This is a genomic window from Bradyrhizobium sp. TM239 (assembly GCF_036247985.1).
GTDB lineage: Bacteria > Pseudomonadota > Alphaproteobacteria > Rhizobiales > Xanthobacteraceae > Bradyrhizobium > Bradyrhizobium ottawaense.
The window spans coordinates 113635-307593 of record NZ_BTIR01000013.1; the positions used below are offsets into that span (position 1 = coordinate 113635).

General features: G+C 64.5%; 185 protein-coding genes and 1 tRNA gene (1 of these 186 only partly in view). 65 read left to right on the forward strand and 121 right to left on the reverse strand.

Annotated features, from left to right (window positions below; genetic code table 11):
• From AABA84_RS23100 to AABA84_RS23110, 3 genes are all read right to left on the reverse strand, one after another.
• Positions 1-418, reverse strand: partial view of a GMC family oxidoreductase gene (locus AABA84_RS23100; protein WP_338307040.1) — the beginning only. The gene continues 1280 nt to the left of window position 1, outside the view; the window shows 418 of its 1698 coding nt (coding positions 1-418); the start codon lies at positions 416-418; the stop codon falls past the left edge of the window.
• 270 nt (positions 419-688) lie between these two features.
• A complete protein-coding gene (locus AABA84_RS23105; RefSeq protein WP_212246440.1) occupies positions 689-2248 on the reverse strand; it encodes an acyl-CoA carboxylase subunit beta in 1560 nt (519 codons plus the stop codon).
• Positions 2178-3152: an IclR family transcriptional regulator gene (locus AABA84_RS23110; protein WP_338307042.1), complete on the reverse strand. Its 975-nt coding sequence runs from the start codon at positions 3150-3152 to the stop codon at positions 2178-2180. Before AABA84_RS23110 ends, AABA84_RS23105 begins: the two co-directional genes overlap by 71 nt.
• 94 nt (positions 3153-3246) lie before the next feature.
• On the opposite strand from AABA84_RS23110, the gene AABA84_RS23115 reads away from it, so the two are divergent.
• From AABA84_RS23115 to glsA, 4 genes are all read left to right on the forward strand, one after another.
• Positions 3247-3468, forward strand: coding sequence for an acetyl-CoA carboxylase biotin carboxyl carrier protein subunit (locus AABA84_RS23115; RefSeq protein ID WP_212246878.1), 222 nt, complete (start codon positions 3247-3249; stop codon positions 3466-3468).
• Between the two features lie 317 nt (positions 3469-3785).
• Complete coding sequence (locus tag AABA84_RS23120; RefSeq protein WP_338307043.1) at positions 3786-4952, forward strand: TAXI family TRAP transporter solute-binding subunit; 1167 nt, start codon at positions 3786-3788, stop codon at positions 4950-4952.
• Between the two features lie 144 nt (positions 4953-5096).
• Positions 5097-7172 carry a TRAP transporter permease gene (locus AABA84_RS23125; RefSeq protein ID WP_212246445.1) on the forward strand — a complete coding sequence of 692 codons (2076 nt, stop codon included), beginning with the start codon at positions 5097-5099 and terminating at the stop codon, positions 7170-7172.
• Between the two features lie 21 nt (positions 7173-7193).
• Entirely contained in the window at positions 7194-9041 is a 1848-nt protein-coding gene (gene glsA, locus AABA84_RS23130; RefSeq protein ID WP_338313278.1) for a glutaminase A, read from the forward strand.
• Between the two features lie 89 nt (positions 9042-9130).
• Here the strand turns inward: glsA and AABA84_RS23135 are convergent, their stop codons facing one another.
• The 14 genes from AABA84_RS23135 to AABA84_RS23200 all read right to left on the reverse strand — a co-directional run bounded on the left by AABA84_RS23135 (position 9131) and on the right by AABA84_RS23200 (position 22089).
• Complete coding sequence (locus AABA84_RS23135; protein ID WP_212246457.1) at positions 9131-9433, reverse strand: nucleoside triphosphate pyrophosphohydrolase family protein; 303 nt, start codon at positions 9431-9433, stop codon at positions 9131-9133.
• 25 nt (positions 9434-9458) lie between these two features.
• A complete protein-coding gene (locus AABA84_RS23140; protein ID WP_028145150.1) occupies positions 9459-9986 on the reverse strand; it encodes a carboxymuconolactone decarboxylase family protein in 528 nt (175 codons plus the stop codon).
• Positions 9987-10468: 482 nt separating this feature from the next.
• Complete coding sequence (locus AABA84_RS23145; protein WP_338313280.1) at positions 10469-10828, reverse strand: Zn-ribbon domain-containing OB-fold protein; 360 nt, start codon at positions 10826-10828, stop codon at positions 10469-10471.
• Positions 10825-11961, reverse strand: a complete 1137-nt coding sequence (locus AABA84_RS23150) for a thiolase family protein (RefSeq protein WP_338313281.1) — start codon at positions 11959-11961, stop codon at positions 10825-10827. Before AABA84_RS23150 ends, AABA84_RS23145 begins: the two co-directional genes overlap by 4 nt.
• A gap of 145 nt (positions 11962-12106) precedes the next feature.
• Positions 12107-13306, reverse strand: a complete 1200-nt coding sequence (locus tag AABA84_RS23155; protein ID WP_338307192.1) for a CaiB/BaiF CoA transferase family protein — start codon at positions 13304-13306, stop codon at positions 12107-12109.
• A gap of 130 nt (positions 13307-13436) precedes the next feature.
• Positions 13437-13643, reverse strand: a complete 207-nt coding sequence (locus AABA84_RS23160) for a hypothetical protein (protein ID WP_212246473.1) — start codon at positions 13641-13643, stop codon at positions 13437-13439.
• A 123-nt stretch (positions 13644-13766) separates the two neighbouring features.
• Entirely contained in the window at positions 13767-14936 is a 1170-nt protein-coding gene (locus AABA84_RS23165) for an acetyl-CoA acetyltransferase (RefSeq protein WP_212246475.1), read from the reverse strand.
• A gap of 60 nt (positions 14937-14996) precedes the next feature.
• Complete coding sequence (eda, locus tag AABA84_RS23170; RefSeq protein WP_338307050.1) at positions 14997-15647, reverse strand: bifunctional 4-hydroxy-2-oxoglutarate aldolase/2-dehydro-3-deoxy-phosphogluconate aldolase; 651 nt, start codon at positions 15645-15647, stop codon at positions 14997-14999.
• 26 nt (positions 15648-15673) lie between these two features.
• Positions 15674-16642 (reverse strand): sugar kinase, encoded by a 969-nt coding sequence (locus AABA84_RS23175; protein ID WP_338313282.1) that lies wholly within the window; start codon positions 16640-16642, stop codon positions 15674-15676.
• A 24-nt stretch (positions 16643-16666) separates the two neighbouring features.
• Entirely contained in the window at positions 16667-17653 is a 987-nt protein-coding gene (denD, locus tag AABA84_RS23180) for a D-erythronate dehydrogenase (RefSeq protein ID WP_338313283.1), read from the reverse strand.
• Positions 17654-17720: 67 nt separating this feature from the next.
• A complete protein-coding gene (locus AABA84_RS23185) occupies positions 17721-18644 on the reverse strand; it encodes a carbohydrate ABC transporter permease (RefSeq protein WP_338307055.1) in 924 nt (307 codons plus the stop codon).
• The gene (locus tag AABA84_RS23190) at positions 18637-19554 is read right to left on the reverse strand and encodes a carbohydrate ABC transporter permease (protein WP_080670311.1); all 918 of its coding nucleotides are present in this window, start codon (positions 19552-19554) and stop codon (positions 18637-18639) included. The genes AABA84_RS23185 and AABA84_RS23190 overlap by 8 nt, the downstream gene beginning before the upstream one ends.
• A gap of 100 nt (positions 19555-19654) precedes the next feature.
• Complete coding sequence (locus AABA84_RS23195; protein WP_212246485.1) at positions 19655-20974, reverse strand: ABC transporter substrate-binding protein; 1320 nt, start codon at positions 20972-20974, stop codon at positions 19655-19657.
• 47 nt (positions 20975-21021) lie between these two features.
• A complete protein-coding gene (locus tag AABA84_RS23200; protein ID WP_212246487.1) occupies positions 21022-22089 on the reverse strand; it encodes an ABC transporter ATP-binding protein in 1068 nt (355 codons plus the stop codon).
• A gap of 202 nt (positions 22090-22291) precedes the next feature.
• Between AABA84_RS23200 and AABA84_RS23205 the strand changes: the two genes are divergently transcribed.
• From AABA84_RS23205 to AABA84_RS23235, 7 genes are all read left to right on the forward strand, one after another.
• The gene (locus tag AABA84_RS23205) at positions 22292-23392 is read left to right on the forward strand and encodes a LacI family DNA-binding transcriptional regulator (RefSeq protein WP_212246488.1); all 1101 of its coding nucleotides are present in this window, start codon (positions 22292-22294) and stop codon (positions 23390-23392) included.
• A 136-nt stretch (positions 23393-23528) separates the two neighbouring features.
• Entirely contained in the window at positions 23529-25358 is a 1830-nt protein-coding gene (locus AABA84_RS23210) for an IlvD/Edd family dehydratase (protein ID WP_338313285.1), read from the forward strand.
• Between the two features lie 115 nt (positions 25359-25473).
• Positions 25474-26205, forward strand: coding sequence for an SDR family oxidoreductase (locus tag AABA84_RS23215; protein ID WP_338313287.1), 732 nt, complete (start codon positions 25474-25476; stop codon positions 26203-26205).
• Positions 26206-26222: 17 nt separating this feature from the next.
• Positions 26223-26969: an SDR family NAD(P)-dependent oxidoreductase gene (locus AABA84_RS23220; protein ID WP_338307060.1), complete on the forward strand. Its 747-nt coding sequence runs from the start codon at positions 26223-26225 to the stop codon at positions 26967-26969.
• A gap of 7 nt (positions 26970-26976) precedes the next feature.
• Positions 26977-27369 (forward strand): GFA family protein, encoded by a 393-nt coding sequence (locus AABA84_RS23225; protein ID WP_028145167.1) that lies wholly within the window; start codon positions 26977-26979, stop codon positions 27367-27369.
• 150 nt (positions 27370-27519) lie between these two features.
• Positions 27520-28194, forward strand: a complete 675-nt coding sequence (locus tag AABA84_RS23230; protein WP_212246492.1) for a site-2 protease family protein — start codon at positions 27520-27522, stop codon at positions 28192-28194.
• 64 nt (positions 28195-28258) lie between these two features.
• Complete coding sequence (locus tag AABA84_RS23235; RefSeq protein WP_212246880.1) at positions 28259-28681, forward strand: hypothetical protein; 423 nt, start codon at positions 28259-28261, stop codon at positions 28679-28681.
• Here the strand turns inward: AABA84_RS23235 and AABA84_RS23240 are convergent.
• The 6 genes from AABA84_RS23240 to AABA84_RS23265 all read right to left on the reverse strand — a co-directional run bounded on the left by AABA84_RS23240 (position 28669) and on the right by AABA84_RS23265 (position 34476).
• Positions 28669-29481 (reverse strand): energy transducer TonB, encoded by an 813-nt coding sequence (locus tag AABA84_RS23240; protein WP_212246493.1) that lies wholly within the window; start codon positions 29479-29481, stop codon positions 28669-28671. The two genes, AABA84_RS23235 and AABA84_RS23240, sit on opposite strands and share 13 nt — an antisense overlap.
• A 9-nt stretch (positions 29482-29490) precedes the next feature.
• The gene (gene exbD, locus AABA84_RS23245) at positions 29491-29946 is read right to left on the reverse strand and encodes a TonB system transport protein ExbD (RefSeq protein ID WP_212246496.1); all 456 of its coding nucleotides are present in this window, start codon (positions 29944-29946) and stop codon (positions 29491-29493) included.
• Between the two features lie 3 nt (positions 29947-29949).
• Entirely contained in the window at positions 29950-30924 is a 975-nt protein-coding gene (gene exbB / locus AABA84_RS23250) for a tonB-system energizer ExbB (RefSeq protein WP_338313289.1), read from the reverse strand.
• Positions 30921-31610 (reverse strand): Fe2+-dependent dioxygenase, encoded by a 690-nt coding sequence (locus AABA84_RS23255; RefSeq protein WP_212246500.1) that lies wholly within the window; start codon positions 31608-31610, stop codon positions 30921-30923. The genes exbB and AABA84_RS23255 overlap by 4 nt, the downstream gene beginning before the upstream one ends.
• A 2-nt stretch (positions 31611-31612) precedes the next feature.
• Positions 31613-34012, reverse strand: coding sequence for a TonB-dependent receptor (locus tag AABA84_RS23260; protein ID WP_338313410.1), 2400 nt, complete (start codon positions 34010-34012; stop codon positions 31613-31615).
• Positions 34013-34236: 224 nt separating this feature from the next.
• Positions 34237-34476: a hypothetical protein gene (locus AABA84_RS23265; protein WP_018319817.1), complete on the reverse strand. Its 240-nt coding sequence runs from the start codon at positions 34474-34476 to the stop codon at positions 34237-34239.
• Between the two features lie 377 nt (positions 34477-34853).
• Between AABA84_RS23265 and AABA84_RS23270 the strand changes: the two genes are divergently transcribed.
• The 3 genes from AABA84_RS23270 to AABA84_RS23280 all read left to right on the forward strand — a co-directional run bounded on the left by AABA84_RS23270 (position 34854) and on the right by AABA84_RS23280 (position 39798).
• Complete coding sequence (locus tag AABA84_RS23270) at positions 34854-36026, forward strand: efflux RND transporter periplasmic adaptor subunit (RefSeq protein WP_338313292.1); 1173 nt, start codon at positions 34854-34856, stop codon at positions 36024-36026.
• Positions 36023-39169 (forward strand): multidrug efflux RND transporter permease subunit, encoded by a 3147-nt coding sequence (locus tag AABA84_RS23275; protein ID WP_212246504.1) that lies wholly within the window; start codon positions 36023-36025, stop codon positions 39167-39169. Before AABA84_RS23270 ends, AABA84_RS23275 begins: the two co-directional genes overlap by 4 nt.
• Before the next feature lie 65 nt (positions 39170-39234).
• Positions 39235-39798 carry an invasion associated locus B family protein gene (locus AABA84_RS23280; protein ID WP_338313294.1) on the forward strand — a complete coding sequence of 188 codons (564 nt, stop codon included), beginning with the start codon at positions 39235-39237 and terminating at the stop codon, positions 39796-39798.
• A 12-nt stretch (positions 39799-39810) separates the two neighbouring features.
• Here the strand turns inward: AABA84_RS23280 and AABA84_RS23285 are convergent, their stop codons facing one another.
• Positions 39811-42099 (reverse strand): arylsulfatase, encoded by a 2289-nt coding sequence (locus AABA84_RS23285; protein WP_338313296.1) that lies wholly within the window; start codon positions 42097-42099, stop codon positions 39811-39813.
• 110 nt (positions 42100-42209) lie between these two features.
• On the opposite strand from AABA84_RS23285, the gene AABA84_RS23290 reads away from it, so the two are divergent.
• A complete protein-coding gene (locus tag AABA84_RS23290; protein WP_445083420.1) occupies positions 42210-42896 on the forward strand; it encodes a TetR/AcrR family transcriptional regulator in 687 nt (228 codons plus the stop codon).
• Positions 42897-42913: 17 nt separating this feature from the next.
• On the opposite strand, the gene AABA84_RS23295 is transcribed toward AABA84_RS23290, so the two are convergent.
• The 8 genes from AABA84_RS23295 to AABA84_RS23330 all read right to left on the reverse strand — a co-directional run bounded on the left by AABA84_RS23295 (position 42914) and on the right by AABA84_RS23330 (position 50445).
• The gene (locus tag AABA84_RS23295) at positions 42914-43276 is read right to left on the reverse strand and encodes a DUF1428 domain-containing protein (RefSeq protein ID WP_212246512.1); all 363 of its coding nucleotides are present in this window, start codon (positions 43274-43276) and stop codon (positions 42914-42916) included.
• A 164-nt stretch (positions 43277-43440) separates the two neighbouring features.
• Positions 43441-43514: transfer RNA gene (locus AABA84_RS23300), tRNA-Gln, on the reverse strand.
• Between the two features lie 222 nt (positions 43515-43736).
• Positions 43737-44708, reverse strand: coding sequence for a Bug family tripartite tricarboxylate transporter substrate binding protein (locus tag AABA84_RS23305; protein ID WP_212246514.1), 972 nt, complete (start codon positions 44706-44708; stop codon positions 43737-43739).
• A gap of 60 nt (positions 44709-44768) precedes the next feature.
• The gene (locus AABA84_RS23310; protein WP_212246516.1) at positions 44769-45956 is read right to left on the reverse strand and encodes an iron-containing alcohol dehydrogenase; all 1188 of its coding nucleotides are present in this window, start codon (positions 45954-45956) and stop codon (positions 44769-44771) included.
• Positions 45913-46950, reverse strand: a complete 1038-nt coding sequence (gene pdxA / locus AABA84_RS23315) for a 4-hydroxythreonine-4-phosphate dehydrogenase PdxA (protein ID WP_212246518.1) — start codon at positions 46948-46950, stop codon at positions 45913-45915. Before pdxA ends, AABA84_RS23310 begins: the two co-directional genes overlap by 44 nt.
• A complete protein-coding gene (locus tag AABA84_RS23320; RefSeq protein ID WP_338313300.1) occupies positions 46947-48053 on the reverse strand; it encodes a four-carbon acid sugar kinase family protein in 1107 nt (368 codons plus the stop codon). Before AABA84_RS23320 ends, pdxA begins: the two co-directional genes overlap by 4 nt.
• A gap of 2 nt (positions 48054-48055) precedes the next feature.
• Positions 48056-49495: an FAD-binding oxidoreductase gene (locus tag AABA84_RS23325; RefSeq protein ID WP_338313301.1), complete on the reverse strand. Its 1440-nt coding sequence runs from the start codon at positions 49493-49495 to the stop codon at positions 48056-48058.
• A 26-nt stretch (positions 49496-49521) separates the two neighbouring features.
• On the reverse strand, positions 49522-50445 hold the full coding sequence (locus AABA84_RS23330) for a dihydrodipicolinate synthase family protein (protein ID WP_338313304.1): 924 nt from the start codon (positions 50443-50445) through the stop codon (positions 49522-49524).
• A 104-nt stretch (positions 50446-50549) separates the two neighbouring features.
• Here AABA84_RS23330 and AABA84_RS23335 point away from each other — a divergent pair, with 104 nt between their 5' ends.
• The gene (locus AABA84_RS23335; RefSeq protein ID WP_338313306.1) at positions 50550-51401 is read left to right on the forward strand and encodes an IclR family transcriptional regulator; all 852 of its coding nucleotides are present in this window, start codon (positions 50550-50552) and stop codon (positions 51399-51401) included.
• Between the two features lie 16 nt (positions 51402-51417).
• Here the strand turns inward: AABA84_RS23335 and rnz are convergent, their stop codons facing one another.
• The gene (gene rnz / locus AABA84_RS23340; protein ID WP_338313307.1) at positions 51418-52320 is read right to left on the reverse strand and encodes a ribonuclease Z; all 903 of its coding nucleotides are present in this window, start codon (positions 52318-52320) and stop codon (positions 51418-51420) included.
• Positions 52321-52375: 55 nt separating this feature from the next.
• On the reverse strand, positions 52376-53386 hold the full coding sequence (locus AABA84_RS23345) for a zinc-dependent alcohol dehydrogenase family protein (protein ID WP_338313308.1): 1011 nt from the start codon (positions 53384-53386) through the stop codon (positions 52376-52378).
• 83 nt (positions 53387-53469) lie between these two features.
• Here AABA84_RS23345 and AABA84_RS23350 point away from each other — a divergent pair, with 83 nt between their 5' ends.
• Positions 53470-53817, forward strand: coding sequence for a MerR family transcriptional regulator (locus AABA84_RS23350; protein WP_212246526.1), 348 nt, complete (start codon positions 53470-53472; stop codon positions 53815-53817).
• A gap of 24 nt (positions 53818-53841) precedes the next feature.
• Here AABA84_RS23350 and AABA84_RS23355 read toward each other — a convergent pair whose 3' ends face one another.
• The 3 genes from AABA84_RS23355 to AABA84_RS23365 are packed head-to-tail and all read right to left on the reverse strand — an operon-like array spanning position 53842 to position 57470.
• Entirely contained in the window at positions 53842-54825 is a 984-nt protein-coding gene (locus tag AABA84_RS23355; protein WP_338313310.1) for an antibiotic biosynthesis monooxygenase, read from the reverse strand.
• A gap of 15 nt (positions 54826-54840) precedes the next feature.
• Positions 54841-56238: a guanine deaminase gene (gene guaD, locus AABA84_RS23360; protein WP_338313311.1), complete on the reverse strand. Its 1398-nt coding sequence runs from the start codon at positions 56236-56238 to the stop codon at positions 54841-54843.
• The gene (locus AABA84_RS23365; RefSeq protein ID WP_338313312.1) at positions 56235-57470 is read right to left on the reverse strand and encodes a multidrug effflux MFS transporter; all 1236 of its coding nucleotides are present in this window, start codon (positions 57468-57470) and stop codon (positions 56235-56237) included. Before AABA84_RS23365 ends, guaD begins: the two co-directional genes overlap by 4 nt.
• 526 nt (positions 57471-57996) lie before the next feature.
• On the opposite strand from AABA84_RS23365, the gene AABA84_RS23370 reads away from it, so the two are divergent.
• On the forward strand, positions 57997-59472 hold the full coding sequence (locus AABA84_RS23370) for an amidase (protein ID WP_338313313.1): 1476 nt from the start codon (positions 57997-57999) through the stop codon (positions 59470-59472).
• A gap of 164 nt (positions 59473-59636) precedes the next feature.
• Positions 59637-61748 (forward strand): phospholipase D-like domain-containing protein, encoded by a 2112-nt coding sequence (locus AABA84_RS23375; RefSeq protein WP_338313315.1) that lies wholly within the window; start codon positions 59637-59639, stop codon positions 61746-61748.
• A gap of 61 nt (positions 61749-61809) precedes the next feature.
• Here AABA84_RS23375 and AABA84_RS23380 read toward each other — a convergent pair whose 3' ends face one another.
• Positions 61810-62412 (reverse strand): TetR/AcrR family transcriptional regulator, encoded by a 603-nt coding sequence (locus tag AABA84_RS23380; protein ID WP_338313317.1) that lies wholly within the window; start codon positions 62410-62412, stop codon positions 61810-61812.
• Positions 62413-62611: 199 nt separating this feature from the next.
• On the opposite strand from AABA84_RS23380, the gene AABA84_RS23385 reads away from it, so the two are divergent.
• The gene (locus tag AABA84_RS23385) at positions 62612-63853 is read left to right on the forward strand and encodes an efflux RND transporter periplasmic adaptor subunit (protein ID WP_338313319.1); all 1242 of its coding nucleotides are present in this window, start codon (positions 62612-62614) and stop codon (positions 63851-63853) included.
• A gap of 146 nt (positions 63854-63999) precedes the next feature.
• Positions 64000-67200: an efflux RND transporter permease subunit gene (locus AABA84_RS23390; RefSeq protein WP_338313321.1), complete on the forward strand. Its 3201-nt coding sequence runs from the start codon at positions 64000-64002 to the stop codon at positions 67198-67200.
• On the opposite strand, the gene AABA84_RS23395 is transcribed toward AABA84_RS23390, so the two are convergent.
• The 15 genes from AABA84_RS23395 to AABA84_RS23465 all read right to left on the reverse strand — a co-directional run bounded on the left by AABA84_RS23395 (position 67197) and on the right by AABA84_RS23465 (position 82497).
• Complete coding sequence (locus AABA84_RS23395; protein WP_338307102.1) at positions 67197-67925, reverse strand: sulfite exporter TauE/SafE family protein; 729 nt, start codon at positions 67923-67925, stop codon at positions 67197-67199. The two genes, AABA84_RS23390 and AABA84_RS23395, sit on opposite strands and share 4 nt — an antisense overlap.
• A gap of 14 nt (positions 67926-67939) precedes the next feature.
• Positions 67940-68173 carry a hypothetical protein gene (locus AABA84_RS23400; protein ID WP_212246567.1) on the reverse strand — a complete coding sequence of 78 codons (234 nt, stop codon included), beginning with the start codon at positions 68171-68173 and terminating at the stop codon, positions 67940-67942.
• Positions 68112-68348, reverse strand: coding sequence for a hypothetical protein (locus AABA84_RS23405; RefSeq protein ID WP_338307105.1), 237 nt, complete (start codon positions 68346-68348; stop codon positions 68112-68114). The genes AABA84_RS23400 and AABA84_RS23405 overlap by 62 nt, the downstream gene beginning before the upstream one ends.
• A 253-nt stretch (positions 68349-68601) precedes the next feature.
• Positions 68602-69720, reverse strand: coding sequence for a helix-turn-helix transcriptional regulator (locus tag AABA84_RS23410; RefSeq protein ID WP_338313323.1), 1119 nt, complete (start codon positions 69718-69720; stop codon positions 68602-68604).
• A gap of 107 nt (positions 69721-69827) precedes the next feature.
• Complete coding sequence (locus tag AABA84_RS23415; RefSeq protein ID WP_338313324.1) at positions 69828-70946, reverse strand: helix-turn-helix transcriptional regulator; 1119 nt, start codon at positions 70944-70946, stop codon at positions 69828-69830.
• 146 nt (positions 70947-71092) lie between these two features.
• Entirely contained in the window at positions 71093-74269 is a 3177-nt protein-coding gene (locus AABA84_RS23420; RefSeq protein WP_338313326.1) for an autotransporter family protein, read from the reverse strand.
• A gap of 221 nt (positions 74270-74490) precedes the next feature.
• Entirely contained in the window at positions 74491-74739 is a 249-nt protein-coding gene (locus AABA84_RS23425; RefSeq protein ID WP_212246576.1) for a DUF6894 family protein, read from the reverse strand.
• Positions 74740-74861: 122 nt separating this feature from the next.
• Entirely contained in the window at positions 74862-75827 is a 966-nt protein-coding gene (locus AABA84_RS23430; RefSeq protein WP_212246583.1) for a helix-turn-helix transcriptional regulator, read from the reverse strand.
• A gap of 238 nt (positions 75828-76065) precedes the next feature.
• Positions 76066-77217, reverse strand: coding sequence for a helix-turn-helix transcriptional regulator (locus tag AABA84_RS23435; RefSeq protein WP_338313327.1), 1152 nt, complete (start codon positions 77215-77217; stop codon positions 76066-76068).
• A gap of 305 nt (positions 77218-77522) precedes the next feature.
• The gene (locus AABA84_RS23440) at positions 77523-78020 is read right to left on the reverse strand and encodes a hypothetical protein (protein ID WP_212246587.1); all 498 of its coding nucleotides are present in this window, start codon (positions 78018-78020) and stop codon (positions 77523-77525) included.
• Positions 78021-78108: 88 nt separating this feature from the next.
• Positions 78109-78555, reverse strand: a complete 447-nt coding sequence (locus AABA84_RS23445) for a MaoC family dehydratase (protein ID WP_212246589.1) — start codon at positions 78553-78555, stop codon at positions 78109-78111.
• Between the two features lie 434 nt (positions 78556-78989).
• A complete protein-coding gene (locus AABA84_RS23450; RefSeq protein ID WP_212246591.1) occupies positions 78990-79412 on the reverse strand; it encodes a hypothetical protein in 423 nt (140 codons plus the stop codon).
• 12 nt (positions 79413-79424) lie between these two features.
• Positions 79425-79646: a hypothetical protein gene (locus tag AABA84_RS23455; RefSeq protein WP_018319783.1), complete on the reverse strand. Its 222-nt coding sequence runs from the start codon at positions 79644-79646 to the stop codon at positions 79425-79427.
• Between the two features lie 143 nt (positions 79647-79789).
• Positions 79790-80608: a lytic murein transglycosylase gene (locus tag AABA84_RS23460; protein ID WP_212246593.1), complete on the reverse strand. Its 819-nt coding sequence runs from the start codon at positions 80606-80608 to the stop codon at positions 79790-79792.
• 35 nt (positions 80609-80643) lie between these two features.
• Positions 80644-82497, reverse strand: coding sequence for a flavin-containing monooxygenase (locus tag AABA84_RS23465; RefSeq protein WP_338313328.1), 1854 nt, complete (start codon positions 82495-82497; stop codon positions 80644-80646).
• Between the two features lie 176 nt (positions 82498-82673).
• Here AABA84_RS23465 and AABA84_RS23470 point away from each other — a divergent pair, with 176 nt between their 5' ends.
• Positions 82674-84299 carry a long-chain fatty acid--CoA ligase gene (locus AABA84_RS23470; protein WP_338313329.1) on the forward strand — a complete coding sequence of 542 codons (1626 nt, stop codon included), beginning with the start codon at positions 82674-82676 and terminating at the stop codon, positions 84297-84299.
• Between the two features lie 55 nt (positions 84300-84354).
• The gene (locus AABA84_RS23475; RefSeq protein ID WP_338313331.1) at positions 84355-85566 is read left to right on the forward strand and encodes an acyl-CoA dehydrogenase family protein; all 1212 of its coding nucleotides are present in this window, start codon (positions 84355-84357) and stop codon (positions 85564-85566) included.
• Between the two features lie 57 nt (positions 85567-85623).
• On the opposite strand, the gene AABA84_RS23480 is transcribed toward AABA84_RS23475, so the two are convergent.
• Together AABA84_RS23480 and AABA84_RS23485 are read right to left on the reverse strand one after the other, a co-directional pair.
• Positions 85624-86532 carry an amino acid ABC transporter substrate-binding protein gene (locus AABA84_RS23480; RefSeq protein ID WP_338307119.1) on the reverse strand — a complete coding sequence of 303 codons (909 nt, stop codon included), beginning with the start codon at positions 86530-86532 and terminating at the stop codon, positions 85624-85626.
• Positions 86533-86691: 159 nt separating this feature from the next.
• A complete protein-coding gene (locus AABA84_RS23485; protein WP_338307120.1) occupies positions 86692-87111 on the reverse strand; it encodes a nuclear transport factor 2 family protein in 420 nt (139 codons plus the stop codon).
• 143 nt (positions 87112-87254) lie between these two features.
• Between AABA84_RS23485 and AABA84_RS23490 the strand changes: the two genes are divergently transcribed.
• Entirely contained in the window at positions 87255-88496 is a 1242-nt protein-coding gene (locus tag AABA84_RS23490) for an amidohydrolase family protein (RefSeq protein ID WP_338313333.1), read from the forward strand.
• A 210-nt stretch (positions 88497-88706) separates the two neighbouring features.
• Positions 88707-89027 (forward strand): hypothetical protein, encoded by a 321-nt coding sequence (locus AABA84_RS23495; protein ID WP_338307122.1) that lies wholly within the window; start codon positions 88707-88709, stop codon positions 89025-89027.
• Positions 89028-89043: 16 nt separating this feature from the next.
• Here the strand turns inward: AABA84_RS23495 and AABA84_RS23500 are convergent, their stop codons facing one another.
• The 6 genes from AABA84_RS23500 to AABA84_RS23525 are packed head-to-tail and all read right to left on the reverse strand — an operon-like array spanning position 89044 to position 93917.
• Positions 89044-89958, reverse strand: a complete 915-nt coding sequence (locus AABA84_RS23500; protein ID WP_445083421.1) for a DUF1932 domain-containing protein — start codon at positions 89956-89958, stop codon at positions 89044-89046.
• On the reverse strand, positions 89958-90827 hold the full coding sequence (locus AABA84_RS23505; RefSeq protein WP_338313334.1) for a hypothetical protein: 870 nt from the start codon (positions 90825-90827) through the stop codon (positions 89958-89960). Before AABA84_RS23505 ends, AABA84_RS23500 begins: the two co-directional genes overlap by 1 nt.
• A gap of 19 nt (positions 90828-90846) precedes the next feature.
• Positions 90847-91530 (reverse strand): 4-carboxy-4-hydroxy-2-oxoadipate aldolase/oxaloacetate decarboxylase, encoded by a 684-nt coding sequence (locus tag AABA84_RS23510; protein ID WP_212246607.1) that lies wholly within the window; start codon positions 91528-91530, stop codon positions 90847-90849.
• Positions 91527-92240, reverse strand: coding sequence for a PIG-L deacetylase family protein (locus tag AABA84_RS23515; RefSeq protein WP_338307125.1), 714 nt, complete (start codon positions 92238-92240; stop codon positions 91527-91529). Before AABA84_RS23515 ends, AABA84_RS23510 begins: the two co-directional genes overlap by 4 nt.
• Before the next feature lie 51 nt (positions 92241-92291).
• Positions 92292-93176, reverse strand: a complete 885-nt coding sequence (locus AABA84_RS23520) for an amidohydrolase family protein (RefSeq protein WP_338313336.1) — start codon at positions 93174-93176, stop codon at positions 92292-92294.
• 30 nt (positions 93177-93206) lie between these two features.
• A complete protein-coding gene (locus AABA84_RS23525; RefSeq protein ID WP_338313338.1) occupies positions 93207-93917 on the reverse strand; it encodes a TetR/AcrR family transcriptional regulator in 711 nt (236 codons plus the stop codon).
• Between the two features lie 115 nt (positions 93918-94032).
• On the opposite strand from AABA84_RS23525, the gene AABA84_RS23530 reads away from it, so the two are divergent.
• Both AABA84_RS23530 and AABA84_RS23535 read left to right on the forward strand, forming a co-directional pair.
• Positions 94033-95013, forward strand: coding sequence for a tripartite tricarboxylate transporter substrate binding protein (locus AABA84_RS23530; protein WP_338313340.1), 981 nt, complete (start codon positions 94033-94035; stop codon positions 95011-95013).
• A gap of 313 nt (positions 95014-95326) precedes the next feature.
• A complete protein-coding gene (locus AABA84_RS23535; protein ID WP_338313343.1) occupies positions 95327-96247 on the forward strand; it encodes a PepSY domain-containing protein in 921 nt (306 codons plus the stop codon).
• Positions 96248-96259: 12 nt separating this feature from the next.
• Here AABA84_RS23535 and AABA84_RS23540 read toward each other — a convergent pair whose 3' ends face one another.
• Positions 96260-97402 (reverse strand): mechanosensitive ion channel family protein, encoded by a 1143-nt coding sequence (locus tag AABA84_RS23540; protein ID WP_338307130.1) that lies wholly within the window; start codon positions 97400-97402, stop codon positions 96260-96262.
• A 127-nt stretch (positions 97403-97529) separates the two neighbouring features.
• Here AABA84_RS23540 and AABA84_RS23545 point away from each other — a divergent pair, with 127 nt between their 5' ends.
• A complete protein-coding gene (locus AABA84_RS23545; protein ID WP_338313345.1) occupies positions 97530-98786 on the forward strand; it encodes a DUF763 domain-containing protein in 1257 nt (418 codons plus the stop codon).
• A 6-nt stretch (positions 98787-98792) separates the two neighbouring features.
• Here the strand turns inward: AABA84_RS23545 and AABA84_RS23550 are convergent, their stop codons facing one another.
• From AABA84_RS23550 to AABA84_RS23565, 4 genes are all read right to left on the reverse strand, one after another.
• On the reverse strand, positions 98793-99026 hold the full coding sequence (locus AABA84_RS23550; RefSeq protein ID WP_338313347.1) for a hypothetical protein: 234 nt from the start codon (positions 99024-99026) through the stop codon (positions 98793-98795).
• 93 nt (positions 99027-99119) lie between these two features.
• Positions 99120-100376 carry a cytochrome P450 gene (locus tag AABA84_RS23555; protein WP_338313349.1) on the reverse strand — a complete coding sequence of 419 codons (1257 nt, stop codon included), beginning with the start codon at positions 100374-100376 and terminating at the stop codon, positions 99120-99122.
• 99 nt (positions 100377-100475) lie between these two features.
• Entirely contained in the window at positions 100476-100802 is a 327-nt protein-coding gene (locus AABA84_RS23560; RefSeq protein WP_212246624.1) for a hypothetical protein, read from the reverse strand.
• Positions 100803-100907: 105 nt separating this feature from the next.
• Positions 100908-101681: a ferredoxin--NADP reductase gene (locus tag AABA84_RS23565; RefSeq protein ID WP_338307133.1), complete on the reverse strand. Its 774-nt coding sequence runs from the start codon at positions 101679-101681 to the stop codon at positions 100908-100910.
• 156 nt (positions 101682-101837) lie between these two features.
• On the opposite strand from AABA84_RS23565, the gene AABA84_RS23570 reads away from it, so the two are divergent.
• Together AABA84_RS23570 and AABA84_RS23575 are read left to right on the forward strand one after the other, a co-directional pair.
• On the forward strand, positions 101838-103034 hold the full coding sequence (locus AABA84_RS23570) for an amidohydrolase family protein (RefSeq protein ID WP_038946333.1): 1197 nt from the start codon (positions 101838-101840) through the stop codon (positions 103032-103034).
• Positions 103035-103158: 124 nt separating this feature from the next.
• Positions 103159-103848 carry a hypothetical protein gene (locus AABA84_RS23575; protein WP_338313350.1) on the forward strand — a complete coding sequence of 230 codons (690 nt, stop codon included), beginning with the start codon at positions 103159-103161 and terminating at the stop codon, positions 103846-103848.
• A gap of 10 nt (positions 103849-103858) precedes the next feature.
• Here AABA84_RS23575 and AABA84_RS23580 read toward each other — a convergent pair whose 3' ends face one another.
• From AABA84_RS23580 to AABA84_RS23620, 9 genes are all read right to left on the reverse strand, one after another.
• Positions 103859-104248, reverse strand: a complete 390-nt coding sequence (locus AABA84_RS23580; RefSeq protein WP_338313351.1) for a hypothetical protein — start codon at positions 104246-104248, stop codon at positions 103859-103861.
• Positions 104249-104439: 191 nt separating this feature from the next.
• Entirely contained in the window at positions 104440-104895 is a 456-nt protein-coding gene (locus AABA84_RS23585) for a MarR family winged helix-turn-helix transcriptional regulator (protein ID WP_338313353.1), read from the reverse strand.
• A gap of 24 nt (positions 104896-104919) precedes the next feature.
• Entirely contained in the window at positions 104920-105624 is a 705-nt protein-coding gene (locus tag AABA84_RS23590) for an ABC transporter ATP-binding protein (RefSeq protein ID WP_212246634.1), read from the reverse strand.
• Positions 105621-106412, reverse strand: coding sequence for an ABC transporter ATP-binding protein (locus AABA84_RS23595; RefSeq protein ID WP_212246636.1), 792 nt, complete (start codon positions 106410-106412; stop codon positions 105621-105623). The genes AABA84_RS23590 and AABA84_RS23595 overlap by 4 nt, the downstream gene beginning before the upstream one ends.
• Positions 106409-108298 carry an ABC transporter permease gene (locus AABA84_RS23600; protein WP_338313355.1) on the reverse strand — a complete coding sequence of 630 codons (1890 nt, stop codon included), beginning with the start codon at positions 108296-108298 and terminating at the stop codon, positions 106409-106411. The genes AABA84_RS23595 and AABA84_RS23600 overlap by 4 nt, the downstream gene beginning before the upstream one ends.
• Before the next feature lie 147 nt (positions 108299-108445).
• A complete protein-coding gene (locus tag AABA84_RS23605; protein WP_338313356.1) occupies positions 108446-109648 on the reverse strand; it encodes an ABC transporter substrate-binding protein in 1203 nt (400 codons plus the stop codon).
• A gap of 79 nt (positions 109649-109727) precedes the next feature.
• Positions 109728-110312 (reverse strand): amino acid synthesis family protein, encoded by a 585-nt coding sequence (locus tag AABA84_RS23610; protein ID WP_018320970.1) that lies wholly within the window; start codon positions 110310-110312, stop codon positions 109728-109730.
• A gap of 15 nt (positions 110313-110327) precedes the next feature.
• The gene (locus AABA84_RS23615; protein ID WP_338313357.1) at positions 110328-111221 is read right to left on the reverse strand and encodes a UPF0280 family protein; all 894 of its coding nucleotides are present in this window, start codon (positions 111219-111221) and stop codon (positions 110328-110330) included.
• On the reverse strand, positions 111218-112675 hold the full coding sequence (locus AABA84_RS23620) for a 6-hydroxynicotinate reductase (protein WP_212246642.1): 1458 nt from the start codon (positions 112673-112675) through the stop codon (positions 111218-111220). Before AABA84_RS23620 ends, AABA84_RS23615 begins: the two co-directional genes overlap by 4 nt.
• 250 nt (positions 112676-112925) lie before the next feature.
• Here AABA84_RS23620 and AABA84_RS23625 point away from each other — a divergent pair, with 250 nt between their 5' ends.
• Both AABA84_RS23625 and AABA84_RS23630 read left to right on the forward strand, forming a co-directional pair.
• Positions 112926-113408 carry a (2Fe-2S)-binding protein gene (locus AABA84_RS23625; RefSeq protein WP_338307140.1) on the forward strand — a complete coding sequence of 161 codons (483 nt, stop codon included), beginning with the start codon at positions 112926-112928 and terminating at the stop codon, positions 113406-113408.
• Positions 113408-116929, forward strand: coding sequence for a molybdopterin cofactor-binding domain-containing protein (locus AABA84_RS23630; RefSeq protein ID WP_338313358.1), 3522 nt, complete (start codon positions 113408-113410; stop codon positions 116927-116929). Before AABA84_RS23625 ends, AABA84_RS23630 begins: the two co-directional genes overlap by 1 nt.
• On the opposite strand, the gene AABA84_RS23635 is transcribed toward AABA84_RS23630, so the two are convergent.
• Positions 116926-117894 (reverse strand): catechol 2,3-dioxygenase, encoded by a 969-nt coding sequence (locus tag AABA84_RS23635; RefSeq protein WP_338313359.1) that lies wholly within the window; start codon positions 117892-117894, stop codon positions 116926-116928. The two genes, AABA84_RS23630 and AABA84_RS23635, sit on opposite strands and share 4 nt — an antisense overlap.
• A 411-nt stretch (positions 117895-118305) precedes the next feature.
• Between AABA84_RS23635 and AABA84_RS23640 the strand changes: the two genes are divergently transcribed.
• From AABA84_RS23640 to AABA84_RS23650, 3 genes are all read left to right on the forward strand, one after another.
• The gene (locus tag AABA84_RS23640) at positions 118306-120045 is read left to right on the forward strand and encodes an ATP-binding protein (protein WP_212246660.1); all 1740 of its coding nucleotides are present in this window, start codon (positions 118306-118308) and stop codon (positions 120043-120045) included.
• 220 nt (positions 120046-120265) lie between these two features.
• Positions 120266-120844: a peroxidase-related enzyme gene (locus AABA84_RS23645; protein ID WP_338313360.1), complete on the forward strand. Its 579-nt coding sequence runs from the start codon at positions 120266-120268 to the stop codon at positions 120842-120844.
• A gap of 10 nt (positions 120845-120854) precedes the next feature.
• Positions 120855-121358 (forward strand): MgtC/SapB family protein, encoded by a 504-nt coding sequence (locus AABA84_RS23650; RefSeq protein WP_212246664.1) that lies wholly within the window; start codon positions 120855-120857, stop codon positions 121356-121358.
• Here AABA84_RS23650 and AABA84_RS23655 read toward each other — a convergent pair.
• The 3 genes from AABA84_RS23655 to AABA84_RS23665 all read right to left on the reverse strand — a co-directional run bounded on the left by AABA84_RS23655 (position 121355) and on the right by AABA84_RS23665 (position 124466).
• Positions 121355-123931: a cation-translocating P-type ATPase gene (locus tag AABA84_RS23655; protein WP_338313362.1), complete on the reverse strand. Its 2577-nt coding sequence runs from the start codon at positions 123929-123931 to the stop codon at positions 121355-121357. The two genes, AABA84_RS23650 and AABA84_RS23655, sit on opposite strands and share 4 nt — an antisense overlap.
• Complete coding sequence (locus AABA84_RS23660) at positions 123928-124095, reverse strand: hypothetical protein (RefSeq protein ID WP_212246668.1); 168 nt, start codon at positions 124093-124095, stop codon at positions 123928-123930. The genes AABA84_RS23655 and AABA84_RS23660 overlap by 4 nt, the downstream gene beginning before the upstream one ends.
• Positions 124096-124322: 227 nt before the next feature.
• Positions 124323-124466: a hypothetical protein gene (locus AABA84_RS23665; protein ID WP_167443344.1), complete on the reverse strand. Its 144-nt coding sequence runs from the start codon at positions 124464-124466 to the stop codon at positions 124323-124325.
• A gap of 269 nt (positions 124467-124735) precedes the next feature.
• Here AABA84_RS23665 and AABA84_RS23670 point away from each other — a divergent pair, with 269 nt between their 5' ends.
• Positions 124736-124891 (forward strand): hypothetical protein, encoded by a 156-nt coding sequence (locus AABA84_RS23670; protein ID WP_162832237.1) that lies wholly within the window; start codon positions 124736-124738, stop codon positions 124889-124891.
• A gap of 51 nt (positions 124892-124942) precedes the next feature.
• Here the strand turns inward: AABA84_RS23670 and AABA84_RS23675 are convergent, their stop codons facing one another.
• Entirely contained in the window at positions 124943-125572 is a 630-nt protein-coding gene (locus AABA84_RS23675; protein ID WP_212246670.1) for a ParB-like protein, read from the reverse strand.
• A gap of 338 nt (positions 125573-125910) precedes the next feature.
• Between AABA84_RS23675 and AABA84_RS23680 the strand changes: the two genes are divergently transcribed.
• The 6 genes from AABA84_RS23680 to AABA84_RS23705 all read left to right on the forward strand — a co-directional run bounded on the left by AABA84_RS23680 (position 125911) and on the right by AABA84_RS23705 (position 130681).
• Positions 125911-126249: a hypothetical protein gene (locus tag AABA84_RS23680; RefSeq protein ID WP_212246672.1), complete on the forward strand. Its 339-nt coding sequence runs from the start codon at positions 125911-125913 to the stop codon at positions 126247-126249.
• A gap of 224 nt (positions 126250-126473) precedes the next feature.
• Positions 126474-126761 (forward strand): acyl carrier protein, encoded by a 288-nt coding sequence (locus tag AABA84_RS23685; protein WP_007592476.1) that lies wholly within the window; start codon positions 126474-126476, stop codon positions 126759-126761.
• Positions 126762-126771: 10 nt separating this feature from the next.
• Positions 126772-127242 carry a 3-hydroxyacyl-ACP dehydratase FabZ family protein gene (locus AABA84_RS23690; protein ID WP_212246674.1) on the forward strand — a complete coding sequence of 157 codons (471 nt, stop codon included), beginning with the start codon at positions 126772-126774 and terminating at the stop codon, positions 127240-127242.
• Positions 127239-128444, forward strand: coding sequence for a beta-ketoacyl-ACP synthase (locus AABA84_RS23695; protein WP_338313364.1), 1206 nt, complete (start codon positions 127239-127241; stop codon positions 128442-128444). The genes AABA84_RS23690 and AABA84_RS23695 overlap by 4 nt, the downstream gene beginning before the upstream one ends.
• 18 nt (positions 128445-128462) lie before the next feature.
• Positions 128463-129740: a beta-ketoacyl-ACP synthase gene (locus tag AABA84_RS23700; protein WP_028145255.1), complete on the forward strand. Its 1278-nt coding sequence runs from the start codon at positions 128463-128465 to the stop codon at positions 129738-129740.
• An 8-nt stretch (positions 129741-129748) separates the two neighbouring features.
• The gene (locus AABA84_RS23705) at positions 129749-130681 is read left to right on the forward strand and encodes a lipid A biosynthesis lauroyl acyltransferase (protein WP_338313365.1); all 933 of its coding nucleotides are present in this window, start codon (positions 129749-129751) and stop codon (positions 130679-130681) included.
• A gap of 102 nt (positions 130682-130783) precedes the next feature.
• Here AABA84_RS23705 and AABA84_RS23710 read toward each other — a convergent pair whose 3' ends face one another.
• The 8 genes from AABA84_RS23710 to AABA84_RS23745 all read right to left on the reverse strand — a co-directional run bounded on the left by AABA84_RS23710 (position 130784) and on the right by AABA84_RS23745 (position 140600).
• A complete protein-coding gene (locus AABA84_RS23710) occupies positions 130784-131908 on the reverse strand; it encodes a polyamine ABC transporter substrate-binding protein (protein ID WP_338313366.1) in 1125 nt (374 codons plus the stop codon).
• Between the two features lie 6 nt (positions 131909-131914).
• Entirely contained in the window at positions 131915-133096 is a 1182-nt protein-coding gene (locus tag AABA84_RS23715) for an aminotransferase (RefSeq protein WP_212246681.1), read from the reverse strand.
• 7 nt (positions 133097-133103) lie between these two features.
• Entirely contained in the window at positions 133104-133430 is a 327-nt protein-coding gene (locus AABA84_RS23720) for a rhodanese-like domain-containing protein (RefSeq protein ID WP_026202463.1), read from the reverse strand.
• Between the two features lie 304 nt (positions 133431-133734).
• Entirely contained in the window at positions 133735-135663 is a 1929-nt protein-coding gene (locus tag AABA84_RS23725) for a potassium transporter Kup (protein ID WP_212246682.1), read from the reverse strand.
• A gap of 140 nt (positions 135664-135803) precedes the next feature.
• Positions 135804-137702 (reverse strand): potassium transporter Kup, encoded by a 1899-nt coding sequence (locus AABA84_RS23730; RefSeq protein WP_212246683.1) that lies wholly within the window; start codon positions 137700-137702, stop codon positions 135804-135806.
• 231 nt (positions 137703-137933) lie between these two features.
• A complete protein-coding gene (locus AABA84_RS23735) occupies positions 137934-138764 on the reverse strand; it encodes an OmpA/MotB family protein (RefSeq protein WP_338313368.1) in 831 nt (276 codons plus the stop codon).
• 24 nt (positions 138765-138788) lie between these two features.
• Complete coding sequence (locus AABA84_RS23740; protein WP_063195489.1) at positions 138789-139562, reverse strand: motility protein A; 774 nt, start codon at positions 139560-139562, stop codon at positions 138789-138791.
• A 213-nt stretch (positions 139563-139775) separates the two neighbouring features.
• Positions 139776-140600 (reverse strand): SDR family NAD(P)-dependent oxidoreductase, encoded by an 825-nt coding sequence (locus AABA84_RS23745; RefSeq protein WP_338313370.1) that lies wholly within the window; start codon positions 140598-140600, stop codon positions 139776-139778.
• 100 nt (positions 140601-140700) lie between these two features.
• Here AABA84_RS23745 and AABA84_RS23750 point away from each other — a divergent pair, with 100 nt between their 5' ends.
• Positions 140701-140994 (forward strand): hypothetical protein, encoded by a 294-nt coding sequence (locus AABA84_RS23750; protein ID WP_338313373.1) that lies wholly within the window; start codon positions 140701-140703, stop codon positions 140992-140994.
• 15 nt (positions 140995-141009) lie between these two features.
• On the opposite strand, the gene AABA84_RS23755 is transcribed toward AABA84_RS23750, so the two are convergent.
• The 4 genes from AABA84_RS23755 to AABA84_RS23770 form a co-directional block, all read right to left on the reverse strand.
• Positions 141010-141729, reverse strand: coding sequence for an RraA family protein (locus tag AABA84_RS23755; RefSeq protein ID WP_028145264.1), 720 nt, complete (start codon positions 141727-141729; stop codon positions 141010-141012).
• Positions 141730-141851: 122 nt separating this feature from the next.
• Positions 141852-142736 (reverse strand): CDP-alcohol phosphatidyltransferase family protein, encoded by an 885-nt coding sequence (locus AABA84_RS23760; RefSeq protein WP_338313374.1) that lies wholly within the window; start codon positions 142734-142736, stop codon positions 141852-141854.
• Positions 142737-142823: 87 nt separating this feature from the next.
• Positions 142824-143528, reverse strand: coding sequence for a phosphatidylserine decarboxylase (locus tag AABA84_RS23765; protein ID WP_338313414.1), 705 nt, complete (start codon positions 143526-143528; stop codon positions 142824-142826).
• A 78-nt stretch (positions 143529-143606) separates the two neighbouring features.
• Positions 143607-145562: an ABCB family ABC transporter ATP-binding protein/permease gene (locus AABA84_RS23770; RefSeq protein ID WP_338313376.1), complete on the reverse strand. Its 1956-nt coding sequence runs from the start codon at positions 145560-145562 to the stop codon at positions 143607-143609.
• Between the two features lie 200 nt (positions 145563-145762).
• Here AABA84_RS23770 and AABA84_RS23775 point away from each other — a divergent pair, with 200 nt between their 5' ends.
• Complete coding sequence (locus tag AABA84_RS23775; protein ID WP_212246692.1) at positions 145763-146368, forward strand: LOG family protein; 606 nt, start codon at positions 145763-145765, stop codon at positions 146366-146368.
• A 190-nt stretch (positions 146369-146558) separates the two neighbouring features.
• Here AABA84_RS23775 and AABA84_RS23780 read toward each other — a convergent pair whose 3' ends face one another.
• The 4 genes from AABA84_RS23780 to cysS form a co-directional block, all read right to left on the reverse strand.
• Positions 146559-146930, reverse strand: a complete 372-nt coding sequence (locus AABA84_RS23780) for a VOC family protein (protein ID WP_338313378.1) — start codon at positions 146928-146930, stop codon at positions 146559-146561.
• Between the two features lie 103 nt (positions 146931-147033).
• Entirely contained in the window at positions 147034-148632 is a 1599-nt protein-coding gene (gene cimA / locus AABA84_RS23785) for a citramalate synthase (protein WP_212246693.1), read from the reverse strand.
• Positions 148629-149120, reverse strand: a complete 492-nt coding sequence (locus AABA84_RS23790; protein ID WP_212246695.1) for a GNAT family N-acetyltransferase — start codon at positions 149118-149120, stop codon at positions 148629-148631. The genes cimA and AABA84_RS23790 overlap by 4 nt, the downstream gene beginning before the upstream one ends.
• Positions 149121-149235: 115 nt before the next feature.
• Entirely contained in the window at positions 149236-150654 is a 1419-nt protein-coding gene (cysS, locus tag AABA84_RS23795; RefSeq protein WP_212246697.1) for a cysteine--tRNA ligase, read from the reverse strand.
• A 294-nt stretch (positions 150655-150948) separates the two neighbouring features.
• Between cysS and AABA84_RS23800 the strand changes: the two genes are divergently transcribed.
• Positions 150949-151254, forward strand: coding sequence for a hypothetical protein (locus AABA84_RS23800; protein WP_212246699.1), 306 nt, complete (start codon positions 150949-150951; stop codon positions 151252-151254).
• Positions 151255-151397: 143 nt separating this feature from the next.
• The gene (locus AABA84_RS23805) at positions 151398-152579 is read left to right on the forward strand and encodes a DUF2865 domain-containing protein (RefSeq protein ID WP_212246700.1); all 1182 of its coding nucleotides are present in this window, start codon (positions 151398-151400) and stop codon (positions 152577-152579) included.
• Positions 152580-152606: 27 nt separating this feature from the next.
• On the opposite strand, the gene AABA84_RS23810 is transcribed toward AABA84_RS23805, so the two are convergent.
• The 3 genes from AABA84_RS23810 to AABA84_RS23820 are packed head-to-tail and all read right to left on the reverse strand — an operon-like array spanning position 152607 to position 156127.
• Positions 152607-154364, reverse strand: a complete 1758-nt coding sequence (locus AABA84_RS23810; protein ID WP_212246702.1) for an NAD+ synthase — start codon at positions 154362-154364, stop codon at positions 152607-152609.
• A 16-nt stretch (positions 154365-154380) separates the two neighbouring features.
• Entirely contained in the window at positions 154381-154734 is a 354-nt protein-coding gene (locus AABA84_RS23815) for a diacylglycerol kinase (protein WP_212246704.1), read from the reverse strand.
• Positions 154735-154738: 4 nt separating this feature from the next.
• Positions 154739-156127, reverse strand: coding sequence for a class II 3-deoxy-7-phosphoheptulonate synthase (locus AABA84_RS23820; RefSeq protein ID WP_212246706.1), 1389 nt, complete (start codon positions 156125-156127; stop codon positions 154739-154741).
• 180 nt (positions 156128-156307) lie between these two features.
• Between AABA84_RS23820 and AABA84_RS23825 the strand changes: the two genes are divergently transcribed.
• Both AABA84_RS23825 and AABA84_RS23830 read left to right on the forward strand, forming a co-directional pair.
• On the forward strand, positions 156308-157204 hold the full coding sequence (locus tag AABA84_RS23825; protein WP_212246708.1) for an alpha/beta hydrolase family protein: 897 nt from the start codon (positions 156308-156310) through the stop codon (positions 157202-157204).
• A 919-nt stretch (positions 157205-158123) separates the two neighbouring features.
• Positions 158124-158636, forward strand: a complete 513-nt coding sequence (locus tag AABA84_RS23830; protein WP_212246710.1) for a hypothetical protein — start codon at positions 158124-158126, stop codon at positions 158634-158636.
• A gap of 180 nt (positions 158637-158816) precedes the next feature.
• Here AABA84_RS23830 and AABA84_RS23835 read toward each other — a convergent pair whose 3' ends face one another.
• The 6 genes from AABA84_RS23835 to AABA84_RS23860 form a co-directional block, all read right to left on the reverse strand.
• Positions 158817-159080: a hypothetical protein gene (locus AABA84_RS23835; RefSeq protein ID WP_212246712.1), complete on the reverse strand. Its 264-nt coding sequence runs from the start codon at positions 159078-159080 to the stop codon at positions 158817-158819.
• Positions 159081-159282: 202 nt separating this feature from the next.
• Positions 159283-159864 (reverse strand): TIGR00645 family protein, encoded by a 582-nt coding sequence (locus AABA84_RS23840; protein WP_212246714.1) that lies wholly within the window; start codon positions 159862-159864, stop codon positions 159283-159285.
• Between the two features lie 32 nt (positions 159865-159896).
• Positions 159897-160532 carry a TerC family protein gene (locus AABA84_RS23845; protein WP_338313386.1) on the reverse strand — a complete coding sequence of 212 codons (636 nt, stop codon included), beginning with the start codon at positions 160530-160532 and terminating at the stop codon, positions 159897-159899.
• Complete coding sequence (locus AABA84_RS23850) at positions 160529-160891, reverse strand: hypothetical protein (RefSeq protein ID WP_338313388.1); 363 nt, start codon at positions 160889-160891, stop codon at positions 160529-160531. The genes AABA84_RS23845 and AABA84_RS23850 overlap by 4 nt, the downstream gene beginning before the upstream one ends.
• Positions 160892-160893: 2 nt before the next feature.
• On the reverse strand, positions 160894-161367 hold the full coding sequence (locus AABA84_RS23855; protein WP_212246724.1) for a TerB family tellurite resistance protein: 474 nt from the start codon (positions 161365-161367) through the stop codon (positions 160894-160896).
• 357 nt (positions 161368-161724) lie between these two features.
• Positions 161725-162105, reverse strand: a complete 381-nt coding sequence (locus tag AABA84_RS23860) for a nuclear transport factor 2 family protein (RefSeq protein ID WP_212246727.1) — start codon at positions 162103-162105, stop codon at positions 161725-161727.
• A 140-nt stretch (positions 162106-162245) separates the two neighbouring features.
• Between AABA84_RS23860 and AABA84_RS23865 the strand changes: the two genes are divergently transcribed.
• From AABA84_RS23865 to AABA84_RS23875, 3 genes are all read left to right on the forward strand, one after another.
• Positions 162246-163073 carry a class II glutamine amidotransferase gene (locus AABA84_RS23865; RefSeq protein ID WP_212246728.1) on the forward strand — a complete coding sequence of 276 codons (828 nt, stop codon included), beginning with the start codon at positions 162246-162248 and terminating at the stop codon, positions 163071-163073.
• A gap of 17 nt (positions 163074-163090) precedes the next feature.
• On the forward strand, positions 163091-164320 hold the full coding sequence (locus AABA84_RS23870; protein ID WP_338313391.1) for a carboxylate-amine ligase: 1230 nt from the start codon (positions 163091-163093) through the stop codon (positions 164318-164320).
• A gap of 63 nt (positions 164321-164383) precedes the next feature.
• Positions 164384-164569, forward strand: a complete 186-nt coding sequence (locus AABA84_RS23875) for a hypothetical protein (protein WP_338313393.1) — start codon at positions 164384-164386, stop codon at positions 164567-164569.
• A 13-nt stretch (positions 164570-164582) separates the two neighbouring features.
• Here AABA84_RS23875 and AABA84_RS23880 read toward each other — a convergent pair whose 3' ends face one another.
• The gene (locus AABA84_RS23880; protein WP_445083422.1) at positions 164583-165029 is read right to left on the reverse strand and encodes a hypothetical protein; all 447 of its coding nucleotides are present in this window, start codon (positions 165027-165029) and stop codon (positions 164583-164585) included.
• Positions 165030-165265: 236 nt separating this feature from the next.
• On the opposite strand from AABA84_RS23880, the gene AABA84_RS23885 reads away from it, so the two are divergent.
• Positions 165266-166405, forward strand: coding sequence for a hypothetical protein (locus AABA84_RS23885; RefSeq protein ID WP_338313394.1), 1140 nt, complete (start codon positions 165266-165268; stop codon positions 166403-166405).
• A 12-nt stretch (positions 166406-166417) separates the two neighbouring features.
• Here AABA84_RS23885 and AABA84_RS23890 read toward each other — a convergent pair whose 3' ends face one another.
• Together AABA84_RS23890 and AABA84_RS23895 are read right to left on the reverse strand one after the other, a co-directional pair.
• On the reverse strand, positions 166418-166621 hold the full coding sequence (locus AABA84_RS23890) for a hypothetical protein (RefSeq protein ID WP_212246736.1): 204 nt from the start codon (positions 166619-166621) through the stop codon (positions 166418-166420).
• A 40-nt stretch (positions 166622-166661) separates the two neighbouring features.
• The gene (locus AABA84_RS23895) at positions 166662-167105 is read right to left on the reverse strand and encodes a hypothetical protein (RefSeq protein WP_246550095.1); all 444 of its coding nucleotides are present in this window, start codon (positions 167103-167105) and stop codon (positions 166662-166664) included.
• A gap of 366 nt (positions 167106-167471) precedes the next feature.
• On the opposite strand from AABA84_RS23895, the gene AABA84_RS23900 reads away from it, so the two are divergent.
• Together AABA84_RS23900 and AABA84_RS23905 are read left to right on the forward strand one after the other, a co-directional pair.
• Complete coding sequence (locus tag AABA84_RS23900; RefSeq protein ID WP_212246738.1) at positions 167472-168479, forward strand: alpha/beta fold hydrolase; 1008 nt, start codon at positions 167472-167474, stop codon at positions 168477-168479.
• Between the two features lie 36 nt (positions 168480-168515).
• Positions 168516-168665 carry a hypothetical protein gene (locus tag AABA84_RS23905; protein ID WP_338307170.1) on the forward strand — a complete coding sequence of 50 codons (150 nt, stop codon included), beginning with the start codon at positions 168516-168518 and terminating at the stop codon, positions 168663-168665.
• A 21-nt stretch (positions 168666-168686) separates the two neighbouring features.
• Here AABA84_RS23905 and gor read toward each other — a convergent pair whose 3' ends face one another.
• From gor to rpiA, 3 genes are read right to left on the reverse strand one after another with little or no spacing between them, the layout of a single operon-like run.
• Positions 168687-170075: a glutathione-disulfide reductase gene (gene gor / locus AABA84_RS23910; protein WP_338313397.1), complete on the reverse strand. Its 1389-nt coding sequence runs from the start codon at positions 170073-170075 to the stop codon at positions 168687-168689.
• 46 nt (positions 170076-170121) lie between these two features.
• Positions 170122-170664: a DUF2059 domain-containing protein gene (locus tag AABA84_RS23915; RefSeq protein WP_212246745.1), complete on the reverse strand. Its 543-nt coding sequence runs from the start codon at positions 170662-170664 to the stop codon at positions 170122-170124.
• 2 nt (positions 170665-170666) lie between these two features.
• Entirely contained in the window at positions 170667-171392 is a 726-nt protein-coding gene (gene rpiA, locus AABA84_RS23920) for a ribose-5-phosphate isomerase RpiA (RefSeq protein ID WP_338307173.1), read from the reverse strand.
• 169 nt (positions 171393-171561) lie between these two features.
• Here rpiA and AABA84_RS23925 point away from each other — a divergent pair, with 169 nt between their 5' ends.
• The 5 genes from AABA84_RS23925 (at position 171562) to AABA84_RS23945 (ending at position 176442) form a co-directional block, all read left to right on the forward strand.
• Positions 171562-172236: an HAD family hydrolase gene (locus AABA84_RS23925; RefSeq protein WP_212246749.1), complete on the forward strand. Its 675-nt coding sequence runs from the start codon at positions 171562-171564 to the stop codon at positions 172234-172236.
• A gap of 156 nt (positions 172237-172392) precedes the next feature.
• On the forward strand, positions 172393-172887 hold the full coding sequence (locus AABA84_RS23930) for a hypothetical protein (RefSeq protein ID WP_338313398.1): 495 nt from the start codon (positions 172393-172395) through the stop codon (positions 172885-172887).
• 108 nt (positions 172888-172995) lie between these two features.
• On the forward strand, positions 172996-174015 hold the full coding sequence (gene moaA / locus AABA84_RS23935; RefSeq protein ID WP_212246759.1) for a GTP 3',8-cyclase MoaA: 1020 nt from the start codon (positions 172996-172998) through the stop codon (positions 174013-174015).
• A 163-nt stretch (positions 174016-174178) separates the two neighbouring features.
• Complete coding sequence (locus AABA84_RS23940) at positions 174179-174760, forward strand: TRAP transporter small permease subunit (RefSeq protein WP_212246761.1); 582 nt, start codon at positions 174179-174181, stop codon at positions 174758-174760.
• 26 nt (positions 174761-174786) lie between these two features.
• Entirely contained in the window at positions 174787-176442 is a 1656-nt protein-coding gene (locus AABA84_RS23945) for a TRAP transporter large permease (protein ID WP_212246763.1), read from the forward strand.
• A gap of 101 nt (positions 176443-176543) precedes the next feature.
• Here AABA84_RS23945 and AABA84_RS23950 read toward each other — a convergent pair whose 3' ends face one another.
• From AABA84_RS23950 to AABA84_RS23980, 7 genes are all read right to left on the reverse strand, one after another.
• Positions 176544-177944, reverse strand: coding sequence for a sensor histidine kinase (locus AABA84_RS23950; RefSeq protein ID WP_338313399.1), 1401 nt, complete (start codon positions 177942-177944; stop codon positions 176544-176546).
• A gap of 1 nt (position 177945) precedes the next feature.
• On the reverse strand, positions 177946-178620 hold the full coding sequence (locus AABA84_RS23955; RefSeq protein WP_097659014.1) for a response regulator: 675 nt from the start codon (positions 178618-178620) through the stop codon (positions 177946-177948).
• A gap of 188 nt (positions 178621-178808) precedes the next feature.
• Entirely contained in the window at positions 178809-179372 is a 564-nt protein-coding gene (locus AABA84_RS23960) for a MarR family winged helix-turn-helix transcriptional regulator (RefSeq protein ID WP_338313400.1), read from the reverse strand.
• A gap of 545 nt (positions 179373-179917) precedes the next feature.
• Positions 179918-181006, reverse strand: coding sequence for a TRAP transporter substrate-binding protein (locus AABA84_RS23965; RefSeq protein ID WP_028145308.1), 1089 nt, complete (start codon positions 181004-181006; stop codon positions 179918-179920).
• A 169-nt stretch (positions 181007-181175) separates the two neighbouring features.
• The gene (locus AABA84_RS23970) at positions 181176-182264 is read right to left on the reverse strand and encodes a TRAP transporter substrate-binding protein (protein WP_038971001.1); all 1089 of its coding nucleotides are present in this window, start codon (positions 182262-182264) and stop codon (positions 181176-181178) included.
• Positions 182265-182484: 220 nt separating this feature from the next.
• Entirely contained in the window at positions 182485-183621 is a 1137-nt protein-coding gene (locus AABA84_RS23975; protein WP_338307177.1) for an Mrp/NBP35 family ATP-binding protein, read from the reverse strand.
• Positions 183622-183750: 129 nt separating this feature from the next.
• Positions 183751-184188 carry a VOC family protein gene (locus AABA84_RS23980; RefSeq protein WP_338313401.1) on the reverse strand — a complete coding sequence of 146 codons (438 nt, stop codon included), beginning with the start codon at positions 184186-184188 and terminating at the stop codon, positions 183751-183753.
• Between the two features lie 197 nt (positions 184189-184385).
• Between AABA84_RS23980 and AABA84_RS23985 the strand changes: the two genes are divergently transcribed.
• The 5 genes from AABA84_RS23985 (at position 184386) to AABA84_RS24005 (ending at position 189218) form a co-directional block, all read left to right on the forward strand.
• Complete coding sequence (locus AABA84_RS23985; RefSeq protein ID WP_338313403.1) at positions 184386-185258, forward strand: NAD(P)-dependent oxidoreductase; 873 nt, start codon at positions 184386-184388, stop codon at positions 185256-185258.
• 115 nt (positions 185259-185373) lie between these two features.
• Positions 185374-186654: a sodium:proton antiporter NhaD gene (gene nhaD / locus AABA84_RS23990; protein ID WP_212246773.1), complete on the forward strand. Its 1281-nt coding sequence runs from the start codon at positions 185374-185376 to the stop codon at positions 186652-186654.
• Positions 186655-186791: 137 nt separating this feature from the next.
• Entirely contained in the window at positions 186792-188387 is a 1596-nt protein-coding gene (locus AABA84_RS23995; RefSeq protein ID WP_212246775.1) for a sensor histidine kinase, read from the forward strand.
• 44 nt (positions 188388-188431) lie between these two features.
• Entirely contained in the window at positions 188432-188635 is a 204-nt protein-coding gene (locus tag AABA84_RS24000) for a DUF1289 domain-containing protein (RefSeq protein WP_106950384.1), read from the forward strand.
• A gap of 28 nt (positions 188636-188663) precedes the next feature.
• The gene (locus AABA84_RS24005) at positions 188664-189218 is read left to right on the forward strand and encodes a TIGR02281 family clan AA aspartic protease (protein ID WP_091952184.1); all 555 of its coding nucleotides are present in this window, start codon (positions 188664-188666) and stop codon (positions 189216-189218) included.
• Between the two features lie 314 nt (positions 189219-189532).
• Here AABA84_RS24005 and dusA read toward each other — a convergent pair whose 3' ends face one another.
• A complete protein-coding gene (gene dusA, locus AABA84_RS24010) occupies positions 189533-190531 on the reverse strand; it encodes a tRNA dihydrouridine(20/20a) synthase DusA (RefSeq protein WP_338313406.1) in 999 nt (332 codons plus the stop codon).
• A gap of 148 nt (positions 190532-190679) precedes the next feature.
• On the opposite strand from dusA, the gene AABA84_RS24015 reads away from it, so the two are divergent.
• Complete coding sequence (locus tag AABA84_RS24015; RefSeq protein ID WP_338307179.1) at positions 190680-191069, forward strand: hypothetical protein; 390 nt, start codon at positions 190680-190682, stop codon at positions 191067-191069.
• Positions 191070-191197: 128 nt separating this feature from the next.
• Here AABA84_RS24015 and scpA read toward each other — a convergent pair whose 3' ends face one another.
• Both scpA and AABA84_RS24025 read right to left on the reverse strand, forming a co-directional pair.
• Positions 191198-193336 carry a methylmalonyl-CoA mutase gene (gene scpA / locus AABA84_RS24020; RefSeq protein ID WP_338313407.1) on the reverse strand — a complete coding sequence of 713 codons (2139 nt, stop codon included), beginning with the start codon at positions 193334-193336 and terminating at the stop codon, positions 191198-191200.
• A gap of 63 nt (positions 193337-193399) precedes the next feature.
• On the reverse strand, positions 193400-193959 hold a 560-nt coding region (locus AABA84_RS24025; protein WP_338313408.1), incomplete at its 5' end, for a biotin/lipoyl-containing protein.

Here is a 193959-nt window from a genome sequence, read left to right on the forward strand (position 1 = left end):
CGAGATCGCGCTCGACCTTCTTGAAGAAGGGCAGCACGTCGTTCCACGTCCACCCTTCGGCGCCGCGCGCATCCCATTCGTCGTAATCGGTCGGGGCGCCGCGGTTGGCCATCTGGCCGTTGATCGACGAGCCGCCGCCGAGCACGCGCGCCTGCTCGTATTTGCGCAAGGGAGGCCGGCCCACGTGCGGGTTGTTGTGGCTGACGACTTGCGTCGTGACCTTGAGCTCGGTCCAGTGGAAGCGCGGATCGAAATAGGCCGTGCCCGGATAGCTGTCCCTGATCTCGGCCGGCTCGTTGCCGGGCGGGGTATCCTGGCCGGCTTCGCACAGCAGGATCTTGTTGGCACTTTTCGCGGAGAGCCGGTGGGCCAGCACGGACCCCGCCGAGCCGCCGCCCACGATAATGAAGTCATACACGATTGGCGTTTCCTGTTGTTCTTGTTGGCGGAGCTTAACGCGTTATTGTTTTGCCGTGGAAGGGCTTTGGATCGCACCGGCGCAGCTTCTCGTGTCCCGGACGCGCCGCAACGCGTAGCGTTGCTGCGCAGAGCCGGGATCCAGGAGGCTCCGGACTCGCTGTGACATGGGCCCCGGCTCTGCAGCGCACCACCGCCGGACGATGCTTCGCATCTTCGGCGGCGCTGCGCCGCGTCCGGGGCACGAGCGTCACGGCTTGGCACACGGTGCCTACGGCCTGATCGAAAAATTCTCCGGCGGCCCCGGCTTGCGCAGCGGCTCGGCGAGGCGCGCGAACTCGCACAGCAGCGAGCGCGTCTTGCGGGGATCGATGATCTCCTCGACCCAGAATTTCTCGGCCGAGCGGAATGGCGAGCGCAGCTTGTTGAGGCGCCCTTCGATCTCCTTGAGCTTCTCCGCCTTGTCCTCGGCAGCGTCAATGTCGGCGCGGTAGGCAGCCTCGATGCCGCCTTCGAGCGGCAGCGAGCCCCAATAGGCCGACGGCCAGGCGTAGCGGATCGAGAAGCGGTCGGCCGGCTGATGCACGACACCGGCAACACCGAAGGCGTTGCGCAGGATCACCGTGCACCAGGGCACGGTGGTCTGGTTCACCGCGGCCATGACGCGAACGCCGTGGCGGATGGTCGCCGCCTTCTCGGCATCGAGCCCGATCATGAAGCCCGGGCAGTCCATGAGATAGACGACCGGCAGATGGAAGGTCTCGGCGAAGTCGACCCAGCGCACCACCTTCTGGCAGGCATCCGCCGTCCAGGAGCCGCCATAGTGAAAACTATCGCTGGCGAGCACCAGCACCGCCCTGCCCTCGAGCCGCGCGAGGCCGACGATGATGGGCTTGCCGAAATTCTTGCCGACCTCGAAGAACGAGCCCCGGTCGACGACCGACTCGATAATGGGGCGCATCTTGTAGACCTGCTTGCGGTTGCGCGGCACCGCATTCATCAGCGCTTCGTCGCTGCGCTCGGGACTGTCGGCGCAGGGCAAGGTCGGCGGCAGCTCATAGACCGACGACGGCAGATAGGACAGGAAGCGCCGCGCGCAGGCGAATGCCTCCTCTTCCGTATCGACGGCGTGATCGACCGCGCCGGCGCGGGTCTGGATGTCGGCGCCGCCGAGCTCCTCCTTGGAGAGGTCCTGCCCCAGCGCCTTCACCACCGGCGGCCCCGCGACGAACATCGCGGACTTCCGGGTCATGATCGAATAGTGGCTGGCGGCAAGGCGCGCGGCACCGAGCCCTGCGACCGAGCCGAGGCCGAGTGCGACCACCGGAACGCGCGACAGGTTCTCCGTCGTGAAGCGATACCAGCGCGTGCCGCCGATGCCGCCAGGCAGGTTCGCCGCACCCTTGGTCTCGATGGTCTTGACCGAGCCGCCGCCGCCGGAGCCTTCGATGATGCGGACGATCGGCAGGCGGAAATCGTGCGCCATCTCCTCCGCCATCAGCGGCTTTGCGGAAATGGACGCATCCGCCGAGCCGCCGCGGACCGTAAAATCGTCGCCGACCACGACCACGGTGCGGCCATCGACGCGCGCGCGGCCGAACACGCAGTTCGCCGGCGTCAATTTCTGCAGCTCGCCGCTGCTATCGTACTCACCGATGCCGGAGACGGCACCGATCTCGTGGAAGCTGCCGCGATCGATCAGCTTGTCGATACGCTCCCGAACAGTCAGCCGGCCCTGGTCATGCTGTCGCTTGACCTTGTCAACGCCGCCCATCTCCCGCGCGAAGGCTTCGCGCCGGGCGAGCTCGTCGAGTTCCGGCTTCCAGTTCATTCACTCCCTCCGAATTGATCGGCTTGTTATTGTTGTGCACGGCCATTGCGACCGGCTTGCGCGAAATGCGGTTGTTGAAGGCGTCGCCTTCCGCGCCCTCCATCAGGCTGCCGAGTGAACGGCCGAGCTCGAGCATCAGGGGTGCGACTTCGGCATGCAGCCGCTGCTCGTCATACATCGTGGACAGAAGGCCGATCGTGATGACGACGTAGGTCTGGTACTGCGGCGACCAAATCGGCACCGCGAGCCCGTTGATGTGCGGGCTCCACAAGCCGCAGGCCACGACATAGCCGCGCTCTCGCAACATCTGCCGGTTGGCCTCGATGCGGGGCTTCAGGATCTTCGCAGCCTCGGGCGCTTCCCGTTCCACGTCCGCGATGAACGCATCGCCGATCTCCGGCGCTAGCGCCGCGGTGTAGGCCGCGCCCGCAGCGGTCGAGGCCATCGAGATGCGGCTGCCGGTGCCCTCGTGCAGGCCGAGGGCGGTCGCCGAGCGCGCGAACTGCAGATAGACCAGATGAAAGCGATCGGGCACGACGAAACCGACAGTGCCCGGCAGCTGTTCGGCGACTTCCTGCAGACGTTGTCGGATCATGCTGCGCAGCTGCGCGCCCTTCATCATCGAGGCGCTCATCGCCACCGCGCTCGGGCCGATGCGATACTTCTGATCACGCGGCAGGTAGACCAGCTGGCCCATCCGCGTCAGCGTGTGCGTGAGCCGCGAGACCGTCGAGCGCGGCAGGCCGCAGCGATTTGAGATCTCGAGATTGCCGAGCCTGGCCTCATGGCCCTCGAAGCATCGCAACACGTCGAACGCGCGCGAGACCACCTGGATGACATCACCCTCACCGGCATCGCCAGCGAGCACGCCTTGCCTACTTAATCGCTCGGATCGTCGTCCCATGTTCCCTACCGTTTGTTCCGCTGTGCGGAATTAAATTCCACTTGCAGACGACGCTACCTCAGGCATTTTGCGACGACAACAAAAAGGCGATGGCATGCCAGAAATTAAGATCGTCACGGAGATCGCCGGACGCGTCTGCGCAACTCCCGTGCAAGTTGGAGGAACCGTTGCGGATGGCGATGACGTTGTAATCGTCGAAGCCATGAAGATGGAAATACCGGTGCTCTCGCCCGCGAGCGGCACGATCACATCGCTTCTGGTGAAACTCGACGACGTCGTTGCGGAGGGTCAGGCAATCGCGATTGTCGCGAGCTGAAGTGCGTTCTCTTCGTGGCCATCCTTCGAGACGCCCGCGACGGCGGGCTCCTCAGGATGAGGTCTGTTTTCGCAGCAGATTCGTAGACCTCATGGAGAGGAGCGCCGCTTACGACGCGTCTCGAACCATGGGCCGAGCACTCCGTATTCGCCGCGAGGCCGCATCCTCCGCGACAATGTGTCAGTCCGATGCGTCGCATTCCCGGTAGGGCGTTGCCATCGCCTGATACGGGTGACATGATCCGTCTCAAACAAAACTCTGTTTCAAACAAAGAATGAAAATCTTCGCGGCGAACGCGAAGTTCATTGGAGGGAAACATGCTTCGTGGGCTGCTCATGCTCGCGCCTGCCTTGGTGGCGGGCATTTCTTTTGCGTCTACACGCTATTCGTTCGCCGAAGACATCAAGCTGCCGGCGACGTTGACGTTCACCGCCTACGACACCGGAACAGCCGGCTTCAATATCGCCGTCGGCGTCGGCAAGATGATGAAGGACAAATACGGCACCGACGTGCGCGTGCTGCCCGCAGGCAACGACGTCGCTCGCCTCGCGCCGCTGCGCGCCAAGCGCGCGGCATCCTCGGCAATGGGATCCGGCACCTACTTCGCGCAGGAGGGCATGTTCGAGTTCGGCGCGAAGGAATGGGGCCCGCAGCCGCTTCAGATCTTGCTCTCGACCGTCGACTGCAATTGCGGCTCGCTTGGCGTTGCCGCCGACACCGGCGTGAAGGAGCTGAAGGACCTCAAGGGCAAGCGTGTCGGCTTCGTGGTCGGCTCGCCCGCGCTGAACCAGAACTCGCTCGCAGTGCTCGCCTTCGCCGGGCTGACGCAGAAGGACGTCAAGGCCGTCGAGTTCGCGAGCTACGGCGCGATGTGGAAAGGGCTGATCAACAACGACGTCGACGCCGCCTTCGGCACCACCATCACCGGCCCCGCCAAGGAAGCGGAGACCTCGCCGCGCGGCCTGATCTGGCCGCCGCTGCCCGCCAAGGACAAGGAAGGCTGGGCGCGGATGCAGAAGGTCGGCTCGTTCTTCTTCCCGCAAGTCGCGACCTGCGGCGCCGGCATCTCGCCGGACAAACCGGTCGAGCTCGGCAACTACCCCTACCCGATCTTCGTCGCCTATGCCTCGCAGCCGGCCGACCAGGTCTATGCGATCACCAAGGCGATGATCGTCAACTACGATGCCTACAAGGACTCCGCGCCCGGCGCCGGCGGTCTCGCCGCCGACCGCCAGACCAAGAACTGGGTGGTGCCGGTGCATCCCGGCTCGGTGAAGGCGCTGAAGGAAGCCGGGCAATGGAGCGATGCGCAGGAGGCGCACAACAACAAACTGATCAAGCGGCAAGAGGTGCTGGCAGCCGCGTGGGCCGATTACGGCAAGTCCAACCCACCGTCGGACGACAAGGCGTTCCTCGAGGGCTGGATGAAGGCGCGCGCGACGGCGCTTGCGAAAGCCGACATGCCGAACGGGTTCGAGGATTAGTCTTGCGATGGGATTGACGGTTGCCACGGCGGCAGTGCGCCCCTCTCCCGCAAGCGGGAGAGGTTGAGGAGCCCGCGGCACGATCGCTTCAACCAACTGCCATTTGCCTAGTCAGCATTTTACAGCCTACACCCGGGGGCGATGATGTCTTCTGTTTCCACCTCCACCGCCCCGCAAGACGAGACCAAGCGGGTCGTGTTCGACGATCCCCATGGCGCGGCCGGCAACATGCAGGAGGCCGAGGTCACGCGCGTGCGCACCTTGCGCGGCGCCTGGCGCTGGACGCTGGTCGCGGCGACCGCGGCGACGATCCTGCTCTGCATCAACCAGCAATTCTCGCTGCGCTTCTTCATCGGCTACACCCAGCTCAACACGGAGTATTTCTATCTCCTGATCGCGTTGATGCTGCCCTTCACCTTCCTGATCTTTCCGGGCACGGAGCGCGCCCCACTCGACCGGATTCCCTGGTACGACCTGTTGCTTTTCGTCGCGACGTTCGCCGCAGCGCTGCTGCTGATGTCGAACGTGCGCAAGGCGGCGGAAGCCGGCTGGGAGTTCGGCGGCGCGCCGAACAACGTGATCGCCGCGGGCCTCGTGATGTGGGTGATGCTGATGGAGGCGCTGCGCCGCACCGGGGGCTGGAGCCTGCTGCTGAGCGTGCTCCCCTTTACGGTCTATCCGCTGTTTGCCGAATCCGGCTGGCTCGGTCCGTTCCGCGGCACGCAATCGACGCTGGAGCAGGCGACCGCCTATCACGTGCTGTCGGGCGAAAGCCTGCTCGGCATTCCGATCCAGGCCTTCGCCGACACCGTGATCGGCTTCCTCGTGTTCGGCACGGCGCTGATGATGACCGGCGCCGGAAAATTCTTCATCAACCTTGCCTTCGCGTTGTGCGGCACGTTCCGCGGCGGCGCGGCCAAGGTCTGCATCTTTGCCAGCGGCCTGCTCGGCATGATGTCGGGATCGATCATCTCCAACGTGCTGACCGCCGGCACCATGACCATCCCCGTGATGAAGAAGAGCGGCTTCCGCGCCTCCTATGCCGGCGCGATCGAGGCCTGCGCCTCGACCGGCGCGGTGCTGGCACCGCCGGTGATGGGCGCGACCGCCTTCGTGATCGCGCAGTTCCTCAATATCAGCTACGCCGAGGTCGCGGTCGCCGCGATCATCCCGGCAGCGCTCTATTATGTCGGCCTGTTCATGCAGGTCGATTCCTACGCCGCGCGCCACGGGCTGAAGGGAATTCCGCGCGCGGAGCTGCCGCGGGTCATGGATACGATCAAGGACGGCTGGTACTACGTCTTCGTCATCGCCCTGCTGATCGTGATGCTGCTCTACTTCAAGCGCGAGAGCCATGCACCGTTCTACGCGACCGCGCTGCTGCTCGTGCTGAACCAGCTCTTCTCCAAGGACACGCGCTGGACCTTTGCGACGATCGGCAAATTCCTCGAAGTCAACGGCCGCACCTTCGTCGAGCTCGTCGGCATCCTCGCCGGCTGCGGTCTTCTGATCGGCGCGTTCTCGATGACCGGCGTGGTGTCGAGCCTTGCCAATGACCTCCTGCATATTGCCGGCGACAATCCGTTCCTGCTGCTCGGCATGTGCGCCCTCACCAGCCTGATCCTCGGCCTCGGGCTGACGACGACGGCCTGCTACATCTTCCTCGCCATCCTGGTCGCGCCCGCGCTCGAGAAGCTCGGGCTGAACAAGATGGCCGTGCACATGTTCATCTTCTATTGGGGCATGCTGTCGTCGATCACCCCGCCGGTCGCGATCGCGTCCTTCGCGGCCGCAGGCATCGCCGGCTCGCCGGCGATGAAGACGGGCTGGGAATCGATGTGGGTCGGCAGCATCATCTATTTCATCCCGTTCTTCTTCGTGCTCAATCCGGCGCTGGTGCTGCAGGGGCCGAGCCCGTATCTGACCGGCCTCGGGCTAATGGGACTTGCCGCGTTCGGCACGCTGTTCATCTGCGGCGGCATCCAGGGCTACCAGCCCTTCGTCGGGGATCTGCGCGGCACAGGCAGCCTGGAATGGCCGATCCGCGTGCTGCTGGTGATCGGCGGCTTCGTGGTGGCGACACCGGGTGGCGGGATCATGCCGCTGTCGCAGATGCAGGTGACGCTGCTGGGCCTTGCCATCCTTGTACCCACGGTTTTGCTCGCCCTTCTGCTGGTCCGGCGGCAGGCGGTGGTTCCGGACGGGTTGCGCGTGCCCTGATTGCGTTGCACAAGAGAGGCGATGACCCCGCTCTCGCCTCTCGCCGCCGCCTGGACCCGCTCGAAGCCGCCCTTACTGCGGTTTCTGGGCAATTGCCTCAACGAATTCTCCGCCGAAACCTCAGGCAGCGTCGCCGACTACATTCCCGAGCTGAGCAAGGCTGATCCTGCCCATTTTGGCATCAGCCTCGCCACGCTCGACGGCCATGTCTACGAGGTCGGCGACTCCAGGGTGCCCTTCACCATCCAGTCGATGTCAAAACCGTTCGTGTTCGCGCTGGCGCTGGACCTTCTGGGCGCAGGCCGGGTCGAGAGCGCGATCGGCGTCGAACCGTCGGGAGATCCCTTCAATTCGATCCGGCTCAATTCCGAGAACCACCCGTTCAACCCGATGGTCAATGCCGGCGCGATCGCCTGCACCGGGCTGATCTACGACAGCAAGGGCGCAGACGCCTTCGAGCAGATTCGCCTCGCGCTGAGCCGCTTCGCCGGTCGTGATCTCGCCGTGGACGAAGCCGTCTACGCCTCCGAAAGCCAGACCGGCGACCGCAACCGCGCCATCGGGTATCTCTTGAAGACCAACGCGGTGATCTCGGACAATGTTGCGGGCGTGCTCGACGTCTATTTCCGGCAATGCGCCGTGCTGGTCACCGCGCGCGACATCGCGGTGATGGCGGCGACCCTCGCCAACCGCGGCGTCAATCCGGTCACGGGCGAGCAGGTGCTGACGCCTTACGCGATCTCGCGCACGCTCTCGGTGATGACCTCGTCGGGCATGTACGACTATGCCGGCGAATGGATCTACCGGATCGGCATTCCCGCCAAGAGCGGCGTCGGCGGCGGCATCCTCGCGGCCCTGCCCGCCCGCCTCGGGCTCGGCAGCTATTCGCCGAAGCTCGACAAGCACGGCAACAGCGTGCGCGGTATCAAGGTCTGCGAGGCGTTGTCCTCGCATTACGATCTGCACATGCTCAACCGCAGCGACGACGCCCGCAACGCCGTGATCGCCGACTACGACATCGGCAGAAGCCCGTCGCGGCGCGTCCGCCGGCCGCAGGAGCGCGAGATTCTCGCCGCGCATGAGCAGGAGGTGCGGATCATCGAGCTGGTCGGTACGCTGTCGCTGTCCGCGGTCGACTACGTCTCCCGCCGGCTCGCGGGGCGGCCGCGGCCGCAATTCGTGATCTTCGATCTGCACCGCGTCACCTCGACCACGCGCGCCGGCGCGCGGCTCGTCGCCGAGGCGTTCGAGGAGCTCGCCGCACTGAATGTCACGGTGGTGCTGTCGGGCGTCAGGCGCGCGTCCAAGGAGTGGGATACGTTGCGCGAATGGACGGCCGAGCTGAAGAACGTTCGCGACTTCTATTTGCTCGACACCGCGATCGAATGGGCGGAGGACCAGATCGTCTACCGCTACGGCGGCTCGATCGACTTTCACGAGGCCACCGAGCTTGCCGAGCAGCCGCTGCTCGAAGGCCTCGGCGAGGACGAGCTGACCGATCTCATCTCGATCTGCACCATCCGGACCTACCAGTCCGGCGCGAAGATTCTCACCACAGGCGATCCCGCCGATTCCCTGTTCTTCCTGCGCAGTGGCGCCGTGCACGTCACGCTGCCCGACGGCGTGCGGCTCGCGACGCTGACCGCGGGCATGGCGTTCGGCGAGATGGCGCTGCTGGAGTCCACGCGCTCGGCCGACGTCTTCGCCGACATGGCAGCGACGGCCTATGAGGCTCCGCTGCAGGAATTCGAACGATTCCGCCAGCAGCACCCGCACGCCAGCGAGCGCATCATGCGCAACCTCGCCCAGCTCCTCGCCGACCGCCTGATCGTCGCCAACGCGAAGGTGGATATCTTGACGTCGATGTAGAGCAGCTCATTCACGACAGGTCATCATGCCCAGGCTTGTCCCGGCCATGACGCTGTGGAGGCTGTCGGTGTCCGGCCTACATCTCTTGCTCAACGGCTCGCGGCTTCGCTCAGTCGCCGCTTGATCTTCGCCGCGCTCCTTTCGAGCAGCTCGGACGGCTTCTGGCCGGTCGCCGCGCACAGGCAGGCCCAGTAGTAGACGACATCGCCGAGCTCATCGACGAGGCCAGCCTTGTCGAGCCAGTCATCGCGCAGCAGCTTCTTGATGTGCTCGGCCACCTCGCCGGCCTCGCCCGCGAGGCCGAGACCGAGATAGGACAGCCGCTCGTTGGACGGATGCTCATCGACTTTGGCAATGGTTGCGGCCCAGGCCGCGTAGTCGTCGATCGTCATGGGCATCCCTCGTCGCGTCTTGAGATCAGCCCACCACTTCGGTGACGGGCTGGAGATCGATCTCGAAAGTCTCCAAAAACTTTGACGTCATGATGTAGAACCCGACCGAGAGCTGGAGCTCGACCAGTGCGGCCGGCGTCAGCTTCGCAGCGATCGCCTTGAAGGTCGCATCGGTCGGCTTCTTGAGCTTCACGATCTCGTCGGTGAAGGCGAGCGCGGCGCGCTGCACCTCGTTGAAGCACGTCGCCGCCTGCCAGTTTTCGAGCGCCTCGTTCTGCGCGTCGGTGACGCCGACATTCTTGCCGATCCGCTTGTGCGCGACGATCTCGTACGGCGCCTCGCACAAGATGCCGGTGCGGGTGATCGCGAGCTCGCGCACGACCGGATCGAGCTCGCCCTTGTGGCGGATGGCGCCCCCCAGGCGGCAGTACTGCTCGAAATAGCTTGGCGAGTGCGCCATCATGCGGAAGATGTTGGCGTTGCGGTTCTTGTCGAGAATTTCGCGGGTGCGGTCGGATGCCTTGGACGGGTCGCTGTAGTTGATGCGGGCCATGATTTTCCTGAAGTTTTCCCTAGTTTTTGATGCTTTTTGTCGTCGTCCGCGCAAGTCCCCAAAGACTCTATTCGCGCGAGGACGCAGGAGCAACATTATCGAGTCAAATTGCCGCCGCATTGCTGATCGACCCTGACACAGTCGATATTCGCCGCGTGGGGACAAATCGCGGTGAGTACTCGTAAGTGGGGTGTTCCGAGTAAAACAATTGGCCGTCGGGTGCGCTAGCCGCACAACGATGAGTCACGCCCAAGTCTAGGGAGAAAAAGGCATGAAGGAAGCCACCAAGGGGGCGGCCTCGGGAGCGCTCGCGCATATGCTGGCGGTGACGGCGATGCTCGTCATCGCCAGCATCTTGTTCTACGGGCGTTAGTTGGAGTTCTAGAGTTTTCGTCATTCCGGGGTGGCCCCTCGCACAGGCCAGGCCCAGAATACCCGTTCCAGGCTCGGTCCCATGACCGCCCCCGAATGACGAATCCCTCTTACAGCTCTCTCGTGAAGAATGGCACAAGCTTTCCCGCAAACGGCTTGAAGCTCGCAGTGACCGAATCGCCGATGGCCAGATCGTTCTCGCCGTGGGCCATCATGCGAAAACCCTCGGCGCAATCGACCAGCAGGATGTTGTAGGGCACGTGTGCGCGCGTCTCCGGCGTGGCGGCGCGGCAAACCAGCGAGGCCGCATAGACCCGGCCCTTGCCGCTGGCACGCTGCTCGCGCGGATCTGATTCGCCACAAGCCGCGCAGAAGGCACGGTGGAAATACTGCACATGCCCGCATGCGCTGCAGGTCTGGTAGGTGATCGCCGCTTCGCCCTTGGTCCAGTCCACGATTCGCTCGCTCATCGCACCCGCTCCAGGAACATGCTGACATGCGACGACAGCACGCCGCCGTCGCCATGCAGCAGCGCGATCGAGGCGTCGCGCACCTGGCGGGTAGCCGCCCGCCCCGTCATCTGCAAATGCGCCTCGACCAGATGCGCCATCGCGCCGCCGACGCCGCAATGGCCGTAGCTGAGCAGGCCGCCATGGGTGTTGAGCGGCATCGCGCCGTCGCGGCTGAATTGACCTGATCGCACGCGGGCTGCGGCCTCACCGCGGCCGGCAAGGCCGAGGTCTTCCAGCAGCATCGCGAGCGTGATGGTGAAACTGTCGTAGATCGCGGCGTAGCGCACATCGGAGATCGCAAGGCCCGTGGCCTCCTTGGCGCGCGCGATGGAGATCTCGGCGCCGAGCGCGCTCAGCGCCGGCGCGGCCGTGACATGCTGATGCGTGTGCGCCTGGGCGCAGCCGCGGATGCGCACGCCCGCGTCCCCGGTTCGCTCGCGGCTGATCACGAACGCCGCGCCGCCGTCGGACACCGGGCAGCAGTCGAGCAGCTTGAGCGGCATCGCCACCGGCTTCGAGGCCATGACGTCGGCAACGGTGATCGGGTCATGGAATTGCGCGCCGGGATGGGTGCAGGCGTGGCTTCGCATCAGCACGGCGAACTCGGCGAGGTCTTCTTCCGTCACGCCGTATTCGTGCATGTATCTGTTGGCGACGAGGCCGTAATAGGCGGGGATCGTTGGCCCCAGCGGCACCTCGTAGTCGGGATGGCCGACCTGCGCCAGCGCCTGGATCGAGGCATCGCGGCTCTGCCCGGTGAGGCGGTTCTCGCCGGCGACGACCAGCACGTTGCGGCAGACTCCTGCCTCGACGAGGTGATGCGCCAGCATCGTCATCGCAAGCCCCGTGGCGCCGCCGACCTGCACGGCATGGGCATAGGACGGGCGAATGCCAAAGTGCTCGGCGAACACGGTCGCGAGCATGATGTGGGGCGAGACGGTGGAATAGCCGCAAAGGATGCCGTCGATCTCAGTGCGCTTCAGCCCGGCATCGTCGAGCGCGGCTTGCGCGGCCTGGCTCATCAGGTCGAGCGAGGACGAGCCGTCATGCTTGCCGAAAGACGTGAGGCCGACGCCGGTGATGAAGCTCATCGTCTCTCCTCCTCGTCATTCCGGGGCGCGCCCCTTGGCGCGAGCCCGGAATCCATACTTCCGATCGTGGCTATGGATTCCGGGCTCGCGACTTCGTCGCGCCCCGGAATGACGGATGAGAGAGTTGTCGCCATCGCTTCCTCCCCTACTCCGGCGGCGAGCGCGTGACGCCGTCGCGCACCATGGCGGCGATCTCGTCGGCGGAGTATCCGATCCCGCGAAGAATTTCCGCGCCGTGCTCGTTGAGACGCGGGGCCAGCCGCACCGGCTCTGCCTCCGTCTCGGACCAGGTCGCCGTCACCTTCATGCTGCGGATCGCGCCCTCGGTCGGATGGGTCACGACCGGGAAGAAATTCGTCGCCTCCAGATGCTCGTCGTGCAGGATGGAGCCGAGGTCGTGCATCGGCATCACGGGCACGTCGGCCTTCGTCAGCAGATCGATCCACTCCGCTGTGGGGCGCGTCTCGAAGATGCGCGCGAGCTCGGCATAGACCACGTCGATATTGGCGGCACGACCCGCGAAGGTCGCGAATCTGGGATCGGCCCGCAGATCATCGCGCGCCGTCGCCTTGAAGAAGTTCTCCCACTGCTTGTCGTTGTAGACGATGACGCTGAGATAGCCGTCCGAGGTCTTGTAGGGTCTGCGGTCGCGCGAGAGGTGGCGGGCATAGCCGCCCTTGTCGAGCGGCGGCTCATAGGTGAGCCCGCCCATGTGATCGCCCATGACGAAGCCGGCCATGGTCTCGAACATCGGGATGTCCAGACGCTGGCCGCGGCCGGTGCGGTCGCGATGGACGAGACTGGCACAGATCGCGCCGACGGCGGTGAGGCCGACGATGCGATCGACCAGCGCGTTCGGCACGTAGCGCGGCACGCCGTCGCCGGTCTGTGCCATCAGCGCCGGCAGCGCGGTGGCGCCCTGGATCAGATCGTCATAGGCGGGCTTTGCGGCATAGGGCCCGTCCTGGCCGAAGCCGAACACGCCGGCATAGACCAGGCGCGGGTTGATTTTCGAGACGACGTCGTAGCCGAGCTGAAGCCGCGCCATCGCCTGCGGGCGGACGTTGTAGACGAGGACGTCGGCGTCCTTCAGCAGCCGCAACACGGCCTCGCGGCCCGCGGGCTTCTTCAGATCGAGGCAGATCGAGCGCTTGCTGCGATTGGTGTTGAGAAACACCGGGCCCATGCCGGCGTGACGCATCGGGCCGATCAGGCGGGTGACGTCGCCGTCGAGCGATTCCACCTTGATGACGTCAGCGCCGTAATCGCCGAGCATCTGGGTCGCATAAGGCCCCATCAGCACGGTGGTCATGTCGATGACCTTGATGCCCTTCAGCGGCCCCATCATTTCCGCTCCCGATTGCGCGGGGGCTCAAGGCGCCGCCCCGCGATGTCGGTCCAGCTAAGGGCAGCGGGGCCGCGCGCACAAGGGCAGCCGGCGTATGGCCGCATGCGCCGCGCGGCGATACCGGCCGCTATTTCTTCTGGCGGGATTCGCGGATCTTGAGGAGCCGGTCGAGCTCCTCGTTCTGCTGGCTGATCCGGTCGGCGATGCGCGACTCGTTCTGATCGCCCGAGGCGGCCGCAGCCTGCTCGATGAGCTGCCTTATATTGTCCTCGAGGATCGCGATGCGATCGTTGAGTGCGTCCATCGACAGCGAGTCTTCGTAGTCAGTGCTCATGATGCTTTTCCGCAAATCCCTCAGGAGCGTTAAGGTGCGCCAAGCGAAGCGGGCCCACCATGATCTAACGCAAGGAAGATGGTGGGCACGGCGCCTTCGCGCCTTTGCCCACCCTACGCGAGCTTATTTCAGCGGCTCCAGCACGGAGACGTAGTTGGCGACCGCGGCCCCGCCCATGTTGAAGATGCCGCCGAGCTTGGCGTTCTTGAGCTGCATGCCCTCGGGCGCCTGGCCGGCGAGCTGCATCGCGGTCATCACATGCATGGAGACGCCGGTGGCGCCGATCGGATGGCCCTTGGCCTTCAGGCCGCCGGACGGATTGACCGGCAGCTTGCCGTCCTTGAGCGTCCAGCCTTCCTTGATGGCGCGGGCGCCCTGCCCCCTCGGCGTCAGGCCCATTGCTTCGTACTCGATCAGCTCGGCGACCGTGAAGCAGTCGTGGGTCTCGACGAAGGAGAGATCGGACAGCGTCACCCCGGCCTTTTCCAGCGCGCGCTGCCAGGCAACCGTGCAGCCCTCGAACTGGAGGATGTCGCGCTTGGACATCGGCAGGAAGTCCTGGGCGTGCGCGGTGGCGCGGAAGCCGATCGACTTGGTCATGCCCTTGGCGGTCTCGGCGTCGGCCAGCACCAGCGCGGCGGCACCGTCGGAGACCAGCGAGCAGTCGGTGCGCTTCAGGGGACCGGCCACATAGGGGTTCTTCTCGCTCTCGGCGCGGCAGAAGTCGAAGCCGAAATCCTTGCGCATCTGCGCGAAGGGATTGGCGACGCCGTTCTTGTGGTTCTTGGCCGCGATCAGCGCCAGGGCGTCGGACTGGTCGCCGTATTTCTGGAAATAGGAGCTGGCGATCTTGCCGAACACGCCAGCGAAGCCGCCGACAGTGTCGCCGTCCTCGGGCAGGTAGGACGCCTTGAGCAGGTTCTTGCCGATCTCGGCGCCAGGGGTGCGGGTCATCTGCTCGACGCCGACGACCAGGACGATCTTGGCGGCGCCTGCGGCGATCGCGCGCAGCCCTTGGTGCACGGCAGCAGAACCGGTGGCGCAGGCGTTCTCGACCCGGGTCGCCGGCTTGAAGCGCAGCTTCGGGTCGGCCTGGAGCACCAGTGAGGCGGTAAAATCCTGCGCCGAGAAGCCGGCGTTGAAGTGGCCGAGCACGATCTCGTCGACATCGGACGCCGAAATGCCGGCATCGGCCATCGCCTCATTGGCGACGCGGGTGACGAGGCTTTCGACGGTTTCGGTGTCGAACTTGCCGAACGGCGTATGCGCCCATCCGACGATGCTGGCGGTCATGGTCATGTCTCCCTGCGGGTCTCTTCCTGAGCTAAGTCTTAGCGCAGGGATGGCAAGACTTCACGCGGGTTTCAGGGCCTTGAGGGTGCGCTGGCAGATGGCAGTTATGCCGGCCCAGTTCCCGGCCCTGATCTCCGCCGTCGGGCACAGCCAGGAACCACCGACCGCGACCACATTGGGCTCGGCGAGCCAGCTCGCCGCATTGGCCTCGCCGATGCCGCCGGTCGGGCAGAACCGCACGTTCGGGAACGGCCCACCGAGGGCGCGCAGGCCCTTGATGCCGCCGGCCTGCTCGGCCGGGAAGAATTTTGCGACGTCGAGGCCGTACGACAGCGCCATCATCAGCTCGGACGCCGTGGCGATGCCCGGCGCGAACGGCAGGGAGCTGTGGGCGGCGGCCTTCAGGAGATCGGGGGTCAGGCCCGGGCTGATGCCGAAGGCGACGCCGAGCTTCTCGACACGGGTGAAATCGGCCGGATTGAGGATCGTGCCGATCCCGACGACTGCCTCGGGCACTTCGGCCATCATCGCCCTCGCCGCCTCGATCGCAACGGGGGTGCGCATGGTCACCTCCAGCGTGCGGACACCGCCGGCGACCAGCGCACGCGCCAGCGGCACGGCATCCTGGATACGCTCGATGGTGAGCACGGGAATGACGGTCGCTGCCTTGAACAGCGCGGCAAGGTGGTTCTGTTGGGCAGCGGTGGTCATAGGTCTCGATCTTTACTGGGTCGCTTTTACTTGGTCGCCTGGCGGGAGGTCGCCGGCCGGTGTCGTTTCTTCGGCGGCATGGCATAGCCCGGAATGATGGCGCCGGCATAGCAGATCACGACGCTGGCGAGGCGATGCCCGGCCTGGGCGGCCTCGACCGGTTCGGAACCGGCGAGCCGGGCCGCAATGTAGGCCGCAGCAAAGCTGTCGCCGGCCGCCGTGGTGTCGACGACGGGGTTGGTCATCGGTTCGGCGCGGACCTCGTGGGTAGCCCCGGGGAAGCGCAGCAGGCTCACCGGCTCGGCGAGGCGGAACACCAGCTCGGGCGTCGGGATGCGCGCCATCAGCTGATCGTTGCTCTCGCCGGGATAGAGCGCGAGCAGGTCCTCGGTCGAGGTCAGCACGATATCGGCGACCGCGAAGGCCGCCGCAAACACCTCGCGCGCGACCTCGCGATCGGGCCAGCCGCGTGCGCGAAAATTGGTGTCGAACACGAAGCGGGTGCCGAGCAGGCGTGCGCGCTTGATCGCCGCGAACAGGCGCTCGCGCCCGGGCGCATCGTAGATCGAGAGCGTGATCGCAGAGAGATAGACGATGTCGTAGCTCATCAGCGAGTTGAGCAGCTCATCGGTCTCCGGCAGGTTCATCAGCTGCCGTGCCGCCGCGCTGTCGCGCCAGTGGAAGAACTGGCGCTCGCCCTTGGCATCCAGCTGGATCATGTAGAGGCCGGGCAGCTTGCCGGCCAGCCGCACGACGCGCCTTGTGCCGACGTTCTCCGCGTTCCAGGCGGCGATCATCTCATCGCTCAGGGCATCGTCGCCGAGCGCGGTGAGATAATCGACCTTGACCTCGAGCCGCGCCAGATACACCGCCGTGTTGAGGGTGTCGCCGCCAAAGCCGCGCGAGTACAGCCCGCCGCCCTGCCCGGCAGACGCGCCGCCTTGCGCCTGCCTGAGCTCGACCATGCATTCACCGATGCAAGCAACGCTCGCCATCACCAGGGCCCGCTCTGCCGGAGATCACGCGACGAAATTGCCGCCGAGCTCGTCTTCGATGTGAATGCGGATGATGTCGTCGAAGGTCTTCTCGGCGGTGGTGAAACCGAGCTCGAGCGACCGCTTCGGGTTGAAATTGCGCGGCCAGCCGCCGACGATGCCGACGATGAAGGGATCGGGCTCGCGCTTGATGCGGGCGGCGACCTTGTCACCCGCCACCCGCTTCAACGCTGCGATCTGCTCGCCGACCGTTGCCGAAAGTCCCGGCATGGTCAGATTGCGGCGCGGGCCGACGGTGGCGAGATCCATGGTGCCGGCATGGAGCAGGAAGCCGACCGCGGAGCGCGGCGTCGCGTGCCAGTGGCGAACGTCCTCGGACACCGGCAGCACCGCTTCCTTGCCGGCCAGCGGCTCGCGCAGGATGTTGGAGAAGAAGCCCGATGCCGCCTTGTTGGGCAGGCCCGGCCGGATGCAGATGGTCGGCAGACGGATGCCGATGCCGTCGAGGAAACCGCGGCGCGAATAGTCGGCCAGCAACAGCTCGCCGATCGCCTTCTGGGTGCCGTAGCTGAGCAGCGGGGTGTGGAAGAACTCGTCGCCGATCGCATCGGGGAACGGCGCGCCGAACACCGCGATCGAGGACGTAAACACCACGCGGGGCTTGTAGCCGCCGCCGACCAGCCTGACAGCGTCGAGCAGCATCCGCGTGCCGTCGAGATTGATGCGGTAGCCCTTGTCGAAATCGAGTTCGGCTTCGCCCGAGACGATCGCGGCGAGATGGAAGATCACGTCCGGGCGGCCGGCGATCAGCTTTTCGGCCGCGCCTGCGACCGCGAAATCGCCCGACACCGTCTCGACCGGGAAACCGGCCTTCTCCGGCTTCTTCGGTTCGACCACGTCATGCATGGTCAGCTTGGTGATGTCGCTCTTGCCGAGCCGGCCGTCACGCAACAGCCGTTCACACAATTTGCGGCCGACCATGCCGGCGGCGCCCAGAACCAGAATGTGCAAGAGCTTAACTCCTTCTTATTGGCCGGAACGCGCAGCTTCCGGCGCGCTCCCGTGGCAGCGCCCGCGATTATTCCTTCACGGCGCCGGTCATCGCGGACACATAATGCTCCACGAAGAAGGCGTAAAGGATGACGAGCGGCAGCGAGCCGGCCAGGGCTCCGGCCATCAGCGAACCCCAGCGGTAGATGTCACCGTCCACGAACTCGTTGACGATCGCGACCGGCACCGTCTTGTTGCTGGTCGATTGCAGAAAGGTCAACGCGTAGATGAACTCGTTCCAGCACAGCGTGAAGCAGAAGATGAAGGCCGAGATCAGTCCGGGGATTGCGAGGGGCAGGACGATCTTGATCAGGATCTGCCAGCGGCTCGCCCCGTCGATCAGCGCGCATTCCTCGAGCTCGAACGGGATGGTCTTGAAATAGCCCATCAAGAGCCAGGTCGAGAACGGGATCAGGATGGTCGGATAGGTCAGGATCAACGCCAGCGGCGAGTCGAACAGGCCGTACTGGAACACGACGGTGGCGAGCGGGATGAACAGGATCGACGGCGGCACCAGATAAGCGAGGAAGATCAGCCCGCCGACGAGATTGGCGCCCTTGTAGCGCAAGCGCACGATGGCGTAGGCAGCTAACACCGAAGCGATGATCGAGAGTATCGTGGCGCAGATCGCCACATACATCGTGTTCCAGAGCCAGTGCGGATAGTAGCTCTCGAACAGCAGCTTGTGGAAATGCTTGAAGGTCGGATTCCAGGTCCAGAACGGGTTGAACCTGTCGAGATCGAGCAGCTGGTCGTCCGGCTTCACCGAGGTCAGCGCCATCCAGTAGAACGGAAACAGCAGGACCACGACGATGATCGTGAGCGGCAGGTACAGGGTCACGAGCCGGCGCGGCACCGACTGCAGATAGCTCATGCCCTCGCTGTTATCGACGCGCGCGGGCGACGATATCACGGCCTTGAGGTCGACTTTCGCGGCAGGAAGATCAGTCATTGTTCTCTCCCTGTTGCCATTTCCGGCGCTGCAGGCCGAACCAGGACACCATGATCGCAGCGAGCAGGAACGGAATCATGGCACTGGATATCGCCGCGCCCTCCCCGAGCTGTCCGGCGATGATCGCGCGCTGATAGGACAGCGTCGCCATCAAATGGGTGGCGTTGACGGGGCCGCCGCGGGTCATCGCCCAGATCAGCTGGAAGTCGGTGAAGGTGAACAGCACCGAGAAGGTCATCACGACGGCGATGATCGGCGTCAGCAGCGGATAGGTGATGAAGCGGAAATTCTGCCAGCGCGTGGCGCCGTCGAGCGTTGCGGCTTCATAGAGCGAGGGCGACACCGTCTGCAGGCCCGCGAGCAGCGTGATCGCCACGAACGGCACGCCGCGCCAGATATTGGCAAAGATCACGCAAATGCGCGCCCAGGTCGTGTCGCCGAGGAAGTTGATGTTTTGGTCGATCAGACCGAGATGCCTCAGCGACCAGGAGATGATGGAGAATTGCGAATCGAAGATCCACCAGAACGCCAGTGCCGAGAGCACCGTCGGCACGATGAAGGGGATCAGGACCATCGCGCGCAACATCGCCTTGAACGGCATATTCTCGTTCAGGAGCAGCGCGAGATAAAGCCCGATCGCGAATTTGAGGGCGCTGGCGACGAAGGTGTAGAGCAGCGTGTTGAACACCGACAGCCAGAAGATGGAGTCGTCCCACAGCCACTCATAGTTCTCGGTAGCGACAAAGTGCCCGACCCTGCCGATGCGGGTGTCCGTGAAGGACAGCCAGATGCCGAGCCCCAGCGGATAGGCCAGGAAGAAGATCAGGAACGCCATGGCCGGCACCATGAACCAGAAGCCGAGCCAGTTGCGATTGTGTTTGAGCTGGGTCCAGGCGCCGTCCTCTCTCATCTGAGGCTTGGCCCGGGGAATTGCGACATCAGCCATGCCCGATATCCCTGATCGAAATGTTGACGAGCGGGCGGCGCGACTGCCGCCCGCTCCGTGACCTTCAGCGATAGATGCGCTTCAGCTGGCGCTCGGCTTCCGCCATCGCGCCCTTCGCATCCTTGGTGCCGGTGCAGTAGTTGGCGAACATGTCGACGACGATGAAGTCGGCGATTGCGGTTGCCGCCTTCTCGCCGACCGTGCCGATACCGGCCGCCGGCAGAGTGCGCTTGGACGCCTGCGAGAACACGGCATTCTTGGGATCCGCCTTCCAGATCGGCGCCGATTCATAGCCGTTCAAGGTCTGCGTCAGATAGCCCTGCGCGCCGTCCAGCCACTTCTCGTAGTTCTCCTTCTCCAGCATGAAGGCGACGAAGGCCTTCGCCGCGTTCGGATATTTGGTGAAGTTGAAGGCGAGGATCGGCAGCGCAAGCTGCAGCTCGGTCGGCTTGCCGACCGGACCGACCGGCCAGAGCGCGTGATAGGTGTCCTCAGCGAGCTCCTTCTTGCTCGCATCGGTCTTGGCGGCGACGTAGATCGAGATGCCGTTCGCCGTGCAATAGAGCTCGCCGGCGAGGAACGCCTTGTTGTTGGAGGAATCGTTCCAGGACGCCGTGCCCGGAATGAAGCTCTCGTACAGCGCCTTGCAATATTCCAGCGCCTTCGCCGTCTCCGGCGAATTGATGATGATCTTGTCGCTCTGGTCGACCGTGTAGGCGCCGTGGCCCCACAGCACCCAGTGCAGCCACGAATTGCCGTCGCCCGAGGCGTGCCCGAGCGCGAAGCCGGCCGGCGTGTTGTTCGCCTTCAGGGCCTTGCACATCTCGAGGAAGCCGGGGAAGTCCTTCGGGAATTCCTTGAACCCCGCCTTGTCGAGCGCCGACTTGCGGTACGTCATGTAACCGCCGTTGGTCGCGACGGGAATGCCGAGCCAGTCGTCACCTTGCTTGCAGGTCTTGGCGGCCGCATCGGTCCAGCCGCCGTATTTCTTGCCGAGATAATCGGCGACGTCGTTCATCTTCAGCACTTTGGTGGGGAACAGCTGCGGCAGCGTGTGCAGGCCCCAGGCGAGATCGAGTCCGGAGCCGGTATTGGCCGCAACCGAGGCCTTCGGCTGCACGTCCTCGAAGGATTCGCTGAACACGTTCATCTCGGTGCCGGTGGCAGCCTTGAACGCCGCGACCATTGCGTTGAACGCGTCGTCCTCAGCCGGCACGAAGCGCTTCCATCGCATCACGGTCAGCTTGGCACCGGGCTCCGCCTTCCAGGGCGCGCTCTGCGCCCAGGCCTTGGCGAAATCGAACAGTGCCGGCCCGGTGAGCATGCCGGTCGCAGCCAGTGCCGTTCCGCCCTGAAGCAGAGTCCGGCGGGTAAAGTCTTGCATGTCGTCCTCCCTGTGATGCTTTTTTATTGTCTTAACTCAAACTCACGCTACGCGTTCAGGCGCTTTCCCGTCGCCTCGTCGAACAGATGCACCAGCGACGGATCGGGCTTCAGCCGGATCTTGTCGCCCGGGTTGAACTGGTGGCGCTCGCGGAAGACCGCGACGACCTGCTCGCCGCCGATCTTGGCGAACACTTGCGTCTCCGAGCCGGTCGGCTCGACCACGATGATCTCGGCTTCGGCGCCGTCGTCGGCAATGGTGAAATGCTCGGGCCGCACGCCGTAGACCGCGGGACGGCCGTCGGACGCCGCGGGCGCGGTCTTGAGCGGCAGCTTGACGCCGTTCGGGCCCTCGAAGCTCGCAACGCCGTTGACGCGCACATGCCCCTTCAGGAAGTTCATCGCGGGCGAGCCGATGAAGCCGGCGACGAACTGGTTGTCGGGCTTGTCATAGAGCTCGAGCGGCGTGCCCATCTGCTCGACGATGCCGTCATGCATGACGACGATCTTGTCGGCCATGGTCATGGCCTCGATCTGGTCGTGGGTGACGTAGACGGTCGTCGTCTTCAGCCGCTGGTGCAGCTCCTTGATCTCGGTGCGCATGGCGACGCGCAGCTTGGCGTCGAGGTTGGACAAGGGCTCGTCGAACAGGAAGACCTGCGGATCGCGCACGATGGCGCGGCCCATCGCGACGCGCTGGCGCTGACCGCCGGAGAGCTGGCGCGGATAGCGATCGAGCAGCGGCGCCAGCGCGAGGATCTCGGCGGCGCGCTTGACGCGCTTGTTGATCTCGTCGGCGCCCGCATTCCGCAGCTTCAGCGAGAAGCCCATGTTGTCGGCGACCGTCATGTGCGGATAGAGCGCGTAGTTCTGGAATACCATCGCAATGTCCCGCTCCTTGGGCTGGACATTGTTGACGACGCGGTCGCCGATCGAGATCGTACCGGAGGTGATGTTCTCGAGACCGGCGAGCATGCGCAGAAGCGTCGACTTGCCGCAGCCGGAGGGGCCGACCAGAACGACGAATTGGCCGTCCTCGATCGGTACAGTCACGCCGTGCAGGACTTCAAAATTGCCGAACGATTTCCGCACGTCGCGGATTTGCACAGACGACATCTAGCTCCCTCCTCGAAAGTCCACGGCGCCTCTAGCGCCGCGACCGTCTTGTTTTTTCAGACTTCACCGAACACGGCCCGATCTTAGCAGGCAACATTGTCGGCAGTTTGTGCGGTTTTGGCAATTTGTCTTTGGTTAGTCGTTGCTGGTAGCGCTGTCAACGTTCCTTTGTTTGCGGGACCGACTGTGTTAAGAGCAGCAAATGGGTCGAAAACGCACCAAGTCAGGCAAGATCCGGCTGGCGGAAGTCGCCGAGCTTGCCGGCGTCAGCCCGATTACGGCGTCCCGCTTCTTCCGAAATCCGGAGGCCCTGTCGATCGGCAAGCGGACGCGGGTCGAGAGCGCCGCCAAGGAGCTCGGCTATGTGCCGAACCTTGCGGCCCGCGCGCTCGCCTCGCAACGCACCGAGGTCATCGGTGTCTTGATCCCTTCTCTCACCAACAACGTTTTCTCGGACGTGCTGCGCGGCATCTACGACGCGTCCGAAGGCAGCCGTTACTCGATCCAGTTGTCCAACACGCGCTACAGCATTCTCCAGGAAGAGAAGCTGCTGCGGCTGTTTCTCGCGCAGAAGCCGGCCGGGCTGATCGTGACCGGCATCGACCAGACCCCGGAATCGCGCGCCATGCTGGAGGCCGCCGACTGCCCGATCGTGCAGATCATGGAGATCGGCCCCGATCCGGTCGACATGATGATCGGCTTTTCGCACTATGACGCAGCCCGCGCAGCGGTTGCGCACCTGTTCGAACAGGGGCGCCGCAGGATCGGCTTCGTCGGGGCGCGCATGGATCCGCGGGTACAGCGGCGGCTGGACGGATATGTCTCGGCGATGAAGGATGCCGCACTGTTCGAGCAGCGCCTCGTCGTCACCACGGCGACACCGACCTCGGTGACGCTGGGCGGCGCCCTGTTCACCGATCTCCTGGCGCGCGAGCCCAATCTCGATGCGGTGTTCTGCGCCAATGACGACCTCGCGCTCGGCGTGCTGTTCGAATGCCGGCGCCGGGAGATCAGCGTCCCCGAGCAGATCGCGATCGTCGGCTTCAACGACCTCGAATTCATGGCCTCCGCCGTCCCCACCCTCACCAGCGTGCGCACCAACCGCTACGAGATGGGCAAAACTGCCGCCACCATGCTGATCGAGGCGATCGACGGACGGCGCCCGGAGCGGCCGGTGCTCGATCTCGGCTTCAGGGTGATCGAGCGGCAAAGCTCGTCGCCGCGCCATTCCGACAGCAGGCCAGCCGTTCCAGGCGCGGGCGCGGTGAACAAAATGGTAGCGTTACCAAGTAGCCATGACTAGTATCGGCTTTGTGAGGAAACGACCCGCCAGCGGGCCGGCGATCCGTCATTCGCGCCGTTGGGCATCGCACAAGCCGACACCCCAGGACTGATGTAATTGGACGGACGCCAGTGCGTTTGCATTGCAGGAGAAACCAATGACAAAAAAACCCACCAATGGGCACGCGCCCGCCGGCAACGGCTCCCGCCGCCACCTTCGCTCGCAGGAATGGTTCAACAACCCGCATAATCCGGGCATGACGGCGCTCTACATGGAGCGCTATCTCAATTACGGCCTCACCCGCGCCGAGCTGCAGTCCGGCAAGCCGATCATCGGCATCGCCCAGACCGGCAACGACCTCTCTCCCTGCAACCGCCACCATATCGAGCTTGCCCATCGCGTCCGCGAGGGCATCCGCGAGGCCGGCGGCATTGCGATGGAATTCCCGACCCATCCGATCCAGGAGACCGGCAAGCGCCCGACCGCCGCGCTCGACCGCAACCTCGCCTATCTCGGCCTGGTCGAGATCCTGTACGGCTATCCGCTCGACGGCGTCGTGCTCACCACCGGCTGCGACAAGACGACGCCGGCCTGCATGATGGCGGCGGCGACCGTGAACCTGCCCGCGATCGTGCTGTCGGGCGGCCCGATGCTCAACGGCTGGCATGCCGGCGAGCGCACCGGCTCCGGCACCATCGTCTGGAAGTCGCGCGAACGCCTCGCCGCGGGCGAGATCGACTATGAAGAGTTCATGGAGATCGTGGCCTCGTCGGCGCCCTCGGTCGGCCATTGCAACACCATGGGCACCGCCTCGACCATGAACGGTCTTGCCGAAGCGCTCGGCTTCTCGCTGCCCGGCTGCGCGGCGATCCCCGCGCCCTATCGCGAGCGCGGCCAGATCGCCTACGAGACGGGAAAACGCGCCGTCGAGATGGTCTGGGAAGACCTCAAGCCCTCGGACATCCTGACCCGCAAGGCGTTCGAGAACTGCATCGTGATCAATTCGGCGATCGGCGGCTCGACCAACGCGCCGATCCACATCAATGCGCTGGCCCGCCACATCGGCGTCGAGCTCACCATCGAGGACTGGCAGAAGGTCGGCCACGACGTGCCGCTCCTGGTCAACATGCAACCGGCCGGCTTCTATCTCGGCGAGGAATTCCACCGCGCCGGCGGCGTGCCTGCCGTGGTGCGCGAGTTGATGAAGCACAAGCGCATCCATGAGGACGCCGTCACCGTCAACGGCCGCGGCATCGGCGAGAACTGCAAGGACGCGCCGAAGCCCGACAACGACGTGATCTGGGCCTACGACAAGCCGCTGGTGAAGGACGCCGGCTTCCTGGTGCTGAAGGGCAATCTGTTCGATTCCGCGATCATGAAGACCTCGGTGATCTCCAAGGAATTCCGCGACCGCTATCTCAGCAATCCGAAAGACCTCAACGCATTTGAGGGCCGCGCCATCGTGTTCGAGGGTCCGGAGGACTATCACGCGCGGATCGACGACGCCTCGCTCGACATCGACGAGCGCTGCGTGCTGTTCATCCGCGGCACCGGGCCGATTGGCTACCCGGGTGGCGCCGAGGTCGTGAACATGCAGCCGCCGGCAGCACTGATCAAACGCGGCATCCTGTCCCTGCCCTGCATCGGCGACGGCCGCCAGTCCGGCACCTCGGGCTCGCCCTCGATCCTGAACGCCTCGCCGGAAGCTGCCGCCAATGGCGGGCTCGCGATCCTGAAGACCGGCGACAAGGTTCGCGTCGACCTCAACAAGGGCAGCGCCAACATCCTGATCTCGGACGAGGAGCTGAAGAAGCGTCACGCCGAGCTGAAGGCCAATGGCGGCTTCAAGCATCCCGAAAACCAGACGCCGTGGCAGGAGATCTATCGCAACACCGTCGGCCAGCAATCGACCGGCGCCTGCATGGAGCTCGCCACGCGCTACCAGAACGTCGCCGGCACGTTTGGCGTCGCGCGGGATAATCACTGAGTTAGGCACACGTAGCCCGGGTGAGCGAAGCGACACCCGGGACATACGCTTCCCGGATATCGCGCTCGCGCGCTCATCCGGCTACGGCACTGAATAAATCGAGGAGAACAAGAAAATGGCCAACCGCCTCAAGGGTAAACGCGCCGTCGTCACGGCGGCAGCCGCCGGCATCGGGCGCGCCTGCGCGCTCGCATTCGCGCGTGAAGGCGCAACCGTCATCGCCACCGACATCAATGAAGCCGGCATCGCGGGCCTGACCAAGGAAGGCATCGCCGAGGTCGCCAAGCTCGACGTCCGCAACACCGCCGACGTCAACGCTTTTGCAAAACGCGTCGGCAAGGTCGACATCCTGCTCAACGCGGCGGGCTTCGTGCACCACGGCACCATCCTGGAATGCTCGGAAGAGGATTTTGATTTCTCGTTCGACCTCAACGTCAAGTCGATGCACCGGACCATCAGGGCCTTCCTGCCCGACATGATCGCGGGCGGCGGCGGCAGCATCGTCAACATCTCCTCCTGCGCAGCGCTGCGGCCGCCGGCGAACCGCTATGTCTACAGCTCGTCGAAGGCGGCGGTGTCGCTGCTGTCGCGCGCGGTCGCGCTCGACTTCATCACCAAGGGCATCCGCTGCAACTCGATCTGCCCCGGCACCGTCGAGACGCCCTCGATGCTCGACCGCGCCGCCGCACAGGGACCGCAGGGCAAGGAGATGTTCATCTCCCGCCAGAAGATGGGCCGGCTCGGCACCGCCGAGGAGATTGCCAACATGGCGGTCTATCTCGGCAGCGACGAGAGCGCCTTCACCACCGGTGTCGACCTCGTCGTCGACGGCGGCTACATGCTCTGACCCCAGGGGCACCCGGCATGAACAAGATCGATCTCAACGGCCGCGTCGCCATCGTCACCGGTGGCGCGCAGGGCTTTGGCCGCGCCATCACCGAGCGCCTCACCGCCTCCGGCGCCAAGGTCGCGATCTGGGATTTTGACTCAGGCTTGGCCGAGAAGACCGCCAAGGAGATTGGCGGCGAGACCAAGGTCTTCAAGGTCGACGTCACCGACACCGCGGCCGTCGAGCAGGCGCGCGATGCGACGCTCGCCGCGTTCGGCAAGATCGACATCCTCGTCAACAATGCCGGCATCGCCGGCGTCAACAAGCCGGTCTGGGAGACCGACCTCGAGGAATGGCGGAAGGTCCTGCGCATCAACCTCGACGGTCCCTTCATCGTCTGCAAGGCCATCGTCCCCGCGATGCTCAAGCAGAAATACGGGCGGATCGTGAACATCGCCTCGATCGCCGGCAAGGAAGGCAACCCGAACGCCGCGCACTATTCGGCCTCCAAGGCCGGCCTGATCGCGTTGACGAAATCGCTCGGCAAGGAGCTCGCCGCGCATGACATCCTCGTCAATGCGGTGACGCCGGCCGCGGCCAAGACCGCGATCTTCGACCAGATGACGCAGCAGCACATCGACTTCATGCTGTCGAAGATCCCGAAGGGGCGCTTCGTGCTGGTCGAAGAGCTCGCCGCGATGGTGGCCTGGCTCGCGTCCGAAGACTGTGCCTTCTCCACCGGCGCGGTGTTCGACATCTCGGGCGGACGCGCAACCTATTGAGGACAGCATGATCCGGGAAGGTGGATGCCTGTGCGGCGCGGTGCGGTTCAAGGCGGAAGGCGAGCCGCTCAACGTTCGCGTCTGCCATTGCCGCCTGTGTCAGAAGGCGATGGGCTCGCCCTTCTTCGCCCGCGCGCAGTTCGACCAGCGCGCGCTGAGCGTCGAAGGCGAGACGGAGCGCTATGCGTCGTCCGAGGCGATCGACCGCGTGTTCTGCAAGCGCTGCGGCACGCGCCTGTTCGCGTGGCGCCGTAACGGCACGCTCGCGGGCGTGTCCCTCTCCGTCTTCGATGATCGCAACGCCTTCGCGCCGACCGAGCACATCTGGGTGTCGGAAAAGCCCGCCTGGCTGAAGCTCGACGACGGCCTGGTGCAATATCCGGGGACGATTCCGGCGTAATTGTGCGATGGCACGGGGCGACGCACCGGGGCGGTCAATTGCAGCGTGGCATTCCGGAACCGGCCACCCTATGTTGGGCCGAAGCGTTGCTGCACCGCCGGTTTGGCTGGAACGGCTGCAAGGCCGCGAGCGAACCGGGATCAACGAGCCGTGAACATTTATGACCTTTCCATCTGGGTGCTTCCCCTCGTACTCGCCATCACCTTCCACGAGGCTGCGCACGCTTTCGTCGCGGACCGGCTCGGGGACGACACCGCCTCGCAGCTCGGTCGCGTCAGCTTCAACCCGCTCCGCCACATCGACCCGTTCGGCACCGTGATCCTGCCGGCGATGCTGCTGTTTACGCATTCGCCGTTCCTGTTTGGCTATGCCAAGCCGGTGCCGGTCAACTTCCGCAAGCTGAACAACCCCAAGCTCGACATGGTCTGGGTGGCGCTGGCCGGGCCCGCCACCAACATCGTGCTGGCGCTGGCTGCGGCCTTCGCCTTCCATGCCCTCCCCCTGGTGCCAGCCAGTTCGGCAAAGTGGGTCGCCGATAACCTCAAGAATGCCCTCCTCATCAACGCCATTCTGGCGGTGTTCAACATGATGCCGATCCCGCCGCTCGATGGCGGGCGCGTCGCGGTCGGGCTGTTGCCTCGCGCCCTCGCCATGCCCTTGGCCCGGCTTGAGCCGTTCGGGATGCTGATCCTGATCGGCCTCTTGATCCTGCTACCTCTTGCAGGTTCCCAGTTCGGTCTAAATCTTGATGTTATTTCAGCAATACTGCGAACGTTGACCGGTTATGTGATTCAGGCTGTTCTCTTCCTGACCGGCAATGCGTAGTTGAACAGCCACACCCGAACTTTAAGCCGAAGGGCCAGAGGCCGACTTGGTCAAAGCTGCCGATATGCTGATCGCGCGACGCGCGGACACCCGCGCCCGCGCCGATTTCGCCACCTGGAAGATGATGGCCAAGCTCAACGGGGCGTCCGCATTGCCTTCGGGAGCCCAGGAATTCCTGGCGAGCTACCAGAACCTGCTGGCGCAGATGAGCGAGGGCGAGGCCACCGAGGCGACCATCGGCGCGATCTACAAGGCCTATTATGCCGAGATGGGCGGCGCGGGAAACCCGCCCGACGTCCGCCCTCGCCCGACTGAAGCAGCGGCGGACAATGTTACCGCTTTCCGCCGCCCGGCGCCGAAGCCGAAGACGACCAGCTTTTTCGGGGCTGGCGCGGCAGCTGGAACCCAGAAACGGCCGCTCCCGGTGGCGCTGATCTTCGCCTGCCTCGTCGTCGTCTATGTCGGGATCCGGCTCTACTGGCGCTGAGCCGTCTTCTTCTTTTTCGCGTCGGCCGGCGTGAAGATGATATCGACGGTCCGCTCGAACCGGTCCTCGGTCAACGCGGCAGGCGGCAGCGGGATCGGATCTGACTTGCGGACGATCGAGACCGCGGCCGCGTCGTAGGCTGCATCCCCGGACGACTCCACGACATCCACCGACAGCACGTTGCCCTTCCGGTTGATCGCGAAGCTGACCTTGACCTTCTGGTTATTGGGCTGCTTGCCTTCCGGATTGATCTTATGCAGCGACAAATGCGCGCTGATCTTGCGGTTCCAGTCGGCGGTCAGCTTCAGGATGTCCTTGCCGATGCCGATGACGGGCGCCAGCGCCTTCTCGGCCTCGCGCGCGTCCTCCTCGAGCGTCTGCCGCGCCGTCGCAACCGATTTCGGCGAGGCCTCGGCGGCCGGCGTTTCGACCGCCTGAATCTTCGGATCGTCTTCCGTCGGCTTCTTCGCGTTGTTCTCGGTCACGACGCGGTCGGGATCCTCGACCTGCTGCGACTGGTCCTTGGGGAGCTCCGTCTCCTTGGTCTCGGCCTTCTGCTCGGGAAGCGCCTGCTGCTCCTGCATCGCTTCGCTGTCAGGTCCGGGCGGCAGATCGGTTTCGGGCGCCTTGGGCGATGCCATCTCCACGGCGAATTCCGCACCGTTTGCACCGAGCCCGTCGCCGTCGTCGTCGGCACGCAAATGAGCCAGCGCGAGCGCAGCACCACCCAGATGGAGCACGAGCGCGGCCACCGCCGCCAGGATCCAGAGCTTCCGAGATGGTCTGAGTTCGTCCGACATAGCGGGCCTCTAAGGCTGAGCGGCGCCTGCCGCAGGCGCCCCCGGCGCGCCTTCCAGCGCCACCAGTTTCACCCGCGTATAGCCGCCTGAGCGCAAGAGCTCCATGACGCCCATCAACTCCCCATACGGCACCGAACGATCGGCGCGCAGGAAGACGTACTTGTCCTTGCTCATGTCGGACAGTCCGTCGAGCGTCCCGATCAGCTCGGCCCGGTGGACCGGATTTTCTCCGATCGCAAGCGTCAGATCGGGCTTGATGCTGAGATAGGTCGGCTTGTCCGGCTTCTTCTGCGGCGTCGCGCTCGAGGTCGGCAGATCGATCGGCAGGTCGACCGTGGAGAGCGGAGCTGCGACCATGAAGATGATGAGCAGCACCAGGATGACGTCGATGAACGGCGTGACGTTGATGTCATGCGTTTCCGAGAAATCGTCGTCGTCATCGTTGTCTGCGAGCGAAACGCCCATGGCTCACTCCGCTGCGCGCGAATGCACGCTGCCGTGGCTGCGGTCGAGATCGCGCGAGAGCAGCCGCCCCGCGGCACCCGAGGCGCGGCTGACGAGCTCGAGATAGCCCTTCGTCACGCGCGAGAAGTGGTTGTAGATGATGACGGCCGGGATCGCGGCGACGAGGCCGATCGCGGTGGCGAGCAGCGCCTCGGCGATGCCGGGCGCGACGACGGCGAGGTTCGTGGTCTGCGACTTCGAGATGCCGATGAAGCTGTTCATGATGCCCCAGACCGTGCCGAACAGGCCGACGAAGGGCGAGGTCGAGCCGATGGTCGCGAGCACGCCCATGCCGATGCGGATCCGCCGCGCCTCGGCGCGCACGATCTCGGAAAAGCTGGAGGCTGCGCGCTCCTTGATGCCGGAATCGCTGGACAGGCCGGCCGACATCCGCGCCTCGCGCAGGGCCGCCGCCAGGAACGACGGCAGGATGCCCTCCTTGGCTCCGAGCGCCATCTGCGCTTCGGCAAGCGAGCGCGTCTCCGCGATCTTCTTCAGCGCCGAACGAAGCTTGGAGGATGCGACCGACAGCTCAATCGACTTGGCGATGAAGACGGTCCAGGTCATCAGCGATGCGAAGGCGAGCCCGATCATCACCGCCTTCACGATGACGTCCGCCGACATGAACATCACCCAGGGCGACAATTCCTTCATCGCCGGCGCGATGCCGGCCGCCGCATCGGGCCTGGCGGTGGTCGAAACGGTGGCCGCCTGGGACGCCGTCGGAGCAACCGGGGTGGCTGTCGAAGCCGAAGGCGCCGGGACAGCAGGCGTGGTGGCCGCGGGCGCCGCCTGAGCCGGACCGGCCGGGGCCGGCTGAGCCACCGATTGCGCCGGTGCCGAGGGGGGTTGTGTCTGGGCCAAAACGGGGGATGCGAGCCAGGCGGCCGCCAGCATCGCGGCGGCGGCAAGGCTTGCTCTAGAGGTCATGGTCTTCATACTTCGGCCCAGTAGCGGATGAGGTTGTGATAGATACCCGTCAATTTGACCGTTTCGGGATCGTCACGCCCGAGCCGGTCCACCAACGCCTGAATCGCGGTGTCGAGGTCGAAGATCATGCTCCGGGCTTGATCGTCCCGTATCATGCTCTGCAGCCAGAAGAAAGACGCAACCCGCGTTCCCCTGGTCACCGGCGTGACGAGGTGGAGGCTGGTCGAGGGATAGAGCACGCAGTCGCCGGCTGGCAACTTGACTTCGTGCGAGCCGTAAGTGTCCTCGATCACAAGTTCGCCACCGTCATACTCTTCCGGCTCGGCGAGGAACAGCGTGACCGAGAGGTCCGTGCGGATGCGAAGGCCGGTCAGACGGTCGCCACGGATCGCATTGTCGACATGCAGGCCGAAATGGTGGCCGCTATCCGCCGCATAGCGGTTGAACAGCGGCGGGAAGATCTGGAGCGGTATCGCCGCCGCGATGAAGCGCGGGTTCGACGTCAGCGCCGAGATGATGCGGTTGCCGAGCTTGCGCGCGACCTCGCTGTCCGGCGGCAATTGCTCGTTGCGCTTGACCATGGCCGACTGCGCACCAGCGGTCGACCGGCCGTCCTCCCATGCGCTGACGTCCATGATGCGGCGGAAATCCGCCACATCATCCTTGCTGAGAACGCCAGGCAGGCACGTCAACATGATCAGAACTTCGCCGTCGTGACGATATAGAAGGCCCGGCCCGGCGCGACCGCCACGAACGGCACGGCGCTGCGATAGAACGAGTCGTAATAGAGCTTGTTGGTGAGGTTCTGGGCGTAGAACTTCATGGTCCAGTTCTTGTCGATCTTCTTCTCGACGAACGCGTCGAAGCGCCAATAGCTCGGCAGCTCGTTGGTGTTGGCCGCGAACGTGCCGCCATAGACCTTCGAGCGGTACACCGCCTGCCCGCCGAGCTCCCAGCCGTCGTCGAACTTGTATTTGGTCAGCATGCTGAACGACTGATGGGCGATATTGGCAAGCTGCAGGCCGATGTTCGAGGCAACGCCGCTCTGCGTGACCTTGGACTGCATCAACACCAGGCCGCCGAAGATGCTCCAGCGATCGGTGATCTTACCCTCGGCCTCGATGTCGATGCCCTGGATCCTGTAGGCAGCGCCCGAGGTAAGCAGGCCGTTGACCGTCTCGCGCGCGTTGTCCTTGGTGGTCTGGAACAGCGCGCCGGTCACCAGCAGATGGCGATCAGCAAGCTCCCATTTGGTACCGACCTCGATTGCCTTGTTGCGCTCGGGTCCGAGCAGGATGGTCGAGTTGGCGGGAACGCCGCCGTAGTCGGTACCGGTCGCGTCAAGCTCCGAGCCGAACGGATTGGCGGAGGTCGCGTAGGCTGCATAGACGCTGCCGATCGACATCGGCTTGTAGACCGCGCCAACGTTGTAATTGACGAGATCGTTGTTCTGCTTGAGGTAGGCCGAGTTCGTCGACGCGCTCTGGCTGTAGCCGTCGTAGCGGATACCGCCGTTGAGGATGATCGTGTCCTGCCAGTTCGCAGTGTCCATGACATACACGCTGCTGGTGTTGACGCCGTAGCGCGTCGGATTTCCGACCAGCCCCGGAATGCCGAAGGGAATGTTGGTGTATTGCGGGGAGTAGAGATTGACCCCCGTGACGGCACCGGTGCTCGTGAAGGGGCTTCCGGCCAGTTCCGACGCGAGGCCGGCGTAGCGGTCGATCGAGATGTTCTCGTTCGAATATTCGACGCCGAACACCGCGGTGTGCTTGACCCCGCCGGTGTCGAGCTTGAATGTAGCCTCGTTCTGATTGGTCCACACGTCCACGTTCTGGTAGCGGCTCTGCGCGCTCGCCGTCGTGGTCCAGAGCATCGGATTGGGGCTGGTCGTAATCGGGTTCTGCGGCAGCGTGCCGATATAGTTGAGCACCGAATGTTCGCCGCGCACCTTGCTGGTCAGCGTGATGGCCTCGTTGACCTTGTACTCGATCGTGCCGGTGCCGAAATCCTGCCGCGCCGTCTGGAAGTCGCGATTGAGGAAGCCGTACCAGTTGCCGCGCGGAATGCCGGCCGAGGTCACCGGCACATTGCCCTGCCTGTAATAGGGTACGCCAAAATCCGGCAGACCGCTGAGATCGGTGTGGACGTAGTTCGTGGTAATCTTGATGTCGCTCGTCGGGGTGTACTTGGTCGAGATGAAGGTGCCCCAACGATTGTCGGTCACATAGTCGCGGCCGGCGACGTTGGCGTCCTGGAACAGGCCGCCGGTGCGCACCGAGAAAGTCGGGTCGATGACCTGGTTGACGTCGAGCGTGACGCGCTTGGTCATGTCGGTGCCGAACTCGGAGTCCATGCGCTTGAAGTTGACGTCGCCAGCCTGCTTGGTGACGATGTTGATGGCGCCGCCGGCAGTGCCGCGGCCCGCGTAGGAGGATGCCGGCCCGCGCAGAATCTCGATCTGCTCGGTGAAGAAGTTCTCGCGGATGGAAACGGCGGGATCGCGGATGCCGTCGATGAACACGTCGTTGCGCGCGTCGAAGCCGCGGATGAAGAAGCGGTCGCCGAACGCGTTGCCGCCCTCGCCCGAGCCCAGCGTCACGCCCGCGGTCGAGCGCCCGATCTCCTTCAGCGTCGTCGCGTTCTTGTCCTCGAGCACTTCCTTGCTGAGCACCGTGATCGACTTCGGCGTGTTCAGCATCTTCTCGGGAAACTTGCCGCTGGCCTGGACGTGGTCGACCTTGTAGGGCGCGGCCGGATCGGCATAGGGATTGCCGTCGGGAGCGCCTGACGGTGTGGTCGGCGCCGTCTGCTGAGCCGCCTGCTCGCGCTGCGCGGCGCGGCGAATCGCATTGCGGGCGCGGACCTGCTCCGGCGAGGGCTTCGATGCGGTTGGACGCGGACGTTCGACGGGAGCATCGACCGTCACCGGCGGCAGGTTCGACTGCTGCGCCTGCGCGCCGCTCGACACCGACGCCACCGCGATCAAGCTCGCAACTGCCGACGCCTTCTTGCCAGAAACGCCCGCGAACTTTTCATCCACCAGATCGAATGCTGCGACCGAACGCAACGATTTCGGTGCGACCACCTGCCCCATTACCAAACGCCCCATCTTCCTGTTCGCTCATTCACTTCGACGAACGATGAGTGTTGGTATCGGCCGCAAAATAGCGGGTCAATGCGAGCGGCTCGCAAGAACCCTTGAATCAATCCAGATCAAAACGATTCTAAACTAGAGTTTGAAATCGTTCTAAACTGAGATTGGACTCGTTCTAAGAAACAGCGCCGCATGCCGTGCAATCGGCAGTTTCGCTCACAGCATCAATCGCTGCTCGGCGGCTTCATCAGCGAAAACAATTCGTCGACGGTTTTCAGCGCGACGGCGCGCACGCGATCGGTTGAGTCCATGCCGGCGATGTTGACGCCGTTCACGACGGCTTTGATCTCGTCCCGGAAGTCGGTGAGGAAGCGCAAGGGATCGCGCTGCTCATTGGCGACGCGCGCGATCAATCCCGTGATCAGAATCTGGCACGCGATCAGCTTGCCGTTCAGTTCGTCCATCGTGCGCTCCCATTGTGGCGGCGCCGATATGGACGATGCTGAAATTCCTGACAACCGAAACGGCCCCCGCGCGACTTAGAACCGTTCTTGTCACCGGTACCGACCTGCGCTCGGCACCGGCGTCGTTCGGCCCGAGCACACCGTCTGGGAGTGCTGCACGAGGTTTGCCCGCGCAACGCATCTGCCGGGAAAATGCAGCACTGCACACACCCGCGCCAGACCTCTGCCTGGACAGTGCAAAGCTTTCCAATTGTTTAGGATTCTCAACCGATAGTGCTGTTTACACTGGAACTTGGCGTGTATTATACAAACGCTGTGGAACCCTACGATTGCCCAAAAATTCGTAGCTGAGGGCACAAGAGCCGACACGAGACGATATGAAAAAGTCCCGGCCGATCCTCTGGATTCTGATCATCGCGGCCGTGGCCTCCGCGGGTTACTATGGTTGGCAGAAATTAGGCGCCTCCCAGGCCGGAAAAACCCAGACCGCCCAGAAGGGTCCACCCCGCCCGCCCGCCGTCCCCGTCAGCGTTGCGCCGGTCCAGAAGGTCGACTTCCCGGTCTATCTGACCGGTCTCGGCACGGTTCAGGGGTTCAACACCGTACAAGTCCGCACCCGCGTGGATGGTCAGATCGACAAGCTCGCCTTCCGCGAAGGCCAGATCGTCCAGCAGGGCGAGCTTCTGGTCTCGATCGATCCCCGTCCCTATCAAGCCACGCTCGACCAGGCCAAGGCCAAGAAGGCGCAGGACGAGGCCAGTCTGGCCAACGCCAATCTCGAACTTCAGCGCGCCATGAAGCTCGGCGAATTCGCCACCGCACAGCGCGTCGACACCCAGCGCTCGACCGTCGCCCAGCTCACCGCCCAGATCGCCGCCGACGAAGCCGCGATCGCCAACGCCCAGACCCAGCTCGACTACACCCAGGTCAAGGCGCCGATCACCGGCGTCGCCGGCCTGCGCCAGGTCGACATCGGCAACATCGTCAACGCCTCGACGCAGACGGGCATCGTCACGATCTCGCAGGTCGAGCCGATCACCGTGATCTTCACCGCGCCGGAAGACCAGCTGCCCTATATCAGCGAAGGTCAGAAGACCGGCGCGCTCAAGGTGATCGCGTTCACCACCGACGGCAAGAAGACGCTGGCCGAAGGCAAGCTTGCGGTCATCAACAACCAGGTCGACACCACCAGCGGCACGATCCGGCTCAAGGCGGTGTTCGACAACAAGGACCACGCACTGTGGCCGGGCCAGTCGGTCTCGACGCGGCTTCTGGTACGGACGCTGAAGGATGCGACCGTGGTTCCGGATGACGCGGTCCAGCATTCCACCAACGGCCTCTACGCCTACACCGTCAATCAGGACAACAAGGCCGAGGTGCACAAGATCAAGGTCAGCTACGCCATCGATGGACATTCGGTCATCGAAGAAGGGCTGAGCCCCGGGCAACAGGTGATTGTCGGCGGTCAGTTCAAGGTCCAGCCCGGCAGCCTCGTGTCGACCGCGGTGGCAAGCTCGGATCCGGCCCAGAACAAGGTACGACGGGAATGATCGGCGGCGGGATTTCGGCACCTTTCATCCGGTATCCCATCGGCACCTCGCTGCTGATGGCCGGCATTCTCTTCGTCGGTCTCGTCGCCTATCCCCTGCTTCCGGTCGCACCGCTGCCGCAGGTCGACTTCCCAACCATCCAGATCACCGCCAATTTGCCGGGCGGCAGCCCCGAGACGATGGCTTCGTCGGTGGCACAGCCGCTGGAGCGGCAGTTCGCGCAGATTCCCGGCATCGCGCAGATGACCTCGACGAGCTATCTGGGCACCGCGTCGATCACCATCCAGTTCGATCTCAACCGCAGCATCGACGGCGCTGCCAATGACGTGCAGGGCGCCATCAACGCCGCCAGCGGCCAGTTGCCGAAGAACCTGCCGTCGCCGCCGACGTACCGCAAGGTCAACCCGGCCGACGCGCCGATCCTATTGCTGTCGGCGACATCGGAGACGTTGCCTCTGACAACCGTCAGCGACGCGGTCGATGCCCAGCTCGCCCAGCAGATCAGCCAGCTCTCGGGCGTCGCGCAGGTCTTCATCGGCGGTCAGCAGAAGCCGTCCATCCGCATTCAGATCGACCCGGCGAAACTCGTCGCCAAGGGCCTGTCGCTGGAGGACGTGCGCAGCCAGATCGCGATTACCACCGTCGACAGCCCCAAGGGCAATATCGACGGGCCGAAGCGCGCCTACACCATTTACGCCAACGACCAGCTCACCCATTCCAAGGACTGGAACGACGTCGTCGTCGCCTATCGCAATGGGGGTCCCCTGCGGATCCGCGACATCGGCCAGGCGGTCAGCGGCGCTGAAGACGCCAAGCAGGCGGCCTGGGCCAACGGCAAGCGCGGCGTGTTCCTGGTGATCTTCAAGCAGCCGGGCGCCAACGTCATCGAGACCGTCGACCGGATCAAGGCCACCCTGCCCCGCCTCGTGGCGGCGATCCCGCCCGCCATCAAGATCGAGCTCATCAGCGATCGTACCACGACCATCCGCGCAGCGGTCGAGGACGTCCAGTTCACGCTGCTGCTGACCATCGCCCTCGTGGTCATGGTCATTTTCATCTTCCTGCGCAGCTTCTGGGCCACCGTCATTCCCACCATCACGGTTCCGCTGGCGCTGCTGGGCGCCTGCGCCCTGATGTGGGTCGTCGGCTATTCACTGGACAATCTGTCCCTGATGGCGCTCACGATCGCGGTCGGATTCGTCGTCGACGACGCCATCGTGATGCTCGAGAACATCACGCGGTACATCGAGGAAGGCGAATCGCCGATGGCGGCCGCCTTCAGAGGCTCCAAGGAGATCGGCTTCACGATCGTCTCGATCAGCATCTCGCTGGTCGCGGTGCTGATCCCGCTGCTGCTGATGGGCGGCATCATCGGGCGCCTGTTCCGCGAGTTCGCCGTCGTGCTGGCAATGACCATCTTCGTCTCGATGTTCGTGTCGCTGACGCTGACACCGATGATGGCCTCCCGCTTCCTGCGCGCCCATGGCGAGGTGACCCACGGCAAGTTCTACCAATGGAGCGAGCGCGCCTTCGACGCGATGCTGCGCGGCTACGAATACATTCTCGATCACGCCCTGGCCTGGCGCCGGACCACGCTCGCGATCTTCTTCGCCACCCTAGGCCTGTCGATCTATTTGTTCGTGCTGATCCCGAAAGGCTTCTTCCCGCAGCAGGACGTCGGCCTGATCACCGCGACCTCCGAAGCCTCCCAGGACATCTCTTTCGCCGAGATGCAGCGGCGGCAGGTCGAGCTCGGCAAGATCGTGATGGACGATCCCGACGTCGCCACGATCGCGATGAACATCGGCGGCAGCGGCCGCGCCGGCAACAACGGCAACATGTTCATCACGCTGAAGCCGCGCAACGAGCGCGAGGCCTCGGCGCAGCAGATCATCGCGCGGCTGCGTCCCAAGCTCGAGAAGGTGTCCGGCGCCCGCCTCTACATGCAGGCAGCCCAGGACGTGCGGCTCGGCGGCCGGCCGACGCGCACGCAGTTCGAGTTCACCTTGCAGGATGCCGATCTCGCCGAGCTCAACGAGTGGGCGCCGAAAATCCTCGCCAAGATGCAGACGCTGCCGGAGCTGCGCGACGTCGCGACCGACCAGCAGACCCAGGGCACCACGGTCCAGCTCAAGATCAACCGCGACACCGCCGCGCGCTACGGCATCCAGCCGCAGCTGATCGACGACACGCTGTACGACGCCTTCGGACAGCGGCAGGTCACGCAGTATTTCACCCAGCTCAACACCTACAAGGTGATCCTGGAGATCCTGCCGGAGATGCAGGGCAATCTCGACAGCCTGAACAAGCTCTATCTGAAGTCGCCGCTGACGGGCGACCAGGTGCCGCTATCGACGTTCGCGACCTGGAGCACCGATCCGGTCCGCCCGCTCTCGATCAGCCACCAGGGCCAATTCCCGGCGATCACCATCAGCTTCAACCTCGGCCAGGGCGTCGCGCTCGGCCAGGCGACGGAAGCCGTGCAGAAGGCGATGGCAGATCTCGGCGCGCCGCCGACGCTGAACTCGAGCTTCCAGGGCACCGCGCAGGCGTTCCAGCAATCGCTCGGCACCGTGCCGCTGCTGATCCTTGCCGCGCTCGTCGTGGTCTACCTGATCCTCGGCATCCTCTACGAAAGCTACATCCATCCGATCACGATTCTGTCGACCCTGCCCTCGGCCGGCGTCGGCGCGCTTCTGATCCTGATGGCGGCCGGCTTCGACTTCAGCCTCATTGCCTTGATCGGAATCATTCTCCTGATCGGCATCGTGAAGAAGAACGGCATCATGATGGTCGACTTCGCCATCGCCGCCGAGCGCGACGAGCACAAGACCCCGGCGGAATCGATCCGCCAGGCCGCCCTGCTCCGCTTCCGCCCGATCATGATGACGACGATGGCCGCGCTGCTCGGCGGCGTGCCGCTGATGCTCGGTCACGGCACCGGCGCCGAGATCCGCCAGCCGCTCGGCTACGCCATGGTCGGCGGCCTGATCGTCAGCCAGGCGCTGACGCTGTTCACCACGCCGGTGGTCTATCTCTATCTCGACGAGCTCAACAACTGGTTCTCGGGCTGGGGCCGTTCGGGTGACGGCGAAGGCGGCGAGACGGTCGAGCACGGCACCGTTAAGGAAGCCGCCGAGTAGCGGCTTGCACGGCGCTTCCGCCGACGCTACAGCGAGGCCCCGGTTCACGCCAACGCGGTTTCGCCATGCTCATGCAATCCAGACTTGTCGCCCTCGCCGCAGCTGTCCTGTTGCCCTTGGGCGCCGCGTATGCCCAACAGGCCAAGAAGAACGCCCCCGCTCCGGCGGCACAGCCCGCGCCGGCTCCGACGCAGCCACAGGCTGACGGCGCGCCGGCGCAACAGCCCGGCTGGATCGTGCGCTGCACCAGCGCCAGCCGCGATGCGCCGCTCGAATGCGCTATGGAGCAGAACGCGGTGCTGACCAAGACCGGCCAGACCATCGTCCTGATCAACATCCGCATCGCGCCCGACACCCGCACCCCGGTGGCGCTGCTGCAATTGCCGCTCGGCCTCAATCTTCCCATCGGCGCCAAGCTCCAGGTCGACGAGGGCAAGACGGTCGATTTGCAGATCCAGACCTGCGAGAACCGCGGCTGCTACGCCTCGGCGCCGATCGCGCCCGACCTGCTTGCCGCCTTGCGGTCGGGCAAGCAGCTCAAGGTCTCCTTCCAGAACATGGCCAAGGAGACGATCGCGATCCCGATGCCGCTGGGCGATTTCGCGGCGGCCTACGACAAGATCAAGTAACGCTCTTCCCCGTTACTGCCGCGCCATCTGCGCGTTGCCGACGGCATCGCCGTCGAGCTTCTGGTCGTTGTGCATGGTGACGGTGACGCGCAGCAGCCGTCCGGCGAATTCGAACGGCGCCTCGTAATGCGACACGGGGCTGCCGCGGTCGCGGCCGATGTCTAGGCCGGACCACGAGATCAGCGTGTGGAAGCCGAGCTGGGTCTTCAGCGAACCCACCGGCTCGCCGTCGATCAGCAGCGTGTATTCGGTGACGCCGGTGCGCGAGCCCTTGGCGGGCGGCTCCTTGCGCACGAGACGCTCGACATGCACGCCGAGCCGCCGCGCGCCTGGCAGCACCTTCCGCTCAGAGCGCACGATCTGGTGGCTGCCGCCGATGTTGAGATCGTGCACGAGATGGCCGTCACTGACATAGAGGCTGTAGCCCGAGGTCGCATCGCCGTGCGAGATCAGCACGCCGTCCGCACCCGCCTCGTCGATCTCGACATGCGCCTCGATCGTGTAGCTGCGGCTGCGCACGTCGGGCGCGACGTCGGTCGGCACGTGCCCCATGCCGGCGTGGAAGACGAAACGGTGGCGCGCGCCGTGGAAGCGCGCGGCATTCTCGGCAAAGCGCGGCCCGAAGCGGTCGTCGAGGGGCAGCACCTTGTGCTTCTCGGCCTCGTCCCACCATGTCGCGATCATCCGCGCCAGACGCTCCGGCTCCTTCGTCGCGAGGTCGTTGGTCTCCGAGAAATCCTCATCGAGATGGAACAGCTCCCATTTGTCGTTCTCGAACGGCGTGCCCGACGGATGGAAGGCGACCGCCTTCCACCCGGCGTGCCAGAGACCGCGATGGCCGAACATCTCGAAATACTGCGGCGAGCTTTTCGAGGAGGCCGACGCATCGGTGATCGAACGCGCAAAGCTCTCGCCTTCGAGCGGCATCTGCCGGCAGCCCGCGATATCAGTGGGCGCCTCGATGCCGACCAGCTCCAGCAGCGTCGGCGCAAGGTCGCAGGCGTGCACGAACTGGTGCCGCAGCTCGCCTTTGGCCGCGATCCTCTGCGGCCAGTTGATGACGAAGGGATCGCGGATGCCGCCGCCATGGGTGTTCTGCTTGTAGCGGCGCAGCGGCGTGTTGGAGGCCATCGCCCAGCCATGCGGAAAATTGCTGTGGGTGTCGGGGCCGCCGATGTCGTCGATGCGGGCAAGTTTCTCGGCGATCGGCTCCGGCTTGAAGTTGAACGGTCCCATCGCGTTGACGAATCCGAGCGGCCCGCCCTCCTGGCTCGCGCCATTGTCGGACATCACGATGATCACGGTGTTGTCGCGGATGCCGGCCGTGTCGAGGAATGCGACCAGGCGCGCAAGATGGCGGTCGGAATGGTCGAGCATGCCGGCAAAGGCCGCCTGCAGACGCGTGAAGACACGGCGTTCGTCGGCCGAATGCTCCTCCCAGGCCTTCACACCGTCATTGCGCGCGGGCATCCGCGTATCCCCGGGCACGAGGCCCATCGCCTTCTGGCGTGACAGCCTTAGCTCCCGCTCGACGTCCCAGCCATGCGCGAAGGCGGCGTCATAGCTCCTGATGATCTCGGCCGGCGCCTGATGCGGCGCGTGGCAGGCCCCGAGCGCGACCCAGGTCAGCCAGGGCACGTCCGGACGATCGGCGACGTGATCGCCGATGAAGCGGATCGACTGATCGATCAAATCCTCGGTCAGATGATAGCCGTCGGCATAGGTGCCCGGCGGATCGATATGCGTGTTGTCGGAGACGAGCTCCGGCGCGTACTGGTCGGTCTCGGCGTCGAGGAAGCCGTAGAAGCGATCGAAGCCGCGCCCGAGCGGCCAGCCGTCGAACGGACCCGTTGCGCCGCTCTCGGTCAGCGGCGTGACGTGCCATTTGCCGACCATGTAGTTACGATAGCCGTGCCCACGCAGCATCTCGGCCAGCGTGCCCGCCTCGCGCGCGATCTTGCCGCGATAGCCGGGATAGCCGGAATCGAAATTGGCGAGGCACCCGACCCCGACCGAGTGATGGTTGCGCCCGGTGAGCAGCGCGGCGCGCGTCGTCGAGCACATCGCGGTGGTGTGGAAGCCGCTGTAGCGCAGGCCCTCTGCGGCGAGCCTGTCGATGGTCGGCGTCCTGATCGCCGAGCCATAACAGCCGAAATCGGAGAAGCCGACGTCGTCGAACAGCACGACAAGGATGTTCGGCGCCCGCTCGGGCGGCCTTGGCGCATCCGGCCACCAGGGTTTTGACTCCGCAACCGTCTTGCCGACGGTGCCGCCGAACGGCATGCCGCTGCCTGCGCTCATCTGATCCTCCCCTGCCGGATCCGGTGTTTCATTGTCTTCGCACCCGCGATTGACCCGCGGCGCGCTTCGTCTTAAATTATAATCCGAATTATGATTATGATTTTTGACAGATGCAAGCACGGATGCACCCACGGTCAGAACAGCCGGAGCTTCGCGATTTCGACCTGCCGGGCGTCGCCCCGTCGCGGCAGAAGCGCAGCCGGGAAACCACGCTGGCGCTGCTGCGCGCCGGCGCCGAGATGCTGAGGACGCGCAGCCTTGCGGAACTCTCGATCGAGGCGCTCTGCACTGAAGTCGCCGCCACCGTCGGCGCCTTCTATAGCCGCTTCGAAAGCAAGGAGACCTATTTCAACGCGCTGATGGCGCTGGCCACGCGCGACGGCGAGGAGCGCCTTGCGGGGATCAAGCCGCCGTCACCCGACCCAGGCCTCGACAGGCTCTGCCAAATCATCGTCAGCGGCATCATCGGCTGGATGCGCAACCACGAAGGCGTGTTGCGTGCAGCCCTCCAGCACGACGCCACCCGCCCCGACAAATGGACGCCGTTCAAGGCGCTTGCGCAGGCCACCTCCGCGCGCGCCACCCCTCTCCTGCTGCCGGCCATGGGCAAGGGCCGCAAGGCCGCCAAGAGCCGCGCCATCGCGTTCGGCTTCCAGATCGTGCTGGGCACGCTGGTGAACGCGATCCTCAACGACCCCGGGCCGCTACAGCTTTCGTCGAAGGAGATGGAGACACGGCTCGCCGGCTGCCTGTTGCTGCTGCTTCAGGCCGAGATCGGTCGCGCAACGCCGAAATAGGCCTTCCACACCTGTTGTCAGCCGGTGACATCACTCGCCCGGAGCAGCGTCGTGAAGCCGCCATAGATCATGCGCTTGCCGTCGAACGGCATGCCCTCCATCTTCAGCCGCGGGTCCGCCATTACCTTCCTGTTGACGGCATCGCGGGTCTCCCGGTCGCGGTAGACGATCCAGGCGAACACCACGACCTCGTCCTCCTTCGCCATCACTGCGCGCGGAAACGAGGTGAGTTCGCCATAGGGGACATCGTCAGCGATGCATTCGACATAATCGAGCGCGCCGTGCTCCATCCAGAGCGCACAGGCGGTCGTCGCCAGCGTCCTGTAGGCCTCGATCTTGTCCTTCGGCACGGCCAGAACGAAACCATCGACATAGGGCATCGGGATCTCCTCGAGTTGTGTGACCCAAGGACGATGGAGCGCGCGGTGATCCGACGGCGAGATGCGATTTCAGGATGAGGCAAACCGTCGCGAGCGGCGGCCACGGATCTCATTGCCGCCGAGCGGCTATGCGAGACAGCCAGATCGTGGAGAGTGCCTGGAACTGGCTGGGGAACCTGGATTCGAACCAAGACAAACAGAGTCAGAGTCTGTTGTGCTACCGTTACACCATTCCCCAACGGAATAGTCGAACAAATTCAATAACTTGCTGATTTGCTCGACTGTCGCCGGAAGCGCGTTTGGCGCGCAAATCACGGCTCAAGCGTGGCAGGGTTCTACCCGCTCGTCCCCGGGCTGGCAAGCGCTGCGGTGGATGGTCCGTCGCTCCTCAACACGATCGCAGGACCCCGACCATTTCAACGCTTCGCCAACCCGGCCGCCGGCCTGTAATTTGGCCGCCCTACTCCAGCTTGATGCTGGCGGCCTCGATCACCTTCTTCCAGCGCGCCGTCTCGGCATTGATGTAGGCGGCGAACGGCTCGGAATCCACGGCGACTGCGGTGGCGCCGAGTTCGGCCATTTTCTGCACCGTCTCCGGCTGCGCCATGAAGGCGCGGATCTCGGCCGAGAGCTTTTCGACGATCGGCTTGGGCGTGCCCGCAGGCACGATGAAACCGTGCCATGCCACCGCCTCGAAGCCGGGCAGGAATTCGGCAACGGCCGGCGCTTCGGGATCGAAGGCGGCGCGCTTCGGCGTTGCAGTCGCGAGCAGCGCGAGCTGGCCGGTCTTCACCTGCGGCAACAGCAGCGGAACGTTGTCGAAGGCGAGATCAATCTGGCCGCTGAGCAGGTCCGTCAGCATCTGGCTGGAGCCCTTGTAGGGCACGTGCACCATCTTGGTGCCGGTCATCTGCTGGAACAGCTCGCTGGCAAGATGCTGCGAGGTGCCGACACCGGCCGAGCCAAACGAGACCTTGTCCGGATTCGCCTTCAGATAGGCAATCAGCTCCGGCACGGTGCGCGCCTTGATCTTGTTGGGATTGACGACGAGAACGTTGGGCACGACGCTGATCTGGGCGACCGGTATCAGGTCCTTGTCCGGCTGGTAGCTGAGCTTCGGCCCATAGAGTGACGGGTTGATCGCAAGCGCGGAGGTGCTGGCAAGACCGAGCGTGATGCCGTCAGGCGCCGATTTCGCCACCCGCGTCACGCCGAGGATCGAGCCGGCACCGCCGACATTCTCGACCACGAAGGGCTTGCCGAACTTCGCCTGCAAATGGTTGGAGACCATCCGCGCGAAGATGTCCGCGGTGCCGCCGGCGGCGAAGGGAACGACCACCGTCACCTGCTTGGACGGATAGCCGTCCTGCGCCTTTGCCGGTGACGCCGCCAGCACCAGGGCTGAGGCAAGAACAAGCCAGATCGATCTCATAGACGTTTCCTCTGTTTCCCGTGTTATTGATTGGCCGCCGCGTGCGTGCGGCGGAGACGGCTAGAACGCGATCTCGTAAATGTTCAGGATCGCATCCCGGCCGAGGTCGCGCGGATTGTTGTCCAGCAGACGCCGAATGGCGTGCGCCTCGTCGGCCATCACGCCGAAATCATCCCGGGGCACGCCGAGCGCGGACAGCCGCATCTCGATGCCGAGATCGCTGCAGAACTCGTAGCTTGCCTCGAATGCGCGCTTTGGATCGCCCTGCTCCGGCAGGCCGAGCGCCTGGAGCACCGCGATCGTCTTCGCCTCAACCGCCGGCATGTTGAAAGCCAGCGTATGCGGGAAAATCACCGCGCAAGCGAGGCCATGCGCCACGTGGTGACGGGTGCCGAGCGGATACGCCACCGCGTGGCCGGCGGTCGTGTTCACGGGTCCCAGGCAATAGCCGCCGTAGAGCGAGGCCAGCGCGAGGCCCGCGCGCGCCTCGCGATCGCCGCCATCGGCCACCGCGCGCCTGAGATAGCGGCCGACCAGCCGCGCGCCCTCGAGCGCATAGAGGTCGATCGTCGGATGCGCCTTGCGGCTGGTATAGGCCTCGACGCAATGCGCGAGCGCATCGACCCCGGTCGCCGCGGTGACCTCTCTCGGCACGGTCATCGTCAGATCCGGATCGACGATGGCGATGTCTGCCAGCATGAAGCGGCTCTGCACTGCCTGCTTGTTCTGGCTGACGGGATCGGTCACGAGCGCGCGGGTGCCGGCCTCGCTGCCGGTGCCCGACGTCGTCGGAATCTGCATCAGCGCGACGCTGCGGCCGGCCACCTTCTCCGGCCCGACGATGTCGGCAAAGGGCACGTCACTCGTGCACATCACCGCGACCAGCTTGGCGAGATCCATCGCGCTGCCGCCGCCAAAGCCGACCACGAGATCGGGGTTGACGTCCTTCGCCATCGCCACCGCCTTCTCGAGATTGGGCAGGTCGGGCTCGGGCTTGACCTCACCGAACACCTTCACCGCGCCCGGCAGCGCCAGCATGTCGACGCGGCGAGCGTTGAACGGATCCGAGATCACCAGCGGCCGCCTGGCACCGATCCGCTCGGCGAAGCGCGCTGCCGCGCCGATCGTGCCGTTGCCGAACTCGAGGATGGTGGGACGCTGGATTTCGATGGGCGTGAAGGCGTTGGTCATCGTGCGTTCGAACTCATGATTTGGATGCGGAAACGCCAGCGGCGAGCCGCTCGGCATAGTCGATCGCCTCGATCAGGCTGTGCTCGTTGGCGATGCCCTTGCCGGCAATGTCGAAGGCGGTGCCGTGATCGACGGAGGTGCGGATGATCGGCAGGCCCAGCGTGATGTTGACGCCGGAGAGCTCCTGCCAGCGGCCGGTTGCGGGATCGACCTGGAAGCCGAGCAGCTTGACGGGGATGTGGCCCTGATCGTGATACATCGCGACCGCGGCATCGTACTGGCCGGCGCGCAGCTTGACGAAGATGGTATCGCCGGGCACGGGACCGACGACGTCGAGACCATCGGCGACCGCTTTCGCAATCGTCGGCGCGGAGACGTCGATGTCCTGCCGGCCGAACAGGCCGCCCTCGCCGGCATGCGGATTGAGCGCGGCGATCGCGATCTTCGGCTTGGCGATTCCGAGCCGCAGCAGGGCATCGTTGGTGAGGTCGATCACCATGCGCAGACGCTCCGGCGTCAGACGCTTCGGGACGTCCTCCAACGCCACATGGGTCGAGACATGGCTGACGCGCATGTTGCCATGGGCGAGCAACATCACCGAGCCGCGCACGCCGGTGAGATGCGCCAGCATCTCGGTATGACCAGGGAAGTGATAGCCGGCCTTGTTGAGCGCTTCCTTGTTGAGCGGCGCCGTGACGATCGCCGCGGTCCGGCCCGCTTGCGTCAGCCGCACGCCCTGCTCGATCGCCTTGTAGGCAAAGCGGCCGCCATCGGCGCTGAGCACGCCCGGCTTGATCGGATCGCCCTCGGTGTCGGCCTGGAGGAAGCAGAGGTTTGGCCAGTCGCGATCCTCGGCGCGCACCTCGGGAATCGCAATGCCGGCACCGAGCGCGGCTTTCGCGCCATCGAGCGCCGCGCCGCTGCCGATGATCAGGATCCGCAGATCGCCTTTCGCGATCCGGTCCCTTAGCTCAACGCAGGCCTTGACGATGATCTCCGGCCCGATCCCGGCAGGATCGCCCATGGTGATGGCAAGATGACGAGAGGTCATGTCGGACTCCCCTTGCTGAGCAAATGATTATCCCGAAGCAGGTCGCGCCACAGCTCGCTGGGGCCGAATGCGCCGGACTTCGAGATGACATCGACGCCGGCCCAGCGGCCGCCTTGCAAGATCGAGCGCGGCAATCCCGGCACGATACGTCCTGTCACCTCGAGCGCATGCGCGCCAAGGGCAACGCATGCGGCCTTCAGGGTTTCCCCACCGGCAACAACCAGCGTGCCTGGCGGTGCGAGTGCCGCGATCAGCCCCGTCATCTCGTGCGCGATCCGCCGCGCCGCCTCAGCCCGCGTCAAGCCGTCGGCGAGGGCGAATTTCACCAGCGCCACGCTCTCGTCGGCCAGCTTGCGCCGAACGCCCGCGCCGCCCTCCCCCTCGGCCAACGCGATGGTGGCGTTACCACATGCCGCGAGCTGGGATGCGGTGGCAGCCTGGTCGGAGCCGAACAGCCCCAGCACCGGCCGCCTCAGTTGCGACGGCGCAGCGGCGCCTTGACCGCGGGCAAGCGCGCCGGCCAGGCCGCCGCTGCCACACCACAACACGGGCCCCGGCATGCGCCGCGCTATTTCGACGACGCGATCGAGGTCGAGGTCGCTCTCGGCATCGAACACCTGCACGCCGCCTTGCGAGAGCGTGTCGGCCGTGCCCTGTCGTGCCTCGATGCCGTCTTGCCGCAATTGATCCAGCAAATTGTCGCCGACCCTGTGCCAATCGCCATGCACGGTGCGGGCGAATTGCTGACCACCGACGGTGCGGCGTCCCTGATAATCGAACGCGGGCGCGACCACGCAGGAGGTCCAATGGCCGCTGCGCAGACAGGCGCCAAGCTCAGCCGCCCACGCGCCCCGAAGGAGGCTATCGACCTTCTTGTAGGCGATCGTCCCGCCCTGAAGGTGGGGCGCCAGTCGCCCAACGATTTCGACGCTCTCGGCCTTCGAGCGCTCACGGGTGCCGCTATCGATCGCGAGGCTCCCGGAATCCGGCGGCGTAAACGCTTCCGACCAGAGGACACTGAACGGTCCGCACAGGCCGACGAACTCTGCCGCGGTGTCGAGCGCACCGGTGAGATCGTCGGCAAGCAGGCGGACGCTCGTCATGGTCATGCCGCTCCCGCACCAAAGATCTTGCCGGGATTCATCAGGCCCTTCGGATCGAGCAATCTCTTGATATCGCGCATCAGCTCGATGTCGAGGGGATCGGCGACACGGGCGAGCCGGCCGCGATTGGTGACGCCGATGCCGTGCTCGGCACTGATCGCACCGCCCTGCGCTGCGGTCTCGTCGTCAACGATCTCGTTGATTTCAGCCACCAACGCAGCCGTCGCCACCGGGTCCTGGCACCGCGCGCGGTCGATCAGGGCGATCACGTGGATGTTGCCGTCGCCGATATGGCCGTGCATCACGACGTTCGCATGGGGGACGGCCGCCTTGATACGGGCTTCGACATTGTTGACGAAAGCCGCCTGCCGCTCCAGCGGCACCACGCTGTCATGCGACACAACATAGCCGCTGCGCTTGTTGCCTTCGGACACGCTGTGCCGGACGGACCAGATCACCTTCGCCTGCGCCAGGTTGGAGGCCAGGATCACGTCTTCTGCGAGCCCCGCCTCCATCGCGTCGGCCAGCACCGTGCCCAACGGCTCGTCGAGGTCGACGCCGGCGAGCGTGTCGGTCAGCTCGACGATCAGATACCACGGCGTCGTCAGCTCGAAGGGGATGGTGACATGCGGCACGGTCGCGGCGATCGCCTCGATCTGCGAACGCGACATGATCTCGAGGCTGCCGAGCCGGTCGCCGACCGTGCCGCGCAGGCGCTGCATGATCTCGAGCGCCTGCTCGACGCCCTGCAATTTCAGCAGCGCCAGCGCCGAGCTGCGCGGCGGCGCGAACAGTTTCAGCACGGCCGCGGTGACGATGCCGAGCGTGCCCTCGGCGCCGATGAAGAGCTGCTTGAGCGCATAGCCCGTGTTGTCCTTGCGCAGCGCGCGCAGGCCGTTGAAGATCCGCCCGTCGGGCAGCACGACCTCAAGCCCGAGCACGAGATCGCGCGTCGGCCCATAGCGCAGCACGGCGGTGCCGCCCGCATTGGTCGAGATGTTGCCGCCGATCTGGCAGGAGCCTTCGGCGCCAAGGCTCAAGGGAAAATAGCGATCGACGTCGCGCGCCACGTTCTGCACCTCCGCAAGGATGCAGCCGGCTTCCACCGTGATCGTGTTGGCGAGCGGGCTGACGTCGCGCACGGCCCGCATCCGGTCGAGCCGGATCACCACATTGCCCGCGTGATCGTCCGGCGTCGCCGCCCCGCACATGCCGGTGTTGCCACCCTGCGGCACGAGCGCGAGCCGCCTTGCGGCGCAGAACTTCACGACGGCAGCGACCTCGGCCGTCGAGCCCGGCTTCACCACAGCGACCGCGCGGCCGCGATAACGCCCGCGCCAGTCCACCACGTAAGGTTCCTGGTCAGCTCCGGACGCGATGATTTGCTTGTCGCCGACGATTGCGGCGAGTCCGGCCAGCGCATCCTGGAAAGAGTCGGACATCGGTTCGCCCCGTCTCCGGTCCAGGTCTAGACGGCGACTGCAGCGAATGCCGCGGCATCCGCGAGCAGCTCTTTCACGTGGGCCGGCGGCAGGGACTCCAGCGGCGGCCGCAGCCGCTGCCATCCGGCATGGCCGGTGCGCTCGGCGACGATCGCCTTCAGCGAGGGCATCTGCGGGAAGCGCGAAACCAATTCGCGCGCCTTTACGATGCGCGCCTGCGCCGCCTTGAGCGCCGCGTCATCGTCGCTGTCGCGAAAATGCTTGTAGACATAGGCAAGGTCGCGCGCCACCAGATTAGAGGTCGCGGTGATGCAGCCGGCGCCGCCCTTGCGCAGCAGCGGCAGCAGCAGCGGATCGGCCCCGACCAGAACCGAAAAGCCGGGGAAGCGATCGACCATCGCGGTCATGTTCGCAAAGTCGCCGGAGGAATCCTTGATGCCGGTGAAGGTGGCCGGATAAGCCTTGCGCAAGCGCTCGATCAGCGCATGCGAGATCGGCTGCGCCGACATCTGCGGGATGTGATAGAGCACGACCTTGAGCCTGGCATCGCCGATGCGCTGGACGATCTCGCTATAGGACGCATAAACGCCGTCGTCCGTGACACCCTTGTAATAAAACGGCGGCAGCATCACCACAGTGTCGACGCCGACCGAGAGTGCGTGGCGCGTCAGCGCGATGGTCTCGCTGAGCGCGGCAACGCCGGTGCCCGGCAGAAGACGCTGCGGCGCGATGCCGGCGGCCACCACCGCATCGAGCAGCGCCATGCGCTCGGCCGCGGAAAAGGAGTTCGCCTCGCCTGTCGTGCCGAGCAGCGCGATGCCGTCACAGCCTTCGTCCAGGAGATAGCGGCAATGCGCGATGAAGCGCGCATGATCGGGGGCGAGTTCGGCGTCGAGCGGAGTCAGCGCGGCGGAGAACACGCCATGAGGGTGCAGCGATGGTGTCGACAAACTTCCTCCGATCGTCAAATCAGTTGTTCGGAATGCGAACATTTGTTATTGGCTTGGACCAGTCGTAAAATCAGCTTGCCGCCACGTCAAGGGCGGTGGCTGTCATGGCAAGGCATTCGAGCATGGCCAGGGTCGAGAAGAAGGCCACGAAGCGCAAATCGGAATCGTCCCCGAAAAATCCCAAAAATCACGTCGCGTCCGTCGGCAAGGCCTTTGCCGTGCTCAAGAGCTTCAGCAGCGAGGCCTTCGAGCTCACCCTGAGTGAGATTGCCGCACGGGCCGATCTCGATCGCGGAACGGCGTTCCGGCTGATCCAGACCCTGACCGAACTCGGCTATCTCCAGGCCGTGCCGCAGAGCCGCCGGTTCCGCCTCGGCGTCGCCTGCCTCGACCTCGGCTACACCGTGCTGTCGCACGGATCGCTAAGGCCGATGGCCGAGCCGTTGCTGCGCGATCTCGTGCCCGATGTCGGCGACGCGGCTTCGCTCGGCATCCTCGACGGCGGTGACGTGGTCTATCTCGCGCGCGTCGGCGCCGGCCTCGATCGCCACAAGATGGATCGCCGGCCGGGCACGCGCATTCCCGCCTACAGCGCCGCGCTCGGTCATGTCATGCTCGCCCATCTGGCGCGGGACGAGCAGATCGCGCGCCTGGAATCGCGCCCTCGCGTCAAATTGTCGGAGCGGACGCTGACCGATCTCGATGCCCTGCTCGCCCGGCTCGATCAGGTGAAGAAGAAGGGCCATGCCATCTCCGACGGCGAGAACGCCTACGGCCTGCGCACGCTGGCAACGCCGATCTTCGACGCTCAGGGCCTCGTGATCGCGGGATTGAGCATCACGGTCGATGCCATGCGCATGGACATGGCGACTTTCCGCGACCAAGCACTGCCGCGGCTGATGCAGCTGACCAGCCAGGTACAGGACCTCGCGATCAAGTCGGGTCTGACGAGCTGATTGCGGGTCGCTCCGGCTAGATCACGATGTGATCGAAGTCGGCGGCGATGCGGGTGTTCGGGAAGATCCTCGCCGCCTCGGCCAGGATCTCATCGTCCTCGTATCGTCCCGACATATGGGTCAGCACGAGTTGCCCGACATTGTTCGCGGCGGCAAAGGCGGCCGCTTCCGCCGCGGTGAGATGGCCGTAATTTCGTGCGGTCGGCGCGTCGCGATCGAGGAAGGTCGCCTCGATCACCAGCAGATCGGCGTCAGCGACATAGTGAGAGAGCCCGTCGGTCGTTTCGGTGTCGCCGATCACCGCGAGCTTCCTGCCGCCGCTCGGCGGTTCCAGGACATCTTCCGGATCGATCGTGCGATCGGCGATCACGACCGCTCGTCCCGCAGCCAATTCTCCACGCATGGGGCCGTCCGGCACGCCGAGGGCCGAAAGGCGTTCCGACAAGAGATGACGGCGCGGGGGGCTTTGGAAGACGAAACCAAAACTGTCGGTATCGCGATGGCGAACCGGAAAGCAGTCGATGGTGAAATCACCGGCGTCGATGACCTGTCCTTCGCTCAGGGCTGCGAACTCGACAGGGATCGGGGCCCTGCCGGCACCCCACAGGCCTGCGAGCATTCGGATGACGATGTCGAGCGTGCCCGGCCCGCCATGAATGGTCATCATTTCGGCGCTCTGCCGCAATCCCAGTGTCGAAAACAGACCGGGGATGCCGAGCACGTGATCGAGATGAGCATGCGTCAGCAGCACGCGGTCGAGCCGCCGAAAGCCCGAACCGCTCCTCAACAGCTGGCGCTGCGTGCCCTCGCCGCAGTCGACCAGGATGCGCTTGCCCGCGGCCTCCACGAGGAGGGCCGGATGGTTGCGCTCCGCCGAGGGAACGCTGGCCGAGGTCCCGAGAAATGTCAGGGCGAACATGATCGTCACTTGTCGAGAGGTTGGAGAGCCTAGTCGCCCTGACTTGCCTGAGACCCTACAGTTTCACAACGATCTTGCCGAAGTGTGCGCCGGACCGGAGATAGGCGAACGCTTCGAGTGCCTCGTCGAAACCATAGACCCGATCGACGATCGGGTGGATTGCCTCGTCGGTCAAGAAACGATTCATCAAGGTGAAATGCTGGACCGATCCGACGGTGACGCCGATGATATCGGCATTCTCCCACTGGAGGCGCGCGAGGTCGGGTTTCGGGCCGAACCCCGTCAAAACACCGATCTGGACGATCTTGCCGCCCGACGCGACCGATCGCAGCGATCGGTCATAGGTGCCGGGACCGCCGAGTTCGAGGATATGGCTGGCGCCTTCGCCATCCGTCGCCTTCATCAGGGCTGCATCCCAATCGGGCGTGTCGCGGTAGTTGATGAGGATCGAGCCGCCCAGCGCCCTGGCACGGGCGAGTTTCTCATCGGAGGAGGATATCACGATCGCACGCGCGCCCAGCGCGGCGGCGAACTGAAGGCCAAACAACGCGACACCACCTGTTCCCTGCACCAGCAGCGTGTCGCCCCTCCCCATCCCGCCGCGTGCGATGAGGCCGTGCCAGGCCGTGACGCCCGCACAGGGCAAGGTCGCGGCTTCGACCGAGGTGAGGTGCGCCGGCACTGAGACCACCGCTGTTGCCGGCAGCACGACATACTCTGCCAGCATTCCGTCCATCGAGTTGCCACCGAGGGCTGACGCAACATAGCTGGTCCTGAACGGCCCCGAGACCCAATCGCGGAAGAACGATGCAGCCACGCGGTCGCCGACTTTCCATTGCACGACGTCGGAGCCGATCGCGTCAACGACGCCCGCGCCATCAGAGAGTGGCACGCGGCCGTTCAGCCCGCCTTGGCCGACGCGGTCGAGGATCATCAGATCACGATAATTGAGACTTGCCGCTTCGACCCGGATGCGAACCTCACCGCTGGCCGGTTCGGGTTTACTGACATCGGCCAGCACAAGGCCGCCAACGCCTGCTTGGCCGTTCAAATGGTAGGCTTTCATCTTTGCTCCTCGCGGGGGTGTTCCCAGGGATGAGCAGAGCCTGTAGGGTCTGACAGCACTGTCAGGGTCAAGAGGTTTTTCGGATGAAGATTGGCGAGCTCTCCCGCAGGACGGGAGTCAGCGTTCGAATGCTGCGCTATTACGAAGCCGAGGGACTGCTCGCACCGCAGCGGACAGACTCCGGCTATCGCGATTATGGCCTGCCGGAAGAGGAAACCGTTCGACGGATCAAGATGCTTGGCGCGGCCGGGATGACGCTCGAAACGATCCAGCAATTGCTTCCCTGCGTGAGGAACAACGATCCGGAATTTACGCCGTGCAACAATCTGCGCAGGATACTTGCGCAGCAGGTCAGCCTCATCGATGAACGGATCGAGACGCTCAGCCAGAGCCGGACAATCCTGGCAGGCTACCTGTCGAGCGTGAACTGATCGCCGGATCGTTGGCTAAGGGCCTCACCGGCCCCAATGCCACGCAAGCAGCAGCGCGTACAGCCCCATCGAGGCGGCGTAGAGCGCGGCAAGAAGTGCATAGCCCGCGATCTGGCGACTGATCGCCGCCTTCGGCGCGACCCACCAGTCGAGCGCCTTGAAAGCTGCGGGCACCAGCCACCACCCGAGCAACTGGGTGCTGACGAGATTGCCGACGAACAGCGACAGCCAGACCGGCACGCCGTTTCTGTCGATCAGCGGCGCGCTGATGAAAGTGCCCCAGAGATAGACCACGGGATAGAGCACCAGGAGCACGATGAGGTTGCTCTTCCAGATCAGGCCCGCGCTTTGCTCCGGCGCCTGGGCCTTGCCGGCGGGAAACCAGAAATTGAAACCGTAGCTCGCGCGCTTCACGTTCATGCCGGCGTTGAAGCGCTCGCCCTCCTTCAGCAACCTCTGCCGCAACGGCGAGCCCAGCCAGGCATTGAGGTTGGCATCGGTGTCGAACGACAGGATGACGATCCACTCGTCGCGCAGGCCCGGAATCGGCCGCTCGATCTTGTGGCGCAGAAATCCCTTGAACTCAGCCTCGGCGGCCTGGATGCGCTGCTGCCATTTGAGGAACGCGTCCTCGAGTCCATCCGGGACCTTGAAGGAGATGACGGCCGACACCGCGCTGTCGCGCTGAACGCCGGTGTCGGGCAGGATATGGACGTCCTCCGAACCGACAAAGAAGCGCTGCACCTCGGTGATGAGCCGCGCCCGCACCTCGCTCTGGAGCCAGGCGCGCGCCGCGGCCGGACTGGCGAAACGCAAAATCGTCACCCAGTCGACATGCGCCGGCGGCTGCGGCGGCACCACCTCCTGCCCCAGGAAACCGGGCCAGGCCTTGAGCGCCTCGCCCACCTCCCCGTTCCACCGCGCGAACGCGGCAAAACCGTCATCAGTGATGCGGCGCTGGATGACGAGGGCCACAGGCTGGCCGGCTGTGTCAGGAGATGCGCTCATGAGCGTTGGTCCGCTTCAGCCCTTCTTGTAGAGACGCTTGCCCATCACCCAGGTCTCGTCGACGCAGCGATCGTCGCCGACCATCATGACGGCGAATAGCATGCTCGCGGCCTCGTCCATCGTGCGCGGGCCAGCGCCGTCAGCGATCAGCGACTGGTGCCACGCTTGCGCGATCTGTCCGCCGTTCGGATCGAGTGCAACGAAATCGGCCTCCTTGCCCGGCTCGAAATTGCCGAGCTTGTCGTCGATGTAGAGGCCTTCGGCGCCGCCGAGCGTGATCGACCAGAAGCCGCGATAGGGCGAGAGCTTGTTGCGCTCGGCCTCCGCAAGATCCTTGCGCGTGGGATCGATGCTGCCGTCGAGCAGCGTGTTGTTGCACATGCCGACCTTGTAGGCGTCGTCGAGCACGGAGATCATCGAGAAACGGTTGCCGCCGCCGACGTCGGTGCCGAACGACATCTTCACCCGGTGCTCCGGATCGGTAGCGCGGCCGAGGCGGAACAGGCCGCTGCCGAGGAACAGGTTCGAGCACGGGCAGAACACCACCGCCGCGCCCTTCTTCGACATGCGGCGGAATTCGTTGTTCGAGAGATAGACGCCATGGCCGCCGGAAAACTTTGGACCGACGAGGTCGAACTTCTCGTAGACGCCGAGGTAGTCCTGGCAGTCCGGATGCTCGACGAGGACGCCGCTGCATTCGGCCGGGTTCTCGGAGATGTGCGTGTTGACCCAGCAATCCGGATGCTCGTGCTTGAGGCGCTGACAGGCCTTGAGCAGCTCCGGCGAGGCGCCGAAGGCGAAGCGCGGCGTGATGGCGTAGAGGTTGCGGCCCTTGTTGTGATACTCTGCGATCAGCCGCTTGCTGTCGCGATAAAAATTCTCAGGCGTATCGATGAAATCCGCCGGCGCATTGCGATCGATGCCGGTGAGGCCCGCGATCACGCGCATGTTGCGGCGGGCCGCTTCCTCGAACAGTTCCTCGGTTGAAACAGGCGAGGAGCTCGTGAAGGCCTGGCAGGTGGTGGTGCCGGAGGCCAGCAGCGCGTCGAGGAAACGCTTCACGCCCTCGCGCGCGTAGTCGCGATCCCGGTATTTGAGCTCTTCCGGATAGACCCACTTCTGCAGCCACGGCAACAGCTGCTCGCCATAGGCCCCGAGCACGCGGGTCTGCGGCAGATGGATATGGCCGTCGATGAAGCCGGGGACGATGATGCGATCCTTGATGTGGGTGATCTCAACGCTCGGATGCGCGGCAGAAATCTTGTCATACGGACCGAACGCCTTGATGACGCCATCGGTGACAATCATGAGACCGTCCTGGTGAAAGCGTGCGGCGGCCTGCTCGTTGCCGACGTGCTTCCAGGGATCGTCGACGAAGTCGAAGAACGTGCCGCGAATACCGACCGTGGTCATGATTGGGTTCCTTCCTGAGACTGTGTGGCGTGGTGCGCCGACGGCAGCGAGATCGCGAGCAGTGTGCCGGCAACGGCGCAGAGGCCGAGATAGAGCCATCCGATTGGCGCTTGGGTTGCTTCAGGCAGCACCGCTGCGATCGCCATGGCCCCGCTCACGGCGAGATAGCAAAGCGCGCTGATGAGGCCGCCGATCAGGCCGTGGTCGCGTTCGAACAGGCCGAGCGCCATGCCGTACATCATCGGGCACAGCACGCCGCAGCCGCCGAGCACCAGCGCGCCGCCGATCGTGATCGATGCGAAATCGAGACCGACGGCCATGCCTGTTGCGGTCAGCACCGCCGAGCCGGCAAGAAACAGCGCGAAGGCGCCGAAGCCCAGCAGGCGCGCCGGCATGAAGCGCGCGAAATGCGCGCAGCCGAGCTCGCCGGCGAGATTGACCCCGCCAAGGCCGAGCGCGACGAGGCCGTAGATCGCCGCGGAGTAACCGAGGCCGGTCTGGTAGAAGAACGGCGCGACGACGCCGAACGCCAGCTGCGCGCTCGCCGCCGCGGCAAACACCAGCACGAAAGCCAGGAAACCCGGACGGACAATCGCGTCGCGCAGGATACCAGCGGTACGGCGCGGATCGAACGGCGCGCGCCGCTCTGCCGACAACGTCTCGGGCAGAAGCAGCACGACGATCGCAGCGACGATGGCCGCGGCAATCGCAATGATGACGAAGACGCCGCGCCAGGACGTCAGCTCGACGATGAAGCCGCCGGCCGCTGGAGCAAGCACGGGCGCGAGCCCCCAGGCCGCACCAAGCAGGCCGGAGATCGCCGTGAGCTCTCGCCCCCGAAAGCAGTCGGCCGCGACCGCATAGGCGACGACGAGGCAGGTGCAGCCGCCGATCCCTTGCAGGAAGCGCAGCACAAGCAGCAGCGAAGCGCTGGTGGCGAGCGCGCAGGCGATGCTCATCGCGATGAGCACCGACAGGCCTGCGAGCAAAACGTTGCGGCGCCCGAGCGTGTCGGAGGCGATGCCGACCGGCACCAGCGCCAGACTCATGCCGAGCATGTAGGCGGTGACGGTGTTCTGCATCGAGGCGGGATCGGCGGCGAGATCCACCACCATCTGCGGCAGGCCGGGCGTGTAGGCATCGAGCGGAATCTGGCTGAACGGCACGACGCACAGCAGGATCGGCACGATCCCTCGCTTCGCGCAACCGGCGTCCGAAGCAAGTGCGGTCATGAGCAACGCCCCCTTTGATCTCCGCGGGCCCCGTCTTTTCGTGCAAGCAATGAGACGCGACGATGCAGGTTGCGGAACTTGACGCGCGGGAGCGTGCCAGAACTGTGTGTAGGAATTCTTAGGGGTGCCCGTATCGATACGGTCGGTGACGGCTGATGCTCTGGCCCCGGGGACAGGTCGAAACAAAAAACGCGAAAACAACCCCATGCAAAGTACAAATCATTGAAGAATTTCGCGCCGCACGGCGCGAAGGCCCGCCAGCGCCAACGTTTGACACGTCGGGCAAAGCAGGCGCAGACTCGCAGGATGGCCGATTGTGAATTCCGCCGTCGCGCCGATCCGTTAACGGGTCGGAAGGCATAGCTGCTTTGAAACCCGGCCTTTCGCATCGGTGCCACCGGCAAGCAGATCGGGCGTCCATTGCGCCGCCTCGTCATCCCCATTTCAAAGATCGCACATTCGGTGCCCCGAGCGATCGGCAGCGAGGGTAGCGTCGACCCCGCGATGAGCTACATTGGAGTTCGTGATGACCGCAGATGCTGCTGACTTGAACTACGGCTCGATCAGAGCACTGGCGAGCGCCCTGCACGCCCGCAAGATATCTGCGTCGGAATTGCTCGAGCACACCATCGCGCGCATCGCGGCGCTGGACGGACGGATCAACGCGATCGTCGTTCGCGATTTCGATCGCGCGAGAGCGGCTGCGCGCGCCGCCGATGCCGCGCTTGGCCGCGGCGAGCGGCTGCCGTTGCTCGGCATCCCCGTGACCTTGAAAGAGCCGTTCAACGTCGCCGGCCTGCCGACGAATTGGGGCTTTCCGCATTTCAGGGATTTCCAGCCGGCGGAGGATGCCCTCGTCGTGGCGCGGTTGAAGGCGGCCGGCGCCGTCGTCATCGGCAAGACCAACATCCCGATCGGGCTGCGGGATTTCCAGAGCTACAACGAGATCTACGGGACGACCAACAACCCCTGGGACCTCGGCCGGTCGCCCGGCGGCTCCTCGGGTGGATCGGGCGCGGCACTGGCCGCGGGCTTCGGTCCGCTCTCGATCGGCTCGGATATCGGCGGCTCGATCCGCGTCCCCTCGCATTTCTGCGGCGTGTTCGGCCACAAGCCGAGCCTCGGCCTGGTCCCGCTGCGCGGATACGGCCTGCCGCCGGCACCGCCGGTCCCCGGCCGGGGCGATCTCGCGGTCGTTGGGCCGATGGCGCGCACGGCCTCGGACCTCGCCTTGTCGCTCGACGTGATTGCCGGCCCCGACGAGACGCGCGACGGGATCGGCTATCGGCTTGCACTGCCCGCCCCGCGCCATGACCATCTCGGGGATTTCAGGATCCTCGTGGTCGACACGCATCCACTGATGCCGACGGGCGACGCGGTGCGCTCAGCCATTGGACGATTGGCCGAGCGGCTCGGCAGATCGGGCGCGCGGGTCGCGCGCGCGAGCACGTCGCTGCCCGATCTCGCCGAGTCGGCCCGGCTCTACATGAAACTGCTGAACGCCGCGCGAAGCCCACGCCTGACACCGGCCGCCCTCGAAGACGCCCGAGGACTTGCCGCGGCACTCGCGCCCGACGACCGCAGCCTTGAGGCCGAGCGCGCCCGCGGCTGGGCCATGATGCATCGCGAATGGCTCGCGACCGATGCGGCGCGCCTGCAGCTGCAGCAACGGTGGCGGGAGCTGTTCCGTGACTACGACGCGGTGATCTACCCGGCCGCTGCCGTGCCGGCCTTTCCGCATGACCATTCCGAGCCGTTCGACGCCCGGCAACTCGACATCGATGGAAAGCTCTACAACTACTCCGATGCGTGCTTCATCTGGGCGGACCCGGCCTCGACCTGCGGTTTGCCGGCGACCGCCGTTCCGATCGAGCGCACGGCGACGGGCCTGCCGGTCGGCGTCCAGATCATCGGGCCTTATCTTGAGGACCGCACGACGATTGCGCTCGCCGGACTGATCGAGCGCGAGTTCGGTGGCTTCGTGCCGCCGCCGATGCTCTGACATGCGCCTTGATCCCAAGTCGACTCAACGGATGGCCCGGAAACAAGCCAAGGCGCACCCGGACCGTGAAAACCTGAGGTAGTCGATAGAATTCATCTAGCCTTTAGGTAGTTCACGTGCAAAACTGCCCATTATTTTGCAAAGAGATATTTGGGAGCAATTTCATGCCTGCACTCGCCTTTGCCAACAACGACATCGCACTCGTAGCATGGACCTTTGACAAGCGATTGAAGGACTGTCTCGGCTTTGCCGTCTATCAGCGCGACCTCGGGACGAATATTGAAATCGCGCTGCCGGCGCTCGCGCGCTTTGCATCCCAGGACGTTGGGGCCCACCTGACCACGGCACAGGCCCCAATTCAGAAATTCTGGTGGAAGGACCTCTATGCACATCGGGGCCACAGCTATCGCTACCGCATCGTCGCCATGGGCGGGACGCCAGGAAAGCTCGCGCCGCTCGCGGATGTCGAAGAACTCACCAGCAACGACATCACGCTCACTCCGGACAGGCCGCCGTTCAAGGCCTATTTCAATCGCGGCATCGTGGCCTCCCAGTCGGTCATTCATGCCTTGGGCGACAAGGCCGACATCAATATCCTCAAGGGGCATATTACCAACCCTGCGGATACCTTGCGCGCGCGCCTGATGGGGCAGATCTTCGAGGGCGTCACCTCGCTGCTCGACCGCGCCGACGCGTCGAATGGCAAGATCAATGCCGCCTTGTATGAGCTCGACGATCCCAAGGGACTCGAGGTCCGCCTGCAGGCCGCCGACAAGGGCAAGCCGACAAGCCGGACCGTGATCCTCGGCAACGAATGGATCCACGACGATAAGACCAACGAGGACATCGAGGATGCGGATGCTGACAACCGCGCGGCCCTGAAGAAGGCCGGCGTGCCCGTCATAGACCGCATCGTCCAGAAGGGCCGCATCCCCCACAACAAGTTCATGGTGCTCACACAGGCAAACACGCCGACCGCCGTCTTGACCGGATCGACCAACTGGACCAGCAGCGGCCTCTGTACGCAGACCAACAACGCCCTGGTCATCGAGTCTGAACGCGTGGCGCAACGCTACTTCGAGTATTGGAACGAGTTGAAGAAGGACGTCGATCAGGCTTCAGGCAATCAGAAAGCGCTTCAAGGCGAGACGCTGCGAACCTGGGCTCACGACAACAACGCCAAACAGCCGATCACGCTGGAGGACGGCAAGACCAAGATCGAGCTCATGTTCTCGCCCAACACCGAGAAACCGCTGACGAGCCCGCCCAAGGAGAAACCGAACGACGTCACGCGGATGTTCGAACTGGTCAATGGTGCCAAGCAAGCGGTGCTGTTTCTTGCCTTCGATCCCGGCAACAACTCGATTCTCGACGCCGCGGGCCAGGCACTCGCGAACAACCCGAACCTGTTTGTGCGCGGAGCCCTCACCAGCACGCAACGCGCCGGAAATTTCAGCGACGCGCTGCATCGCGGCAACGAGTCGGAACACGGCGACGGCGAGGACATGCACGTCGCGGTTATCGGCGAAGCCGGCAAGCCGAAGAAGAAGGCGACCAAGGGAGCTGCGAAGGCCAAGGGAAAGGCGAAGAAGAGCAGCGAACCCGACTACCGCGCGATTCCGGCGGGTTCGCTGACCAAGAACGATGCCTTCGGAGCCTGGGAGGGCGAGCTCTACAAATACGGCCACGCCATCATCCACAACAAGATCGTGGTCATCGATCCCTTCAGCGACAATTGCACCGTGATCACAGGGTCTCACAATCTCGGCTATCGGGCGTCGAGCAACAACGACGAGAACATGGTGATTGTCCGCGGCCATCGCGGCCTGGCGCAGGCCTATGCCTGTCATGTCCTCGACGTCTACGATCACTATGCGTGGCGCTACTGGCTGCACAAATACCCGGATCGGTTCGGCAAGCCTCTTCGCGAGGACGACCACTGGCAGGACAATTACATCGACAACGCCTCTGAAAAATCACCGGAGCTCCGGTTCTGGCTGTCATCGGCCAACAACGGAGTGGCGGAGCCCGCACCGGCTGGACACAAACCAACCGCGAAGAAGACGACTGCCAAGAAGACGACAGCGAAAAAGACCGCGAACAAGACGGCAAAGAAGAAAGCCGCGAAGAAGAAGGTCGCCAAGAAGAAGGCAACCTCGAAGAAGGCGGCCAAAAAGAAAACCGCCAAGAAGACTGGCAAGAAGGCAGCCAAGAAAACAGAGAAGAAGACGGCTAAGAAAACGGCCAAGAAGAAGAAATCAGCCAAGAAAGCGTAACGCCCCTCACCTCGGCGTATTTGCGAGCTGGACAGGCCAGCGGCGTTCTCTGGCCTGAGCCCTACTCTCGCTTCGACTGCGCCTCGACCGCCTGCACGGCGACGCTCGCCACCTGCCGCAGCGCTTCGCGATCCGCGCCCGAGGATGCCATCACGCCCATGCCGACCGCGACCGCCGAGACGTAGCGCGCGAGTGCGGCGGGGTCGGCGCTTTCCTTGAGATCGCCCTCCGCCTTGGCGCGGATAAAACGGTCGCGGAGCTGGTCCTCGTTCTGGGCACGGCGGGCGGCGAGCTCGAAGGGAACGTTCTCGGAGCCGGTGCCGCAGGCGATGCCGCCCTGCACGAGCAGGCAGCCGGGCGGATTGGCCGGATCGGTCTGCTTCTCGGCGATGCCCATCAGCATCCGCTCGGCGACGTCGCGGGCGGTGGATGCGGCCACCACCTCGTCCATCCAGACGCCGCGCAGCTTGGTGTAGCGGTCGAGCGCAGCCTTCAGCAGGCCTTCCTTATTGCCGAAACAGGCATAGAGGCTGGGCGGATTGATGCCCATGGCCTCGGTCAGCTGGGCGATGGTGGCACCCTCATAACCATGGCGCCAAAACACTTCCATCGCCTGGTCCAACGCCGTTTCGGCGTCGAATTCGCGGGGACGTCCCATGCGCATGTGCCTGTCTCCTCGGAATCGGCGGCCCGTATCAGCCTAACCCCGCTTCCTATCTAATTGTTCTCGCTTTATTTTTCTTGTGTCTTCCAATCGTCGCGGTAAGCGGCTACAATTTTCTTAGTGAATGGTACATAAGTATCTTGCAGCGCGACATCCAGCTCCACATCTGTAGTGAACACTACATATCTGGAGCGCGCAAATGCCCCCCACCCAATATACCTCCCGCACCGGCCGTTTCCGCCGCCTTCTCGGCGGCGTTGCCATCGTCGGCGCCCTTGCCGTGGCTGGCGCAATCGCGACCGGCCACTATCTTCGCGCCGCCCAGGCAACCGCAACGGCCGCCGCGGCTGAACAGGCAGTGCCCGTCACCGTCGCCATGATCGAGCCGCGGCAGACCGCGCTGTGGGACGACTTCTCCGGCCGGTTGGAAGCCATCAACCGCGTCGAGCTCCGCCCCCGCGTTGCCGGCGCGATCCTCTCCACCAACTTCACCGAAGGCGCGCTGGTGAAGGCTGGCGACGTGCTGTTCAAGATCGATCCGGCGCCTTACGCCGCCGAGGTCGACAAGGCCAACGCCCAGCTCGAGGCTGCAAAAGCGCGCGTGGTATTCACCAACAGCGAGGTCGAACGCGGCGCGCAGCTGGTCGGCAACGCCGTCGTGACACGACGCGATTTCGACCAGCGCGAGAACGCCAACCGCGAAGCGATCGCCAGCGTGAAGGCGGCCGAGGCAACGCTCCAGACGGCAAAGCTCAATCTCGACTACACCGAGGTGCGCGCGCCCGTGGACGGTCGCGTCGGCAAGATCGAGATCACCGTCGGCAATCTCGTCGCCGCCGGCACCGCCTCCCCGGTGCTGACCTCGCTGGTCTCGGTCAATCCGATCTACGCGTCCTTCGATGCGGACGAAGAGGTCGTCCTGCGTGCGCTGAACTCGATCGCGGACGCCAAGGGCGCGCGCGGCAAGCTCGACCAGATTCCCGTTGAGATGGCGACCTCCGGCGGCCTCTCCGCGAAGGGCCACATCCAGCTCATCGACAACCAGGTCAACGGCCAGAGCGGCACCATCCGGGTGCGCGCGGTGTTCCGGAACGAGGACGGGCGCCTGATCCCCGGCCAGTTCGCCCGCGTGCGCATGGGCCAGCCGAAGCAACAGACCCTGGTGATGATCGACGAGCGCGCGATCGGCACCGACCAGGACAAGAAGTTCGTGATGGCGGTCGGCGACGACAGCCGCGCGGTCTACCGTCCGGTCACGCTCGGCGGCGCCGTGGACGGGTTGCGCATCGTCACTGCGGGTCTGAAGCCCGGCGACCGCATCGTCGTGAACGGTCTGCAACGCGTGCGTCCCGGCGCCCTCCTCAAGACGGAGGTCGCGGCGATGGGCGCGCGAGGGCAGCAGGCGTCCAACCACAGCAACCAGGATGTGGTGCAACGCTAGTTACCTCGCTCCGGGCCGCGCGCCCGGAACGACCGAGTTACGAAACTCCGAGCACATCGCCTCTGGATTCCGGGTTCGCGCTTCGCGCCCCGGAATGACGGCGGAGCTGTCTGGAGACGACAAAGATATTGCCCAGGGGCAAGGCCATGAATCTCTCAAAGTTCTTCATTGATCGTCCGATTTTCGCCGGCGTGCTGTCGGTCCTGATCTTTCTCGCAGGCCTGATCTCGCTGTTCGCGATGCCGATCTCGGAATATCCCGATGTCGTGCCGCCCTCCGTCGTGGTGCGTGCGACCTATCCCGGCGCGAACCCCAAGGTGATCGCGGAAACGGTGGCGACGCCGATCGAGGAGCAGATCAACGGCGTCGAGAACATGCTCTACATGTCGAGCCAGGCGACCACCGACGGCGCGATGACGCTGACGGTGACGTTCCGGCTCGGCACCGACCCTGATAAGGCGACGCAGTTGGTGCAGAACCGCGTGCAGCAGGCCGAGCCGCGGCTGCCGGCCGTGGTGCGCCAGCTCGGCATCATCACCAAGAAGTCTTCCCCCGACCTCACCATGGTCGTGCATCTGTTGTCGCCCAACGGCCGCTACGACATGACGTATCTGCGCAACTATGCGGTGCTCAACGTCAAGGATCGGCTGGCGCGGATCGACGGCGTCGGCGACGTCCAGCTCTATGGTGCGGGCGACTATTCGATGCGGGTCTGGGTCGATCCGCAGAAGGCGGCTGAGCACGGGCTGACCGCCAGCGACATAGTGAAGGCGATTCAGGCGCAGAACGTCGAAGCCGCCGCCGGCGTGGTCGGCTCCTCCCCGAACGTCAGGGGGATCGACCTGCAGCTCTCCGTCAATGCGGAAGGACGCCTCGCCAACGAGGAGCAGTTCGGCGACATCGTGGTGAAGACGGGGACACGCGGGGAAGTCGTTCGCCTGCGCGACGTCGCGCGCATCGAGCTGGGAGCGTCCGAATACGGACTGCGCTCGCTGCTCGACAACAAGCAGGCGGTCGCGATCCCGATCTTCCAGGCGCCCGGCTCCAACGCGCTGCAGATCTCCGAGAACGTCCGCGCCACCATGGCCGAAATCAAGAAGAACATGCCGGAAGGCGTGTCCTACCAGATCGTCTACGACCCCACCCAGTTCGTGCGCTCCTCGATCGAGGCGGTGATCCACACCCTGCTGGAGGCGATCGCGCTGGTGGTGCTGGTGGTGATCCTGTTCCTGCAGACCTGGCGAGCCTCGATCATTCCGCTGCTGGCCGTGCCGGTGTCGATCGTCGGCACGTTTGCGGTGATGCACGTGTTCGGCTTCTCCATCAACGCGCTCAGCCTGTTCGGCCTCGTGCTCGCGATCGGCATCGTCGTCGACGACGCCATCGTCGTGGTCGAGAACGTCGAACGCAACATCGAGGGCGGGCTGTCGCCGCGCGATGCCACCTATCAGGCCATGCGCGAGGTCTCCGGCCCGATCATCGCGATCGCCATGGTGCTGATCGCGGTGTTCGTGCCGCTCGCCTTCATCTCCGGCCTCACCGGACAGTTCTACAAGCAGTTCGCGCTGACGATCGCGATCTCGACCGTGATCTCGGCCGTCAACTCGCTGACCCTGTCGCCTGCTCTGTCGGCCTTGCTGCTCAAGGGCCACAACGAGCCGAAAGACCGGCTGACGATCATTATGGAAAAGGGCCTTGGCTGGTTCTTCCGCGGCTTCAACAAGGCCTTCACCCGCTCCTCGGAGAACTACAGCGGCAGCGTCACCAGGGTGATCTCGGCCAAGGCCGCCGTCATGGGTCTCTATGTCGTGCTGGTCGGCCTCACGGCCTTCCTGTTCCAGCAGGTGCCTGGTGGATTCGTGCCGGGCCAGGACAAGCAATATCTGGTCGGCTTTGCCCGCCTGCCCGACGGCGCCACGCTCGACCGGAGCGAAGAGGTGATCCGCAAGATGAGCGACATCGCGCTGACCCAGCCCGGTGTCGAGAGTTCTGTCGCCTTTCCCGGCCTGTCGATCTCCGGATTCACCAACTCGTCCAACGCCGGCATCGTGTTCTCGACGCTGAAACCGTTCGACGAACGCAACAGCCCGGCCCTGAGCGGCAATGCCATCGCGGCCGATCTCAACAAGAAGTACGCCGGCATCCAGGAAGCCTTCATCGCCATGTTTCCGCCGCCCCCGGTCAACGGTCTCGGCACCATCGGCGGCTTCAAGCTGCAGATCGAGGACCGCGCCGGCCTCGGCTATGACGCACTGAACCAGGCGACCAACGCTTTCATGGCGGCGATGCAGAAGGCGCCGGAGATCGCCGGCGTGTTCTCGAGCTTCCAGGTCAACGTACCCCAGCTGTTCGCCGACATCGACCGCACCAAGGCGCTGCAGCTCGGCGTGCCCGTGACGGAGGTGTTCAACACGCTGCAGATCTACCTCGGCTCCTACTACGTCAACGACTTCAACAAGTTTGGCCGCACCTATTCGGTCCGGGTCCAGGCCGATGCGCCGTTCCGCGCGCGTGCTGACGACATCAGGCAGTTGAAGGTGCGTTCGTCCTCCGGTGACATGGTGCCGCTGTCGGCGCTGCTCACGATCCGCCAGAGCGCAGGCCCCGAGCGCGCGATCCGCTACAACGGATTCCTGTCATCCGACATCAACGCGGCGGCTGCGCCCGGTTTCTCGTCGGGCCAGGCGCAGGAGGCTGCAACGCGAATCGCGGCCGAGGTGCTGCCGCCGGGCTTTGCCTTCGAATGGACCGACCTGACCTATCAGGAGTTCATCGCCGGCAATTCCGGCATCTGGGTGTTCCCGCTGGCGATCCTGCTGGTGTTCCTGGTGCTGGCGGCGCTCTACGAGAGCCTGACGCTGCCGCTCTCGATCATCATGATCGTGCCGATGGGCCTGCTCGCTGCGATGTTCGGCGTCTGGATCTCCAAGGGCGACAACAACGTCTTCACCCAGATCGGCCTCATCGTTCTCGTCGGCCTCTCCGCCAAGAACGCGATCCTGATCGTGGAATTCGCGCGCGAGCTCGAATTCGCCGGGCGCACGCCGATCCGGGCCGCGATCGAGGCGAGCCGCCTGCGGCTGCGACCGATCCTGATGACCTCGATGGCGTTCATCATGGGCGTGCTGCCGCTGGTGCTCTCGAGCGGAGCCGGCTCGGAGATGCGGCGCGCCATGGGCGTAGCCGTGTTCTCAGGCATGATCGGCGTCACCGTGTTCGGCCTGTTCCTGACACCGGTCTTCTATGTGCTGCTGCGGACCGTCACGGGCAACAAGCCGCTGGTGCATCACGGCAGCGACATCAGCGCTGCGCCGATCCAGGGTTCAATCACGAATCCTGGACACTAGACCAGGGAGATCCCCGAGATCAGCAACAGGACGAGCACGGTCTTGCGAAAGACCGTCTCGTTGACGCGGTGAAAGGCGATCACGCCGAGCGCGGAACCGGCGAACAGCGCCGGCAGGCTGACCGCGAGATCGACGAAGACTTTCGAAGACAGGTCCTGGTGTCCGACCAGCAGAACGATCGCGAAGATCTGCATCGCGGCGATGAAAGGCTGCACCAGCCCGCGCTGCTCGCTCTTGGGCATGCCGCGCATGTCGCACCAGATCGTCGGGATTGCGCCCGGCATCGCCGTCAGCCCGCCGACGAGCCCTCCTCCGAATCCGATCAGCGCGACCCAGTGCCGGCCGACCGCCTCGCCGGCGGTCACCAGCGTCGGGCGCAGCAGCATATAGGCCGCATAGAGCGCGACGATGATACCGAAGCCGCGCCTGAGCAGATGCGTATCCGCACTCTGCAACAGCGACACCGCGATGGGCACACCGATCAATCCACCGACGATCAGCAGCAGACTGCCCTCCCAGCGGATGCTGCGCCGGAGCGCCCACAGATTGGTCGCTTGCACGCCGATGCTGCACGCCATCATCAGCGGCACGGCTTCGAGCGGCTGAAACACCCGCAGCAGGATCGCGCCCGCGACGGCCGAAAACGCGAAACCCGAGAGCCCAGAAACGAAGGCACCGGCGAAGACGGCAACGCTAAGCAGAATCAGAGTCGTGACATCAGGCACGGACCGTCCTCCGGTCAATCGTAGGGAATCTGCGGAACGGCAGCATCCGGGCTCTCGGTGCAGGCGGCCGCCTCGCGCGGAAACGACACGTGCATCGCGTGAGCGTGGGATCGTTCCAGAAGCGCCAGCCCGACCAGCTGAAGAGCGACGAGCGCCGCGGTCAGCGCGATCGCGACCACGTTGAAATTACGCGCGCTCGTAGGCGGGTTGGTCGGCGGCGCGCTCGCGCGCATCAGATCCGTGGGCATTTCCTGAAATATCCTCTTGCTTGCTGACCGGAATGATCTCGTTCAAGGGCAATGTGTCGCCGGGCTGGGCCAGCAAGTGGTGATAACGCTGCAATGCGCGCCGGGCCTCGATCTTGCGTTGCTCACGGAACACGGCGCCGACGCGAGCGACGATGTCGCGGAACTTGTCGACCATGGCAAGTGACGTCCTTCGCATGACGATCTCCTCTCAACCTGCGCGAGAGAATGGTGAGATTCACCCCAGCCTGCTGTGAGTTGCTTCACAAAGAAGTCTGATACGTCGAACAAGAAATCGTGTGACGTGTCTGTAGAAGAGAACGCAAAAAATCGCGTCATTCGATCGAATGACGCGCGATAACTTTCAAATGATGTCTCGGTTTGAACCTGTCCGCGTGCTGCAGCGAAGAGTCACGCGACGTGCGTGCGCGTCAGTGCAGAAGCGGACTGGAGAATCCCGCTGCAAGCTTGACGAGATCGGCCTGACGGGACACGCCGGTCTTGGCGAAGACGCGATGAAGATGCGTCTTCACCGTCGTCTCGGCGATCCCCAATGCGACCGCGGTCTCCGGCACACCGCCGACCTCGACGATCGATTGCAGAACCCTGAGTTCCGCCGGCGTCAGCTCGAACGTGCGGTCGATCAGGTCGGCACATGAGCGGCTGTCGAGTTCCGCCTTCCAGACAAGCAAGGCCCCGACGGCCGATGTGCGCTCGGTCGCGCCATCGCGCAGCAGCGAGGGCAGCGCAATCACGTGCGCGACGAAGTGCGAACCGTCATGCGACGTCAGAGGGATCTTTCGACCGTCGGCCGCAGCGACCGCCACCGCGCCCGGATCGCGGAAGATATTGCGCAGGGCCAGATTGGCTTCGGAGGATCTCGTCACCAGCCGGCCCGAGATCGAGCGCAGGACGTCGTCGGCGGCCAGGATCGTTTCGGCCGCCGGATTGCTGTGGACGATCTGGCAGGCTGCATCGAGCAGGATGACGCCGGCATTCAGGCGGTCCACGACGTCGGCCAGCGCGCTCGCGCGCTGCTGCTTCCGCTCGATCGCGCGGTTGATCATGAGCGCGCGGCTCGCATGCGGGACCAGGAACTTCATGCGCGCGCGCTGCTCCGCGTCGAGCATCTCCCTGCCCGGGATGACGGTCAGCAACATCGGGCACGGCGACTTCGACTGCTCCAGCACCACGTTGGCGACGTCGATGCAGCCCTGCGGGCGCAGCCATTCCTGATAGAAGCGCCCGCGGCGGTACTCGTCGAAATTCACGAGATCCGGAATGTTGCGCACCTCGCCATACCCAGGAAGCCGGGCGAGCGGATCGTACCGGGAGTAGGTCTCGGAATAGAGCTGGATGTAGCGCGGATCGACTCCGCAGTAATAATGGGTAGCCCCCGATTTGCTGACCGTATCCTTCGAAATCAGGCCGCAGGCCTGGCTGCCGATGAACGCATTGAGCATGACGACGACGTCGCTCCACAACTCAGGGTGGAGTCCCGCATCATAGATGCTCTCGATCAGCTCGGAATGTCGTGGAGGTCGGAGCATCGAAAGAGCCAATGGTCAAATTCGGAGATTTGCGGAATGATCTTCGTGCCCGGCGGCTCCTGTGAGTCTGTCGCGGGAGAAAAAGGTTCAACGCCGACGGCGATTTGTCAGTGGACGAGCGGATTGGCAAATCCCGCCGCGAGCTTGACCAGATCGGCCTGCCGGGACACGCCGGTCTTGGCGAAGACGCGATGCAGATGCGTTTTCACGGTCGTCTCCGCGATACCGAGCGTAGCCGCCGTCTCCGGGACGCCACCGACTTCGACGATCGACAGGAACACGCGGAGCTCCGCCGGCGTCAGCTCGAAAGTTCGCGCGATCAATTCGCCGCAGGATTGTCCACCGAGCGACACCTTGCGCACAAGCAGCGCACCGGCCGCATCGACCCCGCGCTCGCTGCCGTTGCGCAGCAAGGACGACAACGGCAGCACGTGAGCGACGTAGCGCTCGTCGGTGGCGGACAATAGCGGAATCGCATGGCCGCCTGCGGAAAGCACTGTACCGTCACGGTGGCCCGCAAACGCCTTGCGCAGGGTCTGATTGGCCTCAGTGTTGCTGGTCACGAGTTGCCCGGCAACGGACCGCACCAAATCATCGGCCGCGAGCAGGTCCTGACCGGCCGAATTCGCATGCACCAGGCGGCAGAAGCCGTCGAGCAGGAAGATCCCGACCGTCAAACTGTCGAGGACATCAGCCAGTGCCGTCGCCAGCGTCAGTTGCGCGGTCATGGCGCGGTTGATCAGCAGCGCGCGGCTGGCGTGCGGCACGAGCAGCGAGAGGCGCTGCTTCATGCGCCGATCGACCATGCGGCGGCCCGACAGCACGGTCATCATCACCGGGCAGCTCGCGTTCGACACCTCGAGCACGACATTGGCCGCATCGCTGCACCCCTGCGGCTGCATCCATTCCTGGTAGAAGCGCCCGCGCCGGTATTCATCGAAATGGACGAGATCCGGAATGCTCACAATCCGGCCGTGTGGCGGCAGGACCGTCAGCGGATCGAACTTCGAATGGGTCTCGGCATAGAGCTGGATGTAGTGCGGGTCCGCTCCGCAATAGTAATGCGTGACACCGAATTTGCTGATCGAATCCTTCGAGAACAGCCCGCAGGCCTGGCCGCCGACGAAATCCCGGATGCCGGCCACCACGTTGTTCCACAGCGAGGGATCGAGCCCGGCATCGTAGATGGACTCGACGAGATCTGGCAGCTTTCGCGATCCGTGCATGGCTCAAAATGGCACTGAATGATCAATGCCGGGAGCCTAACATAACCGCAGCATGCCGCATCCTCCGATCGGAGGAGGAGGCGCCGGCCGGGCGGATGGTGCCCGGCCGGCGGCATCGCATTCAAGCCGCCAGGGCTGATGCCGGCTCAGAACGCGACGCGAACGCCGCCCTTCGCCGTGCCGGTGCGGCTCTGGTCGGACATCATCATGCCTTCGACCGCGCCGAACACCGACACGTTGGCCCCGGTGCGGTAGTCGAAGCCGAGACCGGCCACCGCGCCGACGGTGCTGCGGCTGCCGGGCGTCACGAAGGACAGGTTTTGCCCAAGCAGCACCGTGTTGATGCTGGTGTCGCCGACCCGCTGGAGCGCGATGACGCCGCCATGGATATTGGCCTTGAGTTCGCCGCCGCCAAAGCTAGTCACCCGCGAGAGATCGACCTCGCCGCGCTCCTCGAAGTCCTGCAGCGTGCGGCCGCCGACCGACAGCCCTTGCGCCGAACCGGTCTCGCTGTAGCCGTCGAACCGGCCCGCGACATAGCGCAGCCGCGCCGTCGGCGTCAGCACATAGCCGTCGCCGACGTTGAGCCTGTAGCCGTAGGCGACTTCCGGGCTGACGTACCACCCGCTGTAATTCGCCGTCGCCGTCTCCATGCCGCCGACAGCGGCGTTGTTCAGCACCAGCCGACGCGATTTGTTATCGGCGTTACCGCCCTGGATCGTGAAGTCGAAGAACTGCGAAGCCCATTCGAACCGGCTGTAAGCGCCCGCGAATACGTAATTGGTGTCGACCGATTGCGAGTTGAGATCGACCGAGAGACCGCCCTGCCCGCCGCCGAGGAAAGCGCCGACCAGCCAGTCCGGCCGCACCTTGCGGTCGATGCCGATCGCCCCGCCCCACGCCGTCGAGGTCGCGCGCAGCGTGGACGTGGTCTCGTCCTGGATGCGCTGGCCGCCAAAGCTGTTGGCCCAGACTGTGATCGGCGCTGGATCGGTCCACAGGCTGCGCGGTGCCTTGGTGAAGGGACCGGCCTGCGCCGTCTCCGGTGCGTAGGCCATCGCCATCATGTTGCTGCCGGCCGGCCCGGCGCCGCCGCTCAGGCGGCTCTGCACCAGCGAGGAGACGCCGCCGGTGAAATCCATCAGCGAGCGGTCGGTCTGCGCCAGCGCGGTGGGGTCGAGGGTGGCGAGCGTGGTGCCGGAGACGACCGATGGGCCGTTGAATCTGCCGCCGGAGATGTTCGTATTGATAGTTCCCTCGAAGTTGACGAAGGTCGGCAGATTGATCGTCGTCAGCGAAGACACCTTGCTGCTGATCGGCGACAGGTTGACGTTGACGACGTCCGCACCGAAGCCGAAATCGACCACGCCGTTGATCTTCGAGCCCGGCAGCAGCGTCAGCGTGTCGGCCGCGCCCGACAGCTTGATCGCCGTCCCACCGGTACCTGTGATCGTGCCAGAATTTGTGATGTTGGCGACGTCGTGCGAAAGGATGCCGATTGCGCCCGTGATCAACCCGCTATTGGTGGCGTTGACGAAATTGCCGTTTACCGCAAGGCCGCCCGTTGGATCTGTGGCCCGGACCGTGCCCAAATTGACGAGGTTCACCGTCCCCGCTGATGCTATCCCGCCGCCGCCGGAGATCATGCCAGAGGTCGCGTTTGCTACGGTGAGCGCTGCGTCCGACGCGGCGAGATGAGATATCGCCAGCCCGTCTGCAATGATGCTCCCGGAATTGAGGATCGATCCTGCTGTCCCAACCTGAATCCCGTATGACCCGCCGGTCCCCCGGATTGTTCCGGAATTGTCCAGATCGAGCGCCCGCACCGTCGCTATCGCGAACGCAGAATTTGCTCCCGCAATCACCCCCGAATTCCTGATCGTGGCACCGCTTGCCAATATTCCGAGAACGTCGCCTGAGATCGTGCCTGAATTCGAAACCGAAATGTCGTGCGTGACGTTGACAGCCTGCGACCCCAGGATCTCGCCCGCGTTTACGATCGTTCCGTGGTCTGCCTGGATTCCTATTCCACTGGGATCGGTCGCACTGACCCGTCCCGTATTGGTCACATCCACGGTCCCATTGGAGCGGATGCCCGCCACGACGCCGGTGATCACGCCGCTGTTGCGAACCGTTGCGCTGTCGCCGGCAAAGATCCCGATGCCGTCGCTTGCCGTTCCGGTGATGGCGCCGGCATTATCGACGACGGCAGAGTTGAGGGCGAAGACTGCTTTGCCGCCCCTCACGTTACCGTCGGCAAGGTTGGTGAGGATCACGCTCCCTGCCTCGATCCCGCCCGAGCCGCCGGCAATGGTTCCAGAGTTGACCACGGTTGCAGTCTTGTCGGCGACGATGGCCAAGGACGTGGCAAGGATCGAGCCCGCGTTGGTGACCGTTGCGTTACCCTTCTCCATCGCCTTGTCGACAGCGGCGAGGACGCCGTCGCCGTTGGAGGAAATCGTACCAGTGACGGTGTTGATCAAGACGACGTCCCCGGCCCGGATTGCGGTGCTGCCCGCCTTGATCCGCCCGCTGTTGGCGACCTTTGCGTCTATTGCAGCGAGAATAGCCGTGGAATTCGCAGTGGTGCCCTCAATTGAGCCGTCGCTCTCATTTGTCACGTCGACCGATCGAAATCCCGATCTGATCGCTCCAAGGGCTCCCGTAATCGCCCCGCTATTGCTTTTGACTGTAACCTGGGTGTTCCCATCGATGGCAGTTCCGTTCGCAGAAAGAGATTGAATAAAGCCTTGATTCGTGACCGCCAGTGCCCCCGTACTACGAATAGCCACACTGTCGGCAACCACGATTCCGAAGTTGATAACCTCGTTTCTGTCGTTGTTTCCTCCGTCGATCCCGATTCCGCCGACTGCCGTCTCGGTGATGAAGCCCTCGTTGCGAATGTGAAGCTCAAACCCTCCTATTGCGGCAGAGCCATTTCCATCAGCAGTAATGATCGATGCAGATCCGACGTTGCTGATGAAGGCGCTGCGACTCGAAAGAACGCCAAAGGAGACGCCCTTGATCATGCCCGAATTATTGACCGTTCCGGTCTCGAATATAAGTCCTTCGCGCGTGCCGGTCAGGGTCGCTCCCGAGCCGATGTTGTAGGTGTCGCCAACGTCAGTCACAGTGCCGTAGCCATCCAGTCCGTTCGCATTCGTCGTCGTGCCGGTGCAGTTCACAGTCGTATTGTTGACTGGGGAGGAGGGCGTGCACGCTGCCTCGGCCCGGCCTCCCGCGAGGATCGGCATGACCAGCACTGCCGGCGCGAGAAAGCGTATCGATCGCCGCACCATGTCACCCAGAACCGTCTCGTTCATTGTCGTCATTCCCCATCGACGCTCACGCGTGAAATCCGTGCAGGCATGGCCCGCCCGCCTCCTCCGATCGAAGGGGACGGACGCGAACATTTGAATTACTTAGCGCCAAGGTAGATTTAGCCGACCCGTCCGACTTGGACGGAAACGACCGCGTTTCAGCCCAGAACGAACCGAATGCGGTTCACGCCGAACTGGTGCAGAGTTGCTACACCGAGCGGAGCTCACGCCTGGTCCCAACCGACCTTCTCCGCATTCTCCGCCCAGACCGGCGCGCGATAGATTTCGCGCCCGCTGTTGTCCCTGACGCGGATCCAGGCGTCGCGGTCGCGCAGATCGTCACGCCAGACGAACAGATGGTTTGCCATCTCGTTGGCCACCACGAATGTCGCTTCCGCACATTCGAACACCATACCGCCCGGGTCGATCTTCACGATGTTGCCGACCAGGAGGTCGAAAAAGAAACGGCGCATTCAATACTCCGGCTGCGGATGCCGCACGCAACGCATGGGTCATGGTTTCGCAATCAAGGATCACGTCAGATCCCTGTCTGCTGATTGAAATCGGCAGATGGCTGGAATTCAGTCGCGTGCGGTCACGACATCTCGCCGCTTCTGATGTCACTCGGCGTCGCGTTGTAGGTGCGCCGGAAGCAGCGGTTGAAATAAGAGAGATCGCCGAAGCCGACATCGTAGGCGATCGAGCTCACCGTTCGCTCGGCATATCCGGGTTCCCGCAGCATGCGATGCGCGCGCTTGACGCGTTGCTCGATCAGGAATGATGAGAACGTCTTGCCGTCGGCCTCAAACAGGCGCTGGAGATAGCGCGGCGTCACGCCGAGCTCCTGGGCAACCGAGGCCACCGACAGATCCTGCCGCCAGCAATTGTTGGCGATGGAGACTTTCGCCTTCTGGAGCCGCGCCGCCTTGACGCCGCGCCGTCCGGCCAGCTCCCGCGCTTCACCGGTGGCACCGAGGACGAGCGCCAGCAGATCGTGCAGATGCCCGACCCCGAGCTGCCGCAGCGCGGGCGCCACGAACGCCTTCTCCCGCACCAGCGTTACCGCGTAGTCGACCAGCAGCCTCAGTCCGGCGGAGCTTTCCGGCATGACGCGCATCACGGCATCGTCGACGTCCACGATCATCGGCGCCAGCACGCGCCTCGGCACGCGCAGCGAGAAGCAGCTTCCCAGCGACATTCGCTCGAACGTCGTGACGTCCTCCGCGCTCGTCAGCACCGCCTCTCCTGCATGAAGCCTCAGATCGTGTCCCCGCTCGGATATGCCGAGAACACCGGACCTGTTCACGATCAGGGCGAGGCTGTCGTCGCCATCGGCTACCAGCTGCTTGGTGCGAATGACCCGCGCTCCGCACAGGCCCCCGATCAGCAACTGGGCTTCCGGCAACACGTGAGACGTGAAGCTCGCCGCGGCCGGCTTTCCTTCCCTTGCCTCGACCTCCGCCTTCAACACCCCGCGGCAATAGAAATCGCGAAGCAGCGGGATGCGCTCGTTTTCGGGAATTTCGTTCGTTGAAACATTGATAACGGAAAAATCAATCATGCTGCCCACTGCAATTTCTCCAGCCGACGAGCAGACCCGGCCACACGCTGTCGTTTCCTCACACGCGCGTTCGATGCCGTTGTGGCAAGCTTCGCGGCGCTCGCTGCTCTTCAATTATGAGAAGCGCGATATACGAAAGTCTCGAATGACTCGCGTCCTGCATTCGGATGACCCGCGAACTCAAATCATCACAATGGATTGAAAGCGCAGCACGTCACATCAAGGCATGTGAAATGAATCACGCGGCGCCGTCATCGCCGTTCGTTCGCCGCGCGAACGGCACGGCAAAGCCGGCGGCGATCTTCACCAGATCGGCCTGCCTGCCGGCACCCGTCTTCTCGAACAGGCGGCCGAGATGCGTCTTCACCGTCGTCTCGGCGATGCCGAGCTTTGCGGCGATGTCGGGAACACCGCCGATCTCGATAATTGCCATGAGCACGCGCAGTTCGGACGGCGTCAGTCTGAAGGCTGCTGCGATCGCATCGGCCGCGAGCAACGGCAGCATGGAAGCTCTTTGAACGAAGAGCATCGTGGCTGCAATGTCCCGCGGCAGGCTGCGATCCCGCTTCAGCGGAAAGGCATGGAGCAGATAATGCTGCCCATCGGCCGACGTCGCAAGTTCGATCTGACGACGAGCGGCGGAATGTGTGCTTTCATCGAATTCGCAAAGGCCGCGGAATATTTTGTCGGTCTGGGTGTTGCGGGCCACGATCCGGTCGCCGACCATCGCAAGCAGATTGGCATCGGCGAACAACTGGCGGCATGCCGCATTGGCATGGACGACCCGGCCGTCCGCGTCGAGCAGGCAGATCGCCGTGTTCAATCCGTCGAGGACGTCGGCGAGGTCGTCCACCGTGTGGGAGCGTGCCCTGATCTGCCGGCCCATGATCTGCGACCGATGGATGTGCGGAGCGAGCAGCCGCATTCGTTCGCGCATCGCCTCGTCGACGGTTCCGCGGGAGCGATGGCGCAACACCTGCAGGATCGTGGTGCGCGCGGCCGTCTTCTCGAGCGCGACCGTCGCAAGATCTATCGCCCCCTGAGGTTCCACCCACTCGCGATGGAAGCTCGTCTCGAGAAAATCCGCATGGGACATGATGTCGGTCACGCCGATCGTCTGTTCGGGCGCGAGGGTGAGATGACGGTCGAGCAGAGGGTCGAGCTCCACATACCGGTCGCGATAGAGCTGACGAAAGCGGGCGTCGGTTCCAAAATGCTGGTGAATCTCGATCGAAAGCCGCGCTGAATCCCTGGACAGGATCATCGCGGCGCAACCACCGACGAACTGCGAAACCTGTTCCAACGCGCCGCTGCGCAACGCGGGATCAACCGCCGCGTCGTAGATCTCGCCGATGAGGGACGAGAACCGATTTGCCTGATGGGTCGTCATCGGACGGACGAGGCCATCTGCGTGCGGCTCGTCCGAGACGGAGAGCTCGCGATCCGGGAACTGACGGAGAAGACGGGCCGGTCAATCGCCGCCTTCGACAAGGAAAAAACGTTGCAGCCAGATGCTGGAATATCGAACATCGTGCTTGCGTAACGTCAACCGCAGGGTGCGGCTTGGACTGTTTCGCCAAAGACTAGGATAAATGCGAACAGCGCGCGGACTGTGTGCGATGAGTCACGCGCCGGTTCGCTGCCACCCACCTCATCGCCGACATCCCGCCGGCTTCACAGCCGGCAGCGGGCAACCTATTTCCGATTTTCCTCGCAGAACTTCAACGCCGCCAGCGCTTCGCCCGCACGCGGTATCTGCATCTCGATGCTGTCGTCGTCATCGTCCTCGAAATCGAGCGTCAGGCGCCTGGCCTTCGACAGGCGGTCCATCATCGACTGGTCGTACTCGAAGATGCCGCGCACGGTGGTCTTGTCCATGACCTCCCACTTCGCCTTCTTCATGATGTCCGCATCATCCGTGCCGACATCGGCCCGAAGGATCTCGCCGACCTTCTCCCATTCCCAGCCATCGTAGATCATGACGATCACGATCGCCTTCTCGGAATAGGTGATCACGATGACGTAGTCGCGGTTCTCGTCATCCTTGTCCTTGTAGCCACGGCTCGCATTGCAATGCGTGTCCTTCGTGCGCTTTTCGATGGTCCAGTCGCCGACCTTGGATTGTTGCGCAAACGCCGGCCCGGCGCTTAAGGCGCCCGCGGTCAGCAAAGCGGCAAGAAGGAATCGTTTCATGTCAGCCTCCAGCGCGTTCCCCGGGCCGAGATGACCACCTCCGCGGGAGGGCCGCAAGGGCTTACCCGGGGCGGAACGGCGCCTGTGCCTATCCCCGGCGCGGCACGATCGCGATGGGGGTGAAGGTGTAAACCTCCTCGCCGCTCTGGTTGAACATGGTCCATTTCACCAGCGCGATGCCCTGCGGCTTCGACTTCGAGGGCGTCAGGCTCATGACCTCCCCGACCAGATGCAGGCGGTCATTGGGTCGCACCGGCATCGTCCAGCGCAGGCCGTCGACGCCGGCGCCGATCAGCGGATGCGGGCCGAACGGGCGGGTCTGGATCGCGAGGTTCATGGCAATCGCCGCGGTGTGCCATCCCGATGCCGCAAGGCCCTTGAACAGGGTCGCCTTGGCCGCCTCGTGGTCGAGATGCATCGGCTGCGGATCGAACTCGGCCGCGAAGCGCTTGATGTCGGCCTCGGTGACCTCGACCTCGGGGGATCTAAACCGCATTCCGATCGCGAGATCGTCGAACCATTCGACGGGCGCCATGATTTTGCCTCACCATGATTTTGCCGGGCCATGATTTGGCCTGGCCATGAGTTTGCCTGGCAATGTCGTGCGCCGCCCCCGAAGAGGCGGCCAAAGGGCTCAGCAACGGCGGGACCGCAGCGCACAAACCAGCCCCGAGGGTTCCCCGCGAAACCCCTTTCCCAAGGCGACGAAACACCGCTGAAACAGATGGCCGTTTAAGTCGTTGTCAAAATAAATACAGGGACGGCCACCATGCAATTCCTCCTCGACCTGATCTACGACTATTCCTGCTGCCGCAACCTCGTCGCCAATTCGCTACGGGAGGACGAGCTATGATCGAGCTGATCTCGGGCCTGCTCGCCCTTTGCAGCGCCGGTGTCTTCGCGGCGCACGCGTTGGATGCCTACCGCACCACACATTATTGACCACTGACCGCTTCGCCGTTTCGGCCGCTAAAAAGGCCGCCGGTAGAAGTGCTCCGAATGCGTTGCCGGCGGAAACCGGTTGGCGAGCGCGAGCGCGCCTTTTTCGTCCGTCTCGAGCGCGATCTTCTGCGCCAGCATGACATCGCCCGGCACCAGGAAGCCTGACGGGACGAAACACCACCCCATCATCGCCCGGCCTTCACCGTCGATTTCGTGAACATTGGCGGCAGTGCCGTAGTGAATGCGATAGGTCTTGCCGGTATCGCAGCCGATGACGTCGAAATACCGGTGCTCTTCGAATTGCGCGCGTTGTGCGGACGAGAGCCATTCGAAGAGCAGCCGGCGGCCACGGGCATCCGGCGTGTTCTCGCCGAAGAAGCGCCGATACAGTTCACGCAGCGCATGCAGACGCGCACGCGCCGGCCCGCGGAGCCAAACCGCCGCAATCATGAGCAGCTCAGATCAACCGCCGACCAGGCGGGGATAGAACAGGGTTTCCTGCGCGGTCGGGTCGAACGATCTGATACGCGTGACTTCGCCGGGTCCGTTGCGAAGGGCGGCGGTGAAGCCGGCCCCGGTCAGCTCCCGAAAGCGCCGTTCGGCTCGCGCCAGCGCTTCGGCATTGCCAGGATCAAACTCGTGGCGCGTATCGCCAGTCTGGTCCATCACGATCTGGGTTGCCATGTTGAGTCTCCTCATGCCCAGCCCTGAATTTGATCAAAGCAAACCTCGTGCCGTCGGTTCCTGATGGCAACAACTTTCTCGTGCCGGCGCATCACGCCTTGCTGAGCAGGAGCCCTTTTTCGAGCGAAGTGGACGGGTTTTCGTCAGCGCGAGGCCGCCGCCCCGCCGCCCTCGTCGATCTGCCGGCCCATCAGCGCGATCGCCTTCTGATAGACGCCCGCGGCGTTCCAGGCTTCGATGGCGACGAAATTCGGCTCGCCCGGCTGGTATCCGGCTCCCGCACGCCAGCCATGGGCTTTGAGGAAATTCGCCGTCGAGTTCAGTGCATTGGCGGCAACTTCGAGATTGCCGGTGCCATAGGCCAGGATGTTCTTCGGCATGAACTGGGTCTGGCCGACCTCGCCATGCATGGAGCCGCGGGTCGCTCCCGACAGCGTGCCGCGGTCGACCAGCTTCAGGGCGGCGTAGAGCTGGTCGGTGAAGAATTCGGGGCGGCGGCAGTCATAGGCAAGGGTTGCGATCGACGACAGCATGTTCTGGTTGCCGCGCTGGCTGCCGAAACCGGTCTCCATGCCCCAGATCGCGAGCAGCGGGCCGGGCGGGACGCCATAGCGCTGCTGGATCGAGGCGAACAAGGCGGCCTGCGACTGCTTGAGCTGGCGCCCCTTGGCGACGATGGTAGTGGCGCCGCGCTTGGCGAGGAACTGGTCGAGCGTCAGTGAAAAGCTGCGCTGGCCGCGGTCGGCCGCGATGGTGGCGCTGGCGTAGTTGGTCTGCATCAGCGCCGAGAGCGCAGTCTGGCCGATGCCCTTGCCCTGTGCCTCCGCACTGAACTCACGCTTCCAGGCCTCGAACCCCGCCGGCGAGCTGCCGCATTGCGCAGCCTCGGCGGCGGGCGCCAGACATCCGAGCAGCGCCATTGCGCCAACAACCGCTCCCGCAACAGCCCTGCCCCTGATCATACCCAATCTCCCGTCCTGTACCGATCGGCGCAACCTTACCCGGTGGAAGGCGCCGACTCCATGGCCTGATCATAGGACAGTTCGAGGCCTTCCAGATTGCCTTCCTTCCGCCATTTGTCGAGCAGCCGCAGGAACGCCACCGGCCCGCGCCAATATTGGCTGTTTCTCGCCGCGATCGGATCGAACACGCCCTCGTTGTTGTAATAACCGGGCGTGCATTCGGCGAGATAGGTCTGGCGGCCGAGCGCGGCCTTGACGACCTCGTCGACCCAGGCGTTCTCGGCGGCGAGCGTCGGCTCCAGCGTTCGGGCTTTGCGCTTGCGCACTTCTGCGATCACATAGGCGATGTGCTGCGACTGCTCGTCGATGATGTGCGGGAAGTTGGCGCTTTGGCCGGCCTGCACCGTGACGATCAGGAAGCAGTTCGGGAAGCCGCGGCTGTAGAAGCCATGCATCGTCTTGACGCCGCCCTGCCAGCGCTCGGTCAGGCTCATGCCGTCGCGGCCATGGACCTCAAAGCCCATGCGGCGGGCGTAATCGGTACCGACCTCGAAGCCGCTGGCGTAGATCAGGCAGTCGAGCTCGTAAGCCTTGCCGTCAGCCACGACGGCGTTCGCGGTAATGCGATCGACACCCTGCCCTTTGGTGTCGACGAGATGCACGTTGGGACGATTGAAGATATCGAGATATTCGTCGTGGAAGCAGGGCCGTTTGCAGAACGCCTTGTACCAGGGCTTGAGCGCGTCCGCGGTCGCCTTGTCCCCGACGACCGCGTCGACGCGGGCGCGGATCTCCTCCATCTTGCGATAGTCGGCCTGCTCGATGACCTTCAGCGCCTCTTCCATCGAGGTCACCGGCTGCGGTTGACGACGCGGCGCCAGCAGGATCTCGCCGAGCAGGCCGGTCCAGCCGTCCTGCACCAGGTCCCGTTCGACCGGCTCGCCTGATATCACGGCGGTGAAATTGTCCATGCGCTCGCGCTGCCAGCCGGGCGCGAGGCTCTGCGCCCAGTCACGATCCGTCGGCCGGTCGTCGCGCACGCCGATCGCGGACGGCGTGCGCTGGAAGACATAGAGCTCCTTCGCCGAGCGGCCGAGATGCGGCACGCATTGCACGGCGGTGGCGCCGGTGCCGATGATTCCGACGCGCTTGTCGGCAAGTCCGGTCAGACCGCCATCCGCATTGCCACCGGTGTAGCCATAGTCCCATCGACTGGTATGGAAGCTGTGGCCCTTGAAGGTCTCGATGCCGGGAATGCCCGGCAGCTTCGGTCGGCTGAGCGGACCTCCGGCGAGAATGACGAAGCGTGCACGGATGCGATCGCCCCGATCGGTCTCTACCAGCCAACGCGCCTCCTGCTCCTGCCATGCCATCCGCGAGATGACGGTCTGAAACAGCGCGCGATCGTAGAGGCCGAAATGGCGGCCGATCCGGCGGGAGTGCTCGTAGATCTCCGGCGCCCGCGCGTATTTGCGCACCGGCATGTAGCCGGTCTCTTCCAGCAGCGGCAGGTAGATGTAGCTCTCGGTATCGCAGGCCGCGCCGGGATAGCGATTCCAGTACCAGGTGCCGCCGAAGTCCGCAGCCCTTTCCACGATACGGAAATCATCGATGCCGGCCTCGCGCAGACGCGCGGCACAGAGAAGCCCGCCAAAGCCGCCACCGACGACGAGCACTTCAGTCTCTTCACTGACAGGTGTGCGCGCAAATCCGGGATCGGCCCAGGGGTCATCGAGGTAGCGGCCGAATTCCCCTGTTACCTCGACATACTGGGCCTTGCCCTCGGCACGCAAACGGCGGTCGCGCTCATCGCGATAGCGCGCGCGGAGGGCTGCAATATCGACCGTAGGTTCGCCGGCTGCACCGGTCTTGTGTCTTTCCGCTGACATGCATTTCCTCCACGGAGAACGCTGCTTCGCCGGCAGCTCGGATCAGTTAGCCCCGAAAAAGTGACGCATGCAATCGCGTCCAATGTTTTTTGCGTGAACGCCGCGTGACGTTCCGCTAACCTCAAGCGCAAATCACAAGGGCAACGCCACGCAACGACGTGGCCGTGGAGGAGACCATGCAGGGATTGATGATGGACATGCCGCTTCTGATCAGCGGCCTGATCCAGTATGCCGCGGACTATCACGGTGAAGCCGAGATCGTCGCGCGCGAGATCGAGGGCGACATTCATCGCTACACCTACGCGGACGCCCATCCGCGCATCAAGCGCATGGCGCTGGCGCTGAAGCGGCTCGGCATGAAGCAAGGCGATCGCGTCGGCACGCTGGCCTGGAATACGCATCGTCATTTCGAGATGTTCTATGCCGCGCCGGGGATGGGCTATGTGCTGCATACCATCAACCCGCGGCTGTTTCCCGAACAGCTCGTCTACATCATCAACCACGCCGAAGACCGCCTGCTGTTCATCGACCGCGCCACGTTGCCGATCGTCGAGGCGATCGCGCCGCAGCTCAAGACGATCGAAGCCTATGTCGTGATGTCGTCGCGCGAGCGGATGCCCGAGACCAAGCTCGCCAACGTGCATTGCTACGAGGAGCTTCTCGACAAGGAGAACGACGCCGGCTTCACCTGGCCGGAGTTCGACGAAAAATCCGCCTCCACCATCTGCTACACCTCGGGCACGACCGGCAATCCGAAGGGCGTGATCTATTCGCACCGCGCCGCGATCCTGCAGACCATGACCTGCTGCAATTTCGACTTCCTGCCGGGACATGTCGAAGGCGTGCGCGAGGTGATGATGCCGATGGCGCCGCTCTTCCACGGCAATGGCTGGAACATGCCGTTCACCGCGCCCTATACCGGCTCCAAGCTGGTGCTGCCCGGCCGCAATTACGAGCCCGACAAGCTCTATGAATTGCTCGAAGGCGAGAAGGTGACGCTGTCGGCGGGCGTGCCGAGCTTCTGGCTGATCCTGCTCGACTGGCTGAGGCGCACCGGCAACAAGTTCTCCACGCTGCGGGCAACGTTGTCGTCGGGCTCGGCGCCGCCGCGCGCGATGGTCGAGAAGCTCAAGCGCGACTACAATATCGACTACATCCAGGCTTGGGGCATGACCGAGGCACTGGGCTGCTCGATGCCGGGCTTAAGGCCCGGCTCGGAGCATCTCAGCGACAAGGAGAAGCTCGACCGGCGGCAAGTGTCGGGCCGTGCCTGCTTCGGCACGAGCTTGCGCATCGTCGACGATGCCGGCGTCGAGCTGCCACGCGACGGCAAGTCCGTCGGCCATTTGCGCGCCCGTGGCCCCTGGGTCGCCTCCGGCTACATGAAGTTGGAGGAAGGTCTCGACCGCGACGGCTGGCTGATCACCGGCGACATGGCCGTGATCGACCCACAGGGCCACGTCACGCTCACCGACCGCTCCAAGGACGTGATCAAGTCCGGCGGCGAGTGGATCTCCTCGATCCAGCTCGAGGACGTTGCCTTGTCGCATCCCGATGTGCTTCAGGCCGCTGTGGTCGCGATCAACCATGAGAAATGGCAGGAGCGTCCCCTCCTCCTCGTCGTCCGCAAGAAAGGCGCGACCGTCGACGGCAAGACGCTGCTCGACCACATGCGCCCGAAGATCGCGAGCTGGTGGATGCCGGACGCCGTCGAATTCCTCGACGAATTCCCGATGACCGGCACGGGCAAGGTGCTCAAATCCACGCTGCGCGAGAAGTTCAGGGACTACCGCGTCGCTTGAAGCGACGCTCGATCGCGCCGAAGCCGGCGCCGCCGATCGATCAAGGAGACCAGAGATGCTTTACCCGATGTCGCCAAAAGTCGTCGAGCTCAAGCGCAAGCTCGAGAGCTTCATGGACCGGCACATCTACCCGAACGAGGAACGCTTCTATCGCGAGGCGGAAGAGCTGGGACCCTGGAAGGTCTATCCCGTCGTCGAGGAGCTGAAGCCGCTGGCGCGTGCGGAAGGCCTCTGGAATCTGTTCCTGCCGGAGTCCGGCCATGGCGCAGGCCTGACCAACCTCGAATACGCCCCGCTCTGCGAGGTGATGGGCCGCTCGCATCTGGCGCCGGAAGTGTTCAACTGCTCGGCGCCCGACACCGGCAACATGGAGGTGCTGGAGCGTTACGGTTCGGAGAAGGACAAGGAGCGCTGGCTGAAGCCGCTGCTCGCAGGCGAGATCCGTTCCTGCTTCGCCATGACCGAGCCTGCGGTCGCCTCATCCGATGCGACCAACATCGAAAGCTCGATCCTGCGCGACGGCGACCACTACGTCATCAACGGCCGCAAATGGTACACAACCAACGCGACCGACCCGCGCTGCAAGATCTGCATCTTCATGGGCAAGACCGACCCTGACAATCCCGACCGCCACAAGCAGCAATCGATGATCCTGGTGCCGATGGACACGCCGGGCATCGAGGTGAAGCGCCCCCTGCCCGTGTTCGGCTTCTACGGCGTGCCCGACCGGGCCTCCGAAGTCGTCTTCACCAATGTGCGGGTACCCAAGGAGAACATGCTGCTCGGCGAAGGCCGGGGCTTCGAGATCGCGCAGGGCCGCCTCGGCCCGGGCCGCATCCACCATTGCATGCGGCTGATTGGCCTTGCCGAACGTACGCTGGAGAAGATGTGCCGCCGGGTGCGCAGCCGCGTCGCCTTCGGCAAGCCGGTCTCGGAGCAGACCGTGACGCAGGAGCGCATCGCAGAATCCCGCATCATGATCGAGCAGGCCCGGCTGCTGACGCTGAATGCGGCCTACGCGATGGACACGGTCGGCAACAAGGTGGCGAAAGCCGAGATCGCGATGATCAAGGTCGCCGTGCCCAACATGGCCTGCCAGGTCATCGACTGGGCGATCCAGGCCCATGGCGGCGGCGGCACCTCGAACGATTTCGGGCTGACCCAGGCCTACGCCACCGCGCGCTTGCTGCGGCTTGCCGATGGCCCGGACGAGGTGCACCGGAACCAGATCGCGCGGTTCGAGCTGAAGAAATATTCGAACGCGTAGACGACGTGTTCGCCGAGAGCGCGCGCGGCGTTTCCCCGCGCGCCTGGGCCCCCCGCCTCAGTTCACCACATACACATCAGGATCTGCGCTCCAGCTCGGCTTCTTGAAGGCGTTGCGCAGGGCGGGCGACATCGGGACGTTGTAGTTGAGGCCGTTCGGCGGCGTCGGGGACTGCAGCCATTTCTTGTAGAGCACCTCGATTTCCGGGCTTGCATAGAGCTCCGCAGTCGCACGGTCGGCGAGCGCCTTGAACGGCGCATCCTCCCGCCGCAGCATGATGCCGTAGGGCTCCGGCTTGGAGAACGCCTCCTCGCTGATCATGAAGGCTTGCGGCTCCTTCGAGCGCGCGATCGCGACCGCGAGTTGCACGTCGTCGAGTGCGTAGGCCTGGGCGCGGTCGGTTTCCAAGAGCAGGAAGGCCTCGGCCTGGTCCTTCGCCGGCATCAGGCTGATGCCGAGATTGCGTTCCGTATTGACCTTGGCGAGCTGCGTCAGGTTGACCGAGCCGGCCACGGCCGTGACCGCCTTGCCCTTGAGATCGTCGATGGTGTTGATCTTCGTGGCCTTCTTGGCTGCAAATCGGGTCGCACTGAGGAAATGCGTGTTGGTGAAGGCGACCTGCTTCTGGCGATCGGCGTTGTTGGTGGTCGCCGAGCAGTGCAGGTCGAGCGTGCCGTTGACCATCAGCGGGATCCGGTTCGACGAGGTCACCGCGAGCGTGTCGACGGCGATGTCGGGCATGCCCAGCTGTTTCTTCACGGCATCGACGATCCTCAGGCAGATCTCCATGGCAAAACCGACCGGCTTCTGGTCGCCGTCCAGATAGCTGAACGGGACCGAGGCCTCCTGATAGCCTAGGGTGATCTTCTTGGTCTCCTTGACCTTCTGGAGCGTGCCCGACAGGTCTTCGGCTGAAGCTGCGCCTGCAAGACAGGTCAGGGCCAGGATAACGGTGGGTAGACGCATCGGCTGCTCCTAGAGGGGCTCGCGCCTCCATGCCGGGCGCAATCGCGGAACTTGATAGCGCAGGGGCGCGCCAGCCGCCAGACAGGCTAGCGCCTATCAGCTATCGCAGCTTTCGATATGACGAGCGGCCGTTCGCCTCCACGCGTGGCGAGACGGCCCTTACGAGTCGATGCCGTGCTGGACCAGGATGCGCTCGGCGCTGTCGTTCCAGACGTCCATCTTGGTGATCTTGCCATTGCGCACCACGAAGCGGTCGACGTAACGGTTGCCCTCGAACGGGGTCCCATCCTTCCATTCGCCGTAGAGCGTGCCGACGCTGTAAACCACGGTCTCGCCGTCGCCGGGGCAGACGTCGAACCGGTCCATCTTCTTCTTGACCCAGCGGTAGCGCTTGGCGTTGAAGCCGGTCGGGCCGCGCGGATGATCGAACTCGCGCCCGCCGGTGAAGGTGATCACGGTGCCCGGCGCCATATAGGCGGCCGCAGCGTCGGGATCGGGAATCATCGATGCCGTGAGATAGGCCTCCACGATCGCGGCGTCGGACAAATGAGCAGTTTCGGCTCTGGCGGCAACGGACATGCCAGGCTCTCCCCGGTTCGCGGAATACTACCGCCACGGTCACGGAATCCATGCATATATTTTGAACATTTGCCTCGCTACACTGCCGACAATCTGGAGCCGCCGATCCCGGTTGATTGCTCTAAATTCCGTCCGCAAGAGCCATGATCACCCAGCCCGCCTTCGACCTGGTCTTCCGTAACGCATTATTGCGATCATCTGCCGCGCCCGTCGACGTCGGCGTGAAAGGCGGCCGGATCGCCGCGATCGAGCCAAAGCTCGCCTGCGAAGCGGTCGAGGTCGATATCGGCGGGCACCTCGCCCTGCCCGGCTTCGTCGACACCCACATCCACCTCGACAAGGCCTGCCTGCTCGACCGCTGCGGCCACGATCACGGCAGTCTCAGTGACGCCATCCGAGCCGTATCGGCGATGAAACGCGACTTCACCGTCGATGACGTCTACGCCCGCGGCGCCAAGGTGCTCGAACGCGCGATCGTGCACGGCACGACGCGCATGCGTACGCATGTGGAAATTGATCCGCGGATCGGCCTGCGCAGCTTCGAGGCGGTGAAGGCGCTGAAGCGCGACTACGCCTGGGCGCTCGACCTATCGCTCTGCGTCTTCCCGCAGGAAGGCCTGACCAACGATCCCGGGGCTGAGGAGCTGCTGGTCCAGGCGCTGCGCGACGGCGGCGAGACGATCGGCGGCTGTCCCTATACCGACACCGATCCGACCGCGCATCTCGAGCGCATCTTCGATCTCGCCCAGGAGTTCGACGTCGACGTCGACCTCCATCTCGACTTCGATCTCGATCCCTCCTGGTGGCATCTCGACGAGGTCTGCCGCCAGACCGAGCGGCGCAACTATCACGGACGCGTCGCGATCGGCCATGCGACAAAGCTCTCGGCGTTGCCACCCGAACGGATGAAGGCTGCCACCGCACAACTGGCAAGAGCCGGCGTCGCCGTCACCGTGCTGCCAGCGACCGATCTCTATCTCATGGGGCGCGAAGCCACCCACAACGCTCCGCGCGGCCTGACCCTCGCCCACAAGCTCGCGGGCGACGGCGTGGTTTGCTCGGTCGCGACCAACAACGTCCTCAATCCCTTCACGCCGTTTGGCGACGCCTCATTGCTGCGGATGGCGAACTTCTACGCCAATGTCGCACACGCCTCGGTCGGGGATTTCGACACCTGCCTCGATCTCGTGACCGAGCTGCCGGCGCGGCTGATGAACTTGGACGATTACGGCATCAAGGTCGGCAATCCCGCCGATCTCATCGTGCTCGACACGCAGGACAACCGCTTCGCCATCGCCGAGCTGCCCGACGTCATGATGGGCTTCAAGGATGGCCGTCAGACGTTTGTGCGGCAGCGGCCTGCACTGTTCCGGCCCGGGAGCTGACGCGTTGCCAGTCGGGGTTCCAACGGTAAAATCGTCGGGGAAAAGCCGATGATTTATCGGACCATTCCGTTCCGATTTCACGGCCGATCCGTCCCCAGATCCAAGTCCGGTAGAATCCCGGACCGTAGCTGTTCGCATTGCACAACAGGCCGTCCGGATCATACTAAGGGGGCGCACTGGACGATCTGTGTTCAGTGGGGAAGTATGTATATGTTCAGCGCATTCAGTAGCATGGATTATCGCTCCATTCGGGCCAGCACGCCGGCGGAAACGGCCGTCAAGCGACTGAATGGAATCGGCGAAGTCCTATCTAGCCTCGATATCTCGGCGATCCACACGCAGGACGACATGACCCGCGCGCTCTGGACGCTCGATACCGCCGACAAGTGCATCCGCATGATTCTCTCCGAGTTCCGCACCGCGCCCGCCAAGGAGCAGGTCGTCCGCGAGGCCAAGCGCCTGGTCGACCTGATCGAGCTCGCCCGCGACGAAATCTCGAACTGTCACGACGGCCACAGGGTCTTGAGCTGAACGCGCGTGTTCGGCGTCAGCGCTTGACCTTCGCCAGGATTCGATCTGCCTCGGTACGCCAATCGGCACTGCGGGCGAACTCCTTCGTGCCCTTCGTTCCGAACAGCCCTTCATCGGCGAGATCGGCCACCCAGGCCTGCCGCTCGGCTGTGCCCTGCGCGGACCACGGCGTCAGCCCCGCCTCACGCACGGTCTCCGCGACCTCACGCACTTCCTCGGCACGCCGGCGGCCGTGCTCGATCACGCGCTGGAAGAAATAGGCGCCCTGCTTTTCCCAGTTGATCCCGGGGAACGTCTCCGCGAGCGAGGCCAGCACCGCATCCTCGACGCCGTAGGCGCGCGCGGTCGTAAAACTCTCGATGACCATGGCCTCCAGGCCCTTGATCATGATGCTGCGGCACATCTTCACCGCGGAGGACACGCCGAGCTTGTCGCTCGCGACCTTCGCGGCAAAGCCGATAATATTCAGCAGCGGCTCCAACTCTCTCGCGCCGGGGCCGCCGAGCAGCAGCGGCACCTTGATGCGGTACGGCGGCACCGAGGTCATCACCGCGCCCTCGACATAGCAACCCGCAGCGCCGTCGATCAGCGCAGCGGCGCGCTGCTTGGCGCCGGGTGAGGCCGAATTGAAATCGAGGAACCAGGTGCCCTGGTTGATCGCAGCGGCGCAGGCCTCTGCGACAGGCACCGCCTGGCTCGCGGTGACGGCGGAGATGACGAAGTCCGACTTCGCCGTCAGCTCAGCATGAGATGCTGCCAGCGTCACACCGTGTTTCGCCGCATGCTCCTTCAGCGGCGCGCTGTGCTCGCCCCCGAGCTTGATGTCATAGGCTGAGACCTTGATGTCCTGCTGGCGCAAATCCTCGGCCAAGATCTTGCCGACTTCGCCGTAGCCGACCAGCCCGATCTGCCATCGTTTCGGATCCACCATCAGTTCAATCCTCGTGTCGTGGTGTCGAACAGCTCCTCGACCGCATAGCGGCGCGGGATCAGCGCCTGCTGGAATGCGTAGTCGACGATCAGCTCCAGCGGCTTCCGGTTGGCCTCGATCCCGAACGGGACAAGGTCGGGCACTGTCGCAGGGCCCATCTGTTCCTTGTTCCGCTTGAGCAGATCATAGATGCCTGTGACCACGTCCGGGCGCGATTTCGCGAGCTGCTCGGTCACGACCACCAGATGATTGACCGGCACAACGCCCCGCCGGACGTACCATCTGGCAGCTTCGGCAGCGGGATCAGGGAATAGAGGCTTCAGCTTGGGATTGTCAGAGGTCTCGCCCAGGACGGCGTCGAGCTCACCGTCGAGCAGCATCTGCAGGATCTTCTTGTCCCTCGGGGCGCGCTCGGTGGTGTCGACATATTCGGCCACGTGCGGATCCTCGAAGGTGATCCAGCGGATCTTGTCGAGATTGACGCCGTAATCGTTGGCGAGGATGCCCCTGATCCAGGCGCCGGTCGTCGTCGTAAACGAGCGGATGCCAACACGCTTGCCTTCGAGATCCGACGGCCCGAGCGTTCCCCGCGCCGGATCATAGAGCGCATAGGAATGCTGGAAGCGGCCAAGCATGGTCGCCGGCAGCAGCGCCAGCGGCTTGCCGTGCGCTTTCGCCATCAGATAGGTGACGATCGCCATCTCGCAGACGTCGAAGGCCTGTTCGCGCACCATCGGCTTGAACGCGGTGTTGGTCGGCGTGTATTCGATGAAGTCGAGGTGGAAGAGGTCGGAACGGAGCTCACCCCTCTTCACCGCCTGGACATGGGGGTGATTGCCAAGCACGGCCTTCAGCTTGAGACGATCCATCCACCCGCTCCGGTTCGTTTCAGACGTCCTCGGGATTGTCGACATAGACGAGCCCGGCCTTCGCCAGCGCCTCGCGCATGCCGTACATGTCGAGGCCCAGCTCGCCCGAGGCAAGGCGCTGGCGCTTGCCGCCTTCATCCGCGTTGCGCTTCTTCGCCTTCTCGGCCACTTCAGCCGCATAGCGCTTCGGCACCACGACGACGCCGTCGTCATCGGCGACGACGATGTCGCCGGGATCGACATTGACGCCGGCGCAGACCACCGGGACGTTGACCGAGCCGAGCGTCGCCTTGACCGTGCCCTTGGCCGAGACCGCGCGCGACCACACCGGAAACCTCATCTCGTGCAGCGCTTTGACGTCGCGGCAGCCGGCATCGATGATCAACCCTTGCACGCCGCGCGCTTGGAGCGAGGTCGCCAGCAATTCGCCGAACATGCCGTCGGTATTGTCAGTCGTGCAGCCGACGACGAGGATGTCGCCTTTCCTGCACTGCTCGACCGCGACGTGGATCATCCAGTTGTCGCCCGGCTGCGCCAGCACGGTGACGGCGGGCCCCGCAATCGACGCACCCGGCCAGACCGGCCGCAAATAAGGCTTCATCAGGCCGAAGCGCCCATAGGCTTCATGCACGGTCGAGACGCCGTATTCCGCCATGCCGGCGGGATCGGCGCGCTCGATGTTACGAACGACGACCGGCTTCATGCCAGTTCCTCCGCAACCGTCGGGAACAGGCGCTGATAGGCCTCGCCATAAGTCATGGGCACGCCGGTGTTGCGGCTGCCCTGAATGCCGCGGTTGAGCGCGACCCGCTCGTAATAGCCCCAGAGATGCTTTTGCGCGGCGAGGATCTGGAACGCCTCGTACTTCTCCTTCCAGACCTCGTCGATCTTGAGGAGCAGATCCGGCTTGTAATTGCACTGCTCGGGCTGGTGCGGCTCGAACAGGAACACCGGCGGGGCCGAATATTTGTACTGCGCACCGGGCTTGTGACCCATGGCCTGCGCGACGACGCGGGTCTCCTGCGCGAAATGCGCCGCGTTCGGGTGGTCGAAATTATAGGGGTCTTCCAGCGCGTGAGTCAGCACGAAGCTCGGATTGAGCTCGCGGTAGATGTCGACCATGCGGTCGAAATGCGCTTCGGTCAGCTTCAACGGATAGTCGCCGCAATCGAAGAACTCGATCTCGGCCCCGAGCAGCTTTGCCGCCCGCTCCGCCTCGTTCTTGCGGCCGGCCTTGACCGATTCCAGCGTCGCGCCCTTCTCCTTCCAGGCGAACTGGCTCTCGCCGCGCTCGCCAAAGGACATGCAGACGATTTTCATGCGATAACCCTTCTTCGCATGCAGCGCGATCGCGCCGCCGGCGCGCCAGACAAAATCGCCGGGATGAGCGGTGACGACAAGACCTGTCTTCATGGGAGAAACTCCCCTCTTTCGTTTGTAGACGTTAAATCGATCATGGGCCTGTCATGCGTCGAACTCGAACAGGCGCGCCGGATTGTCGACCAGGATCTTCTGCTGGAACTCCGGCTCCGGCGCGAACAGCGGAATCAGGTCGACGAGGTCGCCGTCATTCGGCATGACCTTGACGTTGGGATGCGGCCAGTCGGTGCCCCAGATGACGCGATCCGGCGCGGTCTCGACGATCTTTCGCGCGAACGGTACCGCGTCGGTAAACGGAGGGCCGCTGGAGGATACCCGCTCCGAGCCGCAGATCTTCACCCAGCACTTCTCGTCGCGCTGCATCAGCTCGATCAGGATCCTGAACGGGAGCTGGTCGAGCCCTTCGGAGGCCTTCACCCGTCCTATATGGTCGATGGTGTAGTTCAGCGGCAGCCTGGTCAGCATGTCGGCATATTCAGGCAGGTCGATCGCATCGAAATGCAGGTCGATGTGCCAGCCGAGCGGCGCGACCATGGCGATGACGCGATCGAACACGCCCTTGTCGGGCACGCCGCCGAGATGGCGGACGAAATTGAAGCGGCAGCCACGGAAGCCGCCCTCGTGCAGCACACGGAGCTCGCGCTCGGTGATGCTGTCGTCGATATTGGCGACCGCGCGATAGGCACCGTTGCTCTGCGCGATCGCATCGAGCGCAACACTGTTGTCGGTGCCGTGGACGCTGGCATTGACGATGACCGCACGCTCCACGCCGAGCCTGGCATGCAACGCCCTGAAATCCTCCAGCGGCGCGTCCGGCGGCGTGTAGGACCGGTCAGGCGCATAGGGGTATTTCGTGCCGGGCCCGAAGATGTGGCAATGCGCGTCGCATGACAGCTTCGGCAGCTTGAACTTGGGCGTGCGCGTGTTCGGATCGGGCGGCGGAATGGTGGGCGTGTACGTCATCGTCATCACTTCAACCGCCGAGCGAGACCGCTTCTTTCAAGTCTTGCTGCCGACGACCGGCCGCCGCCGCGCCGGCGCGGCATGATCGAGCGGAGGCGCCTGGAATGCGGCAACGGTGGCCTGCACCAATTGCTCGATGGCATTGGCGGGGTCGCTGCCGTCGGCCGCGCCGCGCGACAGGCGCGAGACGCGGTCCGGCGTCACCAGCGAATAATAGAGTGCGCCGAGCAGGAAGTGGCTGCGCCAGACGATGTCGGTGCGCGGAATGTGCGGCAAGCTGTCGTGGATCGCGTCGATGAAGGCGTGGCTGGTGTCGTCAAAAGTCTGCGCGATGATTTTTCGCGCGACCTCGTTGCCCTCGGCCGACATCACCGCGCGCAGGCGCGTGAAGCGCGCCCCGCCACCGGCGAGATCGCTGCCCGAGGTGAAGGCCGGCACCACATAGGCGCGCACGATCGCCTCCAACCTATCCTGGAGATCGCGCACGCGCCTGGCGGCGGCGAGCAGCTCGGAACGGCGCAAATTCATCGGCCCGCAATGACGCCGGTAAATCTCCAGCAGCAGACCGTCCTTGGTCTTGAAGTGATAGGTGACGCTACCTGGATTGGCTCCGGCAGCCTGCGCGATGTCGCGCACCGACACGGCATTGAAGCCGTTGGTGGCGAACAGCTCTTCGGCCGCGGCGAGGATCGCCTCGCGCATATTCGGCTTGCGGGCCGTTTCCTTGCTGGTGGGCTTGCGTACCATGTGATTTGTACTATCGTACAAAAGATCAGGTCTCGTCAACAAAAACCATGGGCGGCATCCGGACGGCTCGACGACCGATGCAAGGATGCGTGCGCCCGCAAGGAGTGCTGGGAAAATGCTGGGTTTGAACAAGACAATCGGCGGATTGATGCTGGGCGCCGGCTTGCTGCTCGCGGGCAGCGCCGCGCCGGCCGCCGACAATTATCCGAGCAAGCCGGTCCACATCCTCGTGCCCTACGCGGCCGGCGGTGCGGTCGACGTGCTCGCCCGCACGCTTGGACAGGCACTGGCAAAAACCTGGGGGCAGCAGCCGGTGGTCGACAACCGTCCCGGCGCCGGCGGCATCGTTGCCTCGCAGGCGCTGACGCAGGCCGCACCCGACGGCTACACGCTGATCCTGGTCGCCAGCGGCCATCCGCTCAACCAGTTCATCTATCCGAGCGTGCCCTACGACACGTTCAAGGACTTCACCGCGATCACCGAGGTCGCTTCCTCGCCGCTCGCGATCGTCGTGGCCAAGGACAGCCCCTACAAGACGCTCGGCGATCTCCTGGCCGCTGCGAAGAAGGAGCCCGACAAGCTCTCTTACGGCATGTCCGGCAACGGCACCTCGGCGCATCTGGCCGGCGAGCTGTTGAAACACATGTCCGGCACCAGGATTGTCGCGATCCCCTACAAGGGCGGCGCACCGGCGCTGACGGCCGTGATATCAGGCGAAATCCCGCTCAGCATCAATCCGCTTGCGGAAGCGATCGGCCAGCTCGAAGGCGGTCCGGTGCGCGCCCTCGCCGTGACCTCGGCCGAACGCTCCAAGGCGCTGCCGAATGTCCCGTCCGTCGCCGAGTCCGGGGTCTCCGGCTATGACGTCTCGGTCTGGTGGGGCGTGCTTGGTCCGGCAAAAATGCCGCCGGAGATCGTGGCGAAGCTCGAAACCGATCTCAAGGCGGCGCTGCAGGATCCGAACGTGCTGTCGACGCTCGGCAAGATCGGCGCCGCTCCGGTGGGCTCCTCCGCCAAGGAGTTTGACGCCTACATGCACGCCGAGGCGACCAAATGGGAGCCGGTGCTGAAGGCTGCCAACATCCGCGCGCAGTGAGGCTCCTTGCATGAGGGGCTTCTCTGGACGCCTCGCCCGCACCGCCCTGCGGGCGGCCGCAATCATCCAGTCTTGCTGGTGCGCCCGCCAGCGCGGCGCGACGAAGGCGACGCGCGAGTAGGTCTCCGCCGAGCAAGAACGCACGACGCGGCTGCGGCAGGCTCTCGAAAACCTGCGAACGATTGGCGATCGCAGCATCGTCGATAGCCTCGATTCCATTTGCTGCAAATCAACGCGGCAACGTGGACAAAGCGTCATTTGTCATCGGGGCTGCGCTAGGCGACCAGTGTCTAAGATCGCCGGAGACCGAAGAATGAACAGACCCCTCTTGTTGACACTCCATCGCTGGATCACGCTGGTCTTTGCGCTTCCCCTGTTCGCGATCATCGCCACCGGCCTGATCCTGTCCTTCGAGCCGCTGGTGCAAGTCAGTGGCATCGGCGGTCCAGCGATCGATCCCGCGCGCGTCGTCGAACTGGTGAAGACGTACGATCCGGACAACAAGGCGCGCGGGCTTTCGATCAATGCGGCTAGCCAGCGGATGACGCTGCAAGGCCCCGGCGCACCGACGATCGATCTCGCGACCGGCGCACCCGCCGCGGCCAGCTCCGGCCTGACCGATCTCTTCCGGTGGGCGCGCGTCACGCATGAACGGCTGCTCGGCCAGGCGTGGCTGGTGACGAGCTCGACCATCGCCATGGTCACCCTGATGCTGCTCGGCATCCTCATGGGATTGCCGCGGCTGCGCAACACGCTCTCCGGATGGCACAAGGGCACGGCCTGGTTCGCGCTGCCGCTGGTCCTGTTGAGCCCGCTGACGGGCCTGTGCATGGCGTTCGGCCTGACGTTCCAGAGCGGAGCCGCTCCGGCCAGCGGCCGTCCCCTCGCCCTGCCAGACGCGATACGCATGGTCGCGGCCTCCCATGACCTCACGCACGTGATCTCGATCGGCACGCGCAGAGGCCGCGTCATGGCGCGTCTCTATGAGGATGGAGAACTACGCGCCTATGCTGTCAATTCGTCGGAGGTCACGCCGCTGCCGCGCAACTGGCCGCGCCTGATCCATGAAGGAAACTGGTCGGCCCTGATCGCCTCGCCGCTCAACGTCGTCACGTCGATCGCACTGTTGGCGCTGCTGTCCACCGGCCTCCTGATCTGGGCCCGACGCAAATTGCGCAAGCGCCGACCGCGCTCCGACCGCCAGGCCGGCGCGGCCGTTGTCGGCGCCCGCTGATCGCTCGGAGCGTCAATTGCGCGCGCTCGCCCGCATCTTCTCCGGCCGCGTGACGGGCTGCAGGAAATCGGCATCATCGTCGGCCGACGGGATCAGGATCGCGCGCTCGCGCGGCAGCGCCTCCGGCATCTCGTCGCGGATGAAGGCCACGAGCTTTTCCCTGATCTCGCAGCGCAGGTCCCACGACTGCGGCGCGTTTCTCGCGCTGACCAGCGCACGCAGCTCGATGGTCCGCGAGTCCGCGTCGATCACCTGGAGATTGACCACGGCGCCGTCCCAGAGCTTGGACTGCTTCACGGCGTCCTCCAGCCAACGCCGGATGCGCGGCACGTCGGCGCGATAGTCGACGTGGAGCGCGATGACGCCGATCAGGGATGCAGTGTCGCGGGTCCAGTTCTGGAACGGCTTCTCGATGAAATAGGACAGCGGCACCACCATGCGGCGCCAGTCCCACAGCCGGATCACGACATAGGTCGAGGCGATATCCTCCACCCAACCCCATTCGTTCTCGATGATCACGGCATCCTCGATGCGGATCGGCTGCGTGATCGCGATCTGAAGGCCCGCGATCAGGTTGCTGAGCAGCGGCCGTGCGGCAAGGCCGACGATGATGCCGGCTGCGCCGGCGGAGGCGAACAGGCTGACGCCGTATTGCCTCACCGAATCGAACGTCATCAGCGCGGTGGACACCGTGATGACGACGATGATGGTGTCGGTGACGCGCTTGAACACGCGAACTTGCGTGACGTGCTTGCGCGCGACGAAATTCTCGCTGACATCGCGGAAATTCTGCAGATAGCGCGCCGCGCTCATGTCCACGATCCGGATCGAGATCCAGCCGATCAGGGCAATGACGGCCACGACGAACAGGCGCATCAGCGGCGTGCGGATCATGTCGTCGAGCGGCGCAAGCGGCAGCACCAATGCGACGGCCGCCAGGCAAAGCGCCAGCTGGGCCGGGCCGGCGGTGCGGTCGATGAACACGCTCAGAAGCGGAAGGCGGGTTCCGAAGGCGCGCGCGAGCAGCCATACGGCGAGCCGGTAGACGAACAGCGCCAGCAAGATCGCGCCGACAACCAGGCCGAGGCCGACAAACCACGACGGTATCCAGCCGAACATCCTGTCGATGTCCGCCATCAGGGCCTGCAAATTCATCGATTGTCCCCGTCATTGCATTCGCATAGCCCGCTCAACGCCTCCCGGCCGGCTTCGCTCCCCTCTCTCGTGCAATGCAGCATTCCGCAGATGCAACCGTCGCCGAACTGCGCTAATTTGGAGCACGATGACCAGACGTACCGGCAGCGCCGATCTTCCCTTGCACACCGGACGGGTTCCGCCGTGGCTCGCGAGCCGCATGGCTTCGCTCGGATCGATCGTCACGCAGGCGATCGTGCATCATTACGGCCGGGACGCGTTCCTCCAGCGGCTGTCCCATCCATTCTGGTTCCAGTCGTTCGGCGCCGTGATGGGAATGGACTGGCACTCCTCCGGCATCACGACATCCGTGATCGGCGCGCTGAAGCGCGGGCTCGGGCCGCTTCAGGATGAGCTCGGCATTTATGTCTGCGGCGGCCGCGGCCAGCATTCGCGCAAGACGCCGGACGAGTTGATGCAGCTCGGCGACCGTGTTGGATTCGACGGCGCAAAGCTGACCCGCGCCAGCCGCCTCGTGGCGAAGGTCGACAGCGCGGCCGTGCAGGACGGCTTCGACCTCTATCTCCACGGCTTCTTCGTCACCGCCGACGGCAAATGGACGGTGGTGCAGCAGGGCATGAACGGCGACAAGCGGCAGGCCCGCCGTTATCACTGGCATTCCGAGGCGCTAAAGAGCTTTGTCGATGCGCCGCACAGCGCGATCGACGGCCCGCAGCAAGGGGAGATCGTCAATCTCACCGACCACCGCGCCGATGTCTCGCGCAACGCGCAGCTCGAGCTCCTCAGCGATCTCGGCCCCGATCGGATTCTCACCGAATTCGAACGACTCACCGGGACCCCGCCGGAGCAGCCGGCGCAGGCCATGCTGCCGCATTTGATCATGCCCGCGCATCACGATGTCCGGCCGAAGGATGTGTTCGCACGGCGCCTGCACGGCACCCTCGCCGCAGCCGCCGAACGCGGCCCGGTCGATTTCCCGGAGCTGCTGCTGACGCCCGGTGTCGGCGCGCGCACCGTGCGCTCGCTGGCGATGGTCGCCGAGGTCGTGCACGGCGCGCCCTATCGCTTCAAGGATCCCGCGCGCTTCTCGCTCGCCCATGGCGGCAAGGATCGGCATCCTTACCCTGTCCCGATCAAGGTCTACGACGAGACCATCCGCGTGCTGAAGGGCGCGATCCAGAGCGCCAGGCTCGGACGTGACGAAGAGATGCAGGCGATCAAGCGCCTCGACGACCAGGCGCGCCGGCTGGAGCGCACCGCGCACGGCCCGTCGGTCGAGGCCTACATCGCCGGCGAGCGCGCGGCCTCGCCAGATCTCGACGGCCGCTCCGTGTTCGGCTGGGAGCGCGACCTCGTCGCGGCGAAGACGTCGACGGGCTCTTGACGGCGCTTAATTTTCGGGCTCCTCGTCGTCCGTGAGCCGGTTTGCCGAATGGTCCTGATATTGCTCGGTCTGGATGAACTTGCTGTCCATTCCGCGAATGTCGGAATGTTGCGCCTTGTCGCGGTTCGACAGGATCATGTTGTCGCCGATCTTGTCCTTGGGAATATCCGTCAGCGCTCCGTTGCCTGCGCCCTTGCCGCGCGCGCCCGAACCGATATGCATCTTGCCTCCGTGGGGCATGGATTGCTCCATCATTGTTGTCAGCAATGGCCAACGCCTGCACCGCCGGGTTTGTTTCGCAGTTGCATGAGAGAACGGCGATCGCGGTTCCCTTTAACTTGCGAGCCGCCGCTCGGCATCGGAACTCCCCTGGCGCCGTTCGCCGGCATCGGCAATCACGGGTAATTTCGCAATCATGCGAATGCCCGGCCGCTTGCGCCAATGAATCTGCGAGGTCTCGACCGCGAGACCAAGCCGCGGCCAGCGTGTAAACAGGGCCTGGAGCGCGCAAGTCGCCTCGATGCGTGCGAGCTGATGTCCGAGGCAGAAATGGATTCCTGTTCCGAACGAGAGGTGACGGTTCGGCTTGCGTTCGAGATCGAGGCTCTCGGGACGATCATGCATCGCCGGGTCCATGTTGGCGGCGGCGAGCATCACCATGACGCGATCACCCTTCTTCAGACACACGCCTTCGACCTCGATGTCCCTCCGCACATAGCGCGGTTTTGAAAATTGCACCGGAGAGACGAAACGCAAGAACTCTTCCACCGCAAGCCCGGCGCGGCTCCAGTCCTGTTCCAGCCAATCGCGAAGGCCGGGATTCCTGAGCAGCTCATAGGCCGAGCCGCTGATGAGATGCGTGGTGGTCTCGGAGCCGGCTGCGAGCAGCAGAAACACCATCGAGACCATTTCATCCGGCGTGATCTGGCCACCCTCGCGCTCGACCTGGACCAGTTCGGCGATCAGGCCTTCGCCGCCCTGCACGCGCGCGGCCTGCAATTGCTGCGCGAGGTAGGCCCGCATCTTGCGAAAGGCCCACAGCAATCGAAAGAAGCTGACGACATTCGTCAGCGAGGACATCGCGTTGCCCCAGGCGATGAATTTGGGCCGGTCGGCCAGAGGCAGTCCGAGGAGCTCGGAGATCACTGCGAGCGGCAGGATGCGCGCGTAGCGCTGGACCAGGTCGGCTGGACGTCCCTCCGCGAACAGCCCGTCAGCCAAACCGTCGGCAATGGCACGGATGCGCGGCTCCATCGCGACGATGGCACGGCGGCGAAAGGCCTCGTCCACGATGCTGCGCAGCCTCGTGTGGTCCGGCTCGTCCATCGTCAGCATGTTGTTGGCGATGGTCCTGACGTAGCTCGGCATCCACCAGCGCAGACCCGCGACGTCGCCATCCTCCTTGCGCAGCGTGAAGGTGGCGCCGTCCTTCAGCACCTGTGCCGTCGCGTCATGGGTCGTGGTGATCCAGACATCGCCGACCAGGGGAAACCGCGTCGCGACGAGAGGACCGGACATGCGCAACGCCGCGATCGCCTTGGGCGGATCGCGAAAGAAGGCCTCGCTGGTGAAATCGAGGCGCGCTGTCATGGGATCACCGGAGCGGTTGGTGGCGTCTCGCCCACTTGGTGCATGACGCCGCCGGCGCAAGGGGTGGAACGTGCGCCTCTCTGACGCGGAAAAACGAGCCTACCCGCGTCCCGGTGGGCGCGGGCCGGTCTTGCGCTGCTGCTGGTTGGTATAGGCGTCCCAATGGCTCCAGCTGCCGTTGCTGAGGCTCTGCATGTCGGTGCCGAGCGGACGGCGCGTGCGCTTGTCATGATCGGCGATCACGCGCTCTGACAACGTGATCTTGCGCTTGAGTTCCGCGATCGCCTTCTGGGTCTGGCCGTTCCGCTTCGAGGAGGCGATCTCGCCCATCGTGAAGCGCGCGGTCTCCAGCGCCTTCAACTCGGCGCGGTTCTTCTTCAACTGGACCCGGTGCCAGGCGATGTTGCTGTCGCTGTCCGCAACCATGTGGGAACTCCGCTGATTCGTTCCCACAGTGTATCAAGCGCCGAATCGGCGCCGCAACGGGCCCCACGCGGCGAAAATGCGGTCTTCTCAAGCAAGAATTGCGCGTTAGCGCTCGGCAAAGGCCTTTTCGACCACGAATTGGGCCGGCTCGCCGTGATTGCCCTCGACAAAGCCGCGCTCTCCCAGGAGCACGCGGGTATCCGCGACCAGCGCCGGGCTGCCGCAGATCATGACGCGGTCGTGGGCGGCCTCCAGCGCCGGCAGGCCGATATCGGCGAACAGCTTGCCCGAGGTGATGAGGTCGGTGATGCGGCCGCGGTTGCGGAAGGGATCGCGCGTCACGGTCGGATAGTAGATCAGCTGGTTCTGAATGTACTCGCCGATCAGCTCGTCCTTCGGCAGCGTCTCGGTGATCATCTCGCCATAGGCGAGCTCCTTGACGTGACGGCAGCCGTGCAGCAGCACGACCTTCTCGAACCGCTCGTAGGTCTCGGGGTCCTTGATCACGCTCAGGAACGGCGCAAGGCCCGTGCCGGTGCCGATGAGGTAGAGGTTGCGCCCGTCCTCCAGATTGTCGATCACCAGCGTGCCGGTGGCCTTGCGGCTGACGATGATCTCGTCGCCTTCCTTCAAATGCTGGAGCCGCGAGGTCAGCGGACCGTCCGGCACCTTGATCGAGAAGAACTCCAGCGTGTCCTCGTAATTGGCGCTGGCGACGCTGTAGGCCCGCAGCAGCGGCTTCTCGCCGACCTTGAGCCCGATCATGGTGAATTCGCCGTTGCGGAAGCGGAAGGTCGGGCTGCGCGTGGTCTTGAAGGAGAACAGCGTGTCGGTCCAGTGGTGGACGCTCAAAACGCTTTCCTGATTGAAATTGCTCATCTCACCTTCCCTGTCGCTTCCAATGCGGTTCCGAGGCGGCAGCTATGCGTCGTTTGTACACGATCATTCGTATACTAATGAATAATCCTGCTTGATCCCGCGGTCAAGGCTGCCCAAGATCGAAAGCGTTGCAGTTAGGAATAAGGAGCCCCTTCCATGGCGCATGACGCACCCCAGGCCGCCGGACCCTCGAAGCTCGTGATCCGGAATATCGGCCTGATCCTGTCCGGCGCCCTGGAAAAGCCGATCCTGGATGGCGACACCATCGTCGCCGAGAACGGCAAGATCACCGCGATCGGCCGCTTCAAGGACGTCGACATCGAAGGCGCGACCACCATCGTCGACGCCCAGGGCACCACGGTGGCGCCGGGCCTGATCGACAGCCACGTCCACCCCGTCGCGGGCGACTGGACGCCGCGCCAGAACCAGATCAACTGGATCGACAGCTATTTGCATGGTGGCGTCACCACCATGATCTCGGCCGGCGAGGTTCACATGCCCGGCCGGCCCCGCGACGTCGTCGGCCTGAAAGCGATGGCCATCTTCGCCCAGCGCGCATTCTGGACCTTGCGTCCGGGCGGCGTGAAGGTTCACGCCGGCGCGCCCGTGATCGAATGCGAGATGGTCGAGGAGGACTTCAAGGAGCTGGCCGCCGCCGGCGTCAAGCTGCTCGGCGAGGTCGGCCTCGGCGGCGTCAAGGACGGCCCGACCGCGCGCAAGATGGTCGGCTGGGCGCGCAAATACGGCATCCAGAGCACCATCCACACCGGCGGCCCCTCGATCCCCGGCTCCGGCCTGATCGACAAGGACGTCGTGCTGGAGGCCGACACCGACGTGGTCGGCCACATCAATGGCGGCCACACCGCCCTGCCCGACGACCAGATCCGCTGCATTTGCGAGGGCTGCAAGCGCGGTCTCGAGCTCGTGCATAACGGCAATGAGCGCTCCGCTCTGTTCACGCTGCGCACCGCGCGCGAGATGGGCGATCTGCACCGGGTCATTCTCGGCACCGACGCGCCCGCCGGCTCCGGCGTGCAGCCGCTCGGCATTTTGCGCATGGTCTCGATGCTGTCCTCGCTCGGCGAGCTGCCGGCCGAGATCGCGTTTTGTCTCGCCACCGGCAACACTGCCCGGATGCGCGAACTCGATTGCGGCCTCATTGAAGTGGGGCGATCCGCCGACTTCGTCATCATGGACAAGGCCCAGCACTCGCCCGGCAAGAACATCCTGGAGAGCGTCCAGCTCGGCGACCTCCCCGGCATCGGCATGACCATCATCGACGGCATCGTGCGCACCCAGCGCAGCCGCAACACCCCGCCCGCCGGCAAGGTGCCGGAGGTGGTGGCGAAGTGACGCAGCCGGAGCGGCACGCCGCTCCGCACGCCCCTCGATGGCGTTGAACAAGTCTGCGGCCTGCTGCGTCTAACGCAGGCAGCCCTCGGTGGCGGCAGTTCATTGCTGGACCATCGAGGGAAACATGAAGAACTCATCGCGAATAGCCGTCGGCGTTGCCGGCGCGGTGGCGGGCTATCTCGCGACCTTTGTGCTGTTGTCCCTGTTCGATTTCGGCAACCGCGCGGACCCGATCACATCGGGTCTGCTCGGACTGTTTGTCTACTCCCCCATCGGCGCGATCGCCGGCGCGGTGTTCGCCAACTGGCTGGTGAGGCGTTCAGGCGAGGACGCAGGCAGTGGCAGCGTCGCGGGCAACAGCCTGAAGTCTCTCGGCGTCGTCGTCCTGCTCTGCGTCGCCGGGATCGGCATCTACATTGCCTACGCCTATGCGATTGCGACACCCTGGCTCAACCGCAACGGCGGCAATCCCCTGCTCGTATTCGAGGTCCGTTTTCCGGCCGGGGTCACTGTGCCCACATCAGCACAGGGCATCACCATCGAATTGCAGACCGACCTCAACACGATGCCGGGCGAAGTGACCCCGGCCGCCTTCCATCGTGACGGCGACCAGCCCGTCATCGCGGGCGAAGTCGAGCTCGCGTTTCGAACCTCGCACCGGCAGCTCGCCGTCAATGTCGAAGGCCAGCCGAACCGAATCTATCCGATCGACTTGACGGCCCGGGCGCCGCATACGCCAGAGTTCGGGACCTGGCGGCGGCTCGCCGACGGCAGCGAAATCCGCTACCGCGCCAAATGGCCGGGTAGGACGTAAGCGTTCGAGATCAGCGCTTCTTCTTCGCGATCTCACAACGCACATAGGTCTGGCGCTTGGCCTGCCCGACCGGTCCGTTGTCCATCACCAGCTTGCCGTCCGTTGCGATGGAGACCCGGGGATTGGAGCGAAACTTCTCGCCCTCGCCTTCGCAGGCGAGCTTCATTTTCCAGCCGAGCTTTCCGTCGGCGGTGATCTCGCTGGCGCGGCACCGCGTCTCGTACCAATACATCCGATTGCCGCCTTCTATGCTCATGCGGTTGGGGCTGTCGTCGTCGCGGCAGTCCTTTTTGGTGGACGCCCAGAAGCCTTCGTAGGGCTGCGCGGCAAAGGCAGGCGCGCTGCCCGCCAGCGCCGCGCCGAGAGTGAGAACCATCGTAAGCTTCGCCGCGACTCTCATGACTAAAACCTCGACAGATCCTTCATCGAGGTTAGTCGCCCGTCTCCGCACCTTGTTCAACTGCCGTAGGGTGGGAAAAGCGACTTGTCCGCCATAGCTCGAAGCGACGGCGGAAGCGTGCCCACCATTGAGAAGTGGTGGGCGCGGCGCTTCGCGCCTTTGCCCACCCTACGAGACCGTCTACGGCACCCTCACCGCAGCTTGTTCAACAGCGCCATCAGCATCTCGCGCTCTTTCGCGTCGAGCGGCGCCAGCGTCTCGCGGGTGATGGCGAGCGCATTCGGCGCGACCTTTTCCGAAAGCTGCTGACCGGCGCGCGTCAGGCTGACCAGCAGCCGCCGACCGTCCTCGGGATCCTGGCTGGTCTCGGTCAACCCGCGCGCCGTGAGCCGATCGATCACGCCCTTGATGGTCGCGACGTCCATCGCCGTCAGCCGGCCGAGCTGGTTCTGCGAGCACGGCCCGGTCTCGGCGAGTTTCGACAACGCCGCCCACTGCGTCGGCGTCAAATTGGTGCCGATATCGCGGGAGAAGATCGAGCTGTGGCGCTGCCAGACCTGGCGCAGGATGAAGCCGACCTGCTCGTCGAGCACGTAAGGCGGTTTTCCCGGTTTGACGCTCTTCTTGGCCGTGACGCTTCTCGCCATCCGCTCGCTGCCCCTCCCTTTGCCTCACAACGACAGATGCGCGTCGCGGATATCCGGACGCGCGTCGAGCTCGGCCATGGTGCCGCCGAAGCAGATGCGGCCGCGCTCGATGATATAGGCGCGGTCGGAAATCAACCGCGCGAAATGCAGATTCTGCTCGGAAACGACGATGCTGACGCCCTCCTTCTTCATGGTCAGGATGGCGTCGACCATCTGCTCCACGATCTTCGGCGACAGGCCCTCCGAGGGCTCGTCCAGCAGCACCAGCGACGGATTTCCCATCAGCGTGCGTGCGATCGTCAGCATCTGTTGCTCGCCGCCGCTCATGCGGCCGCCTGGGCGGTTCTTCATCTCGCCGAGATTTGGAAACAGCGCAAACAGCTTTTCACGCGTCCAGTAGGGCGCGTTCGGGCGCTTCGGCTGCTTGCCCACCTCGAGATTTTCCTCGACGGTCAGGTCGGTGAAGATACGCCGCTCCTCCGGCACATAGCCGAGCCCCTCGCGCACGATCTCGTGGGTCGGCTTGGACGAGACGTCCTTGCCCTCGAACATGATGCGGCCGGTTCGTTGCGCGACCAGGCCGACGATCGAGCGGAACGTCGTCGACTTGCCGGCGCCGTTGCGCCCGAGCAGCGCAACCACCTCGCCCTCGCCGACCTCGAAGCCGATGTCGAACAGGATATGCGCCGGGCCATAATGGCTGTTGAGGCCCTCGACGGTGAGCTTCATATTGAGGCTCCCTCGCGATGGCGGGCATCGTAGACCAGGCCCTCGCCGAGATAGACCGCCTGCACCTGCGGATTGCCGCGCACCTCGGCTGGCGTGCCCTCCGCGATCAGCGTCCCTCGATTCAGCACGATGATGCGGTCGGCGTGCTCGAACACCACGTCCATGTCGTGCTCGGTGAAGAGCACGCCGATCGACTTCTCCCGCGCAATGCTCGCAGTCAGCCGCATCAGGTCGACCCGTTCGCGCGGCGCCATGCCGGCAGTCGGCTCGTCCATCAACAGCAGCTTGGGCTGGTTGGCGAGCGCCACCGCAAGCTCAAGCCGCTTGAGGTCGCCATAGGCAAGCTCGCCGCAGGGCCGATCGGCATAGCCGCCCATGCCGACCAGCTCGAGCAGACGGCCGGCCTCGCCGCGGTCGAACTTCGGCGCCGAGCCGAACAGATTGAACAGCTGCTTCCCGTGCGAGATCAGCGCGACCTGCACGTTCTCGCGCACGGTCATGGTGGCGAAGGTCGCGGTGATCTGGAAGGTGCGCCCGACCCCAAGACGCCAGATCTCGCGCGGCTTCTTGCCGGTGGTCTCTTCGCCGAGCAGGCGGACTTGCCCGGTATCAGGCTTGTTCTGGCCGTTGAGCATGTCGAAGCAGGTGCTCTTGCCGGCGCCGTTCGGCCCGATCAGCGCCAAAATCTCGCCGGCGCGCAGCGAGAACGAGACGCCGCGCACGGCATGGATGCCGCCATAGGATTTGGTCAGACCTTCGACCGCAAGAAGTGGGGGTGCGACACTCATTCGGCAGACTCGATCGGCTTGGCGAGCAAAGGTGATCCCGGCGGCGATGCCTTCCTGCGACGCTGCGCCAGCATCTCCAGCATGCCGACAATGCCCTTGGGGAAGACGACGACAATCAACACGATGAAGCCGCCGAGCACGAGTTTCGACAAATCGGTCTGGCTGACCAGCCAGATGTTCAAGGCCTTGTAGACGATCGCGCCGATCACCGCGCCGGACACCGTCTCGACACCGCCGAGCAGCACCATCACCAGCGCATCGACCGAGAGCGAAATGCCGAGATTGTCAGGGAAGACGCTGCCCTTGAGGTAGGCGAACAGCGCGCCGCCGATGCCGGCAGTCGTGCCTGCGATCACGAAGGCGGTCCACTGGATGCGCTTGGCATTGATGCCGATCGCTTCGGTGCGCAGCAGCGAGTCGCGCGTGGCACGGAGCGCGTAGCCGAACGGCGAGAATACCATGGCCCGCAGCGCGATGGTCACCAGCGCCGCAACGCCGAGCGCCAGCCAATAGAAGTGCGACGGGCTCGCCGCCCACTTTTCCGGCCAGACGCCCAATATGCCGTTGTCGCCGCCGGTGACGCTCACCCACTGGAACGCGATCGACCAGACGATCTGTGCGAAGGCGAGCGTCAGCATCGCAAAGTAGACGCCGGAGAGCTGCACGGCGAAGAAGCCGAACACGGCGGCGCCCATGCAGCCGAGCAGCGGCCCGAGCAGCAGGCACACGATCATCGGCAGCCCCGCCATCTTCGCGAGGAAAGCGACACCGTAGGCGCCGAGGCCAAAATAAGCGGCATGGCCGAAGGACGCGAGCCCGCCGACCGACATCAGGAAGTGCAGGCTGACGGCGAAGATGACGAAGATCGCGATCTCCGAGCCGACGGTCAGCGCATAGTTGCCGGCGAACAGCGGCAGCGTCGCTGCGATCACGAGCGCTGCAAGCGCGGCCAGCCGCTCGTTCGACGTCAACGGCCGCCACGGATTGACGGTGAGCCCCGGCGTCTTGCGCGCGGGCGCCTCCGGCTTGCCGAACAGGCCCCAGGGTCGCACGATCAGCACCACCGCCATCACCAGGAAGACCAGGATGATGGAAATCTTCGGGAAGATCAGGATGCCGAAGGCATTGAGCTCGGAGACCAGCACGGCCGCGACGAACGCGCCGACGATGCTGCCGAGGCCACCGATCACGACCACGACGAACACCTCGACGATGATGCGCAGATCCATCGCGTGATGGACGGCATCCCGCGGGATCTGAAGCGCGCCGCCCAGCGCGGCGAGGAAGACGCCGACCGCGAACACCGACGTGAACAGCCATTTCTGATTGACGCCGAGCGCTGCGACCATGTCGCGGTCCTGCGTCGCCGCGCGCACCAGGACGCCCCAGCGCGTGCGCTGGAACAGCAGCCAGAGAATGCCGAGCACGACGGGCCCCAGCACGATCAGGAACAGATCGTAGCTCGGGATGTTCTGGCCGAAGAAATCGATCGCCCCCCTGAAGCCGGGCGCACGGCGGCCGACGAGATCGTCAGGCCCCCAGATCAGCACCACGAGATCCTCGACCATCAGGGTCAGGCCGAAGGTCGCGAGCAGCTGGAACAGCTCCGGCGCGTGATAGATGCGGCGAAGCAGCACCATCTCGACCAGCACGCCGATCAGTGCCACGGCAATCGCGGCCAGCACCATGCTGCCCCAGAAGCCGAATGCGCCCGACAGGCGCTCCGTCAGCGTGAAGGCAATGTAGGCGCCGATCATATAGAAGGCGCCATGCGCGAAATTCACGATCCGCGTCACGCCGAAGATGATCGACAGGCCCGAGGCCACCAGGAACAGCGACGCCGCGCTGGCGAGACCGGTCAGAAACTGTACGACGTAAAAGGCCATCGGCGGTCCGGGTTCGGGGAAGTCGTAGGGTGGGTCAGCGCGGCGTAACCCACCACCTTTTCTCGTGTGGCGCCGAAAGTGGTGGGTTACGCCGAGCAGATGCGCTTTGCGCATCTGCAGGGCTAACCCACCCTCCGGCAGCGGCGATCAATCCTTCGGACGCAGCTTCTCGACTTCGGCATCGCTGGGCAGGTAGTCCGCGCCCTTCTTGTAGGACGAATCCACCATCACGCCCTTGCCGTCCTTCAGCGCGGTCTTGCCGACGAAGGCACCAAGCGTCGACTGATGGTCGATCTTGCGGAAAGTGATCTCGCCGAATGGCGACGGCATGGAGATCCCCTCCGCCGCGGCGATCAGCTTCTCCGGATCGCTCGAGCCCGCCTTCGCCAGGATCGCGGCGGCCGCCTTGATGGTCTGGTAGCCAACGATCGAGCCGAGGCGGGGATAGTCGTTGTACTTGGCCTGGTACGCCTTCAGGAACGCGTCATGCTCGGGCGTCTTGATCGAGTACCAGGGGTAACCGGTGACGATCCAGCCCTCGGGCGTCTCGTCCTTCAGCGGATCGAGATATTCCGGCTCGCCGGTCAGGAACGAGACCACCTCGCGCCCCTTGAACAGGCCGCGGGTGTTGCCTTCGCGCACGAGCTTGACGAGGTCGGCACCGAAGGTGACGTTGAGGATCGCTTCGGGATTGGCGGCGGCAACAGCCTGCACCACGGGACCTGCGTCGATCTTGCCCTGCGGCGGCCACTGCTCGTCGACCCACTGGATGTCAGGGCGCTTCTCCGACATCAGCTTCTTGAACACCGCGACCGCCGACTGGCCGTATTCGTAGTTCGGCGCGATCGTCGCCCAGCGCTTGGCCGGCAGCTTTGCGGCTGCTTCCACCAGCATCGCCGCCTGCATGTAGTTGGAGGGACGCAGGCGGAAGGTGTACTTGTTGCCCTTCGACCAGGTCACGGCATCCGTCAGCGGCTCGGCCGCGAGGAAAAACACCTTCTTCTGGTTGGCGAAGTCGCTGACGGCAAGGCCGATGTTCGACAGGAACGTACCCGTCAGCATCGCGACACCTTCGCTGGACACCAGCTCATTCGCCGCGGTCTGCGCGTCCGCCGGCTTGCCGCCGTCGTCCTTGGAGATCACAACCAGCTTCTTGCCGTTGATGCCGCCGGCCGCGTTGATCTCTTCGACCGCGAGCTGCCAGCCCTTGCGATAGGGTTCGGTGAACGCCGGCAGCAGCGAATAGCTGTTGATCTCGCCGATCTTGATGTCCTGCGCCAGGGCCGAATGAGCCATGCCGCTCGCCAGAAGCGCGAAGGCCGCGCCGACGATGTAATTTCTTGCTCGCATCCCAACCTCCAGTTTTTGAGTTCTATGTCTCGATCACGATCTTGCCGGAGAAGCTGTGCCCGCATCTCCGGATCATGCCTTATCTCAGACCGTCCTCGCCCTTGACTTCCGCGACCGTGAGCCCGCCGACGCGCGGCAGCGGACGGCCGCTGTCGGTGACGGCGACCGCGACCATGATCTCGTTGGCGCGCGGCGCATCGTTGATCTGCACCTCCATGCCGTCGAAATGGCTGCGCACGAACGCGGCATCCTTGTGCCCAAGCGGGATGTCGAGCGTCGTGCCCGGGCCGCTGCGCTTCTTCGACGACGGGATCAGCGCCGCGCCCTTGCTCAGAACTTTCCGCACCGGCGCGCCCATCTTGGGATGGAGGATCGCAGCGGCATGCTCCAGCTCGCCGTTCTCGCCGACGGCGGCGGCCTTGCCATAGCTCTGCGCCTTCGCGCCATCGATGCCGAGCGCCGCCACCGCGCGCTTCGACAGCAGTTCGCCGAGCTCCTCGCCGATCGCGATCAGCGGCGAGAGATCCTCGACATATTGTCCGGCAAAGGGATTTTCGATGACGGCGATCGCAGCCGCGCGCCGGGTCGGCGGCGAGACCTGGCGGCCCATCTCCATCTGCGTCTCTTCGACGACGGTGACGATCTTGCGGATGATCGCGCTCATGTTTCGCTTCCCTGTTCAGGCAACCGCGTTCTCCAGCACAAGCGGGCGCGATCGTCGCTCTTCTATATCCTTGGGTCCGATGACAAGCATATCACCACAAAGCTGCAAGACGGCCCCCTCGATCAATCCGCGATCGAATAATTGCCGTGCACATTCCGCGCCACATTCGAGCGCGGCCGCGATCTCGCTCTGCGACAATTCACCGACGCCGCGAGTCACGAGGCGCTCGCCGAGATCGCTGTCGGGCTGCAGCTCGTTTGCGGGCGCCCGGATGATGGCCGGATGCCCGGGCAGATCGACAGCGTTGGCTATGACCGTCGCAGCCGCATCGGCCTGCGAGGCCGTTGCCGCCAGCACTGTCACGGCGTCCGCTATCCCGAGCGAAAAGCTGCGGCCGTGGCGCCCGCTGGTCGCGATGCCCCGCACGGGATCATCCGCATCCACCCTGATCGTCCGCATCACGCCAGCGCGATCGGGTCGGTCCATCAGGCCGACCGAGAAATGCTCGCCCTTGCCGAGATGGAGTGCGATGTCGCCACCATTGTTAACATAAGCCTGATCCAGCGATGTCACGTCGAGCATAGCGCCTAGGATCTCCTCCGCCACGCTCCCGGCAACAGCCGCCATCGGCGTGATGAAGCAATCGGAGGCATAGGATGCGACCGCGGCGTGCATCCGGCGCGCCACCACGCCCTTCAACGAAGTTCGCTTCCCGGCGGCCGTCCGCAGCTCCGGCAATTCGGCGCAGAGTTCGTCGAGCAGTCCGGTGAAGCGGCGCGCAGCCGCCTCATACGCTGCACGCACATCGTCCGTGCACCCCCTCGCCTCAACGACCAGATCAATCGGTCCATCCTGCAAATGCAGCCGCCGGCCATCAGACAGCAATGCGATTTGCGGGAGCCTTGTCATGCCCGAGGCCCCGGGATCGGGTTCTGCCATGGCAGTTGGCGAACATCGTCGCCATTCTGGACCTCTGAGAGCGGCTTCACGTAATCCATGTGCCCGCCGAGCGCGGCATAGTCGGACAGCTTCATCGTGAACTCGATCGGCGCAACCAGCGCCGGCGTCGGCACGTAGCCGAACGCGCCCGCCGGCATCTGCGTCACGTCGACCATGTAGGTGATGCCGCCGCCCGGCCAGACATAGACCGGCGCGCCGCCGCTGGTGACGCGCGTCAGCGCATCCTTCACCGAGCGCGTCAGCCGCACCGGGTTGTCGGTGACGCCGGCGCGCAGTGAGCCACCGGCTCCGGCCATGAACAGCACCGTGCACAGCGCCGGCTCGCAATTCTCCTGGATGCGCTCGACCGAGAATTTCAGGTCGTCGGGCATCTCGGTCTCGACCGGCTTCAGGGCCTCGTCGAGCACGTAGTAAGACGAATGCTCGCCGGTCGTGGAGACCATCAGCATCGAGAGACCCGGCTTTGCTTCCTTGGCATCGAACGGCCCGAGGATCGCCAGCGGATCGGAGATGTCAGTGCCGCCCCAGCCCGTGCCGGGATCGGCGACCTGGAAATAACGGCCGGGCGTCGAGCGGCGGCCCTTCATCTTGATGCCGGTGTCGGCGATGTCGAGCAGCTTGCCGGCCTGATGCTCCGAGAGCACGCCGGTGATGTGATCATCGACCACGACGACCTCGTCGACCTTGCCGTGCCACTGCTTGGCGAACATGCCGATCGTCGCCGAGCCGCAGCCGACCCGCATGCGCTCTTCCTTCATGCCGTTGACGATCGGCGGTTGGCCGGCCTGGACGATGACGCTCGCGCCGCCGTCGATGGTCAGCTCGACCGCCTTGCAATTGGCGAGATCCATCAGCGTGTCGCAGGTGACGCGCCCCTCCTTCTTGGAGCCGCCGGTGAGATGATGCACGCCGCCCAGCGACAGCATCTGCGAGCCGTATTCGCTGGTGGTGACGTGGCCGACGGCCTCGCCCTGCGCACGGACCGTGGCGGTCTCCGGCCCCAGATAGCGATCGGTGTCGATCTTCACCTTGATGCCGCAATAGGAGAAGATGCCTTCGGTGACGACAGTCACCATGTCGACGCCGTCGACCTCCGCGGAGACGATGAAGGGCGCCGGCTTGTAGTCGGGATAGGTCGTGCCTGCGCCGATCGCTGTCACGAAAGTCGAAGGTTCATGGACGATCTTGCCGTCCCAATCTTCGGTGCGGCTGAACGGGACCAGCTTGCCGCCATGCGAGACCGTGCGCTCCAGGATCACGTGCGGATCGACGCGGACGAGCTTGCCGTCGTGGTTGGCGTAGCGATCGCAGGCACCCGCCGCGCCCGGCTTGATGTAGCACATCACCGGACACGCATCGCAGCGGATCTTGTCGATAGCAGCGCTCGTCGTTTCCATCACCATGTCAGAGCCAGCGAGACCGCGGTTATCATTCGTATACGAACGATGGTGCGCGCGCCCCGGATGGCTGTCAAGCGGCGGTGCAGCGCAAAAGATGCGGCTGCTGCATAAAACCTCATTTGCCTATCCGCTCTGTCCACAAAGAAGGCAGTCGCGCTGCAGTGCGGCATGCATGGCTTGCACGTTTGTGTACAAACGGTATCGTCGCGACGTAGATTTTCGCCATGACTTGGCCGAGCGCTTGGAAACGAGGATGACGCAGACACCGATCCGCCTCACCGTGAACGGCAGGATCCACGAGGTCGCTGCAGCGCCGGAGACGCCGCTGCTCTACGTGCTGCGCAACGATCTCGCGCTCAACGGCCCGAAATATGGTTGCGGCCTCGGCGAATGCGGCACCTGTACTGTCCTGATCGACGGGGCCGCGGCCCGCTCCTGCGTGATTCCCGTCAGTGGCTGCGCCGGCCGCGACATCGTGACACTCGAAGGGCTCGGCACGCGCGACAAGCCTGACCTCGTGCAGCAGGCCTTCGTCGACGAGCAGGCCGCACAATGCGGCTACTGCCTCAACGGCATGATCATGACCACCAAGGCGCTGCTCGCGATCAACCCGCGGCCGACGGAGCAGGAGGCGCTGGCGGCGCTACGCTACAATCTCTGCCGCTGCGGCACGCATGTTGAAATCCTGCGCGCCGTGATGCGCGCTTCCGGCCAGCTCACCGAGGCCGTTGATTGATGGCCTCCCCTGCCCCTGATGGAGCTGAGCGCCAATCCGGCTCGCTCGTCGTCGCGCGCACCGTGGACGAACTCACATCCGAGACTTTCATCCGCATCACCGCGGATGGATCGGTCAGTGCCTATAACGGCCATGTCGATCTCGGCACCGGCATCCGCACCGCGCTCGGCCAGATCGTCGCCGAGGAGCTCGATGTGTCCTTTGCGCGCGTCGTCGTGGTGCTCGGCGACACTGCGGTGGTGCCGAACCAGGGCGCGACGATCGCGAGCGAAACCATCCAGATCACCGCCGTGCCCCTGCGCAAGGCCGCGGCGCAAGCACGCCACTTCCTGATCGCGCGCGCGGCCGAGCGGCTGGAGCTGCCGGCGGCGGATCTCAGAATCGAGGACGGTCTCGTGCGCGGCCGCGACAACCGCAGCATCAGCTATGGCGAATTGATCGGCGACGAGACGATCAGCCTCGAGCTTGCCGACGACGTCACCGTCAAGGCGGTCGGCGATTATGCCATCGTCGGCCAGTCGATGCCGCGCGTCGATCTTCCCGCCAAGGCCACGGGCGAGTTGACCTTCGTTCACGATATCCGCGTCCCCGGCATGCTGCACGGCCGCGTGGTGCGCCCGCCCTATGCCGGCGTCGATGCCGGTCCGTTCGTCGGCACCAGCCTGATCGCGGTCGATGAAGCGTCAGTACGCGACGTTCCCGGGCTTGTCGCCGTGGTGCGCATCGGCGACTTCGTCGGAATCGTCGCCGAGCGTGAGGAAAATGCGATCCGTGCGGCGGAGCAGCTCAAGGTGAGCTGGAAGCCGACGCCTGAGCTGACCGATCTCGCCGACGTCGAGACTGCGCTACGCGCCAATCCATCGACACCGCGCACGCTGATCGACAAGGGCGACGTCGATGCGGCCATTGCCGGCGCGTCCAAGCCGATGCAGCGCACTTACGTGTGGCCGTATCAGATGCACGCCTCGATCGGCCCGTCCTGCGCCGTCGCGGATTTTCAGGACGACAACATCAGGGTCTGGTCGGGCACGCAAAATCCGCACGTGCTGCGCAGCGACCTCGCGCTGCTGATCGAGCGTCCCGAGAGCGAGATCGAGGTGATCCGGCTGGAGGCGGCCGGCTGCTACGGCCGCAACTGCGCCGACGACGTCACCGCCGACGCGCTGCTCCTCTCGCGCGCGGTCGGCCGCCCCGTGAGGGTTCAGTTGACGCGCGAGCAGGAGCACGCCTGGGAGCCCAAGGGCACCGCGCAGCTCATCGACGTCAATGGCGGTCTGGATGCGGACGGCGGTATCGCGGCATATGATCTCGCCACGCGTTATCCCTCGAATGCCGCACCGACTCTGGCGCTGCTGCTGACGGGTCGGATCTCGCCCGAACCTGCCGTGCTGCAGATGGGCGACCGCACCGCGATCCCGCCCTACGATTACGACCACATGCGCGTCGTCGCGCACGACATGCCGCCGATCGTGCGCGCCTCCTGGTTCCGCGGCGTCTCCGCGCTGCCGAACACCTTTGCGCACGAATCCTACATCGACGAAGCCGCAACCGAGGCCGGCGTCGATCCGATCGAATACCGCCTGCGCTATCTGAAGGACCAGCGCGCCGTCGATCTCGTCAATGCGGTGGCCGAGCGCGCGGGCTGGACGCCCCGGCCGGTGCGCGAAGAGAAGGACGGGGAGATCGTGCACGGGCGCGGCTTTGCCTATGCGCTCTACGTCCACAGCAAGTTTCCCGGCTACGGCGCGGCGTGGTCGGCATGGATCGCTGATGTCGCGGTGAACAAATCGACCGGCGATGTCAGCGTGACCCGCGTGGTTGCGGGACAAGATTCCGGATTGATGATCAATCCGAACGGCGTCCGCCACCAGATCCACGGCAACGTCATCCAGTCCACCAGCCGCGCGCTGATGGAAGAAGTCTCGTTCGAGCGCGGCGTCGTGGCCGCGCGGGAATGGGGCGCCTATCCTATCATCCCCTTCCCCGACGTGCCCAAGATCGACGTGCTGATGCTGCCGCGTCAGGACCAGCCGCCGCTCGGCGTCGGCGAGTCCGCCTCGGTGCCGAGCGCGGCGGCGATTGCGAACGCGATCTTCGATGCCACCGGTGTGCGCTTTCGCGAGCCGCCGTTTACGCCCGAACGCATTCTGAGGGGATTGCACGGTGAAACATCGCCCGTGCCGCAGGCCCTGCCCGCGCCCGCCGCGCCGCAGCCGTCGCGCATCTGGCAAAATCCCTTCGCCAAACGCGCCGGCATTGTCGCGACGATTGCCGCCGTCTGCACCGCCGCGATCGGCATTGGTGCGGCGCTTCTGCCGGGGCGCGCGATTGCCCCGATCGCCCGGCCCGACGCATCGGTCTATTCCGCGGCGACGATCGCGCGCGGAGAGCAGCTCGCGGCGCTCGGCAATTGCGCGGAGTGCCACACCGCGATCAATGGCGTGCTCAATGCCGGCGGCCGCGCCCTGGAGACGCCGTTCGGCACGATCTATACGACCAACATCACGCCCGACGTCGAGACCGGCATCGGCGCCTGGTCATACCCGGCGTTCGAGCGCGCGATGCGCGACGGGCTACACCGCGACGGGCGGCAGCTCTATCCCGCCTTTCCCTACACGCATTTTTCGAAAACCAGCGATGCCGACATGCAGGCGCTGTACGCGTACCTGATGGCGCAGCCTGCGGTGCGCGCAACAACACCCGCGAACACGCTCGCCTTCCCGTTCAATCTGCGCCCGTTGCTCGCGGGATGGAATGCGCTGTTTCACGCGGCGAACCCGTTCAGACCCGACCCCGCCAAATCCGAGCAATGGAATCGCGGCGCTTATCTGATCGAAAGTCTCGGCCATTGCAGTGCCTGCCATTCGCCGCGCAACGCTCTCGGCGCCGAGCAGCGCGGGGCATATCTTGCCGGGGGCTTCGCCGAGGGCTGGGAGGCGCCGCCGCTGACCTCGCTCTCGCATGCGCCGATCCCATGGAACGAGGACGAGCTATTCGCTTACTTGCGCACCGGACATTCGCGCTATCACGGCGTGGCCGCCGGCCCGATGGCGCCTGTTGTCAGGGACCTCAAGGCCCTGCCCGACCAGGACATCCGCGCGATGGCGGTCTATCTCAACTCGTTCAACGACACCGCGCCCGACGCGCCTGCGCTCGCGGTAAAACTCGAGAGCGCAACGCAAGTCACCGTCGCCTCGTCTACCGGCGCGCGGCTCTATCAGGGCGCCTGCGCCGTCTGCCACGAGGTCGGCGGCCTACCGCTGTTCGGCAGCCGTCCCTCGCTCGCGCTCAACAGCAACATCCACAGCATGAAGCCGGACAATCTCGTACAGGTCATCCTGCACGGCATCGCCGAGCCGGTATCGAGCGATCTCGGCTACATGCCGGCGTTCAGGAACAGCATGAGCGACGCACAGGTGGAGGAGCTCGTCAGCTTCCTGCGCGGCCAGTTCGCGCCGGACAAGCCGGCGTGGACCGGCATCCGCGAGGCGATCGCGCGGGTGCACAATTCAATCCACTAAGCGTGCTTCTTCATCTCCACCGGCGGCGTGCCGTGGGTGTGGAAGGACTCGATCGTCTTCAGCCCCCACGCCTGGCCCTTCTTGCGCTCCTCCTCGGTCCACACGATCGGCTTCCAGTCCGGCGCGAGGATCAGGCGCGCACCGGCATTGGCGACTTCGACACGGTTGCCGCCGGGCTCGTAGACGTAGAGGAAGAAGGTCTGCTGGATTGCGTGCTTGTGCGGGCCGGTTTCGATGTGGATGCCGTTCTCCAGGAAGATGTCGGCAGCGCGCAGAATTTCCTCGCGGCTGTCGAGCGCATAGGTGACGTGGTGGAAGCGGCCCGGCACGCCTGAATGGTCGAGCGAATAGGCGAAATCGTAGCTCTTGTTCGACATCGTCAGCCACATCGCCGCTTCCCGCCCGTCGTTGAGCACGATCTGCTCGGTGAGCCGGCAGCCGAGATAATTCTCGAAGAACTCGCGGTTGGCTTTGATGTCGACGGCGAGACAGTTGAGATGGTCGAGACGGCGGACATTGACGCCGCGCGCGGGAAAGCGCTGGGCCTGGTTCTTCAGCGCCGGCTTCAGCTCCGGCGGCGCCTGATACCATTCGGTCTCGTAATAGAGCTCGACGATGTGGCCGTCGGGGTCGCGGCAGCGGAAGGTCGGCCCCTGCCCCATGTCGCCGTCGATCCAGCCGATGTCGAAGCCGGAGTCCTTGAGCGCGGCCACGCGGCGCTCAAGCGCCTGCTGGCTGCGCGCGCGCAGCGCCATGTGCTCCATGCCTGAGGTCTTCGACGCCGTCAGCTTGAGCGAGTAGCGCTCGTAATCGTCCCAGCCGCGTAAGTACACCGACTCGCCCTTCTGGCCGCTGACGGTCATGCCCATGACGTCGACGAAGAATTTCAGACTTTCCTCGGGCTTGGGCGTCAGCAGCTCCATATGGCCGAGATGAGCAAGATCGAGGATCGGTTCGGGTTGCATGCTTTCCTCCAGGGCGCAGCTGGCGATCCGCGGACCGGATCGCGTCATCGGGCGCAAGGCTGCAACGCGCTTATGCCCGGAGGCGGTCACGCGGACCGCTATTTGTACCAATGTACAAATGATTAGGTCTCGTCAACAAATCAAACGTTGCCCGGATCGAATGGAGACGTCCCCCGAACGGTGGACTGACTGGCCGGATGGTAAAATGTTCCTTAATTGCTTCTCTCTCCAACGGGCTGAAATTGCGCCAATTTCCCGCCGTTTCCGCCCGCAAATATGCAATCGGAACAAACCTCACGGCCGAATTGTCGCGGATTTAACGAAGTGCCCGCGCCTGCCGCTTAACCGTTTGTCCAGCGACGGCCGCGCATAGTCCGAGCAAATCCCTTGCTCTTGCCAGGTTCATTCATCGTGACATCCTTTGGACGCGTGATTTCGGTTCGCGGATCGCTCGCCCGGGTCGGGCTGCTGGCAGAAAGCCAGATGCCGATCTCGGAAGTTCGGGCGACCGTCGGCCGCTTCGTCAGTATTCGCAGCGCCAGCTCGGTCATCGTCGCGATGATCACCGAGGTGTCCTGCGAGAACCTGTCGAACAGCGACAATTATATCGCGATTGCCTCGGTCGACCTGCTCGGCGAGATTCTCAACGCCAGCGACAAGCCGAAATTCCAGCGCGGTGTCACCAACTATCCGACCATCGGCGATGCCGTCGATCTGATTACCAGTCAGGAGCTGCGCACGATCTACGCGCCGACCGGCTCGGACCAGATCAATGTCGGCTTCCTCCAGCAGGACCGCTCGGTCGTCGCCTATGTCGATGTCGAGGAAATGCTGTCCAAGCACTTTGCGGTGCTGGGATCGACCGGCGTCGGCAAATCCACCGGCGTGTCGCTCCTGCTCAACGAGATCCTGAAGGCGCGTCCCAACCTGCGCATCTTCCTGCTGGACGTGCACAACGAATATGGCCGCTGCTTCGGCGACCGCGCGCTGGTGCTCAACCCGCGGAACCTGAAGCTGCCGTTCTGGCTGTTCAATTTCGAGGAAATCGTCGACGTGCTGTTCGGCGGCCGCGCCGGCGTGCCCGAGGAGCTCGACATCCTGGCCGAAGTGATCCCGCTGGCCAAGGGGGTCTACACCCAATACCAGAACGCCGACCGCATCGGCCTCAAGCGCATCGATCCCAAGCAGATCGGCTACACCGTCGACACCCCGGTGCCGTACCGCCTGGTCGACCTGATGTCGCTGATCGACGAGCGCATGGGCAAGCTCGAGAACCGCTCCTCGCGCATCATCTATCACAAGCTGATCTCGCGCATTGAAGCCGTGCGCAACGACCCGCGCTACGCCTTCATGTTCGACAACGCCAATGTCGGCGGCGACACCATGGCCGAGGTCATCAGCCATCTGTTCCGCCTGCCGGCGAACGGCAAGCCGATGACGGTGATGCAGCTCGCCGGCTTCCCGGCCGAGGTCATCGATTCCGTCGTCTCGGTGCTGTGCCGCATGGCCTTCGATTTCGGCCTGTGGAGCGACGGGGTCTCGCCGCTGCTGTTCGTCTGCGAGGAAGCGCATCGCTACGCCTCCGCCGACCGCAACGTCGGCTTCGGGCCGACCCGCAAGGCGGTGTCGCGCATCGCCAAGGAAGGCCGCAAATACGGCGTCTATCTAGGTCTCATCACCCAGCGTCCGGCCGAGCTCGACGCCACCATCATCTCCCAGTGCAACACGCTGTTCACGATGCGCCTTGCCAACGAGCGCGACCAGGCGCTGCTGCGCGCCGCGGTGTCGGACGCCGCCGCGAACCTGCTCTCCTTCGTACCCTCGCTCGGCACGCGTGAAGTGCTGGCCTTCGGCGAAGGCGTCGCACTGCCGACCCGGTTGCGCTTCAAGGAGGTGCCACCGCACCAATTGCCGCGCGGCGAGGCTACCATCAGCAGCGTGCCTTCGGTCACCTCCGGCCACGACATGCATTTCGTCAGCGCCGTGCTCGAACGCTGGCGCGGCGCCACCTCGCAGCGCGACGTGCCGAACGATCCGGTGTTCTCGGCTCCGCCCGCCAAGACGCTCTCCAACGTCGAGGCCCCGATGCTGCAGCCCTCGATGGGGCTCGACCCGGACCGCTTCTCCCTCCTGAAGAAGCCGCTGCGGTAAAGACCTTCGTGTCCCGGACGCGCTGCAGCGTGACACGCTGCTGCGCAGAGCCGGGACCCACGCCACAATCACGGCACTCTCGGAGGCATGGGCGCCGGCTCAGCAGCGCACCGCGTCGGACGATGCTTCGCATCTGCGCTGCGTCCGGGGCGCGAGACGCCTCTGGAGCCTCTCGCCCGCATCGACTATGGTCTCCGGCCGCAAGCCGGAATCCATGACCATGACACAGCCCGCGCAACGCTTTCCCGCTCCCGCTCTCGATACGCTGCCCGATGACATCCGCACGCGTCTTCTCGCGGTGCAGGAGAAGAGCGGCTTCGTGCCGAACGTGTTCCTGACGCTGGCCTACCGTCCCGACGAATTCCGCGCGTTCTTCGCCTATCACGACGCGCTGATGGAGAAGGACGGCGGCCTCACCAAGGCCGAGCGCGAGATGATCGTGGTCGCGACCTCGGCCGCCAACCAGTGCCAGTATTGCGTGATCGCCCACGGCGCGATCCTGCGCATCCGCGCCAAGAACCCGCTCATTGCCGACCAGGTCGCGGTGAACTACCGCAAGGCCGACATCACGCCGCGGCAAAAGGCGATGCTCGATTTTGCGATGAAGGTCTCGGCCGACGCGCAGCGGATCTGCGAGGACGATTTCGCCGCGCTCGCGCCGCACGGCTTCAGCGACGACGACATCTGGGACATCGCCGCGATCTCCGCCTTCTTTGCGCTGTCGAACCGGCTGGCGAATTTCACGGGCATGCGCCCGAACGACGAGTTCTACCTGATGGGACGTGTGCCGAAGAAGTGACGAACAAGACATGACCGAGATGGACTGGCCCGAAATCCTGCTGCGCCTCGGCACCGCGACGCTCGCCGGCAGCGCGATTGGCCTGAACCGCGACCTGCACGGCAAGCCGATCGGGCTGAAGACGCTCGGCATCGTCGGGCTTTCCACCGCAACCGTCGTGCTGCTCGCGGTCCAGTTCGCCGAGCCCGGCAAGATCACCGATGCGACGAGCCGCGTGATTCAGGGCATCCTGACCGGCATCGGCTTCCTCGGAGCCGGCGTCATCGTCCACGAGAGCGATCGTTTTCGCGTGCGCGGCCTGACCAGCGCGGCCTGCACCTTCCTCGCCGCCTGTCTCGGCATTGCGTGCGGCGTCGGGCAATGGAAAATCGTCCTGGTCGCATTGGCCTTCACTTTCGTGCTGCTCACGATTGGCCGCCGTGTCGAACGCTGGCTGCATCGCGCCCTCGGTGGCAAGGAAGATCCGCACCGGGCGGAGGCTTCGCCGAAGACGAGCCCCCAGGACAGCGGCTAGAATCGCAACCGCCGGCCCCAAAGCGGCTTCAGCAGTTCGAGCGCCGTGAGCACCAGCAATCCCGCGCCGAGCGTGACCATCAGATCGTCCAGGTGCAGGGGACCGAACCGGAACAGACTGGACGCCGGCGGCCAGAACAGGGCCGCAGCGAGAATGGACGCGATCGACAGGAATATCCAGAGCAAGGCCGGGTTCGGGCGGAAGAAGGCTGACACGAACGACGCGCTGAAGGACCGGTTGGCCAGCACCAGCGCGACGATGCAGACGACGAGCGCGATGAAGGCCAGCGTGCGCGCCTCGTCGGGCGGAATGCCAGAACGAAGCGCAACGACGAAGATCGCGGCGATCAGAACAAATGCAATGACCCCCTGCAGGACGCTCCAGCCGACCAAGGCCCACGAGAACAGCACTGCATCAGCACGCCGCGGCGGGCGGCTCATGACATCGCGCTCCTCCCGCTCGGCTTCGAACACAAGCGAGCAGACGGGGTCGATGATCAGCTCCAGAAACGCGATGTGAACGGGACCGAGAATCACGGGAAGCCCGAACACCAGGGGAAGCAGGGCTAGCCCCGCGATCGGAACGTGGACGGCGAAAATGAAGGCCATCGCCTTGCGGAGATTGTCGTAGATCCGGCGCCCCAGCCGAATGGATGCGACGATCGAGCCGAAATCGTCGTCGAGCAGGACGATCGAGGATGCCTCGCGGGCGACATCGGTGCCGCGGCCACCCATCGCGATCCCGATATGCGCAGCCTTCAGCGACGGCGCGTCGTTGACGCCGTCGCCGGTCATCGCGACGATCTCGCCGTTGCGCTTCATCGCCTGAACGATCCGCAGCTTCTGCTCCGGCAGGACCCGCGCGAACACGTTCACGTTCCTGGCGAGTGCCTCCAGCCCGCTCTCGTCCGCGAGCTTGATCTGCTCACCGGTCGCGACCTCGTTGACGTCGAGCCCGGCCTGCCCGGCGATCGCCATGGCGGTCGCCGGATAGTCGCCCGTGATCATGACGACGCGGATGCCGGCCGAACGACATTCGGCCACTGCCTCGGGGACGTGCGGACGAAGCGGATCGGCCAACCCGACCAGACCGAGGAAGCGAAAGGGGAAGCCCTCCTGCGAGCTCGGCAGGGCCTCGCCGTCGTACGCCGCGGCGGCAACGCCGAGCACGCGAAGACCGTCCTTGGCCATCGCCGGGACCGCATCCCGCATCGCGTCCTGGTCCGCACCGTCCAACTTGCAGAGGCGCGCGATCGCTTCGGGAGCCCCCTTGGCCGAGGCGAACACTCCCTGGGACGATTGCCAAACCTGGGTCATCGCCAGCAGCTCGGGGCGCAGGCCGTAGGTACGAATCAAGGTCCGAGCACCCGGGATTTCATCATCCTCCGGCAGGCTCGCCTGCGCGAACACGTGCAGGGCCTTCTCCATCGGATCGAACGGTTCTGGCGAGCTCGCCAGAGCACTGCAACGCGCCAGCTCGAAAAACTCCGCTCCCACGGGCGCCGCCTGCGAAGACACCACGCGCACGCTCGTTCCGTCGCCCAGCCTCAGTTCCGCAACCGACATCCGGTTCTGCGTCAGCGTGCCGGTCTTGTCAGTGCACAGCACCGTGGCGGAGCCGAGCACCTCGATCGCGGCCGCGCGCCGCGTCAGCACGCGCGCCTTCGAGATCCGCCAGGCACCCATGGCCATGAACACCGTGAGGACGACGGCGAACTCCTCAGGCAGCATCGACATGCCGATCGCGATGCCTCCGAGCATCGCCTGCAGCCAATCCCCGCGCAACGTTCCATAAAGCAGGACAGCCGCCAGGCTGATCGCCGCGCCGCCGAGAAAGCAAAGCCGGACGAGCCGTGCGGTCTGCTGCTGCAGCCGCGGCGGCTCCTGTTGCAAGCCATGCAGCGACAGTCCGATCTTCCCGATCTCGCTGCGAGGGCCGGTGGCATCGACCTCGGCGAGGCCCTCGCCTCGCACGACCAGCGAGCCCGAATACACGAACGGCAGGTCATCGCCGCCCGGGCGATGGTCGGCCAGGGCGGTCTTTTCAGTCAAGGAAGCCTTGGCGACCGGCGTCTCGATGGCTTGCTTGCGAACCGGAACCGATTCTCCGGTCAGCAGGGACTCGTCAACCGCCAGATCACGCGCGCTGACGAGCACCGCATCCGCCGGAATCCGATCGCCTTCGGCCAGGACGAGGAGATCGCCGCGGACGACGTCCCGGCCCGCGATGCGCCGGCGCTCCCCGTCCCTGACCACGAGCGCTCGCGGACTGGTCAGCTCTCGCAACGCCTCCAGCACGCGCTCGGTGCGGGTTTCCTGCACGATCGTGATCACGACGGAGATGGCGCCGAATGCCAGGAGAAGCAGCGCCTCGCGGAGGTCGCCGAGCAGCAGGTAGACCAGCCCGCCACACAGAAGGAGGGCGAGCATCGGCTCGCGCAGCACCTCGAGCACGATGCGCAGGGGCGTGCGCCGTTCGGGCCGAGGCAGCTCGTTGTAACCGTCCTGTTGCAGCCGAAGTTGGGCCTCGGTTTCGCTGAGCCCAACCGAACTTGCGCCTTCTTCCTTGCTCACGTCTTCCGCCGCATGCTCCAGAGACTTCCAGCCCCCACGACGGCTGTCACGAGCAGGACGGCGACGAAGGTCTGAATGATGGTGAAGTTCAGGGCATCACGCGCGACGAACAGCGCGGTGAGCGCGCCGGCGACGATGAAGACGATGCGAAAGATGAGGCTCATGGTCGTGTCTCCAAATCTGCATGACTTGGAGCCCGGACCCTCGACGGGGCGCAACGATGCTTCTGCAACCATGCAGAGAGACTTTAGCCCGTCACAGCGGCGCAGATTTGCGACAAGTCAAGCCTGATCCCGCAATCACCGCATCTGGCCAGCCGACGGGTGCGACGTGGTGTCCCGCCGCGAGCGATCAGCCGCGGCATCGCTCATGGTTGCAAGGCGCCGTGCCGCTAGCGCTTCGCCATCAACTCGAGCGCCGGAGCAAAGCGCTCCGCGAACGTCAACGATTTGGCGTGGTGAACTGCGGCAAAGGATGCCGAGATTCCTGCCGAAGCGACCGCGAGCAAGGCAATGACGAAAACCAGACGGCGCATGTCCGCCTCCTGTGTGAGCTCGACTACCCCATAGAGATGGGACGGCTCTGTTTCAGGACGGTTTCATGGGCGCGGAAATTGATTTCACTCAAGCGCCTGTGATGGGATTCGGCTTATCAGGGCCCAAGCCATAACCAACTAACAGTCATCGGCGTGTTTTGCAGCGAAATGCGAGCCGCGTTGGGAATTTTGCACCCGCCTCTGCGATCCTGAGCAACGCGACGACGAGCAGCATCCGCTGGAATGTGGAGTCATCGAGGACTATTCAAATGAAGATCGTGATCCAGAAGCTCAATGGCCTGTGGCACCTCATCGTCGGATCGTGCCTGATCCGAACGCCCTTCCTGGATACCCAGGACCGCGCGCTGGTGGTCACTTACGCCCGCCGCGCCTATCCCGGCGCCAGGATATTCCAGCGCGACTGACGCGAGCGGCTGCGCATGGTGGCCAGCTCACGAGAGCGTTTCCCGACGCCCCTAATCATCGTCCTCCGGACCGCACCAGCCGGGCAGGTAGATCGCGTCCTTGCTCTTGGCTGCGGACATCGCCTTCTCGAGCGCCTTGTCGAAATCGGCCTCCACCACCTTGCGCGTGACCTTTCGGCGCAGGAAATCGGCCCACAGGAATTCGGAGAACGGCGTGGTGTCCTTGGCGAAGCCGCCCAGGCGGCGCAATTCGCCGGCAAGGCTGCGGAACGGATCGTCCTTGAGATCGGCAACCGATTTCGGCAGGTCGCGGAACTGTCGCCGTTCGCCCTTGGCGTCGTAAGGGTAGACCCAACGCTTGTTGTCCATCACGCCCCAGAACGCCTCGCGCTCGACCATGCGCAGGTCGCCGACGATGGTCACCAGCACCTCCTTGACGCCTTCGTCGTGCAGCGCGCGGCCGAGATGATGATGGTCGATCACGTAGTAGCGCGCGTCCGGACCGTAGACGACGGGGATCATGTGCTTGCCGAGCAGATCGGCCTGCTTCTTCTTGTCATGCTCGCGCCAGCGCTTCCGCTTCTCCTTGACCTCGCGCATGCCGACCGTCATCTGCGTCGGCCGGAGCGACAGGATCGGGACCGGATGCACTCTCGGCTCACGCGCGTTGGTCGTGGTCATGGTCGAAGGCCCCTCGCATGGATGCAGCTGACGGTTCAGGTTCCCGGACTATGACATGGGCCATGCGCTGGCAAAACGTGTTCGGAAGGACGCGGAGATCACAAGCCGATGTAGAGGGAACGAAGATGGGAGTCCTCGGCTCCTGCTATGTCCGCTGCTGCAACGCACCCCCTTGCGTCCCCTGCCGCCGACATGACGGCCGGTTCCGGGATCGCTTTCCACAGTCCATGCACAAATAGTGCGAGCGTACAAATGCATGCGGTAATTGCGAAGATTTTCTGCAACGCGTTCATTACGTGTGCTATCTAAAATCGCTGCTTCGGAGTGATCCCCGCCCCATGACTACTCAGCGGCCCATAAGCTCTGATGACGAGCACCGGGTGCTCCAGTTCAGGCCGCGCACCTCGCCTTCCCCGACGGTCCACCGCGGCAATGGCACGGTGCAGCCGTTGCGAGTCGCCCCCCCGCTCGACCTGTCGCGCTACGAGCAGCCCCGTGCGGAGCCGGACGATTTCCGCCATCGGATGCTCGCCAACATCGCGGCGCTGGCTTTCACCATCGCGCTGACCGCCATCGGAATTTGGCTCGCGGTCAGCATCGCCGACCTCCGCCGGACCCAGGATTGCGTGCTGATGGGCCGTCGCGACTGCGTCAAGATCACGACCCCGCACATCTAGGCCCGCCTCGCCGCCGGCCCCGGCGGGCAAGGGGCTCCGGCGGGGCATCCCCAGCCCTGTCTCGCCGCCGGCCCGGCTCCATTGAACTCAGGGCGGCGCTCCGATATACGGGCTTTCGACCCGGCCAGAGGGGGGTTTGAGGGCGTCATCAGGGGCGCGATGCCCACCCACCGTGCCACTCTGGATAATCCGACAAATATCCGCAATATATCAAAGGCTTAGTGATGTCTTCTACATTCGATCAGGTCGCCACGATCATCGCTGAAACCTGCGACATCCCGCGCGACACGATCACGCCGGATAGTCATGCCATCGACGATCTCGGCATCGACAGCCTCGATTTCCTGGACATCGCGTTTGCGATCGACAAGCAATTCGGCATCAAGCTGCCGCTGGAAAAGTGGACCCAGGAGGTCAACGACGGCAAGGCGACCACCGAGCAGTATTTCGTGCTGAAGAACCTGTGCGCCCGCATCGACGAACTGGTTGCGGCCAAGGGCGCGAGCGCCTAAGCGCGCCGTCATGCAACTCGAATACTTCCATATGATCGATCGCATCGTCGACCTCAAGGTCGACGAGAAGACGATCGTCGTCGAAGCCCAGGTCCCGAAGGAGAGCACCATCTTCGAGGGGCACTTCCCGGGCTATCCCTTGATGCCCGGCGTGCTCCTGATCGAATCGATGGCGCAGGCCTCGGGCTGGCTTCAGCTTGGCGTGTTCAAGTTTGAACGCATGCCGATCCTTGCCGCCGTGAAGGAGGCCAAGGTCCGCGGCTCGGTCTTCCCCGGCGATCTCATGAGCATCGAGGCGAGCCTCATCCATGAAGGCTCCGGCTATGCCATGACCGAAGCCAAGATCAGGGTCGGCGGCAAATTGCGCGCGAATTCGGCGCTGACCTTCACGCTGATCCCCTTCCCCAATGCGGATATGCGCGGCTACATGACGAAAGTCGCCGAGCGCGTCGGCTTTCCGCAACAGGCCGTATCGCCATGACTGACACTGCTTCGAAGCCCGGCCAGACCGAAGTCTGGATCACCGGCATTGGACTCGCGACCTCGCTCGGCGAGGGCCTGGACGCCAACTGGGCCGCGCTTCAGGAGAAGCGCATCAATGTCGACGAGAAGGGCTTTGCGCCCTACATCGTGCATCCCTTGACGCCTGTCAGCTTCGACAGCCAGATCCCGAAGAAGGGCGACCAGCGCCAGATGGAAGCCTGGCAGCGCATCGGCACCTATGCCGCCGGCCTTGCGCTCGATTCCGCCGGGATCAAGGGCAACAAGGACGTCCTGTCGAAGATCGACATGGTGGTGGCCGCCGGCGGCGGCGAGCGCGATCTCAACGTCGACACCGGCGTCTTGACGGCCGAGGCCAAGGGCGCGAACGCGCCCGGCTTCCTCAACGAGCGCTTGATGAGCGATCTCAGGCCGACGCTGTTCCTGGCGCAGCTCTCCAATCTGCTCGCCGGCAACATCGCCATCGTGCACGGACTTGGCGGCACCTCGCGCACCTTCATGGGCGAAGAGGTCGCGGGCGCCGACGCTGCCCGCATTGCGCTTGCGCGCATCGCCTCGGGCGAGAGCGACATCGCGCTGGTCGGCGGCTCGCACAACGGCGAACGCAAGGACTTGCTCGTCCTCTACGAATTCGGCGATTTCAACCTCAAGGACAAGTTCGCTCCCGTCTGGGCGCGCAAGGACCACGCCGGCTTCGCGCTCGGATCTGCCGGCGCCTTCCTGGTGCTGGAATCGAAAGCGCATGCGCAAGCGCGCGGCGCAAAGCCGTTCGCAAGACTGTCGAGCGTCGTCGCCGACCTCGCCCGGCGCAAGCAGCCCGGCGACATGGCCGCCACGTTGGAGCAGCTGTGGGCCAAGCTGCCCAGGCGCGAAGGTAAAGGCGCGATCATCTCAGGCGCGACCGGTGCGGAGCCCGCGACAAGCGAAGAGCGCGGCTTCCTGAAGGGCCATGCCGACTACCCGGTGCGTTCGACCGGCACGATGTTCGGCCACACCATGGAGACGCAATTCCCGCTCGGCATCGCGCTCGCCGCGCTGTCGATCTCGCGCGGCGCGCTGTTCCCGCCGAACGATTCCACGGGCACCGAGATTGAAATGCAGGGAGCGCCCACCCAGATTGTGGTGGTGGGAGCCGGACATTGGCGCGGCGAAGGCATGGCGCTGGTCGAAGCAGTTAGCTAGCTCTATCGGGGGATCGACATGACTGCACCACGCGACAAACTCGGGCGCCCCGTCGTCGTCGTCACCGGCATGGGCATCATGACCTCGCTCGGTGCCGGCAAGGCCGACAATTGGGCCAAGCTCGTCGCCGGCGAATCCGGCATCCGCACTATCACGCGCTTTCCGGTCGACGGCCTGAAGACCACGATGGCCGGCACCGTCGATTTCGTCAGCGTCGATCCGTTCTCCTCCACCGGCCTGTCCGAGCGGATGGCTGAGCTCGTGACGGAGGAAGCGCTCGAGCAGGCCGGCATCGGCGCCAAGGCCGATTTCCCGGGCCCGCTCTTCCTCGCGGTTGCGCCGGTCGAAGTCGAATGGCCGCAGCGCCGCGAGCTCGGCCGCGCCGTCGGTGCGCTCGACTTCAACTATGACGATCTCTTGCGCATCTCCGGCGGCGGCAAGTACAGCGCCTATCATCACCGTTTCATGTTCGGCTCGGTGGCCGCGCACCTCGCCGAGACCTTTGGCACCAAGGGCTCGCCGATCTCGCTGTCGACGGCCTGCGCGTCCGGAGCCACCTCGATCCAGCTCGGCGTCGAGGCGATCCGCCGCGGCGAGACCGATGCTGCGCTGTGCGTCGCGACCGACGGCACCGTGAACCCCGAGGCGCTGGTACGCTTCTCGCTGCTCTCGGCGCTGTCGACCCAGAACGATCCGCCGCAGGCGGCCTCCCGCCCCTTCTCCAAGAACCGCGACGGCTTCGTCATGGCTGAAGGCGCCGGCGCGCTCGTGCTGGAAAGCTACGAGGCCGCCACCGCGCGCGGCGCAAAAATCCTCGGCGTGATCGCCGGCTGCGGCGAGCTCACCGATTCCTTCCATCGCACCCGCTCGTCGCCCGACGGCAAGCCGATCATCGGCTGCATGAACAAGACGCTGGCCGATGCCGGCATGACGCCTGACCAGATCGACCACATCAACGCGCACGGCACCGCGACGCCCGAGAACGACAAGATGGAGTTCAACACGACATCGGCCGTGTTCGGCGAGCTCGCGCAGAAGATTCCAGTGACCTCCAATAAGTCGATGGTCGGCCACACCATCTCGGCGGCAGGCGCGGTCGAGGCGATCTTCTCGCTGCTCACGCTCGAGCATCAGCGCATCCCGCCGACGATCAACTACGAGACGCCGGATCCCACGATCCTGTTCAACGTCGTCGGCAACAAGGCGCGCGACGCCCGCGTCACCGCAGTGATGTCGAACTCGTTCGGCTTCGGCGGTCAGAACGCCTCGTTGATCCTGACCCGCGAACCGGCCTGACCGGACGCATGGCGCTGCTTCCTGCGAGCACGAAGGCCCGCGCGCGGGAGGCTGCGAAATCGATCGGCGGCAGCCTGATCGGCGCCGCCACCGTCGGCATGCTGCGCACCACGCGCTATTTCGATCCGGTCAAGACCTCGGACTTTTTCGCGCGCGTGGTGAAGCTGATCGGCCCGCGCCTGCGCGAGCACCGCATCGGTCGCGCCAACCTCACCGCGGCGTTTCCGGAGAAGTCACCCGAAGAGATCGAAGCCATCCTGATGGGCGTCTGGGAGAATCTCGGACGCGTCGGCGCCGAATTCGCCCATATGGATCACGTCTGGGACTACGACCGGGACCATCCCGAAAACAGCCGGATCGAACTCCCGGCGCGCAGCATCGAGCTGTTCGACCAGATCCGCGACGACGGCAAGCCGGCGCTGATCTTTGCAGCTCACCTCGCCAATTGGGAATTGCCGGCGCTCGCCGCCGTCTCGCATGGCCTCGATGCCGCGATCCTCTACCGCCGGCCCAACATTGAGTCTGCCGACCGCATCATCCAGGAGATGCGCCAGGTCAACATGGGCACGCTGATCCCGGCGGGACGCGACGCGCCGCTGCGCCTCGCTCAGGCGCTCAAGGACGGCAAGCACGTCGCCATGCTGATCGACCAGTATCTCACCGGCGGCGTCGAGGTCACCTTCTTCGGCCGCAAGACCCGCGCCAACCCGATGCTGGCCCGCCTGCTCCGCCAGGTCGAATGTCCGATCCACGGCGTCCGCATCATCCGCCTGCCCGGCGGCCGCTTCGCCGCCGAGATCACCGAGGAGGTCCAACCGGTGCGCGATGCCGACGGCAGGATCGACATCCAGGGCACGACCCAGGCGATCACCAGCGTGGTGGAGAGCTGGGTCCGCGAGCATCCCGAGCAGTGGCTGTGGCTGCACAGGAGGTGGCGGTAGACGCCGTCACTGCGAGGAGCCAAGCGACGAAGCAATCCAGAGTGGCCTCACCGAGAGATTCTCGATTGCTTCGCTCCGCTCGCAATGACGAGTGCGGCCCCTCTACCTTCCCGTCTTCACCTTGGTCCACAGCCGATTGATCACCCGCTGGGTCGCCGGCTCGCGCGCGGTGATGACGAACAGCTTTGCGAGCGTCGCCTCGTCCGGATAGATGTTCTTGTCGTTCAAAATCTTCGGATCGACCAGCTTCTGGCTGGCGAGATTGCCGCTCGCGTAGGACAGGAAGTCCGAGTTCTTGGCGGCGACATCCGGGCGGTAGAGATAGTTGATCAGCTCGTAGGCTTCCTTGACGTTCTTGGCGTCCGCGGGGATCGCGAGATTGTCGAAGAACATCTGCGCGCCCTCCTTCGGAATCGCGTAGCCGATCTCGATGCCACTGCTGTTGTCTTTCTTGGCCTCGGCCGCGCGGGCGCGCGCCTGCATGATGTCGCCGGACCAGCCGACCACGAAGCAGATCTCGCCGGTGGCGAGCGCGCTCAGATATTCGGACGAGTGGAATTTTCGCACCGACGGGCGAACCTTCGCCACGATGTCGGCGGCCTTCTCGAGGTCGGCCTGCTTGGTCGAGTTCGGATCGAGCCCGAGATAGTTCAGCGCCGCCGGAAAGATGTCGTCGGCGGAGTCGAGCATGTGGACGCCGCAGTCTTTGAATTTTGCCAGGTTCTCCGGCTTGAAGACGATGTCCCAGCTGTCGATCTTGGCATCAGGCCCGAGGATCGCCTTCAGCTTGGCGACGTTGTAGCCGATGCCCGTCGTGCCCCACATGTAGTTCGCGGCGTAGTCGTTGCCGGGATCGTAGGTCGCCAGATGCTTGGTCACCATCGGCCAGGCATTGGCCAAGTTCGGCAGCTTCGACTTGTCGAGCTTCTGGAAGATGTTGGCCTTGATCTGGCGCTGCAGGAAATAGGCCGTGGGCACCACGACGTCGTAGCCGGACTTGCCGGCCATCAGGCGCGTCTCCAGCGTCTCGTTGGCGTCAAAGGTGTCGTAGACCACCTTGATGCCGGTCTCCTTGGTGAAGGCCTCAAGGACGTCCGGCGCCACGTAGTTGGACCAGTTGTAGAAGTTGACGACGCGCTCCTCGGCCCCGGCGGGAGGTGAGAGCAAATTCAGCGCTGCGGCGATTGCGAGACCAAGGCGAAACCCCGCGCGGCTGACGTTCGTCATCTCTGTCTACCTCTTGCGCCCGCGCACCGCGTCCGACAGCCGCTCCAGGGCGGTGTCCAGCGTCTCGTCCTTCTTGGCAAAGCAGAAGCGCACCACCGAGGTCACCGGGTCCTGCTCGTAGAAGGCCGAGACCGGGATCGCCGCAACCTTGTAGTCCTTCACGATCCGCCAGCAGAACTCGGTGTCGCTCTCGTTGAGCCCGAGCGGCGACAGGTCGACGGTGAGGAAGTAGGTGCCTTGCGACTTCAGCACGGGGAAGCCGAGGCTCTCCAGCCCCTTGGTCAGGCGGTCCCTGCTCCGGCTCAGGTCCTTGCGCATCGACAGGAAGTAGTCGTCGGACTTGCCGAGGCCGTAGGCGACGGCGGCCTGCAGGTTCGGCGCCGTGGTGAAGGTCAGGAACTGATGCACCTTGGCCGCGACGCGTAGCAGCGGAGGCGCGGCGCAGACGAAGCCGATCTTCCAGCCCGTCAGTGAGAAGATCTTGCCGGCCGAGCCGACCTTGATGGTGCGCTCGCGCATGCCGGGAATGGTGATGAGCGGGATGTGCTTGTGCTCGTCGAAAGTGACGTGCTCCCAGACCTCGTCGCAGATCGCGATGACGTCGAACTCCTGGCAGTAGCGCGCCAGCAGCTCGAGATCCTCGCGCGGGAAAACCACCGCGCTGGGATTCAAGGGATTGTTGAACAGCACCGCCTTGGTCTTTGAATTGAAGACGCTTTTCAGCATGTCCTCATTCAGCCGCCAGTGCGGCGGCTCCAGCCGCACGAGGCGCGGAATGCCGCCGGCCTGGCGGATGATCGGCAAATAGGAATCGTACACCGGCTGGAAGCAGACCACCTCGTCGCCGGGCTGCACCACCGCGAGGATCGCCGAGGTCAACGCCTCGGTACCGCCGGAGGTGACCATCACCTCGCTCATCGGATCGAGCTTGAGGCCGTGCCAATGGCCGTAATGGGTCGCGATCGCCTGGCGCAGCTCCGGCAGGCCCATCATCGAGGGGTATTGGTTGTAGCCGTTCAGCGAGGCCTCGGCCGCGGCGCGGCGGATGTCCTCCGGACCCGGATCGTCGGGAAATCCCTGGCCGAGATTGATGGCGGCATTGTCGCGCGCGGCCTGCGACATCGCCTCGAAGATGGTGACGGGAAGGTCGGCGAAGACCTTGTTCAGCGAGGAACTCTTGGACGTCATCGCGGGGTCAGCCACCGACCTTGCTGGGAAGCCCTGCCGCCTTCCAGCCCAGCATTCCGCCGGCCAGATGCTTGTCGTAAGGCAGGCCCGCCGCCTGAGCCGCGAGCGAGGCCGTCACCGAGCGTTTGCCCGAGCGGCAGGCAAACACGACGTCCTTGCCCTGGGGATCGGGGATCGCCTTGGGATCGAAGGTCGAGAGCGGCACCACGACGCCGTAGGGATAGGCCTCGGCTTCGACCTCGTTCGGCTCGCGCACGTCGACGAGGAGATAGCGGCCCTCCGCGACACCCTTGGAGACCTCGTCCGGGGTCAGATCCTGCACCTGGTTTGCCACATCATCCTCCAACGTCGCGCGTGCCAGCCGGACCTATCCCGGCCGGCGGCAACCTCGCCTCTCGGCTCACGAAAATCAAGCGCTACAAAGGCTTGAGCCGCGCGGCGCAAGTTAAAGCTAAATCGCAGCGACTTGAAGTGCGGCGTTCAGGATGCCCGATTCTGCTGCTGCACCTCTCACCACTCGTTCGGCGTCATTCCCCGCGAAGGCGGGGAATCCAGTACGCCGCGGCTCCTCGGTCCTAGCCGCGCCGCCGCTGGAATACTGGATCGCCCGGTCAAGCCGGTCGATGACAGCGGTGGAACTAAATCGTCACCTGCGTGCCGACCTCGACCACGCGGCCGGAGGGGATCTGGAAATAGTCCGTGGCGTCGTTGGCCGAACGGCTGAGCGAGATGAACAGCCGATCCTGCCAGCGCGGCATGCCGGAATGGACGGCGGGCTTCAGCGCTCTGCGCGACAGGAAGAACGAGGTCGACATGATGTCGAACTGCCAGCCGAGCTTGCGGGCGATCGCCAGCGCCTTCGGCACGTTGGGCGATTCCATGAAGCCGAACTTCAGCGTCACCTTGGAGAAGGTCGGTGAGATCTGCTCCAGTTTCACGCGCTCGGCCGGATCGATCCGTGGGGTCTGAGCCGTCTCGATGGTGAGAATGACATTCTTCTCATGCAGCACTTTGTAGTGCTTCAGACTATGCATCAGCGCGGTCGGCGCGCTGAGCGGGTCCGAGGTCAGGAACACCGCTGTGCCTGGCACCCGCTGCGGCGGCCGCTTCTCCAGCATCGCCACGAGATCGGCGAGCGGGAACTCGAGCTTGCGCGACTTCTCGAACAGCAGCCGGCTGCCGCGCCGCCACGTGTACATCAGGATGATCATGAGCGCGCCGAGCGCCAGCGGCACCCAGCCGCCTTCGAACACCTTGAGCAGGTTGGCGGCCAGGAACGTGAGGTCGAGGAACAGGAACGGCGCAATCAGCGCTCCGGCGGCAAGCGGCGACCAGCGCCAGACCTTCCAGATCACGACGAAGCCCATCATCGCCGTGACCACCATGGTCCCGGTGACGGAGATGCCGTAGGCGGACGCCAGCGCGCTGGACGAACGGAACAGGAGCACCAACAGTACCACCGCGACCAGCAGCAGCTGGTTGATGCGCGGGATGAAGATCTGGCCGGAATGGGCTTCCGACGTATGGCGAATTTCGAAGCGCGGCAACAGGCCGAGCTGGATCGCCTGGCGCGTCAAGGAATAGGCGCCTGTGATGACCGCCTGACTGGCGATGACGGTCGCCATGGTGGCGAGCACGACCATGCAGCCGCGGAAGAAGCCTTGCGGGAAGAGCTGGAAGAACGGGCTGACGATGGCGCCGGGATCGCCCAGCACAAGCGCGCCCTGCCCCAGATAATTCAGCGCCAGCGACGGCAGCACGATGAACAGCCAAGCGGTCTGGATCGGTCGCTTGCCGAAATGGCCGAGATCGGCATAGAGCGCCTCGGCCCCGGTGACCGCCAGGAACACGGCGCCCAGCGTCACGAAACCGATGATGCCGTGGTGGACCATGAAGGACACGGCGTAGAGCGGGTTCAGCGCATACAGCACTTGCGGCTGCTGGACGATCGGATGGATCGCCGCCGCCGCAAGGACCGCAAACCAGACGCACATGATCGGGCCGAAGAAGGCGGCGACGCGGGCGGTTCCCCGCGACTGCACGGCAAACAGGCAGACCAGGATCACCACCGTCAGCGGCACGATGTAGGGCTCGAACCGCAGCGTGACGTCCTTCATGCCCTCGATCGCGGACAGCACCGAGAGCGCCGGCGTGATCACGGCGTCGCCATAGAACAGCGCGCCGGAAATGATGCCGAGCAGGACGACGGTCGCTCCGCCGGTGCCGACCGCGCGCTGGGCCAGCGCCATCAGGGCAAGCGTGCCGCCCTCGCCATTGTTGTCGGCGCGGAGCAGGATCACGACGTATTTGAGCGTCACCACGACGATCAACGCCCACAGGATCAGCGAGACCACGCCGAGCACGGCCGCCGGCGTCGGCAGCCCGTCCGCGCCCGACGCCGCCATCACCGCCTCGCGGAACGCGTAGAGCGGGCTGGTGCCGATGTCGCCGTAGACGACGCCGATGCTGCCGAGCGTCAGCGCACCGAAACGGGCGGTGGTGTGGGCCTCGCCATGCCCATTGGCCGCCGCCGTTTCCGGGGCGGAAATCACTACATCGCTTGTCATGGGAGAGCCCAGTGGCCTCTAAAATGCTTCACTGCACAACGGCGGAAGAGCGCGCGGCTTATAGTCCTGCGCTACCGGCATAGCCTAGCCCGATTCCGGGGTTTAGCCATGCAGATTCGCATGACTAAGGCAGATGCGTTCTAAATGGTGACTTGGGTTCCGACTTCAACCACCCGTCCCGTGGGGATCTGGAAGTAATCGGTGGCATCGTTGGCGGACCGGCTGAGCGCAATGAAGATGTGGTCCTGCCACAACGGCATGCCCGACTGTGCGGACGCCTTCAGCGACCTCCGGGACACGAAGAACGACGTCGACATGATGTCGAACTGCCAGCCCTGCTTGCGGGCGATCGCGAGCGCCTTGGGCACGTTCGGCTGCTCCATGTAGCCGAAGCGCAGCCGGACCTTCGAGAACTTCTCGCTGATCTTCTCCATCCGGAATCGCTCGGACAGATCGACCCGCGGCGTATGCGCGGTCTCGATGGTCAGGATCACGTTGTGCTCGTGCAGCACCTTGTTGTGCTTGAGATTGTGCAGCAGCGCGGTCGGCACGAAAGAGGGATCGCTGGTCAGGAACACCGCGGTGCCCTTGACGATGTGCGGCGGCCGCTTCTCGAGGCTCCGGATCAGATCGTCCAGCGGCACCTCGATCCGGCGCGTCTTCTGGATCAGGATTCCGGAGCCGCGCCGCCAGGTCCAGATCGTCCCGGCCATGAGGACGCCGAACAGCAGCGGCACCCAGGCGCCCTCGAGCAGCTTGAGGAGATTGGCGCTGAAGAAGCTCAAATCGACGACCACGAAGGGCACGATCACGGCCGCAGCCGTGGCAGCGCGCCAGTTCCACAATTTCCAGATCACGACGAAGCCCATGATGCCGTCGGCGACCATGGTGGTAGAGACCGCGATGCCGTAGGCCGAGGCCAGATTGCTGGGGGTATGGAACAGCAGCACCAGCAGCATCACGCCGATCAGCAGCAGCCGGTTCACCCGCGGCAGGTAGATTTGGCCGGCGTGAGTTTCGGAGGTGTAGCGGACCTCGAAGCGCGGCAAGAGCCCGAGCTGCACCGCCTGATAGACCAGCGAATAGGCGCCGGTGATCACCGCCTGGCTCGCGATCACGGTCGCGGCGGTCGCAAGCCCGACCAGCGGCAGCACCAGGCTCTCGGGCACCATGCGATAGAACGAGTGTTCGATCGCGCTCGGATCGGACAGCACCAGCGCGCCCTGCCCGAAATAGTTGATCAAGAGCGCGGGCAGCACGAAGAACATCCAGGCCGACTGGATCGGCTTGCGCCCGAAATGGCCGAGATCGGCATAGAGCGCCTCGCCCCCGGTCACGGCCAGGAATACGGCGCCGAGGGTGACAAGGCCAATCGTGCCGTGCGACAGCACGAACTGCACGGCATAATAGGGATTGATCGCCGCCAGCACGGAGGGATCGTCGGCGATGTGGACGGCTCCCATCACGGCGATGACGGTGAACCAGACCACCATCACCGGCCCGAAGGCCGAGGCGACCAGCGCGGTCCCCTTGCTCTGCACGGCGAACAGCAGCACCAGGATGAGGACGGTGAGCGGCACCACGTAATGCTCGAGCGCGGGGGTTGCGAGCTTCAGGCCCTCCACCGCCGATAGCACCGAGATCGCCGGCGTGATCATGGAATCGCCGATGAACATGGAGGCGCCGACCACGCCCAGCGCGAGCAGGAACCAGCTCCGCCGCCCGAGCGCGCGCTGGCCGAGCGCCATCAGCGAGAGCGTGCCGCCCTCCCCGTTGTTGTCGGCGCGCAGCAGCAGCAGCACGTATTTGGCGGTGACGACGATCAGCAGCGCCCACAGGATCAGCGAGAGCACGCCGAGCACCATGACCCGCGAGACCGGCTCGCCGTGGGCGGCGCCCCTGACCGCCTCGTGGAATGCGTAGAGCGGCGAGGTGCCGATATCGCCGAACACGACGCCGATGCTCCCGAGCGTAAGGGACCAAAAGCCCGAGGTGACCGGCCCGTCCTGGGTCTCGGCCTGTGTGATGCTCGCCGTCATGAAGATGGAAAACGCTTCTTCCCTGGAATTGATCCGGCGCCTTTTGACGCTTCCGGTGCGCCTGTCAATCGGCGCACCACCATAGCAGGCGCAGAGCCGGATGCTGTGACGCTGCAGCCACGCTCATTGCCAGCGCGACGACATGCCTCAGGTAGAATGGTAGCGCAAGGGGGGTCTATTTTCCGAGCAGGATCTCGTCGGAAAATGGTGCTCACCGTGCCCGGGTGACGCTCACGGCTTCAGATTCGGCGGCAGCGGCGGATCTTCGCGCATCAGGGTGATGGTCACCCGGCGGTTGGCCGCGAGCGAGGGATCGTCCGGAAACAACGGCTGGGTATCCGCCTTGCCGGAGACGGCGAAGATGTGCGACGACGGCAGGCCCTCGCGTTCGAGGATCTGGCGCACGGCATTGGCGCGGTCGGCCGACAGATCGAAGGCGCCGTAGTCGCTGCGGGTCGGCACGAAGCCGGCCGCGGTGTGGCCGGCGATGGAGACGCGCAGCGGCGTGGCCTTGAGCGGAATCGCGAGCTTCTCGACCAGGCGACGGGTGCGGTCATAGGGCACCTTGGAGCCGTCGGCGAACATCGACCGGCCGTCCTGGTCGACGATCTCGAGGTTGAGACCCTGCTTGGTCTCCTCGAACATGATGTGCTTGGACATCTCGGTCAGCTCCGGCATGTCCTGCAATGCCTGGCGCAGCGAGGCTGCGGCGAGCGCGAAATTGCGGTCGACCTTGATCTTCGCGCCCGACGTCTTGTCGCGATCCTCCTGGTCCGGCGTCGGCGTGTTGGAGGCATCCTCGGGCTGGATATGGTCGACGTTCTTCAGCCGCGGGCGGGTCGGCAAACCGTCGGACTCGACGATGCCGGCATAGCGCGCTTCGCTCTGCACACCGAAGGCGTCGCGCATCGATCCCGCGACGATCTTCAGCTTGTTGGCGTCCTGCGTCGAGAACGCCACCAGCATCACGAAGAAGCTCATCATCAGGCCCATGAGGTCGGCGAAGGTCACGAACCAGCCGTGACCGCCTCCATGGGCATCGCCGCGTTTCTTCTTGGCCATGTCTGAAAATCCCGGCGGGCGGTCTTACGCCGGCACCGGCTCGCCCTCGGCGTGGCGATGCTTCTCCGGCAGGTAGGCCAGCAGCATTTCGCGCACCAGGGTCGGGCTCTTGGAGTCGCGGATCATCAGGATGCCGTCGATGATCAGCGTGCGGTTGGTCTCCTCGTCCAGCAGCTTGCCGTGCAGCTTGTCGGCGATCGGCAGACAGAACAGGTTCGCGACCAGCGCGCCGTAGAGCGTGGCGAGCAGCGCGGTCGCCATGAACGGGCCGAGCTTGGAGGGGTCGGTCATGTTGGCGAACATCTGCACCATGCCGATCAGGGTGCCGATCATGCCGAAGGCCGGGGCGCAGTCGCCGATGGCGCGATAGATCTTGCTGCCCTCGTCGAGGTGCATGAGGAAGTTGTCGCGGTCGCGCTCGAGATTGTCGCGGATGAAGTCGAGGTCGTAGCCGTCGGCGACGTAGCGGATGCCCTTGGCGAGGAACGGCTCGTCGGTCTCGACCTTTTCCAGGCCGACCGGGCCCTGCTTGCGGGCGATCTCGGCGATGCGGGCGAGCTCGTCGACGAGGTCGTGCGCCGACAGGCGGCTCATGGTGAAGGCGAACTTGGCGCCGAGCGGAAGGCCGTGCAGGAGTGCCGAGAGCGGAAATCGGATCATGGTGGCGGAGATCGAGCCGCCGAAGATGATGATCATCGCATGTTCGGAGATGAACATGTGAAGGTCGCCGCCCATGAAGATCATTGCGGTGATGACGATGATGCCCGCCGTCAGCCCGACGCTCGTCATGATATCCATAGGATACTCCAACGCGTACGCAACAACGGCCGTCCTGGCCGCTGGCGCGGCCCAACCCCGAACCGCATCGGAAACCCTAGAGCGCCGCCCTTAAAGCCGCGTAAAGGTTAAGTTGAGCCGGCGCGCCAGACCGCCGCAGCGCATCGGGATGAGGCCGGCTTTGCCGACTGCCGACACGAATTTCAACGCTTTGCTAACCATGATTGCGGCGCGCTAGCGTGCCAGCCCCGTCAGCTTCAGGCTCAGCTCGCGCAGGCGCCGGCGGGCATCTACGTCGTAGGCCTGCGGATTGGCACGCGCCTCGTTCATGCCGTTGAAGAACAGCCCGCTCTTGCCTGCGACATCGTCGCCCTCGACGAGGCGCAGGATCGCCGCGCCGCCCTGCTCCACCGTCGAGATCGGCGCAATCCCGCCGGCACGCACCATCGTGGTGTTCATGTAGGTCGCCGGATGCAGCGCGTTCACGGTGACACCCGCGCCCTTCAGTTCGTCCGCGAGATCGATGGTGAACATGATCTGGGCAAGCTTGCTCTGTGCATAGGCGCGTGAACCGCTGTAGCCCTGCGTGATCATGACGTCGTCGAAATCGATCGGATGCTGCCCGAGGGAGGCGACGTTGACGATCCGCGACGGCGCCGCGGACTTCAGCAGCGGCAGCAACAGATGGGCGAGCAGGAAACCCGAGAGATAGTTCACGGCAAAACGCAGCTCGTGACCATCGGCGCTGACTTGCCGCTGCGGGCCGTCGTTCTGCGAGCAGATGCCGGCGTTGCTGACGAAGACGTCGAGACGCCGGTGATCGCGTTTCACGGCCTCGGCCAACGCGCGCGTGCCCGCCATCGATGAAAGATCGGCCTGGTAGAAGGTTGGCGCGGCACCGCCAGCCTTCACGATCTCCTCGACGAGCGACCGGGCACGCGTGGCGTCGCGGCCATGGATCAGGACCCTTGCACCGTCCTCGGCCAGCCGTCGCGCGACGTAACGGCCGACGCCATCGGTCGACCCCGATATCAAAACAGTCTTGTCTTTCATTGTCATTGTGCGCCCTCCGACTGCGGCTCTGCGTCACATCGGTGATCAGAGATCGCGCAGTATTCTATGGTCGTACGGCATGCTCCATCGCGGGAGCCGTTTTGCAATGTTGACGCTGTTCAGTCTTCTCACCGCCCTGCCTGCGGTGTTGGCGCTCCACCTGCTCGAGCCGGAGCTCGTTCTGCCGGCCTTCAGCCTCGTGCTCTTTGCCGAGGCCGCCTTCGCGGTGATCGCAGCGCGCTTGATTCACCTTCCGGACGATGCGGAGGACATCACGCTGTGGGACCTTGCCGGCGGCTTCACCCTGATCGGGTGCGCCGCCGCGATGTTCGGCGAGCCGGATCAGGCCGCCCTGTTCCTGACGGAACAGGGGGGCCCACGGCCGGTGTCGCGGCCTTAGGCCGCCCATCACTCCTCAGTGAATCTCCGCCGAGCGCTTCAGCGCGGCCTTCAGCTTCTCGAGCGAGAAATCGGGGCTGCGGGCGATCTCCAGGATCGGCGTCTCGCGGCGGCCGCAGAGTTCGGCGGCCTCGGGGAGCTTTGCGGCGATGTCGAGCGGGATCACGATGGCGCCGTGCTGGTCGGCGTGGATCAGATCGTCCGACTTCACGGTCATGCCGGCGACGCGAACCTCGCCGCCAAAGCTTTCCGCATGCACCCAGGCATGCGACGGGCCGATCGAGCCGGCCAGCGCCTGGAAGCCCGGCGCCCATTGCGGGATGTCGCGGATCGAGCCGTCGGTGATGACGCCGAGGCAGCCGAGCGCCTTGTGCACGTTGCTCTGCACCTCGCCCCAGAACGCGCCGTAGCCGACATCGGGACCGTCGATGTCCTGGATCACCGAGATGCGCGGACCATGGCCGGTGCCGACATATTCGTAATATTCGATGCGGCGCCTGGACTGCTCTTCAGCCGGAAGCGAGGATTTCAGCACCGAGCGGATCGCGACCGTGCGGGCATAGCCGACGATCGGCGGCAGATCGGGGAACGGGCAGACCAGTTGCTTGGTGGTGTAGCCGATCAGCCGGCGCTCGGGCGCCACGATCTCCATGGCATTGCAGATCGTCGGCGTGTCGTAGCGGCCCAGTGCTTCGAGGACGGAAGCGGGCAGCGGCCCGGTCGCTTTATCAGTCACGGCGTTCTCTCCCAGATTGGCGGTCGCTGTTGGCGCGATGCCGCCGGCACAGGGCGATATAGCCGAGATCAGGTCTCAACCCAACTCGGGGGGCATCATGGCAGACATCCGCGCGTGGTCGCTCAGTGCAGCCGTCCGGGCCGGTCGTCGTCCTCGTTGGGCGGCTCCGACAAATTCGCCAGCGTCGGTGCCGACGGCGGTGAGGTGACCTCGCCTCCCGACGGCGCGGTGGCTTCCATCGCGCGGGCCTGATCGCGATAGGATTTGTAGCCGAGCGGCAAAGCGAGAAGATACAGCACCGTGCCGATCGACAGCACGTGCCAGGGATAGGCGATCAGCAGCGCGATGAAGACGATCACCGCGACGAACGCCGGCAGCACCAGCTCCGGCGGCACGCGCATGCGCTTGGTCTTGCCGGAGAACACCGGCAGGCGCGACACCATCAGGAAGGCGATCAGCAGCGTATAGGCCGCCGTCATCGCGGCGGGCCAGCGGCCGAGATCGAGGAACGCCACATAGATCGGCAGCAGCACGGTGATCGCGCCGGCCGGCGCCGGCACGCCGGTGAAGAAATTGGCGGCGAAGGCCGGCTTGTTCGGGTCGTCCATGGTGGCATTGAAGCGCGCCAGGCGCAGGCCGCCGGAAATCGCGAACACCATCGCGGCGATCCAGCCGGCATTGCCGAGCTCGTGCAGCTGCCAGGAATACAGCATCAGCCCGGGGGCGACGCCGAAGTTGACGAAATCGGCGAGGCTGTCGAGCTCGGCGCCGAACTTGGACTGGCCCTTGATCATGCGCGCGATGCGGCCGTCGATACCGTCGAGGGCGGCCGCGAACACGATGGCGTAGACAGCGAGCGACATCCGCCCCTCGATCGACAGGCGGATCGAGGTCAGGCCGGCGCAGATCGCCAGCAGCGTGATGACGTTGGGCACCAGCATCCGCACTGGAATCGGGCGGAACCGCCGGCGGCGTACGTCAGGGTCTTTGAAGTCATAGGGCGTCATCGCTGGTCCTCACCTCAAGGCGAGATATAGCAAGCCGCGTCTCCCTCCGCCATTGCGGCGGAAGGCCCCCACAGACCGACTTATTGGTTAATTGGCGCGGAAGGCGCGGCTGGGGTCGTCTCCGGAAAGATCGGCCAAAATCGTCTCACCGGCGATCGCGGTCTGCCCTTCGGAGACCAGCGCCTTGGTCCCCACAGGCAGATAGACATCGAGCCGGGAGCCGAAGCGGATCAGGCCGAAGCGCTCGCCGGCGCCGATCGCCTGGCCCTCCCTGACGAAGCAGACGATGCGCTTGGCGACGAGCCCTGCGATCTGCACCACGCCGATCCGCGCCGTCGCTGTCGAGATGACCAGCGAGTTGCGCTCATTGTCCTCGCTGGCCTTGTCGAGCTCGGCATTGATGAACAGGCCGGGCCGGTAGGCGATGCGGTCCACCCTGCCCGCCACGGGAGCGCGGTTCACGTGGCAGTTGAACACGCTCATGAACACCGAGATGCGCGGCAGCGGCCGGTCGCCGAGCCCGAGCTCGGCCGGCGGCAGCGCCATGGTGATCATCGAGACCCGGCCGTCGGCCGGCGACACCACAAGCCCCTCCCGCACCGGCGTCACGCGCACGGGGTCGCGGAAGAACAGCGCACACCACACGGTCAGGATCGTGCCGATCCACCCCAAAGGCGACCACAGCCAGAACAGGACGAGGCTTGCCAGCGCAAAGCCGCCGATGAAGGGATAGCCCTCCTTGTGGATCGGCGGGATCTGACGCTGGATCGAATCGAGAATGGACATCGTTATCTGCCGCTGAAGGGGTGATGGCGCAGGTCGCCCCGCGTGGTGGAGTTGTTTAGGCCAGAGTTGGGACCGGAGACAAGGTCACACCGCTGCCGCAGGCGTCACCAGGACGTCGTCGACCGGCGGCGGCTCCCGGTTGGGAGCGTCGCTGGTATCGGCCATCTTGGCCAGTTTCTCGCGTGCCGCCTCGGCCTCACGCTGCCTGTTCCACATGCTGGCATAGAGACCGCCATGCGCGAGCAGCTGGGCATGGGTCCCCCGCTCGGCAATGCGGCCCTGATCCAGCACGATGATCTCGTCGGCCCCGACGATGGTCGAAAGCCGGTGCGCGATCACCAGCGAGGTGCGGTTCTTCGCCACCCGATCGAGCGCGCCCTGGATCTCGTGCTCGGTATGGGTGTCGAGCGCCGAGGTCGCCTCGTCCAGCACCAGGATCGGCGGCGCCTTCAAGACGGTACGCGCGATGGCGACGCGCTGCTTCTCGCCGCCGGACAGTTTGAGCCCGCGCTCGCCGACCTGGGTCTCGTAGCCCATCGGCGCCATACGGATGAAATGGTCGATCTGCGCCAGCTGCGCCGCCTCTTCGACTTCAGCGTCGTCGGCGTCCCAGCGACCGTAGCGGATGTTGTAGCGGATGGTGTCGTTGAACAGCACGGTGTCCTGCGGGACCATGCCGATCGAGGCACGAAGTGAATCCTGCGTCACCGCGCGGATGTCCTGGCCGTCGATCAGGATCTTGCCGCCGGAGACGTCGTAGAGGCGGAACAGGAGGCGCGAGATGGTCGATTTGCCGGCGCCCGACGGGCCGACGATGGCGACAGTCTTGCCGGCCGGCACCTCGAAGCTGATCCCTTTCAGGATCGGCCGCGTCGGCTCATAGGCAAAGCGCACGTCCTCGAAACGCACCGTGCCGGCGGAGACGGCCAGCGGCTTGGCATCGGGGATGTCCTTGATCTCGGCCTCGCGGCCCAGCACGTTGAACATCTTCTCGATGTCGATGATCGCCTGCTTGATCTCGCGATAGACCATGCCCATGAAATTCAGCGGCTGGTAGAGCTGGATCATCATGGCATTGACCAGCACGAAATCGCCGACCGTGTTGGTGCCGTTGCGCACCCCGATCGCGCACATCAGCATGGTCGCGGTCAGGCCCAGCGTGAAGATCACGGCCTGGCCGGTGTTGAGCACGGCGAGCGAGGTGTAGGCTTGGATGCTCGACTCCTCGTAGCGTGCCACCGAGCGGTCGTAGCGCTGCGCCTCGCGCGCCTCGGCACTGAAATACTTCACGGTCTCGTAGTTCAGCAGCGAGTCGATCGCCTTGGTGTTCGCCTCGGTGTCGGAATCGTTCATCCTGCGGCGAATGCCGATCCGCCACTCGGTCGCGATGTAGGTGTAGTACATGTAGACCGTGACCGTGATCAGGGTTGCGACCACGTAGCGCCAGTCGAACTGCCAGAGCAGCACGGCCATCAGCAGTGAGACCTCGACGATGGTCGGGATCAGCTGCAGGATCACCATGCGCACGATGACCTCGATGCCCTCGCGGCCGCGCTCGAGCACGCGCGTCAAGCCGCCGGTCTTGCGCTCGAGGTGAAAGCGCAGCGACAGCTCGTGCATGTGGATGAAGGTGATGGTGGCGAGCTTGCGCACGGCATGCATGGCGACGCGGGCAAAGATACCGTCGCGCCATTGCGTCAGCACCGCCATCAAGATGCGCATCGCGCCGTAGCTCGCGGTCAGCAGCAATGGGGAGGCGATCACCCAGAGATGCCAATTGTCGGCCTGCAACGGCGCCGTGTTGGCGCCGGTCAGTGCATCGGTTGCCCATTTGAAGCTGAACGGCACCGTCAGCGTGATCAGCTTGGCTGCAAGCAGCAGCACCATCGACCACACCACGCGCATCTTCAGGTCGAAGCGGTCACCCGGCCAGATATAGGGCCACAGATGCGCCAGCGTGCCCATCAGCGTCGCCCGCTCGAGCGGCCCGCCTGAGGGATCGGGCACGTCGGGAACGTGGGGCGAATGAGGTGGGCTCATCAAGAAACCTGGAGGCCCGCCGGGCGCGGGCGCGCTGCAATGACTGTTTTCGCTCGTCCATATAGAAGCTTCCGGAGGCGAGCGCACCCCGCCAGATGGCGAATCTTTGATTGTTTGCCGCCATTTACCGGTAGATTCCCGGGAGTATCGAATCACCGATTGGGCTTGACGCCCCTTCGCTGCAATGCATCATGGCACCAATGAGCACGATCAAAACCGTCTGTGTCTATTGCGGCTCCGGCCCCGGAACCAATCCCCGCTTCACCGAAGGCGCCAAGGCGTTCGGCAAGGCGCTCGCCGAGAACAACGTTCGGCTCGTTTATGGCGGCGGCTCGCTCGGCCTGATGGGCTCGGTCGCAACGTCCGTGCTCGATCACGGCGGCACCGTCACCGGCATCATCCCGGAATTCCTGCGGATGCGCGAGAACGCGCTGACGCGCGTGCAGGAGATGATCGTCACCCCCGACATGCACGAGCGCAAGCGCCTGATGTTCGAGCGCTCCGACGCCTTCGTGGCGCTGCCCGGCGGGGTCGGCACGCTGGAAGAGCTGGTCGAGCAATTGACCTGGAAGCAGCTCGGCCGTCACGCCAAGCCGGTGCTGCTCGCCAACATCGACAATTTCTGGGAGCCGCTGTTCTCGCTGCTGTCGCACATGCGCCAGACCGAGTTCATCCGCGCCGGTCTTTCGGTCGACATCATCAAGGCCGATCGGGTCGAGGACATTTTGCCGAAGCTGAAGGCGGCCGCAGCCCAGATCGCCGATGAGGAAAAGCAGCTCGCTCCCGAAGTCGCGCGCAAGCTCTGATCATTGGCATCGACCTGGCCGCGGGCTCCGTCGCCTCTCCCGCTTGCGGGAGAGGTCGCCGCGTAGCGGCGGGTGAGGGTTCTTTCCTCTGGGGGACTATCCCGTTGCGGAGACACCCTCTCCCCAGCCCTTTCCCGCAAGCGCGAGAGGGAGCGCACTTTCTTCGCGGCAATAGCGCGACACTCTATCCCTACGGAAACGTCACCGCCTCGATCCGGTTACCGTCGGGGTCTGTGACGAAGGCCGCGTAGTAGCGCACGCGATCATGCGGACGGATGCCGGGCGCACCGTCCGAGGCGCCGCCGGCGGACAGCGCGGCGGCGTGAAACGCATCGACCTCGCTTGTCGTCTTCGCCCGCAGGCAGATATGGACGCCGCTTTCGGGCGGCACGCGCGGCATGGCTTCGCGTAGATTGATCCAGAATTCCGGATAGGCCTTGCCGAAACCGACCGTGCGCGGCCGCGTGACGAGGCGCGAAAGGCCAAGGGCGGCGAGCGTTGCTTCGTAGAATTTCGCGGCGCGATCGAGATCGCTGACGCCGACGGAGATGTGGTCGATCATTGGTGCGCTCCCCTCCCACAGTCATTCCGGGGCACGCACAGCGTGAACCCGGAATCTCGAGATTCCGGGTTCGGTCCTGCGCCCCGGAATGACTCCCCGATAACTACGCCGGTGCGCCCGACTTCACGAGCTTGTAGATCACCGAATCCATCAGCGCCTGGAACGAGGCGTCGATGATGTTCGGGGAGACGCCGACCGTGGTCCAGCTGTCGCCGTTCTCGTCCTCGCTCTCGATCAGGACGCGCGTGACCGCGCCGGTGCCGCCGTTGAGGATACGCACGCGGTAGTCGATCAGCTTCAGCCCCTCGATGTATCTCTGGTACTTGCCGAGGTCCTTGCGCATGGCGACGTCGAGCGCGTTGACGGGACCGTTGCCTTCGGCGGCCGAGATCAGATGCTCGCCGGCGACGTCGACCTTCACCACCGCAAGCGCCACGGTGACGCGTTCGCCGAGCGCGTTGTAGCGCTGCTCGACATTGACGTCGAACTGCTCGACCTCGAAATAATGCGGCACCTTGCCGAGCGTGCGGCGCGCCAGCAGCTCGAACGATGCGTTGGCGGACTCGTAGGCGTAGCCGGCGGCCTCGCGCTCCTTCAACTCCTCGACGAGACGCGTCAGCTTCGGATCGCTTTTTTCGTAAGGAATGCCGGCACGGTCGAGCTCGGCGATGACGTTGGAACGTCCGGCCTGGTCAGAGACCAGGACCTTGCGGTGATTGCCGACCGTCTCCGGCAGCACGTGCTCGTAGGTCTGCGGATCCTTCAGTACCGCGGAAGCATGGATGCCGGTCTTGGTGACGAAGGCGCTCTCGCCGACATAGGCCGCATGCCGGTTCGGCACGCGGTTGAGCATGTCGTCGAGCGTGCGCGAGACCTTGACCAGGGTCGCCAGCTTCTCGGCCGTGACGCCGATCTCGAAGGCGTCCGAAAACTCCTGCTTCAGCTTCAGCGTCGGGATCAGCGAGCAGAGATTGGCGTTGCCGCAGCGCTCGCCAAGGCCGTTCAGCGTGCCCTGGATCTGCCGCGCGCCGGCCCGCACCGCGGCGAGCGAATTGGCCACCGCCTGCTCGGTGTCGTTATGGGCGTGGATGCCAACATGATCGCCCGGGATGTGTTTCGTCACTTCAGTGACGATGGCCTCGACCTCGTGCGGCATGGTGCCGCCATTGGTATCGCACAGCACCACCCAGCGCGCGCCGGCCTCGAAGGCGGCTTTCGCGCAAGCGAGCGCAAAACTCGAATCTTCCTTGTAGCCGTCGAAGAAATGCTCGCAGTCGAGCATGACCTCGCGACCGGCCGCCTTCGCGGCCGCGACGCTGTCGCGGATGGAGGCGAGGTTTTCCTCCTTCGTCGTCTCCAGCGCGACCCGCACCTGATAGGCGGATGCCTTCGCCACGAAGCAGATCGCGTCGGCCTTCGCTTCCAAAAGCCCGGCCACGCCCGGATCGTTCGAGACCGAGCGCCCGGCCCGTCGGGTCATGCCGAACGCCGTGAAGCGGGCATGGGCGAGCTTGGGCTTGCTGCCGAAGAACTCGGTGTCGGTCGGATTGGCGCCGGGATAGCCGCCTTCGACATAGTCGATGCCGAGGTCATCGAGCATCGCGGCGATGATCTGCTTGTCGGTCAGCGTGAAATCGACGCCGTTGGTCTGCGCGCCGTCGCGCAGCGTGGTGTCGAACAGATAAAGGCGCTCCTTGTTCATTGCGGTGCTCCGAGCGTCTTCTTCATGGTGGTGTTGGCAAGCCACTCGTCGTTGATCGTGATGCTGTTACGCTGCATGGCGACGTAGCCGCGCTTTGCGAAAAAACCCTGCGCAGTGTCGCTGGCATCGACCGAGAGATTTTGCGCGCCGCGGCCGCCGGCAAGCTTTTCCAAAGCGTCGACCAGCAGGGTTGCGACGCCCTGCCCGCTGACGGCCGGATGCACGTAGAGCATGCGAATATGGTCGGTGCCGCGCAGCGAAGCAAAACCGACCGGCGAGCCCTCGAGCGTCGCGATCAGCGTCAGGTCGGACGCGAGGTGCTTGCCGAACTCTTCGCTGTCCGCCGTCTCCATCCAGGCCTGCTGCTGCGCCTCGCTATAGTCCTCGCCAGTCAGCTCCTCGATGCTGGCGGCGAAGATCGCGGCGAGCACCGGCACGTCATCAGGCAGGAACGGCCGAAGTGCGGGCTTTGGCAAAGTCTGTCCCATCGTCCTCACCACATCCCATAGAGCTTGAGCACAAGCGCCACGGCACCCGCGAGCAGCAGGATCTTCAGCGCGATGTAATAGAGCCAGTGCCGCGGGAAAGGCGTGTCGGGCCGCTTCATCGCGAAAACTCCCAGGTGGTGCCGTCCTTGGAGTCCTTGATCGCGACGCCCATTGCAGCGAGCAGATCGCGAATGCGGTCGGATTCCTTGAAGTCCTTGCGCGCACGTGCGGCTGTTCGCTCTTCAATCAACTGGGTGATCTTGGCCGCGTCGTGGGTCGCAAGATTCGCCTTCGAAACTCGAGTGGCAACGTTGGAGCCGTTGAACAGCCCAAGAAGCTGAAGGCCATCTCCCAAAGCCGTCGCGTCACGCCCCGGGGTGAGGACTGCAGCAGTTCGCAACCCGTGCAGCTCGGCAATGGCTTTGGGTGTGTTCAAGTCATCGCAGAGCGCTGCGAGGAGTTCCGGATGTTTTTGCCGGCGCTCGGAGTTCCATGAACCGTCGCTTGGTAGCAATTCATGCCATTCAAGGAGAGTTTTTTCGCTTTCTTTAAGTGCCTTCATGGTCCAGTCGATCGGCGAGCGGTAGTGCGTCTTGAGCATGTTCAGGCGCAGCACCTCACCCGGCCAATCCTTGAGCAGCTCGTGAATGGTGATGAAGTTGCCGAGGCTCTTCGACATCTTCTCGCCTTCGACCTGCAGGAAGCCGTTGTGCATCCAGGTGTTCGCCATGCGCTCCCGGTGGAAGGCGCAGCAGGTCTGCGCGACCTCGTTCTCGTGATGCGGAAACACGAGATCGATGCCACCACCATGGATGTCGAAATGCTCGCCGAGATGCTTCCAGGCCATGGCCGAGCACTCGATGTGCCAGCCCGGACGCCCCTCGGCTTTGATGCCGGCCGGCGACGGCCATGATGGCTCGCCGGGCTTGGACGGCTTCCACAGCACGAAGTCGGTATTGTCCTTCTTGTAGGGCGCAACATCGACCCGGGCGCCGGCGATCATCTCGTCGAGCGAGCGATTGGACAGCGCACCATAGCGCGGCAGCGAGGAATTTGCCGCGTTCATCGCCTGCGGCGAGAACAGCACATGGTCCTCGGCAGCATAGGCAAAGCCGCCCTTGACCAGCCGCTCGATGATCTCGCGCATCTCGACGATATGCTCGGTCGCACGCGGCTCGACGCTCGGCCGAAGCGCGCCGAGCGCGTCGACATCGGCGTGAAACTGCTCGCCGGTCTGCTCGGTGACCTTGCGAATGGCCTCGTTCAGGGGCAGGCCCGGGAAGTCGCGCGCGGCGCGGTCGTTGATCTTGTCGTCGACGTCGGTGATGTTGCGGACATATTTGACGTGCGCCTCGCCATAGAGATGGCGCAGCAACCGGAACAGCACGTCGAACACGATCACCGGCCGCGCGTTGCCGATATGGGCGAAGTCGTAGACGGTCGGTCCGCAGACATACATGCGGACGTTCTCCGCATCGAGCGGCACGAAGGTGCGTTTTTCCTTCGTCAGCGTGTCGTAAAGGCGCAATTCCATATGGATACCCGTCGGCTGTTGGCCGGGCGTCCGAGGCTCTCAATTGTTTTTGAGAAAAGACGGCTCCAGCCAGCGAATCGCTAGCTCGTAATCTCGCGGCAAATGGCGCAAATGGCGAGGAGACCGTTCATGCGGCCACATATGGGCTATGAGGCGGCCCCACGTCAAGGGAGCCGCGAAAATGCCGTTTTATGTCCGCAAAGCGCGCGGGCTCGTCCTGATGGTTCGTGATCCTTAACTATTTGAGCCCATTCTGGAACCAGATTGTTCCCTTTTTTGCCTCCCGGTATTTTCATGCGATCCTTGCTCGCGCTCATTTTCAGCGCCTCGATCCTCACGGCATCCGGCGCCTGCGCCGAGACCCGCGTCTTCATCATCGCCAACCAGGCTGACGGCTACGGCATCGACCAGTGCCTGGCCAGGGGTGACAAATGCGGCGCCTCCGTCGCGCGCACCTATTGCCAGTCACGAGATTTTGCCCAGGCATCAAGCTATCGCCGGGTCGACCCCGACGAAATTACCGGCTCTGTCCCCAAATCCGGCGCAAACTGCTCCCATGGCCATTGCGACGAATATGTCGCAATCACTTGCCAGCGCTGAATTCGCTCGGAGCTGGCGCAGCTTAGGCCGGTCCTTTGGCCCCGGAAACGACGTGACGATGCCGCAGGAAGCGGCTATTGGAGGGCGCGCTTCGGCCCTCCCAAGTCACGTGGAAAGTCACATTGGGCCGTGACCTCGCTAGAATGGCGGATATGCCCGAATTTTTGTCCCTCTCCCGTGCTCGCTTTCTTCTTGCCTGCACCGTGCTCTTGAGCACGGCCGTGCTCGTCACCGGCGCTTTCGCGCAGGCCGGTCCGCCCGGACCGCCGCCCCAGCCGGGTCAGAACGGACTTGGGCCCAATCCGATGTGCGTGCGACTGGAAGGCCAGCTCGCCGCGCTCGATCGTGGCGGCGGCGGTGATCCCGCGCGCGAAGACCAGATCCGCCGCTACCAGGACTCCCAGGCCAAGCAGCAGGCCGAGCTCGACCGTGTCACCATGCAGGCCAAGCGCATGGGCTGCGATTCCTCCGGCTTCTTCTCGCTGTTCAACGGCCAGTCGGCCCAATGCGGCCCGGTCAACACCCAGATCCAGCAGATGCGCGCCAATCTGGACCAGATCACCGGCAATCTCGAGCGCCTGCGCGGCGGCGGCGGCTTCAGCCCGGAACGCGACAGTCAGCGCCGCTCGGTGCTGGTTGCGCTGGCGCAGAACAATTGCGGCCCGCAATATGCCAACGCCGCGCAGTCGCAGGGCGGCGGCAACTTCCTCAGCAATCTGTTCGGCGGCAACAACGCGGGCAATCCGCAAGGCGTGCCGCCGTCCGATCTTGGACCGCAATCCGGCACCTACCGCACCGTGTGCGTGCGCACCTGCGACGGCGCCTATTTCCCAGTCTCGTTTGCAACGGTGCCAGCGCGCTTCCCCGACGACGAGAAGACCTGCAAGGCGCTGTGCCCGGCCGCGGAAGCCGTGCTCTACACCCATCGCAATCCCGGCGAAGACATGAACGCCGCGGTCTCGATCAGCGGCCAGCCCTACACGGCGCTGCCGACCGCTTTCAAATTCCGCAGCGAGTTCAACCCGTCCTGCTCCTGCAAGGCCGCCGGCCAGACCTGGGCGGACGCGCTGAAATCCGCCGACGACAAGGCGACCGCCGAGCAGCAGGGCGACATCATCGTCACCGAGGAGAGCGCCAAGAAGATGCAGCAGCAGCGGCTCAACAAGGGCACGCCTGCGAATGCCAAGAAGGGCGCAGCTCCCGCGCCGACGACCGCCACCGCACCGGCCGCGACGCCGCCGGCGGATACGGGCACGGCTGCGAGCTCCGAGAACAAGCCAATCCGCTCGGTCGGCCCGACCTTCCTGCCGCAGCAGCAGAAATAGTTGCGGCGGCAGGCCGCCGCCTCACCCTCACCCCTCGAACGCGTCGATCGACGCCTTGCTGCCGCGCGACACCAGCGCCTCGTCCGCCACCGGCAGCGCCTCGCCCCTGTCGCGAAAGCGGTTGGTGATGGGATAGCGGCGGTCGCGGCCAAAGTTCCTCGGCGTCACCTTCACGCCGGGCGCGGCCTGGCGGCGCTTGTATTCGGCGACGTTGAGCAGATGGTCGATGCGGGTGACCGTTTCGCGATCAAAGCCGGCCGCGATGATCTGATCGAGCGGCTCTTCGCGCTCGATGAGACCCTTCAGGATGCCATCGAGCACGTCGTAAGGCGGCAGCGAATCCTGGTCGGTCTGGTTCTCGCGCAGTTCGGCAGTCGGCGGCCGCGTGATGATGTCGGGCGGGATCACCTCGCCCGCCGGCCCGAGCGCGCCATCGGGCTTCCAGCCGTTGCGGAGGCTTGCCAGCCGAAACACCTGCGTCTTGTAGATGTCCTTGATCGGGTTGAAGCCGCCGTTCATGTCGCCATAGAGCGTGGCGTAGCCGACCGACATTTCCGACTTGTTGCCTGTCGTCACCACCATCAACCCGGTCTTGTTGGAGATCGCCATCAGGAGCGTGCCGCGGCTGCGGGCCTGGAGGTTCTCCTCGGTGATGTCAGGCGGCAAATTCTTGAAGAGCCCCGAGAGGATGGTCTCAAAGCCGGTCACGGCCTCCGCGATCGGCAGCACCTCATAACGGATGCCGAGATGGCCGGCGAGCTCGCCCGCATCGGCGATCGAGTGTGCCGCGGTGTAGCGATACGGCAACATCACGCCATGCACCTGATCGGCGCCGAGCGCATCGACCGCGATCGCCGCGCAGAGTGCGGAGTCGATGCCCCCGGAAATGCCGAGCAGCACGCCGGGAAAACCGTTCTTGGTGACGTAGTCGCGCAGGCCCAGCACGCAGGCGGCGTAGTCGGCCTTGTCGCCCTCGGGCTGCTCGGCGATCGGGCCCGTGCAGCGCCAGTCGTCGCCATTTCTCGCAAAACGCAACGTGACGATGCTTTCCTCGAACGCCGGCAATTGCGCGCCGAGCGAAAGATCGCCGTTGAGCGCGAAGGAGGCGCCGTCGAACACCAGTTCGTCCTGGCCGCACACCTGATTGAGATAGACCAGCGGCAGCGCGCTTTCGGTGACGCGCGCCACGGCGACGGACAGGCGCACGTCGCTCTTGTCGCGGGCGTAAGGCGAGCCGTTCGGCACCAGGATGATCTCGGCCCCGGTCTCGGCCAGCGTCTCGACCACGTTCTCGTAATCCTCGGACTCCTCCAGCCAGATGTCCTCGCAGATGGGGACGCCGATGCGCACGCCGCGCACGGTCACGGGGCCCGCAGCAGGGCCGCGCGCAAACAGCCGCTTCTCGTCGAACACGCCATAGTTCGGCAGATTGCATTTGAAACGCAACGCGGCGATGCGCCCGCCGTCGAGCAGCGCGCAGGCATTGTAGAGCTTGCCGTCCTCGACCCAGGGCGTGCCGATCAGCATGGCCGGCCCGCCATCGGCGGTCTCGCGCGCCAGCGCCTCGATCGCGGCGCGACAGGCCGCCTGGAAAGCCGGCTTCTGCACGAGATCCTCCGGCGGATAGCCGGCGATGAACAATTCCGGAAACAGCACGAGATCGGCGCCGTCGGCGACGGCCCGCGCGCGCGCATTGCGCGCCTTCGCGGCGTTACCCTCGATGTCGCCCAGAGTCGGATTGAGCTGGGCGAGCGTGACCGCGAATGCTTTGAGACGTTCGGTCATGGCCGCCGCGCTCCGATCAGATGAATCCCAGTCGCTCGATGATGGCGATGATCCAGAACGCGCCGGCCATCAGCAGCGCGACGCCGACGGCGGCCGAGCCCATGTCCTTGACCCGCCCGATCTGCTTGTCGTGATCCATCGTCAGCCGGTCGGCGAGCTTTTCGATCGCGGTGTTGAGCAGCTCGACGGTCAGCACGAACGCAACCGAACAGACCAGCTCGACCGCGCGCATCGCGGTCGCCCCGACCAACCAGGCCAGCGGCAGCGACGCGAGGAGCGCAAAAATCTCCTCGCGGACGGCCTGCTCCGATCGGAACGCAAAGGCCAGACCGTTACGGGAATTGATCGTGGCCTTCCAGATCCGCAGCAAGATCCTAGAGCCCCGCTGCGGCCGGCATCGGCGTGGACTTGCCCGCGCGTTCCTGCTTGAGGAGCTCCGCAATCAGGAAAGCCATGTCGATGGATTGCTCGGCATTGAGGCGGGGATCGCAGACCGTGTGATAGCGGTCGTTGAGGTCCTCGTCCGTGATCGCGCGGGCGCCGCCGATACACTCGGTGACGTCCTGCCCGGTCATCTCCAGATGCACGCCGCCGGCATGGGTGCCTTCGGCGGCATGGATCGTGAAGAAAGACTTCACCTCAGACAGAACCCGGTCGAACGGGCGCGTCTTGTAGCCCGAGGTCGAGGTGATGGTGTTGCCGTGCATGGGGTCGCACGACCAGACCACGACCTTGCCCTCGCGCTTCACGGCGCGGATCATGTTCGGCAGATGCTCGCCGACCTTGTCCGAGCCGAAGCGGCCGATCAGCGTCAACCGGCCCGGCTCGTTGTCGGGGTTGAGCACGTCGATCAGCTTCAAAAGCTCGTCGGGCTTGAGCGACGGGCCGCATTTCAGCCCGATCGGGTTCCTGATGCCGCGGAAATACTCGATATGGCCGTGATCGAGCTGGCGGGTGCGGTCGCCGATCCAGATCATGTGACCCGAGGTCGCGTACCAGTCCCCAGTGGTGGAATCGACCCGGGTCAAGGCCTGCTCATAGCCGAGCAGCAGCGCCTCGTGGCTGGTGTAGAAATCGGTGGCGCGCAGCTCGGGATGGGCCTCGAGATCGAGGCCGCAGGCGCGCATGAAGTTGAGCGCGTCCGAGATACGGTCGGCCAGCTCCTTGTAGCGGCGGGACTGCGGCGAATCCTTGAGGAAGCCGAGCATCCACTGATGCACGCTGCCGAGATTGGCGTAGCCGCCGGTGGCGAAGGCGCGCAGCAGGTTCAGCGTCGCGGCCGACTGGCGATAGGCCATCAGCTGGCGCTGCGGATCTGGCACGCGCGCTTCCCTGGTGAAGGCGATGTCGTTGACGATGTCGCCGCGGTAGCTCGGCAGCTCGACGCCATTGATCTTCTCGGTCGGCGACGATCGCGGCTTGGCAAACTGGCCGGCAACGCGGCCGACCTTCACCACCGGCACCGCGCCAGCATAGGTCAGGACCACCGCCATCTGCAGCAGCACGCGGAAGAAATCGCGGATGTTGTTGGCGCCGTGCTCGGCAAAGCTCTCGGCGCAGTCGCCGCCCTGGAGCAGGAAGGCCTCGCCGGCCGCAACGCGCCCCAGCGCCTTCTTCAGATTGCGCGCCTCGCCCGCGAACACCAGCGGCGGAAAGGTCGCAAGCTGCGCCTCGACGTCGGCCAGGGCCTTGGCGTCGGGATAGTCGGGCACCTGTAGCACCGGCTTGCTGCGCCAGGACTCGGGCGTCCACCGCTCGGACATCGCAATCTCTCCGTGAAGCAAAAAGCACAACCTGATCTAGGGGTTGCGAGGGCCGCCTTATACACAGGCTGGCACGACATCGCCAGTTGTAAATCCATTTGGTATTGCAAACCCTTGCGGGGAAAGCCGAATTCGCATTTGCTGGGAACGGCGAGGCAACTGGCAGGATACCTTGCGCCCATGGACGCGGCACTGGACGACGTTTTCATCGACGAGATCAACTTCCCGGCGACCGACGGGTATGCCCTGACCGGCACCCTGTTCCTGCCGCGCGGCACCAAACGCCATGCCGTCCTGATCAACTCGGCGACCGCCGTTCCGCGCAAGATCTACCGGGGCTTTGCCTCCTACCTCGCCCATCGCGGCTGCGCGGTGCTCACTTACGACTATCGCGGCATCGGCGATTCCCGGCTGCCGGCGATGGTCGGCTACAACCAGCCGAAATCGCTGGTCGGCTTCAAGGCCTCGATGTCGGACTGGGCCGCGCTCGACGTCACCGCTGCGGTCAGCTGGATGCGGGAGCGGTACAACACCCTGCCGCTTGCCTATGTCGGTCATTCCTTCGGCGGCCAGGCGCTGGGGCTGATCGCGAACAACAGCGAAATCTCGCGCGCCGCCTTCGTGGCCTCGCAGGCCGCGACCTGGCGGCTGATGACCTCGCCGGAGAAATACCGCGTCTTCGCCTTCATGAACCTCATCGGCGTGCCGCTCGCCCACACGCTCGGCTACGCCCCGGGCTGGGCCGGCGTCGGCGAGGATCTGCCCAAGGGCGTCTTCCTGCAATGGGCCGATTGGGTCTCGAGCCCCCGCTATCTCTTCGATTCCAAGCTGCCGGCGCTGGAGAATTTTGCGAAGTTCAAGGGCGAGCTGCGGGCGCTGTGCTTCGCCGACGATCCCTGGGCGACGCGGCCGGCGGTCGAACTGCTCGCGAGCGGGTTCACCGCGATCAAGCCGGAGGTGCTCAACGTCAAGCCGTCCGAGGTCGGCGCCAAGGCAATTGGCCATTTCGGCTTCTTCCGCCCCGAGCACCGCGACACGCTGTGGCGCGGCGTCGCGGAATGGGTTCAGGGGGAGTGAGACACACCTTCGCGTCCTCGCGGCGCATCTCGTCCGGGCTTCCGGAATGCCTTCGCGGAGACAGTCTGGATTGCTTGTGCAAAGGCTTCTTGCAATGAGGGCGCGTGTGGCGATCTGCGTCTCTCTCGTGTCCCGGACGCGCTGCAGCGTTCTTACGCTGCTGCGCAGAGCCGGGACCCAGGAAGCCACGGCACTCGTTGATGCATGGGCCCCGGCTCTGCAGCGCATCGTCGAAGGGACGCTGCGCCGCGTCCGGGGCACGAGACCTTTGTTCAATGACACACATGATTGATCATCCTCGCGGCGCATTTCGCCCGAGCTTTGCTTGATCGCTTCACCCTCACTTGAAAGAGGGCGCAGGGAAGACCGGGCGCCGGCTGGCACCCGCGGTCCACTGTGCGAATTCTGCGTAACAAGAAGCTGCACAGCGGCATACAGGTGTAGCCAGGACATCCCGGCCTTCCCTGCGCAGTGGGTTTACGGCTTATGTCGTGCTCTCCCCGGGGAGCGATGCACTATTGCCCCCGTCGCCTTGTAGATGACTGATGCGCGTGCCCGGTCGGGCCGCCACATCACCGCAAGACTTGGCGCACAGACCCCGGGCGCCAGGACGACACGATTTTGCCGTACGCCGATCACACCGGTCGTGTGCGCCAGGTGTTTCGCTCACGGTTGCCCGCCCTGCGGAATCCTTGGCGCCGATGTGACCCACGTCCACCGCCACCCAGCCCGCGCTCGTGACGATCGCGATACGCCCCTCTTCGTTGGGCCGGGATGCCGCAACACATACGCGATATCCGAATTTCGGTAAAGTGGAATATTTTCGGCGATAAGGGTTGCCCCACCTCTGGCATGTTTTGCCCGTCGGGCAACACAAGGTGTTGTAGATATCGTGCCCGGCCGCGGCTCGGGCGTTTCCGTGGCAGCGCTGAACCCGACGCACAGCCGCGCCTTCACCGAGGAGGAAGCAGCCAAGGCTGTGGGACCGCCGCGCTTCGGCCTCTTGACAACCAAGGCGTGTATCTTGCTCACTACGCCCTTTCCCGATAGAAAGGATAGTGAAATGTCGGATAAACTGATCATTGTTCCGCCCGGTCACGTTGTACCTGGCGGCGAGCTCCTGAACATCACCAGCGATCACATCGGTGAACTTACGGCGACCATGCAGCTTCTCCGCGACGCCACAGTGCGCATTACCGGTACTATGGTTTGGATGGGGGATGGCAGCGGATCACTGCACCTATTTGTCAAAGACATGAGCACAGGCGCGGAATCTGAGTTGGCAAAAGATATCTCGCCTAATCACAATCAACGCGTCGAGACCGATGTGAACTTCTACGCAAATAAGCAGTACGCAATCAGGCTGAAGCAAATCAATGACAACGCCGAACCCGGCGCTTCAACCCTGCGCGTGGTCGTTGTGATGACCTAGTCCGGAGAGACGCCCTTTGCCGCATCGGCTCGGTGCGGCAACGGACACATCCCTGAGAAGAGTGAAGGCGAGTGAAAGTCGGCTGTTGCCCCATCAGCGACCTCGGAAACCATCCACTGTTCGGCCGATGCCGGCGGTAAACCGGACGTCAGGCGGACCGCCGATTAATGGGTACAGGCCCTACCGGATAATCGTCGTCAGCGACGAGTAGCGCCTGTTCGGCCTGACCTCGCCCGGCGCGAACTGCGCGAACGCATCGCTGACGCGGGCCGCCGGCGTGGTGCCGTCTGCGAAGCGGAATTCCTTCGGCCGCGGCGCATAGAAGCTGGCGCGGTAATAGGCGTCGTCGAAGCGGGCGTCGCCGACCCCGAACAATGCGTCGCAGGCGAACAAGAGCGCGTAGACTCCCGCGAGCGCAGCGACGACCTCCTTGAGAACTGACATGTTGATGCCCCACCCTTTTGCCGGGGAGCATGCACGCCGGTTCCAAAGCCCTGGTTTAAGACCGCGCGGTTCTTGTCCGCAGGGTTTGCCGCGGCTGAGCGGATTGCAGACAATTTTATCGATCTCGAAAAGAGAGCCCGCCTGATCGGATCAGGCGGGCTCCAGGATTGGCCGCTCGGGAGGTCTCAGACGGCCAGGTTCATCAGTGGTTGGCGGCCCCCTTGCGATGGCCGTTCTCGCTGAGGCGGTCGACCCAGGCGATGCCGACCGCCGAGATGATGAAGGTCAGATGGATCAGCACCTGCCACATCACGCCGGTCTCGGTGAAATTGCTGCGCGTGGTGCCGAGATTGCCGGCCTCGATGAAGGTCCTGAGCAACGAGATCGAGGAGATGCCGATGATCGCCATCGCGAGCTTGATCTTGAGCACGCTGGCATTGACGTGACTGAGCCATTCCGGCTCGTCGGGATGGCCGGTCAGGTTCAGCCGGGACACGAAGGTCTCGTAGCCGCCGACGATCACCATGATCAGCAGGTTCGAGATCATGACGACGTCGATCAGCCCGAGCACGACCAGCATGATCTGCTGCTCGCTGGCGTCGAACGAGTGCACGACCAGATGCCAGAGCTCCTTCAGGAACAGCAGCACATAGACGGCCTGCGCGACGATCAGGCCGACATAGAGCGGCACTTGCAGCCAGCGCGAGCCGAAGATGAGCTGCGCGAACGGGCCGAGCCGGGGCGGCACGGCCTGCGCCGAAGGTGCTTGGGGTTCGGACGTCATGAATTACTCCGGATTGCGGAAAGATTATCGCCTCAGAGACTCGCGATGACCGGTGCGAGCTCGAGCGAGCCCCGATAGATCATCTCGAAGGCGACGTAAATGATGATGGCGAGGCCGATATAGGCGATCCAGCGCTGCTTCTGGAGCACGCGGCCGAGCAGATCCGCGGCGACGCCCATCATCGCGACCGACAGCAACAGGCCGAAGGCGAGGATATAGGGATGCTCGCGCGCGGCGCCCGCGACCGCGAGCACGTTGTCGAGCGACATCGAGACGTCGGCGGCGACGATCTGCACCGCCGCCTGGCCGAAGGTCTTTCGCTGCACGGCCCCACCATCCGCGCCGCCGCCATGGCCAAACGCCAGCTGCCGCGCATGCGCCTGCTCGCGCAGTTCGCGCCACATCTTCCAGCAAACCCAGAGCAGCAGCACGCCGCCGGCAAGCAACAGGCCGATGACCTGCAGCAACTGGGTCGCGACGCCGGCGAAGACGATGCGCAATGCCGTGGCGGCGGCGATACCGACGATGATGGCGCGGCGGCGCTGCTCGGCCGGCAATCCCGCTGCGGCGAGACCGATGACGACGGCATTGTCGCCGGCGAGAACGAGGTCGATCAGGACGACTTGAAGCAGCGCAGTCAGCGCGTCGGACGTGATGAATTCAGTCATGATTGATCATCTTTTGGGGCGGCCGGATCGAGCCAATGCGGCTTGCGGCGCTCGATCCAGTCGAAGACCTTCGAACGCGACGAACGCAGCGCAGGCACGTCCTCCGCGAGCAGCGCGAGGCCGAGCGGCAGCATCCAGATGCCGAGCACCGGCAGGATGGAGAGCACACCGCCGACGACCAGCAATGTGCCCGAGGGGATTCGCACCCAGCGGCTGGACGGTTTGAGCAGATAGGCGAAGGTATCGCCCATGCGCGGCGGCAAACGGTGGACGAGCTTGTCGAGACGCGGGTCTCCGCCGGCCATCTGGCCGGCGGCGCCCTCGGTTTTCGTCGTGCGCTCGTCCGAAACTGTGCTCATGCTTACTCCTTCAAGGCAGCCTGCCGTTCGGCGCCCGCGGCACTCGGCACGACCGGTTTCGCGCGCGGCAGCACCAGCGTCAGCAAGCGCAACAATTTGATCGCCTGCACTTCATGGGGATGGACGTCCTCATCCGCCGCAGCCACGCGCTCCGACAGCTCCATCAGATGGGACGAGAGCGGCAGGTTCGAAACCGGCCGCAGCGTGTCGATCACGACATTGGCAAAATCCGGCTCCTCGAGCCGTTCGGCGAGTTCATCGAACATCGCATAGAGCCGTTCCTCCGAAATGTGCGGCGCCAGCTTGCGATCCCTGATGAAACGGACCACCTCGTCGCGCTCGACCGGCGAAACGCGCCGGTCGGCAACCGCAACCAGCGCACCCACGATCACCAGCGCGACCGCGGCCTGCTCGTTCAGGCTGGACGGTTCCGTGATCTCGATCTCGATCGTATTTGAGGATTTGGCGTCAGACATCGTTGCTCCCTTAACTTGCGAAATGACCGCACGGAGCTGCGATGGGGACGAATGGTCGGAGAGAACGAACGAGGCCCGACAATCGGCCGATCCATCGCATTCGCGCGGGACAGGTCATCCGACATCACGAGGTTTGCCGACATCGTCGGCGTCCTCGCCAGAGGGGCCCGGATTCTTGTTCGTGTCAGAGATAAAGGTGGGCCTGTCGGAATCAAGGCGGCACGGCTGCGACCAGCCGCCGCATCGGTTCCGTGGTCTGGCATTGTGTTCCGGACGCGCTGCACACCGCTAAGTCGGCGCTGCGCTGCGTCCGAGGCAAGAGGCCACCATTTCGTCGCGCACCTGCATCAACGCGTCTCAGCCCACCGGCTCGACCAGATGCGCACGGGATGGCGCGGGATCGAACCGGTCGCCGAAATATTGCGTCTCGTGCGTCACCAGTCCGTCGTGGAATTCCATGATGCTCACGACATAAGACGGCACCCCGTCATAGCTCAGCACGAATTCACTGACCCAAAGATCGCCGCCGCCAACGATCCGCCGAACCGTGAAGCGCTTCTGGTTCGGCTGCACGAACCTGCTCTCCTGAATGTTCCTGCGACCGCGGATGCGCTCGCCTGACTGCGGATAGTCCAGCACTGCGTCCTCGCGATAGATATCGTGCTCGACCTCGAAATCATTGGCGTCTGAGGCGTCCCAATGTCGCCGAAGCGCGGCCAATACAGCTTGATCGTTCATCGCGGTCTCCAATTTCGACTTGCCGGATCGTAACAGTGAAGTCGGCTCTGGTCGTGATCGCTGCTTGGCGCCGGGAACCACGAGGCCGGCACGTCGGTTAGTGCAGCTCACAACCCATCCGCCGCCTCACAGGAACTCCCATGTGCCGCTGGATCGCCTACCGGGGCGAGACGACGTCTTTCGAGCCCTATGTCACCGAGCCCGAACATTCGCTGGTCGCGCAAAGCATCCGCTCGCTGCAATCCACGGCGGGCTCGAACGGTGACGGCTTTGGTCTCGGCTGGTACGGCGAGCATCCGGAGCCCGGCCTTTATCGCGAGACGCGCCCGGCCTGGTCGGACGAAAACCTGCGCTACCTCTGCCGGCATCTGCGCTCGCATTTGTTCTTCGCCCATGTGCGCGCCGCCACCGGCACGGCGGTGACGCGGCAGAATTGCCATCCCTTTGCCTGCGGCCACTGGATGTTCATGCACAACGGATTCGTCGGGAGCTGGAATCGGCTGCGGCGCAAGGTCGAGGCGCTGATCCCCGATGCTCATTATCCGTCGCGGCTGGGCACGACCGACTCGGAAGCCGTGTTCCTGGCGATGATGGGTGCCGGCCTCGACAGCGACCCGCTTGGAGCAACGCGGCGCGTGCTGCAAGCCCTCGTCGGCCTCGTCAATGAAGGCCAGCTGCGCGAACGGCTGCGCTTCACCAGTGCGATCGCCAACGGCCGGGATCTCTATGCGTTTCGAGTTGCGGTCAACGATGCCGCGAACACGCTCTACTACCGGGAGGACGGCGGCCAGGTCATCGTCGTGTCCGAGCCTTTCGACAAGGAATCGGACTGGACCGAAGTGCCGCCAAACCACGCGCTGATCGCGCGCGGGTCCGAAAACGTGAAGATTGTTCCGTTCGACGCGACAATTTGCAGTAGCGCCGACAGGGAACCCGCCCCTACCAGAAGGATTAGTGCCCGCAGGTGATCTTTGCCGGGTGGGATATGACATTTGCTTCAGACGTTTTGAAACTGCTTCGCCTCGATTCCTCGGGTGACAAGCAGAATCTCGTGATTCGCTCCGCTGGCGGCGGCGGCAAGGCGGCTGAATATTCCTTTGGCATCGAGGAGGAATACTTCCTGGCCGATCGGCGCAGCTTCGAGGTCGCGATCCAGACTCCGAACGAGCTGTTCGAATCGGCGAACTGGTCGACCGGCGGCCAGGCGATGCGCGAGATGCTGCAATCCCAGCTCGAGGTCGCCACCAACGTCCACGTCGACGTCAACGACGCCCGCGAAGAGCTTCGCTTCCTGCGGCGCGAAGTCGCCAACGTCGCCGCGCAATATGGTTTCGTGATCATGGCCTGCGGCACGCACCCGACCGCGGTCTGGCGCATGTCGCAGCCGAGCCCGAAACCCCGCTATGAGGAGATGATCGAGGATCTGCGCAGCATTGGCCATCGCAACATGATGTGCGGCATGCATGTGCACGTCCAGCTGCCCGATCCCGAGAAGCGCATGGCGGTGATGCGGGCGATGCTGCCGCATCTGCCGCTGTTCATCGCGCTGTCCGCGTCCTCCCCGTTCTGGAATTCGCACAAGACCGGACTGAAGGGCTACCGGCTCGCCGCCTATTCCGAGCTGCCGCGCACCGGCCTGCCCGAACTGTTCGAGAGCAGGCAGGATTACGACGATTATGTCGGCGCGTTGCAGCGCTCCGGCGTCATTCCCGACGAGAGCCACATCTGGTGGGCGATGCGGCCCTCGATGCGGCATCCGACCCTCGAGCTTCGGGCGCCCGATACCTGCACCTTCGTCGACGACGCCGTCGCGATCGCCTCGCTCTATCGCTGCCTGACGCGCCACCTCTATCTGCGCCCGGAGCTGTCCAAAGGGGTCACGGCGGTCGAACGCGCGATTGCGGTGGAGAACAAATGGCGCGCCCAGCGCTACGGCACCGATTGCATCTTCGCCTCCAGAGACGGACCGGTCACGATCTCGGAGATGCTCTCCCGGATCATCGACGACACCGCCGAGGACGCCGACGCACTGGGCTGCGCCGCCGAGATCGAGCATTGCCGCGCCATTGTGGACCGCGGCAGCTCGGCCGAATTCCAGCTTCGCGCCTATCGCGAAAACGGCGACGACATCGCAGCCGTGTCACGATGGATCGCTACATCGACGATCTCGGGGACGAGCGCGCCCATCGGGCGCAGTGCTCCAGCGCCGTCATAGCGCCCGCGCAAGCTTCGCGGACGAGAACATCATCTCTGGATTTGATACGCTGCAGGGGAATACATGACTGACATCGCCTGGTGCGCCGGTTGCGGCCACAGCCTGGTCCCGATCCTGTCCGAGAACGGCCGCGCGCGGCCAAGCTGCTTCTGGTGCGAGGGCGTCGATTCGCGGACCATGGAGATGGCAAAGTGGGCGGACAGCCCGGCCGGCAAGCCGGATCGGGCCGCGCCTCACGCTCTTGATTGAGCCGCCCTCTGCGTCAAGCCCGCGCCACCACGCGCGGCCGGAACACGGAATCGACGGTCGGGGAAAGAGCCGCGACCGGCTTTCGCGTCGGCCGGCGCCGCGGGATGAAGAAATTGTTCACGAGGATCGGCTCGTGATCACCGAGCGCGGTCCTCTCCTTCACGAGCAGGCTCATGACCGAGCGCATCTTGATGACTTCCTGCGCCACAAAGCTGCAGTCCTCATTGCGATTGATCTGCTCATGCATGATCGCTTCAGCTTCGCGCATGCTGACGCGGAGCGCTCTGATGGTTCTGCGAATTTCGTTGATACGGTTGTCCATGGCTGCCTCCATCTCGGTCGCAGCATAAGAACAAAACATGAACAATCTGTCAATCACCGCCTGCCCGGTCGCGACGTTTTCGCTAAATCCCGAAGGCGCCAACGGGCCGATCCGGCACCGCCGCCGCTGCACGCGCACTCGCGCCTGCCGACAAATTAGACAGCGCCCTCGCTACGCCGAAAGCGCGCGTCCCTGGTAGGCGCCCGACCCATCAGAACAAGCCGTCGATCTAACCCTCCGTGCAGCCACCGGATTTTTCCCGAACGGGCACGCGGGCATCGCGGCGCCAGTCCCGCTTGCTCCTTCGCAAACCAACTGGCCCAAAATTCGCAATGACATTGCAAGCGAAGCAACGGCGCAGAGCGGAGAACGTCATGAACGTGCATGCTGCGGGCGATCTCAGGACGACCGGCCTCACCCATCCGAATGGCGCGCCGCTCCGCCTCAACACGCAGGACTTCGTCGCAATCGATCGCGACCGGAATGCGAAGTTCGAGGCGACCTATCGCCCCCAAGCGCTCTACAATCGCGCCAACGAAGGCTTTCACGCCAACAACGAGACGTTCCTGCTGCACGAAGTCGCGACCAATCTGCCGATCTACCGTCCCGACACCGGTCCCACCGACTTCCATCTGCATCTTCCGCCCGGCGGCTTTCAGCTCGTGCTTGTCACCTCGGGCGCTTTCACCTTCGACTATGACGGGCGCTTCTATCATGTCGGCCCCGGCGCGGTGATGCTGCAAAGCGCGATCGTGCATCGCCAGCTGTTCTACACCTGGTCGGGCCTGACGACCGAAGAGAATTTGAAGACGCCGCAGACGGTGGTGCCGGACCCGGTCTCGATGGGCTATTCGGGCAAATTCCTCGAAGCCTTCATCACCGATCCCACCACCTTTCCGAATCCCACCATCGTCGGTCCCGATCAGATCAACGAAGCCGAAACGCCGCGCGTGGCCTGGAGCCATCCGCTGCACGATCGCCCGGCCCATGCCGGCTTCTGGCTTCAGGATCCGCTGGCGCTGGATGCACTGTTCAAGCCGCTCAGCGACGGCTCGATCAAATCGGCGCTGCCGGTTTACGTACGCGATCTCGGCATCGAGGCACCGAGCGGCCAGCTCGTCACCGGCCACATCATCGCAACCGATCCGCGCGGCCGGTCGCTTCTGCCGAAGAGCACGTCGGCATCCGCGGACGCCGCCTCGTTCGCCAAGGGCGAGGTCGCGATCTATCGCGTCATTCGCGGCACGGCCGAATTCAGCAACAAGGCAGGCGAGGCCTTCGAGCTCGCCGCCGGCGACGTCGTGACCGCGGGCAAGAGCTCGATCAGCCTCATTGCGGTCGGCGAGAACACGCAGGTGCTCCGGCTCGGCCTACTCAAGGGCATCGACAACCTTCGCAGCTGGACACCGACGCAGCGCGACGAGATCGACGGTCTGGCCGGCCAGATCATCACGCGGAAGGACATGCGTCCCCTGCGGACCGAAGGCAAGCCGGTCGGGTATTTGTACGACTGAGCGTAGAGTTGGCTATTCCGGGACCCGGCGCCCCGGAAAGGTCAGACAGGCATTGATATCGACAGCCATCCTGTTGCGGTGCGCCTTGTTCAAGAGCGCGTCTCGCTCTGCACCGGGTTCAAGGCGCGCGGCCTGTTCGCGCAGTCTCAGCGCATCGGCCGCAAGACGCTCGGCAAGTGAACCCGCCTGACGGATGCGGCTGCGATTCTCTGTCATGACAAATGTCCTTGCGGTGCGTCGGGAGAGTCGAGGTCGATCAAGCCTGTGCATTTTTAGGGCGCAGGACCGGCGGGACCGCGCCGTCGAGCCAATCCTCAGTTTCCGCGAGAGCGAGCCAGGCATCGCCCATTCGCCTGTACCGCTTGCGCGCCGCGTCGCTGGGAGCGGTGCCTTCCAGGGTCAGACAGCGTCCGGCATTCTCCCGAAGATCCCCGGACCGGCTCACCCGGATCTCCGTGCCGCTCGCGGGATCGGCAGAAGTCTGCCAGGAGTTTCGGCACACAGAACACCGCCATTGATAGACGAACTTGCCTGTGGGCAAGTAGGTCGAGTGCACCGGGGCCGCAGCGAGCCGCCCGCACACGGCGCAGCCGACCGTCGCTTGCGCCGCGGTCATTTCGCCGTCGTCCTGAACCACTTTCGCGCTCCAGCGGCGTTCGAACTTGCGGCAAAGATGCAGGGGATATTGCAAAACGTTCAATGCGCGCCTCCTGTTTCGGCGGGAGCGCTGTAACGTCTCTCGGCCACTAGCGCCTGTCGTGTATCGTGCTAGCGATCCATTCAATGTGGGGTCTCGATCGCCATTCACCAGAGCGCGGCGCCGAAAATACGCTCCCGGCATCCGGCCCGTGGCCATACCCCGACCACACTTCACGCGCCGATGAACGATGCTCGTGCGGGGCTTCCGTTTAAGCGACAGTCTTCCTGCCGTACCAATCCCGTAGGAATTGGAACATATCGCGGCCTCTCCTGTTGCGTCTACCCATGGATGCATGCGTCCCCGAGATCAGGCCATGGGCGTACGCTCCCTTTCTTCTCTTCCAATATCTTCATCGAAAGTTTTCAAATGCGCATACTGAGGAAACGTTCGCCATCTCTGGCGGCTATGAGCCTTCGCGTTCTTGCAGAATATCCGGTAGCGTCCGCGATTGCCGCGACTGTCGCCTTGATGGCCACGGCTGCGGTCGTCAATCGAAAGCTCGCCGACAAGGCTCAACGCGAGAACCCGCCGCAGGGACGCTTCATCGACATCGACGGTGTTCGCCTGCACTATGTGGAGCGCGGATCGGGCCGCCCGCTGGTCTTGCTTCACGGCAATGGCAGCATGATCCAGGATTTCGAATCGAGTGGTCTGATCGATCTCGCCGCCAAGGACTATCGCGTCATCGTGTTCGATCGTCCGGGCTTCGGCCACAGCCTGAGGCCGAGAAACGTCGTATGGACCCCTGCGGCCCAGGCCGACCTCTTCAGGGATGCGCTCGCGCACCTTGGGGTCGAAAAGGCGATCGTGCTCGGGCATTCCTGGGGGGCGTCGGTCGCGATTGCCTTGGCAGGCAGGCACCCCGCAATGGTCGAGGCGTTGATTCTGGCGTCGGGGTACTATTTCCCGACCGCCCGCACCGACGCGATGATGGCGATGGCCGGGCCGGCGATACCTGGATTCGGCGATATCCTCAGCCACACGATTTCCCCGATCGTCAGCCGTCTGATGTGGCCGTCGATGCTCCGTCAGCTCTTCGAGCCGCGATCCGTCCCTCAAAAATTCGATGGTTTTCCGAAATCACTGGCCGTGCGTCCATCGCAGCTTCGTGCCGCTGCCGCCGAGGCAGCGCTGATGGTCCCTGCTGCGATGCTGTCGGCGAAGACCTACGGCGAACTGGCCATGCCGGTCACCATCCTCGCCGGCGAACAGGATCGCCTCATCGACATCGACGAACAGTCCGGTCGCCTCCATGAGGAAATCAGGCACAGCAAGATGCGACGCGTCGCGAGAGCGGGTCATATGATCCAACAGTCGGATACGGCCGATTTGATGGCCGCAATCGACGAAGCCGCGGCCGAAACGCTGCATTGATTTGAGAGTGTATCAAGCTGTCGGAAAGGAACGACCATGGCCCCGAAAATCAACGAGCGGACCTGCCCGGCGTGCAGCGGAACGGGCTTTCCTCTGTCCATGAAGGCGGCTTCGCCGGGCCGCAAAGTCTACCCGGTCAAATGCGAGGTCTGCGAAGGCAAGGGAAAGATTACCGAAACCGAGTGAAGTGACCTTCGTGAGTAAGGCCTACTCCGCGGCCTGGCGCACGTGGCGCGCGGTCGGGGTGCGCATGGTGACGAGCTCTTCGGCCGCGGTCGGATGCAGCGCGATGGTCGCGTCGAAATCGGCCTTGGTCGCCTTCATCTTCACCGCGATGGCGACGGCTTGCGTGATCTCGGCGGCGGCATCGCCGACGATGTGGCAGCCGAGCACGCGGTCGGTCGAGCCATCGACGACGAGCTTCATCAGCACGCGGGTGTCGCGGCCCGACATCGTCGCCTTGATCGGGCGGAACGAGGTCTTGTAGATGTCGACGTGACTGAACTGCGCGCGCGCCTCGGTTTCCGTCAGACCAACCGTGCCGACCTCCGGCTGCGAGAACACAGCGGTCGGGATGTTGGCGTGGTCGACCTTCACCTCGCGCTTGCCGAACACGGTGTCGGCGAAAGCGTGGCCTTCGCGGATCGCGACCGGCGTCAGGTTGAAGCGATGGGTGACGTCGCCGATCGCATAGATGCTGTCGACCGAGCTCCTGGAGAAATGGTCGACCGCGATGCCGCCATTGTTCGGGTTGATGGCGACGCCGGCATTCTCAAGGCCGAGATTGGCCACCGCCGGATGGCGGCCGATCGCGAACATCACCTGCTCCGAGGCGATGCTCGATCCGTTCGACAGATGCGTGGTGAACTCCTCGCCGTGGCGATCGACCTTGTTCACCGTGCAGCCGGTGAGAATGGTGATGCCCTGCTTCTCCATCTCGGCACGAACGTGGGTGCGAACATCCTCGTCAAACCCGCGAAGGATGTTGTCGCCGCGATAGATCACGGTGACGTCGGAGCCGAAGCCGGCGAAGATTCCGGCGAATTCCAGCGCGATGTAGCCACCGCCCTGGATCACGATCCGCTTCGGCAGCTTTTTCAGGTGGAACGCCTCGTTGGAGGAGATCACGTGCTCGATGCCGGGAATCGCGGCGCCGTGGTTGGGCGCGCCGCCGGTGGCGATCAGGATGTATTTTGCGGTGATCTTGCGGTCGTTTTCGAGCAGGCGGACGGTGTGCTTGTCCTCGATCACCGCCCGGCTCTTGACGATCTGCGCGCCGGACTTCTCGACATTGGCGGTGTAGGCCGCCTCCAGCCGCGCGATCTCCTTGTCCTTATTGGCGATCAGCGTCGGCCAGTCGAAGCTGGCGGGCGGAACGGTCCAGCCGAAACCTGCGGCGTCCTCGAGCTCGTGGCGAAAATGCGAGCCGATCACGAACAGCTTCTTCGGCACGCAGCCGCGGATCACGCAGGTCCCGCCCATGCGGTACTCTTCCGCGATCGTCACCCGGGCGCCGTAACCGGCCGCGATGCGGGCGGCACGCACGCCGCCCGAACCACCACCGATGACGAAGAGGTCGACGTCGAATTCAGCCATTGTCCACTCCGACCCCTGTCAGGAATTACTGATCAGATAGTGTCTGTCAGATCTCCTTGCCACGCTTGCGCATCTCGGCGCGGAAGGCCCCCATCACGGTCTCGGAGAAGTTCTGGGCCCAGGAGTTCATGAAGGCCATGCTGAGGCCGATCGCGCGCGGCTCGGCGTCGATCAGCTTCTTGCCCAGCGGCGACTTGTAGAAGGCGACGAGATCCTTCAATTCCTGCTCGGTGAACTCGCTGGCATAGATCTGCGCCATGCCGTCACCAATCTCGTTCTGGCGGCCGTTGAGCTGCTGGGCGACGACGCCGGCAACCTCGTTGAGATCCTTCTGGTAGTTGAGATTCTGCTGGATCAGCGCGATCTTGGTCTTCTCGACCAGGCCCGGCACCGCGCCTTGATACATTGCGGTGGCATTCTTGATCTGCAGAATTTCCTTGGCCGCCGCGACCGCCGCCGGCGTGGCCTTCGGCTGGGCGGGTGCGGCGCCAGCCTTCGGCGCCGCCTGCTGCGCGGCGGCCGGGACGACCGAGAGGGCCAGTCCCACAGCGAGGGTCGCAGCCGGCAAAAATTTCAAAACGCTCTTCATTCCTAGTCTCCTTTCGGCTTACGCCGTTCAATCACGCGAATTCCCTCGCCGCCCGCCAGAACAGCCGAGCTGGCCAAGCCGATGAACAACCCGTGCTCGACCACGCCGGGGATCGCGCTCAACGCGCTGGCGAGGCCGGCAGGATCCCCGATCTGTCCGAGCTGGGCATCGACGATCCAGTGGCCGCCGTCGGTGACGAAAACGTGGCCGTCCTTGTCCCCGCCCTTGGCCTTGCGGACCGCCATTTGCCCGGAAACGCCGCACTCGGCAAATGCCTTCTCGATCGCCCGTCGCGTCGCGCCGAGCCCGAACGGGATGACCTCGATCGGCAGCGGAAATTTGCCGAGCGTCGGCACCCATTTGGTGTCATCGGCAATCACGATCATGCGATCCGAGGCCGCTGCCACGATCTTCTCGCGCAGCAGCGCGCCGCCGCCGCCCTTGATCAGGTTGAGCGCGGGATCGATTTCGTCGGCGCCGTCGATGGTGATGTCGAGATGGTCGATCTCGTCGAGCGTGGTCAGCGGCACGCCGCACCGCGTCGCATCGAGGCGAGTCGTCTCGGAGGTCGGCACGCCGATCACCTTGAGCCCGGCGGCGACGCGCTCGCCGAGCAGCTCGACGAAATGCTTGGCCGTCGAGCCGGTGCCGAGCCCGAGTTGCATGCCGTCCCGCACCTCCTCGAGCGCGCGCGCCGCGGCCTGTCGCTTCAACTGGTCCATATTCACCTTTGCGCCCGCCTTTGAAGTCCCGAACGTGCCGCCGATCGTGGCCGCTTTCGGCGGCCTATGTAGCCTCGTTTTCCGCCGGAGAACAGGGTCTGGGGAACCAGGCTATAAGCTGATCTTATGGCGCCGCCCCTTGCACTGACCTGACCGGGCCGGTAGCGCTTGGCCCATGACCTCCCCTCACACCATCGTCTTCGATCTCGACGGCACGCTTGTGGATACGGCGCCCGACCTGATCACCGCGCTGAACCACGTGCTCGACCGCGAAGGGCTGCCGCCCGTGCCGATGGCCTCGGCCCGCAACATGATCGGCGCCGGCGCCCGCAAGCTGCTCGAGCGGGGGCTGGAGGCCGAGGGCCGCAGCGTCACCCCCGCCGACATGGACCGGATGACTGCGGATTTCATCGCCTATTATGCCGAGCATATCGCGGTCGAATCCCGCCCCTTCGAGGGGCTCGAGGCCGCGCTGGACCATTTTTCGGCGCAAGGCCATCGCCTCGCCGTCTGCACCAACAAGCTGGAATGGCTGTCCAAGCGCCTTCTGGACCAGCTCGACCTCAGTCGCCGCTTCGCGGCGATCTGCGGCGCGGACACCTTTGGCGTCCAGAAGCCCGACCCGACCATCTTTCGTGAAACGGTGGCGCGCGCCGGCGGAGCGGTCAAAGCCAGCATCATGGTCGGCGATGCCGGAACCGATGTCGGGGTGGCTCGCCGGGCCGGGGTGCCGGTCATCGGGGTCAGCTTCGGCTATACGGACGTACCGATCGCCGAGCTGAAGCCGGACCGGCTGATCCATCACATGCGCGACCTGCCGGCTGCCGTCACCAGCCTGATGACGGTATGACGTCACCAAGGCACTGATATCGCTTCTGTATTCCGAGAAACCCCGCATTGACCATTGATTGACTATGCGCAGCGCGCCGGTTGCCTGCCCCAGACGACACTCCTAAGGTCCGCGCGGGGTTATGTGGCGGTTCGTCGCAGTTGAAGTGGATGGGTCATGCGTCGTGTCATCGCGGCTGCGTTAGCCGGAGCGAGTCTATTGGGAGCGGCAAGTCTTGGTGGCTGCTCCTCGATGTCCTGGGACGGGTTCAAATCGGCCCCACCGACAATCCAGGTCCGAATCGAATCCAACCCGCCCGGTGCCGACGCCACCACCTCGCTCGGGCCGGGCTGCAAGACACCCTGCTCCATCTCGGTTCCCGCACCCGAGGCCCCATTTACGGTCGCTTTCGCGCTGCCCAAGTACCAGCCGGCGAGCGTCGCGGTGAACGTGATCAGAAATCCCGGGGATTTCACCACCCCCGCCTCGGTGACCACCGACCCGAATCCGGTGTTTGCGGAACTCCAGCCGGCCACCCCGCCGAAACCGGTTCGCAAGCCTCACCGGCCGAGGAAGCCCAAACCCGCCGCAGCCGCGCCTGCTGCGGCACCGGCTGAAGCCGCACCGGCCGCGGGCTCGCCATTCCCCGATCCGAACGCCGGCAGGCGCTGATCTATGTATACCACCCGATTGTCCTCGTCGCGTCCGATGCTTAGATTGGGTCCCGAGCACCGCTGAAGCAAAGGTGCGCCCGTCGCCGTAAGTGACAAGGCCTTTTCCATGAACGGATCCACTGCGCTGTCGACCCCGATGACCGATCCGTTCGGGCGGACCATCTCGTACCTGCGCGTCTCCGTCACCGATCGCTGCGACCTGCGCTGCTTCTACTGCATGTCGGAAGACATGACGTTCCTGCCCAAGGCGAACCTGTTGACGCTGGAGGAACTCGACCGGCTCTGCTCGGCCTTCATCGCCAAGGGCGTCAAGAAGCTGCGGCTCACCGGCGGCGAGCCGCTGGTCCGGCGCAACGTGATGACGCTGGTGCGCTCGCTGTCGCGGCATCTTTCGAGCGGCGCCCTGAACGAGCTGACGCTGACCACCAACGGCACCCAGCTTGCGAAACACGCAAGCGAGCTCGCCGATTGCGGCGTCCGCCGCATCAACGTCTCGCTCGATACGCTCGATCCCAAGAAGTTTCGCGAGATCACCCGCTGGGGTGAGATCGACAAGGTGCTGGAAGGCATCGAGGCCGCGCGCGCCGCGGGACTTGCCGTGAAGATCAACGCGGTGGCGCTGAAGAACCTCAACGAGGACGAGCTGCCTTCGCTGATGCGCTGGGCTCACAGCAAGGGCATGGACCTGACTCTGATCGAGGTCATGCCGATGGGCGAGATCGGATCGGGACGGATCGACCAGTACCTGCCGCTGTCGCTGGTTCGCGCGCGCCTCGCCCAGCAATTCACGCTGACGGATCTGGCGGAGAGCACCGGCGGCCCGGCGCGCTATGTCAGCATCGCCGAGACCGGCGGCAAGCTCGGCTTCATCACGCCGATGACGCATAATTTCTGTGAATCCTGCAACCGGGTTCGCATTACCTGCACGGGAACGCTGCACACCTGCCTCGGCCACGAGGATGCCTCGGATTTGCGCAAACCTCTGCGTGCATCCGACGACGACATGCTGCTTGCGGATGCGATCGACCGCGCCATCGGGCTGAAGCCCAAGGGCCACGATTTCATCATCGACCGTCGGCACGACCGTCCCAGCGTCTCCAGGCACATGAGCGTCACCGGCGGCTGACACCATCGGCCGCGGCCTTGTTCCCCTGAACTACCAACAATCTTCCAATTGACTGGCGCCACGGTCGCTGGTCTGGTGCGACGTCCTCATGCCTGCGCGGCAAGACCAGCCACGCGCCAATTCGGCGCAGTCAAGCCGGCCGGGGCACAATCGGGGAGGATCTATGCAAGCGCTCCTGAAGCTGAGTCGAGGGATCGACGCGTTCACACGCTGGACGGGCAAACGCCTGGCGTGGCTGATCGTGGCCGCCGTCATCATCTCGGCGGTCAATGCGATCGTCCGCAAGACGTTCGACACGTCGTCCAATTCATGGCTCGAGCTGCAATGGGTGCTGTTCAGCATCGTTTTCCTGTTCTGCTCGCCCTGGACGCTGCTCGACAACGAGCACATCCGCATCGACATCGTGAACAACGCGTTGCCGAAGACTGTGCGCAACGTGATCGACGTGGTCGGTCACCTGTTCTTCCTCATTCCGCTCTGCATCGTCATGATCGTCACCGGCGTCCCGTTCTTCCAGCGTTCGTTCCAGATCAACGAGCAATCCGGCAATGCCGGCGGCCTGCCGCAATGGCCCGCCAAATCCCTGATCATGATCGGGTTCGCTTTGCTGCTTGTTCAAGGCATCTCCGAGCTGATCAAGCGGATCGCGGTCATGCGCGGATTGATCCCGGACCCGCATGAATCCCAGGTCTCGGCGCTGGAGGCGGAAGTCGAGCATCTCGTCGAAGCGATCGAGAAAAAGTAGCCGCTGGCGCCGGTGTAGGGGGACTCATGACCGCGTTTATCATCGCCAATATGGCGCCAATCATGTTCGCGTCGCTGGTCGTCGTGCTGCTGCTCGGCTATCCTGCGGCATTCTCGCTCGGCGCAGTCGGCCTGTTCTACGCCATCATCGGCGTCGAGCTCGGCCAATTCCACCCCGACTTCCTCCAGGCCCTTCCCGAGCGCGTCTACGGCGTGATGAACAACGACACGTTGCTCGCCATCCCGTTCTTCACCTTCATGGGACTGGTGCTGGAGCGGTCGGGCATGGCCGAGGACCTACTCGACACCATCGGCCAATTGTTCGGCACCATCCGCGGCGGACTCGCCTACGCGGTGGTGTTCGTCGGCGCGCTTCTGGCCGCGACGACCGGCGTGGTCGCGGCGTCCGTGATCTCGATGGGACTGATTTCGCTGCCCATCATGCTGCGCTACGGCTACGACCGGCGCGTGGCGACGGGCATCATCGCCGCTTCGGGCACGCTCGCGCAAATCATTCCGCCCTCGCTCGTCCTGATCGTGATGGCAGACCAGCTCGGCAAGTCCGTCGGCGACATGTACGAGGGCGCCTTCATCCCGGGCCTCGTGCTCGCGGGCCTCTACGCCGTCTACGCCTTCCTTGTCAGCATGATCTTCCCGAACGCCGCGCCCGGCCTGCCGAAGGAAGCCATCGGCTTCCGCGAGGAGAGTGGCGACCGCGGCCTCCGCTCGCTCGGTGTGCTCTTCATCGCGAGCTGCGTGTTCGGCTGGTTCATGATGCGCCATTCGGAGACGCACGGCGCCGATTACGTCGTGCTCAGCATGTTCTACGGCATCATCTTCGCGTTCGCCGTCGCCGTGCTGAACTGGGTCGTCGACAAGCTCACCGGCTTCCGTTTCCTCTCGAAGATGGCCCAGCAGACCACCTTCGTGATGGTGCCGCCGCTGTTCCTGATCTTCCTGGTTCTCGGCACGATCTTCATTGGTATCGCGACCCCGACTGAAGGCGGCGCGATGGGTGCCGCCGGCGCCCTCATCCTCGGTGCCGCGAAGCGGCGGCTGAGCTGGGACCTGATCCGGCAAGCCACGGAATCGACCGCCAAGCTGTCGGCCTTCGTCGTGTTCATCCTGGTCGGCGCCCGCGTGTTCTCGCTGACCTTTTACGGCGTCAACGGGCACGTCTGGGTCGAGCATCTGCTCACCTCCCTGCCCGGCGGCCAGGTCGGCTTCCTGATCTTCGTCAACGCGTTCGTGTTCGTGCTGGCCTTCTTCCTCGACTTCTTCGAACTGGCCTTCATTGTGATCCCGCTGCTCGGACCTGCCGCCGAGCATCTCGGCATCGACCTGATCTGGTTCGGCGTCATTCTCGGCGTCAACATGCAGACCTCGTTCATGCATCCGCCGTTCGGCTTCGCGCTGTTCTATCTCCGGTCGGTCGCCCCGAAGGACCGATACACCGACCGCGTCACCGGCAAGCGGATGGACCCCGTCACCACCGGCCAGATCTATTGGGGCGCGGTGCCATTCGTCGTCATCCAGATCATCATGGTCGCTCTGGTGATCGCGTTCCCGTCGATGGTGATGCACTACAAGGGCGTCCAGTCGACCATCGACCCCAGCACGATCAAGATCGAGGTGCCGCAGATCGAGCTGCCGCCGCTGGATCTCGGGCCGCCGCAAAAGTAGCGGACGAGCGCGCGATCGGCCTCTTGCCCCGAGCAGTGCGCTTTTGCGCACGATCGTGTCCGCATCGTCATGGCCGGGCTCTTGTGAACGTTCGAATGCGATCACTCGGCCTTGGAGGGTGAAGGCGTCAGCTCACTCCCCGCCAGCCGAAACCGCAGCGTGAACTCCGCGCCGCCGCCGGTGAGGTTCGCCACCGCGACTGTAGCCGCGTGATCGTCCGCCACGGCGCGCACGATCGACAGGCCGAGGCCCGCGCCGTCGCTGCGCCGGCGGTCGGCGCGCCAGAAGCGCTGGAAGATCAGCTCGCGCTCGGCCTCCGCGATCCCCGGGCCGCAATCGCGCACGCGCACCGAACCGTCCTCGCACACCTCGACGTCGACGGTGGTGTCCTTTGCCGTGAACTTGATGGCGTTTTCGGCGAGGTTGAAGATCGCGCGCTGGAGCATCTCCGCATTGCCGTGGATCGAGACCGGCGCGTCGGTGCCCCGGAGCGCGATGTCCTTGTGCTGGGCGATCGCGAACGGGGCGATCGAAGCAACCACTTCGGCGCAGACGGCGCGCAAATCCGCGGTCTCGCGGGGATCGAGCACCAGGGTGTCGAGCTCGGCGATCTCCAGCAGCTGGGCGACGAGGCGGCTCATGGTTTCGATGTCGGCATGCAGCGCCTGCCGTGCCGCCCCATCGTCGAGCGTCTCGATCCGCGTGCGCAGGATCGCGAGCGGCGTGCGCAATTGATGCGCGGCATCCGCCGTGAACTGCCGCTGCACCCGAAAGCCGCCTTCGAGGCGGTCGAGCGCCTGGTTGACGGCGGTGACGAGCGGCAGGATCTCGCGCGGGATCTGCTCCGTCGGCAGGCGGATGTCGGTGCGCGCCGGGCCGATATTGCTGGCCTCCTCGGAGGCCTTCCACAGCGGCGCGATCGCGCGGCGGAAGATGATGATGTCGGTGGCGAGCAGGATCAGCAGGATAGGGATGGTGATCCATCCCACGCGCCGGAAGAAGTTCGAGACGATGTCGTCGATGATGACGTCGCGGTGCGCAAGGTCCTCGGCGACCTGGATGCGCACCGTCTTGCCGTCGACCTCGCGGGTGACGGCGGCGCCGGAAATGGTCTCCGACGAGCGCGGTGCAGCGGCGGCGGCGGAGCGCCGATGCGAGGAGAACAGCAACCGGCCCTCGGCATCGCGAATGTCGTACTGATAGCGGCCATACGCTTCCGAATAGAGGCCCTTGAGACTGTCGGGCAGATTGAACGTCAACAGGCCGTCCGGCCGCGCGACGATGCGCTCCGCCAGCACCTCGGCCTGGGCGCGCATGGCATCGCGATGCAGTTGGTCGATCTCGGAATTGAGCAGCCAGAACAGCACCAGCGGCAGGAAGATCGCGACCACCGCGACCGCCAGGATGTGCAGGAACACGATGCGCCAGATCAGCGATTTGAACGTCGGCGACCTGCCATAGGACCCGGCATAGGATCCGACGCTGGATCCGAGCTGGGCCACGCTATTTCTCCACGTCCATGAGATAGCCGACCCCGCGGATGGTATGGATCACGACCTTGGCGCCGTGTTCAGCGAGCTGCTTGCGCAGCCGCGAGACATAGACCTCGACCGCGTTGGAGGCGACCTCGCCGTCCAGCCCGAAGATGTGATCCTCGACGTTCTTCTTCGGCACGACCCGCCCCTGCCGGCGCAGCAAAATCTCCAGCACCGAGGTCTCGCGCGCGGAGATGATCCGCGGCTGGTCGTCGACGAAGATCTGGCGGCTCTCGGTGTCGTAGACGAGATTGGCGAGACTGAGCGAGCGGCCGAGCAATTGGCCCGGCCGGCGCAGGATCGCCTCCAGCCGCGCCACCAGTTCCTCCATTGCGAACGGCTTGGCGAGATAGTCGTCGGCGCCGCTGCGCAGGCCGCTGACGCGGTCCTGCAGGCCGCCGCGTGCGGTCAGCACCAGCACGGGGAGCGGCTCCATCTTGAGGCGCAGCTCGCGCAGCACCGACAGGCCGTCGCCGTCGGGCAGCCCAAGATCGAGGATCATCGCAGCGTAGCTGACGCTGCTCACCGCCTCGCGCGCCTCGGCCGCGCTGCCGACGATGTCGCTTTGATAGCCGGCCGCCGCCAGGCCGGCGGCAACCAGCCGCGAGAGCTCGGCATTGTCCTCGACGATCAGAAGGCGCATCGCATATCCGCCGGGTACTCAGGTCACCGCACGGCTCGCGCGGCATCTTCGCTCTCTTCCACCATTCCGGCCGGCTCGGCCAGCGAAAAGTAAGGCGAAGAACGGGGCGGCTCATTGTCAGCTCGGTGTAAGCCGACGGACACGCCCGTCATTCCCGCTGGACGGTGCCGCGCAGAGAGCGGGAGCTTCTAGCTCCGCCCCTCGAAATAGGTGCAGAGCAGGCTCGTCTCCTTTGGTGCTATCGATTTCCGAAAGAGCCGGCACTTGGAATGGCGGTCTTTGCTCTCTCCACTCTCGACCAGGAACACGCATTGATTGCAGACGTCGGTGTGATGACGGCGCTCGGCAACATCGAGCCCGACCAGCACGCGGCGAAGCGTATCGCGCAGCTGAGATCGATCGGAGCCTTCGAGTGCCACGATCTGGTCCCGCAGGGCATTGATCGGATCTTGCTTGAGGAACTTCTCGCCTTCAGCTGTGAGACAGAGCGTGATCGAGCGCTTGTCGTCCGCAGACGGCTTACGGACCAGCAATCCTTTGTCCAGGAGCGCGGCGGTAATCTGAGATGCGCCGCCGCGGGTCGTCCCCAGAAAGCCGGCGAGAGCCGTCGGCGTCCTCGAAAGTCTGTTTGCAAGAGCGAGAAAGCGTAAGGCCATCCATTCGCGATCGCTCAGGCCCGAACGACTGCCTTCAAAGAGCCAACTGCCCGCCGATTGCACGAGGAGTTGTACGATTTCAGTTGCCACGCTCATTGATAGATGCCCACGGGAAACGGCCGTCCGGCACCTCGATCAAAGAGCGAGGTGACGCCGCATTTGGTGAATGCTGAATTTGGGTCGGGACTGGTTGGATCCGGTATATCGTACCGTGAAGTCCGGACGGCGCGGAAAGACGCCTAAGGCCGCGACTCCAGCCCGATTGCAAGAGCCCGATAGCCTGATCGTTCCGCAAAAGGAACACCGCAAGACTACGTATCGCGTTCATGTCAAGATTACGGGCGCCCAACTGCGGTGCGCAGAACAAACTTCGCCCGCCTCTGACGGGCTCATCGTCCTCTCCAAATCGGGCAGCGAAACAAATTTCGGATTATTCGACGCTCGTATCCTGTCACTGTTTTGCCGGGAGAAGGCACGGTGCCGTCGAGTCGCCCGAGCCGTTGATTCCTTCACAACTGACCAAGCCGTTCGCTACTGTGCATGGGGTTGTCTTTCGATTTCTAAGTCGAATGCCCCAAGACGCGCAAGAAAACGCCCCGGGGGCCTTCGCTCCGGGGCGCTGCATCCAACTGGTGACGCGATCAGCTCTGCGAGCGCCGCGCCATGAAGATGTCGTAGCCGACCTCGGCGACCTGGAACCAGGCGTAGCCGTCGCTCGTGAACTTGGCGAGGGAGTCGTGCACCTTCTTGAAATTGGCGTTGGTCGCGCCGACTTCGGCATGCAGCTCCTTGGCGGCCTTGTGGCAGGCATCCATGATCGACGGCGAGAAGGCGTGCAGCTTGGCGCCGCCCGCGAGCAGCTTCTTCAGCGCCAGCGGATTGGCGGTGTCGTAGCGCGCCATCATGTAGTTGTTGGCGTAGTGGCCGGCCTGCTCCAGCACGCTCTGGTAATATTTCGGCAGCGCGTTCCACTTGTCGAGGTTGACGAAGGCCAGCAGCATCGGCCCACCCTCCCACCAGCCGGGATAGTAGTAGTGCGGCGCGATCTTGTAGAAGCCGAGCTTTTCGTCGTCATAGGGGCCGACCCATTCGGCGGCATCGATGGTGCCCTTCTCCAGCGCGGGATAGATGTCGCCGCCGGCGAGCTGCTGCGGCACCACGCCGAGCTTCTGGAGCACGCGGCCGGCAAAGCCGCCGATGCGGAATTTCATGCCCTTGAGATCGTCGGGTGCGTTGACCTCTTTCCTGAACCAGCCGCCCATCTGGCAGCCGGTGTTGCCCGCGAGCAATGAGACGACGTTGTAGCTCTTGTAGAATTCGTTGAGCACGTCGCGCCCGCCGCCCTGCATGTACCAGGCTTGGTTGATGCGCATGTTGGGGCCGAACGGCACGGCCGAGCCGAAGGTGAAGGTCGGATCCTTGCCGAAATAGTAGTAGGACGCGGTGTGGCCGATTTCGCAGGTGCCGTTCTGAACGGCGTCGAGCACCTGGAGGCCCGGCACGATCTCGCCGGCCGCGAAGATCTGGATCTGGAATTTGTTGTCGGTCGCCTCGGCGACCATCTTGCACATCATCTCGGCGCCACCAAACAGCGTGTCGAGCGATTTCGGCCAGCTCGTCGGCATGCGCCATTTGATTTCCGGCATCGACTGCGCGATCGCGGGCGCCGCGAGCGTGGCGGCGCCGGCCGCACCAAGTCCTGTGACCTTGATGAAGTCTCTTCTCTTCATGATTTCCTGCCCTGATGTACCAGTGATTGTGAGCCTTCTTGCCGAGGCTTGGCGCCACCATGACGCAAGCCGCCGCCCAATTCCATCCCGATCGCACTGCGGCAAAGAAAAAGCCCGGCCTCCAATGGAGGCCGGGCTTTCCGGTCTTTGCGACTTTAGGTCTAGGCGATCAGCCGCGCGTGCGCGAGCGGATCATGAAGCTGTCGTAGGTATATTCGGCAACCTGCCACCACAGATATTCGTCGGAGCGGTAGGCCTGCATGGCGTCGATCGACTTCTTGAAGTCGGGGTTCTTGGCCGAGATCTCCGCCCAGAGCTCGTTGGTCGCCTTGAGGCAGGCTTCCAGCACCTCGTTGGTGAAGGGACGAAGCTGGGTGCCGCCGGCAACCAGTCGCTTCAGCGCCGCCGGGTTCTGCATGTCGTAACGCGCCGCCATCCAGGTGTTGGCATTGGTCATCGCGTTGGTGAGGATCGCCTGGTAGTTCTTCGGCAGCGAATTCCACTTATCCAGATTGGCGAAGGCGTGGACGGTCGGACCGCCTTCCCAGAAGCCCGGATAGTAGTAGTACTTGGCGACCTTGGCGAAGCCGAGCTTCTCGTCATCGTAGGGGCCGACCCACTCGGCGGCGTCGATGGTGCCCTTTTCGAGCGCCGGATAGATGTCGCCGCCGGCGAGCTGCTGCGGCACCACGCCGACCTTCTGGAGCACCTGGCCGGCGATGCCGCCGATGCGCATCTTGAGGCCGGAGAGGTCGGCAACGGTCTTGATCTCCTTGCGGAACCAGCCGCCCATCTGGGTGCCGGTGTTGCCGCAGGGGAAGCCGATCACGTTCGACTTCTTGAAGAACTCGTTGCCGAGCTCCATGCCGCCGCCCTGGTACCACCAGGAGTTCTGCTGGCGCGCGTTGAGGCCGAACGGCACCGAGGCGTAGATCGCGAAGGTCGGATCCTTGCCGACATAGTAGTACGAGACGGTGTGGCACATCTCGACGGTGCCGTTGGAGGTCGCATCGAGCGCCTGGAGGGCCGGAACGATCTCGCCGCCGGCGAACACCTGGATCTGGAATTTGTTGTCGGTCATCTCGGCGACGTACTTCGCCAACTGCTCGGCACCGCCATAGATGGTATCGAGCGACTTCGGGAAGCTCGAAGTCAAGCGCCACTTCACCTCGGGCGAGGACTGCGCGATCGCCGGCGAGGCCACCGCGGTTGCCGCCGCGCCTGCCGCCGACACTTTCAGAAAATCACGACGCTTCATCTTCAGGTCTCTCCTTGCTGGGGCGTTTCCCCTTAACTTCTCTTCTTGCCGCCGCTCATTCCGGCGACGCGTTAGGGCCGCGTCGAACCGAAGGGGCTTGACTGCCGTGGGCCTTTACCACGGAAGCCCCGCTTGCGGAACGCGACAATGGCATGACGGGGCTCTACGAAAGTCGCATGTCCTCCAAAAGGACGAGGGAGGCGTGCCGCGGGCGGCCGGCTCAGGCCGCCGCGATGACGCCCTTGAGCTGGTCGCGGACCTGCCCTGCAATGGCGCGGTAGATCGCCGCATGGGGACCGTCCGGCTCGCTGTCGACGACGGGATTGCCGGCATCCGAGGTGGCGCGAATCGCCATGTGCAGCGGGATCTCGCCGAGGAAGGGGACCTCGAGCTTCTCGGCCTCGTGCCGCGCGCCGCCATGACCGAAAATGTCCGACCGCGTGCCGCAATGCGGGCACTGGAAGTAGCTCATGTTCTCGACGATACCGAGCACGGGCACGTTGACCTTCTTGAACATGGCAAGCCCCCGCCGCGCATCGATCAAGGACAGGTCCTGCGGGGTCGAGACGATCACCGCGCCCTTCAGCGGCACGTTCTGCGCCAGCGTGAGCTGGGCATCGCCGGTGCCCGGCGGCATGTCGACGACCAGCACGTCGAGCTTGCCCCATTCGACGTCGCGCAGCATCTGCGTCACCGCCGACATCACCATGGGACCGCGCCAGATCATCGCGGTCTCTTCCTCGACCAGGAAGCCGATCGACATGATGGCGAGACCGAAGCGCCGAAGCGGAATCATTTTTCGCTCGTCGTTCAGCTCCGGCTTGTCGTGCAGGCCGGTCAGCCGTGGCACCGAGGGGCCGTAGATGTCGGCATCGAGCAGCCCGACCTTGAGGCCGAGGTCGCGCAGGCCCAGAGCCAGGTTCAGCGCGGTGGTCGACTTGCCGACGCCGCCCTTGCCGGAGGCGACCGCGATCACGGCGGCAACGCCGGGGATTTCCGACTGCCGCGCCATCGGCGACCCGCCGCCCTGCGGCGGCTTGTGGGCATGGACCGGCTGCACGCCGGGCGTGCCGCGGCTGGGTTGCGGGGGTGGCGGCGGCGCGGAGCCCGGCTTGCGCTCGGCGGTCAGCGCCACCATGACGGTGGTGACGCCGGGAATGGTGCGCACAGCGGCCTCCGCTTCGGCTCGGATGGACTCCCAGGCCCTCGCCTCCGCGGCATCGACATTGATCGAGAAGAACACCTTGCCGTCGGACGCGCTGATCGCGCTCAGCACGTTGGCATTGGTGAGCGCGACCCCGCGGGGAGATTTGATCCTGGCGAGGCTGTCGAGAACCTGTTGCTGCGTCACGCTCAAAGCGCATCTCCTGAACGGAGCATGATCCGGAGCCGGAGGACGGCGCCAGCGCAAGGCGTGGCGCGGCTTTCCGGCAAGGTCATGCTCGAGACTCTAGGATGCCCCATTAGAGCGGAAACGCCCAAAAGGCTACTGCCTGCCGATATCGTCGGCCTTCTCGGCGGGCGCCGCCCCCTGCTCCCTGGCGGCCTCGTAATTCAGCTCGATCATGACCCCGTTGGGATCGTTGACGAAGATCTGCCAGAGGTCGCCGCCGGGCACCTGGCGGGACTCGAACTTCATCTCCTTGGACGCCAGCCGCCGCTTCATGCCGTCAAAGCCGCGACTGACGAAGGCGACATGATGGACAACGCCGGAATCCGGCTTTTGTGGCTCGGGGGTCGCAGAAATATCGACGAGATGCACCACCGCCTTGCCCTCGCTGTACATCCAGGCGCCGGGGAAGGCGAAATTCGGCCGGGCGCCTTTTTCGAGGCCCAGCACATCCTCGTAGAAGCGGACGGTCTCGGCCAGATTCCGGGTCCGGATGTTGAAATGATCGAGGACGCCAACGCTCACGCCGCCCATGCTTTCGCTCCCTTTTTTGAAGTCCTTGGTCCCGCCATCCTAGCACAGGGGGCCGCCAAACGAAGCCGTTGCCCTCCCGGCTTAACGGTTTATGGTGCGCCTCCGATCCGCCCTCGCGGCGGAACTTGGAGGACGCCGCCCTGGCGCCCTCGCCCGGCTGCAACCGTAAAACTCAAGCTACGGACAAGGTACCACACATGGCTAAAGTCGCTTTCCTCGGTCTCGGCGTCATGGGCTATCCCATGGCCGGACACCTCGTGAAAAAAGGGGGCCACGAGGTCACCGTCTACAACCGCACCGCGGCCAAGGCGAAGGAATGGGCGGACAAGTTCGGCGGCAAGACCGCACCGACCCCGAAGGCCGCCGCCGAAGGTCAGGATTTCGTGATGTGCTGCGTCGGTAACGACAACGATCTGCGCGCGGTCACGATCGGCGCCGACGGCGCGTTTGCCGGCATGAAGAAGGGTGCGACCTTCGTCGACCATACCACCGCCTCCGCCGAAGTCGCGCGTGAGCTGGACGCGGCCGCGACCAAGGCCGGCTTCAAGTTCATCGACGCGCCGGTCTCCGGCGGCCAGGCCGGCGCCGAGAACGGCGTTCTGACGGTGATGTGCGGCGGCGCGCAGGACGCCTATGCCGGCGCCGAGCCGATCATCACAGGCGCCTATGCGCGGATGTGCAAACTGCTCGGGCCCGCCGGAAGCGGCCAGCTGACGAAGATGGTCAACCAGATCTGCATCGCGGGCCTGGTGCAGGGTCTGTCCGAAGGTATCCACTTCGCCAAGAAGAGCGGCCTCGACGTCGCCGCAGTGATCGAGACCATCTCCAAGGGCGCGGCGCAATCCTGGCAGATGGAAAATCGCTACAAGACCATGAACGAGGACAAGTACGATTTCGGCTTCGCGGTCGAATGGATGCGCAAGGACCTCTCGATCTCGCTGGCTGAAGCCCGCCGCAACGGCGCCAACCTGCCTGTCACCGCGCTGGTCGATCAGTTCTATTCCGAGGTCGAGAAGATGGGCGGCAAGCGCTGGGATACGTCGAGCCTGCTGGCGCGCCTACAGCGCTGAGGAGCGTGTCGACGGTCGCTGCCGGGCAGCTGCGACCGTCCCCGGCCTTGACGCGGCGTCGCGTCGAGGTCTGGCAAACGCATCGAGCCGCAGAACGAACACCGCGGGGACCGACTTGCTGAGCGTGATAGCCGCCGTCTTCATCGTCGCATATGCGGCCATCGCGCTCGAACACCCGCTCGGCGTCAACAAGAGCGCTTCGGCTCTCCTGGGAGCGGGCCTGCTCTGGACCATCTACGCGCTGTCCGTCGGCGACGCCTCGCTCGTCAACCACCAGCTCGACGAATCCGTCGCCTCGACCGCGCAGATCGTCTTCTTCCTGATCGGTGCCATGACGATCGTCGAGGTGATCGACGCCCACAACGGCTTCGAAGTCATCACCTCGATCATCCGCACCACGAAGCAAACCACGCTGATGTGGATCATCGGCTTCGTGACGTTCTTCCTGAGCGCGATCCTCGACAATCTCACCACCACCATCGTGATGATCTCGCTGATCCAGAAGCTGATCGGCAACAGGAGCGATCGCCTGCTGTTCGCCTCGATCATCGTCATCGCGGCCAATGCCGGCGGCGCCTGGACCGTGATTGGCGACGTCACGACGACGATGCTCTGGATCGGAGGACAGATCACTCCCCTCAGCATCATGAAATCGGTGTTCCTGCCCTCACTGCTCAACCTGCTGATACCGCTGCTCATCATCGGCTATTCGCTCAAGGGGAAGGAGATCGTCCCTCCGCTGCAAGGCCAGGCACAGGCCCTCAGGGTCGAAGTGTTCGAGCGCAACTTGATGTTCTATCTCGGCCTCGGCACCCTGATTGCCGTTCCGGTTTTCAAGGCCGTGACGCACCTTGCGCCCTTCATGGGTATTCTTTTCGGGCTGGGCATCCTCTGGCTGGTCGGCGAGATCGTTCACCGCCACAAGGACGAGGATGCGCGCCGTCCCCTCACCCTCGTCCATGCGCTGACGCGCATCGACATGAGCTCCATCGTGTTCTTCGTCGGCATCCTCATGGCCGTCGCGTGCCTGGAGCATGCTCGCGTGCTGGAACTGTTGGCGAAATGGCTCGACGCCACGGTCGGGCGTCTCGACGTCATCGTCATCCTGCTCGGCCTCTTGAGTGCCATCATCGACAACGTGCCGCTCGTCGCGGCCACGATGGGCATGTACAATCTGGTGCAACATCCGCCCGACAGCTTCATCTGGGAGTTCATCGCCTATTGCGCCGGCACCGGCGGCTCGATCCTGATCATCGGCTCGGCCGCGGGCGTTGCCGCCATGGGACTCGAGAAGATCGAGTTCTTCTGGTACGCCCGCCGCATCGCAGGGCCCGCGCTGGTGGGGTATCTGGCGGGCGCGATGGTCTACATCGCGCAGTACGCGGCGCTGCATTGACGGCGCAGGCGAGATTCAAAATTAACGCCGGGTTAACGTAATTCTTTAGCTCCTTAAGTCACCTCTTAAGGATTTCTTGCCAGAGATAGACAATGCAGAAGGCCCGCGTCCGGCGTGGGCAGGAATCGTGTTGCTTGATGAGTAACCCCGCTGAAAAGCCTGAGGTTGTGCAGCTTCCGGCCGAGCCGGTGAGCGCTCCATCGGCGAGCAGCCGAAGGGCTGCGGCGCAGCGGGTGCGCGAGGCGCGGGACAAGTTAACGTCGACCAGTGGAACCCGGCCGGCCTTCGACGCCGAGATGCTGCGCCAATACGCCCAGACGCGGCTGTCGGCTTCCTATGTCGTGATGCTGCTGGTGGTCGCGACCGGTGTGCTGTTCGGCCTGTGGATGCAGCCGATCCCCGCCGCCGCCTGGACCGCCGGCATGCTCTGCCTCCACAGCGCCATGACCCGCAGCTGCCGGCGCTTCCTGATCGAGCCCGCCTCGCCCGCGGCGACGCGCGCATGGCGCACGCGCTTCGTCGTGCTCGACCTGCTCTATGGCCTGTGCTGGATGGCGATCCTGATCCATCCCGTGCTCGACATGGTCACGGAAACGCTGATGATGTTCCTGATGCTGCTGGTGATCGCAGTGTCGAGCATGCTCGCCGCCAATCTGCCGATCGCAGCCCTCGCCGCCACCGCGCCGGTCGCGGTCGCAATGGCGCTGAGCTTCGTGATGACCGGCTCGCTGGACAATTACATCCTGGCCGCGCTCGCGCTCGCCGCCGAAGGCTATTTCGTGCTGCTGGCGCACCGCCTGCACTCCTCCACCTTCGCCACGCTGGAAGCGCGCGCAGAGAAGGACGCGCTGATCGGCGAGCTCGAACAGGCAAAGGCGATCTCGGACGAGGCGCGCCACCGCGCCGAATCCGCCAACGTCGCCAAGTCGCGCTTCCTCGCGCAGATGAGCCACGAGCTGCGCACGCCGCTGAACGCCATCCTCGGCTTCTCCGAGGTGATGAAGAGCGAGATCTTTGGCGCGCATGCGGTGCCGGTCTACAAGGAGTACTCGGCGGACATCCATAATTCCGGCGTGCACCTGCTCAACCTCATCAACGAGATCCTCGACCTGTCGCGGATCGAGGCCGGCCGCTACGAGCTCAACGAGGAAGCGGTGTCGCTGGTCGGCATTGTCGCCGACTGCCATCATCTGATGAAGCTGCGCGCCTCCAGCCGCGGCATCACCATCCACGAAGTGTTCGAGCAGGCCATGCCGCGGCTGTGGGCCGACGAGCGCGCGATCCGCCAGGTCGTGCTCAACCTGCTCTCCAACTCGATCAAGTTCACCCCGCAAGGCGGCGAGATCTGGCTCAAGGCCGGATGGACCGCCTCGGGAGGGCAATATCTCTCGGTGCGGGATTCCGGCTCCGGCATTCCCGAGGACGAGATCCCGGTCGTGCTCGCCTCGTTCGGCCAGGGCTCCAACTCGATCAAGTCTGCCGAACAGGGCGCCGGCCTCGGCCTGCCGATCGCCAAGAATCTGATCGACCTGCATGGCGGCACGTTCACGCTGAAATCGAAGCTGCGCATCGGCACCGAGGTGATCGTCACCTTCCCGCCGGAGCGCGTGATGAGCGCGCTGGCGCCGCTGTCCGATGATTCGCCGCCGCTCCAGCCGGAGAGTTCCGTACTGCCCGAGGAGAAGCGCCGGCCGCGCCACAAGCCGATCATGAGCGCAGGCACAGGCTCCTAACCAGATGCTTGCAGACATGCCCGACAATCCCCCACTATGTCCGAATGAGCAAAGAAACGCCGTGCGTCGCCGTCTGCATGATCGATCCAAGGACCAAGCTGTGCTTCGGCTGCGGCCGGACCTTGCCCGAGATCGCGCGCTGGCACGCCATGGAAAGCGCCGACCGGCTCGCGGTCATGGCGCTGTTGCCGGCACGCATGACGGAAGCTGGACTGGCGCCGATCGCGGCATCGCCGAAACGCGCCTGAGGGGCCTGCGCGCCTGCGGAGGCGCGCGATGATCCGCTTCCTGCTCGTTCTCGTCATGCTTGCCGGCACGGCAGGCGCGGTCGTCGCCTATGGCGACCCCGATCAGATCGCGCGCGCCAGCCACAAGGTCTCCCACATCTTTCGCGCGCAGACGGCAACGCCCGCCCCTGCGGTGCAGATCCCGCGCGGCCAGGGCGGCGAATTCGCGCTGCGCGCGAAGATCAACGGCATCGCCGCGCCGATGGTGATCGATACCGGCGCGACGTCGGTGGTGCTGACCTGGGAAACCGCGAAAGCCATCGGGCTGCCGCTCGAGATGCTCGAATACGATGTCGACCTCGAAACCGCGGGTGGCCATACCAAGGCAGCCCGCCTCACGCTCGACCGTCTCTCCGTCGGCCATCTCGTCGAAAAATCGGTGCCGGCCCTGGTCGTCCAGCGCGGGCAGATGAAGACCAACCTGCTCGGCATGAGCTTCCTCGACCGCCTGGAGAGCTGGGGCGTGCGCGCCGACAAGCTGATGCTGACCGGCTATCCCGAGCTTCAGAGCAGCCATCGCCGCTCGCGCACGGCGCTCGACTAGATCATCCGCAAGAACCGTCGCGCAGGTGCCGGCGGCTTCGCTTCACACGGGCCGTGACTCAATCCCTGCACCGCGCGTACATGCCGGTTGGTGCGGCGAACTGAAAACGCGAAAACAACCCCATGCACAGTAGCCGAGGCTTGTCAGAACAAGGGCTTACGCGGGACAACGATTTGCACCTCGGCAGAATCTTTTGACGCGTCGGGCAAAACACCGGCACAACGGCAACAGCGCACAATCCGCCAGCGTCTCTCGAGCGGTGGCGCGTCAACTCATCGACCTCTGAAACATCGCATCGGCCCGCAGGAACGGGGCTAGGCGGCCGCTTCTTCCGCCGGCGCGCGCGCACCGACGCGCGCTATCGCATCGCGCAACACCTCGAGGCCGGCGCCCGCCTTAACCCCGTGCTCGGCCAGATGGCGGCGGAAGGCTCGCGCCCCGGGCACGGCATGGAATGCGCCGACGAAATGCCGCGTGATCGCGTGCAGCCGCGTGCCGCGGGCGAGCTGCTGCTCGATATAGGGCATCATCGCCTCCAGCGCGTCCTGCATGGTCGCGTGCGGGCTCGCCTCGCCGAAGATCTCCCGATCGACGCCGAGCAGCCGCCACGGGTCCTGGTAGGCGGCGCGGCCGAGCATCACGCCGTCGACATGCTCGAGATGCGCTCTCGCTTCGTCGAGGCCTGGAATGCCGCCGTTGATGATGACAGGCACGTCGGGCATCGCGCGCTTGAGCCGATAGACGCGCTCATAATCGAGCGGCGGGATGTCGCGGTTCTCCTTCGGAGACAGCCCGTTGAGCCAGGCCTTGCGGGCATGCACGATCAGTGCGTCGCAGCCGGAAGCGACCACCGCGTGCGCAAGCGCATCAAGGGCCACTTCCGGGTCCTGGTCGTCGATGCCGATGCGGCACTTTACCGTAACGGGAACCGCGACAGCGCGCTTCATCGCATCGACACACCTCGCCACGAGTTGCGGCTCCGCCATCAGGCAGGCGCCGAAGCGGCCATCCTTCACGCGGTCCGACGGGCAGCCGACATTGAGATTGATCTCGTCATAGCCGAACGCCTCGCCGATCCGCGCAGCCTGCGCCAGCTCGTGCGGATCCGAGCCGCCAAGCTGAAGCGCCACCGGATGCTCGATCGCATCGAACCCAAGCAGCCGCTCCCGGTCGCCATGAATGACGGCGCCGGTGGTCAGCATCTCGGTATAGAGCAGCGCCCGTCGCGTCAGGCGACGATGGAACACCCGGCAGCCCCGGTCAGTCCAATCCATCATGGGCGCCACGGAAAAGCGATAATCTTGATATTTCAATAAGTTGTCCCATTTTTTCGATGGCCTGGAACGTGAACCAGGTGCACACGTGTGCACTTAAACTAGCCCAAATTGCACACGTTTGTACCGCATTTGATCTCCCGGTGCACACGTAGCGCATACGAAATCTGGCTGGAGTGCACACGCAATGCCGACGTTTACAAAACTCAGATCGGGAAGCTGGCGCGTTCAGGTCAGGAGGAAAGACGAGTACATCGCAAACATGTTCGTGCGACGGCGCGATGCTGAAGAATGGGCGCTTGACGTGGAGCGCTCTATCGATCGCGGCACCGCAATTCGACGTTCCCAGCCTTTTGAGCAGCCTCGAATTTTTTCCGATTTGATCACCCTGCATCTCGACGATCTTGCCCAGGTCGGCAAGCCCGTACGACGATCCAAGTCGATGGTGCTCAAGGCCCTCAAGCTCTCGCTTGGACGAACAAACCTCAAAGAGCTGACCAGGGAGAGATTGATTGAGTTCGGGCGAAAGCGAGCTGCTCAAGGCGCTGGACCGGCGACCCTTGCGATCGATTCCTGACCGAAGTGGCCATCACCCTCGGCCGCGAGCCGGCCGCGGTTCGTAAGCTCGCGGCGCCCGCTCGTGCTTAGATGAATAGGACGCATCCTGATCGAAGCCCGTGCAACTTCGAAGCGGCCGGGCCTCGATCAGCGATTTCTTCGCCGTCCCTCGATAAGATCGAGAACTGCCATAGCGGCCTCAAGTACGTTGGTACCAGGTCCAAACACGGCTGCCACTCCGTTCCGAAGCAACTCCTCGTAGTCCTGCCGTGGGACGACGCCCCCGCAAACAACAATGATGCCGCCAGCGCCAGCCAGCTTCAACTCCCTGACAACCTGAGGAACGAGCGTTCTGTGACCGGCCGCGAGCGACGAGACCCCCAGAACATGTACTTTTGCCTGAACGGCCATCGCGGCAGCTTCGGCTGGCGTCTGAAACAAAGGACCGGCAACAACATCGAACCCCATATCGCCGAATGCCGACGCAATAACCTTCGCACCTCGATCATGACCATCTTGTCCTAGCTTGGCGATCATAATCTTTGGCCTCACGCCGATCGCTTGTGACACTTCGTCGAGCCGCGAGACAAGATTGGTGAACTCGGGATCGTTTCCATAAGCAGGGCCGTACACACTCGAAACAACATCGGGTATCGCCTGGTGATCTCCAAAAGCCAGCCGCATTGCGTCAGACATTTCGCCGACGGTTGCTCGAGACCTAGCGGCCTCAATCGCGGCTTCCAGCAGATTTCCCTCACCTGACTGCGCGACCCGGGTCAGTCGAGCCAACGCACTGGAGGCGCTCTTAGAATCTCTCGACCGTTTGATATCGGTCAGGCGACGAATTTGCGAGGCGCGCACAGTCGAATTGTCGATCTCCAGAATGTCGATTGGCTCCTCTTGTTCAAGCCGAAACCGATTAACTCCGACGATGACCTGATCACCGCGATCAATCGCGGCCTGCTTCCGTGTCGCCGATTCTTCGATCAATCGCTTAGGCCACCCTGTCGCGATCGCGTTCGCCATCCCTCCCCGCTCTTCGACCTCCTCCATGAGTTGCCAGGCAGCCTTGACGAGATCGTCCGTCAGGCGCTCGACATAGTAGGATCCCGCGAGGGGATCGACGACGTCGGCGACGCCGGTCTCATGCTGAAGGATTAGCTGGGTGTTCCGGGCAATCCGAGCCGAAAACTCAGTGGGCAATGCGATGGCTTCGTCGAACGAATTTGTGTGCAGCGATTGCGTGCCGCCCAGAACGGCGGCTAAAGCCTCATAAGCGGTCCGCACGATATTGTTATAAGGATCATGCTCCTGGAGCGACACTCCCGACGTCTGACAGTGCGTACGAAGCACTAAGGACGACTGCTTTTTAGGGTTGAATTCCGCCATAACACGCGACCAGATAAGTCGAGCAGCGCGCAACTTCGCCGCTTCCATGAAGAAATTCATTCCGATAGCGAAGAAGAATGAAAGCCGCCCTGCGAAGTCATCGATGTTAAGGCCCTTGGCAAGAGCAGACCGGACGTATTCACGTCCATCAGCGAGCGTAAAGGCCAACTCCTGGACGAGCGTCGCCCCCGCCTCTTGCATATGGTAGCCTGAAATCGAGATGGAGTTGAAGCGCGGCATGTTCTGCGCGGTGAACGCTATAATGTCAGCAACAATGCGCATCGATGGTTCCGGCGGATAAATGTATGTATTGCGGACCATGAACTCCTTCAGAATGTCATTTTGGACAGTTCCCGAGAGAGCTTCGCGCGGAATTCCCTGCTCTTCACCGGCGACAATGAAGGTTGCGAGAATGGGGATTATCGCTCCGTTCATAGTCATCGACACCGACGTTTCCCCGAGGGGAATGCCGTCAAAGAGGATCTTCATGTCTTCGACTGAGTCGATGGCAACGCCCGCCTTCCCGACATCACCTAGGACGCGAGGATGATCAGAATCATAGCCGCGGTGGGTCGCCAAATCGAATGCAACCGACAAGCCCTTCTGTCCTGAGGAAAGGGCGGAACGATAGAATGCGTTTGACGCCTCTGCAGTCGAGAATCCCGCATACTGGCGGATTGTCCACGGTCTACCAGTATACATCGTCGCCTTAGGACCACGAACGAACGGCGACATGCCAGGTAACGTGTCCAGATGCTCGATCCCATCTAAATCAGACGCCGTATAGATCGGTTTGACTTCAATGCCCTCCGGAGCCTTCCGCACGAGCGCGATGGGATCGCCTTTTAGTTCCTTCTCGGCAATCCTCTTCCATTCATCTGGAAATGACATCGACATTCTTGATCTCGCACCGGTTACCGGCCTAATTGTCAACCACGCATCGCGGGCTACATGCCCTGCTTATGCAAATTCCAAGATCAGCGCGTCCACCGCCAGCGTCGCACCGGCGCTGGCGTGAACCTTCTTCACGGTGCCGTCCTGCTCGGCGCGCAGCACGTTCTGCATCTTCATGGCTTCGACCACCGCGAGCGTCTCGCCGGCCTTGACCTCCTGCCCCTCGGTCACCGCGATCGAGACCACGAGGCCGGGCATCGGGCACAGCAGCTTCTTGCCGGTGTCGGAGGCCGTCGTCACCGGCATCAGCCGCGCCGAGGTCGCTTCCGCTTCGGTCCAGACATAGACCGGGACCTCGACGCCCTGGTGCGCGAGACGAATGCCGTTGGGAATCGGCCGCGCCTGCACCGCGACGAAGTGGCCGTCGATGGTACCTTGCCAAACCGGATCACCAGGCTTCCACGGCGACTGCAACAGATGTGCGTTGCCGACCTTGCCCTCGGCATCGACGAAGCGCACCGAGATCGCCTCGCCCTCGCGCGCGACCTCCAGCAATATCTCCTGGCGATCGAGCCAGACCGCGCGGCGGCGCTCGCGCTGCACGACGCGGCCGCCCATCTGCCCCG

Coding starts and splice junctions, on each gene's coding strand:
- AABA84_RS23595 (WP_212246636.1), bottom strand. CDS start 106,412: ATGAGTGTCGCACCCCCACTTCTTGCGGTCGAAGGTCTGACCAAATCC.
- AABA84_RS23345 (WP_338313308.1), bottom strand. CDS start 53,386: ATGAAAGCCTACCATTTGAACGGCCAAGCAGGCGTTGGCGGCCTTGTG.
- AABA84_RS23820 (WP_212246706.1), bottom strand. CDS start 156,127: ATGTCCGAGCGGTGGACGCCCGAGTCCTGGCGCAGCAAGCCGGTGCTA.
- AABA84_RS23410 (WP_338313323.1), bottom strand. CDS start 69,720: ATGCTCCGACCTCCACGACATTCCGAGCTGATCGAGAGCATCTATGAT.
- AABA84_RS23775 (WP_212246692.1), top strand. CDS start 145,763: ATGAGCACGATCAAAACCGTCTGTGTCTATTGCGGCTCCGGCCCCGGA.
- moaA (WP_212246759.1), top strand. CDS start 172,996: ATGAACGGATCCACTGCGCTGTCGACCCCGATGACCGATCCGTTCGGG.
- AABA84_RS23955 (WP_097659014.1), bottom strand. CDS start 178,620: ATGCGCCTTCTGATCGTCGAGGACAATGCCGAGCTCTCGCGGCTGGTT.
- AABA84_RS23150 (WP_338313281.1), bottom strand. CDS start 11,961: ATGAGCTTCATCACCGGCGTCGGCCTCACGTCTTTCGGCAAGCATGAC.
- AABA84_RS23355 (WP_338313310.1), bottom strand. CDS start 54,825: ATGAGCGCATCTCCTGACACAGCCGGCCAGCCTGTGGCCCTCGTCATC.
- AABA84_RS23350 (WP_212246526.1), top strand. CDS start 53,470: ATGAAGATTGGCGAGCTCTCCCGCAGGACGGGAGTCAGCGTTCGAATG.
- AABA84_RS23850 (WP_338313388.1), bottom strand. CDS start 160,891: ATGAGCACAGTTTCGGACGAGCGCACGACGAAAACCGAGGGCGCCGCC.
- AABA84_RS23925 (WP_212246749.1), top strand. CDS start 171,562: ATGACCTCCCCTCACACCATCGTCTTCGATCTCGACGGCACGCTTGTG.
- AABA84_RS23680 (WP_212246672.1), top strand. CDS start 125,911: ATGACTACTCAGCGGCCCATAAGCTCTGATGACGAGCACCGGGTGCTC.
- AABA84_RS23940 (WP_212246761.1), top strand. CDS start 174,179: ATGCAAGCGCTCCTGAAGCTGAGTCGAGGGATCGACGCGTTCACACGC.
- AABA84_RS23870 (WP_338313391.1), top strand. CDS start 163,091: ATGACATTTGCTTCAGACGTTTTGAAACTGCTTCGCCTCGATTCCTCG.
- AABA84_RS23725 (WP_212246682.1), bottom strand. CDS start 135,663: ATGACAAGCGATGTAGTGATTTCCGCCCCGGAAACGGCGGCGGCCAAT.
- AABA84_RS23280 (WP_338313294.1), top strand. CDS start 39,235: ATGCTCATGCAATCCAGACTTGTCGCCCTCGCCGCAGCTGTCCTGTTG.
- AABA84_RS23185 (WP_338307055.1), bottom strand. CDS start 18,644: ATGACTGATCTTCCTGCCGCGAAAGTCGACCTCAAGGCCGTGATATCG.
- AABA84_RS23550 (WP_338313347.1), bottom strand. CDS start 99,026: ATGCCCCACGGAGGCAAGATGCATATCGGTTCGGGCGCGCGCGGCAAG.
- AABA84_RS23235 (WP_212246880.1), top strand. CDS start 28,259: ATGCTGATCGCGCGACGCGCGGACACCCGCGCCCGCGCCGATTTCGCC.
- AABA84_RS23270 (WP_338313292.1), top strand. CDS start 34,854: ATGAAAAAGTCCCGGCCGATCCTCTGGATTCTGATCATCGCGGCCGTG.
- AABA84_RS23685 (WP_007592476.1), top strand. CDS start 126,474: ATGTCTTCTACATTCGATCAGGTCGCCACGATCATCGCTGAAACCTGC.
- AABA84_RS23705 (WP_338313365.1), top strand. CDS start 129,749: ATGGCGCTGCTTCCTGCGAGCACGAAGGCCCGCGCGCGGGAGGCTGCG.
- scpA (WP_338313407.1), bottom strand. CDS start 193,336: ATGTCGATGTCATTTCCAGATGAATGGAAGAGGATTGCCGAGAAGGAA.
- AABA84_RS23405 (WP_338307105.1), bottom strand. CDS start 68,348: ATGGTCGACAAGTTCCGCGACATCGTCGCTCGCGTCGGCGCCGTGTTC.
- AABA84_RS23125 (WP_212246445.1), top strand. CDS start 5,097: ATGTCTTCTGTTTCCACCTCCACCGCCCCGCAAGACGAGACCAAGCGG.
- AABA84_RS23375 (WP_338313315.1), top strand. CDS start 59,637: ATGCCTGCACTCGCCTTTGCCAACAACGACATCGCACTCGTAGCATGG.
- rnz (WP_338313307.1), bottom strand. CDS start 52,320: ATGTTCGCCCTGACATTTCTCGGGACCTCGGCCAGCGTTCCCTCGGCG.
- AABA84_RS23425 (WP_212246576.1), bottom strand. CDS start 74,739: ATGCGCCGTTTCTTTTTCGACCTCCTGGTCGGCAACATCGTGAAGATC.
- AABA84_RS23675 (WP_212246670.1), bottom strand. CDS start 125,572: ATGACCACGACCAACGCGCGTGAGCCGAGAGTGCATCCGGTCCCGATC.
- AABA84_RS23335 (WP_338313306.1), top strand. CDS start 50,550: ATGGCAAGGCATTCGAGCATGGCCAGGGTCGAGAAGAAGGCCACGAAG.
- gor (WP_338313397.1), bottom strand. CDS start 170,075: ATGGCTGAATTCGACGTCGACCTCTTCGTCATCGGTGGTGGTTCGGGC.
- AABA84_RS23620 (WP_212246642.1), bottom strand. CDS start 112,675: ATGGTGATGGAAACGACGAGCGCTGCTATCGACAAGATCCGCTGCGAT.
- AABA84_RS23415 (WP_338313324.1), bottom strand. CDS start 70,946: ATGCACGGATCGCGAAAGCTGCCAGATCTCGTCGAGTCCATCTACGAT.
- AABA84_RS23650 (WP_212246664.1), top strand. CDS start 120,855: ATGACCGAGATGGACTGGCCCGAAATCCTGCTGCGCCTCGGCACCGCG.
- cimA (WP_212246693.1), bottom strand. CDS start 148,632: ATGAACAAGGAGCGCCTTTATCTGTTCGACACCACGCTGCGCGACGGC.
- exbB (WP_338313289.1), bottom strand. CDS start 30,924: ATGAAGACCATGACCTCTAGAGCAAGCCTTGCCGCCGCCGCGATGCTG.
- AABA84_RS23195 (WP_212246485.1), bottom strand. CDS start 20,974: ATGCAAGACTTTACCCGCCGGACTCTGCTTCAGGGCGGAACGGCACTG.
- AABA84_RS23645 (WP_338313360.1), top strand. CDS start 120,266: ATGACACAGCCCGCGCAACGCTTTCCCGCTCCCGCTCTCGATACGCTG.
- AABA84_RS23750 (WP_338313373.1), top strand. CDS start 140,701: ATGTTGACGCTGTTCAGTCTTCTCACCGCCCTGCCTGCGGTGTTGGCG.
- AABA84_RS23305 (WP_212246514.1), bottom strand. CDS start 44,708: ATGAGATCGATCTGGCTTGTTCTTGCCTCAGCCCTGGTGCTGGCGGCG.
- AABA84_RS23485 (WP_338307120.1), bottom strand. CDS start 87,111: ATGTCCGTTGCCGCCAGAGCCGAAACTGCTCATTTGTCCGACGCCGCG.
- AABA84_RS23745 (WP_338313370.1), bottom strand. CDS start 140,600: ATGACAATGAAAGACAAGACTGTTTTGATATCGGGGTCGACCGATGGC.
- AABA84_RS23855 (WP_212246724.1), bottom strand. CDS start 161,367: ATGTCTGACGCCAAATCCTCAAATACGATCGAGATCGAGATCACGGAA.
- AABA84_RS23220 (WP_338307060.1), top strand. CDS start 26,223: ATGAACAAGATCGATCTCAACGGCCGCGTCGCCATCGTCACCGGTGGC.
- AABA84_RS23275 (WP_212246504.1), top strand. CDS start 36,023: ATGATCGGCGGCGGGATTTCGGCACCTTTCATCCGGTATCCCATCGGC.
- AABA84_RS23295 (WP_212246512.1), bottom strand. CDS start 43,276: ATGCCCTATGTCGATGGTTTCGTTCTGGCCGTGCCGAAGGACAAGATC.
- AABA84_RS23610 (WP_018320970.1), bottom strand. CDS start 110,312: ATGAGCGCGATCATCCGCAAGATCGTCACCGTCGTCGAAGAGACGCAG.
- AABA84_RS23885 (WP_338313394.1), top strand. CDS start 165,266: ATGAACGTGCATGCTGCGGGCGATCTCAGGACGACCGGCCTCACCCAT.
- AABA84_RS23865 (WP_212246728.1), top strand. CDS start 162,246: ATGTGCCGCTGGATCGCCTACCGGGGCGAGACGACGTCTTTCGAGCCC.
- AABA84_RS23740 (WP_063195489.1), bottom strand. CDS start 139,562: ATGGATATCATGACGAGCGTCGGGCTGACGGCGGGCATCATCGTCATC.
- AABA84_RS23135 (WP_212246457.1), bottom strand. CDS start 9,433: ATGACGATCGACGACTACGCGGCCTGGGCCGCAACCATTGCCAAAGTC.
- AABA84_RS23585 (WP_338313353.1), bottom strand. CDS start 104,895: ATGGCGAGAAGCGTCACGGCCAAGAAGAGCGTCAAACCGGGAAAACCG.
- AABA84_RS23255 (WP_212246500.1), bottom strand. CDS start 31,610: ATGTTGACGTGCCTGCCTGGCGTTCTCAGCAAGGATGATGTGGCGGAT.
- AABA84_RS24015 (WP_338307179.1), top strand. CDS start 190,680: ATGCCGACGTTTACAAAACTCAGATCGGGAAGCTGGCGCGTTCAGGTC.
- AABA84_RS23600 (WP_338313355.1), bottom strand. CDS start 108,298: ATGGCCTTTTACGTCGTACAGTTTCTGACCGGTCTCGCCAGCGCGGCG.
- AABA84_RS23625 (WP_338307140.1), top strand. CDS start 112,926: ATGACGCAGACACCGATCCGCCTCACCGTGAACGGCAGGATCCACGAG.
- AABA84_RS23290 (WP_445083420.1), top strand. CDS start 42,210: ATGCAAGCACGGATGCACCCACGGTCAGAACAGCCGGAGCTTCGCGAT.
- AABA84_RS23780 (WP_338313378.1), bottom strand. CDS start 146,930: ATGATCGACCACATCTCCGTCGGCGTCAGCGATCTCGATCGCGCCGCG.
- AABA84_RS23560 (WP_212246624.1), bottom strand. CDS start 100,802: ATGGTTGCGGACAGCGACAGCAACATCGCCTGGCACCGGGTCCAGTTG.
- AABA84_RS23580 (WP_338313351.1), bottom strand. CDS start 104,248: ATGAGAGTCGCGGCGAAGCTTACGATGGTTCTCACTCTCGGCGCGGCG.
- AABA84_RS23730 (WP_212246683.1), bottom strand. CDS start 137,702: ATGACGGCGAGCATCACACAGGCCGAGACCCAGGACGGGCCGGTCACC.
- AABA84_RS23875 (WP_338313393.1), top strand. CDS start 164,384: ATGACTGACATCGCCTGGTGCGCCGGTTGCGGCCACAGCCTGGTCCCG.
- AABA84_RS23240 (WP_212246493.1), bottom strand. CDS start 29,481: ATGTCGGACGAACTCAGACCATCTCGGAAGCTCTGGATCCTGGCGGCG.
- glsA (WP_338313278.1), top strand. CDS start 7,194: ATGACCCCGCTCTCGCCTCTCGCCGCCGCCTGGACCCGCTCGAAGCCG.
- exbD (WP_212246496.1), bottom strand. CDS start 29,946: ATGGGCGTTTCGCTCGCAGACAACGATGACGACGACGATTTCTCGGAA.
- AABA84_RS23980 (WP_338313401.1), bottom strand. CDS start 184,188: ATGGGCGGCGTGAGCGTTGGCGTCCTCGATCATTTCAACATCCGGACC.
- AABA84_RS23200 (WP_212246487.1), bottom strand. CDS start 22,089: ATGTCGTCTGTGCAAATCCGCGACGTGCGGAAATCGTTCGGCAATTTT.
- AABA84_RS23530 (WP_338313340.1), top strand. CDS start 94,033: ATGCTGGGTTTGAACAAGACAATCGGCGGATTGATGCTGGGCGCCGGC.
- AABA84_RS23965 (WP_028145308.1), bottom strand. CDS start 181,006: ATGAAGAGAAGAGACTTCATCAAGGTCACAGGACTTGGTGCGGCCGGC.
- AABA84_RS23285 (WP_338313296.1), bottom strand. CDS start 42,099: ATGAGCGCAGGCAGCGGCATGCCGTTCGGCGGCACCGTCGGCAAGACG.
- AABA84_RS23835 (WP_212246712.1), bottom strand. CDS start 159,080: ATGTCAGTTCTCAAGGAGGTCGTCGCTGCGCTCGCGGGAGTCTACGCG.
- AABA84_RS23265 (WP_018319817.1), bottom strand. CDS start 34,476: ATGGACGAACTGAACGGCAAGCTGATCGCGTGCCAGATTCTGATCACG.
- AABA84_RS23475 (WP_338313331.1), top strand. CDS start 84,355: ATGCTTTACCCGATGTCGCCAAAAGTCGTCGAGCTCAAGCGCAAGCTC.
- AABA84_RS23930 (WP_338313398.1), top strand. CDS start 172,393: ATGCGTCGTGTCATCGCGGCTGCGTTAGCCGGAGCGAGTCTATTGGGA.
- AABA84_RS23845 (WP_338313386.1), bottom strand. CDS start 160,532: ATGACTGAATTCATCACGTCCGACGCGCTGACTGCGCTGCTTCAAGTC.
- AABA84_RS23700 (WP_028145255.1), top strand. CDS start 128,463: ATGACTGCACCACGCGACAAACTCGGGCGCCCCGTCGTCGTCGTCACC.
- AABA84_RS23615 (WP_338313357.1), bottom strand. CDS start 111,221: ATGACAAGGCTCCCGCAAATCGCATTGCTGTCTGATGGCCGGCGGCTG.
- AABA84_RS23710 (WP_338313366.1), bottom strand. CDS start 131,908: ATGACGAACGTCAGCCGCGCGGGGTTTCGCCTTGGTCTCGCAATCGCC.
- AABA84_RS23365 (WP_338313312.1), bottom strand. CDS start 57,470: ATGACCGCACTTGCTTCGGACGCCGGTTGCGCGAAGCGAGGGATCGTG.
- AABA84_RS23915 (WP_212246745.1), bottom strand. CDS start 170,664: ATGAAGAGCGTTTTGAAATTTTTGCCGGCTGCGACCCTCGCTGTGGGA.
- AABA84_RS23460 (WP_212246593.1), bottom strand. CDS start 80,608: ATGATCAGGGGCAGGGCTGTTGCGGGAGCGGTTGTTGGCGCAATGGCG.
- AABA84_RS23390 (WP_338313321.1), top strand. CDS start 64,000: ATGAATCTCTCAAAGTTCTTCATTGATCGTCCGATTTTCGCCGGCGTG.
- AABA84_RS23380 (WP_338313317.1), bottom strand. CDS start 62,412: ATGCGCATGGGACGTCCCCGCGAATTCGACGCCGAAACGGCGTTGGAC.
- AABA84_RS23890 (WP_212246736.1), bottom strand. CDS start 166,621: ATGACAGAGAATCGCAGCCGCATCCGTCAGGCGGGTTCACTTGCCGAG.
- AABA84_RS23175 (WP_338313282.1), bottom strand. CDS start 16,642: ATGGCGAGCGTTGCTTGCATCGGTGAATGCATGGTCGAGCTCAGGCAG.
- AABA84_RS23690 (WP_212246674.1), top strand. CDS start 126,772: ATGCAACTCGAATACTTCCATATGATCGATCGCATCGTCGACCTCAAG.
- AABA84_RS23545 (WP_338313345.1), top strand. CDS start 97,530: ATGACCAGACGTACCGGCAGCGCCGATCTTCCCTTGCACACCGGACGG.
- AABA84_RS23535 (WP_338313343.1), top strand. CDS start 95,327: ATGAACAGACCCCTCTTGTTGACACTCCATCGCTGGATCACGCTGGTC.
- AABA84_RS23145 (WP_338313280.1), bottom strand. CDS start 10,828: ATGAGCGAGCGAATCGTGGACTGGACCAAGGGCGAAGCGGCGATCACC.
- AABA84_RS23825 (WP_212246708.1), top strand. CDS start 156,308: ATGGACGCGGCACTGGACGACGTTTTCATCGACGAGATCAACTTCCCG.
- AABA84_RS23190 (WP_080670311.1), bottom strand. CDS start 19,554: ATGAGAGAGGACGGCGCCTGGACCCAGCTCAAACACAATCGCAACTGG.
- AABA84_RS23945 (WP_212246763.1), top strand. CDS start 174,787: ATGACCGCGTTTATCATCGCCAATATGGCGCCAATCATGTTCGCGTCG.
- AABA84_RS23510 (WP_212246607.1), bottom strand. CDS start 91,530: ATGAAGCCGGTCGTCGTTCGTAACATCGAGCGCGCCGATCCCGCCGGC.
- AABA84_RS23760 (WP_338313374.1), bottom strand. CDS start 142,736: ATGACGCCCTATGACTTCAAAGACCCTGACGTACGCCGCCGGCGGTTC.
- AABA84_RS23435 (WP_338313327.1), bottom strand. CDS start 77,217: ATGACGACCCATCAGGCAAATCGGTTCTCGTCCCTCATCGGCGAGATC.
- AABA84_RS24000 (WP_106950384.1), top strand. CDS start 188,432: ATGAGCAAAGAAACGCCGTGCGTCGCCGTCTGCATGATCGATCCAAGG.
- AABA84_RS23970 (WP_038971001.1), bottom strand. CDS start 182,264: ATGAAGCGTCGTGATTTTCTGAAAGTGTCGGCGGCAGGCGCGGCGGCA.
- AABA84_RS23605 (WP_338313356.1), bottom strand. CDS start 109,648: ATGCGAGCAAGAAATTACATCGTCGGCGCGGCCTTCGCGCTTCTGGCG.
- AABA84_RS23575 (WP_338313350.1), top strand. CDS start 103,159: ATGAAGAACTCATCGCGAATAGCCGTCGGCGTTGCCGGCGCGGTGGCG.
- pdxA (WP_212246518.1), bottom strand. CDS start 46,950: ATGACCTCTCGTCATCTTGCCATCACCATGGGCGATCCTGCCGGGATC.
- AABA84_RS23430 (WP_212246583.1), bottom strand. CDS start 75,827: ATGATTGATTTTTCCGTTATCAATGTTTCAACGAACGAAATTCCCGAA.
- AABA84_RS23110 (WP_338307042.1), bottom strand. CDS start 3,152: ATGGGACGACGATCCGAGCGATTAAGTAGGCAAGGCGTGCTCGCTGGC.
- AABA84_RS23500 (WP_445083421.1), bottom strand. CDS start 89,958: ATGGTGGATCCGAAACGATGGCAGATCGGGCTGGTCGGCTACGGCGAA.
- AABA84_RS23840 (WP_212246714.1), bottom strand. CDS start 159,864: ATGACGTCCGAACCCCAAGCACCTTCGGCGCAGGCCGTGCCGCCCCGG.
- AABA84_RS23905 (WP_338307170.1), top strand. CDS start 168,516: ATGGCCCCGAAAATCAACGAGCGGACCTGCCCGGCGTGCAGCGGAACG.
- AABA84_RS23665 (WP_167443344.1), bottom strand. CDS start 124,466: ATGCGCCGTCTGGTTTTCGTCATTGCCTTGCTCGCGGTCGCTTCGGCA.
- AABA84_RS23320 (WP_338313300.1), bottom strand. CDS start 48,053: ATGACGAGCGTCCGCCTGCTTGCCGACGATCTCACCGGTGCGCTCGAC.
- AABA84_RS23570 (WP_038946333.1), top strand. CDS start 101,838: ATGGCGCATGACGCACCCCAGGCCGCCGGACCCTCGAAGCTCGTGATC.
- AABA84_RS23370 (WP_338313313.1), top strand. CDS start 57,997: ATGACCGCAGATGCTGCTGACTTGAACTACGGCTCGATCAGAGCACTG.
- eda (WP_338307050.1), bottom strand. CDS start 15,647: ATGACCACCGCTGCCCAACAGAACCACCTTGCCGCGCTGTTCAAGGCA.
- AABA84_RS23555 (WP_338313349.1), bottom strand. CDS start 100,376: ATGACAGCGCGCCTCGATTTCACCAGCGAGGCCTTCTTTCGCGATCCG.
- cysS (WP_212246697.1), bottom strand. CDS start 150,654: ATGGAATTGCGCCTTTACGACACGCTGACGAAGGAAAAACGCACCTTC.
- AABA84_RS23790 (WP_212246695.1), bottom strand. CDS start 149,120: ATGGGACAGACTTTGCCAAAGCCCGCACTTCGGCCGTTCCTGCCTGAT.
- AABA84_RS23490 (WP_338313333.1), top strand. CDS start 87,255: ATGATCACCCAGCCCGCCTTCGACCTGGTCTTCCGTAACGCATTATTG.
- guaD (WP_338313311.1), bottom strand. CDS start 56,238: ATGACCACGGTCGGTATTCGCGGCACGTTCTTCGACTTCGTCGACGAT.
- AABA84_RS23630 (WP_338313358.1), top strand. CDS start 113,408: ATGGCCTCCCCTGCCCCTGATGGAGCTGAGCGCCAATCCGGCTCGCTC.
- AABA84_RS23590 (WP_212246634.1), bottom strand. CDS start 105,624: ATGAAGCTCACCGTCGAGGGCCTCAACAGCCATTATGGCCCGGCGCAT.
- AABA84_RS23960 (WP_338313400.1), bottom strand. CDS start 179,372: ATGAGCGTGGCAACTGAAATCGTACAACTCCTCGTGCAATCGGCGGGC.
- AABA84_RS23210 (WP_338313285.1), top strand. CDS start 23,529: ATGACAAAAAAACCCACCAATGGGCACGCGCCCGCCGGCAACGGCTCC.
- AABA84_RS23695 (WP_338313364.1), top strand. CDS start 127,239: ATGACTGACACTGCTTCGAAGCCCGGCCAGACCGAAGTCTGGATCACC.
- AABA84_RS23770 (WP_338313376.1), bottom strand. CDS start 145,562: ATGAGCCCACCTCATTCGCCCCACGTTCCCGACGTGCCCGATCCCTCA.
- AABA84_RS23420 (WP_338313326.1), bottom strand. CDS start 74,269: ATGAACGAGACGGTTCTGGGTGACATGGTGCGGCGATCGATACGCTTT.
- AABA84_RS23565 (WP_338307133.1), bottom strand. CDS start 101,681: ATGAGCAATTTCAATCAGGAAAGCGTTTTGAGCGTCCACCACTGGACC.
- AABA84_RS23715 (WP_212246681.1), bottom strand. CDS start 133,096: ATGACGTCCAAGAGTTCCTCGCTGAACAAGGTCTTCGCCGACCTTCCC.
- AABA84_RS23860 (WP_212246727.1), bottom strand. CDS start 162,105: ATGAACGATCAAGCTGTATTGGCCGCGCTTCGGCGACATTGGGACGCC.
- AABA84_RS23440 (WP_212246587.1), bottom strand. CDS start 78,020: ATGAAACGATTCCTTCTTGCCGCTTTGCTGACCGCGGGCGCCTTAAGC.
- AABA84_RS23505 (WP_338313334.1), bottom strand. CDS start 90,827: ATGGATCGTCTCAAGCTGAAGGCCGTGCTTGGCAATCACCCCCATGTC.
- AABA84_RS23155 (WP_338307192.1), bottom strand. CDS start 13,306: ATGGGGCCGCTGAAGGGCATCAAGGTCATCGACATGACCACCGTGCTG.
- AABA84_RS23455 (WP_018319783.1), bottom strand. CDS start 79,646: ATGGCAACCCAGATCGTGATGGACCAGACTGGCGATACGCGCCACGAG.
- AABA84_RS23670 (WP_162832237.1), top strand. CDS start 124,736: ATGAAGATCGTGATCCAGAAGCTCAATGGCCTGTGGCACCTCATCGTC.
- AABA84_RS23810 (WP_212246702.1), bottom strand. CDS start 154,364: ATGACCGAACGTCTCAAAGCATTCGCGGTCACGCTCGCCCAGCTCAAT.
- AABA84_RS23450 (WP_212246591.1), bottom strand. CDS start 79,412: ATGATTGCGGCGGTTTGGCTCCGCGGGCCGGCGCGTGCGCGTCTGCAT.
- AABA84_RS23260 (WP_338313410.1), bottom strand. CDS start 34,012: ATGGGGCAGGTGGTCGCACCGAAATCGTTGCGTTCGGTCGCAGCATTC.
- AABA84_RS23525 (WP_338313338.1), bottom strand. CDS start 93,917: ATGGTACGCAAGCCCACCAGCAAGGAAACGGCCCGCAAGCCGAATATG.
- AABA84_RS23385 (WP_338313319.1), top strand. CDS start 62,612: ATGCCCCCCACCCAATATACCTCCCGCACCGGCCGTTTCCGCCGCCTT.
- AABA84_RS23480 (WP_338307119.1), bottom strand. CDS start 86,532: ATGCGTCTACCCACCGTTATCCTGGCCCTGACCTGTCTTGCAGGCGCA.
- AABA84_RS23805 (WP_212246700.1), top strand. CDS start 151,398: ATGGCGGATATGCCCGAATTTTTGTCCCTCTCCCGTGCTCGCTTTCTT.
- AABA84_RS23140 (WP_028145150.1), bottom strand. CDS start 9,986: ATGGCCCGCATCAACTACAGCGACCCGTCCAAGGCATCCGACCGCACC.
- AABA84_RS23465 (WP_338313328.1), bottom strand. CDS start 82,497: ATGTCAGCGGAAAGACACAAGACCGGTGCAGCCGGCGAACCTACGGTC.
- AABA84_RS23115 (WP_212246878.1), top strand. CDS start 3,247: ATGCCAGAAATTAAGATCGTCACGGAGATCGCCGGACGCGTCTGCGCA.
- AABA84_RS23735 (WP_338313368.1), bottom strand. CDS start 138,764: ATGGCCAAGAAGAAACGCGGCGATGCCCATGGAGGCGGTCACGGCTGG.
- AABA84_RS23160 (WP_212246473.1), bottom strand. CDS start 13,643: ATGAGCACTGACTACGAAGACTCGCTGTCGATGGACGCACTCAACGAT.
- AABA84_RS23520 (WP_338313336.1), bottom strand. CDS start 93,176: ATGACGATGACGTACACGCCCACCATTCCGCCGCCCGATCCGAACACG.
- AABA84_RS23515 (WP_338307125.1), bottom strand. CDS start 92,240: ATGAAGACAGGTCTTGTCGTCACCGCTCATCCCGGCGATTTTGTCTGG.
- AABA84_RS23205 (WP_212246488.1), top strand. CDS start 22,292: ATGGGTCGAAAACGCACCAAGTCAGGCAAGATCCGGCTGGCGGAAGTC.
- AABA84_RS23995 (WP_212246775.1), top strand. CDS start 186,792: ATGAGTAACCCCGCTGAAAAGCCTGAGGTTGTGCAGCTTCCGGCCGAG.
- AABA84_RS23165 (WP_212246475.1), bottom strand. CDS start 14,936: ATGACCGCCAGCATCGTCGGATGGGCGCATACGCCGTTCGGCAAGTTC.
- AABA84_RS23105 (WP_212246440.1), bottom strand. CDS start 2,248: ATGAACTGGAAGCCGGAACTCGACGAGCTCGCCCGGCGCGAAGCCTTC.
- AABA84_RS23495 (WP_338307122.1), top strand. CDS start 88,707: ATGTTCAGCGCATTCAGTAGCATGGATTATCGCTCCATTCGGGCCAGC.
- AABA84_RS23445 (WP_212246589.1), bottom strand. CDS start 78,555: ATGGCGCCCGTCGAATGGTTCGACGATCTCGCGATCGGAATGCGGTTT.
- AABA84_RS24005 (WP_091952184.1), top strand. CDS start 188,664: ATGATCCGCTTCCTGCTCGTTCTCGTCATGCTTGCCGGCACGGCAGGC.
- AABA84_RS23800 (WP_212246699.1), top strand. CDS start 150,949: ATGCGATCCTTGCTCGCGCTCATTTTCAGCGCCTCGATCCTCACGGCA.
- AABA84_RS23215 (WP_338313287.1), top strand. CDS start 25,474: ATGGCCAACCGCCTCAAGGGTAAACGCGCCGTCGTCACGGCGGCAGCC.
- AABA84_RS23900 (WP_212246738.1), top strand. CDS start 167,472: ATGCGCATACTGAGGAAACGTTCGCCATCTCTGGCGGCTATGAGCCTT.
- AABA84_RS23225 (WP_028145167.1), top strand. CDS start 26,977: ATGATCCGGGAAGGTGGATGCCTGTGCGGCGCGGTGCGGTTCAAGGCG.
- AABA84_RS23310 (WP_212246516.1), bottom strand. CDS start 45,956: ATGCCGAGCGGCTCGCCGCTGGCGTTTCCGCATCCAAATCATGAGTTC.
- AABA84_RS23540 (WP_338307130.1), bottom strand. CDS start 97,402: ATGAATTTGCAGGCCCTGATGGCGGACATCGACAGGATGTTCGGCTGG.
- AABA84_RS23120 (WP_338307043.1), top strand. CDS start 3,786: ATGCTTCGTGGGCTGCTCATGCTCGCGCCTGCCTTGGTGGCGGGCATT.
- AABA84_RS23635 (WP_338313359.1), bottom strand. CDS start 117,894: ATGCAACCCGAACCGATCCTCGATCTTGCTCATCTCGGCCATATGGAG.
- AABA84_RS23470 (WP_338313329.1), top strand. CDS start 82,674: ATGCAGGGATTGATGATGGACATGCCGCTTCTGATCAGCGGCCTGATC.
- AABA84_RS23400 (WP_212246567.1), bottom strand. CDS start 68,173: ATGCCCACGGATCTGATGCGCGCGAGCGCGCCGCCGACCAACCCGCCT.
- AABA84_RS23985 (WP_338313403.1), top strand. CDS start 184,386: ATGGCTAAAGTCGCTTTCCTCGGTCTCGGCGTCATGGGCTATCCCATG.
- AABA84_RS23660 (WP_212246668.1), bottom strand. CDS start 124,095: ATGAGCCTCATCTTTCGCATCGTCTTCATCGTCGCCGGCGCGCTCACC.
- AABA84_RS23325 (WP_338313301.1), bottom strand. CDS start 49,495: ATGTCCGACTCTTTCCAGGATGCGCTGGCCGGACTCGCCGCAATCGTC.